The organism is Bacillus sp. A260 (assembly GCF_009861435.1).
GTDB classification, from domain to species: domain Bacteria; phylum Bacillota; class Bacilli; order Bacillales; family Bacillaceae_G; genus Bacillus_A; species Bacillus_A cereus.
The window spans coordinates 4,717,501-4,948,186 of record NZ_CP046398.1; the positions used below are offsets into that span (position 1 = coordinate 4,717,501).

The window sequence follows — 230,686 nt, forward strand, 5'->3', positions numbered from 1 at the left end:
TGTAGTCCTACAAAGTAAGGAGGAATAGGCAATTGAAATCCCGTCCGAATTTAGTAGATACATTTCGTGATTCCATTATTTTTCGTTTAATTTGTTTTATTATTGTACTGACTGCTTTTTCCGGTTTTCTTATACATAGATTAGAACCTTTTCATTTCACTACATGGTTTGACGGAATTTGGTGGTCAATCGTTACCATTTTTACAGTTGGATATGGCGACTTTGCTCCCCATACGACGATAGGAAAACTAATAGGTATAAGTATTATTTTATTAGGAACTGGCTTTTGTTCTTATTATATGGTGCTGTTTGCTACTGAAATGATTAATAAACAATATATGAAAATTAAAGGTGAAGAAGCCGCTACTTCTAACGGTCATATGATTATCGTTGGCTGGAATGAGCGCGCAAAACATGTCGTAAAGCAAATGCACGTATTACAACCAAACCTTGATATCGTTTTAATTGATGAAACACTTTCTTTACTCCCAAAACCATTTCATCATTTAGAATTTATAAAAGGTTGTCCGCATCACGATCAAACTTTATTAAAGGCCAATATTGCAACGGCACACACCATATTAATAACAGCTGATAAAGAAAAAAACGAAAGCTTAGCGGATACACAGTCCATTTTAAATATTTTAACTGCAAAAGGGCTCAACCCAAACATTCACTGCATCGCTGAACTTCTTACTTCTGAACAAATACAAAATGCAACGAGAGCTGGCGTGTCAGAAATTATAGAAGGAAATAAATTAACGAGCTATGTATTTACCGCTTCTCTTTTATTCCCTTCCATTTCAGGTGTACTATTTTCACTTTACGACGAAATCTCTGATAATAAATTACAACTGATGGAGCTTCCATCGTCCTGCACCGGACAAACTTTTGCCAATTGTAGCTATACTCTTTTAAAGCAAAACATTCTCTTACTAGGTATAAAGCGCGACGAACAATATATGATTAATCCAGTTCATTCCTTTGTTCTCATTGAAAGCGACATACTCATTGTTATTCACCATTAGTAAAATGACGCTCTAATTCTTGCATGAGCACTTTCCCAATATTGATATATTTTCTTTTCACATCTCCATCTGGATCTTTCGGCTCAGCAAATTGATCCATTCCACTCGTTCCAGCTGTTAAAGTATTCACATTATCATCTAGTTCGTCTTGATATACGTGCGAAAGAATATACGGCGTTCCAAGACGAACTATTACGCCTGGTACATCTAGTTCTCCATCAATGGCTGTAAATGGAACTCGTAAAAATTGATACCCATCTTCTTCATCAATTTTGTAATCGAAGCATCCTTTATCATAATCCCAATTACCACCGATGCTATATCCAAGTGGTTTCATAATCTCTTCTAACTTATATAACGCATATGTACGTCCTTCTAAATTTGATTGAATCGGAATCAAGCCCATCCCTCCTAGACTTTTCCTTTAGCATACCCACTTTAGTTTGAATATACTGATGGACTTTTCGATAAAATAATAAAAAGCGACCGGAATCCGGTCGCTTTTTATTATTTTAAACGCTCTTCTAATTCTGCTTTTAATTCTTCAAATCCTGGTTTACCAAGTAAAGCAAACATGTTTTTCTTGTATGCTTCTACTCCAGGTTGGTCAAATGGATTCACGCCTAATAAGTAGCCGCTCATCGCACATGCTTTTTCGAAGAAGTATACAAGGTAACCGAATGTGTACTCATTTAATTCAGGAATATTTACGATTAAGTTTGGTACTCCCCCGTCGCTATGTGCAAGTAATGTACCTTCGTATGCTTTTGTGTTTACGAAGTCTACAGTTTCACCAGCAAGGTAGTTTAATCCGTCTAAATCGTTTTCTTCTGATTCGATTGTTAGTTCATGTGTAGATTTACCTACTTTAAGAACTGTTTCAAATAAGTCACGACGCCCTTCTTGAACGTATTGACCTAATGAGTGTAAATCAGTTGAGAAGTTTGCTGAAGATGGGAAAATGCCTTTTTGATCTTTTCCTTCACTTTCACCAAATAACTGTTTCCACCACTCAGCGAAGTATTGAAGTGCTGGCTCATAGTTAACAAGCATTTCAATTATTTTTCCTTTATTGTATAAAGCGTTACGAACTACTGCGTATTGGTAAGCTGGATTTTCTTCTAGTTCTGATGTTCCGAAGTCATCATGACCAGCAGCTGCACCTTTCATCATCTCTTCAATATTTAAGCCACTTACTGCGATTGGTAATAAACCAACTGGCGTTAATACAGAGAAACGACCTCCAACATCATCTGGAATAACAAATGTTTCGTAACCTTCGTTATCAGCTAATGTTTTTAATGCACCACGCGCTTTATCTGTAGTTGCATAAATACGTTTGCGAGCTTCTTCTTTTCCATACTTTTCTTCTAATAACTTACGGAAGATACGGAATGCTAGTGCTGGCTCTGTTGTTGTACCTGATTTGGAAATAACGTTAATAGAGAAGTCTTTACCTTCTAATACGTCCATTAAATCTTTCATGTAAGTGGAGCTAATGTTTTGTCCAACAAATAGCACTTGTGGAGTTTTACGTTGTTCTTTAGAAAGCGTGTTGTAGAAAGAATGGTTTAACATTTCGATTGCTGCGCGTGCTCCTAGGTAAGAACCACCAATACCTACAACAAGTAAAATGTCAGAGTCATTTTTAATTTTTTCTGCGCATTTTTGAATGCGAGCGAATTCTTCTTTGTCATATTGAAGCGGAAGGTCTACCCACCCAAGGAAATCGTTCCCAGCTCCAGTTTTTTCGTGGATTGCGTGATGTGTTACTTTCACTGCATCACGTAAATAAGTGATTTCATGTTCACCGATGAAGGATAACGCTTTAGAATAGTCGAACGTTACATGTGTACTCATCTTTTTCCCTCCAATTATGGATATGTATTTCTGTATTCACTTTAGCGAAACTGAAGTTGTAAATCAAGCGATTAGGCAATTGTAAACGTAACCAATATATATTTTTTAGAAAAAGTTCATTTTTTGCATAAAAATTCGCATTTTTCGGTATAGATGTATATACATCCCTTTCCAAACATTTTTTATGTATAAAAACAACATAACTACCCCATTCTATAAAAGAGTTAATTAACTCATCGCTTGCTCATGCTTCACAATTAAGGGGGGCTTTTTCATGAGTACTTTGCAACGTATCGCATTAGTCTTTACTGTAATTGGCGCTGTGAACTGGGGATTAATCGGGTTTTTCCAGTTTGACTTAGTAGCAGCCATTTTCGGTGGACAAAATTCAGCTCTTGCACGTATTATTTACGGCATCGTTGGTATATCTGGGCTTATCAACCTTGGTTTACTGTTTAAACCATCTGAAAATCTTGGTACGCACCCAGAAACAAACGAAATTCGATAATCAGTATGTCCTTTCACCTCCGACATACGAATATGATTGCATGCAATCATATTTGCAAATATATATCATAAGATAAAGTAAAAGAGGAACGCTCATATGCGTTCCTCTTTTACTTTGTTAACTCGGACTCTTCAATCCATTCTGCCAACTTTTCTCGCAGCGTATTAAATCCGTTTTCAGATGGGTTCGGTATAAGAATCCTTCCTTGTTTTCTTTTCGCCGCTTTTAACGATAAACTCATTTTTCTGTGCTCTTCATCAATTGAAAGTACCTTTACTTCTACTGTATCGCCGACCTTTAAAAAGTCATGAATATCCTTTACATATCCATTTGTAATTTCAGATATATGCACAAGTCCTTGTGTTTCTGCATCTAACGCTACAAACGCACCGTAATCTTGAATTCCAGTCACTTTCCCTGTTACAACCACTCCTGTTGTATATTGTTCTGACATATGAAACACTCCCATACGTTTACCATTCTCTCTACAATTATAGAGAGCAAAGCAGATATATTTATTTTAAATATCCGATTGGTTAGTACGCATTCTAGATAACAATATCTAGAATGCGCATACCTTATATTAGTAAATTATACCACTATGACAGAACTCATTCAAAATTCATGAAAAATTTCCCTTAAAGAAGTATAATTCTCCAATATTGGGATAGACTACTAACACATGGCTTTCTAGTATTCCCCCCCTTTTATGGACAAAACGTATTACGTTTTGTCCTTTTTTTATTTTCAACAAACCGTTCCATTCTCTTCATTGCTTCCATAAGTTGTTCAAGCGACGTCGCATAAGAACAACGAATAAACCCTTCACCACTTTCGCCAAATACGCTACCAGGGACAACAGCTACTTTTTCTTCCAGCAATAACTGTTCTGCAAATTCCGCTGAAGATAATCCTGTTGAAGATATAGAAGGGAAAACATAAAATGCTCCGCCCGGCACATGACACGTTAAGCCCATTTCATTGAAAGATGTCGTCATAAAATTACGACGCTTCTTATAACTATCTCTCATCCGAATTACTTCATCATTCCCCGCACGTAACGCTTCAAGTGCTGCGAACTGAGACATCGTCGGTGCACACATCATGGAATATTGGTGAATTTTGAGCATCAATTCTGAAAACTGAACAGGAGCTGCAATCATACCGAGACGCCATCCTGTCATCGCAAATCCTTTTGAAAATCCTGAAATTAAAATCGTATGCTCGCGCATATTTTTAATACTCGCGAAACTTGTATATGCTTCGTCGTATACAAGCTCTGCATAAATTTCATCAGATAATACAATTAGATTGTACTTCTCAACAATCACTGCTATTTCTTCAAGCTCGAATTTATTTAGCATTGCACCTGTCGGGTTATTTGGTGAACAAAGTAAAATCGCCTTTGTTTTCGCTGTAATAGCTGCTTCAATTTGTTCTGGTTGTACTTTAAACTCGTTTTCTAGCTTAGTCTCCACAGGAACCGGAACTCCTCCAGCTAATGTCACAAGTGGTGCATAAGAAACGAAGCTTGGTTCAACAATGAGCACTTCATCATCAGGATTTATAATGGCACGCATCGCTACATCTAACGCCTGGCTCGCTCCAACTGTAACAATGATTTCATCACTTGGATCATAAGATACTGCAAATTGTTTTTTTAGATACTTTGCTATTTCTTGACGGAGCTCCAATAATCCTGCATTTGCTGTATATGACGTATACCCTTGTTCCAAAGAACGAATACATGCTTGCCTTACATTCCAAGGGGTAACAAAATCCGGCTCTCCTACCCCGAGGGAAATAACACCTTTCATATTTGCTGCTAAATCAAAAAATTTTCGAATACCAGATGGTTTTAAAGATTCTGCTGATCTAGATAGTTCAAATTGCTTCATGGTGTCACCACAATTCGCTTATCATCATCGTCTTTTTCATAAATAACGCCCTCATGTTTATACTTCTTCAAAATGAAATGAGTAGTTGTAGAAACGACAGATTCAATTGTTGCTAATTTCTCAGAAACAAACATCGCTACTTCCCCCATCGTTTTACCTTCTAATGTAATAGAAAGATCATATGTCCCTGACATTAAATAAACGGATTTCACTTCTGAATAACGATAAATTTGCTCAGCAACCGCATCAAACCCAACGCCGTGCTTTGGCGTAACTTTCACATCGATCATTGCCGTTAAACCTGTATGTTCTTTCACTTTCGTCCAATCGATATGTGTTACATAATCCACAATAATCTTTTCATTTTCTAATCTCGCAACCATCTTCTTTACTTCTTCTACTTCTATATTTAACAGCTTCGCTAATGTATCTACAGATAATCGACTACTCTTTTCAAGACAAGCTAATAATTCTAATTCTTTTTCTGTCACCATATAAATCATCCTTCCTTTTCGTTTGTGTCTAAATTATACAAATACCCTTTCCAGTTTGAAAAGAAGATTTTTCTATTGAATTATGTCAAAATAAAGTGAAACTTTAATCAGCGGAAAAATGCGTGATAAAGCGAAAGGGGATGGAACCGTGAAACCAAAAATTTATATTGCTGAACCAGTTCCGACATTTGTAGAAAACTATTTATCAGAACACTGTGATTATGAAAAATGGGATCAAAATGAGAAAGTACCTCGTGATGTTCTATTAGAGAAAATACAAGATAAAGATGGGTTATTAAATTTCGGATCTGCTATTAATGAAGAATTACTGACAGTGGCTCCTAACTTAAAAGTAGTGAGCAACATTTCTGTTGGTTACGATAATTTTGATTTACAAGCGATGAAAAATCGAAAGGTTATCGGAACAAATACACCATACGTATTAGATGATACAGTAGCTGATCTCGTTTTCGCCCTTATGCTATCAGCTGGGCGCCGCGTTTGCGAACTCGATTCTTACGTAAAAAATGGTGAATGGAACGCTGAAATCGGAAAAGAACACTTCGGACTAGATGTACACCATAGCACAATTGGTATTATCGGTATGGGCCGAATTGGAGAAGCCGTTGCAAAACGAGCAAAATTCGGATTTGATATGAATGTTCTTTATTATAACCGCCGTCGTAAAGAAGAAGCTGAACAAAAATTCGATGCTACATATTGTGATTTACAGACGCTACTGAAGCAGTCTGACTTTATTGTTCTTCTTACTCCATTAACAGATGAAACATATCACCTTATCGGAGAAAAGGAATTTTCATTAATGAAAGAAACAGCAATCTTCATTAATGCTTCTCGGGGGAAAACAGTAGATGAAGAAGCGTTAATCCATGCTTTAACAGAAAAGAAAATCTTTGCAGCAGGTATCGATACATTTACACAAGAGCCGATTCAAAAAGATAATCCACTCTTATCATTACAAAATGTTGTGACTTTACCACATATCGGATCTGCAACATTAAAAACTCGTCAGCAAATGGCCATGACCGCCGCTGAAAATTTAGTTGCAGGGTTACAAGGAAAAACACCGCCTAATATTGTTCGCGGGTAATACTGAATAAACGAAAGGCAAGATGACATCGTCATCTTGCCTTTTTTTGTTAACATATTTTCTTCTTCCTTGGAGATGATATGAACAAAAATCAATGGAGTGACAAAAAATGAATCATAAATATACTTGTCCTTATTTCACTTTTTCCACTCGCGGCACTACTGTTCATTACGAATTGTATGAACATGATAATAAAACAGAACGCCCTACTTTCGTACTCGTTCACGGCTTTTTATCTTCCTCATTCAGTTACCGCCGTCTCATTCCTTTACTAGCGAAGGAAGGAACAGTCATTGCTCTTGACTTACCACCGTTCGGAAAAAGTGATAAGTCTCATCTGTTTAAGTATTCTTATCACAATTTAGCAACGATTATTATTGATTTAATTGAACATTTATCTCTCTCAAACATTGTATTAGTTGGGCATTCTATGGGTGGGCAAATTTCTCTCTATGTAAACCGTATACGTCCTGAACTCATTTCAAAGACGATTTTACTATGTAGCTCGAGCTATTTAGCGCGCGCAACCTTACCTTTACTATACTCTTCTTATTTACCGTTCTTTCATTTATACGTAAAGAACTGGATTATACGGCGCGGCATTGTTCATAACTTAATGAATGTCGTTCATGATCACTCATTAATTGACGATGAAATGAAAAAAGGTTACTCCGCTCCTTTTTATGACAACCGTATATTTCCCGCTTTAACTCGCATGATACGAGACCGTGAAGGTGACTTATCTTCAACTGAATTACAAAAAATCGAAACACCTATCCTACTCATTTGGGGTGAAAAAGACCGCGTCGTCCCTGTACATGTAGGTCATCGTCTACACAAAGATTTACCGAATTCAAAATTTATTTCTTATGAAAATACAGGACATTTACTACCTGAAGAAAAGCCTGAACATGTTTATGAAGAAATTATCGCTTTTTCCGCGCAATAAAATGAAACTTTAATCAGTCCCCACCTAACTTCTTTGCTTCCGCTGAATTTTGAGGTCGGGGTCTTACTGCCCGGAAAATAGCGGGATAATATAAAAAAGGCTGTCGGAAATTCCGACAGCCTATAATGAACAGCTTCCACTTTCTTTTATTACAAGTAATTCCATAGCTAATTTCTCACATTTTTCAAGCGCAGGTACTTCCTCAAAAGACATAAAGTATATATGTTGAATCTTCTTTGCGATGTATTTTGGATCGTCAAACACACTTATGACGTTCACAACATCGCTCGCTTCTGTTTCATAAAACTCCGGTCCCATTTGAAACGGATCCCAATTCTTCACAACCTCTATCATCTTTTCATATGTACCCATTCGCTTCCCGCCTTTTCACTTTTTAATACTTTTCTTTATCCTATCACATCAGCTATTCTATAAGAAGAGAGAGAACTTTCATAACTTATTGGTTTTACAGAAGAAGGGAGCAAACTTATGCAACTATTTCATAAAGCAATCAATCGACGTGGAACGCATAGTATAAAATGGGATACATATAAAAACGAAGAACTTATCCATGCTTGGATTGCTGATATGGATTTTGAAGTACCAAAACCAATTCAAACTGCCTTAAAACAACGAATCGAACATCCGATTTTTGGCTATACACTTCCTCCCGAAAATATTGGGAATATTATTTGTAACTGGACAAAACAACAATACGACTGGGATATTCAAAAAGAATGGATTGTCTTTAGCGCCGGAATCGTTCCAGCTCTTAGTACGAGCATACAGGCTTTCACAAAAGAAAACGAATCCGTTCTCGTACAACCACCTATTTATCCTCCATTTTTCGAAATGGTCACAACAAACAACAGACAGTTATACGTGAGTCCATTACAGAAACAAAATGATACATATGCGATAGACTTCCAGAATTTAGAAAAGCAGTTTCAGCAAGGCATCAAACTCATGCTTCTTTGTAGCCCTCATAACCCAATCGGGCGCGTTTGGACGAAAGAGGAACTTGTGCAGCTCGGATCGTTATGTACTAAATATAACGTAATCGTTGTGGCGGATGAAATTCATTCCGATATTATTTATGCAGATCATACACATACACCGTTCGCTTCCTTATCTGAAGAATTAGCAGAGCGCACTATCACTTGTATGGCTCCAAGTAAAACATTTAATATCGCTGGATTACAAGCATCGATTATTATCATTCCAAATGAAAAACTCCGTCAAGCCTTTACATCTATCCAATATAGACAAGGCTTCCACGGATTAAATATCTTCGCTTATACAGCGATGCAAAGTGCCTATACAGAATGTAATGATTGGCTAAACGAAATTCGATTATATATAGAAGATAATGCTCAATTTGCTTGTGAATATATTAAAACTCACATACCTGCTCTTTCCGTAACGAAGCCAGAAGGTAGCTTTTTATTATGGATTGACTGTTCTCGTCTAAAGCTTTCTCAAAACGAGCGTACTGCATTACTTGAGGAAAAAGGAAAAATCATTGTTGAACCTGGTGAGAAATACGGGTTAGGTGGCGAAGAACATATTCGAATTAATATCGGCTGTCCACGATCTGTTTTAGAAGAAATTTTAAACAGACTGTGTCATACGTTTTCATAATAAGAAAGGAGTCTGTCCCCCTAATCATTCTTGGACAGACTCCTTTGTAATATTTTGTCGGTAAGTCGATATATTTCAAGTTACGGTCGATATATTTCAAGTTACGGTCGATATATTCCAATAATCGCCGATATAATTTGAGTTACAGTCGATATATTCCAATAATCGCTGATATATTTTCAATTACATTTCACAAAGAAAGCTACCATTCACGGTAGCTTTTACTTTTTCTTCATATCCGATGCTTTTTTTACAATTACGCCACAAGCAATTCGATCCCCTGATTTACCTGTCGGTTGAGTCATACCATCATCAGGGTTTTCTGTAATAATAATAGACGCTCCATCTTTTCTATGAATCGTCGTTTTTCCTTCTTCAAGTGTGATGTGAGGTGCATCGATTTCCGCTTTAATCTTTCCAGAACCATCTGCAACTACGTTCGGTAAATCACCGTTTTCTGCACCCTTCGGATTAAGAAGACCATGTTTTTTATCATCAGGATTAAAATGATTCCCGGATGATTCAAAACGAGGTGCCTTACACTCTCCAATTTCATGTACATGTAGTCCGTGTGGTCCTGGCGTGAAACCTTCTCCTTTAATCGTAATTTTCACGCCACTTGTTTGCTGCACTACTTTCGCAGTCCCTACTTCATCTCCTGAAGCATTATGTAATTTCACTTCAATTTCTTTCGGCTTTCCTTGGTCACAACCTGCCATCAGAAATAATAAACAACAACTGAAAAAAAGCCGTTTCTTCATTTTATTCCCTCCAAAATATATTCTGCCCTTAGATTGTCCGAGCATAGAGGGAAACATACAAAAATGCATTACTGTTTCTTTTCAGCTAATAGTTTTTCTTCAACTTTCTGCAATCGCTCTGCTTCTCTTTTTGATACACGAATAAACATACGCCACGTGGCAATAGCACCGATAATAAATAGAACGCAAACAATCCCTGGAATAATATATTCTGTTTTATCTTCCGGAAAATATAAAGGCATCATATAGAACACTCCTTATTATAGGATTTATAAAACATCAGAATTTTCTGTTATATCATTTTAAATTATAGTGGAACCTATCCATATTCTCAAGGGGCGTTCTGAAAGCAAATGATTTCTTTGACTCCTTCTCCTACTTTCCTTACTATAAACTTGAGGTGAAAAATATGAGAGAAACATTTGAAATTGGCGAAATCGTTACTGGTATTTATAAAACAGGAAAATACATCGGCGAAGTTACAAATAGCCGCCCTGGCAGTTACGTCGTAAAAGTATTAGCTGTTTTAAAACATCCGGTGCAAGGTGACTTACATAACGTAAAACAAGCTGACGTACCATTTTTCCATGAAAGACGCGCTTTAGCTTTCCGTGAACAGACGAACATTCCAGAGCAAATGGTGAAAAAATATGAAGGAGAAATTCCGGATTATACCGAGTCACTAAAATTAGCATTAGAAACTCAAATGAATTCATTTTCTGAAGATGATTCACCTTTTGCAGAGCGTAGTCTAGAAACATTACAACAGTTAAAGAAAGACTACAAACTCTAAAAAACAAAACGACCAAATTACATAATGTGCAATTTGGTCGTTACTGTGTGCTCACTTTCTTTAACACTTTTGAAAAATCAACAAGTTCTCCTAATGTTGGAGGTGCTGGCTTTACTAAATACTCTTTATCTTTTTCTACTAGTTTAAAAATATTGTACGTCGTCATCGCATCATCAAGCGCACAATGATGCTTCCCTGTCCCTACTTTTCCATACGCCTCAATTGCTTTCCATAATCCTGTTTGATTTCTTTCTCCAAAAAACTTCTTATACTCAAGCGATAAATCACGACACTGTCCGAAGAATGGAAAAGCTATCCCTGCCATTTCACAATTATGTTTCAGCACTTTCATATCCATATTTCCCCACGTTACAATTGTCGGTTTACATTTCGTTTCGTATTCTGCAAGCTTCTTAACGAGTTCAGGAAATGAAATCCCTTTATCCACGACTTCTTGTTTTATTCCTAAAAACTTCTTACATCGATCCGTTAAAGAAGGAAATGTTTTCGGCCTGACATGTGATGAATACGTATCTTCTACCTTACAGCCAGCAACTGAAACGAGTCCTACCTCAATAATCTCTGGAAAAAATCCTTTCGGTTTCTTTCTATGCTGGGGCATCGTAAACTCAAAGTCTAAAAATAAAAATCGTTGTTCATCCATACGATCCCTTCCTTATCATTTTTGTCATTCCTTTCTATTTGACACTCCTACACGAACAAGCTCGAATGCTAATTCCATTTTAAATATTCAGATTGGATGTATCTTATATATATGTCAAATGCCCACAAATATTTTAAAAAATAAGAAAAAATGACCTATGCAGAAAATATGACAAAATCTCTCCTTTCATTTACATCCGCAGTTTTTCTACTTTATAATGACGTTATGTGTGTTTCATCTAGTTAATATTTGACACACTAAGAAAAATGAATGAAAGGAGATGAGATTTTTGCACGAAACAACGCAAGAACTCGCTAACTGGCAGTATTATTTTGCTATCGCAGTCTTTTTAATTACATATGCCATTATTATTTCTGAAAAAATTAATCGCGCTGTCATCGCACTTCTCGGTGCAGCATTCATGGTAATTGTGGGGGTCGTCGATTTACATAACGCCTTTACGAAACATATTGAATGGGGAACGATTACGCTACTCATCGGTATGATGATTTTGGTGAACATTACGAGTAAATCAGGTGTTTTCCAATACGTTGCCATTAAAGCAGCAAAAGGGGCACAAGGAAATCCAATTAAAATTTTAATTTCCCTTTCCCTACTTACCGCGCTTGGCTCCGCATTTTTAGATAACGTTACAACTGTACTTCTTGTTGTTCCAGTTACTTTATCTATTACGCGCATACTGCAAGTAAATCCTGTTCCTTATTTACTTTCTGAAATTATTTTTTCAAATATTGGAGGAACAGCAACATTAATTGGTGATCCACCTAACATTATGATTGGTTCTGCAAATAAGCATTTAGACTTCAATGCTTTCCTATTGAATCTAGCACCAATCGTAATTATTATTATTGCAGTTACAGCAACAATACTTTACTTCATGTACCGTAAACAATTAATTGCCGATCCTGTACAAGTTAAAAAATTAATGAGCTTAGATGAAAAACAATACATTAAAGATCCAGTATTAATGAAAAAATCTTTAACGGTACTTGGACTTACAATTGTAGGTTTCATGACTCATTCTATTTTCCATATTGATGCCGCTATTATCGCCTTAACTGGTGCTACTGTACTTATGTTAATTGGTGTGAAAGAACATGAAATTGAAGAGGTATTCGCAAGTGTAGAATGGGTAACAATCTTCTTCTTCGCAGGGCTATTCGTACTTGTTGGAGGACTTATCGATATCGGTCTTATCAAAATGTTAGCTCAAAAAGTAATTGGTATAACAGGCGGAGATATTTCTTACGCATCCATCCTTATTTTATGGGTATCTGGTATCGCCTCTGCAACAATTGATAACATCCCATTCGTTGCAACAATGATTCCACTTATTAACGATATGGCAGTTGGGCTAGGCTTATCACCATCTGACGCACAAATCGATGTATTATGGTGGGCATTAGCACTAGGTGCTTGTCTGGGCGGAAACGGAACATTAATCGGAGCTTCTGCTAACGTAATCGTTGCAGGTATCGCGAGCCGCGAAGGACATAAATTTAGTTACATGGACTTCCTAAAAGTCGGTTTCCCAATTATGATCGTTTCATTAATCATTTCTCACATTTATATTTATTTACGCTACCTTATGTAGTAAAAAAAGCGCTCTGATAATCAGGGCGCTTTTTTACTTATATCTAAAATATATCGACTTATCAACAAAAAAGAAAAATCTACTCTTTATATCTCACCGGTTCATTTCGAATGATAAATAAATGAATCGGTAAGAACACTGAAAATGTGATTACATGAATAATCGTAAATAATATAGAGTTCGTTCCGTATCTGTCTAAAATAGCGTAGATAAGATAAATGGACAATACAATCGATACAGCTGTTGCTAGTAAACTTATAATTGGTACGAAATTAAAAATAAAACATGCAACGTATATACCGAATACTTTCCACCCTGCTTCTTCTTTCAAAAAATCTGGTAATTTATCTTTCGCTAAGTCACCCCATGTCTTACTATTCAAAAACGGAATAAACGCAAGCACCCCGTCCGTTGCACCATCATTTTTCGCCATCGAATAAAGTGCAAAAGCCGTTAACAAATATGAAATAATTGCCCAAATTAATATAACAAGAATAAACGCAAAACTAAGAGCAAAGAAACCTGCTAATACGCCTTGATCCTCCATCTTATCCTCTCCTCTCTACTTTCAACATATTTCATTACATTGCAAGTTATGTTTTAAAATTTATCCAAACTCTTTGTATAATAAGAGAAGAAAGAGAATAAGAGAGGAGCAACACTTATGCATCCATTTGTAAAAGCATTACAAGAGCATTTCACAGCTCATCAAAATCCTGAAAAAGCAGAACCTATGGCTCGTTATATGAAAAATCACTTCCCATTTCTAGGTATTCAAACACCGGAAAGACGCCAATTATTAAAAGACATCATTCAAATACATACTCTCCCAGATCAAAAAGACTTCCAAATTATCATACGTGAGCTTTGGGACTTACCAGAACGTGAATTCCAAGCGGCCGCACTTGATATTATGCAAAAATATAAAAAGCATATAAACGAAACTCATATCCCCTTCTTAGAAGAACTGATTGTCACAAAATCTTGGTGGGACTCTGTCGATAGCATCGTCCCTACATTTTTAGGCGATATCTTTTTAAAACATCCAGAATTAATTTCTGCCTATATTCCAAAATGGATTGCATCAGATAACATATGGTTACAACGTGCCGCTATTTTATTCCAACTAAAATATAAACAAAAGATGGATGAAGAACTTCTTTTCTGGATTATTGGACAACTACATTCTTCAAAAGAATTTTTCATTCAAAAAGCGATTGGCTGGGTCCTTCGTGAATATGCAAAAACAAATCCGGATGTAGTTTGGGAATACGTTCAAAACAATGAGCTCGCTCCATTAAGTAAGCGTGAAGCAATTAAGCATATTAAGCAAAATTACGGAATAAATAATGAAAAAATAGGCGAGACTCTATCATAGATAGACGCGTTCCTCTATTGAGATTTAAAAAAGAACGTGTTAGAATATGTTCATTATTATTAATATAAGTAGCGATGACGGACTTATAAGTACTTGCATAAAAAGCGATTCAGGGATAGTGAAAGCCTGAAGCCGCAAGGAAACGGCAGTCCCGAGCAATACATGATAAAGTGGATGCACCTTTTGTGTATCAACTAGGGTGGAACCGCGGGCAAACGCTCGTCCCTAGGCAAATAAGCCTTGGGATGAGCGTTTTTTTATGTTCTTTTTAGCATATACTGCTCGTTTCCAAAGTATCAGAGTATGTCATCGCCAATACGTTAACTTTCAAAAGGAGGATTTTCTTATGTATTCAATGGAACAAGTTGTAAACTTAGCGAAACATCGCGGTTTTGTTTTCCCTGGTTCTGAAATTTACGGTGGTCTTGCAAACACTTGGGATTACGGTCCACTTGGAATCGAATTAAAAAATAATGTTAAAAAAGCTTGGTGGAAAAAATTCATTCAAGAATCTCCATACAACGTTGGTTTAGACGCAGCTATTTTAATGAACCCTAAAACTTGGATCGCTTCTGGTCACGTTGGTAACTTCAACGATCCAATGATCGACTGTAAAAAATGTAAAGCTCGTCACCGTGCTGACAAATTAATTGAGGATGCTTTAGATGCAAAAGGCATCGAAATGGTTGTTGATGGTCTTACTTTCGACCAAATGGCTGACTTAATGAAAGAACATGAAGTAAAATGTCCTGATTGCGGTAGTGAAGAATTCACTGAAATCCGTCAGTTCAACTTAATGTTCAAAACATTCCAAGGTGTTACAGAGTCTAGCACAAACGAAATCTTCCTTCGTCCTGAAACAGCACAAGGTATTTTCGTAAACTTCAAAAACGTTCAACGCTCTATGCGTAAAAAGCTTCCATTTGGTATCGGCCAAATCGGTAAGAGTTTCCGTAACGAAATCACGCCTGGTAACTTCACATTCCGTACACGTGAATTCGAACAAATGGAACTTGAATTCTTCTGTAAGCCTGGTGAAGATTTAGAGTGGTTTGCATTCTGGCGTGAAACTTGTAAAAACTGGTTACTTTCACTTGGTATGTCTGAAGAGAGCATGCGTCTTCGTGACCACGGTGAAGAAGAGTTATCTCACTACAGTAATGCAACAACTGACATTGAATTCAAATTCCCATTCGGTTGGGGCGAACTTTGGGGCGTTGCATCTCGTACAGACTTCGACTTAAAACGTCACATGGAACATTCAAACGAAGACTTTAACTATATTGATCCACAAACGAATGAGCGTTACGTGCCATACTGCATCGAGCCATCTTTAGGCGCAGACCGCGTAACATTAGCATTCTTATGTGATGCATATGAAGAAGAGCAATTAGAAAACGATTCTCGTACAGTTCTTCGTTTCCACCCTGCTTTAGCACCATACAAAGCAGCTATCTTACCATTATCTAAGAAGCTATCTGAAGGTGCTACTGAAGTATTCGCAGAATTAGCTAAAGACTTCATGGTAGACTTTGATGAAACTGGTTCTATCGGTAAACGTTACCGTCGTCAAGACGAAATCGGTACACCATTCTGTATCACATACGACTTCGACTCAGTTGAAGACAAAGCTGTTACAGTACGTGACCGTGACACAATGGAACAAGTTCGTATGCCAATTAGCGAACTAAAAGGTTTCTTAGAGAAGAAAATCCAGTTCTAATTATAAGAAAAAGAGGCTGCTCATAAGAGCACCTCTTTTTTACTTTTCACGTTTTTCTTTAATTGCTACTGTACATCTTGATATACATAGTAAATCATCATTTTCATCAATAATACGAACATCCCAAACCATTGTCGATTGTCCTCTATGTATCGGTGTTCCGATCGCTGTTACAATTCCATCTTTCTTTGAGCGAATGTGGTTTGCATTAATTTCTAATCCGAAACAAACACATTTTTCTTGATCAATTAAATTATATGAACCAACACTTGCCACTGTTTCCGCTAATGCAACCGATGCACCTCCATGTAAAAATCCAAACGGTTGATGCGTACGCTCATCAACAGGCATCGTAGCAACTACCTTATCTTCTGTCATCTCTAACAACTCAATTCCAAGTGAATCCATTAAAGTTTTTGCCATATCGCTTCCCCCTTCTCTTACTTTAATTAAATGTATAATTTTACCTATTTATTTTCAAACTACTTATAACACTTATATAAGGAGGCTTCACCTAAATGAAACAGAAATTTTGTATATTACTGCTTATGTTCTCCTTGCTGACTATTGTACCAAATTGTGCAATAACAGCCAAAGCATCTAACCTGACAATCGATGTTAAGACTGTAACGCAAAAAGGTAAGAAACCTTATATAGAATATCAAATAAATAGGCCTTCTTTTCACAACTTTTCTGATTCTAAATTTCAAAATAAACTCAATTTATACTACAAAAAATCCACTGACAAATTTAAAAACAAATTAGAAAAAGAAGCAAAAAAATATTATAAAGAGACAGAAGGATCTAGTACACCCTTTCATCCGTACGTAGCAAATGTTGATTATAAAGTCTCTTTAAACAAACCACCTTTTCTTAGCCTATATGTGAATTACTATCAATATACTGGCGGAGCACACGGTCTTTATACGTGGAAGGCAAATACATTTGATTTAAACGAAAAAAAGGTGCTGCACTTAGACGATTTATTTCAACAAAAGGATAAATATAAAGATGTAATCCGTGCAGAGATTGTACGACAAATTAAACAAAATGAAAGCATTTATTTTCCTGATGCAACTGAAAAAGTAATGAGTATGAAAAAATTTCACTTCTTTTTAGAGCCAGACAATCTCGTCATTTATTTCCCTTTATATGAGATTGCTCCCTATTCAAGTGGAATTCCGCAATTTCGTATTCCATATACGTTGCTAAGAGACTATTTAAAGCCTTCTTATCAAAATATTTTGATTGACAACAAGTAAATATTTTCGCTACGATAATGTTAACCTAAAAACAACAGGAGGTTAACATTATGAGAAGATTTCATGTTTTAGATTTAGCATTAGCTGCCATGTTCGTTGCTCTTATGGCCATCGGTGCAAATATTGTATCTTGGGCACCTTTCTTACAAGTAGCAGGCATCCCATTATCTATGCAACCATTTTTCGCAATTTTAGCAGGTCTTCTTCTTGGAAGTAGACTTGGTGCCTTATCCATGACTGTATATATGCTCGTTGGCTTAGCCGGCGCACCAATCTTCGCTAACTTCAAAGCTGGATTTGGAGCACTTTTAGATCCTACTGGTGGTTTTATTATCGCCTTTATTATCGTTGCTTACGTATCAGGAAAACTAGTAGAACAAAAAGAAAGACCAACTTTCATTACATTTGCAATTGCCTCTTTCACTGGAATTATTTTAACTTATATAATCGGTACTACTTACATGTACGGAGCAGTCAATCTCTTTATGGGCGGTAATATGAGCTATAAAGCTGCTTGGATGGTTATGATGTGGTTTGCAGTAAAAGATATTGCATTTACAATTATCGGTGCTATTATCGCACCTCGCATATACTATGCTGTGCGTCGTTCTGCTTATCAGCATTCTCATTCGACGATTTCATAATAAAAAAGAGTTATTGCAGATTGCTGCAATAACTCTTTTTTTATATTAAGACTCTTGATTCGCTTGTTCTTCTAAAATTTTCTTCATCATTGCAACCATGTCATCACGCAATTCTGGGTGTTGCAGGGCCATTTCAATTGTCGTTTGAACGAATCCTAGCTTTTCACCTACGTCGTAGCGCTTTCCTTCGAAATCGTAAGCAAATACACGTTGGATTTCATTTAAGCTTTGGATTGCATCTGTTAATTGAATTTCACCACCAGCACCGACATGTTGCTGTTCTAAGAACATAAAGATTTCAGGCGTTAAAATGTAACGGCCCATAATTGCTAAGTTTGAAGGAGCTGTACCTTGTGCTGGTTTCTCAACGAAATTGCGAACTTGGTAACGACGACCTTCTTGTTCTAATGGATCGATAATTCCATAGCGATGTGTTTCCGACTCTGGAACAGTTTGTACACCAATAACAGAAGAAAGTGTTTTTTCATACTCATCCATTAATTGACGTAAACACGGTTTCTCAGCTTGGACAATATCATCACCTAGTAACACTGCAAACGGCTCATCACCAATGAATTTACGCGCACACCAAACAGCATGTCCTAGTCCCTTCGGCTCTTTTTGACGGATATAATGAATATCTACCATTTTTGAAGAAGCTTGTACTTTTTCAAGCAACTCATATTTTTTCTTCTCTAATAAGTTTTGTTCTAGTTCAAATGCATTATCAAAATGATCTTCAATAGAACGCTTTGTTTTACCAGTAACGATAATAATATCTTCGATACCCGATTTCACTGCTTCTTCCACAATGTATTGAATCGTTGGTTTATCTACTATCGGTAACATTTCTTTCGGCATTGCTTTCGTTGCTGGTAAAAAACGTGTTCCTAATCCAGCTGCTGGGATTATCGCTTTTCTTACTTTTTTCATCACAAAATACCCTCTCTCCTGTCGGAATCAATAGCAATCATTTCCTACATAAAACAAAAGGGAGATTTCGCTCCCTTTTGTTCCTTACTACTTAAAATTACTTTGTATTATAAACGATTCATAATGTCTTCTTTAATAGTAAGTAACTTTTGTTCACTATTTTGTAAAGAACTATCTTTTACACCAAAGTAAAACTTAATCTTCGGCTCAGTTCCAGATGGACGTAGGCAGAACCATGAACCATCCTCTAATTGATATTTTAACACATTTGATTTCGGTAAGTGAATCTCTTCTTTATGTCCATCTTGTAAAGATGTAACGATGCTTGCTTTATAGTCTTCCACTGCTACGACTGTTAAGCCTGCTACTTCTTTCGGCGGATTCTCACGGAACGTTGCCATCATCTCTTGGATTTTTTCAGCTCCATCTTTTCCTTTTAACGTTAACGATACAAGGTCTTCACGGAAGAAACCGTACTTCTCAAATACTTCTAATAGACCGTCATATAACGTTTTCCCTTGCGATTTGTAGTATGCAGCTACTTCACATGCAAATAGGACAGATTGTACTGCATCTTTATCACGGCAGAATGGGCGGATTAAATAACCATAGCTTTCCTCATAACCGAATTGGAATTCATATTGTCCGCTTTCTTCATACTGCCTAATTTTCTCACCTATAAATTTAAATCCCGTTAACGTATCAACTGTATCTAAACCGTATGCTTTCGCAATTGTACGGCCAATCTCAGACGTTACGATTGTTTTTAATACGACACCGTTCTCCGGAAGCGTTCCGTTTTCTTTCTTTTGAGATAGTAAGTAATCAAGCATTAATGCACCTGTTTGGTTTCCTGTTAATACCTGGAACTCACCATTATGATTACGCACTGCTACACCAAGGCGGTCTGCGTCAGGATCAGTTGCGATTAATACATCTGCACCTACCTTTTCACCGTCACGAATGGCATACTCAAACGCTGCGTGCTCTTCTGGGTTCGGTGATTTTACTGTAGAGAAGTTTGGATCTGGTAACTCTTGCTCTTTTACAACTGTCACATCTGTAAACCCAACTTCTTTTAAACCACGGCGTACAGAAATATTTGATGTTCCGTGTAATGGTGTAAAGACGATTTTTAAGTCTTTGCCGACCTTTTGCACCATTTCTTTATTAATGATGACATTGTTCAATTCTGCAGCATATGCATCATCTACTTCTTGTCCAATAATATGTAATAAACCGTCAGCTTTTAATTGCTCTACATCAGCGACTTCAACTGTTAATTCATCTTCTACTGCATTTACGTAGCTAATTAACTCATCTGCCTCTTTTGGAGGTAACTGTCCACCATCTTCACCGTATACTTTGTATCCGTTATATTCAGGCGGATTATGGCTTGCCGTAAGAACGATTCCACTTACTGTATGTAAATGACGAACTGCGAAAGAAAGTACTGGCGTTGGACGTAAGCTTTCAAACACATATGTTGTGATACCGCGTGCCCCAAGTGTAGCAGCAACTTCCATTGCAAACTCAGGTGATTTATGACGAGAATCATAGGCTACAACAACACCGCGTTTTTTCGCTTCCTCACCTAATTTTTCAATAAAGCTTGCTAATCCTTTTGTTGCTTTACGAACTGTATATACGTTTAAACGGTTCGTACCAGCACCAAGTTCACCACGCATACCACCTGTGCCAAACTCTAGATTTTTATAAAAGCTATCCTCGATTTTCTTCTCATCTTGCTTCATATTTTCTAGCTGTTCTTTTAATTCTGCATCTAATTGTGCGTAAGAAAGCCAGCGACTAAATTCTTGTTTCCAATTCATTCTTCTCTCTCCTCTCGCTCGTCATACCTTTATTATATGAAAAAAACATGCTGTATCTCAATATTTTATAAAATCTAGCAGGATTTTACTAGGAATATTTGTATACACTATTGTTAAATACTCCACTAAAGGGAATGAGGATTATGCACGAATGGGGCTTGTCAGAAGAGCTCAAAATACAAACAAAGCAAATGATTGAAATTGCTGAAAAAGAACTATCGATTATGAGGAACGCAATCGATAAAGAAGACGAATGTATTTTATGCAAAATGGAAGATATTCATCATATGTTAGCAAATGTACAAACATTGGCAGCTACATACTATATTCAGGCATATTTATCACCTTATACGGAAAGTTCATCTTTTATTACAACAGCTATCCAACATTTAAGCGCCAGAAAACATGGTGCTCTTATCGTTGTGGAAAGAAACGAGACGCTTGAAGCCCTCATTCAAACTGGAACGACATTAAACGCTCATTTAACTGCGCCATTACTCGAATCAATATTTTATCCAGGTAACCCTCTTCATGACGGTGCCGTTCTCGTAAAAAATAATCATATTGTCTCAGCTGCTAATATTCTTCCTTTAACGAAAAGTACAGAAGTTGATCCTGAGCTAGGAACACGTCACAGAGCTGCAATTGGCTTATCAGAAAAGAGTGATGCACTTATATTAGTTGTCTCTGAAGAAACGGGCCGTACTTCTTTTGCTTTAAACGGGATTTTGTATACGATTTCTTTATAAAGTGAAACTTTAATCAGCCCTCACCAATCGGGCTTTTACGACAACCCCACCTAACTGCTTTGCTTTCGCTGAATTTTTGGGTGCGAGTCTTACTACCCGGCAAATAGCGGGGTAAACAAACCTATAAAAAGAAGACTGTTCCAAAATATTGGAACAGTCTTCACTTATACTCTTATTCTTCTCCAAAACGCTCCACAAGTGTTGCAAGTGTACGTACCATTGCACCAGTTGCTCCAGCTGGACCTAAGTCGTGCGCGCCTTTTGTTTCTGATGTTCCAGCGATATCTAAGTGTACCCACGGTGTATCTTCAGCGAATTCGCCTAAGAATGTACCTGCCATAACCGCATGTCCTTCACGGCCTGGTGAGTTATTTAAATCAGCAAACTTACTGTTTCGAACGCGTTCTTTATCACGATCAAAAATCGGTAGTTGCCAAATTGGCTCATCTGTTTCCATAGAAGCCTCTAGCACTTGCTCAAATAACTCTTCATTATTTGTCATTGCGCCTGTCGTATAGTTTCCAAGTGCAACAATTACACCGCCTGTTAATGTTGCAACATCAACAAGGTAGTTTGCACCAAGTTTTTTCGCATACGTAATACCGTCAGCTAAAGCTAGACGACCTTCTGCATCCGTATTTAATACTTCAATTGTTTTTCCGCTCATAGATGTAATTACATCGTCTGGCTTAAATGCCGTACCACTTACAACGTTATCAGTTGAAGGAATAACAGCGATCACATTTTGTTCTGGGCGAAGTTCACCGATAATTTCCATCGCACCTAATACAGCAGCTGCACCACCCATATCACCTTTCATACCGACCATGCCTTCACGTGGTTTTAAAGAATAACCACCTGTATCGTATGTAATACCTTTTCCAACGAATCCAATGACATCTGTCCACTCTTCTTTTCCTTTATAAATAAGAGCAATCATTTTTGGTGGCTCTACACTACCTTGGTTTACTGCAAGTAACGCACCCATACCAAGATCTTCCATCTCTTCTTTCTCAAGAACTTTATAGTCCATATCATACTTCTCCGCTAATTCAACAGCATACTCAGCAAGCTTTGTCGCTGTTAATACGTTTGGCGGCATATTTACAAGTGTACGAGCTGAATTTGTTGCACGTCCATGTACGTAGCCAACTGTTAATGCGGCTTCAATTTCTTGTGCATCTTCCGCTGTAATAGCCGTGAACTTCTCTAACTCTACACGATCCTTTTTATCTGATTTATACGTTTGTAATTCATATGTACCAAGGCCTTGTACCTCTGCTGCAATATGAGCAACATCAATCGCGTCTAATTTCTCTGTTACGAAAGAATCAAGTAAGATTGCTGCATCTTGTACTTTTGCTGCTTGCAGTGTTTTAAATGCCTTACCAAGAGCCGCACGTAACGTTTCTGTCGTGTAAGACTCTTTCTTGCCTAAACCAACAAAGTAATAACGTTTCACATTTGTTTTTCCTAAGCTATGCACTTTCGAAATGGCCTTTTTCTTCGTAGATAATTCTTTCTCTTCTAGTAAAACTTGTAATTGTCCTTCAAACGCTTTGTCCAGTTCTTGTACAAAACTACTCATTTTCTCTTCTTCAAATAAAGCAACAATTACTGCTTCATGACCTGCTAATTCTTTTTGTACTTGAAACATGTTCAGACCCCCTAAATTTCTCTACCACCATTATAACTTTATTTTCGATAAAATGCGACAATTCTAACTACAGTTATATGACGTGTAAAATCCCCTCTATTATGAAATAAGCCAAGAAAAAAAGTCTAGCGTAATTACGACTAGACTATCTTTGTTTTAAATATTGACCACGAAACACTTGCATCGTTTCGTCTTGATTTAACATCGTTAATTCTTCTTCTGAAAACTTACCGTTTCCAACTTTCACTACATACACATTTACTTTTTTCTTACCCCATTGGCTATAAACATCTTTCACCGTATCATAATATAGATCAAGACGGTTTCCTTTTATTGCACCGCCCTTATCTGCTACTACACCATACCCATAACCTGGTACGAATAAAATTGTTCCAATTGGGAATACGCGTAAGTCTGCTGCGATTGTGGAATATAAATCCCTTTTCGCCTTAACACCTGAATATGTAATACCATACTCCGGATGTCCCGGCCTCTTACCAGTTGACTCAATTCCCGACGTATAACCTGTTGCAGTCATTTCAATTGAACGATATTTAGACCAGTCGTTTGCCTGCTCTAAAGCATTTATCACTTCTTTACTCGGAGCAACATTTCTCTTAACTTCTGCTGCATGTACTTCTTTTGCACTCGTTCCCTCATACTTCTTTACAATCTCTAATAAAGAAACTCCTGTGAAAGCATTCCATGTTACGCATAATGCAATTGCAAGTAAACAAGTCATCATAATGCGAATACAATATCGTTTTAACATTTTTATATTCCACACTCCTTCATCGTTAATCATTCCCTATACCATGAAGGAATATGCAAAAAAATAATCTCCAACTTAATTGGAGATTAAAACATTTGATATCCGCTTTTCCGAAGTTTCTTGATTACGACTCCTGCTAAAGCAGCCCCTACTAATCCAGTAGATAGAATAAATACGTCTGCTTGTCCTAAGTGCGATACACTTGTCCCAAATGAAGAAAATGTTTCTTTCGGTTTTGAAAAATAATCCCACATACTCGCTTTATTAATAATAAGCATACAAACAATCGGATACACAATAACCATTACCCAAGTAGCTCGCAAAATCATGTTGAGTAAAAATCCAATTCCAAAGAACAAAATAAAGAATAACATCATTGAAATAAGTAGTACCGGTATACTCACTCTTTTCCCCTCTCCTTCGCACGTGCCGTAAATACGTGATAAGCTGTATAACCAAATGGTTCGCCTGGATTTAATGTTTTGTCCACTTCAAGATGTAGTTCTGATCTTCCTTCTAACAAATATTTAATAAGCACAGACGTATTCGGATCGTCTACAATCTTATCCGGATGTAAGAACGCCACTTCAGACAATTCTTTCTCCTGTATAATAATATTTTCTCCTTCAGGCTCCAAAAGAAAAATAATCATATTATCACTAATCTCATTACGAATAACACCCGATCGAACACCAATGATCCCCTTCACATGAGCGACAATGCCTGTCTCTTCTAACACTTCGCGTTTCACAGCTTCATCAACCGTCTCACCTTCATTTACAAAACCAGCCGGTAAAGACCATTTCCCTTTTAATCCACTGTATTTCTTCTTAACAAATAGCCACCTACCATCTTTTGTAGCTACTAAACCACTAACAGCTAGCCATACCTTCCCTCGTTTCTCCACGATGTAATAACCTCCTCTTTCGGAACGGACAGAATATTCTTTCTTTTTATATTATACTATATTTTTAATATGAAAAAAGCAGAAACAGCTCTTAGCCGTTTCTGCTTTTTCTACTATATATTAAAAGAACTTTAATTTACCTTTTTTAAGAACTAATAAAGGTCCACCTAATAAGAATAGGTAACGGTTATCGATTACTTTCTTCATGAAGGAAGCTTTCCAACCTGTTAACTTTTTACCCATAACAACGCCCATTGCATCGTCATGACCTAAAGAACATACAGATCCTTTATTATCAAATGCGAATTTTTTCATTTCACCTTTACCACGAACTAATACAGTTAAGTTGTGTGCAATATTGTAACCTTGTTGAATTGCGATTTGTGCTGTTGGTGGGTATGGACGGTTAATTTCTTCATTAATGATTAACGCTGCGTCACCAACCATGAATACATCTTCGTATCCTGGAGCATGCATGTACTCATCAACTTTTACACGTCCGCGCATTGCTTCAAATCCAGACTCTTCCACAATACCGTTACCACGAACACCTGCAGCCCAAACTACTGTTTCAGACTTAATTAATTCAGTGTCATCGCCATTCGCAACGATAATACCTTCTTCAGTTGCTTCTTTAATTGCTGTACCGATGCGGAATTCTACACCTTTTTTCTCAAGTTGTTTTACAGCGTATTCTACTAACGCTGGATCGAAACCTGGAAGTGCTGTTGGAGCAGCTTCTACACAGATGATACGTGCTTTTTCACGTGGTACATTGTACTCTTTGCAAAGTTCAGGAACACGGTTTGCAAGCTCACCTACGTACTCGATACCAGTAAATCCAGCACCACCAACAACGATTGTTACTAACTCATCGCGTTGTTCAGTTGCATATTTAGAGAAACTAGCTTCCATATGCTCACGAATTTCACGAGTTGCATTAATGTTAGCGATTGAGAATGCATGCTCTTTTAATCCTGTAATTCCGAATGTTTCTGATTCGAAACCAAGACCAATTACTAAGTAGTCATACTCTAACTCGCCGTCTTTTAAGATAATACGTTTTTCAGCAGCTTTAATTTCTACTACTGTGTCTTGTACAAAGTTTACTTTATTTGTATCAATAACGTCTTGAATATCTAGACAGATTTTTTCATCTTGTAATGTACCAGCTGCGCTCTCGTGTAACCAAGTCGCTTGGTAGTGATAGCTGTTGTTGTTTACTAGCGTAATTTCAGCTTCATTTACAGATAATGCTTTTTGCAGACGAACAGTCGTAATCATCCCGCCATAACCTGCACCTAAAACTACGATTTTTGGAGTCTTCACCAAATCACAACCCTTTTCTTTATATAATAGTAATGAGAAATAATACCAAGTACTAAAAACTCTATTTGTCAAGAATGTGGAATTTATCACATTCTATATCATAACAAAACGCAGTCAAAAAATCGTACGAATTTTGTCATAGAAATTTAACATAATACTTCCCTATATTAGTCGGTTTTATTCCAGAATTCAAGCGTCTGGAGAATTATCAATATTTTAAAATAACATAGCGTTTTCAAGGGTTTTTTAGACTTTTTTTCATGTATTTTCCTTTCTGTATATTTTATACAATAAAAAAGAACCTATGCGAAAACTTACACACAATTCAGTCGTTTTCAGAAGTATTATGAACTCAAATATGCTATCATTTATTTGAAAGTGTCATCATTTGCAGGATTTTCGTGTACATATGAACAATATATGAAATCAATATCAAAATTCCATCTATAGGGGGAATGAAAGTGGCAGAAAATCAAAAAGTTTACGACATAACAATTATTGGTGGTGGTCCAACAGGGCTGTTCACAGCATTTTATGGCGGTATGAGACAAGCAAGTGTAAAAATCATTGAAAGCTTACCTCAACTTGGAGGACAATTATCCGCACTCTACCCTGAAAAATACATTTATGATGTAGCTGGATTCCCAAAAGTGCGCGCACAAGAATTAGTTGATAACTTAAAAGAGCAAATGAAGAAATTTGACCCAACCGTTTGTTTAGAAGAAGCTGTCGATACGCTTGAGAAACAAGCTGACGGTATATTTAAACTTGTTACGAATAAGCAAACTCACTATTCTAAATCAGTTATTATTACTGCTGGCAATGGTGCTTTCCAACCACGCCGCTTAGAATTAGAAGGTACAGCAAAGTATGAAAAGAAAAACTTACATTATTTCGTTGATGATATGAATAAATTTGCCGGTAAGCGCGTCGTAGTATTTGGCGGCGGCGATTCAGCTGTTGATTGGACAATGATGTTAGAACCGATCGCTGAAAAAGTTACAATCGTTCATCGCCGCGATAAATTCCGTGCGCATGAACATAGCGTCGAAAACTTAATGAATTCTCGTGCAGAAGTAAGTACACCGTATGTTCCAGTTGAACTCATTGGTGATGACAAAATTGAACAAGTCGTTCTTCAGCACGTAAAAACGGAAGAAAAAGTTATCATCGATGTTGATGACGTAATTGTAAACTATGGCTTCGTTTCTTCTCTTGGCCCAATTAAAAACTGGGGCTTAGATATACAAAAAAACAGCATCCTTGTAAATTCAAAAATGGAAACAAATATTCCTGGCATTTACGCTGCTGGTGACATTTGTACATATGAAGGAAAAGTAAAACTCATTGCTTGCGGCTTCGGTGAAGCACCAACAGCAGTAAACAATGCAAAAGCTTACTTCGATCCAAATGCAAAACTTCAACCAATGCATAGCTCAAGCATGTTTTAATATGTAGAAATAAAAGCTCCTTCCATACGTGGAAGGAGCTTTTATTTTATATACCACGAAAGCACACTGAATTCGATAAACTATCGAACTCAGTGTGCTTTTCGTCTAAAAAAATTATTGTTTTCTTCTTCTACCTAATACGAATAATACTCCGCCAACTAAGAATGAAATTCCAGCACCAACTGACATCATCCATGGAGACGCTGCCCCTGTTTTCGGTAATTCTCTTTCTGTTTTTACTTGCGGCTCTTTAATTAATTTTTCCAATCTTACTTCCGGTTTCACTTCTGGCTCCTTCGGTTCTTTCGGATCTTCCGGTTTCACTTCTGGCTCCTTCGGTTCTTTCGGATCTTCCGGTTTCACTTCTGGTTCCTTCGGTTCTTTCGGATCCTCCGGTTTCACTTCTGGCTCCTTCGGTTCTTTCGGATCTTCCGGTTTCACTTCTGGCTCCTTCGGTTCTTTCGGATCTTCTGGTTTCACTTCTGGCTCCTTCGGTTCTTTCGGATCTTCCGGTTTCACTTCTGGCTCCTTCGGCTCTTTCGGATCTTCTGGTATCTTAAAATCTTCTTTTGTTTTCGGTAAAATTGTAACTGTAGGCTCAAGTGGCGGATTTATTTTATCGTCCACTACTGCTTTATTTGTTATCCCTTTACTCGGCGCTTCTTTTACCTTCGCTTTAAAAATAATACTACGTTCTTTCGTATCTCTAATTTCTAGATACTTGGCGATTACTTTTCCAAACTCCATTTTTAACTCTATTGGATTTGGCTCAGCCCCTTCAAATCTAATACTACCTTGCACATATTCTAAACCGGCTGGAATTTCATCTTCTATTGTAACTACATCTAGTTTTCCGTTTTCCACCGTATTTTTGAAGCTAATTCGGTATTCTACTTCTTCTCCTAGCTTTGGCTCTTTATTACTTACTGTCTTCGCTGCTGTTAACTTACCATCTTTATATTCTGGCTTTATTTTCGCTGTCGGTTCTATAACTGGATGTTTCGGATCATCCACTTCAATAATCGCTTTATTTGTTATTTCTCCTCCAACTTTTGCTGTTTCTTTTACCTTTACTTTAAAGATGACACTTCTTTCTTTCGTATCCGTAATTTCTGGATACTTCACTGTTACTTTTCCATTCTCTACTTTAAGTTCTGTAGGCACAGGCTTATCACCTACGGCCTCCAGACTATCTTTCACATACTCTAAACCAGACGGAATTTCATCTTCAATCTTTACATCAACTAACTTCCCGCCATCTACTGTGCCGTTAAAAGTAATTCGATATTCAATTTCTTCCCCTAGCTTTGGTTCATGATTACTTACTTCTTTCCTTGCCTCTAGTTTCCCATCTTTATATTGCGGTGTGATTGGTATAAGTGACTCAACTGGCGGCGTCGTCGGATTATTATCATCAACAATCGCCTTGTTTACAATCTCTTTTCCTACTTGTACCGTCTCTTGTACTCTCACTTTAAAGATGATACTTCTTTTTTTCGTATCCGTAATTTCTGGATACTTTGCTGTTACTTTTCCATTCTCTACTTTCAGTTCCACCGGATGTGGTTCGGGCCCATCAGACTTTATACTATCTTGTACGTATTCTAAACCGGCTGGAATTTCATCTTCTACCTTTACCTCAGTTAGTTTTCCGTTCTCTACCGTATTTTCAAAGCTAATTCGATATTCTACTTCTTCTCCTAACTTTGGTTCATGATTACTTACTGTTTTTTCTGCTTGTAATGCACCATCTTTATATTGAGGCTGAATAGAGATATTCGGTTGCTCTGGTGGATTTATTGTATCTTCCACAATCGCCTTGTTCACAATCTCTTCGCCTACTTTAGCTTTTTCTTTCACTTTCACTTTAAAGACGATACTTCTTTCTTTCATATCCGTAATTTCTGGATATTCCGCAAGGACGATTCCGTTTTTCACTTTCACATACAACGGTTTCGGATTCTCTCCCTCGGCTCTTTCACTACCTTCTACAAACTCTAAGCCAGTTGGTAATTCATCCTTAATCTTCACCTTCGCTACTTTTCCATGCTCTACTACGTTACGGAAAGTAATTCGATACTCTACTTCTTCTCCTAATTTTGGAGCTGGATTATTTACTGTTTTCTCAGCTTTTAGTTTTCCGTCCTTATACTCCGGCGTAATAATTGCTTCTGGTTTTTGCGGCGGATTCTTCGGATTGTCATCATCCACAATTGCCGTATTCACGATTTTCTTACCGACTTTTGCTACTTCCGTTACTTTCACTTTAAAGATAATACTACGCTCAGCTGTATCAGTAATATTTTCATACTTCGCTGTAATTTTCCCAGCTTCTTCTTTTAACTCTACTGGCGCTGGCTCATTACCTTCTGATTTTAAACTATCCTTCACATACTCTAAACCAGTTGGTAATTGATCCTCAATTTTCACTTCTGCTAGTTTTCCGTTTTCTACCGTATTTTTAAAACTAATTCGGTACTCTACTTCTTCTCCTAGCTTTGGATCTTTTTTATTTACCTTTTTATCAGCTTTAACTTTACCGTCTTTATGCTGCGGGGTAATTTCTACTTCTGGTCGCTCTGGTGGATTTTTTGTATCATCAACAATTGCTTTATTTACAATTGCTTTGTCCACTTCAACAGAATCTTTCACCTTCACTTTAAAGATAATGCTTCTTTCTTTCATGTCAGTGATATTTTCATACTTCGCACTAACCTTACCAGCTTCTTCTTTCAACTCTACTGGTGCTGGCTTATCACCTTCTGCTTTTAGACTATCTTTCACATACTCTAAACCAGACGGAATTTCATCCTCAATTTTCACCTCTGCCAGTTTTCCATCTTTCACCGTATTATTAAATGAAATTCGGTATTCGATTTCTTCCCCTAGCTTCGGTTTATGATTATTCACCTTTTTATGAGTAGCAATTTTACCGTCTTTATATTGCGGTGTAATTTTTGCTGTCGGATCAATTACTGGATGGTTCGGATCATCAACATGGATAATCGCTTTATTTGTGATGTCTTTACCTATTGCAACTGAATCTTTCACCTTCACCTTAAAGACGATACTTCTTTCTTTCGTATCCATAATCTCTGAATACTTTGCCATTACCTTACCATTTTCTACTTTCAACTCCACTGGTTTTGGCTCTTCACCTTCAGCCTTTTCGCTTCCTTCTACAAACTCTAATCCAGCTGGAATTTCATCTTCTATTTTTACCTCTGCTAGTTTTCCATCTTTCACCGTATTATTAAAAATAATTCGATATTCGATTTCCTCACCTAACTTCGGTTCATGATTACTTACTTCTTTTCTTGCCTCAATTTTCCCATCTTTATATTGTGGTGTAATCGGTACATAAGGCTCTTCTGGCAGATTCTTTGTATCATCTATAATTGCCTCATTTACGATTTCTTCTCCCACTTTTACGCTTTCTTTTACCTTCGCTTTAAAGACAATACTTCTTTCCTCTGTATCTGTAATTTCTGGATACTTTGCCATTACCTTATTATTTTTCACCTGTAGCTCTACTGGTTTCGGTTTAGAACCTTCTGCTGTGATGCTGCCTTCTACATACTCTAAACCATTTGGTAATGTATCCTTTATATTTACCTCTACTAGTTTTCCGTTTTCTACCGTGTTTTTAAAACTAATTCGGTATTCCACTTCTTCTCCTAGTTTCGGTTTATGATTATTTGCTACTTTCTGCGCAGCAATTTTACCATCTTTATATTGCGGAGTAATTTCCACACGAGGCTCTTCTGGCTCATTTTTTGTATCTACTACGATTGCTTTATTAACAATCTCCTTGCCTATTTCTGCCTCTTCTTTTACTTTCACTTTAAAAATAATACTTCTTTCTTTTGTATCCGCAATTTCTAGATACTTTGCCATTACCTTGCCGTTTTCAAATTTCAATTCTACCGGACTTGGTTTAGAACCTTCTGCTTGTAAACTGTTCTCTACGTACTCTAATCCAGCTGGAATTTCATCTTCTACTGTAACCTCTACTAGTTTTCCGTTTTCTACCGTGTTTTTAAAACTAATTCGGTATTCTACTTCTTCTCCTAATTTCGGTTTTTTAGTGTTTACAAATTTCTCTGCTTTAAGCTTACCGTCTTTATATTCTGGCGTAATTGTTACTTCTGAAGTTGTTGGATCTTTTGTATCATCAACAACTACTTTATTGACAATGCCTTCACCAACCTTAAATTCTTCTTTTACTTTCGCTTTAAAGACGATACTTCTTTCTTCTGTATCCATAATTTCTGGATATTTTGCGATTACTTTTCCATCTTTCACTTTCAGTTCTACCGGATCTGGCTTAGAACCTTCTGCTCGTAAACTATCTTTCACATACTCTAATCCATTTGGTAAATCATCTTTTATTGTTACCTCTGCTAGCTTTCCGTTTTCTACCGTATTTTTAAAGCTAATTCGGTATTCCACTTCTTCTCCTAACTTCGGTGTTTCATTATTTACCGTTTTCTTCGCTTCCACTTTTCCGTCTTTATGCTGTGGAGTAATTTCTGCCGTCGGTGTTTCTGGCTCATTTTTCGTATCATCAATAATTGCTTTATTGACGATTTTTTTACCGACTTTCACTTCATCTTTTACTTTCACTTTAAAAGTGATACTTCTTTCTTCTGTATCCGTAATCTCTGGATACTTCGCCATTACCTTACCATTTTCAAATTTCAATTCTACTGGATCCGGCTTAGAACCTTCTGCTTTCACACTGTTTTCTACGTACTCTAAACCTTCTGGTAAAGTATCTTCTATTTTCACCTCTGCTAGTTTTCCGTCTTCTACCGTGTTTTTAAAACTAATTCGGTATTCTACTTCTTCTCCTAACTTCGGCGTTTCATTATTTACCGTCTTCTTCGCTTTCACTTTTCCGTCTTTATGTTGCGGAATAATTTCTGCTGTCGGTGTTTCTGGCGGATGTTTCGTATCGCTCACAATCGCTTCATTAACAATTGAATCGCTCACTTTACCTTTTACTTTCACTTTAAAGGTAATACTTCTCTCTTTTGTATCTGTAATCTCAGGATACTTTGCCATTACCTTACCGTTTTCAAATTTCAATTCCACTGGATCTGGCTTAGAACCTTCTGCTTTTACACTATCTTTCACATACTCTAATCCATTTGGTAAATCATCTTCTATTATTACCTCTGTTAGCTTTCCATGTTCTACCGTATTTTTAAAGCTGATTCGGTATTCCACTTCTTCTCCTAACTTCGGCGTTTCATTATTTACCATCTTTTTTGCTTCAAGTTTTCCATCTTTATACTGAGGAATAATTTCCGCAGTCGGATTAACTGGCTTATTTTGCGAATCATCAATAGTTGCTTTATTAATGATTTTTTTACCGACTGTTACTCCTTCTTTTACTTTCACTTTAAAAACGATACTTCTTTCTTCTGTATCCATAATTTCTGGATATTTTGCCATTACCTTACCGTTTTCAAATTTCAGCTCTACTGAATCTGTTCCGACACCTTCTGCTTTCAAACTATTTTCTACATACTCTAAACCTTCTGGTAAAGCATCCTCTATTATCACGTCTGTTAGCTTTCCGTACTTAACCGTGTTTTTCATACTAATTCGGTATTCTACTTCTTCTCCTAACTTCGGTGTTTCATTATTTACGCTTTTCTTCGCTTTAATTTTTCCATCTTTGTGTAATGGTGTGATTTTTGCTTCTGGTTCTTTCGGATGTTTCATATCATCCACAATTGCCTTATTGATGATTTCCTTACCTACTTCCGCTTCTTCCTTCACCTTTACCTTAAAGACAATACTTCTTTCTTTCATATCCGTAATATTTTCGTATTCAGCAATGACTTTTCCATCTTTCACACTTAACTTTAATGGAGCTGGTTTATCACCTTCAGCCTTTTCACTGCCTTTTACATACTCTAAACCGTTAGGAATTGTATCCTCTATTATTATCTTTTCTAGTTTTCCGTTTTCTACCGTGTTCTTAAAGCTAATTCGGTATTCTACTTCTTCTCCTAGTTTTGGTGATGGATTATCTACTGTCTTCTTCGAATCAATTATTCCATCCTTATGTTGCGGAGTAATTCTTTCCTCCGGCTCAATCGGTGGATTTTTCGTATCATCAACAATTGCTTTATTGACAATCTCTTTATCTACTTTTGCTTCTTCCTTCACCTTTACTTTAAAGACGATACTTCTTTCTTTCATATCCATAATATCGATATACTTAGCTTTGACTATCCCATTTTCAACAGCTAATTCTACTGGTCCAGGTGCTTCTCCTTCGGCCTTGATGCTATTTTCTACATATTCAAGACCTTTTGGAATTGTATCTTCCACTCGCACCTCTTCAAGTTTTCCGTTCTCAACCGTATTATGAAAACTAATGCGGTACTCGATTTCTTCGCCTAACTTTGGCTTCTTATTATTAACTACCTTTGTAGCAGCAATTTCACCTTTTTTACTTTGCGGTGTAATAACAACCTTTGATTCAACAGGCTCATTTTTCGGATCTTTTGCAATTGCTTTATTTACGATTGCCTCCCCTACTTTTGCCGAATCTTTTACTTTCACTTTAAAAACAATACTTCTTTTTTCTGTATCCGTAATTTCTGGATACTTTGCCATTACTTTGCCGTCTTCCACTTTTAGTTCTACTGGCTCTGGTTTTATACCTTCAGCTTTCAAACTATCTTTCACGTATTCAACACCTTTAGGTAGTGTATCTTCTACTAGCACCTTTTCTAGTTTTCCGTTTTCTACCGTGTTCTTAAAGCTAATTCGGTATTCTACTTCTTCTCCTAGTTTTGGTGTTTGATTCGTTACGCTTTTTTCAACATCCACTTTACCGTATTTATAATCCGGCGTAATCTTTTCTTCTGGATGCTCAGTTTGTCCATTCGGCTCACTCACAACCGCTTTATTAACAATCGTTTCTCCGGCTTTTGCCTCTTCTTTTACTTTCACTTTAAAGGCAATGCTTCGCTCTTTTGTATCCGTAATCTCTGGATATTTTGCGATTACCTTACCATTTTCTACTTTTAACTCTACTGGATTTGGTTCAGCACCTTCAGCTCTCTCACTGCCTTGAACAAATTCTAAGTTAGCTGGAATTTCATCTTCTATTGTAACTGCATCTAGTTTTCCGTTTTCCACCGTATTTTGGAAGCTAATTTGATATTCAAATTCTTCTCCTAGCTTTGGCTTCTTATTTGTTGCTTTTTTCTTTGCAGCAATTTTACCGGCCTTATGCTGTGGTGTAATCTTCTCTTCTAGATTCTTTGGTGGATTTGTTTTATCACTAACGGTTGCTTTATTAACAATTTCTTCACCAATTTTTGCAGTTTCTTTTACTTTTGTTTTAAAGACGATACTTCTTTCTTCCATATCCATAATTTCTGGATACTTTGCAATTACTTTTCCATTTTCAAACTTCAGCTCTACTGGCTCTGGTTTTGCACCTTCTGCTTTCAAACTATCTTTCACGTATTCAAGATTGCTTGGTAATTCATCTTCAATCGTCAATACATCTAGACGTCCATCTTTTGTCTTATTTTTAAATGTAATACGATACTCTACCTCATCACCTAACTTCGGTGTTTTATTAGAAGCTATTTTTCTCGCCTCTATTTCCCCTGGAACTTCTTTTGGGGTAGTAACCGTAACATTTGCATCGTCCTCAGTTTCATACTTTATCTCGGCACTATCTTGTCCCTTTACAACAACGACATTTTTTACTGTTGTATCTGATTGTACAGAATCTTTCACTTTTACTTTGAATGTAATAACGGTACTTTCACCCGGCTTTAAAACACCGCCGTCTTTAGCATTAGCACCTTCACCAACACGGAAATCAATTTGATTATTTACAAACTCCGCTTCATCATCGCTTGCATCATCTGTTTTATTTCCTTTATTACTTCCAGAAATATATTGTATAGATCCCGGAACATACTCTAAACGTTCATCTAATTTATCAAAACCTTTTACATTCGATACCGGTGCTTGGTTATTTTTCGTATCATTTTTCACTTCAATTTGATACGTAAACTCTTCACCAGCTTTAATTTCCTTAACTTCTTTACCGGTACTATCTAATGCCTTTTTATCAACTTGTAAGTTTGGAGCATTATGCTCTGTAACGAATGTGGCGTTATTTAATACGTAAATATCACCGCCACCACCATATGCTCTAAAACGCATTTTTGCTTCTTTTAAATCATTTTTCACTTGAGTAGGTCCTTCAAGGTGATACGTATGAATATCTGTACTGAAAGAATTTGTCCAATCTGGATTATATCCTGGGTATTTTTTCGTAACAAATTCGTTAGTGCCATCTACTTGTACTTCTGTCATAGATGAGTCATTAACATCATTATCTTTACCTTTAATATTTTTAAACTTTTGATACCCTAACCCAAAATCATACTCTCCATAATCATAGGCATATCCATCATTATCAGCTGGATCACCTTGCGATGAAAAATAACTAAATTTCGCCTTAAAAGCGCCTTCTTTTGGTGTGTTTATTTTATTAACACTAATATCTGTCCAGGCTGTACTTTTTTGAGAGACTAGCCCTTCCCAAATCTTCATGTCTTTTACTGTTTCTTTATAGTTTTCATAAACTAATATAAGATTCCAGTTGCCCCAGTAGTAGCCACTGCCTTTTTTAAATTTAATTTGTGGTACATTCGCAACTGTCACCGTTTGAGAAATACCTTGTTTTGCAATCACATTTGTTACGTCAGCATATGCAACATATCCTGCGCCACTGCTATAGTGATTTGCAATATACGGTAAATAATCCGCTTTTCGTATACTATCAGCACTTATTTCAGCATATTGCTTATTTCCCATCTTCATTTTAACGGGTTCTCTTACATCTTCATCGCTAACTCTATAATCTGTCCTTGCATCACTTGGAGTCCCCATAGCTGCTGTCCAAAATAAATATGCCTTTTTCACTTTACTTCCAGCAGGAATGTTAGGAAATGCACCTGTTGATGAATTAAATGTAGTATCATCATTATCAACATCTACAGCTTTTTTATTGGTTTTGCCACCAACACTTTGCCTAGTATAATGATTATCTGTCAAACCAAGCGTCACATTACCAGTCTGTACTAAATTACCAGGAGCAATTATAGAATACAACGGGTCTCCAAATCCTTGTTTATCTCCTGTTTGCATTTGAACCTTCGAAGCATTTTCTGACGCAGCTTGTACTTCTGCAACACTCTGCTTTACTGCCTCTTTTTCTGGCTGTTTCTCAGCTTCGGTTATTGGTTGTTCTGGTAGTTCTGTTTTTGATGTAGGGTTATTTTTATCTTCTACAGATACTTTTAGCTTTTCATCAACTTTTTTAATTGTATTATTAGCTGATGGGCCAACTTCTTTCTTACTACTGTCAGCCTCCTCATCGGCATTAGCTGCTACCTTTTCTTCAGAAGGGATTCCCTCAACATCTACAGACATGTTTCCTATTTGTACTTGATCTTTTTGCACACTAATCTTTTGTTTGTATTCTTTATTAAAATGCTGCGTGCGGCTAGCCTTTATTAGCACCGTCATTTTTTCGTGTGATTTTAAATCTCGAATTTTAAGATTAAAAGAAAGAAGTTTTCCTCCCTTATCTTTTTCTTCTACATAGAAATCCGCTACTTTATTTTCAGGTAACTTCTCTCCGTTTACTTTCACAGATTGCGAGAGGAACGTAATTTCATTTTCATTACTTTGTTTAAGCACCAATTCTTGAATTGGTGTAGCTCCCGTATTTTCAATCGTATATTGAAATACGTGCTCCCTCTTAGCTACTTCCCCCTTATATATTTCGGCATTTACTTGCTCTGCCTTAATTTTCACATCATTTCCTTGTAACTCATCCCAGCTTTTTTTATTTATCTCTGCAAAAGCACTGGGTGAAGGCAATATGATGGATAGGAGAAGTGTGATCATTGTTACGACATTAAAACACTTCAATACTTGTTTCATATTTTCTACCTTTCTCCTTTCTATATACTTGCTATCCGTCTACTTAATTTCGTAGCCGTATACATAGCAATATATATCCACTCGCAACAATCCGACCTACGAAAATGTATCGTTGAAATCCCAATGTCAACAATATAAATCTCATAGAATATTACTATTTTAATTTATCAAAAATAGCATATATATATCGGACACTTATACAAACCTTCACCATTTTTTAACATAGTAAAAAATGCCCTATTGTATAGGTTTATATAACAGTTTAAGGATACATAAAAAGCTTAACATATCTCTTAATCTATTCATACATACAATAGAAATTTTACCATTTTTAGTCATTTCAGTTTGTTATTTATGATTAAAATTTTCAAAAAACAATAACCGTTACATGTAAAAATATGTTATATTATCAAGGAACATATGTTCTTATTTTAAAGGAGGAATTTGTAATGATAAACGAACCCATTATCGTAAAAAAAGAAGCTTTCCAAGCAATCGGCGTTTCGATTACGACGACTAACGAAATAGAGACATCTACTGAAGGAAAAATTCCCGAGCTCTGGAACCGATACTTTCAAGAACAAATGATGCATCACATCCCAAATCAAAAAACGAAAGAAACATTCGCATTCTACTCCAACTATGAATCAGATGAAACTGGTACATATACATTTACAATCGGTACGACCGTTTCTTCATTAGAAGACGTTCCTGAAAATATGACAACTTTAACAATACCTGCTGCTACATATGCGGTATTTACAACGAGAAAGGGACCAGTTGCTGAAGTCGTTTGCGAAGCTTGGGAATATATTTGGCAATGGTCGAAAGAAAATAAACGTGCCTTCACAACAGACTTCGAGCTTTACGACGAAAGAGCATTAGACCCAAATCATGCACAATTGGATATTTATATTGCGTTAGCCTAAAAAAAGATGCCCATTCGGCATCTTTTTTTGTCGTTAAATAGCTACTGGGCAAATCCATTATTATTGTCTACAATGAGAAAGTGCAGTATAGAAATATTAGAAACTGTATAAAGTGAAACTATACTCAGCGGAGGGCATCTCCCATTGAGTATTAGCCCTCACCAATCGGGCGTTTACTGTTTTTTTAGTTTAAATTTGTCACATAGAAAGGAAGCAATATGGAGGAACTACAACAAAATAAAACTGCTTTAGAAGGAAGCGGAAAACCGTTATTAAAAAATACGAATTTCCTTTTTCTTTGGGCAGCTACTCTTTTTTCAAGCTTTGCTTTAGCCTTTTTTACTTTTTCACAAACGTGGTACATAGCAAAAACATTAAACCTTGAAGCTTCACTCGGTGTTGTTTTCGTAGCCCTTAGTGTTCCAAGGCTTATTTTTATGATTGTCGGCGGCGCTGTAGCTGATAAATTCCCGAAAAAAAATATTATGTTTTACTCCAATATCATTCGAGCGATTCTTGTCGCAACCATTCTCACATGGTTTATCGTTGGTGATGTAACGCTATATACATTTGCTTTATTCGCTTTATTCTTTGGACTTGCTGATGCTTTCTTCTGGTCAGCAGATGGATCTATCTTACCGGAATTGGTAGAAAAAAGCCGGTTAACACAAGCGAATTCACTTACACAAATGACGAACCAAGCATCGGTCATCTTAGGCCCTGTACTTGGCGGAATTCTCATTAAATTTACGAACTATGAGACAATCTTTTCCATTACGATTTTATTACTGATTGTCGCAGCCATACTCGTTCAAAAAATACAATTTACGATGCCAGAACTAAAAGATACAGATAAAGGTATGTTCACTTCCATTAAAGAAGGAATCTTATATGTAAAGGAATCGCCATTCCTTTCAACTTTCCTTATTTGTAGCGCTTTTTTAAACTTATTTTTAATCGGCCCGATGCAAGTTGGTTTCCCGCTTTTTGTTAAAAACGTGCTGCATGGTGATTCGCTCCAGTTTAGTTACTTAGAAGCGTCTGTCGGCGGCGGAATGGCAATCGGTGCGGTCATTGTCGGTTTAAAAAATATTAATCGTAGACGCGGTCTATTTTGCATTATCATGATGCTACTGTCTGGTGTATTCTTCTTATCCATCAACTTTAGCACCGTACTTTGGCAAGCATTATTAGCCGGCATGTTTTATGGTATTACAATCGCAATGGCTATCGTTCCGCTTATGGCGATGATTCAATCGACAGTAAAAGAGGAAATGATGGGACGCGTAATGAGCTTACTTATGCTATCATCAATGGGCTTTATCCCGCTCTCTTATGCATTCACATCCATTGCACTTGCAATAGGAATTCCAATCGTAACCGTTATGAAAAGTGGTGCAATCGCCGTTATTGTCTTCGTACTCTTTGTAGCGATTCGTGTTCCAGTTGTAAGAAAGTTTGATTAACTACTTGGAGTCATGCATTTACGCATGGCTCCTTTTTAAAAGGATCAAATAACGGTATCCCCTTACTTCTTCTCACAGCTGCTCCCCATTCTAATCCAATCTCTAAAAATAAATCCCGCACTGTACTATATAAAAGTGCCTTCACATTTTTACGGATTTCCCCGTATTTATACGCCCTCACAACACTTTTCACGCGCCAAATGAAATTCCCATACACTTCTTCATCAGCTAATATTTGCTCCAGTAAAACACCTTGCTCTAGTAATCCACTCTTTTTATATGCAAGTTCCACCTTACTCCAAAATATATTAATCTTCTTCGGATTACTCGTCATCGGCAGAAGTGCGTATATAAAAGGCTTCGGTATATCATGACGGCAATACGTCTCATCAAGCTCGTACGTTATTTTTCTTTTCTCTTTTATTTGTGGAATGTTTTTAGAAAGAATTGTTTCCCTTTCGCTTTTTTGCTCCTTTCCGCTACAGCCAGCTGTATAATCCTCACTTTCACATGCGGACATTTTCATACGGTCATCCATGCGGTCAATTGCAGATATAAGAAATACATATAAGTTCGCACTATATCCGCCGCGCCTATGTCTTTCTTTTGTCGCAACACGCTTTATAATTCCTAGTTCCTCTAACTTTGCAATAGAGCGGCGTACTGTACGAATACTCTTTCCAACATTTGTAGCAATCGTCTCCATTAATGGACAAGCAACCCCCACTGTCTTCTGTTTCTCATTCACTGCATACTTTCCTAAAAAATGAATAATGGTAGCATCCGTTTTATTTAATTGAAATCGATAATGTTTCAAAACTTGTTTTTGATATGTATTAAACTCTTCTTTACTTTGAAATTCACTATATGGTTTCATTAAATTATATAAGCTTCCCATTTTTATCACCTCACTTATAAATAAGAGGCAGGAAGAAAAATTGGCGTGATAGTTAATATTTTTTTATTGGAGATGAAAATATGATCGTAATTAGTGCTTGTTTAGGTGGTATCGCTTGTCGGTATGATGGAAATGACAATCTCGTTTCAAAAATAGAGGAGCTTTTGCAAAAAGAAGATACAGTCCTCATTTGTCCTGAAGTATTAGGGGGATTACCAACACCTCGCCCCTCAGCTGAAATTATTGGCGGGAATGGCGACGACGTTTTAGACGGAAAAGCGAAAGTGATGACGAAAGATGGTGAAGATGTTACAGAAGCTTTCGTAAATGGCGCTTATAAAGCATTAGAACAAATTAAAAATTTACACCCAGAATATATTATTTTAAAGGAACGCAGCCCATCTTGTGGTAGTTCTACGATTTACACTGGAGAATTTAACGGCAATAAGCAAACTGGTTTCGGAGTGACAACTGCTTTATTTAAAAGACACGGATTTAAAGTCATTTCAGAAGAAGAATTTGAAAGCAAAAAAAGGAATTGACCCTGTTCGTCAATTCCTTTTCTATCTGTCTTATTTCACGCCTAATTTTTCTTTCACTTTCGCTGGAAGCTCGTCTTTCTTTACTTCTTCCCAAGCTGATACACCTTTTTTATCTGAGTGATATACGCGTAGGAATGCTTCTTTACGAAGATTTTTTTGAGCTGTAAATTCTAATTCTTTCTCTTTACCGTCTTTATCAAAGCCAGTCAACTTATATTCATAATCTTTAAATTTTTGACCATTATCAGCTTTACTATGAACTTCTTTTCCATCTACTGTAATTTGAACGTAGTACTCATCTTTACCCATACGGTTTAAATCACAACCAACTAACAAGCTTGCGAATACAACTAAAATACTAAATAGTGCAATGTATCTTTTCATTTCCTTCACCTCATATGTTTTTTCTTATATTCTTATCTTAAAGCCCAGAGCTTAAAGAAGAAATTCAAAAACATGACATGAACATTACACTTTTGTAAGATAATAATTATTTCTTCACTTTAGAAATTGTCATTCCATCACCAATTGGAACGAGTACAGATTGTAAATGCGGGTCGATTTCTATCATTTCATTAAACTTCTGTATAATGTTTTTGTTTCGCACGCTTCTCAGCTACACTACCGCCAATAACGTCTTTCACGCCAATTTCGCCACTTATCACGTAATTTCCTTATACCGTTTATTACGCCTTCTATTATACCCTCAATTATAATCTCTATTACAAGGTATCTTATTAAACTAATAATAGGTTTAATTACGTATTTCCTTATGAATTCAAGAATATCCTCCATCATATTTCCCTCCTTTTTTCAAAAGGAAGCTGCTACTCCTCCGCGTCCTTTTACGTCCAATTACAATTGCTGCCCTACTGCGGCATATATCAACAAAACTAATACGTCAACAACATCCACAATAACGCTATTGAATTTGGAAGAAACTTCGGTAAATACTAATACTATAACATGGCTAAGAGAATTATTTTTTCATCTATATTTGGGGATGCTCCCAAAAACTTTATAAAATCAAAGACAACTTTACTACAACTCTTCCCGTAACTAATTTATTATCGTGGTAAACCGTCTTCCACTACATCCGTAACAGTTCCATTCGGTTCAAAGATTACACGTAATGATCCTTCTCCACCATAACCAGTATAGTCATATACTGAATAAGATTTATATTTCTCAATCACATGTGGCTGTCCAATTGCAGCTTTTACCTGATTCGCGGGCATACCTTTTTTGATTTTCAAATAGTGATTGTAACTTACTGCTGCCGAATTGTTATTTACATCTTTATACCACGGTACACGATCGTTTTTTTCTTCATATTCCTTTACAGGCTCTTCAATACGTTTCATAGATACCTCATTCTCTTTATCTGTACCCTTTATAGCAGTACGTTCAATATTCACAACGTAACCATATGTATTTAATTCAACCATAATTTCATATGTACCATCCGTATCTTTTTCAGTATAAAATACGCGTTTTTCATTATTATTATAATATTTTATATTCTCACCATCGTAGTCAATCGTATTAAGAATATCCGTATACGTCATACCTTCCTCAATCTTTTGAGATTCGTCATGAGAAATATAACGCTTCTTTGATGATGGAGCATCCTCATTTTTAATACTTTCACGTTTACTCGTGGTCATAGGTGTTTTCTTCTGATCTTTTAATACTTCTTCACCTTCGGCCTTCGCTGGTTGCTTTGCTCCTACTTTTGTTAATACGTCTGTATCACTAGAACAAGCTCCCAAAATCGATACGGTAGTCAACGCCACCCCTACTATAAGTACTTTCTTAAATAACTTCATTCTAATCCCCCCGGTGTTTTTTAATATCTAGTAATCAACGTATTTTAATGAATACGGAACTATTCAGTTCTATACAATTTGCTATAGCCTTCTCCCTCATACACCTTTTTTATATAAAGTGAAACTTTAATCAGCCCTCACCAATCGGGCTTTTATGGGATAAATCTACCTATTAGTAATAACCGGTGAAACTACAGCTAGTCCGAACACGATCGCCAATCATCTTCGTTACAAATATTAACATTAAATACAACTAATAAATAGTATATTTCTTCTATTTATTTACATTTCCGTTACGAAATCTTATCTTAAAACGAGCAATATGAAACTGGAATTCACAATATAAATCATATATACTATATATAATAACATTTAAATTAAATTCCAAAGTAACTTTACATGCATTTTCTGTTTTAACGCCAAAAGAAAAGACCTTTCTAACGATTTTATTCCATCGCTAAAAAGGCCTTTTCTATTTCGGCTAAAAACTTAGCACTCTTCTGGTTTACCAGCATTCGTCGCTGTACGGAAAGATGATCCACATCCGCATGATGCGATTGCGTTTGGATTGTCGATTGTGAATCCACCGCCAAGCATAGATTGTTTATAGTCAATTTTTACTCCTTTAACAATTGGAGCACTTTCTGTATCGATAACAAATTCAACACCGAAAAACTCAAGAACTGTGTCGTCTTCTTTTGGTTCTACTTCAAATCCTAAGCCGTAAGAAAGACCGCTACATCCGCCGCCGTGTACAGCAAGGCGCACATACTTCTCTCCATCTTCAGCATCTTTTAACATATCTTTAATTTGAAAAGCTGCTTGTTCTGTTACTTCAATCATGAAATACACCTTCCTTTCTGTTCTTAGTCCATTATACATCTTTACGCTTCTATCTTGTACTCATACACTCCGCGGCAAATTACTTCCGCAGGTCCTTTCATCAACACGTTTCCTTCTTCAGTCCACGCAATCATTAAATCGCCACCAGCTAAATGAACAGTAATTTCCTTACCGCGTTCCATCTTTCCATTTAAAATAGCAGCTACAACTGCAGCGCACGCTCCTGTTCCGCAAGCTTGCGTTACACCAGATCCACGTTCCCAAACGCGGAAGTTCATCTCGTCATCATTCAAAATTTCGATAAACTCAACATTTACTCGCTCTGGAAACATTTCATGTGTCTCGAGGACTGGTCCAAGTGTTGTAAGAGGTGCTCTTTCTACATCATCAACCAAAATAACCGCATGCGGATTTCCCATTGAAACAGCTGTAAATGCATAACGATGATTATTATATAAGAAGTTTTCACGAATAAATGGCGTTTCACCTTCACCAAGCATCGGTATTTCTGCACGTGTTAGACGCGGTGCCCCCATATCGATTTTCGCTAATGTCACGACACCATCTTCTACTGTTACTTCAGCCGTTACAATACCAGCTAACGTTTCAATTGTGAAAACTGTTTCTTCTACTAGTTTATGCTCATACGCATATTTCGCTACGCAGCGCAAACCATTACCACAGCTCTTTCCTTCAGAACCATCATTATTAAACATGCGCATTTTCACCGGAGCTACGTCTGAAGGGCAAATTAAAATCATCCCGTCTGCTCCAATACCAGTATTAATATTTGAAACCTTTTCGGCCACAAGGGCTAAATCTTCTTCAGGAATTTGCTCTTCAAACATATTTACATATATATAACTATTGCCAAGACCATGCATTTTTGTAAAAGAAAATTGGCTCATTTATATTCACTCCAAAAATAATTTGTTATGTTAAGTATAAAATGCATGCTTTTAGAACACAATATGAATGTCCCCCGTTTCTCATATTTGACAACGTTTGGCGATGAGCCACTCTTACACAATTTGTGTAAGAAAAAAGCCCTTCTAAAAAGGGCCTTTTTTTATTTATCCCACTATTTTCAATTGGGGAAGGCTAATAATCAGCATTAGCCTTCCCCACAAAATAAAGTTTTATCTAATGGAAAAGGTGCTGCTAATCCGCAACACCTTAAAACATTGGATTTTCATCCAAATACTCATATACATTATTAACAAGCTCTTCTACTGTTGCACCTTGTACAACTTCACCATTTACAAGTGCAAACGGTCCTTCAAAACAAATACCACAATACCCTAGACAACCGTACTCCATTACATCTAAATTCGGATCTTTTTCTAATTTTTCTAGAGCTGCTTGTGAACCACTTGCAAGGTTACCTACACAAAATTCAATTAATGGTTTAATCAAAATTCTCCCCCCTGTACTACAAAACAAATTACCTTTTCACTTTATCTATAAGAAGAAAACTAAGCTGTTTCTTGTTGTTTTCGTTACACAGTCTAAACTATTTAGTTACTTCATTACTTCACTTCAAAGTAGATGACTTCTTCTATATAACATGCTACTTCCAATGAAATAGTAACTACAAAGGAAAAACAGTTTATTTTACTTTTCTTCTTATTGTACAACAGAGTATTCATTCATGCATTGTTATTTGTTCACAAATTCGATATAATTTGATTGAGTAAAGTCAAAATATTTTATTAATATAAAATTTTATGATTAGGGGATATTTCAACAGAAAAGGGGTAATCCATCATGAAACACCTCGTAATACTAGGTGGCGGCTACGGTGGAATGAGAATTCTGCAAAGGCTACTTCCAAGCAACCAACTTCCAGATGATGTACAAGTGACATTAATCGACAAAGTACCATATCATTGCTTCAAAACTGAATATTATGCATTAGTTGCGGGTACTATTTCAGAAACGCATATTCGTATACCGTTTCCTGAACACCCACGCCTCAATATTCAATACGGCACAATAACAAATATTGACCTCGAAGAAAAAGCTGTTCATCTCGATGGCGGCGAAGCAATCCAATATGATGACTTAATTATCGGACTTGGCTGTGAAGATAAATATCATAACGTTCCTGGGGCTAGGGAATATACACATAGTCTACAATCAATTGAACAAACACGTAAAACATATGAACAATTAAATAGTCTAGAACCAAATGCAACAGTAGCTGTTGTTGGTGCTGGCTTAAGTGGCGTTGAAGTAGCAAGTGAACTTCGTGAAAGCCGTTCTGATTTAAAAATCTATTTATTTGATCGAAAAGATAGAATTTTATTCCCGTATCCAGAGAAATTAAGTAGATACGTAGAAGAATGGTTCGTAAAACATAAAGTTAATATTATAAGAAACTCTAACATTACAAAAGTGGAACCAAATATTGTGTATAATCACGATGAACCACTTGAATGTGATGCAATTGTCTGGACAGCTGGTATTCAAGCAAATGAAGTTGTTCGAAACCTTCCAGTTGAACAAGATGGTAGCGGACGGGTTGTCTTAACGAAATATCACAATATTCCAAACAACGAGCATGTTTACGTTGTAGGAGATTGCGCAGCACTTCCACATGCACCATCTGCCCAACTTGCTGAAGGTCAAGGAGAACAAATTGTCCAAATATTATTAAAACGTTGGAATAATGAACCACTCCCTGATGAACTACCTGTTATTAAATTAAAAGGTGTTCTAGGATCTCTTGGTAAAAAACACGGATTTGGTTTACTCGCAAACCAACCGTTAATGGGACGTGTACCGAGATTATTAAAATCTGGTCTTCTTTGGATGTACAAATATCATAAGGGTTAATACTTTACAGGCTGTCTACTATGTAGGCAGCCTCTTTGCATCAGTTTTTAAAAATTATCAGACACATCTTTCTCAATATTTATAATGATTTATTTTTCATTTTTATATTAAAAACTACGGATAAACAGTGTATGCTATTTGTAAGTTGTTTTATTATTTCCTTGAAGACCGAATTCATTCGGTCTTATTTTTTATGTGATAAATACTTTTGTAGGAGGCATTACATTCCACTTATGAACTTATCGAAACTAAACAATCGAATAGAAGCGAAAAAGAAAGAGTTAATCTATCTCGTTGAACGATACGGATTGACTCATGATAAAGTGATTTCTTTCAGCCAAGAATTAGATCGTTTACTTAACTTATTAATAAAACTCAAGACGAAGAAAAAACGTTGCTCTTTATAACCGTTATCTTCTCTTTTTTGATACGATATAACTAGAATCAGAAAGGAGCGATTTATGTTTATATTGAAAAACGTTATATATAAAGATATACTACACATTCCTTATTTACAGATTCAAAAAGAAAAGATTACTTGCATTATCGGTGAAAGCGGAAGCGGAAAAAGCACGTTGCTTCGCATGTTAAACGATTTACAATCTCCAACATCCGGCACAATTGAATATAACGGAAAATTAATTTCTGATTATCATCCTATTCAATTACGTCGTGACGTAGTTATGCTTGGGCAAACTCCACCTATTTTTGATGGAACCGTTAAAGACAACCTATTAATGGGACTTCGTCTTTCTGAAAAACCATTTCCAAATGATGATGCCCTGCGGAGTGCATTACAAACCGTTAGCTTAGACAAGCAATTAGAAGATAGCGCCTCCTCACTATCTGGCGGTGAAAAACAAAGACTTGCCTTTGCACGTATCGTACTTATGGATCCGCCTGTCTATTTATTAGATGAACCTACTTCAGCATTAGACAGTGATACAGAACGCCACGTTATGAAACAATTTACTGAACTAGCACGAAAAAAGAAAAAAACAATTATCTTCATCACACACTCACAACAACTTCCAAAAGAAGTTGCAGACGACATTATTGAGATTAGTAAAGCAAACGGTGCAACTAGAAAGGAAGTGCTCTCTGTTGAAGGGCGTTATTGAACTCCAAATTTGGCAACTTGCAGCTGCCTATATTTTCATTCTTATTTTAATTGGACTTGTAAAATTAAAAGGAATACCTCGCGAAAAACAAATCGCTCTCGCAACATTCCGTATGACGATTCAGCTCGTACTTGTTGCATATGTCCTTACATACGTATTTGAAAACAGTAATCCATTTTATACAATTGCTCTCATTACTTCTATTACTACCTTTGCAATTTTTAATATTTATAAACGAGTTAACATCCCAATGTCTAAAGAATTAAAACGAGTAGCCGCCCTTTCCATGGTCGCTGGATCAATTGGGCCACTTCTACTATTTATCTTTGTTATTATCGGACATGATCCGTGGTATGCTCCGCAATATATCGTCCCTATTACAGGAATGTTAGTTGGGAATGCCATGACTGGTGTTTCTCTCGGCGCAAATACGTTCTTAAACAATATGAAATCGCAAAGAGGTCAAATTGAAGGTGCACTTATGCTCGGCGCAACACCGAAAGAAGCAGCTGCTCCGCTCATTCGAGACGCTTTTGACTCTGCTATTTTACCAACAATTAATTCTATGGTCGGAATGGGAATTATAAGCTTACCAGGCATGATGACTGGTCAAATATTATCCGGTGTATCACCCTTCACAGCCATTCAATATCAAATCGCCATCATACTCGGTATTTCTGGAAGTACTGCCTTTGCTGTCATTATCTTTTTACAGCTTGGATATAAAACGTTCTTTAATAAGCGATGTCAATTGAAAGAAATTGACTATGGTGCACGGTGAATCGTGCGTAGTTCACGATGAATGAAATTATATTAACCATTTTTTCAATATATCTATCATAACTTGCAATATATCAACGATTTTTCAAATATATCTATCATAACTTGCAATATATCAACGATTTTTCAAATATATCTATCATAACTCAGAATATATCAACGATTTTGTACGAAATATCGATTTACCGACAAAAAGTGACATAATAAAAAGAGGAGGCTATTCGCCTCCTCTTCTATTTACTTACGCCTTCTTAACGAACTGTGATTTTAACTTCATAGCTCCGAAGCCGTCGATTTTGCAATCGATATCGTGATCGCCATCAACTAGACGGATACTCTTTACTTTCGTACCGATCTTCACAACTGAAGAAGTTCCTTTTACTTTTAAATCTTTAATAACAGTAACTGCATCGCCGTCTTGAAGAACGTTTCCGTTCGCATCTTTTACAACTTTCGCACCATCATTATTTTCAGCTTCTGCTTCTTGGCCCCACTCATGAGCACATTCTGGACATACGAAAAGAACGCCATCCTCATACGTATATTCTGAATTACATTTTGGACAATTTGGTAAAGTAGCCATAAATTCATTTCCTCCGTTCATTATTTATACGTAAAAATCAAAATTGATGTTTACATCTCGATAAATAAAATTTGTATAGCATTTCTTTATAGTGCCATAGTCTCACGTTATTGACAAGCCTACCTCAAATTCTCATTTTTTATTGTATTTTACAAAATTTCAATTTGTATGCCGTTTTTCTATTTGCTCTTCTACTAATTTTAAAAATCTTCGTTGTGCATTTTTATTTTTTACAAGCAATCGAACTCTTAGCTTACTTTGTAAATATGAGCGAACTTTGTAGTTCGTAATAAATAACTTTCGATACTTTTCGTCTTCATATATGATTCGAAACCATTCATACTGCTGCAAGTAAAGTATGTTAGCATCAATCTTTTTCGTGTGTAAACCCGTACTTAAACTAATCGATCCTATTAGAGCTTCTATTAATACTGAAATCATTTCTCTCCCCCTAATAAACAAAAGAAGAACCTTCACAAGATTCTTCTTTTCAAAATGAACGAGTTCCCTCTAGAAACCCCAATTATTTTCTTCAATGTAAATTTGATATTCTTCTACTTCTTCTTCACTTAACTTCTTATTATTTTCATATACCTCTTGCCACTCGAAATAATCTTCATCGAAATAAACAGCAAATTTAATTTTCACGTTTTTCTTCTCTGTATAATCATAACCAGTAAACTCTACTACGTCATAATCTTTTTCTTTCTTCACAAACTTCCAAGTTGGATTATCAGTCATAATCTCTAAAGTAACCCCTTCGCCACTTGAACGAATAACGTTTTTAATATTCGGCTCAGTTGGTAAAAAGGACAGCCCGAACGCAGCTAATCCATACACAATCCCGACTATAATCTGTAAACCAATCATACCAGCAATACTCACGCCACCCTTTGATTGTAAGAAATACGCCTTCTCATGATCAGACGCATCTTCTCCCTTACGAAAAACACGAACACCATGCTTATAATATAAACGGTTTCCTTGCCATCCAGTAAATATCATCATTCCTAATTGAAGAGCTAAACTAAATGTTACATAAATCCCCTCTGGAATATCTATAAAAGGGGTTATAACTATACTAGGTATAGCCAATAACGCAAATATAATAGATAACTTATACATTTTGCGATAAGCTAACCAAAAGGTTGGGAAGAAAAAGGCTACCCAATTCCATGTATTCCCTTGCGCAGGGTTTTCTACTTTACCCCACTTAAAATCATAATAAGCTGTATTCTTTTGAACAACTTTATGTAATTCTTGTGGAGAAATCGTTTCTTGTAAAACCGTGTCCTTCACGTACATCATCCTTTTCTTATTTCTATATACATTTATTGTATATGGACAAAATGAAGGAATCTAACAAAAAGTACACATATTTCATAAAAGTGAACGGAAATCGAATATATTCCGACAATTATCCGTTTCTTATTTCATTTTACTTTTAAATATATTAGAATACTTATGAATGATACGTTTAATACACTAAGTTAATCATTTTGTATATTTGATAATAAAAATGTTTCACATGAAACTATTTATATTTTGTATTACCTTGCCTCTACACAATGCGTATAAAGCCCTTTCTACTTACTACAAAATACGAAAGACGCCCTTTTCAAAAAGGCGCCTTTTTATGGTTGAAAATTCAATAATAAATAAAACGAATTATTTAATAAATGAATCCCAATTGGAGCGAGTAAATTCTTCGTTTTCTTATATGTGTATGCTAAACATATACCCATACCCAAAATATATAAAATACTACCTACTGTAAGGGGATGGCCAAAACTAAATATGAAAGCACTTATAACGGCACTAGTAAGTGTAGAGAAGCGCTGAGATAATTTCATAAAAAACATACCTCGAAATACAATTTCCTCCCAAATAGGCGCAAAAATTGTGAGCACAACTACGTATAAAATGATTTCACTTGTAGTAGGTTCTATTACTATATTAGATTCATCCACACCAAGCCCATGTGGTAAAACTAAATTTAATACCGCAAGATACATAAGCATTACAATCGTTGTCATTACTATCGTTACATAATGTTTAAAATTATTGAATTGTAATGATTTTATTAAATGTAAGCAGCAATTTCTTGCCGGTGCATACATTACGATAATCATACAAAACGTGAAAGATGGAATAAGATGATCTACATACCATGGGTATAAGGAAGAATCATATAAAAGGTTCAAAAAACCAATTTCATGCATGACCCCAAAAATAATTACTAGAATGCTAATTACTTGGCGCATACTCATTTGTTCATTCTTTTCTTCATATGTAACTAATTCTATATTCATCCTCTCTCCCCAGTATAATTAAACCTTTTTAACCATTATATACCAAATAAAATATAAAAAAGACAATACACCCCACTGTATTGTCCATTTTCTTCCCTACCATTTCTCTCTACACGTCTCAATTAAATGCAGTAAGTACCTCTTCGTCATATCTGCCCTTCTCCACCTTGAGAGCATTCTCTTTTCTTTTGGATTGTGCCGTATTCTCGCTACTTCTTTTAATAAAAGCTCCCATTCTTCCGCTGAACGTTCTGACAAGTATTGCAATCCTCTATCTTTTGAAACGATTGTTTTATGATCTAGTGTATATAAAATACGTCCCATCGTAACGACAGCTGATTCTACCCACTCTTCTATAAAAAATAAATATGGCTTCTTCGCCTTTTCACTCCAGTACTGTTCTACGTTGTATTTCATCGTATTTACTACATCATTCCATTGTATTTGCAGCGGAAGATCTTCTGCTTCTTTTCCTGTAACTGTAATGCCTTGATTTTTCAACGTCCACCATGTGACCGCATTAATGTCCCAATGACCAACATTAGCTTTACCATCTGCACAATACACGTACTCGTTCATTTCATCATTGTATTTCCCTAAGTCAGCAAGCGGAATATACATACCGTCCATTCTTTTACCTAGCGTATTGTCACTAAGTTTCTTATGTAGTTCCACAAGCTGCTGTTTTTCAGCTTCATTCACGGAATCATTTATCACTGTAACAAAATCAACATCGCTCGTTTCCTTATGAAATGCACCTAGTGCGATGGATCCGTAAATATATACCCCGACTATTTTTTCATCCAAAAAAATTTCTTTTAATTCTACTGTGTACCGCTCCATTAACTGTTGTACTTCCGTTGGTAACGCATGCTTCACTCCATTTTTCATATCTATCCCTCCAATAAAAAAGCCTTTGCAAATTCGCAAAGACTTCTTGTTTTATAAATATTTCTCGATTTCTTCATAAACATCCTTCAAACGAGGATTTCCTTCTCCAACAATTTCTCCATTTACAAGAACGACCGGATAAAATAAATCTTCTTCCACTACGCGCTCAGCGAATGCTTTTTTATCCGCATCTTCTTGTTCTTCTTGGAAATCAATATACTCGAAATTAAATTTATTTTCTTGTCCTTCATATTTACGACCAATTGCCGCTTGTAACCATTCAAACGTTTCTGTTGAAGATGGCATTCCGACGCAGCTCGCACAAATTACTTTCGTCCCATACACTTGCACATTAACCATTTCTTCTCCCCCACTTCTTGTCCCAACAGTATATTCAGATGTCTTATTACATAAGCACATCATTTTACAAACTTATTCCATACCCCTATACTGAAAAAACACGATACAATATTTCGACAATAAAACAAGAAGAGAAAAAATAGATTTTCCCCTCTATCTTGATTATAATAAAACTGATGAAAGGAGTCGATAAAAATGGAAAACCCACATATGCAAGAACAAGTATTAGAAGTATTAGATAAATTACGTCCATTCTTACTTCGCGATGGCGGAGACGTTGAATTAGTAGACATTGAAGAAGGTATCGTAAAACTACGCCTTATGGGTGCATGCGGAAGCTGCCCAAGTTCTACAATCACACTAAAAGCTGGTATCGAGCGCGCGTTACTTGAAGAAGTACCAGGCGTTATCGAAGTAGAACAAGTATTTTAATCTAAAAGCGGAAGCGGCTCGCTCAAAATGTGAGGGGGATGGAGCTTCTGACATAGAGGCGCTTTTTGCCTCGGCGGAAGAAGCGAAGCCACCGAACATTTTAGCCGCTGGAGCTGGATATTAATCTAAAAGCAGAAGCGGCTCGTTCAAAGTCACTTGCTAAAAGGAGACCAAATTTGGTCTCCTTTTTTTATTCAAATCACATTTATCCGTTAACATCATAAAACAAAATTGGAAATCCTTCTCAAAAAATGCGATAATTAATACTATATAGTGAATCGTTCACACATATACAGTAAAAAAACATAGGGGGACGACAGATGCCAAAAATGGGGAACACTTTTGTAACAATTCAAGAACTAGAAAAGAAAAAAGAGTATTTATTAGGCCTTTCATCCGTTATACCAACATGGAATACAAGCTATCAATTTTTATTTAAAGAAATCCAGCAAGAATTATTGGGTAAAGTAAATGAAAAGCTCGAAAGGCATCAATTCGTTTTAAATATATGTACAGATCAACAGGTAGGGGCATAATGTATTACATAAAATTGTGGTATATAAAAAAGAGACCTCACTCGGTCTCTTTTTTATATTTTCAAGATAACCAATCTAATTTTCTAATCCCAAGCTTATCTACTGGTAAACGAAGTGAGCCATAAAAGTGCTTCATAAATTGCTCTGAGCGGTTTACATCGTGTAAAATGGCTTCTAAGCGATCTCTATATATGCTTTTTTGTTCTTCGTTTCCAGTTTGATAATATCGTTCGACCGTTTCAAAATAGTGAAGCGGGAACAGGAGCCTTGCAAATAATAAACGCCAACCAAATGAGGACAGCGAGTAATTCCGTTCATAATCTGTAACAAATTGAACGATTGTTTGATCCCAGTCTTTCTTTTTTTCAATCATCATATAGCGAATCCATTCTGCTATATCTCGAGTTGGGTGATCATACACCCAATCAAAAGGGAGTTTGAGACGCTTCGTTTGATGCCATAATAAAGGTGTGAATCGTTCTTGGCAAATCGTCGCTGCATCAGTTAGTTGCGGCGTATCATCCATTTCTGTATCAACAACATATTGAATGGCATTTTCTGCAACTCCTAAGTAATACGGGAAGGATTCAATAAACAATTGATCGAATACGTCTGTAGGGTGGTTCATCACTTGTGATTGCCAAAACTTTTCTAACTGATCGAGTCTCTTTTCCCATAACGCTTTCCATTCACCAATGCGGCTTAATTGCTCGATTTCTTCTGGAAAGAATGCACCTCGTTTATGGAATATAGAAAGTTCACTTCCTAATGACGTAGCATGTCGTTCTAACGCTCGCATACCTTTTAATAAGCAGTAATTTTGTTCTTCTATCTCACTTACATAGTAGCCGTGTATAGTTGGAACGAAAGTCGCTACAGTTATATCCCCTTGCTGGTTCATATAGTCACTGAGCTTTTTCATCTCTACAAGTACTTCTTCCTCCATTTCTCCAATTGGAACAAGTACATAAATTTTGTTGCGAATCCAAAAGCTTTTATAGGGGCCAAGGGGGATTAATTCTTTAACATGCATGTGATAATGCTCATAAATATGCTGAATCATCGCAGTCGCCACCTATGGTTTTTCTTTATATATATGAGCTTGTGCTCGCCTTTCATTCCTATGCACAGGATAAAGCAACGAAACGTATACAAATACTAAAAAGAAAAAAAGGTGATAAACATGAAAGAATCAAATCAACTACAAGAAAGAGCATTACAACTATTACAAGAACGTGGTGTAACAATTGACGATATTGCTGAACTTGTTCATTTTCTTCAAAAAAAATATCATCCAAATTTAGAGATGTCAGAATGCCGTTACAATGTAGAACGTGTACTATCAAAACGTGAAGTACAAAACGCACTGATTACTGGTATCGAACTCGATGTCCTTGCTGAAAAGGGAATGCTAAGTGAACCGTTACAAGATATTGTAAAACGTGATGAAGGCTTATACGGAATTGATGAAGTTATCGCACTTTCTATCGTGAACGTGTACGGCTCTATCGGTTTCACGAACTTTGGATATATTGATAAATTAAAACCTGGTATTTTAGAATACTTAAATGATAAATCAACTGGAAAGGTGCACACGTTCCTTGATGATATCGTTGGCGGAATCGCTGCCGCTGCTTCAAGCCGTTTAGCGCACCGAGCTGAGCACTCAGAATAATAATGTTTTCTAGGCCGTCAGTTTCATGCTGACGGCCTTTCGTATTCCATAAGCATAAATTCTCTTCCGCGACTCAAAAAAATAGTCCCTTGTTTAAATCCGATATTTTTATATAACGTAATCGCTCTTGTATTAAATGTCGCTACGCTTAATCGAAACATTTTTGCATTAAACTCTTTCGTGGCAAACGCTATTCCAGCTTGGAAAAATTCTTTCCCCATTCCTTTCCCAGTTAACGCCGGTTTCATACCAAGTCCGATATCAATCAAATCTTCTCCATCATATAAATTAGCATCTCTTCCACCTGGTACTTGTGCATTTTCTCCAAAACAAAAATAGCCGATGAACTCTCCTTGATCGTCACAACAGCCATAATACGTTCCATATAATAGCTCTTCTATTACTTCTTTCTCGCCTGAAAAACTATATAAACTATAAGGTTCCTCGTACGTCCACGTATTTATCTTCTTTGCTTCTTCTATCGTTAACTTATGTATATCCACTTTCTCTTTCCCCCTATTATATTTCTATTAACAATATTCGATATTCATCTTATAATTCATCTTTCTCAATATATTTTTTAAATTTATCGCTTCATTTTTATGGAAGATTTTTCTTATTATGTTACGATTAAACAGAATCATTACAAATAAGGTGGTGACAATTTGAATTACTTTTCTTATCTCTCCTCGGAAGAACGGCAAAATTTTTTCCATAAAGAACCTCTTAGTTTTTCAAAAAATATAGGGAAAGAACAACTAGCTTACGCACTAGGCGCCACACTATATACTCCTGGCACGAAAGAAACAATTGCGGAAGATATAATTAGAAAGAAACATGTGGATGCTACCTCAATTATTCTTTGTCTAGAGGACGCTATCAGCGATGAGGAAGTAAAACTTGCAGAGCAAAACATCGTCGTTCAAATACAGCAAATCGCTAACTTAGTCAGTGCCAACATACTAAATCAAGCAGACATCCCGCTTCTTTTTATTAGAGTTCGACAGCCAAGTCAACTGAAGACAATTGTTACTGAATTAGGTAGTGCTGTTCATTGTTTATGTGGTTTTGTCTTTCCAAAATTCACACCGATTAACGGAAAGACTTATATCGATCAGCTTGCATATATAAACGAGTTATACTCATTATCGCTATATGGCATGCCGATTTTAGAATCCCCCGAAATTATGTATAAGGAAACACGGGCAGAATCATTATTACAAATAAAGGATTTACTAGATTCTTATCACGATTACATCTTAAATGTACGTATTGGTGCTACTGATTTTTCAAGTCTATTCAGTATTCGGCGCAATAAATACACACCTATCTATCATATTACCGTTGTCCGTGATTGTATTTCAGACATTATTAACGTTTTCTCAAGGGCAACAAATGAATATATTATTTCAGGATGTGTATGGGAATATTTTTCTAATGATCATGAAGAAGGGCTTATTCAAGAGGTATCACTTGACCATGCAAATGGCTTAATCGGAAAGACAGTTATTCATCCATCTCATATTAAAGTTGTACAGGCAATGCACATTGTCACAATGGAAGATTATTTAGATGCGAGATCAATTTTACAAAATGCAGATACGTATAATGGAGTGCTAAAAAGCAGTTTTTCTAACAAAATGAATGAAGTAAAACCTCATTATGGCTGGGCTCGCAAAACCATTTTAAAATCTAATATTTACGGGGTGCTACATGAAAACAAACAATTCACCGATCTCCTTATTACAAACGCAAAGCAACACGTATAACGTTTTAAATAATATACAAGTCCATGTAGAAGTACGTGATAATCCATATAATTTAGCGCTAGACAATCTTTTTCAAATGGCTGCGAGAATAAATAAGAAACGTAGTTTTTTATTTGTGAGTACAATCCTTGGAAAGCATCTTCCTATTAAACCTGCAGTCTCTCTATCAAGTGGAGTTGCTCTCGCTGCAAGATATTTGGAAATACTACATAATATTTCTCATCCATTTCAAAAAGAAATTTTAAATCTCATTTCATTAGAAATTGATGAAATCCCAGAGGAAGTATTTCGTTATCAATATCCTCTGCAAGAAGAAGTTGTGTTCATCGGATTCGCTGAAACAGCGACAGCACTTGGTCATTCTATGTTTCAATGCTTTCAAAATGCAAAGTATGTGCATACAACTAGGGAATCGATACCCCACCTAGAATCTGTCATTACATTTGAGGAAGAACATTCTCATGCAACATCGCACCGTTGTTATGTAGATGAAAGCTTTTTTCAAAACAACAACCCGATTGTTCTCGTAGATGATGAGATGACAACAGGAAAAACAGCATTAAATATTATTAGATCTATTCAAAATAAATTCCCACGAGAAGAATATATAATTGCTTCTTTATTAGACTGGCGTTCTCATACTAATAGAAAACAATTTAAACAATTAGAAGAAGAACTTCAAATTAAGATTCATGTTATTTCTTTATTAGAAGGCAGTATTCATACAACTGGTCAACCATTAAATATTGCAAAAACAGATATTCAAATTAAAGAAACAAAACCTGATTTCAAAAAGCATACCCTTACCTGTCCAAAATCACCCTATACATCAAATTATATAAAATATACTGGGCGATTTGGCATTTCAGCATATGAACAAAAGCACATTCATTCTTTCGCTCAAGAAGCAGGAAAAACTTTAAAAAGAGAAAGAATGGGAAAACGAACACTCTGTCTCGGAACGGGTGAATTTATGTATATCCCAATGAAAATTGCTGCTGAAATGGGTGAAAATATTTTATATCAATCTACAACAAGAAGCCCTATCCATCCTGTTTCAAATGATGTAAACTACGCCATTCATAATCATTTCTCATATCCAAGTCCTGAAAATTCTACTATTACAAATTACTTTTATAATATTTCACCTCATGATTACGATGAAGTATTTGTTTTTATTGAGCGTGATTTAGGAGAAGAAGCCCTGTTTCCTCTTCTACAGCAGTTACAAACAGTTATTCCTTTTATTCATATCGTCTCATTTTCAAATAGCATAGAAAAGGAAGGTTGATAATTATGGTAAAAGTAAATTCTCATATTAGTAGTTACAATCCAAATGATGCTATTTTTCTATTAAAAGATATTAGTGATTTAATGAAAGAAAGTTCCACGGAAACTAGAGAACAAGCAATTCAAGCTGGCACACATTATTCCGAAATGTTACCAATGGAATATAAACCATCTAAAGCGTATATGGATTTATTCTTTTCTTCCCTGCAACAATATAAACACAAACTAGCCATCGCTGTTGGAGTTGTCGCCGAACAGATTATACAAACTAAAGGAACTAACCTTGTCCTCGTTTCATTAGCTCGTGCTGGTACACCTATTGGCATTCTTATCAAACGCTACATACGCTATCAATACAACCTTGATGTACCTCACTATTGTATTTCTATTGTTCGCGGACGCGGTATTGATGAAAATGCACTCCATTATATTTTGGAACATCACCCTAAAGAAACAATTCAATTCATTGATGGGTGGACTGGAAAAGGTGCAATAAAAAAAGAATTAGAATATGCAGTACACACATTTAACGAACGAAATAATACACACATTTCTCATTGTATGGCTGTGCTTGCTGATCCCGGTTACTGTACTTCAATTTACGGTACACGTGAAGATTTTCTTATTCCTAGCGCTTGCTTAAATGCAACAGTCTCTGGACTAATTAGTCGCACTGTACTAAATGACACCTATATCGGTCCAAATGATTTTCATGGTGTTAAATATTATAAAGATCTAGAACAAGAAGACTTATCAAATTTCTTCGTTGATGAGGTAACAGAGTTATTCCCTTCTGTTCATTCTCATATAGATAATCAATTACGTTATATTACTTCAACTTACACTGATCCCTCTTGGCAAGGATTAAAAGATATACAGTCTATCCAAAATCACTTTGAAATTGACGATATTAACTTAATTAAACCAGGAGTCGGTGAAACAACTCGTGTATTACTCCGGAGAATACCGTGGAAAATTTTAATACGTAAGCAAAACAATCCCGATTTAAAGCATATTTTACTTCTCGCTAAAGAAAAGAATGTTCCAATTGAAATCTATGAGAATATGGCTTATTCATGTTGCGGGCTCATTAAGCCTCTTAGGAAGGAAACAAGATGATTTTCGCCAGTGATCTTGATCAGACGCTTATTTATTCCCGGAAATCGTTTCGTGACCCTATAGAAGATGAATCAATTCAACTCATTGAAACTATAGATGGGAAAGAAATTTCTTTCATATCACATAAAACCATTTCACTACTAAAAAAATTACAACTGCACTCACATTTCATCCCAGTTACAACAAGAACTATTAAGCAGTTTCAGCGTATTGCTTTATTCCAAAACGAAATCATTCCCGAATACGCCATTACAAGTAACGGCGGCAATATCCTTCATAACGGGAAACAAGATGGTACTTGGAACAGGAAAGTAAAAGAAAGACTATTGGTTGAATGTATAGAGAGAAACGACATACTAAAGGAATTTGGACAAATAGCTCATAAGGATTGGGTTATATCGCAAAAAACAGCTGATGATCTATTCCATTATTGCATTATTAAACGGGAGAACATTCCTTATGATGAATTATCATCCTTCACTTCCTGGTTAGACAAACAAGGCTGGAATCATTCACTTCAAGGTAGAAAGCTATACTTTGTACCAAAACCAATTAATAAATGGGACGCCGTGCAATATATAAAAGAAATTTTGCAAATAGATACGATTATTACAGCTGGGGATTCTTTACTTGATTTATGCATGCTTGAAAAGGCGAACCATGCCTTCGCACCACTTCATGGTGAGTTAGGGGCAATGCATGATAACTTACAACCCCATATTTTAAAAACAGACGCAATCGGCATATATGCCGCAGAAGAAATCGTAAATAAATCACTTCAAATTATTCACAGTTCATTACCTACCTCATGATCATCATATGCACAATTGCATACGCACCGCGGTTAAACAGATGGTACAATTTATTTGAATCGCTGTTGCTACACTTCTTGATTAGAGAAAAGGCGTTAAAACGGAAATTAGCGTCTTATCAACCTCAAGCAATTGGCACATTTTGTCATCTTAAAAGACACTCGAACGAGTGTCTTTTTTTCTATATCCAACAAGGACTTACTCATTTCAAAGTATAAATACATAAAATAATGTAAATCATGACACGCATGAATCACTTTCTAAAAGTTATAAAGTAGATTCAAAATAAAAAAGCACTCTTAACTAGAGTGCTTTTTACTTTCAAACAAGGAGGCTACATATATGGATAGTACTCTCGTATTTAACTTTGGCATTGGTATTGTTATCATTTTATTCGTCTTCTTTGTACTTTGTATGAGCGGGGTATAAAAAGGCGATTTTCGAGCGTCTTTTTATACATACATATGTATTACTTGACTTCTATAAAAGTAGTAACCATAATAGTTACAGAAATACAAATAGCTATTCACATATCCACAAATAGGAGGAAGAAAAATGAAACATGTAATCGTTTATGCACACCCGAATACAGAAAGCTTCAACCATGCGATTTTAGAAACGGTAAAAAGTGAATTAGAAGGAAAAGGTCACGAAGTACGCGTTCGCGATCTATACGAATTAAACTTTAATCCAGTATTAGGCGCTTCCGATTTCATCTCATTTTCTCAAGGAAATACACCAGAAGATATTAAAGAAGAACAAGAGCATATCTCTTGGGCTGATAGCATTACATTCATTTATCCAGTGTGGTGGGCGGGACTTCCTGCTATTTTAAAAGGATACGTTGACCGTGTATTTAGCCACGGATTCGCTTATGCTTACGGTGAAAACGGTATTGAAAAGTTATTAAGCGGTAAAAAAGGATTGTTATTATCTACAATGGGAAATACGAAAGAAGCATACACAGCAGGTGGCATGTTTGATGCAATGAAGAAAACAGCGGATGTTGGTATTTTTGAATTTACAGGCATTGAAACAATTGAGCATACATTCTATACAAGTGTTCCTTCTGTGGATGACAGTGTGCGTAAGCAATATCTTGAAGAAGTGAAAGACGTTGTGAATCGTGCATTCTAACAAAATTATATCGGCGATTTTTCAAATATATCGACTTACCGATAAAAATCAACACTAGTCACAACTGAATGTTAGCCCACACCAATCGGGCTGCCAGCAAATATCAGAAAAAAAGCTGTTCCAAAGTTTGGAACAGCTTTCTTCATTACATCTTCTCAATCCACTCCGTCAAGTTATGCACAACTTGCGTCGGTTGTACTTCGTATTCTGTTAACTTCTCCACAGTTGTGACTCCAGTGTGGACAAGAAGCGTATGCATACCAGCATTTATTCCTGCTAAAATGTCTGTATCGTAGTTATCCCCAACCATTAATGCTTCATTCTTTTCTATGCCAAGCACTTTCAAAGCTTGTTCCATAATGATTGATTCTGGTTTTCCGATAAAGATTGGATCCACACCTGTTGATACTGCTACAACTGATGTTAATGAACCATTACCTGGTAATAATCCTCGCTCAGTTGGGATGGCAATATCCCCATTTGTAGAAATAAACGTCGCGCCATTACGCACAGCAAGACACGCTTTTGCTAATTTTTCATATGTGATGTCACGATCTAAACCCACAACAACGAAATCAGGATTTTCATCCACAAGTTCAAATCCTTTTTCCACAAGTGCATCGTGTAAGCCTTCTTCACCAATCATATATACAGTTGCGTCTTGTTTACGTTCATAAATGAAGTTCGCAGTCGCCATACTCGTTGTGAATACTTGCTCTGCTTTCGCTGGAATATCGAAACGAACAAGCTTTTCTGCTACCTGTTCCGGTTTGCGAGTTGAGTTATTCGTAACGAATAAATATGGAATGCCGCGCTCTCCTAATGCTTTTACGAAGTCGCTTGCTTCTTCAATTTGTTCTTCTCCGCGATACATCGTACCGTCTAAGTCAATTAAGTAACCTTTATACATCGATTATGTCTCTCCTTCTATGCTAACGTTCTCACCTTATCATACCACTCTTATATTACCCGCTTTTCCAAAAGAAAAAAACGCTTTACCTTAAAGCGCCCCATAACGTTCATTTTTTCTCTTTTATTTGGTAAGAACAACTACAATCGCCCTCGCACATATTTGCTAGCGTTTTCACTTCTGCGTTCGTAAATAAACGCTTATACATTTCTTTTTCATCTTCACACACTTGCGGGAATCTCTCGGCAATTTCCTTTAACGGACAGTTTTGTTTTTCAATTACGAAAGATTTCTCTCCATCTCTCTTTATTTGAACCATATAACCATTTTTCTCTTGCATAGCTGCTATCTCTTGCACTTTATATGCTAAATTCTTTTGATTACTCACTCTCTTTTGTAACTGTTCTTCCATTCGCTTCGTTCTCTCTTTTAAAACGTAACGAAGTATTTTTTCATCGCCCATTCGAGCTAAATCTTCTAGCATATCAATCGCAAATTGCTTATACTCTTTCGGGAATGTATCTTCTCCCTTTTCGCTTAATCCATACAAATAAGTTGGTCTTCCGACATGTTGCCTTACCATCTTAGAATAAATGAGTCCGTCTTTCTCAAGATTACTTAAATGTCTTCGAATCGCCATTTCTGTAATCTCTAAAACGTCAGCTAGTTCCGCTACCGTGTGCTCTCCCTTTACTTTCAACAATTGTACAATCTCGTCTTTCGTAGTACGTGCTTCCCCCATACTTCACCCTTCTCCCTTTTCTTTCTCACATACAATATAAGATCCCCAAAAGGCATTCTCTGGGGATCTTATAAGCATAATTATTCTGGTACAAATGCAGATACAGGTCCTAATTCCTTTTCTAAATAACTGCGAATATTTGCTGGGTACCTTTCTACCACTGCAATATGTTTTTGAATCGTCTTATATAATTCATCATGATTCATTTGAATATAATCTTGCGTAAGCATTTTTCGAAGAAGGATAATTTCTTTCATCCCTTGTCCATCTTCTTCACTTATCACTCGCTCGTCCATTAAAATATCAATAATATCTTCATAGCTTCCTGGATCGCGCATAATAAATCCATCAATCATCGCATTTCCTACATCTAATACACAATCAATAATAAGATGGGCTATGCGCTCTAATGCGTAAAATTCAAACTCGGTTTCATATATCTTTTTCTCTTGAAATGTACTTGTTGCTCGTTCTAAACATACTAGCATTTGTTCTATTTTCTTTCTGTCTACAAAATACATGAATGTCACCTACCTGGAAATTAAAGCATTTACATTTTAATTGTAACGCTTTCTTCTGAAAAAATCGACAATTTTTCGAATTCACCTTTTCTCCGTTATTTGTTATAGTTATATTTGTATGATTTTTGAAATTGGAGGAATGGAATCTTGGAACGTGAACTCGCACTAGAAATTGTCCGTGTAACAGAAGCAGCTGCCTTAGCATCCGCACAGTGGATGGGCCGCGGAAAGAAAAATGAAGCAGATGATGCAGCAACTACAGCAATGCGTGATATGTTCGATTCAGTAAACATGGCAGGTACAGTTGTAATTGGTGAAGGAGAACTTGATGAAGCACCGATGTTGTATATTGGTGAAGAACTAGGAACAGGTAACGGTCCAGAAGTAGACATCGCCGTTGATCCATTAGAAGGTACAAACATCGTTGCAAAAGGTCTTGCAAATGCAATGGCAGTTATTGCAATCGCAGACAAAGGGAACCTTCTTCATGCTCCTGATATGTACATGGAAAAAATCGCGGTTGGTCCAAAAGCAGCTGGTAAAATTAGCTTAGATGATCCAATTGAAAAAACAATTGAAATTGTAGCAGAAGCTAACAATAAAAAGATTCGCGATCTAACAGTTATCGTTCAAGAACGTGAACGTCATCAAGATATTATTGACCGTGTTCGTGCAAAAGGTGCACGCGTAAAATTATTTGGTGACGGTGATGTTGGTGCGTCAATCGCAACAGCACTACCTGGAACGGGTATCGACTTATTCGTAGGTATTGGCGGAGCTCCAGAAGGTGTTATTTCTGCAGCAGCATTAAAGTGCCTTGAAGGTGAAATGCAAGCTCGCTTAGTTCCAATGAACGAAGAAGAAGAAGCTCGTTGTCGTGAAATGGGATTAGAAGATCCTCGTCAACTTCTTATGTTAGATGACTTAGTATCTGGGGATGATGCAATCTTCTCAGCAACTGGTGTATCTGCTGGTGAGTTATTAGACGGTGTTAAATTCCTTGGCGGAGATTTAGCTGAAACATACTCTATCGTAATGCGTTACAAAACAAGAACAGTACGATTCATTAAAACGCATCACCATTTAGATCATAAACCACACTTAAACTTAGATATTTAATAAAGGAGCCATGTGTATGGAAGAACGTTTCTTTCTGTACGACGATACTGTCGCTACAAAAACTCGTTTCGTTAGCTTTATGGGAGAAAATGAGCGTCACGATTTAGCGCTATTATACTCCGATCGTCATTACGGTAAAACAATTGTCCTTGATATGCAACGCAATAAATTTGCAATCATCGGTGCTGACGATTTAAACGAACCAGGCTACTTAGAGCATGCATTTTCTATGACTGAAGAAATTGCAGAAGAACTACGCTCATTTTTATTTGAACTTATATAATTTATCGTATGCACCAGCTATTTTAGCTGGTGTTTTTTCATCATTAGTATTTAGAATTTTCAATCTTTTGTGTTATAATTAAGAATAAATCTATTTGGATAGAAAGGACGTTATATACGTATGCCAACAACTACTTTGTAATGGACCAGCAATTGGATAGCATTACTCTCAAAAAAGCACCGTGCTTTTTCAAGGGAGTAGTCTGCCCATTCCCATTACAAAGGAGCGTATTACATCTGTAGTATGATGTTTACGGAGGTTCCTCTTTGGGGACCTCCTTTTATTCTTGTCTTTTTCTCATGCCTTCATACTACAAGACATCCAAATAGCTGTATTACGTTCCTTTACCACTACTATAAGAGGTGAAGGAAAATGCAGAAAGTACAACTTTCTTGGAGTTTATATGAAAACGAGCAAAACACAATCGAAAAATATTGTAAAAATTGCAGACGTACTACCCTATTTACCGACACAAATATTCGTAGGCATAACGCCAACGGAAAAAACATATACCGCTTTGCCATTTATAAATGTCCGAAAGACCATACGTGGAATCAAAAACTTCGTATTTATAAAGCATTTACTGATCACGTTGAAACAGTCGATATGACGCAGCAGGATCAGCCAGAAACAACTACTACCATTTCCATTACGCAACATCAAGAAAGCGGCATAACCGAAATCACGATCGTATTAGATATTGTTTTCGGTTCCCACCGCATCGATAAAGCCTTATCCACATATATTTCCGACTGGAGCCGTACACGCATTGTGGATAAAATTAAAAATGGGGATATTCAATTAAACGGACAACAAATGAAGCCAAATACAATACTTTCTGAAGGCGATCATATCTCGATTTGTTTGTAAGCAAAAATATGCAAAAAATCCTCTTACAATTGTAAGAGGATTTTTTTATTTCTTCACTTTTCGTAATACAAAATGTGCGCAACCGAAGTTACAGTACTCGTATAAATACTCCGTTAACGTACTAATTTTCGTATCATATGTCGCACGTTGGTTACTATCATCAAAGAATCCGCGCAATCTAAGTTGCTCATATCCCCAGTCCCCAACGATGTAATCATATTTATTTAAAATTTCTGCATAGCGCTCTTTAAATGCTTCTTCACTAAAACCGTCACGAAAGTTTTTAATTACTTCGTACTGAACATTATTAATGCTCACCGTAGCATGAATCTCTTGCTTTTGCTCCATCATTAACTTCCTCTCTAAGCATTCTTCTTTTTATCGTATCACAAAGCATAACAACCAACAATTTCAAATACAAAAAATTGCAAATTAGTACATGCTATGGAGAAGGAGGTGATACATCGTGAAAAAACAAATTTTACTTTCCCTTCTCACTCTTTCCTTATTTGCAGGCTGCCAATCAGCGAACAAAGCTGAAATGGAACGTGAAGAAGGAAGCCGTGTTCTTGTTTCCAATAAAAACGACATGTATCATACGGAAAATACAAATACAAGACTCACAAGAGTCGGTTATTCTTCTAAACAAAAGCATGAAGTATCTAACAAACAAGTAGGGGCCATTAATCGCGAGAAGGTCGCTGAAATGATTACAAGCATGACAGTCAAACTTCCTGACGTTACAAACGCTGCTACACTCGTTACTGATGATGAAGTGTTCGTTGTATACCGTGCAAACACAACGGATCCAAAACTCGTAGCGGATCAAGTATATAGAGCTGCTTTGTCCATCGTTCCTCGCTATTATAAAGCATATGTATCAACAGACCAAAAGTTGATTTCTCAAATTCAAGGGCTTCAATCTGGCGCATTAAATGATACAGAATATACACAAAGCCTCGATATGTTAAAACGAGAAATGAGTAAAAATCCTCATTTGAACAATACGGGAGATCAGACTTTGAATGATATGATTAAAAAGTAAAACAGGTGGAGAAAATCTCCACCTGTTTTACTTTTTATTTTTTATTACGATCCGCATAACCCTCCATCGCATCACACATAAACTGCGCTAATCCCTCACCAAACTTATCGATATTTTTCGTAAAGCGCTCATCAGCGACGTACATTTGACCGAGTCCTTTAAAAGCATCTAACGAATATTCACCGAAGTTTTGCAAGTAATCGTACCATACTTTAATAGCTGCCTGCGCCTCTTTAGAATCTGGTGCATCGTGTCTAAGCGTTGCTAAATTTCTATAAATAGCATTAAACTCCTCTTGGTTCTCTTTTGACATACCTTTTGCGTATTCGTTCGCTTTATCTACAGCTGCGTCTCCCCATTTTTCACGTGCTTCTTCTTCATATGGGTTATGGCTGAAATCGAATCCTTCAAATTTCTCTTTATTCGTCATTTCAATCTCTCCTTTTGTATGCTGAATTGTTTTATCAATCGTCGCAATCACCTTATCTAATCTGGCACGCTTTTCAAGAAGCATCTTCTTATGAAGCTGTAGTGCCTCTTCGCGATCAAATGATGGACTCATGATAATCTCTTTAATTTTCTTCAAAGGGAAGCCAAGCTCTTTAAAAAACAAAATTTGCTGCAATGTCTCTAAATTTTCATTGGAATACAGACGATATCCAGACTCTGTCGTCTCGTCTGGGGTTAACAACCCAATTTCATCGTAATGATGCAGTGTGCGCACACTAATTCCAACTAAATCAGCTACTTCTTTTACTCTCATTGTCATTTGTATCTCCCCCTTAGTACATACGATAAAGTATGACGCAACGTTAGAGTCAATAAGTAAATTCATTTTCTTTCTAAAAGTTTCATCTCTCCCCTATTTCATGCATAATAGATATGTACATATATTAGAAAGCGGTGAAAGTATGGTTTCAAATACTGTAATTGCCAGCATCATTTTTCAACTCATTGTCTCGATTCTGGTCCCAATTATCGTACTCGTTTATTTCCGTAAAAAATATAATATGAATTGGAAAGTGGTCGGCGTTGGTGTTCTTATCTTTATCGGATTCACCCAAATTCTTGAAACACCATTCCACCTATTTATGCGCGGTAATCCAACAATCGCTCCATTTTTAGAAAATCCGTTTGTCTTCGCAATTTATGGCGGATTGACTGCTGGTATTTTTGAAGAATTAGGACGCTTCGTTGCCTTCTTCTTCTTACTAAAAAAATATCTAGAATATAAAGATGGCTTCGCTTATGGAATTGGTCACGGCGGAATTGAATCTATTTTAATTGGCGGTTTTTCTGCATTACAAGCATTAATCTTTGCTAATTCTATTAACGATGGTAGCTTCGCTCGACTGATTGAACAAAAACCCGAGCTTAGCATTTTACAGGACATGTTAATTCAGCAACCTGCCTACTTATACTTCCTTGGTAGCTTAGAAAGAATTATGGCACTCGTGCTTCAAATCGCCTTTACAATGCTTGTTTTATACGCAGTCAAACAGAAGAAATATATCTTCCTAGTATACGCTATACTATTCCACGCATTTGTAGACTTTTTCGCGGCACTTTACCAAACAAAAACAATCAACATCTTCGTTGCCGAAGGAATTACACTTCTCTTCACAATTGGGGCTGTCGTTCTTATTCGCAAGATGAAAGCGAAATTAATGAGTGTGCCGGAGTAAAAAATAACCCACCGATTGGTGGGTTATTTTTTATGGATTGTCGCAATGGTGATAGCTTTTTCCTTCTTGCAGCTCCCTCTTTGTTTCTGCATCTATAACGATGTACTTATGAAACTCTTCTACTTCATTTTGAGAAAAGGAAGCGAAAAAATAAACTTGGCGATCAGGATGAACAAAAAAATCTTGAAGCATCACACTACTCCGACAACCCATGGTTGTTTTTCGTAGGAAAGAAAATTCCTCATCAGCCACTTCTTTAAATAAGATTTTTTTCCGAACACTATATGCTGCATTATTGTATTCTTTATAGATTTTCTTATCTAACTGTTTATAAAAAACATCCTCACTCACAAATGACTTATTTCGATTGCTTGGATAATTTAGTTTTTGATTCGACTCTGCATAAGTTGTGGACAAGTGTATAAAAAAACAAAGACTAAATACAATACATATCATTTTATTCATGATTGCACCTCAAATGTTCATTATCCACATTACTTTTCCACATATTTAAATCAATATGCTGTTTCCAATAAAAAGGAATTATTTCTACATTTGTCGAAGTATATAGCGTCAACTTGAAAGATGGGGATGAATTATGAAGAAAATTATTGTAATACGACATTGTTCAGCAATTGGGCAAAAACGTGATGATGAATTAACGACCGATGGAAAAGACCAAGCAAACACCCTTGCTACATTCCTCTTAGAAAATCATCTACAAATCGATCATATTATTTCAAGCCCATTTGTCCGAGCTATCGATTCCATTCGGCCCTATGCGCTCCAAGCTAACTTATCTATCCAAGAAGATGAACGATTAACTGAACGCATATTGAGCAACATTCCAATGGATGATTGGATGCAAAAACTAGAATCTACTTTTACAAATATAGATATTGCCTTTTCAAGCGGAGAGTCAACAAAACAAGCAACAGACCGGGCCCTATCGCTTATTCAAGACGTTTTACAATTAAACCATACGACAACACTACTTGTTACACATGGCAATTTACTTACGCTCATTTTAAAGCATTTTGATCATACGATTGGCTTTAATGAATGGAGAACTCTAACGAATCCTGATATTTACGAAATTACAATCGACGAACAATGTATCATAAAACGCTTATGGGAAGCATCGTCCAAGTAATATCCCTTTCCAAAACATTCAGTTGACGCCACGAGAAGAGACTGTTCTAACAATAGAAAGGGGTATCATTTCATATGTACGAAGACGTACTTGCTTTACTACATAAAACAAATGTTTCTTATGAAAAATTCGAACACGAACCAGTACTCGATTATGAGACCGATCGGATCGTACGCGAGAGACTTGGCTTACAAGGCACTCCAAGTAAAAGCTTATTTTTAAAATCAAAGTCTGGAGATTATTACGTATTTTTTACGTTAGAGGGCACAAGGCTCAACCGGGGAGAGATGAAAGAACTATCAGGAGAACGCTTATCTCTCTGTTCTCCTGATGAACTGCGAGACAAAACTGGTTGTACGCCGGGATGTGTGGCTCCTTTCGGATATTCACACGATGTAACAATTATTGTGGATAACGCTATTTATACGTACGATAAAATTTTAATTACACCTGGTGTTCCTGAATTTACAATTGAATTATCCACAGAAGAATTAAAAAAGATTTTATTAACATGTCCAAATACCGTTTTAGAGTACAAACAAAAAGAGAGCTAATCATTAGCTCTCTTTTTTTCATTATTTAGCTTCTGCTGTTTTTTCTTTTGCAGAACGTACTTGCTCGTCCGCATGGTAAGAAGAACGCACAAGTGGGCCAGCTTCACAGTGGCTAAATCCTTTGCTAAGTGCAATTTCTTTAAGCTCTGCAAATTCTGCTGGTGGGTAATATTTAAGAACTGGTAAATGCTTCTTAGATGGTTGTAGGTATTGCCCAAGAGTTAAAATATCCACATTGTTTGCACGTAAGTCATCCATTGCTTCAATTAAATCTTCTCTCGTTTCACCTAAGCCCACCATAATGCTCGATTTAGTTGGAATATCAGGCTGCATTTCTTTCGCTCGACGTAAAAACTCTAATGAACGTTCATATTTTGCTCTAGCGCGAACTCGGTCAGATAATCGACGTACTGTTTCAATGTTATGGTTTAAAATATCTGGTTTTGCATCCATTAACATTTTTAAGTTTTCTTCTACTCCACCCATATCAGATGGTAATACTTCGATAGACGTGAATGGGTTTTTACGACGTACTGCGCGTACTGTTTCAGCAAAAACAGCTGCTCCCCCGTCCTTTAAATCATCACGTGCAACCGCTGTTATAACAACGTGCTTTAAGCCCATTTGTACTACTGAATCTGCTACGCGTTCTGGTTCTTGTAAATCAAGCTCAGTTGGTAAGCCTGTTTTAACCGCACAAAAACGACAAGCACGTGTACAAACCGCACCTAAAATCATAAATGTTGCTGTTTTTCTTACAGCCCAGCATTCATGAATATTCGGACATTTTGCCTCTTCACAAACGGTATGAAGATTCTTAGAACGCATCATTTTCTTTAAGCCTGTATAGTTTTCATTCGTGTTTAACTTAATTTTCAACCATTCGGGCTTGCGCTTATATTCTGTTTGTTTTGTCATGGTTATCAACTCCGCACAATATGAAATAGTTTACCGTGTTCGCTTCTTTCAATGTAACATATCTATTCTAACGTATGAAAGCGATTTGCTCAAATGAAGATTCTAAGATTTTTTCCAATCGTTCCCTATAATGAAATACTCCGTATATCCCACACTAAAAAGAGTGATGTTGTGAAAGGAGTCTATTTCATGCTTCGAAAAATTTCTCTTTTGCTTTCTATTTGTTTTCTTCTCCACCAAAACATCGCTTACGGTGAAGATAATCAGCAAAGCATATACGAAAAGCGCATGGCACTATATAAAGAAACCGAGCAGTCTTCAGGCATTCCATGGTATTACTTAGCTGCAATGGATCAATATGAAAGAAATATACGGAGCGTAAGAAAAGATATTCCGAAAAAACCAGATGCCATCATTTCCCTTTATTTCAAACCAGAAATATGGGCTGGACCTATTAATAGTAACGATACTCTCCCCCATACAATTTCTCTATTTGGCGGAATAGGTTTAGATGGTGACAAAGATGGATTTGCAAATGCAAATAGCGACCGTGATCTTCTGCATACCGCAGCGACTATTTTAAGGAAACAAGGAACGTCAGAAGACCGTATTAAAATTATGCTCTGGGAATATTATAGACGTGCAAAAACAGTTGATTTAATTAGCGAATATGCCCAAATTTATAAACATTATGGCCGTATTAATTTAGAGGGAAATGCTTTTCCTCTTCCGATCCGTAGTGACCATAGCTACCGTAGTACTTTCGGCGCTGGAAGAAGTTTTGGCGGCAGAAGGATTCATGAAGGAACAGATATTTTCGCCGGATATGGCGTGCCAGTAAGATCGACTTGCTATGGCATTATTGAAACGAAAGGTTGGAACCGCCTTGGTGGATGGCGCATTGGTATTCGCGACCTTCATAACAATTACCATTATTACGCTCATTTAGGCGGGTTCTCAAAAGAAATACAGCTTGGACAAATTGTTGAGCCAGGGAAAGTAATCGGATTTGTTGGTAGCACTGGTTATGGACCTCCTGGTACAGCCGGAAAATTTCCGCCCCACTTACATTTTGGCATATATAAAGACAATGGCTATACAGAATGGGCCTTCGATCCATACATGCATTTAAGCCTTTGGGAACGCAAAGAACGAGCAAATACAAAACGATAACCGTAGCTGCATTGCTACGGTTATTTTTTATCCATTAAAAGCCTGGCTGATCCGGGTTTCACTTTATTTACAACTAACTATCTGTTTTCTTTTTATCAGGTACAGCAACACTTCCACTTCCATAATACGTAGGCACTTCCCCTTGAACGATACGCGTCGCAATCGGAACATTTTGTTTCACCGTTATCTCTTTCGTATGAAATGGAATAATTACTTGCAATGTTACTTCCATTTCCATAACAATTTGAATCGCTGTAGTATTAATCCCATGCGGCTCAATTTTTTGTTTAATATCTGTATTCACATGCCCAATTGGCGTGAAATGAATCGGAATATCTGGTCCTATATTACCAAGAAGCGCATTATCAGTTACACGCCCAAAAGGAACTGCCATAGTCGCCCCGTTTTTTTCAGAAATACCTAGCTCCTTCAACTTCCCTTGTTCTACTTGCTGCAAATATTTTTCTATGTACGTGGTCGTTGACGTTACGATTTCATTTACTTGCTTTGTATTTAAATTAATTGTAGATACTTTTCCGTTTTTATCATTCTGTACTTTCATTAATGAATCTACATCGAATCCTTCATTAATTCGATCCTTTACTGCCTTCGTCATAATTGCCGTCGCCATTTTATGCGTCTCTACTTCCCCATATTTAATTAAGGTCGGCTGAATATTATTATTCACAATCCACAACCCTTGCGTAAGTAATATAACAAAAAGAATAAACGACATAAGCAGTATATACCGAAAGGCAATAGGTCCCCTTCGAAACCGCGAGTTTTTCGAGCGAAATATACTCATAAAAAAAACCTCCTTCTTATATCATTTCTATGCAAGAAGGAGGGACGATATATGCTTATCTCATTTTTAATAATGCTTCTTTTCCAATCGTTCCTGCTGGAATGCCTAATGCTTCAGCTCCAGTCGTTACCGATTCTAGCGGCGCTTCAAGAAGTTGTTCAATCGTTCTTACACCAACCGCACGGCCAGCAATAATTCCTCGATCACCTAACTTCTCATTTAAAAGACCTACATCTAATGCACCACACATAATATATCCTTTATCGCTCATTACAGCTAGCAAATTTGTCTTTGGAAGTTTCACGCTAACCGCAATAAACGTATAATTATCAATTATAATTGGCTCCACATTAACCATAGTTCACACTCCTCTCTTTCTTATCTGTATGACAAGAGAAAAATGAGTGTTACAAGTTAACTAGCCTATAGTTTAACGGAAGATTTATAAGTTATTAACATATCTGTTAACACATCTCTAAGTAGTTCTGGCATATAATATTGTTTGTCAGAAAGTGTGGATAGCTCTGGGTATAAGTAGCCAAATGTAAACATATCAATCGTTCCTACTGTATATATACGATCTAATTCCAGCGATTCCCCGTTAATTAATACATCTTCGAGTAAAATTTTATTTCCAGGAATCGTATCTGGAATTACTTCTACACCCGCGTAAATCATTTTCCCCATCACTTTCCCACGAAATCCGAATCCTTTCACCTCAAGATTCTCCATATTCGGCTTACGTGCTTTCAAAATAACTTCTCTTAATATCTTTCCTGGAACTTTCAAAGCACACGGATTAATTGGATGTGGACAAATTCTGTGAATATCTCCGCGCGTTACGACACCCTCTTCTAACCCTTCAAGAAGTACACCAGCATTCACCATGCCAATTTCTGCACCGCACCATGTTTTCAGCGCACTTGCTAACATATGAGAAAACGGCGTCTCATGAAACCAATCAACCTGTAATGACTCTTTTAAATGAACGACAGGCTCTGCCATTATATGCTTACTTTCTTCCTGCAGTATTTCAATTGTGGATAACGGCTCGCTATAAGCACCTAACCGTTCCGTCTTAATCGCTCTACCGTCCTTTTTCAACAGCTTCTTCGTCTCTTTATCCACAGTAAGCTGCACGTGCCCAACGTAACGTCCCCACTTTTCACAGCAACAAAGTAAAGTATTATTCATTAGAACACCACGCTCAAATAAATGATGCGTATGTGCCCCTAAAATAACATCTATATCATAATGCTCTGCCATATACTCATCCATACTTTTTCCAAGGTGAGAAAGGACAACTGTAATATGTGCCTCATCTCTCACTTCTTCTAAAATAGACTCTAAATGGATAAGCGGATCTTCAATATGCCAATCGAGCATTTGATAAAACTCTGGATACGCAACAGTTAACCCGATAAAAGCAATCGTAATCCCATCTGTCGTTGTATGTAATTTATAAGGCTTTGCCCATGATGGACGTACACCTTCTTTTTCAAATAAATTTGCGACAAGTACTTCAAATCCAGCATCATCATAGAGCCGATTTAAATGCTCTTTCGCTAACGTAATGCCTTCATTATTTCCGATCGTCACATAATCATATAACGCCTCATTTAAAAGCTTCGTATTCCCAAGCCCATTTGTCGCTTCCGAAATACTATGAAAACGATCCACATGATCGCCGATATCAATCGTCAAAACAGTCTCTCCCGCTTCCTGTCTTCGCTTTTTCTCCCCTAGAACAAACCGAGAAATTTGCGGCCAATTTTCAAAATGACTATGTATATCGTTTGTATGATAAAGGTGGATGATTGTTTCTTTATTTGTATTCAGAGAAAAAACCTCCTCTCAGTTCCTTACTGCCATTTACGCTATGCGCACACAATAATCCTGTAAATACTTTTCGTCTTTTCTTGCTATTTTACATTGTACTCGCATTGTGAGAAAAAGCAAAAGATTGTCCTTTTTATATGAGAAACTTTTGCTAATGCAGGAAATAATTCCAGATAGTGGAGGGAGGGGTGGATTTGTCAAAAAGTTTAATAGAGAATTCAGTGGGTGGTTGTTCAAGTGGATTTGTCAGTATCTTTGTCTTAAACCTAGTCGTTCTCTGTTCTTATAAAATATTTGGGGTATGTGAGGATTTTCTTTTGTCTTATCTTGTCGACAAATCGATATTCCTTGTCGAAACGTTGATATATTGAAATAATCGTTGATATATTCCCGTTTATGATCGATATATTTGAAAAATCGTTGATATATTTAGCTGAACACCCACCCGGGTATCCTCTCCCAAGCCAAGACAAATCCGCAAAACAAAAAAGCGCCCTGCACAGCAGGACGCTTTCTTCATACATATATTATCCAGTTCCAGCGGCTAGAATGTTCGGTGGCTTCACTTCTTCCTATGAGGCAAAAAGCGCCTCTACGTCAGAAGCTCCATCCCCCTCACATTCTGAACGAGCCGCTTCCACTTTAAATATGTCCAGCTTCGCCTCCTAGACCCTCATGTCTAAGAACCTTCCGCACGAGAAGATAAAAAGCGTCTTCTGTGCGAAAGAACCTTAGCCAACGGGTCTGAACAGTCGGCTCCGCATTTCTATTTAACCGATAGAACCTTCCATCTCAAACTTGATTAGGCGGTTCATTTCAACTGCGTATTCCATTGGAAGTTCGCGAGTGAATGGCTCGATGAAGCCCATTACGATCATTTCTGTAGCTTCTTGCTCAGAAATACCGCGGCTCATTAGGTAGAATAATTGTTCTTCTGATACTTTCGATACTTTCGCTTCGTGCTCAAGTGAAACGTAATCGTTTTTGATTTCGTTATAAGGAATTGTATCAGATGTAGATTGGTTATCCATGATTAACGTGTCACACTCGATGTTAGAGCGAGAGTTTTTCGCTTTTGGTCCGAAGTGTACGATACCACGGTAAGTTACTTTACCACCATGCTTCGCAATCGATTTAGAAACGATTGTTGAAGACGTGTTTGGTGCTAAGTGAATCATTTTCGCACCAGCATCTTGGTGTTGGCCTTTACCAGCAATCGCGATAGATAATGTTAAACCACGAGCGCCTTCGCCTTTTAAGATAACTGCTGGGTATTTCATCGTTAATTTAGATCCGATGTTACCGTCAATCCATTCCATCGTTGCGTTTTCTTCACAAACCGCACGTTTTGTAACTAGGTTGTATACGTTGTTCGCCCAGTTTTGGATTGTTGTATAACGGCAATATGCATCTTTCTTAATGATGATTTCTACTACCGCACTGTGAAGTGAGTTAGTCGTGTAAACAGGTGCTGTACAACCTTCTACGTAGTGTACGTGTGCGCCTTCGTCTACGATGATAAGCGTACGCTCGAATTGTCCCATATTTTCAGAGTTAATACGGAAATACGCTTGAAGTGGTGTATCAACTTTAACACCTTTTGGAACGTAGATGAATGATCCACCAGACCAAACTGCAGAGTTTAATGCAGAGAATTTGTTGTCTGTTGGTGGGATTACTTTTCCGAAATGCTCACGGAAAATATCTTCGTTCTCTTTTAATGCGCTATCTGTATCTTTGAAGACGATTCCTAGAGCTTCTAGGTCTTCTTTCATGTTGTGGTATACAACTTCAGATTCGTACTGTGCAGATACACCAGCTAAATATTTTTGCTCAGCTTCTGGAATACCTAATTTATCAAATGTTGCTTTAATTTCATCAGGTACTTCATCCCAAGACTTCTCAGATTTCTCAGATGGTTTTACGTAGTACGTAATTTCATCGAAATCTAAGTCGTTTAAGTCGCCGCCCCATTGTGGCATTGGCATTTCGTAGAACTTATCCAGTGATTTTAAACGGAAGTCTAACATCCACTGTGGTTCTTCTTTCATACGTGAAATTTCTTCAACGATCTCTTTTGTTAAACCGCGTCCAGCACGGAAAATCGAAACGTCTTTGTCTTTGAAACCATATTTATAATCGCCGATATCTGGCAGTTGCTTCGCCATGTTGGTGTGTCCCTCCTTAGATAACCTCGTTTTTAGGAACCTTTAACATTACTTATCTTCGTTTAAGCCCTTTTCTAACGCTTTCCACGCTAATGTTGCACATTTAATACGTGCAGGGAACTTGCATACGCCTTGTAATGCTTCAATATCTCCTAAATCGATGCTGTCATCGTACTCTTTTCCTAGCATCATGTCAGAGAAAATTTTCGAAAGCTGAAGTGCTTCTTCAATTTTCTTACCTTTTACTGCTTGTGTCATCATTGAAGCTGAAGACATTGAGATTGAACATCCTTCACCTTCAAACTTCGCCTCTTGCACAATACCTTCTTCTACTTTCATCGTAAGTTGAATACGATCGCCGCAAGTTGGATTGTTCAAGTTAACGGTAACACTATCTTCTAACACGCCATGGTTACGAGGATTTTTGTAATGATCCATAATAACTTGACGATATAACGTATCTAAATTATTAAATGACATTTGTGAAATACTCCTTTGTCTTGATTAGCGATTCAACAAATGTATCAATTTCTTCTTTTGTATTATATAAATAGAAGCTCGCACGTGCTGTTGAAGAAGCTTTTAACCACTTCATAAGCGGTTGTGCACAGTGATGTCCTGCGCGAACTGCAATGCCTTCTACATCTAATACAGTCGCTACATCGTGAGGATGTACGTCTTCAATATTAAATGTAACAAGACCAGCGCGATGCTTTGGACCATAAATTGTAACGCCATCTACTTCTGATAGTCTTTCTAAAGCGTATTGCGCTAATTCATGCTCATGCTTTTCAATATTATCAAGACCGATTTCTTCTAGGAAATCAATTGCTGCACCAAGTCCGATTGCATTACCGATAATCGGTGTACCTGCTTCAAACTTCCACGGAAGCTCTTTCCACGTAGATTCTTGTAAATCTACGAAATCAATCATTTCACCGCCAAATTCAATTGGCTCCATATTGTTCAGCAATTCTTTTTTACCATATAATACGCCGATACCTGTAGGTCCGCACATCTTATGAGCAGATAATGCGTAGAAATCACAGTTTAAATCTTGTACATCCACTTTCATGTGAGGTGTACTTTGTGCACCATCAACGACCATAATTGCGCCATTTTCGTGTGCGATTGCTCCGATTTCTTTTACAGGGTTAATCGTTCCAAGTACGTTTGATACTTGCATAATAGAAACGATTTTTGTATTCGGTGTAACTGTTTGACGAACATCTTCTAAAGAAATTGTACCGTCTGGTTGAAGCGGAAGATATTTTAAAGTTGCACCAGTTTTCTTCGCAACTTGTTGCCACGGAATGATATTACTATGGTGCTCCATGTAAGAAATAACGATTTCATCGCCCTCTTTTACATTTTCAAGACCATAGCTAGCTGCTACTGTATTTAATGCAGTTGTCGTTCCGCGTGTGAAAATAATCTCTTCCATTGATTTCGCGTTAATAAACTTGCGAACTTTCTCACGTGCACCTTCATACGCGTCGGTAGCTTTCGTACCGAGCGTATGAACACCGCGATGCACGTTAGAATTATATTCTTTATAGTAACGTTCTAACGTTTCAATGACTTGAATTGGTTTTTGAGAAGTTGCTGCACTATCGAAATAAACAAGTTGTTTGCCGTTCACTTTTTGATCAAGAATTGGAAACTGTTTGCGTATTTCATGAATATTCATTAGCGAACTTTCCTTTCAATTACCTCAACAAGCTGTGCCTTTACTCCTTCAATTGGAAGCTCATTAACTACAGGTGCTAAGAATCCATGGATGACTAAACGTTCTGCTTCGCGTTTTGGAATACCACGGCTCATCAAGTAGTATAGTTGGACTGGATCTACGCGACCTACTGAAGCTGCGTGACCTGCCATTACATCATCTTCGTCGATTAAAAGAATTGGGTTTGCATCACCGCGTGCTTTTTCATCTAACATAAGAACGCGAGAAGATTGTTGTGCATTTGATTTAGATGCACCGTGTTCAATCTTACCAATTCCGTTAAAGATAGATGTTGCACTATCTTTTTGTACACCGTGTTTTAAAATCCAACCTTCAGAGTGTTTACCGAAGTGAACAACTTTAGTTGTAAAGTTTTGTGTTTGGTTACCACGGCCAATTGTTACTGTTTTCGTATCAGCATATGAACCGTCGCCCATTAAGTTGGTAACATTCTCTGAAATTGTGTTTCCGTCATTCATAAGGCCTAGAGCCCAATCAATACGGCCGTCGCGTCCTACAACGCCGCGGCGGTTAACGTAAGTTGTTACGTCTTTTGCTAATAGATCAACCGCACCGAATTTCACTTGTGCGCCTTGTTCCACGATTACTTCTGCCACGATATTTGCAATACCTTTAGCATTTTCATTTGCAACATAGTTTTCTACATAAGTTGCAGTACTGTTCGCATCAGCTACGAATAATACGTGGTTATATACGTTAGCTTCTTCGCCGTCTACTAAGAATACAGCTTGAAGTGGAGTTTCAAGAACAACGTTTTTCGGAACATATACGAATGCACCGCCGTTGATTAATGCAGCATGAAGTGCAGTTAGACGATGCTCGTCTACTTTCACGCCGTCTTTCATTAAGTACTTTTGTACTAGTTCAGCATGCTCAGTTGCAGCTGTTACGATGTCTGTGAAAATAACACCTTTTTCTTTTGCTTCGTCTGCTAAAGAAACGAACGCAGTTGTACCAGTGCGTTGTACTAATACGCTGTTATTTTCATCGATTAAGTTTTTCACTGCTTCTGGAAGTTCAGTTAAAGAACTTACAGGCTCTTGCTTAGCAGCGTCGCCTTTTCCGATAAAGTCCCATTTTTCAATTTTCGTTTTATCAGGCGTTGGCATTGGAAGTTCAGTTGCTTGTGCAAGAGCTTGTAAGCGGAACTCAGTCAACCAAGCTGCTTCGTTTACTTCGCTTGCGCGTTGACGGATTGTTTCTTGATCGAAAGGTAATGTACCGATTGTCATGTTTATGCTCCTCTCTTACGCTTCTTGCTCTGTTGTTTCGTCTTCAATACCTAATTCTTTTTTAATCCAGTCGTAACCTTCAGCTTCTAGACGTTGTGCAAGCTCAGGGCCACCAGATTTAACGATACGACCGTTCATCATAACGTGAACGAAGTCTGGAGTGATGTAGTTTAATAAACGTTGGTAATGCGTAATCATTAGGCAACCGAACTCTTCGCCGCGCATTTCGTTAATACCTTTAGATACAACTTTTAATGCATCGATATCAAGACCTGAGTCAATTTCATCTAAGATTGCGATTTTTGGCTCAATCATCATTAATTGAAGAATTTCGTTACGTTTTTTCTCTCCACCAGAGAAACCTTCGTTTAAGTAACGTTGTGCCATTTCTGGATCCATTTCTAGGAATTCCATGTTTTTATCTAATGTACGGATAAATTTCATAAGAGAAATTTCATCGCCTTCTTCACGACGTGCATTAATTGCAGAACGTAAGAAGTCAGCGTTTGTTACTCCGCTAATTTCACTTGGATATTGCATTGCTAGGAATAGACCCGCTTGTGCGCGCTCGTCTACTTCCATTTCTAATACATCTTCACCGTCGATGATGATGCTACCTTCTGTTACTTCATACTTTGGGTGACCCATAATTGCAGAAGATAAAGTTGATTTACCTGTTCCGTTAGGTCCCATAATTGCGTGGATTTCTCCACCTTTTACTTCAAGGTTTACACCCTTTAAAATTTCTTTGCCATCAATTGATACGTGTAAGTCTTTAACCGTTAATGTAGAACCAGCCATCTCAATACCTCCATTAATCCTATATATACATTTTAAAAATTCCTAAAACGTTCATATTCTCATTTTATTCTCATTCTAATTTTATATCAAATAAAATGATATCGCAAACGACGAAAAAAAGTAACCGTTTTTTCACAAATGTATATAAGTATTTCCTTCACATCTTTCTATGATACACCTTTCTTCTTATTTATATAAAGAAAAAAGGACTGGTAATTTTCCAGCCCTTTCCTTATATTTATTCACTTACCGGAAGTACAGCACCTTTATATTCTTTATTAATAAAATCTTGAATTTCTTTTGAATGTAGCACTTCTACTAGCTCTTTAATTTCTTTTTTCTTCTCATCACCTTTACGAACTGCAATGATGTTTGCATACGGAGAGTCTGATCCTTCAATCGCAATTGCATCCTTTGTTGGATTTAATTTTGCATCAATTGCATAGTTTGAATTAATAAATAAAGCATCTCCCTCATTATTTTCATACAATTTCGGTGAAAGTCCAGGTTCAACATCTGTTTTAAATTTTAAGTTTTTCGGGTTTTCTACAACATCTTTTACTGTTGCTTTAACAACATCTACTCCGTCTTTTAATTTAATAACGCCGCCTTTTTGTAACAGTGCTAGCATGCGGCCACGCTCCGCTACGTTATTACTCATAATCACTGTTCCACCATCTGGTAGGTCTTTTAAGCTTTTATATTTCTTAGAATAAATGCCCATAGGTTCTAAATGGATTTTTCCTGCGTTTACAATTTTATATCCCTTTTCTTGAATTTCTTTATCTAAGTAAGGAATGTGCTGGAAGTAGTTCGCATCAATTTCTTTATCCGCTAAAGCCTTATTCGGCAACACATAATCTTGGAATTTTTTAATTTCTAATTTAATACCCTTTTTCTCTAATATCGGCTGTGCCTTTTCTAAAATAACAGCGTGTGGCACGTTAGAAGCTCCCACAACAAGCTTATTCTCCTCTTTTCCTCCGCAAGCAGCTAATGTAAATACAGACAACGCTGTAACAACTGACAGTAGAACCTTTTTCATATGATTTCCCCTTCTCCCCAATGGTTATGTAGTTATAAAAAGAGCCGGCATACACCAGCCCTTTTCAGCAATTATTCTTTTACAGGAACAACTGCCCCTTTATATTCTTTATTAATGAAGTCTTCAATTTCTTTAGAATGCAATACTTCTACAAGAGCTTTAATCTCTTTCTTATCTTTATCGCCTTTACGAACAGCTACTATGTTTGCGTATGGTGAATCATTTCCTTCAATTGCAATTGCATCTTTTTCCGGATTTAACTTTGCATCAATTGCATAGTTAGAGTTAATTAAAACAGCGTCGCCTTCTTTATTGTTATACACTTGTGGCAATAAACCAGGCTCGATATCCGTTTTGAATTTTAGATTTTTCGGATTATCTGCAATATCTTTTGGAGTTGCTTTAACTGGATCTATTCCGTCTTTAATTTTTAAAATACCTTCTTTTTGTAAAATTGCTAAACCACGTCCATGGTCAGCAACTGAATTACTCATAATAATTGTCGCTCCGTCCGGAAGCTCTTTTAAGCTCTTATACTTTTGAGAGTACACACCAATTGGTTCTAAATGAATTTTTCCTGCTACTTCAAAGTCATATTTTTTATCTTTAATTTCTTTTTCTAAATACGGAATGTGCTGGAAGTAGTTTGCATCTAAATCCTTATCCGCTAACGATTTATTTGGTAATACGTAGTCTTGGAATTTTTTAATTTCTAACTCAATTCCTTTTTTCTCAAGTAACGGTTTTGCCTTTTCTAAAATAACAGCGTGCGGTACGTTAGAAGCACCCACAACAAGTTTCTTTTCATCTTTATCTTTCCCGCCACAAGCAGCTAATCCAAAAATTGAAGTTGAAATAAGTGCCGTAAGTAACAATTTTTTCATTTGAAACATCCTCCCGTTTTTCATTATCGTTTATCTATTCGAGTCGTTAAACTATCACCAATCCACTGAATTAAAAATACAACTAGTAATACACAAATTGTCGCAACGATTGTTACATCGTTATTCCCTCTTTGGAATCCTTCTAAGTAAGCAAGTGTTCCAAGGCCACCAGCACCAACAACTCCTGCCATTGCTGTATAGCCTACTAAAGCAATTGTCGTAACCGTAATACCAGATACTAATGCTGGTAACGATTCTGGAATTAACACTTTCAAAATAATTGTGCTTGTTTTTGCTCCCATTGCTTTTGAAGCTTCAATTACACCTTTATCAATTTCGCGAAGTGCGATTTCAACCATTCTCGCGTAGAATGGTGCTGCTCCAATAATTAAAGCCGGCAAAGCTGCACTTGCTCCAAGAATTGTTCCAAGAAGAATCTTTGTGAATGGGATTAATAAAATAATTAAAATGATGAATGGTATAGAACGGAATATATTTACGAATGCTCCAATCACCGTATTAATTGATTTGTTTTCCCATAAATTATCTTTTGCTGTCATGAAGAGTAACAATCCTAAAATGAGTCCTAAAACAAATGTCGCAAGAGCTGCGATTGCCGTCATATATAACGTTTCACCAGTTGCTTCTAACATTTGATTCCAATCAACATTTGCAAGTAACTTATCCATGTGCAATCACCTCCAGCTCTACTTGATCTTGATGAATTCCTTCTATTGCTTGCTGGATCGCTGTTTCCTCACCATTTAAATGAACGACTAAACTACCGTAAGAACCGTTATTCGTTTGTGCGATATTTCCTTGCAAAATGCTAACTTCTATGTCACTGCGTTGCATCAATCGTTGAAGCACTGGTCTTTCTACAGCCTCACCGATAAACTGCAAACGAATTACTTTTCCATCTGGATATTTTTCAATTAAACTTTCAATCGTTTCATTTGTATCTTCAGAATCCGTTAACTGCTTTACAAATCGTTTCGTAATATCTTGCTTCGGATTACGGAATACATCAAGTACTGGACCTGTTTCTACAATCTTTCCTTTCTCCATTACCGCAACACGATTACAAATCTTTCGAATTACGTGCATCTCATGTGTAATGAGTACAATTGTTAAACCAAGGCGCTTATTAATGTCTAATAGTAAATCCAAAATTTGATCTGTCGTTTCCGGATCAAGAGCTGACGTTGCTTCGTCACATAAAAGCACTTGTGGATTATTAGCTAATGCTCTTGCAATCCCGACGCGTTGCTTTTGTCCCCCGCTCAGCTGAGATGGGTACGCGTCTCCTCTTCCTTCTAATCCAACAAGATGAATTAATTCATCAACACGTTTTCTTCTCTTCGCTTTATCAACACCTGCAATTTCAAGTGGAAACTCTATATTTTCACGTACTGTTCGTGACCAAAGTAAGTTGAAGTGCTGAAAAATCATTCCAATTTCTTGCCTTGCCTTACGAAGTTCGCTTCCTGTAATTGCTGAAATGACACGATTTGCAATTGTAATTTGGCCAGAAGTTGGTTTCTCCAACTGATTGAACAATCTAATTAAAGAACTTTTTCCAGCGCCACTATATCCGATAACACCAAATATTTCACCTTTATCTATTTTTAAATTGGCATTATCTACAGCAGTGACATCACCGCTTTTTGCTTTATATATTTTCTTTACATTCTCTAATAGAATCATGGTGTATCACCCCTTTTTTAAATAAAAAGCGCAAGCGGCTCGTTTAGAACAAGAGGGCGTTTGAATCCCTGACGTAGAGGCGCTTTTTGCCTCATAGGAAGGGATGAAACGACCGACTGTTCTAGCCGCTGGAGCTAGATTTCATAAAGATTTTAGGTCGACTCCGCAATTTTTTATTTTTAATGCGTGTAGTCCACTGTTATCATTACTTTTATTATTTGAATGTCCTCCACATTCAAACAATAAAAAAACCTTTCTGCTTTAGAGAAGCAGAAAGGTTTTTATGCGTATATAACAACATTATCCCTCTCTCTCATCTCTCAAAGCATTTGCTTTGCAGGAATTGGCACCATTTCAACATAAGTTGACGGTTGCCGGGCTTCACAGGGCACAGTCCCTCCACCTCTCTTGATAAGAGAAATCAGATTCAATTTTCGTCTGATTTGAAATTTATGAAATTGTCTATATTTTATGACTTGAATTGTATCAATATACACTCACCATGTCAACAGAAATTTTCGCAAAAAATGAAACTTCAGAATTTTAAGCACCTACTGACATCGGTTTACATATATGAAACATCGATTCCACTAATAACATCGTTCGGTACGTTCCCGAATATTGTACACGTCCATCATTCATTAGCATTTGCAATCGTACATTTCCATTCACCAATTGTTCTATATCCTTTTCATCTAAGCAAATGATTTGTTCCGTTCCTCTTTCCTCATGTACCAACTCTATATAATCTCTTGAAATTTGTAACGAACAACTTTCATCTCCAAAGCGAAAATTAACAGTTTTTTCTTCTTGTCTTAAAAGCGGTTCTAAATGATATTGACCATTAGCGTAATTTACAAATGATTGAAGCAAAGAATATAATCTCACCCTAAATCACATCCTTCATATCACTTTCTATTACATACCATTCCCTCTAACTAAAGAGCAATCCTGTTATTTTCGCTCGACAAATACTGTATCCATCCTGCATCTCGACATATTTCCCAAGAAATATGTCGAGGCGGCAAAATTTTTGCCGCCTACTTTAATTCCGTATATAAATATTCAACCGAATGAAATGCGTATATCTTCTTCATCAGTGTCCCATTTTCAAAAACAAGTAAACAAGGTACACTTTCAATCCCATACTCTTTTGCTAAATGCGGAGCATAATTTAAATCTAACATCCCAATTTTCAAATCTTCAATTGTCATCTCAACCACTGTTAACATCTTTTTTGCTAATTGGCATGTTCCACACATTGGAGTATATACATATAATACTGTTTTTTCTTCGTTCTCTATTAGGGCTGTAGCTTCGGCTCCTGTCCAATCAATCACTTCTATCATTCCTTACCGTAAATATTCTGTATAAACGTCAATGTCGGCTCCCCATAATACATTTGCTAAGTGTGTAGATGGCGCAGTTGCCACTTCTCGGTACGAGCGATCAATATAGATATGCTCGGCTTGCGGGAATTCTTTTCGAAATTGTTTCCTTAACTTTTCTCCAGCATCATCAGCATCCACTAGCACATACACTTCCTTATCAAAAAACTGATCAACGAGCTCATCCATTTTCGACAAACCAATTGTACCATTTGTACAAACAATTTCCACCGGTTCACGAATAATAGATTCAATCTTTCTTCTATCTGATGTACCTTCTACAATAATGACTTTTTCTACATAAATCATATGTCATCACCCGATCACCATATACTATACAACCTTGAACTTAGTATATAGTATATTCGTTATTTTCATGTTGTTTCCTGTTTATTTTTGCAAAAGAAAAGCGCAAGCGGCTCGTTTAGATTGTGAGGGGGGATGGAGCTTCTGACGTAAAGGCGCTTTTGGCCTTGTAGGAAGAAGCGAAGCCACCGAACAATCTAGCCGCTCGAGCTGGATCATAAAGAAAAGCGGAACCGACTGTTTAGCCCTGTTGGCTAAGGTTCTTTCGCACAGAAGACGCTTTTTGTCTTCTCGTGCGGAAGGTTCTTAGACATGAAGGGCTAGGAGGTGGAGCTGGACAATGAAAAGCGCAAGCGGCTCGTTTAGATTGTGAAGACTTATGAAACCTTACCAAAAAACAGTTTTTCTCATAATAGCTTATTTATTTACATATAACTTGAATTTCATTATTTCACAAAAAATAAAAAAGGACAGCACAAAGGCTGTCCTTTAGTCGACTATAATTAGTCTTGGTTTGTCATTTCTGCATATTTTTCTGCAGTTAATAACTTCTCAACTTGGCTTGCATCAGAAAGTTCAACTTTAACCATCCATGCACCCTCGTATGGAGATTCGTTAACAAGTTCTGGTTGGTCACTTAATTCTTCGTTTACTGCTACAACTTTACCGCTTACAGGTGCGTATAACTCAGAAACTGTTTTAACAGATTCTACGCTTCCGAATGGCTCGTTAGCTTCGATTGTTGCACCTACTTCAGGAAGTTCAACGAATACGATATCGCCTAGCTCACCTTGTGCAAAGTGAGTGATACCGATAACAACTTCATTACCTTCAGTTTTTACCCATTCGTGTTCTTCAGAGTAACGTAAATTATTTGGAATGCTCATGACTGTACCTCCAGTGAATGTATTAATTATGTAAAAATACCTTATTGGTACTTTTTCCACACACTTTCAAACTGCTCTTCGTTAAAACCAAGTGTTACATTCGTTCCATCTGTTACAATTGGACGTTTAATCAACATGCCATCAGATGCTAAAAGCTCATACATTTCGTCTTCGCTTGCATCTTTCAACTTATCTTTTAGACCAAGTTCACGGTAACGCATTCCACTTGTATTAAAGAATTTTTTTAATGGTAATTCACTTTTTTCATGTAAATTACGTAAATCTTCTTTTGATGGTGGATTTTCAACAATATGAATCATCTCATATGCTACATCGTTTGCCTCAAACCATTTCTTTGCCTTTTGACATGTGCCACACTTTGGATATGAATAAAATGTTACTGTCATAAATTCACCTACTTTTTTACTAACCTTTACCTTTATCATATAGAAAACGTTTTATTATTTCAAACCATTATTCGCTAAACTTTTACTTATTTCGTGATAATTTTTAATAATCCTGCGAATTTTTCTTATTTTTCCGCCATTTGTTAAGAAAAAAATAAATATATAAATTTTTTAGATTCTGCACCAAACATATATCTTAAACAAGCGTTTGATTAATTCTCCATTTTCTTTCTTAACCTTTGAACTACAGGAGTTTCTTTCTACCGAACATACAGCTTAAACAAACGTTTGATGAATTCTCTATTTTTCTTTGTTAACCCTTGAGTTACATCGGTTTCTTCCTACCGAACATACAGCTTAAACAAACGTTTGATGAATTCTCTATTTTTCTTTGTTAACCCTTGAGTTACATCGGTTTCTTCCTACCGAACATACAGCTTAAACAAACGTTTGATTAAAAAAATAAGAAGCCTCTTTTGTAGGCTCCTTCATTATCTATTTAAATAATCTGCAATTGTTTGAAATACGACGATATACATATTATGAATACTTTCTTCTGTATTTCCACCATTCGATAAACCAATTGCCCATTGTTGTCCTTCACCACTTCCGATATTCGCAAACCCTTGCGTATACATAGCATTTACATCTTTTCGGGCACTGTTATACTCTATCCCTTTTGTAATAAAAATCGAATATGATTTATCTTGTAAACCGATAAAAAACACTGGTTTCTTTAGTGATGAAAATACATTTTTATATTGCTCTGTTGAGGCTTCTTGAAAGTGATCTTTCATTATTAGAAAACCATCTACTTCCTTGGATTTCTCTTCCAGTTCCTCTAACTTCATTTCCTCAAACTTTATATTCCTAAACGTATCTTTCGGTTTTTCTCCAACAACTCCAATTACGAGTGCTCTTCCGTTATATTCTAATTTCTCTCCTTCTTTATCCTTTGCACACCCAGCACCGACTAGGCATATCAATATAAAAAATAAGAAATACGATAAACGCTTCATTTAGCACCCTCCCCTTCTTTTTAGTCAAGTGACAAAAACGTAAGGTTAATTCAAGAAAATGTAAGTAAAATCGATAGCCCAATTCACGTTTCTATATTATAATCAATTGAATTTACTTACATTACTAAACATAGGAGATCAACATGAAGAAATTTAAACTTTCATCTTTTCTTCCGTTAAGTTATATACTTCTACTCGTGCTCGTAAGTCCCCTTTACGACGTATTAAATAAATCGACTGTTCACGCAGTAGACGTTACAACTGTAGTAGATGATTGGATTCCATTTGTAAAAGCATTTATTATTCCTTATTTACTTTGGTTTCCATACTTATACGGCGCACTTATTTATTACTGTTTTGCTGACCGAAAGCAATATTATGTTACTTTAAGTAGTGTTATTTTTGGAAAGCTTGCTTGTTTTTCTATTTATTATTTTTGGCAAACAACTGTACCACGTCCGACTGTCGTTGGAACAGATGTATTTTCTGAACTAGTTCGCTATATTTATAGTATCGACCAGCCAGTAAACTGTTTCCCTAGCATTCACGTTCTTACTACATTTGTAATTATGTTAGCTGCCTTTAAGCGTAGAGAACAACATGCTTTTGAATATTACATCCTTACTTTCTTCGGTACACTTATTATTTTATCAACGCTATTTACGAAGCAGCATGCCTTTTTAGATGCCGTTTCTGGAATGACACTTGCAAGCATACTATACTTCGGAGTTCAGCTCTTATTAGCAAAAGAACCAATAAAAGTTCCAGTAAAACAAAATCATAAAATGTAACATAAAAAAGCAGACTGTGGCTCAGTCTGCTTTTATCTATTATTAAGGAGATTTTCAATTTAAGATTGCGGTACAGTCATATCACCAGAATGAATACGACCTGCTTTTTTAAGAGCAATGTAAAGTATATAAGAAACAGCTACTGGAATGACGATATAAGTAATTACCATCGCCGGGAGAACTTCCCATCCTTGGCTGGAAATTAAATTAATTGGTGCGATAAGAGAACTTAATCCAAGACCTGCAATTTCCTTTCCTGCTTCCAGTTGGAAAATTAATGCTGATACTGGACCGACTATAGCACTGGCGACGACAGTTGGGACGAGAATCATTGGATTTTTAGTGATATTTGGTAACTGTACTTTCGGAGTACAAAGTGCTTGAGCTAATATGCCACCTAAATTGTTTTCTTTTGCTGAGATGACAGAGAATCCGATAAACTGAGCAACGCATCCAGCAAGAGCAGCACCACCTGCAACACCGTCTAAGCTAAGTGCAATTGCTAACGCAGCTGATGAAGCTGGAGAGATAAGTAATAGTCCCCAAACTACTGCAATAACGATAGAAGCGATGAATGGGCTACCAGCTGAGCTATCTTTAATAAACGCTCCAACTGCATTTAAAACAGGAGTAATATTATGAGATAACCAAATGCCTACTAAACCAGAACCTAATATGGCCGCAAATGGAACGAGCATCATATCTAACGCAGTTTTTCCACTTAAACGTTTACCAATATATACAGCTAAAGTTGCTGTTAATAATGCACCGATTGGCTCACCTGTTTTAATAATTAGACCAGCTTCAGTAATCGAAATGGATCCGGCACCAATCGCTCCGGCTACCATCGCCGAGAAGATTACAAGACCGTTTGCACCGAGCATAAAAGCAATTCCAGCACCAATTGCCGGTGCCATTAGTGATTTTGCAACAACTCCGATTGTAATAAGTAATGGTATATCAACAATTCTTCCTATATTTTCGATCAGTAAACCAATTCCGAGGGATACGAAAATACCTTGTGCGATTCCAGCAGATGCTTTAAATACACGAGACATTATATATTCCTTCATTTGTTTCACCTTCTCCTATAAGTTAGTAACCAATTGTTTTCATATAATCACGTAAAATATCGTTTGATTTTGCGAATCGAGATTCTTCATCCTCTGTTAAATTGAGTTCTACAACTTCTCTTATACCGTCTCTAGTAATAATAGCTGGTACTCCTGTACAAATATCATATTCACCGTACTCACCATCTAAAATGGCTGATACAGCAATGACACGGTGATCATCATTAAAGATTGAACTCGCAATATATGCTAGAGAATTTCCAATCCCGTAATAAGTAGTTCCTTTACGTTTATAAATTTCCCAGCCAGCTTTTGCAGTCTTCTCAACAATTTCATCTAAATCTATTTCACCAAATCGTTCTTTTTGTTCTTCTAAAATTTGCAGAATTGGCTTTCCACCAACAGTTACATGAGACCAAGCAACCATTTGAGAATCACCATGTTCTCCTAATGAATACCCATGAATACTACGAGGATCTACATGTAGCATTTCAGATAAAATTGTTCTTAAGCGAGAAGAATCTAGTGATGTACCAGTACCGATTACGCGATTTCTAGGTAATCCAGATAATTTCCACACTTCATATGTAATAATATCAACTGGGTTCGATGCAAGTAAGAAAATACCATCAAATCCACTTGCCATTACACCACCAACAACACTTTCCATAATCTTCGCACTCGCTCCTAAAGTATCTAAGCGACTTTGTCCAGGTTTTGGTGCTGGCCCTGCTGTAATAATGACAATGTCCATATCTTTGCAGTCTTCATAGCTTCCTGCATATACTTTTGTTCTTGTATTTGTAAAGTTAATGCAATGTGATAAATCCATTGCTTCCCCAACTGCACGTTCATGATTTATATCAATTAATAATAGTTCTTCGCAAATCCCTTGATTTACAATGGAATACGCACAACTGGATCCAACTAATCCAGTACCGATAATTGCAATTTTTCTTGTATGTCTTTTCATAGCAATCTCTCCTAATTGATCATATAATCTATTTCTTTTGTTCTTTACATTCTTAATTATAGAGGTTCCCACGATAGAAACCATGGATACTTTGTGAAATGTTGAACAAAGTTTTTGTCCTTTTTGTGAATTGTCATATTCCATTTTCGTCATATTTGTTACAACTGGAAAAATATTTATTATGTATTTATTGACATATACAAAAAGAAAACGAGCGAATAAATTCGCTCGTTTTCTTTTTCCTGTTATTCCGCACTTAATTGGCTTTTTAATTGCTGTACAATCATCGGATTAGCAGGTGCTGCCGGTTTGTAATAACTCTTTTGCTTTGCGTACTCATACATATTACGTTGGCGCGCCTCGTCTTGATTACGAATTTGAATTAACGTTTGATGTAACTGTTCATTATCAGACTGAGCAATATAATTTGCATAGCTTGTTAAACTTGCATTTAATCCTGCTAAATAATCATTTACCATATCTTTTTCATTCATTTTCCGCTTCCTCCTATCCTAGGAAAGTCATTAATTGCTGTTTCGTATTTCGTGCATCTTGCGCATCTTTTTGTAGCATTTGTTTCAGTTGTGGATCTGTACACGTCTGTGCATACTGCTCCAACTTGTTAATAATTGTTGCGTGTCCACCAATTAAATGACGTAAGTTTTCTACTTCAAGCTCTGTTAAGTTTTGCATATAACATACCCGCCTTTCTTTGTTCATTCATCATTAGTATTTGGTTCTTTTTGGATTGTATTCATCAACTTTTCCCACATATAAAAAAATAAAAGATGAATAGCTAAGCCATTCATCTTTTATACTGGTTATGTATTTATTTTTATAGAGATACAATCATACTTATACTCACAAGTAAGTTCCATATAATGTGTAAAATAATACTAGGTATAATAGATTGCGTCTTTTTGTATAACATAGCAAATACAATCCCCATAATCATTGCCGTAACCGGAAAACCACCATGAAGAATCCCAAAGATGAAGGAAGAAATAATGATACCAACTAGAAAACTATATTTCTTTTCAAAAAATCGATACAAAATACCTCTATATAAAATTTCTTCTTTAATTGGTGTAATTATAGCAACACTTAACACATATATAATACTTTGTAGACTATTTTGAAGTCCTAAGCTCCCTAATTGATCTCGCTGCTGCCCTGCACTTTCAAAGCTAAACAACTCTAACATTACATACTGAGTTAATGCAATGATGATAAAACCTATTAATAAATACAAGTAGGTTTTCCCATTTTTTAAAACAGATACATCCCATATGTTCTTAATAAAATGAAGCACTGGTTTATAAGCAAATAAAACAATAGTAACAACAGCTGCATCAAATAGAAGTAAATAATATCCCTCTAAATTAGCACGTAATACCTCTTCTCCAAAAATTCCGAGGGCTAAAGCAAGGAATAATCCCCCTAAGAGTGAGAACCCTAGAATGCTTGCAATCGTTACAACTAGATTTTTATATGTTATGTTATCTACTTCTCTTTCTGCATTATACGCGTCTAATACTGTTTTTCTCATACTATTCCTCCATTTGTTTTCATTACCTTAACAAAAATCCTTTAATACAAATATATAGATAATATAACAATTTTTTCAAAAAGAATAATATGCAATTTTACATATTATGAAAACTTTATATTTTATAGTTTTAGGAATAGAATTGCTATGCAATAATTATTATATGAAATTTTAAAAAATACTTCCTATCCACTATAACCCTCGCATCATATAAAACTTATTAGTTAAAGGAGCAATGAACATGAAAACACATGACTTCCTTACAGAAATCCAGAAGGGCTCTGAGCCTAGTCCATATCAAGATCCTATTGCTTTTATTTTCGTTTGCCTTTCCGTAGTCATATACACATTTTTCAAACCTGTAAAATAATATCATGTAATGAGAAAAAGCCTACCGCTCTTTTCGAATTATATGCACTAAAAAACCTTAGAATCACTTCTAAGGTTTTTGTTTGCCTCGCTTCTTATTCACGTAACCCTTTAATAAACGTTTCCAACAATACATGTAGACTTATATCTAAATCTAACGGCAAACCAAATCCGCCCTGTTGTTCAATCGAAGCAAATCCATGACAAATACTTCTGAATCCGCGTGTCGCATGAAGTGCATTCTCTCCTTCTAAGCCATACTGTTGTAAAACCTGAAGACAAAGCTTTACAATTCCGTCACCTGCTTTTCTTACTTCTTCATCTCGTAAAAAAGTTGCTTCATATAGTCCAGAATGTTTTCGGACAAATGCTACATACGCTTCTCCTAAAGCATGAATTGCTTCATCCATCCGTTTATCCTCGGCAGCTTCTTCCAGTCTGTTATGCAGCTTTTTGATTCCGTAAATGCCAAGATTTTTCCGTACATCTTGTAACCCTTTTACATGATTATATAGTGAGGGCGAACGTACCCCTAACGTTTGCGCTAATGAAGCTAACGTTACTTCTTGTACTCCATTTGCATCTGCAATTTCTGCTGCTGTTTCTACAATTTTTTGTAATGTAAGTCCGATTCTCGGTGACATCAATTAACCCTCTTTTCTACTTTCTATATTCCGCTTCGCTTCTTTAATAGCAAGCTCTATGAAAGCCACTGGATCGTTTATCATTTTTCCATGTCCTGCCGCAAGCAAGGAAGGCTCATATTCTCTTAACTTCTCTGCACTTTGTAATGATATTTCTTTGCTCCACGTTGCCATCGCCGGAAACGGAAACCAAAATTTCATTTGTCCTGAAACAGCCATACCTCCTCTTGTTTGGAATGCATCTCCGACAATCAGAGCTTTATTTCTTACATCAAGAAACGACATGGAGCCTGGCGTATGTCCCGGTGTCATAATCGCAAGAAGCGATCCAACTCGGTCGCCATCTTCTAATAAAATATCAGGTACCGTTTTTATCTTTTTAGGTACACCGCCTTTTATTGGCGTATTCGGTTCATCCTTTTGTAACGTCGTATCTCCTTCTAACAGCTTTCCGTCCCGCTTAGAAATATAGACTGGAACATGAGGAAGTACTTCTTTTAATGCGTCTAATGCACCGATGTGATCATCATGCGCATGTGTTAATACAATCTTAGTAATTGGTTTTCCTATTTTCTCAGCCGCCTGTAAAATACCTTTTGCGCTATATGGCAAAGCCGCATCAATTAAAGTTAAACCAGCTTCTTCCTCCACAAAGTAACAATTCACAGGAAACACTCTTGGCAAAAATGACAATTGATATACCGTTTTTTCATGTATCATCCTCATAGTCCCATCTCCCTTTTCACGAAAACTAATACCATTAGTTTTATTATACTAATGGTATTAGTTTTATGTCACTAAAAAATTTTTTTTCAAAAAAAGAACAGTAGCCGTATAAACGACTACTGTTCTTTAAAGATATTAAACTGTGTAACGCTCATCTTCTAAAATTTTCGCAGCGATTTCACGTTTCTTCGGAATTACGTTAAGTGGTGTGTGGCGAGTTAATTTACGTAATGATGATAACATCATGCGCAGCATGTCGCCGTTTTCAACTGCGATAAGTGTTTCTTTCGCATCTGCTTCGATTTCGTTAAATGCTTCTTGGCAGAATACTTCAGTGTATAACACTTTTTGTTTATTCTTTTCAAGACCAGTTGTTTTGATCGCTTTTTCTGTACGAAGAACAGCTGATTCCATTGCGTATAGATTGCTTACGATGTCAGCGATATTCACAAGAATTTCTTGCTCTTTATCTAATGCTTTACCGTATTTTTGAGCCGCTAATCCAGCTACCATTAAGCCGATTTTCTTCGCATTAGTTACTAAATACTTTTGAAGTGCTAATGGCTCATCGCCTACTTCTTCTGGCATCATCATCATTAACTCTTCTTGTAATTTTTGTGCTTTTTGAAGAAGTGGTAATTCACCTTTCATCGCTTTACGTAAGAACGTACCTGGTACGATTAGGCGGTTAATTTCGTTCGTTCCTTCGAAAATACGGTTAATACGAGAATCACGGTACATTCTTTCAATCTCGTACTCTGCCATAAATCCGTAACCACCGTGAATTTGAACACCTTCATCTACTGTATAGTCTAATACTTCAGAACCGAATACTTTGTTTAAAGAGCACTCGATTGCATATTCAGCGATAGAAGCTGCTACTGCTTTACCGTCTTTTACTTCTTCTTCAGATAATGTGCTCATGCGGCTTTCGAATAAACCTACTGTACGATATACAGAGCTTTCAGCTGCATATGTTTTTGCTGCCATATTCGCAAGTTTCTCTTGAATTAATGGGAAGCGAGCGATTGGTTGTTTGAACTGTTGACGTTGGTTTGCATATTGTGCTGAAATTTCTACTGCACGTTTCGCAGATCCAACTGTACCAACACCTAATTTATAACGACCGATATTTAAAATGTTGAATGCGATAATATGACCTTTACCGATTTCACCAAGTAAGTTTTCTTTCGGTACTAACGCATCTTCTAAAATTAACGTACGAGTTGAAGAACATTTAATACCCATTTTCTTTTCTTCTGGGCTTGTAGATACGCCAGCGTAGTCTTTCTCTACGATAAATGCTGAGAAGTGCTCTCCATCGATTTTTGCATATACAACGAATACGTCAGCGAATGCAGAATTTGTAATCCACTGTTTTTCACCATTTAATACGTAATGTGTACCTTCTGCATTTAAACGTGCAGTTGTTTTTGCACCTAATGCGTCAGATCCTGAACCTGGCTCTGTTAATGCGTATGCAGCTAATTTTTCACCAGTTGCAAGTAATGGTAAATACTTTTTCTTTTGCTCTTCGTTACCGAATAATACGATTGGTAAAGATCCGATACCTACGTGAGCACCGTGAGTAATTGCAAAGCCACCAGCGCGAGAGAATTTCTCTGCGATTAACGCTGAGCTTACTTTATCAAGACCAATTCCGCCGTACTCTTCTGGTACGTCAGCGCCTAATAAACCAAGTTCCCCAGCTTCTTTTAAAAGACGAACTGAACGATCAAATTCATGTTGCTCTAAATATTCAAGCTCTGGAAGAACTTCATTTACGATAAAGTCCTCTGTCGTTTTTGCAATCATTTTATGCTCAGATGAAAAATCTTCTGGCGTAAACACTTGATCAATCGTAATCTCATCAACTAAAAAGCTACCGCCTTTAACCGCATTTCCTACTGTTTTTTCCATGAAAATTTCCTCCTTCATATTTTCATGAGCCGCTTCTCTCTTTTTGAAAGAAGCTGGCTCTCCCTTTTTTTATAAACCTTTGTTGCTTCCATTCTTTGCTTTAGCGTCGTCTCGTTCTGAGCGAGCCGCTTCCACTTTTTATAGTAATTCAAATACTCCCGCTGCTCCCATTCCGCCGCCGATACACATTGTTACGATACCGAATTGTTCGTTGCGGCGTTTCATTTCGTGAATAAGAGATAGTGTTAGTTTTGCTCCTGTACAGCCAAGTGGATGTCCAAGTGCGATTGCACCACCGTTTACGTTTACTTTTTCTTCATCTAAACCAAGTTCACGAATAACTTGAATTGATTGAGAAGCGAATGCTTCATTTAGTTCAAATAAGCCAATATCAGATAGCTCTAAGCCAGCTAGTTTTAGCGCTTTTGGAATTGCAGCGATTGGGCCGATTCCCATTACTTCTGGTGGCACGCCAGCTACTGCAAATGAACGGAATTTCGCAAGTGGCTTCATGCCATCGCTCACTGCTTTTTCGCGATCCATTAATAGTACAGATGCTGCACCGTCACTCATTTGTGAAGAGTTACCAGCTGTTACAGAACCGCGAACGTTAAATGCTGGACGTAATTTCCCTAAAATGTCTAGCGTCGTCTCTGCTCTTACACCTTCGTCTTGTGCGAAAGTGATTGTTTCTTCTTGCAGTTTATTGTTTGATCCAACAGTACGTAACGTTACATCTACAGATACTGTTTCATCAGCAAAGTTTCCTGCAGCTAATGCTTTTGCAGCACGTTGATGACTTCTTACTGCAAATGCATCTTGCTCTTCACGAGAAATTCCATATTTCACAGCAACTTGCTCTGCTGTATGTCCCATACCCATATAATATTCTGGAGCCGCTTCTACAAGGCGACTATTCGGACGAACAACGTGTCCCATCATTGGAACTAAACTCATTGATTCTGCTCCGCCTGATAATACAGCTTCAGAGTGACCAAGCATAATACGCTCTGCTCCGTAAGCGATACTTTGTAAACCTGAAGAACAGTAACGGTTAATCGTAATAGCTGGAACATCGTAAGAAAGTCCTGCTAATCCGCCGATATTTCGAGCCATATTTAAACCTTGCTCTGCTTCTGGCATCGCACAACCGAAAATTAAATCATCGATTGGTCCTTCATAATTCGCACGCTTTAACGTTTCCTTTACTACTAACGCCCCTAGATCGTCAGGACGAACTGTTTTTAATGAACCCCTCTTTGCTTTTCCAATTGGTGTTCTTGCTCCCGCAACAATGACAGCTTCTCTCATGAACGATATCTCCCCTCGTTATTAGTTACGTAATGGCTTTCCTTTTACAAGCATGTGCTGCATTCTTGCTTGTGATTTCATCTCACTTACTAAGCTAATAAATGCTTCACGTTCTACATCTAATAAATATTGCTCATCAACTTCTGTTCCGTACGGTACTTTTCCGCCCGCAATGACATATGCAAGTTTCTTCGCAATGTGAAGGTCATACTCTGAAATGTAACCAGATAAATGCATTGCTTCTGCACCAAGTGCAAGAGTTGCATATCCTGTTTCCCCAACAACTGGTATCTTTTTGCGGATCGGCGCTTTATAACCAGCTTCATATAAAGCAAGTGCTTTCTGTTTCGCATCGTATAGTAAGTGATCACCATTCACACTAATACCATCTTTATCACCTAAGAAGTTATGAGAAACTGCTTCTTGTCCTGAAGTTGAAACTTTCGCCATTGCGACTGTTTCGAACACTTTATTTGCAACTTTTTGCAGATCAAACTCTACACCGTTTGCCATTTTGTTTAAGTGTTTAATGTATAGCTCTTTATTACCGCCTCCGCCAGGGATTAAGCCAACACCAACTTCTACTAAGCCCATATACGTTTCACTAGAAGCTTGAATGCTCGCTGCTGGTAAGCAAACTTCTGTACCTCCGCCAAGCGTCATACCATATGGTGCTGCTACAACTGGCTTAGAAGAGTACTTAATTTTCGTCATTGCATCTTGGAAGTTTTTCACAACTAACTCAATTTCAAAGTAGTTGTCGTCTTGTGCTTCCATTAAGATCATTGCTAGGTTCGCACCAACGCAGAAGTTCTTCGATTGGTTACCGATAACAAGACCTTTATAATTCTTTTCTACTTCATCAACAGCGTAGTTAATCATTTGCGTAATATCCATACCGATTGCATTGCTCTTCGAATGGAACTCTAAGCAAAGGATGCCGTCGCCTAAATCAATTAAGCTCGCTCCGCTATTTTTCTTTAATACACCATTTTTCGCTTTTAATTGCTTAAGAGAAATTGCTTTTTTATTACGCTCGATTAGCTTATATTCGCCATTATCGTAATAGTAGCTATCGCCGTTATCATGTTTATAGAAAGTAGTGAAACCTTTCTCTAACATTTCTTTCACCCAAGTAGGAACAACTACGCCGTTTTCTTCCATCTTTTGAACAGATTTTTCAACGCCGATTGCATCCCACACTTCAAATGGCCCTTGCTCCCATCCGAAGCCCCACTTCATCGCTTGATCAATTGCAACGATATCGTCAGCAATTTCTTTATGAAGTTTTGCAGAGTATAAAAGAGTTGGTGTAATGATGTTCCATAATAACTCTCCTGCACGGTCTTTTGCGTATACAAGCGCTTTCAATTTATTCGCTAATCCTTTTTCTTGTTTACTTAACTCTACGGATGCAGCTTTTAATTTTTTACGCGCTTCGTATTCCATCGTTTCAGGATTTAATTCTAAAATTTCTTTTCCTTGTTTTAAGAAGAAGCCTTGACCCGTTTTACTTCCAAGCCATTTTTTCTCCAGCATGTCATGCATGAAAGCTGGTACTTTAAATACATCACGCTCTTCTTCTTGCACATTTTCATATACGTTATTTGCAACGTGTACGAATGTATCTAAACCGACAACATCTAATGTGCGGAACGTTGCGCTCTTCGGACGACCAATAAGTGGGCCTGTTACAGAATCAACTTCCCCAATGCTATAGCCGCGTTTTACCATCTCTTGAAGAGTAACAAGTAAACCGTACGTACCGATGCGGTTTCCAATAAAGTTTGGTGTATCTTTTGCGATAACAACGCCTTTTCCAAGAACGTCTTCGCCAAATAGTTTCATGAAGCTTAATACTTGTGGATCTGTTTCTTTCGTCGGTATTACCTCTAGAAGTTTTAAATATCGTGGTGGGTTAAAAAAGTGTGTGCCTAAGAAGTGTTTCTGGAAGTCGTCTGAACGACCTTCTGCCATTTTTTCAACTGAAATACCTGACGTATTCGAGCTTACGATAGAACCCGGTTTACGAACCGCATCTACTTTTTCAAATAGTTTCTTTTTAATATCTAAGTTTTCAACTACTACTTCAATAATCCAATCTACATCAGCTAGACGCTCAAGGTCATCTTCTAAGTTACCTGCTTCAATCAGTGCTAAATTTCCTTTCACTGTCAGAGGAGCTGGTTTTTGCTTTAATAGTTTTTGCACAGCCGTATTACTAAAACGATTTCTCACACTTTTATGTTCTAATGTAAGTCCCTTCGCTTCTTCTTCTTTCGTAAGCGCAGGTGGTACAATATCAAGCAATAATGTCGGAATACCAATATTAGCTAAGTGTGCCGCAATTCCCGAACCCATTACGCCTGAACCTAGAACAGCAGCCTTTTTAATTTGGAACATCCAATTCTCCCCCTATTCTTGAATGAATGCTCATTCAATTTTTCGACATAAGTCGCAATCAATGAGTGAGCCTCTACTAATAAATATATGATACTGTTTAAATTTTCGCAATATATTTATTGATAAAATTTTCTGAAATAAATATTTTTCTTTTATTTGCCCATGCTATATATGTATTTTCTTCACTAAAATACACTTTCCCTTTTTATAATCTGACGAAACTGGAGGAATATATATGGCAAAACTTAAGAAGAACCCTTCAAAGGCTGGAATTAGTGCAGCTAGTGTAACTGGAAACGCAGGTCCGCATAACCACGGTGTTGAAAAAGGACGCCAAGGTAATAACCAACAATATAAAAAGCATAATATGGGCGAAAAATAACGCTATATTTTTGGGCAGAGAACGTGGCATAATGATTAATGGCTGCTTTTTCTGCCCAATTTATTTGTAACAAATGAGGGAATTATAATGAAACGAACAATAGTTATGATTGTAATGATTGCCACACTATTTACAGGGATGATTTTCTTCTCTTATGCACAAAGGCAACAAGCTGTAAGAGCTGATCAACCTAATATTACTGGGCAATATGGAGTTACAATCGATGCAGACACAGGTGAAGTTTTGTATGGAAAACGCGAAGACGAACGCTCTTATCCGGCTAGTATAGCCAAAATGATGACAACCCTTCTTTTACTAGAGAATGTAAAAGAGGATGAAGAAATTACAGTTACAGAAAACGCAATTAAAACAGAAAGTCAAAGTAAGAAAATTAAACTTCGTGCTGGGGAAAAGTTAAAACGTGATGAGGCATTAAAACTGATGCTTATCATTAGTGCAGATCCAATAGCTGAATCCATCGCAGAACATATTGCAGGATCAAAAAATGAATTTGTGAAAATGATGAATGCTAGAGCGAAGGAACTCGGTACAAAGCATGCGACTTTCAAGAACGCAAGTGGTGCTGATGCACTTGGAAATAAAGTATCGCCATATGACATTGCTATTATTACGAAAGAAGCATTAAAGTATCCAGTTGTTTTAGAATATATGAATTCAACACGTACAACTCTACATACTTCAGAACGCTCTCCAAACATCGCAAACTACGGACGAGAAGAACTATATGACGATCCATATGCGATTGGAAGTAAAAGCGGTCTATCAGCACTTGGCAAATATACAGTCGTAACAGTGGATGAAAAAGACGGTAAACGCGTCATTAACGTCGTATTATCTTCTACTCGCGCGCAACTATATCCTGATACGAAGAAAATGGCACATTATGCATTTCAGCAATTAAAATAACCAAGGAGTATTTTCTCCTTGGTTATTTTTTAACCATTCCTTTTAATACGAACGCAACGTTTGCTGGACGCTCTGCTAGACGGCGCATGAAATATCCATACCAATCGTTTCCATAAGGTACGTAAACACGCATTTTGTAACCTTCTTTTACTAGCTCAAGTTGACGCTCATTACGAATACCATATAACATTTGGAATTCAAATTGATCCCTTGGAATATTATGTTCTTCAGCAAGTTTTTTTGTATATTCAATAATTGCTTCGTCATGTGAAGCAATTGCAGTATAATTTCCATTTAATAAGTGCATTTTAATAATCTTTTTATAATTGTCATCTACATCTTTCTTGTCCGGGAACGCCACTTCTTCAGGTTCTTTATAAGCTCCTTTTACAAGACGTAAATTAGGTTTATAAGCATTTAAATCCTCAATATCTTTTTCTGTACGATATAGGTAAGCTTGAATAACAGTACCAATATTATCGTACTCAGATTTTAACTGTTTAAAGATATCAATTGTTTTACCACAGCGTGTATAGTCTTCCATATCAATTGTAACGAACACACCATTTTCTTTTGCAGCTTCTAAAATACGGCGCATATTGTTCATTACGATTTCATCAGAGATATCTAATCCCATAGAAGTCATCTTTAAAGAAAGCTGCGAATCAAGACCTTCTCTTCCAATTGCACGGATCGCTTCAATCGATTGGTTAGCCATTTCATTTGCTTCCGCTTCATTATCAACGAATTCACCTAAATAATCGATTGTTACACAAAGACCTTGCTTATTTAATTGTTGAATGGCAGCTGTCGCTAATTCAATCGTCTCCCCTGCGACGAAGCGACCTGCACCAAAGCGTAAACCGTACTTTTTAGCCAGTTTTGTTAGCGCTTTATTTTTAGATAAGAAAAGAAACGAATTTCGCATTAATTGTTCCATGTAATTCACCCCTATGACTGTAATTTATCTGTTTTTTACCCCTCTTCAAAATTATATCATTGTTTAAAATTATTGGATACAAATAATTATTTAGATAATTTATAAAATACTATAAAAACATTTAAAAACCTATATTTCTGCTTATAAATATACCCGAAATATTTTTCGACATTTAGAAAAATGGAGTTTAATAGGCATAAAATAGGCATGTCGAAAATATTCGACATGCCTATAAAATCCTTTATATTCCATGTAAATTATATAAGGATATTAATACAGAAAACTTGCGATTATATTTACCTCAAGTTTTTTTATTGCTCATTTCGCTTCTCTTCATTCAGCCTTTTAATATCTGTAATTAACTGTACCATCTCTTCTTTCGCATCTGGATAAGTTTCATTCCAATGCTTTACTAAAGCTGGCATCGTCTTAGCTATGTAAGAATACAGTGCCCACTTCTGTACCTGTTCTTTTCTCTCTTCATTGCTCTCTCCAAGTAACAGCTCAGTATATTTCTCCAGTAAACCATCAAACTGCTCGTTAAACTTTTCACTCATTTTATTTACCTCCTATATGAAAAAAGCAGCGAAGATCGCTGCTTTTTCTTATAATTTTGATCGAACAGAGTTTAATTTTTTCTCCATTGTGCTTACTTTATCACGACGATCATCAATACGAATAGTTGTTGCAACACGCTGTGCACCTTTCGTATATGGAACTTCATGCATTTGTTGTATTACTTCTAGAATGACAGGAAGATCTCCTTCAATAATTGTATTCATCGGTGTTAATTGATACTTCACGCGATCCGCATTTTTCTCTAGCACCTTTTGTACTTCTGCTACATATTCACTAACACTTGGATTCCCTGTTCCTACTGGAATAATCGATACATCAACAATTGCCATAGTAGTCTTCCTCCTATAATCGTTTCTTATATATCCATTGTCTATTTTACCGAAATCCTCATCATTTTACTAATATGTTACTCTTCCACTTTAAACTGCTCGACTAATCTTTCTAAATCTCTCATATGTTCTGTCAAACTTTCCATCGTGTGAGCTACCTTTTCTAAATGATTCACCTGTGATTCCGTTGCAGCATGTACCTCTTCAGAAACAGCTGCACTTTCTTGACTCGTACCAGCAATTGTGTGCATTACCGCTGTAATTTCTCCTTGCTCGTAACCTATGTTATGTACCTCTTCTACAATTTTTTCAACTGAAGTACTAATCGTATTTACAACTGACATAATTGTACGGAACTCCATTTCTGCCTCTGTCGTCACTTTATTTTGCACATCTGCAATGTCTTTCAATTTACTTACAACTTCTACAACTCTTTTTACTTCTACTTGCACATCACCAATCATCGTTGTGATTTCTCCGGTAGCCTCTTTTGATTGTTCCGCTAATTTCCGAACCTCTTCAGCAACAACCGCAAATCCCTTACCTTGCTCACCTGCACGGGCAGCTTCAATCGAAGCATTTAAAGCAAGTAAATTTGTTTGATCCGAAATGCCTTTTATAAGCTCAACAACATTTTGAATCGATCCAACCCTTTGTTCTAACTTATCCGATGCTTCTTCTGTATGAACAACAATCGAAGATGATTGTCCCCTCGTACGGATTAAATTCCTCATTGTATTTAATCCTTGCTTAGACGCCTCTTCCGCTTTGCCAGCCACTCCTTTTATTTCACCAACGGAGCTATTCATTTGTTCCACTGACTCCGCCATATTCTCGAGCTGAGCTGAAACTTCATCCACACTATTCGCAAGAGTAGAAGCTCCTCCGCTCACATCATCCATCGCTCCTGAAACTTCTCTACTAGCCGCTACTGTTTCGTTCGTTAAATAATGTAAACTATTCGTTGATTGTTGCACCGTTGATACGCTGTTTTTAATTTTACTTACCATTTCATTCATTTGTTCAACCATATCATTAAAGTGCTTCGTCAACTCTCCAACTTCATCTTTACTTGTCACTTTCATTCGCAGCGTTAAATCGCCTTCTGCTACTTTTTGAACGTGATTCTTTAATAGTTGCAGTGGTCTTGCTAATCTTCTTGAGAATAAGTAGGAAGCTACGATTCCAACTAATAAACTAATACATGCCATTATAATAACTGTATTTCTCGTACTATTTAATAGCCCATCGATCGTTTCTTTCGGATAAAAGATTCCTATTGTCCATTTCATCGTATCAAATGATTGACTATAAACAACTACATCTTCACCTTTTATTGTAGTGACCGCATATTTTGTTCCCTCTTTATTTAAGCTCTTTATAAGCGGCTCTTTAGAAACATCTTTCCCTATCTTTTCTGGATAAACAAGAGCCATATTTTTATCATTTATAATAAACATTTCTCCGTCATTATTGTATTGAATATTGTGAAGCAACTTCTGAATCGTCCCAAGCGATACATCCATCGCAACAACGCCTAATACAGACCCATCTTGAGCTGTAATTGCTTTAGAAACACCTACACTTAACTTGCCTGTTGCAATTTCATAAGAAGGTTGTCCCCAATGGACCTTTTTTACATCAGCCTCTGAATCTTTATACCATGGTCTTGTCGTTGGATCGTATCCTTCTGGCACTTGCCCACCTTCAGCAAGATTGGCACTTAATGTTTTTTTATCTTTCGTACCAATATATAAATCTAAAATACCAGGATGATTCTTTTTATACTCCGCAAACTCTTTCGTTAAAAACGCTTCCTCTTCCGGAGTAACCCCACCTTGAAGCATATTACGAATCATCTCACTGTTCGCGTAATACCCCATATCTTCATCCGTTCTTTGAACAAATGTCGTAAGTTGCTCTGTCACAAGATCCATCGCATTTTGAGAATACTCGTCTAAGGAGCGCACTTCCTTTTCTTTCTGTAATTGATACACAGCTGTACCCAATATTACGAACATCATAGAAATAAGAACTGAAAACACTACCGCAATTTTTAAACGTAAACTTCTTAACATCTTCCCCCCAGCATCCCGATACGATAAACTTAACTAAATCTATACAATTCAATCAAATTTACACGAGTTAGTGCTTCATCGTGTTCTCGCAACCCCGAAGGGACGAGGGGTATAACACTCCACACGAGGCAGTATCGTTACCTCCTATTATCAAGCATTTATTTTACCCACCTTGATAAATTTGTCGCAGCATTTACATCCCTATCGTGATAGCTATTGCATGAAACACAACACCACTCACGTATTTTTAAACTCCACTGTCCTTCTGGTTGAACTGAATGGTCGTATTTAACTCCGCAACATGAACAAATCTTGCTTGAAGCGAACCATTTATCAGCTTTTACATACGCAATGCCATGTTTCTCGCACTTGTATGATAAACATTGAAAGAAGAAGTTTAATTTTTGAAAGGAAAATGCTTTCGATAGTTTTTTGTTTTTTAACAGGTTTGAGATAGATAAGTCTTCCACAACAATCCTCATTGGTTTGGTTTTCACCAATTTAGCTGTTGCTTGATGGATATGGTTATTTCGAATATTCGTAATTTTCCTAGATAACCGCAGGTGCTCCGCTTTCGCTTTTTCATATCCGACAGATTGAATTTTTACACCTTTTTTAAATCTCCTAGACATATCTCTTTGTGCTGACCTTTTCCTTTTCAAAAGTTTTTTAACCTTAGCATCTTTGTTTATATTTCGTTCTTTCATACCATTAGAAGCTACAAAAAGCTCTTTTAATCCAACATCCACACCAATCGACTCGTTCGTTAGTTCTTGTAATTCAAAGTCTTCTTGGAATCCTACACTCATCCACCAGTGACGACCATCAAAGGTAACTCTTGGATTGGATGGTTTTTTGTTTCTTGGTAGTTGTTGGCTTGTTTTCACTTCTCCAATGGACTGAATATGAACCAATTTCTTTCCTATAACCAGTCTTTCATAATTGGCATAAAATCCTTGGATTAAATCTTTTTTGGATTTATAAGAAGTGTGAGAACCATTTTTGTACTTTTTGAACGAATTTTTTCTCGCCGTATCAAAATCTTTTGAAGCCTGTTTAGGAACTTGTGCATTAATGTCTTGTAACCACTCATATCTTTTTCGCTTCTTGATCTTTGTAAATCGTTTCTGTAAAGCTAACTGTGAAACAGATTTTCCAAATAGCTTATAATATCTATCACTCATTCTTTTACAATAGTTATAAGCGAATCTTGCAGCACCAACATGGTTTCTAAGCACTTTTTCTTGTTCAGGCGTTGGAATCAGTCTAACTTTCTTCGCCAATATCATCAGAATGTAACTCCTTTAATGAAAGTTTTGTTCTTCTGAATCGTAGCGTGTTCCACCAGTATTCTCGTAAGACTACTCGGATGCAAACCTGTTAATTCTGATACTTGACTAACTCGTGAAAATTTCATTATTATTCTCACCTCATTGAACCTAACATAGCACGTACGTTCGGAATTTTCAATAAAGTTTGATAGATTCAATTAAATGTATCTTGTTCAACTAAGGGCGCAATTCCTTAGCCAGTTCTCTTATGAACTTCTCATGTTTTCACATGAGCGCAGACTATATGTTTATCTACTTAAAGATAGAGGATTTTTCCACCACCATAGGCTTGTGATGTACTCTCGTCAGTTATACGAGATAGTCGTTGAACGTTCATCTTATCCATTTTGACTTAGATGATTCGAGGCGGAAGACCCATTGTTCTAGTGTTTAGGATTTAACCTTGCACCATCTGATTGATTTTTTCTGCTTTCGCAACATTCACGCTCACCATTTCTGGCCACGTTGTAGTTCAATCAGCTTTAGGGATTGCCCGCAGTTAACCCTCACTACTAGCCAATCACTTGACTAGCAGGGCTTACTGATATATTTAATTAACTTTGGTTATAATTGGTTAAATAAATCGTAACAGTTAATTACCCTTCTCGTTGTAATGTAATTATATTAATCACTATATTAAGTATAATAGATAAAATTAAAAAATTGAAATTAATTCTCACCTTAATACAATTAGAAAACGGACTACCACTTGTGCAAAAACAAATAGTTCATTATCCTTAAAATATAATCTCATTCGTTCGGAGGGAACTATGTTACAAAAATTCGGTTTCTCACAATATGAAAGCCAAGCTTATGAAGTTGTCGTATCAAGCAATGAACCATTAGATGCTACAACAATTGTGAAGCATTCAGGTGTTCCAAAAGCAAAAATATATGAAGTACTAGCACGCCTAATCGATAAAGGAATGGTAATGGATTCTGTTTCAGAAAAGAAAAAATTGTATACAGCATTACCACTAAAACTAGCAATTGAAAAATTAACGACAGAATTCCAATCAAATATTAAAGAACTAGAAACAAACATATCAAAAAAATCATTTACAGATGACCGTGTGTGGAGCTTAAAAATGCAATCTTCTATTCGAGTTCAAAGTAAAGAACTCATTGAAAGTGCACAAGAATCAATCCGTATTTCAGCTTGGAATGATACTCTTTTAGAATATCTCCCTTTACTAGAACAAAAAGCAAAACAAGGTGTTCAAATTGAATCTCTTATTGTTGGAGAAGTAGAAACAGACTTAGAAAACATGCATTTTCTAATCCCAGCTGAAGAACCTAATGCATTAGAGCGCTACTTGCTACTTATCGTTGACGATCGTGAAATTTTATTTGCTGGCGTAGAACAAGAGTCATGGCAAGCGATGAAAACAATGTCACAACCTTTCGTAAAGTTCTTTACAGAATTTTTCTATCACGACGTTGCACTTGCAAAGATCACCCAGAAGCACCACGATCTCTTTATGGAAGATGAGGAAATTAAGAGTTTGTTGATGAAATTGAGGTACTAATTAAATAATAAAAAGGAGTCTAATTTTTCACTTAGACTCCTTTTCGTTTTGTTCCTTTATCTCTATCAACAGCTCAATGATTTTTTCATTTTGCTCTACTTGCTTCTCTGAATTTTGATAGATGAAACGAACCCATCTAAGTGCAAGAATAATAAGAAACAACGGAAGCATTGAAATTAGAAGACCAATAATTGAAAAATTCGTATACATATACCTCACCTCGCTATATACCCTTTTCTCCATTTACCTACTAAAACCTGCAATTTTTTACAAATAAAAAAGAACCTATCAAACGATAGATTCTTCTTTCACGAACTGAGTAGAGCGTCCTCTCATAATCGAGAAAATCGCGCAAAGCAGTGCTAATATAATAAAGCCACCGCCTACCCAAGCATTATATATAACAGATGATTTTTCAATAACAACTCCGCCTACTGTTGAACCAAGTGCAATTCCTAAATGAAGCGCAGAGTTATTTAAACCTTGCTGAATACCAGCTGATTCCGGTGCAATTTCAATTAAATAATTTTGCTGTGCTGGTGAAATCGCCCAGCTCAGCATACTCCAAAGTCCCATCATAATGATGAAGAGCGGGAATGAGAATGTCATTAATGGCAGTATGAAGATTGCACACGCAAATACGATAATGATAGAAATAATACTTTTCTTCGATCCCCATTTATCAGCAAGCCAACCACCGAATCCGCCGCCGATTACTGCTGCGATTCCGAAAATAAAGTAAAACACACTAATCCAGTTTGCTTCAACATGCATGACATCTTTTAAAAACGGTGTTAAATATGCATACAATGTTAAATGCCCCGTTAAAAACAAAAATGATGTTAACTGTGCACTTACAATTTTTTTATCTTTTAAAGTAGCAAGTTGTTCTTTTATTGATAATACCGATGTCGGTGGTACTTTCGTTAAAAACAATGAAATACAAGCTATTGCCATAACTGTTAACACAGAAATTAATACAAATGGTGCACGCCATCCGTATGCATTTCCGAGTACAAGACCGAGCGGTACTCCAAGTACAAGTGATCCACTAATTCCCATAAAAATGATTCCAATTGCACGCGCACGAAAATGCGGTTCTACTACACTAGACGCAAGTGTTACAGATAGTGCAATAATTAATGAACCACTCGCCGCACAAATAACCCTTGAGAACATTAGCATTCCGTAATTCACACTAAACGCGGAAATAATATTTCCGATTAAGAAAATCGATAATGCTCCAACATACAATGTTTTTCTTTCAAACTTCCCTGTCACAGCTAATAAAACTGGACCTGACAAAGCAAATACTACCGAAAATATTGTTATAAGCTGACCAGCTGCGCTAATAGATACTCCTAAATCATTGGCAACTAAATCGAGCGTTCCTCCTATAATTAACTCAACCGTTCCGACTACGAAAGCCGCGATAGCTAAAATATAAACACGAAAATTCAAGTCTTTCCCCACGCTTTCTATTTTGGTTACTACGATTATAGTAACCAAAATAGAAAGTGGACGCAAGTATAATTTTTTTACAGTAAAAAAGGTAGGCGTATTATACGCCTACCCTTCCATCATTCTGTTTCTTTCTTCTTATTTAAATACCAATACACCGGCAGTCCAGTAAAGACAATTCCAATTGATAAGAAACAACTTACTGGATCGTTAATAATCGCACTACCGATTACAAAGAACGAACCTAAAATCGCTACGATTGGTACGATTGGGAATAACGGTACACTATATGCACGCTCTTTATTCTTATTACGTTTTCTTAAGATGAAGACACCAATAAACGTCATTACGTAGAAAATATAAATAATGAATACGGAAATCTCAGATAGCTTATTTGGATCACTAATAATCATTAAAATAATTCCTAAAATGATTTCAACAGTAATCGCATTTGCTGGTGTTTTAAATCTCGGACTTTCCTTTGCAATAAACTTAGAAAATGGAAGTTGTCCACGCTCTGCCATAGACATTGGAATACGTGGGAATGTTAAAATCTTTCCATTTAAACAACCGAAAATAGAAACGATAATACCGATACTAATAATTTTCCCACCATATTCTCCAAGTAACATGCCTGCAGCTGTCGCTGTTGCATTTTCTCCAAGGTCTACAATTTTCGCTGCTGGTAATACATTTAATAACGCCAAGTTAATTAATACGTAAGCAGCCGTTACGATTAAAATCCCTACTGTCATTGCTTTCGGTAATAACTTTGTTGGATTCTTCATTTCTCCACCAATCGAAGCAAGTAAAATCCAGCCGTCATAAGCAAATAACGTTGCTAAAATTGCCATACCGATACTTTGATTTTCCGATATCGGCACAACTACGTTAAAGATATCGCTATTCCCTTTCCAGAAACCTAGCACAACAATTAACACAATCGGAATCATCTTCCCAATTGTCGTGATTGTTTGAACGATACCTCCGTATTTTGTTCCCATACTATTTACAACGCCAAGGAACACAACCGTTCCAATTGCGATTGGTAAATTCCACACTTTATCTAAATAGAAAAAATTAATCATTAAAGAACTAAAGTATAAACCTAATGTTCCGATAATAGCAGGTCCATAAACAATTGTTTGCATCCAACCTGATAAATATCCCCAAAAACTTCCGTAAATCTCCTCTAAATACGTATACAACCCACCATTTTTCGGGATTTGCGCTCCAATTTCAGCTACTGTTAAACCACTTGCTAGCGTCAACAGACCACCAATTACCCAAGCAAGAATGGCCATATTAGAACTCCCCGAGTAATCTAATACGCTCCCTGGTTTCATAAACACACCAGATCCAATAATCGTTCCTACTACGATAGAAAGTGCTACTGTTAAACCAATTTTGTTCTTCTCATCATGATGCATGCTGCGTATCCTCCTTCCAATCCTAGTGTGATGCAAAAATGAAATAAAAAAACACTCCTCCCTAAAAAAGGGACGAGTGTTGTATTCGTGGTTCCACCCTTGTTTCAATTCGTAAAGTAACACACTTCACCAATTTCTCAAGTCTAAATAACGGTTTTTGCCGGCAAGCAATTACTAGATGCTCGTTCACTGCTGCAGTTCAGAGGTGGTAATCCATTTTTCCGTATTAGGAAGCTCACAGCCAAAGGCTTCCCTCTCTGAAAATCGTAAAAAATTGATCATGTCCTCATCATCACTTCTTAATGTCGAATTTTGTAGTTATTGTTCATTATATTGAATTGTTAGAAAAAATCAATATATTTTTTTATATAACATAGGAAATATTTCTCTTCTTATATTATAACAGAACATACAAAACTTCTCTAATTCCCTAAAAATGGTATAATCCATTTAGGAGGTGTACTAATAATGATTGCTGTCTTTTGTATCATTGCTACGTTTCTCTCTATTCTATTCGCTATCATGCATCGGCACAAGTATCCTGGTTATAGCATTTTAGCGGTAGCTATTATACCAGCTGTTTCCTTCTACGTATTGGGTAAATATCAATATACGGAAGTGTTTATCGGTTTTGCAATCTTCTACTGCATCTTCGGATACATACTAACAATGAAAAGAATTTTATTGAATCATTAAAAGGGACCGATTTCTGCTGACAGAAATCGGTCCTCGCACGTACCTTCCGGTTGCCCACACGAAAGATACATAAATCAATTATTTATCTTCTTTTTTCATAAAAAACTTATGGTGCGGTAAATCAACATTCAATGCCTCTAATTGTTTCTTTTCGTTGTCTAAAATCGCTTTTGCTTTTGTTTTTGTTGCTTCATCTAATCCAGCAAAGATGTCTTCATGCTTCTCTTTCTCTGGAAGTTTCACACCTAATTTTGTTAATTCTTCTTTTGCTTGCTCATGCGTTAATTTTCCGGATTTCTTTTGCTCTAAAATGGACTTCGCTTTCTCTTTTGTCTGTTCATCTAAGTTAGCAAACATGTCTCCATGTTTACCTTTCTCCGGCATTTTCACGCCTAGCTTTGTCAATTCCTCTTTTGCTTGCTCATGCGTTAATTTTCCAGATTTCTCTTGCTCTAAAATGGACTTCGCTTTTTCTTTCGCCTGTTCATCTAATCCCGCAAACATTTCTTTGTGCTTACCCTTTTCCGGGAACTTCACGCCTAATTTTGTTAATTCTTCTTTTGCCTGTTCTCGTGTTAATTTACCAGACTTCTCTTGCTCTAAAATGGACTTCGCTTTTTCTTTCGCCTGTTCATCTAATCCTGCAAACATGTCTTTACGCTTCTCTTTCTCTGGAAGCTTTACACCTAGTTCCTCTAACTGTTTCTTTGTATCGTCCATAATTGTTTTTACTTTTTGTTTTGTAGCGTCATCCAAATCCTTTTTCGCCGTTTTTGCAGGCTGATCCACTGCTGGAGTATTCGTTGCCGCGAATGCCGGAATGCCGACTCCTCCAATGATTCCGAATGATAAAGCACCTGCAATCGCTAAATAACCAACTGTTTTCTTCTTCATAGGAAATTTCCTCCTTCATATTTCTAATGCATGTACACTTTCGTATACAATGCCTATAGTAATGTCGGTTTCTTAACATTTCCTTAACGATTTAACAAAAAAACACCGCTCGTAATGAGCGGTGTTTCTCTATGCTTTTTGTAATTGTAACTCTTCACGTTCCATTATTTTTCTTAATACAATTGTTTGTGTCATTGTAAATAAGTTACCTGTTATCCAGTACAACACAAGTCCTGATGGCGCCGCAAACCCCATAAATAGAATCATTGCCGGCATCATAATTTGCTGCATCTTTAGCATCTGTACTTGTTCTCCAGGTGTAATATTCGATTGGAAAACTTTCATCTGAATAAATGTCGTTAACGCTGCAATAATCGGTAATATATGATATGGATCTGCATGTCCTAGGTTCACCCATAAAAACGAAGATGTGCGAATCTCTTCAGTTCTGCTAATCGCATAATACAAAGCAGAGAAAATCGGCATTTGTATAAAAATTGGCCAGCAACCAGCAAGTGGATTCCAACCGCCTGATTTCATTAGTTCTGACATTTCTTTTTGATACTGCTTTTGTTTTTCAAGGTCTTTGCTTACATCACCGTACTTTTTCTTTAGCTTCTGCAATTCAGGTTGCATTTTCTTCATTTTCGCTTGGCTGCGATATTGCGAAACAGCTAATGGAATCATTGCTGAACGAATAACGAGCGTCATAATAATGATAGCAATCCCAAAGCTAGCTCCAGGTATATGATGAGCAACAAATTGAATCATAAACGAGATTGGATATACAAAATAATGATCCCAAATTCCCGTACTATGTGCATCAATTGGGGCTGCATTACTGCAACCAGATAAAACAAAAACAAATAATAATGATAAACTAACGAGCACAGCTCGGTATGATTTTAACATGTTCATTCCTCCAATGTTTCGTAATTATTTAGCGAAACATTGGCGTATACGGACCGACCTCGTCATTCTCTTCACTTGATTCTTGTCTACGTACAGAACGAATCATTCCATATTTATAAAAAATAGAAAATAGCGGTACATTTCCCGCACTATCTTCACATGTATCAACTAACGCAAAAGCTCTTTGTCTACCGCTTGATGCTTGTTGACGCACAAAGCGAGAAACATTAGCAAGGAAGAAAACTTCTAATAAACAAAGTGCCGTCGTTACAAACGATATATATAGAATTGCATCCTGCAATAAAAATTCCATCGCTTCACATCCTTAATAAGGTCATTTTAGCACATCGGGCAAATATTCTCTATTTCCTTTTATTTTCAAAAAAAGTATTTTGCATATTTTCTCAAGAAAACAATAATTAAGAAACGTTGTATTCGCTTTCTTTAGCATATTCACACACATCAATGAATAGGCTTGATTTATTAGAAATTTATAAAATTTTTGCATTATAATAAAACTATTGCCAGTTTTTGAAAAAACCTTTATTCTCTTCTTGTAATCAAAAATGAATATGGAGATGAAACATACTATGGGTCAACTAGGAGACGCCGATTACGTTCCCGACACCGCCTTTTTATCCTTCCCAGCAGCTAAAACATTTCACTTAGAATTTATGATACAGTTGGTTGTTATTTTTATAGCTTCTATTTTGTATGCAATTTCTATGAATATGTTTTTTATCCCGCATAATATGATTAGCGGTGGATTCGCTGGTGTAGGGATGATTATCGGTTATTTAATGCACTACAATATCGGTGCACTTATCTTTTTACTAAACATTCCTCTTCTTATTTTAAGTCACTTTTACTTAGGCAAGAAGACAACCTTTTTAACAGCTTACTTTGTAGCTGTGTCATCGTTAGCGATGAACATTATCCCGGTACACCAAGTTTCAGACGATATTTTACTTTCTTCTGTATTCGGTGGTGTTATCTGCGGAGCAGCTTCAGGAATTATATTCCGATTTGCTTCTTCAACAGGTGGTTTTGATGTTGTTGGATTGATTGTAGCGAAATATCGAGATGTTTCAATTGGAGCAATCATATTTGTATTCAACTTAATCTTACTTGTAGCAGCAGGTTTTATTTTCGGATGGGATATTACACTTTATACGTTAATTAGTCGATTTGTAGTCAGCAAAGTTATCGACGCTGTGCATACGAAACATATTAAATTAACGATAATGACTATTACAGAAAAAGGCGAGGAAATAAAAAGCGCACTACTACATCACGGCATACGCGGGGTGACAATGGTAGACGCTGTCGGCGGCTATACAAACCATAAGAAAAAAATGATTTACACTGTCGTGACTCGCTATGAGTTAGGCGAAATGAAACGTATTATCCGTCAAGTGGATAACAAAGCATTTATGAACATTACTGAAACAGTTGAAATTGTCGGCCGTTTCAAACGCATATAAAAAGGTTAATAAATTAAAGGGCATAACATATTAGTCATATATAATATGTTATGCCCTTTGTTATTCAACTAACGTACCTTTTAGCATAATAAAATCACTAAGTTTATTACTACAAATCGGAGGATAGCATTCCATATACAATACTATCTGTCCATTCATCTTTATTCCAAAAATCTTGTATGAAATGGGCTTCCTTTCTCATACCTATTCGTTCACACAATTTTTGTGAAGCCGTATTACGTGCATCAAGATTAGCCTGTATACGATGTACATTACATTCATTAAATAATTTCAATACCAAACTACTTACTGCTTCTGTCGCCAAACCTCTCCCAGCTACTTCATTTGAAAAACTATAACCAATCTCAACAGTGTCTTTCATATTTGTGTACCATACGGATAAATCACCAACTACTTTAGTTTTGTATATAACTGCCAAACTTAATATTGTTTCTTTAGTAAGTACATGATTTGCTATCTTCTTATTAAATCTTTTCTGCATGTCTTCATGAGTCCACTTATTATGTAATAGGAACTTACATGTATCATCACTATTATAAATAGCAAATACATCCTGTAAATCAGTACTCTTAAAAGGTCTAATTATTAATCTTTCTGTTGTGAACTCCAAGTTAGCTCTCCTCCCTTACATTCATGCTATAAAACATTTTTTATAGTATTTAAGCCTCATTCTTAGATCTCACCTTGATTACATATTTCATCATAATAAATTAAAATCCTTCTTCCACTAAACTGCACCGTTAATGGTATTTCCTTGCGCTTTTTATTTTTTACACTTATTACAAAATCAGATAATTCTATTATTATGTCCCTAAATGTGTTATAATGAAAGCAGACTCACAAAAAAAGAGTATATAGACTTGGAAGTTTCTCTTATTTTACAAGCAAAAAGAAACGAGCAGTCGGGTATATTTCAGACACCATACACGTAACGGCTTAAACAACCGATCATCTTAGTTACTCTTCAATGATCTTTTTATAAAAAGATACGTACAATTAAAACTCACTTCAATATACTATACCTACCTTTTTGACTTCCAAATCATCTTATTACATAAGGAGATGAACATATGAATCAATATATACGATATACAATAGCTGTCCTGTTTGCTATTATCGGCGGAACAATCTGCTTCTGGACAAACACTCAGCTTGGAGAGAATATCATCTTTAATGGAATCGAAACACTTGTAAGCGCTTCAATTTTAGGCGGATACATTTACTTCCTCTTCAATCCAGAAGAAAACGCTCAAAAAACAATGTTATTAACAATGATCGGAATCGTTGGTGGATGTATTTCCTACTCAATGACAAACTATACATTACCACTTCAATTAAGCTCAGCTTTCTTCCACGGTCTATGGACTTGGTTCATTGCATTCTGCTTAGCAGACGTATTCAACCTATTACAAGACAATGAAGAAGATAGCGGTCGCCAAATTGAAAGTAACTCTTAAGCTGGAAGATACTCTTCCAGCTTTTTTATGTTGGTTTGCATACCCCGCATCACGATAAAAAGAAGTTGCCCTCACGGCAACTTCTTTTCCATATACCCCACTTCGTATTCACTAAAATATATCAACGATTTTTCAAATATATCGATCGTTTCTCCACTTATATCAACGATTTTTTCATTATATCGACGCTTCGACACAAGATATCGATTTACCGACAACCTTCGACACTCAAAACGCACAACATACCCTATCCACCAAGCAATTTACTGCCGAACTCTACGATTAAAAAGATAATTAATAAGATCGCGAGTATCTTTAATGCTACATATGCCACTTTAAAAACAGCATAAATGAGCAAGACGATTAAAATAATCGTTAAAATTTCCATCTAGAATTCCTCCAAGCTTTGCTCTTCTTATCTCATTTTACTCGTCCTAGGCTGTTTATGGAACGGCATAAGATGACATAGAAAAAAGAGGATACCTCACCCATCGTAAGATACCCTCTCTTTCAGCTGCTCAAACCATTCTCTTTCTACTTGTAAATATCCCATCTCACTCTTCTCGGCGCTCTTTAATTCTTGATCGGCTTTCTTCATATAAGTACGGGACGCTTCCATATTACCCTCTACATATCTAATAATTCCTTGTGTACGGTAATATCCACTTAGGTCCATTTTTGTAATAGCCTTTGCATGTTCCTTTGCTTCTTGCAAAGAAAGACTATCCATCTGATAAAGGGCTTTATATAAAAGGTACCAACTATGAAAACTACTAACGAAAAACTTATTTTCTTTCGTTACAGGTAGTTGAACAATTCGTTCTATATACGGTATCGCTCTTTCCATTCCCTCTTGATCTGCACGAGCAAAAAAGACGAGCATAAGTCTACTCATTATCTCTCTTATCCCTTTATTCTCTTTTATTTTCTCCTCACTCAATTCTACTAACCTTTCATCCCAATCTTTCGGTCTTTTATAACTAAATAACTCACTCGATATTTGAATCTCATATAAGTGATTTCTAGCTCTTTCATCATCTTTAATTAAAATAAGAAATTGCATCCCATCACTCATAAGCATCCCTTTTATCGGCACAATTGTAACCGCAAAGATTGCAAAATGGAAAAAGGAAAAATATAAAAGATATTGATAATAACTCACCATATATATGTAACCGGAAGTAATACCAAATAGTAAACTCGTAATCGGTCCACCTAAAGTGAGCCACGCCCACTTTTTCGAAAGATTCGGTGTCTCTATAGAAGGTGGTACTAGTGTTGCAACGCCTCCAAAGTAAGCCCACAATTTATTTTCTCGAATGCGTAATTTTCCCTTTTCTTTTTGAATAGTAATGGGTCCTACTGTCATAAATTTAAATGTCAAACCACCTATTACACCAAATACTACATGTCCTAGCTCATGAATGGCTAACACTAACAATGAAATTCCAACTATTGCCCATAAGTTCAAAATTACTTCTAATTTCCCAGTTCGGATTACTCCGTATAAAATGGACAGAATTAGCGCCACTGTCATTGAGCCAGCTGGCCTTCTTAAAATATCCACCTTTTTCTCCCCTTAATAAATCATTTTTCTTTGCATTTCGTACATGAACTTCCCGAGATGCAATATCCAAATAAATGAGATTAAGCCAATTAATACAAAATCGATATCACTAGCAGCTGTATATATAACGGCAGCCCACCATACATATGCCAATATTGTATTCGTAAATTCATACGCTTTATATCCAGCCTCATGCACAATGTGCTTTAATCCTTCATCTGCGTTTTTCGTCCACATTTTCATAGATTCCATATACGTTACACCTTGTTCAGGATATAGCTTATTATAACGATTTTTTGTTATAAGTCCGATAATTACTACAGTAGTTAAACAAACAATAGAAGCTACTAAATTCCACACCGCAAATGAAACATTTGTATCCTGCAACAGTGCACGTCTACATGTAATAACTGCATATACAAACCATGCCTGCGTAACTATATCGCCTACACGTAAATATATACTTATAATGCCTAATTTTCTGCCTTGTACGCTCTCTTCTTCATCGCGTGCCTCTGCTAACATACGTGTATTCTTCCAAGTATAGTACATCATTAAGATTCCAAAAATAGTACATATACCTATAAATGTATTGGATGATAATTTTCTCGGTTCATCCGAGAGTAAATTTAAAGCTATATAAGACGTTAAAAAGCCACCCATCATACTTAATGCTATTTTCCCCACAGAATCAAATTGTTTTTTTCGTTTACTCTTCATCGTCCTCTTCCCCCTCTACTAACGTAAATATTTCCTCCACCGGTACATTGAAAATTTGTGCGATTTTTAACGACAATACGATAGATGGTGCATAATCCCCGCGCTCAATTAAACTAATCGTTTGCCGTGATGATCCAATCGCTTTCCCTAAATCCCCTTGTGATAAACGATGCTTTGCTCGCAATTCCCTCACTCGATTTTGAAGCTTCATGTCTTCCCTCTTTTTCATTTATTTAATTAAAATTGTAAATAATATCCTTATCTTTGTCAATTATAATTGTCATTACGACTATAATAATTGACAAGATACTTATTTCTTATCCTGTATCAAATTCCTATAAAGAATGTAAAATGCGCATTAAACATAGTCTTGAAAATAAAAAAGTCAGTGCTTTTGCACTGACTTCCTAAATTCTGACATAGAATGGATTTCATATTAACTTGCGTTTTGTAGTAATACTCGTTTTAACTGCTTACGGAAACGAATACCTAACGTAACCGCTACAATCACAATAACTCCAAAAATGATTTTACCGATATGACCTTCTAGCACTCCAAAGATATCATGTAAGTTTCCACCTAACCAGTAACCACCGATTAAGAAGAATGATACCCAAAATAGAGCACCTGAATAAATTGTAATGGCAAAACGACGGAATGGTAAATTAATAATTCCTGCAAAGTATCCTGTGAAATGACGTACACCAGGAATAAAGAAACCAATAAAAATTAAGAAGTACCCATACTTATCAAACCACATTCTCGTTAAGTCAATTTTTCTTTGCGTTAAAAATACGTATTTCCCATACTTTTGAATGAAAGGCATACCTAATTTATTTCCTAAAAAGTATTGAATCGTCATTCCTACACTTGTCCCAATAAAGGATAGAATAATTAAAATCGGTAAACTTAAATCACCCTTATGTGCTAAAAATCCCGCATATGCTAACGTTGGCTCTCCCGGAAACGGAAGTGCAATATATTCTAACAGCAAGCCGACAAGTACAACATAGTACCCGTATTGCTGAAATAATTCATGAATCCATTCCATGTCATCTCTCCTTTCAATCACGTACAACTTCTTACTATTATTGTATAAAAAAATTGTCGAAATAACTATCACAATAGCTTACATTTTTATTACATTTTTGTAAGGGTCACACTAGTGATTTTCGTTCTTTATTAAATAGTAAAAATCATTTTTCAAGTCGAAATAGCGAAAAGGCGCATTAATAACATGCAGATTTTATCCATTTTTTAGCACTAAAAACCTCTCTTATTTTGTTCTCAATAAAAAACCATCACAAACTCATACTAACTTCATATTAGCTTCATATATGTATTGTAAGATTATATCGGAATTTGTTGAAAAATTTAACCAATATATGACTAAGCATTAATTTGAATAAATATAAGTCGTTTTTCGAAATTGAAAAAAGGGTGAATACGAAATGGAAGCATATAAAATGCACGATTTTATTAATACAAATGTTGAATCTCATCAAAATGAAACCGTTTTTAATTTACAAATATGTGAAACAAGTGAATTTGACGTAAGTTTAACAAAATCTACAACACTATCTTTTATCGTTTCAAAAAAGAATATTAAAATTGTCACGAAAAAATGGATTAATTCAAATCAAGAAAGCATGATTGGCAAAAGCTACATCATTCCAACAAAAGCTTTTCATTATTTCTTACCAATCATCTCTGAAAATGAAGATGAGCTAAATATTCAAGTTCAAAGTTTTGGACTACGTGGTGAGCTTTTATTAAATGAAAGATTACTTATTGATAACAACAACAAACACAACAGCAAAATCACTACATTCTTTGAAACATTAGATGAAAATGTAAATAAAGCATTACGAGGATTACAACTTCATTGTATGTAAGACTCTTACGATAGTAAAAGGAGAATAACAATGAAAAAATTATTATTAAGCGCACTATTATCATTAGGATTTTTAACTCTTCCATTCTCTAGCGCAGAGGCAGCTACAACGAAAGATCAATTAATCGTAGACACTCAGTTAAATAAAATGGATTATTATCAGGATGGAAAATTTATAAAAAGTTTTACTGTCGCTACTGGAAAAGCTGCAACACCTACACCTAAAGGCACTTTTCAAATCGTAAATAAAATTAAAAATCGCCCTTATTATACAGGCAAAATTAAAGGCGGCGATCCACGTAATCCACTTGGTGACCGTTGGCTCGGATTAAATATGGCAGGAACTTACGGAACAACTTATGCGATTCACGGAACTAACAATAATCAAGCAATCGGTAAATGGACAACACTTGGTTGTATTCGTATGTATAACAATGATATACACTGGTTATTTGAGCGCGTTCAGCAGCAAGCTACTGTCACTGTAAAATAGCCTAAAAACAAGATTTATGTGTAGCCAAGAATTTTATGTCTTGGCTTATTTTATTTATTCATTTACAGTAGCAAAACAACTGTATTTACATATATAATAGGAATAGATTTGATTAGCTAATATTTAAACATTGATAAACGTAGATATTAAAATTATACAGTTATAATGTTTTATAAATTTTATAATACATACTATAATAGAACTACTGTAATTCTGAACTATTCAGTAACACTAAACTATTCCCCTTGCTACCTTCATGATTATTTTATAGCGGGGGCTTATTATATGTATAAACAATCTGAGTCACTCGAAAAATGATGAATTCGAATATTGCAGTAAAAAGCGTTATTTAGGAGGTGTTACTATGACGCATATACTGGTGATTGAAGACAACCCAGATATACAAGAACTTATTCGTGAATTTCTAATGGCACAAAACTTTACAGTTGATGTAGTTGGTGCTGGAACAGAAGGTATTCTTCTTTTCCAAAAAAATTCATACGATCTTGTCCTCCTCGATGTAATGTTACCAGATATAGATGGCTATAGTATTTGTAAAATTATGCGAGGACAATCTGATGTACCAATCATTATGTTAACAGGCTTACATAATGAAGAAAGTGAAATTAAAGGATTTGAGTTAGGTATTGATGACTATATTACGAAACCGTTCCATTATACTGTATTTATTAAGCGTGTAGAGGCTGTATTAAGAAGGGCAGCAACGAAGGAAGCAGAAGCTGCAACTATACTACAATTCCATGAATTGATGTTAAACTCTACAGCATATGCAGCTTATGTTCATGGTAATCAAATTGAATTGACAACAAAAGAATTTGAAATTATTTATACTTTACTGCAAAATCGAGGAAAAGTATTATCAAGAAGTGATTTGTTGAATAAGGTATGGGGCTATGAACATTATGGTGATGTAAGAGTTATAGATACACATATTAAAAACTTAAGAAAAAAATTAGGAATTCCTTATATTAAAACGGTGAAAGGCATTGGCTACAAAATCGAATCGTAGCAAAGACAACATCACCAAAAATATTTTCATCAAAACCTTATTATTTTGTATTCTTTTATCACTTTGTCTTTATCAAATTATTTACTTTCTAGCTTCAAACTACGATAAAGAACGTTTTGCGAAAGAAAATGGAACGCCGACTACAGAACAGGCCGATTCAGATAAGCAAAACGACGGAAGTAAAACGAAGCAAAATAAAGCTGTGTCAGAGGGGAGCATTTCTAATTTCCAATCTTCTATTATAGATTATAAATCTCTTTCTACAGCTATCAATCACCTTTTGCAGCCTAGCCAAACTGTAAAGGCAAAAGAACATACACAAAATCTTTCGGGGAAAAATAGCACTTCTAATCCGCCTACAGAAGCAGAAAAGAAAGCCGCTAATAATGATGCCTTACATACACAAAATGCAGCAAGTAAAACAAATGATACAAATGATAATCCAAAGTTAGCAGATGCGTTGCAGCAATTAGCTCCACATATTGGCGCGACAATGCTTGCATTATCACTACTCGGATCTTTAATTTATACAAAACTAATTGCCAAACCTTTTCAATATATGAGCGATGCTTTAAAAGATATTATGAATCTTGATTTCTCAGATAAAAAGCTACTTAACAAAAATACAGATCAAACAGATTTTAATTTGCAAGTAGCTGCTTCACAAGTACCAAATATTGTAAAGAATTTACATGCAAGCAATCAAGATTTAAGAAACGAGCTCAAGAAGGAACAACAATTAGAACAATCTCGTAAAGAATTTATGTCTATGGTATCCCATGAATTAAAAACACCAATCGCAGCCGTTATGGGACAACTAGATGGCATGATTCACGGAATTGGAGCTTATAAAGATAGAGATAAGTATTTGAAACGTTCCTACGAGATGATGCAAGACATTAACATATTAACGGAAAAAATGTCGGAATTATCCAAAATACAAAACCCTCAATTTAAACCTAATTTAGAAGTCATTTCTTTATCTAATATTATTGAGGATGTTATGAAGAAAGTAGATTACTTTGTATCTGTAAAACAATTAAATGTACAATCTAATATTAAACACGACGTACAAATTTTAGCTGATCCTAAATTTATTCAAACTGCTATTTTTAACATTATTTCAAATGCAATTCATTATACAATTGACCATCAGCACGTATATATAAAGCTTTATGAAAAACCAAATGGTTACGCATTAGAAGTATTAAATACAGGTTCACAAATTGATGAAGATAAACTTGCTCATTTATTTGAGCCTTTCTATCGCGCAAACCCTGATAAACACGGTTTAGTACAAGGTAGTGGTCTTGGATTATATATCGTGAAACAAATATTAGATAAACATCAGTTTCCTTACGGGATACAAAACACGCCTCAAGGTGTAAAATGTTCTATTGTATTCCCAAAAGCAATGTAAAAACCTACTACAATTTCATACCCCAAATTCATACTTCGTATGAGTGGCGGAATTTTGTAGAGTATATGACTCTGTTTCGTTCGCCCGTTATCCTTATTTGGATAGCGGGCGTTTTTTATTATTTAAAAGGAGGATTTTTTATGGAAAAGTTTAAATATTCATTGCTCGTTTTATTCGGTGCTTGCAGCTATGGCATACTTTCAACTATTTTCAAACTCGGATTCATAAATGGATTTTCAGCACATCAACTATTAGGGGGACAATATGTCTTCGGATGGATTGGACTATTTCTACTCGTTCTTTTCTTTTCACGTCATAAAGTAACAAAAAAACAATTCTTTTCCTTACTAACCGTCGGAACAACAATGAGTATGACCGGGATTTTCTACGCTATTTCTGTAGAAGAACTACCCGCATCTATCGCTGTCGTCCTACTCTTTCAGTTCACTTGGATTGGTGTCATTATCGAAGCAATTGCAAATCGAACATTTCCAAGCCGCGATAAGATTATATCTATCCTTATTTTATTTGCTGGTACATTGTTTGCAGGTGGTGTATTTGAAGGCCTCGGACAAAGTTTTTCTACGAAAGGGATTATCTTTGGACTATTAGCTGCTGTCTCTTTTTCATTCTATGTTTTTGCAAGCGGGCGCGTCGCTACGGATGTTCCGCCTTATACGAAAAGCTTCCTTATGACAACAAGCGCTACTCTTATCGTATGCCTATTCTTTCCGCCAACCTTTTTAACAGACGGTGCTTTGCAAGCCGGTCTATGGAAATATGCTTTCTTCCTCGGATTATTCGGCGTTGTTGTACCTGTCATTTGTTTTTCAATCGGTGTACCAAAGGTTGGAACAGGGCTTGGTACAATATTAGGTGCAGCTGAATTACCAACTGCTATTATTGCTTCTATTACACTTGTACATGAAGTCGTAACGTTCATGCAGTGGATTGGAATTATTTTCATATTAGTTGGGATCTTCACTCCTCAGCTGCTTACGGCTAGGAAAAAAAGGAAACAAAATCGCGTGTATAGCGCTTGAAAAAATACAGAATTTATATAAAAGATATAACTGCAATTAAAATAAGTAAATTTATCTGGAGGTATAAATGACTATTTTAAGCATCGTATTTTTTGCTATTATGTGTATCTTCTTCCTAATAAGATATATGAAAGAAAAGAAATTTTACGATTTACTTCTCATTCCCGTTTGTATATATGCAGGAGCAGTGAAAACTCCTTTCGTAGAGTACTTAAACTTTAATACTACATTTAAAATAACGTATGATATTGCAGCTATTATTCTTGTAATCCTTGCTGTACTTTTCTTTTTGAAAGATAAGAAAGAGAATCATACTGCATAACAAAAGACCTTTCATTTACTTGAAAGGTCTTTTTCTCTATCTCATTTTACCGCTCCATACAGCTTCTCTATCTCATGCTCAATTTGTTTTACATCGATTCGCTCAAATAATGGCTGTACGCTATCAATTCTACTTGGCAACGTATTTTGCGGTTCCCAATTTCGTTTCACAATCGACAATGTGTTTCGAACTCTTTCACTTGAAAATGGTAAAAACGGTTCAAGGAGATTTGCAAAATTAGCGATAAGATACACACAGTTATAAATCGTTTCTTCACATGAAACTGGATCATCTTCTCTTTGTTTCCAAGGCTGCTTTTCATCAAAGTATTTATTTGCAAAACGTACTGCATCAAATATTGTTTCTAGCGCCACCTTAAATTTAGTTTGCTCAATCGCCTCTCCTACACGCTTATATAATCCTTCTACTTTATCTTTCAGCTCTACCTCAATGCTTCCCTTCGGCACGATACCACCATAATATTTTTCGATAAACTTTAATGTCCGGTTCACAAAGTTCCCGTATGCACCTAATAATTCACTATTATGACTGTAAATAAATTCCCGCCATGAAAAATCAGTATCGCGATTTTCTGGTGCGTTGACGGTTAAAAAGTAACGAATAGAATCTGGATCATAGCGTTCTAATATGTCAGGCACCCATACTGCCCAGTTTTTACTTGTAGATAATTTTCTTTTTTCAACTGTTAAATATTCATTCGAAACGATATGACGCGGGATTGCTTCCTCCCCTATTCCAAGTAATACCGCTGGCCAAATGACGGAATGAAACGGAATATTATCCTTTCCGTGCACATAATATGTTTTCGCTTCGCTATCCCAAAACTCTTGATCATCTTTCCCTGTTTCTTCAGCCCAATGTTTACTCGCTGAATAATAGCCTGTCACTGCTTCAATCCATACGTAAATTTTCTTATCTTCATACCCTTCTACTGGAATTGGTACTCCAATTGGTAAATCACGTGATACGGCCCTATCTAGTAATCCTTCCTTTACATATCTCTCTGTTAGTTGAATCGCATTGTCGCGCCATGTCCCTGTTTGCTTGGCAATTTCTACAGCCCTTTTAATTTGCTCCTGAAATGTATGCAATGCGAAATAGAAATGCTCTGTTTCCTGTACAGATGGTGTACTACCACATAACTTACATTTCTTTTCTAACAAATCGAGTGGATCTAAAATAGCAGAACACGCATCGCATTGATCTCCTCTTGCTGCTTCATGGCAATGTGGACATATTCCTTCTACATAACGATCCGGTAAAAACTGCGTACACGTTTCACAATACGCTTGTTCCACTATTTTTTTATAAATATGTCCTTCTTCTAATAAACGTAAAAAAACATTTTGAACCGTTTCATGATGGTGCTCACTATCTGTACGTGTATAGCAATCATAAGTAAAACCAAGGCTACGAAAACATCGCTGGAACTCTTCATGATACTGATCAGCAATTTCCTTCGCCGTCACACCTTCTTGTTTTGCCCTAATTGCAATCGGTGTTCCATTACAATCACTTCCTGAAACATACAGCACATTCTCACCTTTTGACCGGTAATAACGTGCTAAAATATCTCCAGGTAATAAACTCGCAATATGACCAAGATGTAATGAACCATTCGCATACGGCCAAGCGCCCCCAATAAAAATACTCATCTTACATTCCTCCTTTAAAATATAAAAAGCCCCACCCCTATCTTAAAAAAGATAAGGGCGGGGCTGTATAAACAGTCGCGGTACCACCTTATTTCGCCAATTACTCACATAATTAGCCTTAACAAGTACGGAGCTCTATGCTCTTATACTGTGGTTTTGATAACGAGTACCAACTCTCGTCGCCGCCTACTATTATCATTTGATAAGTTCAGGACGAAGCTCAAAGGCCATTGTTCAAATGAATATTCTTGCTTCTTCTCAGCTACCGAAGCTCTCTGGAAAGAATGTGTTCATCCTACTTTTCCTTTTCAACGCTTTTACGTATAACAAGTATTGTACGACTTAATCACAGAAAAATCAAACTTTTATCCAGAACGAAAAGGAAATCCCATCCTCCCGCCGAATACCTATACGTTCACAAAAGGAGTGATAACATTGAACCAAAAACAACTAAGCACTATAAATGAAAAAAGCTGGAATACAGCTGCTTATGAAGCTTGGACGAATCGCCATGGGGCGCCAGAGGATTATGCAAAAAAAATTATGGAAGATCCCACACGCGAAGTAGCACATTATTTACCTTACATACAATCTCCAAAAGGAAAACGTATTATTAACTTACTCGGCTCAAAAGGAAATAAAGCTGTCGCACTTGCCCTTTTAGGCTCTGACGTAACAGTTGTTGATATTTCAGCAAGTAATGCAAAATATGCAAATGAACTTGCGGACGCAGCAGGTGTCTCTATCCAGTATGTCGTTTCTGATGTATTAAATGTGCAGCTCTCCGAATCATTTGATATCGTATTGCTGGAACTTGGTGTACTCCATTACTTTCTAGATTTAAAACCACTCTTTCAAAAAATTGCTACTTTACTTAAGCGAGATGGAATGCTTATACTTCGTGACTATCATCCTGTTTACACAAAATTATTAGGAGTCGACCACCCATCATTTCAGGCCAATGGAAATTATTTCGATGAAGAATTAATTGAAGATGATGTTGCTTATAGCATCCTTCTTACAGAAGCACAGAAAGAATCGCTACCTAAAACAACCATCCGTCGCTGGACGCTAGGAGAAATCATTACAACACTTGCGGAAGAACGTTTTAAAATCGAAAAACTAGTTGAAGAACATGGATCTCATCAAAGATGGGTCTTTCCTTCTACTGCACCAGAAGGAATCGAAGAACGTATCCCTGGTCTATATACAATAATTGCGACAGCATGCAAAAAAGGATCCCTTCACGGATAGGATCCTTTTTGCATGCTCACGCATATAAGTTGAGGTTGGAGATTACCATAATTCTGTAGAATAGGACACAAGATATTTCAACATTTCGTCTCTGACTTACGTCGTCAAAAAGGGGTATGACCAACATAACGAAGAGTAATGTTTTTAGTTGATACTGATAATCGTTATCAACTAATTAGAAGTATACATGATGTCATTTCAAATTTCAATAGCATTTCTAATATTTATTTATGAATTTTATGATATGCAAATGTATACATTTTAAGAACTTTTTCTAATACTAATCTGACTCCTTCCATTATCTGCTATAATTTTCATTGAACAGATTAATAACTTCATAATAATGTTTTTATTAATTTTGTTTTAAATATCTATAAATCATAATAAACAGTTTAAATGAGGGTAGGGGTAACGATGAAATATGTTAGTATTCGAAAAAAACTACTGTTCACACTCTTAAGCATTTCTTCTTTATTTAGTATTGCTCTTATTGTTATTCTTTCATTCGCCATGAATCAAGCAAGTGAAATCGAAACGTTAAAAAATGATGTATCAAAAAGAGCGACGATTTTAAAAGAACGTGGCGATTGGTTCCAAGCACAAGTTGCTGGTTTACAAGAATATTTGCTATCACATGATCAAAAAGGATTAGATAAGTTCAATCGAGAAGGGAAAAAATTAGCTGATACTAGAGAGAAAGTAACAAGTGACAAGAAGCTCCCAGAAGGAATGAAAGAAGCTATTTTAATGGGTGGAAAATGGCGTAGCGTCATAGATAATGAGGTACTACCTCTTGCGCGTGAAGGAAAATGGGACGAAGCATCCAAAATTGCTTTATCACAAACAGATTATGTAAATGATCTTTTAGGTCGTTTTAATAAATATACAAATGAAGAGAATGAGAAACGTGACGCATTAATTGCTGATGTCGAGTCTTCTTCATCACTTATTCAATATATTATTTTCTTCTCACTTATTACATGTACATTAACGTCTATCTTATTAGCATGGTGGTTCTCTGGTAAACTCGTTAAACCAATTCGACAAATTGATGAGAAGTTAAAAGAATTAGCTTCTCAAGACGGAGATTTAACGGCTAGATTACACGTAACAAGTAAAGATGAAATTGGTGACATTGCAAATTCCTTTAATCAAATGCTCACTAACTTACAGCATATAATAAAACAAGTTCAACAAACATCAACAAGTGTAAAAGAAGCTTCCGAAAATGTATTTATCGAAACAACCGCTTCTATGGAAAATACCGCAAGAACCCAAGAAACTATGAATGCTCTTGAACACAATATTCGTTCACAAGTTTCTAGCATTGAAGAAAGTTCAACCGCAATGGATGACATGGCAACGAGTGTTCAGCGTATCGCTGAGTCCGCCTCTTCTGTTACTAGTTTAGCTGTCACAACTTCAGAAAAAGCAGATGATGGGAATAAAGTCATTGAGAAATCTATTACACAAATGCATACAATTAACGAAGCTGTTAACGCTACATCACAAGTAGTTGAGCGGCTCATTACACATACAAATCATATAGATACTGCACTTCAATCTATTTCAAATATCGCCGACCAAACAAATTTACTTGCTTTAAATGCTTCTATTGAAGCAGCTCGTGCTGGTGAACACGGCAAAGGATTCGCTGTTGTTGCCGATGAAGTTCGAAAACTTGCTGAACAATCTCAACTAGCCGCAACTGACATTAACCATTTACTTCATCAAATTCAATCTGATACAAAAATAGCAAATGATATGATGACACAAGGTCAAGCAGAAGCTTCTGAAGGAATTACGGTTATTCGTACCGCCGGATCTTCATTCTCAGAAATTGTTAACCACATTAACAAAGTCTCTACACAAATGCAAGAAATGTCTGCAACTGCTGAAGAGATGGCTGCAAGCTCTGAAGAAATGAACGCAGCTTTAAATAATATCGCTTCTATTTCAAACGAAGTTGCTGCAGAAACATCACAAACAGCGCATTCGGCTGGTGATCAAGTAAACAAAATGAGTATCGTGGCTAACAAATCATCTGAAATGAAAACAATCGTACAAGAACTTGAAGTTCTCGTCTCTCATTTCAAAACAAACGCTTAAAGTGAAAATGACACGAGCTCAAAGGTATAGGAATGAAAGTTTTACAGTCTCTCTTTTTTCACTTTAAAATATCTCTTTCTATCTCTCATTCCGTCTGCTATAATTCCTAAAGGAAATAAGAAAGCTTTATTCCAACTGGAGTAAAGCTTTCTTTCAATTTTTTACATTTATTAATTCTAATACTAAGATTTCACAAAGGAGGCTTTTAATTATATGAATTTTGTAAGTATCAGAAAAAAACTTATGTTCATGATGGGAACGATTTGCGCTTTATTTGGTGTCGCCTTAGCATTTATTTTATTTTTTGCTATCGACCAATCTCGTAAAGCTGAAACATTACAAAAAGAAATTTCTCCACTGGCAACAGAATTGAAAGAGCGTGGAGACGCTTATCAAGTACAGCTCTCTGCTTTAAGAGGTTATTTACTACAACATGATCAAGTCGAATTAGACAAGTTTAATGAGATGAGTAAACGTCTTGAGGATTCAAAAGATAAACTTCTTTCTAATCCAAATCTTTCTTCGTCCGTAAAAAGCACAATGGAATTAGGGTCTACTTGGAGAAAGTTCATTGAAGAAAAAGTATTCACTCTTGCAAAAGAACAAAAATGGGAAGAAGCTTTACAAGTAGCTTCTTCAGAAAACGGAACGGTCTATAAAGTAATTGGTGACTTCACAAATTACAGTAATGAACAAGCTAAATTACGTGAACAATCTATTGAAAAAATTGATCAATCTGCACTCTTAATCGAATATGTTATTTTCTTATCACTTGTTGTATGTATTATCGTTGCAATTATTCTTGCATGGTGGTTCTCTGGTAAACTGGTGAAACCAATTCAACAAATTGACACGAAACTAAAAGAATTGGCCTCTCAAGAAGGTGACTTAACGGCACGTCTACAAGTAAATAGCAACGATGAAATAGGTGCTATCGCAACATCATTTAATAAAATGTTAGAAAACCTACAACATATTATTAATCGTGTTCAAAAAACATCAGTGGAAGTACAAACCGCTTCTGAAAATATGCTAGAAAAAACGAATACATCACGTGAGGCGACATTAAGAGTCCAAAGCTCGATGTCCAACTTAAATGCAAGTATTCAATCACAAACTTCTAGTATGGAAGAAAGTTCAACTGCAATGGATGATATGGCAGTAAGTGTTCAGCGCATTGCTGAATCTGCTTCATCTGTAGCGGAACTTGCTGTTGCCACATCTGAACATGCTAGCGATGGCAGTACCGTTATCCAAAAATCTGTTTCACAAATGACAACAATACACGAAGCTGTAAATGCTACGTCAGAAGTGGTTGAACGTCTAATCACTCATACGAAATATATTGATACTGCTGTACAATCTATTTCTAATATTGCTGAGCAAACAAACTTACTTGCTTTAAATGCTTCTATTGAGGCAGCTCGTGCTGGTGAGCAAGGAAAAGGATTTGCTGTCGTAGCTGACGAAGTTCGAAAACTTGCTGAACAATCTAAAACAGCTGCAACAGACATTAATCAATTACTACATCAAATTCAAAATGATACAGAAACTGCTAGCTCTATGATGTCTCAAGGCCGTTCTGAAGCATTTGAAGGTATCAATGTTATTCGTGAAGCTGGTACTTCTTTCACAACAATTGTAGAACAAGTAAATAAAGTATCTACTCAAATGCAAGATATATCAGCAACTGCTGAAGAAATGGCTGCAAGTGCTGAAGAAATGAACGCTTCACTTAATAACATCGCTTCTATCTCTACTGAAGTATCGAGCGAAACTGCCGCAACGGCACAATCTGCTGAACAGAAAGTTATTGTTATGAATGAAATGGCAGTAACTGCTGGAAAAATGAAACAAACAGTTGAAGAGTTAGATCAACTCGTATCTCATTTTAAAACAGAATAGATGTTCAAAAAATATCCCTTCTTTGAAAGAGGGATATTTTTTTGAGCTCATTTCCTGCACATTATGCTCATTTCCGTTATAATGAGAATCGATATCATTAAAGTGTAGGAGGGGCTGCTTATGTCACAAGAAGCATTTGAAAATAAATTACTTGCCAATTTAGAGGCTGTTATTGACCCTGAACTAGGTGTTGATATCGTTAATCTTGGATTAGTTTATGATGTTACAGCAGATGAAAATAATAATGCTGTCATTACGATGACTATGACTTCTATCGGTTGTCCAATGGCTGGGCAAATCGTATCAGACGTTAAAAAAGTATTATCAACGAACGTACCTGAAGTTAATGAAATAGAAGTAAATGTCGTTTGGAATCCACCGTGGTCGAAAGAACGTATGTCACGTATGGCGAAAATCGCATTAGGCATTCGCGACTAAATAAAGTGGAAATTTCATCATTTGCGGATAGCGGGATAAAGAAAAGACCTGACTAGGATGTCAGGTCTTTTCTCTTATTATTTTACACCTACTGCATCATAAGCTTTCGTTACAGCTTGTACAGCTTTAGAGTTTTTACCATATAAATCTTCAGCTGACTGAAGAGCAGCTTGACGCATCATTTTGAAGTCAGAATTTGCAGTTAAATATTTCGTAAGAGCACGGTAGTAAATTTTTTCTGTCGCTTCACGGCCCACACCAGTTACTTTCACGCCGTAATGATCTCCGCCTTCAGATACTAAATATGCAGCTTTATTGTTAATACTGCTGTTAATATGAACACCGCCATTATCAGCTGTTCCAGTATAACGTTTACTATAGTGATCTGGGTAACCTTCACTTGGTTTTAATGGATTTGGAATAGACGCTGGGTCTTTAAGAGAGCGAAGTGCATCACCAGGTTTATCAGGTGTATAAATATCAGCACCTAAATCCCAGCTCTTCTTCTCAACCATAACACCCATAATATCAGATAACGATTCATTTAACGCCCCTGACTCATTTTTGTAAACAAGGTTTGCTGTATGTTCAGTTACAGCATGCGTTAATTCGTGACCGATAACATCAAGTCCAGCAGATAATGGAATGAACGTTTTTCCATCGCCATCACCATACATCATTTGCACACCATTCCAAGCTGCGTTATTCCAGCTCTCCCCTACGTGAACAGTTGAAATAAGTTTCGCACCTTTATCATCGAAAGAGTTACGATTAAATGTCTTTTTGTAGTAATCATATACTTTTCCTGCATTTACATGCGCATCAACTGCAGCTTTATCTTCGAAGAACTTAGATTTACTTTCAACTTCTTCTCCTGTATATCCAAGCCATTGTGAGAATAAATTAAACCAGTTCTCGTCCATATTTTCTGCATCAAATGTATGAACACCTTGTCCTCGTTTACCATCAAACAAGTTGAATTGTCCTGTTTTCGTATCTTGAGCAATTTCAAATGATTGTCTAGCACCTAATACTCCGTAACCAAATCCAGTAATGTTATCTACAGCGTTATATTTCTCAATAACATTTCCATTCGTTGCATCAACAAAATAATGCCAATACCCTGGAGCTGGTTTTGAAATCGATGCCTTAACTAAGTATGCAAGGTAGTAATTACCGTCTTTTTCATATACAAATAAATCTTTTTTCACACCATCATAACTCTTTACTTTACCAATTTCTTTCTCAATATCTGCCTTTGCAATTGTTTCTGCTTGTTCCGCAGTAATGCTTGCAGCTGCAGGAATATTTTTATCATCTAAATTCGGAATAACTTGTCCGAAGAATGCTTTTACATTATTCTCTTTATCAAGTGTAACAGTTTGATCAGAACCGTACACAGGAATGTTATTATGTTTCTCAACTAGCTTCACGTGTGTCGTATCAGATTCAGCGTCTTTTTCTTCCCCAACGATATTAAAATGCTTTTCAATATTTCCTGCTAATTTAAACATATCTTTCTTACTCTCTAAGTATTGAAAGACTGTCTCTTTTTTATCTAGTCCTTCCGGTGCTTTCCATTCTTCACCTATGTATGCAGGTGTTTTAAATTCTTGATGATATTGAATTTTTTGTTCTTCCGCTTTCGTTGTCGTTGCCCCAAACGCTCCAAATCCCCCGGCGATAACAGTTAACGCTAATGCTGATGAAATGACTTGCTTTTTCACTATAACATTCCCCATTCCCATAAAGATTTTTGACACTTTTATACAATTCTTATTTTCCCAGCCGATACCTCTACCAAAAATTTGAGAAACATTTTTCAGACAATTCCAATCAAAAAAAGAGGACATCTATCGGATGTCCTCTTTTCTATAAACCTTTTATTGTTTTTTCAATTCAATTGCTAAATAGTGTGATTGCTCTTTCGCTTGAATGTGAATATCTTCTTCTACAGATTCTGCTGCATCCCGCATAACAAACGTTTCACCATTTATTACACTGCTTCCTTCAATTTGTACAAGGTACAATTGACGGCCTTCTTTCACTGGAAAATGAATTTCTTTTCCAGCCTCTAATGATAAAGAATATAAATTCGCATCTTGGTGAATTTGAATTGGTGCATTTCCTTCTACTGAAGATACCATATGGAACCATTCATCTTCACGCTTGCTCCAATCAAATTTAAACTCACCATAGTTTGGTTTATGATCTGCGCGGTCTGGTAAAATCCAAATTTGTAATAAACGCAGCGTTTCATCGCCTAAATTATGCTCGCTATGAAATACACCCGTGCCAGCACTCATATATTGAACATGTCCACGCTCAATTGTTCCGCGATTTCCCATGCTGTCTTCATGTGTTAAAGCACCATCTACAACGTAAGAAATAATCTCCATATCACGGTGCGGATGCATATCAAAACCAGTTTGCGCCGCTACTAGATCATCATTAATAACACGTAACGCTCCGAAGTTCATGTTATTTGGATTGTAGTAATTGGCAAAAGAAAAATGAAAATGTGTATTTAACCAACCATGATTTGCTCTGCCCATATTTTTATGATCAACTTTTCTAAACATATCCTTCACCTCATACTATCTCGAATTCGAGATTTATTTTAAAATTTTTTCTTACTGTAACTTTTTTAATAGTGTTAATAACTGCTTTTGTTCCTCTATATTTAAATTATGAAACTTCTCTGCTTGGAACGTTTCTTGAGGTGGGACGATTTCCTCATATAAAGCTCTTCCCTTTTCTGTTAAAGAAATATATTTCGTAGTACCCTCTTGTTCACGCAAAATCCACTCAAGCTGCTCCATTTTATTTAAAAGCTGCGTTACATTTCCTTTCGTAACAAATAGCTTATTTCCAAGTTCTTGCTGCGTTAAACGATTATGTCCTCCAACTTGAGCTAACACATCAAACTGGGCGGCAGATATATTCCATTTTTTCAAATGCTGATTCGTCTCACGAATACTCTTATTATAAAAGCGTGACAAACGAAACCATAATAGTAGCCCTAGTCTATCTTCTGTTTTCATTTCATCACCTCGCTCGTTTCATATCATTAGTTTAGAACTAAACTTATTAAAAGTCAAATACTTATTTTTTATAAGCACAAAAAGCACAGCGCTATTTCTCCACTATGCTTTACATTAACTTTCTACTCTTATATTCATCCAATTTCCTCTCCGCGAACTTCCTCGCATCTTTTTCAATCCACCGCTCTTCGTACCGTTCACTTCCCACATACAATATATCTCTCTTATGCTGCATCGCATGGCGGAATTCATGCAGTAGCGTTTTGAGAACTTGATCATACTCTTCCCACATACAAACGAAAATTAATTGCTTTTCTTTATGATAAAAACCACCTACCGGGAATAGGAACTCTTCTTCCTCTTCCCCTAATGATAGAAGCACATCATTTGCATCACACGTATCACAAAAAATAACGGGCGTTTTACATACTCCAATAAGAGAAAACAAATCCTCTCTCAACTTTTTGACATCCCAAGGAAGCTCCGAATCCAACACATACCAATTCTCTACCTGTTGATATACATTTTGAAACTGGAGTTCCATTTCTCTTTATTCCCCTTTCCAAGCACCCTTTTTCTATATGTATGCCACAATATGGTAAATATTAAACGTATTCTTTCATCCTTGAAAAAATGCCAATAAAAAAGGAATCTACGTCGACATAGATTCCTTTTCTGTAATCACTTTTTTTTCATCATTTTTTTTAATACAAAATAACCAATTGCACAAACAATAGCAGCAAATGCAAAGTATTTCACATATGGCCCCGCAACTTTATTAATACTTTCCCACTCTGTTCCTAATTTAAAACCTAAATATACAAACACAATTGACCACGGAATAACAGCTAATGTAGTTAGCGTAATAAACTTAGCATGTGACATTTTCGCAATACCCGCTGGTATCGAAATAGCATGCCGCACAACCGGAATAAAACGTGCGGTAAAGATAACGCCAGTTCCATAACGATTAAACCAATCTTCAGCATAATCAATATGTTTCTTCTGAATTAAAATATATTTTCCATATCGCTCAAGAACAGGTCTTCCTCCATATCGACCAATCCAATAAATGAATAGTTGTGCAATTACACCACCAATTGTACCGAACGCGACAGCGCCCCAAAATGTAATGCTTCCTGTTGATACTAAATAACCTGCATAAGACAATACGATTTCACTTGGAATAACCTCTAGCATTAATCCAAGCATAATTCCCCAATAACCAAGTCCTTCTAAAAAAACTAAAACCGAATGGATCAACTCTCCTAACATCATGTACCTCTCTTTACTGTTTTCATTACAAAAATGAAAGTACAAGCAGGAAATATCTTGTACTTTTATTTTTTAAAATTTAGTTTAGTTAGTCTTCGTATCCCACTTAAAGATTTTATTTAAGAATTTATATACATTCTTCGACTCTTTTGTCAAAAGTGGGCCTAAAATGGATAGTATAAGCACGTATAGTGCTGAGAATGGTTTCAGTACTGACATTAAACCACCGGCGATACCGATATTAGCCATAATGATGGAGAACTCTCCTCTTGAAACGATTGTTAATCCGATATTTGTTGATGCTTTATGAGATAATCCAGCTTGTCTTCCTGCAATCATTCCTGCTACAAAGTTACCGATTATCGTAAGAAGGACAGCACCTAACGTTAACCATATCGCTCCGCCTAATGAGAACGGATCAATACTTAACCCGAAGCTGAAGAAGAAAATAGCTCCGAAAAAGTCTCTAAATGGAACAACAAGATGTTCAATTCGGTCACTATGCTCTGTCTCAGAGAAAACTAATCCTAGAAGAAGTGCTCCAATTGCTTCTGCAACGTGAATTGTTTCTGAAAAACCAGCAATGAAGAATAATGAAGCAAATACTACAATAATAAAGATTTCATCTGAGCTAATATTGAGCAATTTATTTAATAACGGCGTAGCCTTTCTAGCTACTATAAAGAATAGAAGCATATATCCTAAAGCAATTCCAATTGAAGTAAGGGCACCTAAGAAGGAAGCGTGATCCCCTAGTACTAAACCAGAAACAACTGATAGGTATACAGCAAGGAATATATCTTCAAACATAATAATTCCTAAAATTAATTCGGTTTCATTATTACCAGTTCTTCTTAAGTCCACTAACACTTTAGCAACGATAGCGCTAGAAGAAATCGTAATAATACCCGCAATAATTAAGATTTCTAGTAATGGGAATCCCATTATAAATCCGTATAACAAACCAAGTGAAAAGTTAATTAAAATATAAATCGTTCCGCCAATCGCAATAGAGCGTCCAGATTTAATTAGTTTTTTCATTGAAAATTCTAATCCTAGATAGAATAGAAGGAATAGAACCCCAATCCGTCCAAGGAAGGAAATTACACTTGCACTTTCAATAAATTTGAGATCGATAACACCTATTGTCGGTGCATGCGGTCCTACTAACATTCCAAGAACGATTAGAAAAGGAATTACTGAGAATTTAAATTTTCCAGCAATTACTGCTGCAATTGCCACTAAAACTAAAGCTGTACCAACTTCAAAAATTAACGTATCCATCTAATCAGTCCCCCCTATTTGAAAGTAATTCATTAATGATTTTTTTAATTTCTTCTCTCTCACCTGAAACTACAAGCATATCTCCTTCTTCAATTACTGTTTCTGGTCCTGGATTAAATAGCTTCTTCATGTTCTTCTTCATAACCGCGATTATTGTTACGCTATATGTTTTTCTTATTTCAAGATCGCCAATTGTTTTTCCGATTGCTGGAGCTGTATTCTCCACTTTGAACCACTCAATCGCTAAACCTTCAAAAACCATCTCAACATTTTCTAACGCCCTAGGCTTATATACCATTCCACCTAATATTGCAGCGATTTGTCTCGCCTCTGAGTCACGTAGTGAAATACTTGAGATGCTTTCTTCATGATCTGAATCAAAATGATACATTTCTCTACGACCATCATCATGAATGACAATTACCATCTTTTCGTTACCTTTCGTAACGATTTGAAACTTATAACCAATACCTGGAAGTTCACTTTCTCTAATATTCATTTTTAGCTCCTCCATAACTTGTTTATTTTAATTTTCTGTTTTTCTGTCTTTTATTCATCCAATCAACTTTAGAAATTCTAACCACTCAGGATATTTGTGATTTGGAAATCTTTTATTGTAATAATAAGTGGACCCTAAAAAGATACTTAAAGATGTAATGATAAAAAATATATTACTTCTCATTTTCAAACTCTCAAGACTTACTTTCCATAAAGAATCTTCTTTCAAATTATCCCCACCTTCTCGCTTTAAATTTAGTTTTTTAAAATGTAAATAATTCTAAAAATATTACGATGTAACATAATCATAACACAAAAATGATTTAAGTAACATAATTTTTTAGAAAAATTGATTCTCGTATATTTTTTGCATATAATTTTCTTATTACGAAAAAAAGGAAGTGTATTATATGGTTGATATCTTTAGCAGATTCCTTGAGGTAACGAATAATATTTTATGGTCATATATTCTTATTGCAATGCTAATCGGCTTCGGTCTTTACTTCTCTTTTAAATTAAAATTTGTCCAAATTACTCATTTCAGTGAGATGGTCAGCTTAATTAGTAAAGGGTTTAATCGAAAAGAAAAAAAGAAAGATAGCATCTCACCATTCCAAGCATTTTGCTTAAGTGCAGCAGCACGTATCGGTATCGGAAACTTAGCTGGTGTAGCATTAGCAATTTCAATGGGTGGACCTGGCGCAATATTTTGGATGTGGTTTATCGCAATTATCGGAGCAGCTACTAGTTTTGTAGAATGTACACTTGCGCAAATTTATAAAGTAAAAGATGGAAGTAGGTTCCGTGGTGGACCAGCATATTACATGGAAAAAGGGTTAAACAAACGCTGGATGGGCGTCTGGTTTTCACTTCTTATTACCGTTGCGTACGGATTAATTTTCAATTCAGTGCAAGCAAATACAGTAACAATAGCGTTTGAAAATGCTTTTGGACTAGAGCGAACAATCGTAGGAGCTCTATTAGCCTTATTAGTTGCAGTTATTATTTTTGGTGGCATTAAGAGCATTTCACGTATTACAGAAATGATTGTTCCGCCAATGGCAATCGTTTATATCGGCGTGGCTATTTTTGTCGTTATTAACAACTTCAGTATGTTACCAAGCATTTTCATGGAAATCTTTAACGGTGCATTCGGTTTAGACCAAGCCATCGCTGGTGGTATTGGAGCAGCAATCAAGTTCGGAATTCAGCGCGGTTTATTCGCTACGGAAGCAGGAATGGGTAGCTCTCCTAATGCAGCCGCAACATCTGATGTATCTCACCCTGTAAAACAAGGGCTTGTTCAAGCATTAGGCGTTTTCGTAGATACATTCTTAGTATGTACATCAACAGCATTTATCGTATTATGTTCTGGACTTTACAAAGGATCAAATTTAGAAGGTATCGAATTAACACAAAACGCATTAAGTTCACAAATTGGACCGTGGGCAAGCACTTTCTTAGCGATTATTATTTTCCTATTCGCTTTCAGTTCACTTCTAGGAAACTACTATTATGGTGAAACAAATATCGCATTCATTAAAGAAAGTAAAACATGGTTAATGATTTATCGTGTTGCAGTTGTCGGAATGGTATTCTTCGGATCAATCGCTGCTCTTAAAACAGTTTGGAGTTTAGCTGATTTATTCATGGGACTAATGGTATTCACAAACTTAATTGCCATCTCATTCCTTAGCAAATTTGCTTACGCTGCATTAGTAGACTATTTGAAGCAAAAGAAACAAGGAAAAGATCCTGTCTTCGTTGCAAACTCTATCCCTGGCTTAAAAAATACAGAGTGCTGGGATGGGCAGGATGTAGAAGAAAAACAAAAGGCCGTTTAACAAATAAAAGCGGAAGTGGCTCGTTCAGAACAGGAGGGTGTTGGAACTCCTGATTACGAGGCGCTTTTTGCCTCGAATGAAGGAGTGAAACAACCGACTGTTCTAGCCGCTGGAGCTGGATATCATTTAAAGCGGAAGTGGCTCATTCAGAACCGCAGGACACTTCAAGCTCTCGACCTTGAAGCGCTTTTTGCTTCGAGCGAGAGAGCGAAATGACCGGAGATTCTAGCCGCTGGAGCTGGATATTAATTAAAAGCGGAGGTGACTTGCTCAGAACAGGAGGGCATTGGAGCTCCTGACGAAGAGGCGTTCTTTGCCTCACAGGAAGGCGCGAAATGACTGACTGGTCTAGTCACCGGAGCTGGATATCACTAAAAGCACAAGCGGCTCGTTTAGAACAAGAGCCATATCTCAAACAAAGGCCCTATTACTTCACCGTAATAGGGCCTTTTATTTACAACAGTTCATAATTTGTTCAAATTAATTCCAGCAAAAGGGTTGATTTATAGAGATTACTAGATTATAATGATTATAAATTAGTAATTGATATCACATAACAACTCAAAAGGAGATTGATCATAATGAACAAACAAGTAATCGAAGTATTAAACAAACAAGTAGCAGACTGGAGCGTTTTATTCACAAAACTTCACAACTTCCATTGGTACGTAAAAGGACCTCAATTCTTCACATTACACGAGAAATTCGAAGAACTTTACACAGAATCAGCTACTCACATCGATGAAATTGCAGAACGTATTTTAGCAATTGGCGGCAAACCAGTAGCAACAATGAAAGAATACTTAGAACTATCTTCTATTCAAGAAGCAGCATACGGAGAAACTGCAGAAGGGATGGTCGAAGCAATCATGAAAGACTACGAAATGATGCTAGTCGAACTGAAAAAAGGCATGGAAATCGCTCAAGACTCTGACGATGAAATGACATCTGACCTACTACTAGGCATCTACACAGAACTAGAAAAACACGCTTGGATGCTACGTGCGTTCTTGAATCAATAATAATTAAAAGCGGAAGCGGCTCGCTCAGAATCGCAGGGCATTGGAGCTCTCGACCTTGAAGCGCTTTTTGCTTCGAGCGAGAGAGCGAAATGACCGGAGATTCTAGCCGCTGGAGCTGGATATTACTTTAAAGCGGAAGCGGCTCGTTCAGAACAGGAGGGTGTTGGAACTCCTGATTACGAGGCGCTTTTTGCCTCGAATGAAGGAGTGAAACAACCGACTGTTCTAGCCGCTGGAGCTGGATATCATTTAAAAGCGGAAGCGGCTCGTTTAGAGTCGCTTTTTTATGTAATGGTCGCACTTAACGGTACACGAAATTATATCAACGATTTTTCAAATATATCGATCATAACTCGCAATATATCAACGATTTTTTCATTATATCGATCATTACCCGCAATATATCAACGATTTGACAAAGTATATCAATTTGCCGACAAATCACGACAATATCAGCGCCCCTCTCCCCTACTTTTATCAATATATTACAATCTCATCTATGTTAAAATATAGAAAACACCCTTTAGCTTTTCCAAATTCATCATTTACTACTTAAATGACGGGAGTGGTTCAGTTGAAAGACTACTTAATTAGAGCATTTTTTGCGTTAATAACAGTTGGGATTCTCTTACTTATAGCTAATATTTTCAATATACGTGTCGAGGTTAAGGACTATGCTTTCCTCGTTGTCGTAGCAATTGGTGGCGGCTGGGGTGGCTGGTACCTGTATAAAAAACAAAGCAATCAAAATGATAAAGGCATTCCAAAGTAATATGGAATGCCTCTTTTATTGCCTTCTGTAATAAATAATGAAATTCAGACCACTAATACAACCAATCGCAATAAACATACAAAACGATTGTGGATCTCCACCTAGATTATACTCATCAACGATAAATCCGGACATAAACAACGTTATCGCTGAAACACCGATACACAATACCGAGATAAACCAAAGCGAAAATTCATTAATCAACTCTTTCTTCTGTCTCAAAACAATTAGCATAGCAAGAATAGACGCTGCTAAAATACTTTTAAAAACCGGACGTAAATATACGAACTCCTCCATCTATTTCTCCTTTCCCAAAACATTACATCTAAACATTAATATATTTAACTAAATTAAAAACACATGCCATCTTAAATTAAAACGACATGTGTTTCCGTGTTTCCGTATTTGCTATGATAGTTGCTTCCACTTCGTTCCCAAAACAGGACGCTCATAATTTTGGATTGCATGAATTAGTTTATCTGCTGTCTCAGCTGAAACGATCAATTCTTTATTTGATGAATTCATAAATCCTTCTTCTGCTGCACGTTCAACCATTTGCAAAATTGGTCCGTAAAAACCTTTTATGTTTAATAAACCAACCGGCTTATTATGTATACCAATTTGTGACCAACATACAACTTCAAATAGTTCTTCAAACGTTCCGTATCCGCCTGGAAGCGCAATAAAAGCATCTGCAAGCTCTGCCATTTTCGCTTTACGTTCATGCATCGTCTCTACTTCAATTAATTCTGTTAATCCTGTATGCACAATTTCTCCTCGGAATAGACCGCGCGGCATAACACCTGTTACACGTCCACCTAAACGAAGAACTTCGTTTGCTACTTCTCCCATTAATCCAACGCATGAACCACCGTATACAAGCTCATACTCGTTCTCAACAAACATTTTACCTAACTGAATTGCCTGCTCTTTGAATTCTGGTCTCTCCCCTAAATTAGAACCTGCAAACACACAAATCTTTCTCATTCCTACACCCCGAAACTATATATTGTTATGATACAATTGACATTGTACAACATATTGAGGAGATGAGGAAGAAATGGATATCGTTGCATTTCAAAGATGGGTTGAGGAATTTTACGAAAAACGAAGCTGGTCACAGTATAATGCCTTTATTCGCTTAAATTTCTTAACCGAGGAAGTTGGGGAAGTTTCACGAGTCGTTCGTGCTATTGAAATTGGCCGCGATCGCCCTGATGAAGATGCGAAAACAGAAGAAGAGCTAAAACAAGAACTAAAAGAAGAACTTGGCGATGTACTATCTAACCTTATTATTCTTTCGCAAAAATATGATTTAGACTTACAAGACATTATGGACGCACACGTCGCAAAGCTTTCAAAAAGGTTCGAAGTATCTAAATGAGAATATTATCAATTATGGTATAATATTCTTGTCACAATACTAAGGGGGATTTTATGTTATCAAAAAAATTGCACGACGCATTAAATGAACAAATGAACTTTGAATTTTACTCTGCCCATGCTTATATGGCAATGGCTGCTTACTGTACAGCTGAGAGCTATGATGGATTCGCTAACTTTTTCCTTGTACAAGCTGAAGAAGAACGTTTCCACGCAATGAAGCTTTACAACTATATTAATGACCGCGGAGAGCGCGCTATTATTACTGGATTTGATAATCCGAATAACGAATACGAATCTGTATTAAACGCTTTTGAAGTCGCACTTGAGCACGAGCGTGAAGTAACGAAACGTATTTACAACTTATCTGATATCGCTTGGGACGAGCGTGAACATGCAACAATTACATTCTTAAAATGGTTCGTTGACGAACAAGTTGAAGAAGAAGCTTCATTCGATAGCATCATTCAAAAATTAAAACGTATTACAAGCGATTCAAACGCACTGTTTATGCTAGATGCTGAATTAGAGAAACGTACATTTACGCCTCCAGCTGAGTAATATTTCAATCACCTTAATACATGTATTAAGGTGATTTTTTTGTTTGCTCTCTATCTTAAAATCTCCTTAAATTTCCTCATATTTGACATAGTGCCAGATATAAAATGGTATTATTTTCAATATAAAAACGAATATACGAGGAGAGGAAAAATGAATCAACGTGTAGAAGCTGTTGATGCAATTCGTGGTTTCGCTTTGTTTGGCATTTTACTAGTCAATATGACATTAATTCAATTTGGGTTCTTCACCAGTGAAAAACCAACTTATCTATTTGGCGATCTTGATAAAGGTGCTAATTGGTTTATTCAATTTTTCGGCACACATAACTTTATATCCCTATTTTCTTTTCTATTTGGGCTTAGCATTATTTTGTTACAAAAAAGTATTATCGCAAAAGGAAAAAAATTCTTCCCCACATACATAAGACGTATTATCATTCTTTTACTACTCGGCTACATTCACGGCACTTTTGTTTGGGAGGGAGATATTTTATTTGCATACGGAATAATCGGGATTTTTTTAATGATATTCATCAATCGAAAACCGAAAACTTTGCTTATTTGGGCGATTATTCTACTCACACTTATTACACTTATGTCTTATCAAACTGATCCATCTACAAATATAAATGATTTCGCACCTTATACTGAAAAAGAACATAAAGTCCATCAAACTGGAAGCTATATGGATCACGTCAACTTTAGATTGACTGAAAATCCTTTTGATTACATGGGAATTGACGGTGCATTCGGATTATTTTTCATATCAGTTTTCGCAATAATTTTTATGTCTCCACTGTTCCTACTCGGAATGTATGTAGGGAAAAAAGGCTGGCTATTTGAGGTCAGTAAACATATACCTGCTGTCAAAAAAATATGGTTTGCCACCGGTCTCTTCTCTTTTACAATTAAAATCTTAGCTATGTTCATAAAACACCCGGTTTTAATTATGTTACAAGATGGTCTTACACCAGTAACTATGACCTTCTTTTACGGAAGCACAATCATTTTATTATTCCATTACAAAAAAGCAACCCGTCTACTAACATACATGGCGAGCATGGGGAAAATGTCCGTTAGTAATTACTTAGCGCAATCTATTATCGCAACAACCATTTTTTACGCATATGGATTTGGCTTATACGGGAAAATCGGCTATTTCTTCGGTATTCTTTTAACCATCGGAATTTATACAATTCAATTATTCGTTAGCACCTATTGGCTCCAGAAATACCGAATGGGGCCAGTGGAATATGTGTGGAGACTGGGAACTTATTTAGAGAAACCACGTTTTAAAAGAGACTTGGATAAAGCAAGTTAAACAAAAAAAGCAATGAGCCTACGCTCATTGCTTTTCTTAATTTATTAAAGCATAACCCCAACGATAATCGCTGATAATATACTTACTAATGTTGCACCGTATACAAGTTTTAAACCGAATGATGATACAACGTTTGCTTGTTTGCCATCGATACTCTTCGTTGCACCTGCGATAATTCCGATAGATGAGAAGTTCGCAAATGATACAAGGAAGATAGATAAAATACCTACTGTACGAGCTGATAAATCACCAGCTACTTTACCAAGATCAAGCATTGCAACGAATTCATTCGTTACTAATTTTGTTGCCATAATTTGTCCTGCTTGTAACATCTCTGATGTTGGAATACCCATTACGAATGCTAATGGTGAGAAGATATATCCTAAAATGCTTTGGAATGTGATTCCGAAAATTGAATCGAATACACCATTAATTGCTGTAATTAATGCCACGAAACCGATTAACATCGCCGCTACTGTTACAGCGATTGAGAAACCAAGCATAATATATTCGCCTAACATTTCAAAGAATGTTTGTTTCTTGTCTTCTTGTAATTCTAAAATATCGTCTTCTTCTTTTACTTCATATGGATTAATGATATGAACGATAATGAATCCACTGAATAAGTTTAATACAAGTGCTGTTACTACATATTTTGGATCAATCATTTTCATATAAGAACCGACAATTGACATCGATACTGTAGACATTGAAGATGCACAAAGTGTGTATAAACGATTTTTCGGTAATTTGCTTAGTTGATCTTTTACTGTAATGAATACTTCCCCTTGACCAACGATTGCAGCTGCTACCGCATTATATGATTCTAGTTTTCCTAAACCGTTAACTTTACTTAATAGGAAACCGACTGCACGAATGATAATCGGTAAAACTTTAATATGTTGCAGAATCCCGATTAATACTGCTAAGAAAATAATCGGTAATAATACTGTTAAGAAGAATGGTGCTTGTCCATCGTTTGCTAGACCACCAAATACGAAATTAACCCCAGCTTCCGCAAATTTTAAAATAGCGCCAAATCCATCTGCGATCCCTTTTACTAATACAAATCCGACCTTTGTATTTAGTAAGAAATACGCAAGTACCAATTGAATGACAAGCATAAGTGCAATTGGTTTATATTTAATTTTCTTACGATCTGAACTAATAAGGAAACCTAGTACAAACACTACAAGTAAACCGACTAGAAACATTACGAACTTCATATGTGAATCCTCCACTTCTCCCACAAGTTATTGGTCGTATAACGTATAACGAATGACGTCTGACCATTGTTGTTAAAAAAATTTAAAACCCCTAAAACTATTCAACTGTCATCTAAAATCAGTAAGCGTTTACATAAATTGCAATTTATAAAAGGTAGCTTCTTCTCTCCTACCATACTTGAAAGTCTGAAATTGATACCACCTACAAATCAAATTGTAAGCGTTATCTAGACGAAATGCAATATAAATTTTAAAAGATTTTTATATGTTAATATATTCCTAATTAATTGGTTTTTTCATGTAAATTTACCATGAAAATAGCCCTAGCTATGAGCTAGAGCCATCCTTTTTTTATAACATAACACCAACGATAATCGCTGATAGAATACTTACTAATGTCGCACCGTACACAAGGCGTAGACCGAATGATGATACAACATTTGATTGATTTTCATCGATACCTTTTGTTGCACCTGCAATAATTCCGATAGATGAGAAGTTCGCAAATGATACAAGGAATACAGAAAGAATACCAACTGTACGAGCCGATAAATCACCAGCTACTTTTCCAAGATCAAGCATCGCAACAAACTCGTTTGATACTAATTTTGTTGCCATAATTTGTCCCGCTGTTACCATTTCTGCTTGCGGGATACCCATTACGAATGCTAATGGTGAGAAAATATATCCTAAAATAGCTTGGAATGTAATACCGAACATTGTATCAAACAAGCTATTGATTGCTGTAATTAATGCTACGAAACCGAGTAACATAGCTGCTACTGTAATCGCAATCGTGAAACCAAGCATAATGTACTCGCTCAGCATTTCAAAGAATGATTGTTTTTTCTTATTTTCTAATTTCAGTGTATCTTCTTCTTCTGTAATATCGTACGGGTTAATAATATGAATGATAATGAAACCACTAAATAAATTTAATACAAGTGCTGTTACTACATATTTCGGTTCGATCATTTTCATATAAGAACCAACGATTGACATCGACACTGTCGACATAGAAGATGCACATAATGTATATAAACGATGTTTTGGGATTTTACTTAATTGATCTTTTACTGTAATAAATACTTCTGCTTGTCCAACAATGGCAGCTGCTACTGCGTTATATGATTCTAGTTTTCCTAGACCATTTACTTTACTTAACAACGTACCAATAGCACGAATAAATATCGGTAAAATTTTAAAGTGTTGCAGAATTCCGATTAAAACCGCAAAGAATACGATTGGTAATAACGCTGTTAAGAAGAATGAAACCTCTCCTTTATTAACAAGACCACCAAATACGAAAACGATTCCAGCTTCCGCATATCCAAGAAGTGCGCCAAATCCATCTGAAATTCCTTTTACTAAAATATAACCAACTTGCGTATTTAATAAGAAATAAGATAATGCTAGCTGAATAATAAGCATAATTGCGATTGGTTTATACTTAATCTTCTTTCGATCGGCACTTATAAGAAAACCGAGTACAAATACAACGAGTAATCCTACAAGGAACATAACAAACTTCATTAATAAAATCCTCCATTTAACTCTTCATTAACGTTGAACGTCTGACCATTCAAAACAAGAAATAATCCGAACTTTCCATTTCTCCTCCAAAATCTTCAATCGGATAGGAAAGATCATAAAACCTCTTATTTCAAAGGCATTTTCCATTCTAACACAAATCACAAATCATATCCGCACTTTTCTTTAAAAAATTACATTTTATTATAAAACGTCTATGAATGTTCGTCTTTTACTATCTGCAAATAGTTGAATAAAACAAAAAAGAGCATCAAGTTTCACTTGATGCCCTTTTCATTATACCGCTTTTTCTTTATCAGCTACCGCTGACTCACCCCAACACTCTGTATTGTTCAAACCTGGAATAGACTCCGCATAAAAGACTGGATCTTTCCCTTGTTTCTTTTGCTTAATATAATCTGATAACGCTGCGAAAGCATACTTAGAAAGGAATACAATTGCTACTAAGTTAATAACAGCCATAATTCCCATAAATAAATCTGCTAAATCCCAAACGATTTGAATTGTCGCTACAGATCCTAGCATAACCATACCAAGTACAGCAATGCGGTATGCATTTAATAGCACTTTACTTCCATTTAAGAATTCAATATTTGTTTCACCATAGTAGTAGTTACCTACTAATGAACTGAACGCAAACAAGAAGATTGCCACTGCTACAAATATAGAAGCCCATGGACCGATATGTTGACTTAACGCCTGCTGCGTTAATTGAATTCCGTTTAAATCAGCTGCATTATGCACATCTGATAAAAGAATAATAAATGCTGTACAACTACAAATTAATAATGTATCAGTAAATACCCCTAAAGTTTGAATGAAACCTTGTTTAACTGGGTGCGTTACGTTTGCAGTCGCTGCTGCGTTCGGCGCACTACCCATACCTGCTTCATTTGAGAATAACCCACGTTTTACCCCTAATAAAATCGCAGCTCCTAATCCTCCGCCTACTACTTCTTTAATTCCGAAAGCATGTAAGAAAATTTCTTTAAATACATATGGAATTGCCGTAATGTTTGTTACAACAACGAATAATGCCACTGCTACATAAATAATTGCCATTACTGGAACAATCATTTCAACCGCGCGAGCAATTCGTTTTACTCCACCGAAAATAATAACTGCAAGTAAACCAGCCATAACAAGACCTACTAATCTACTATCTGTTTTGAACGCCCCATCAAAGGCAGCCGCTACAGTATTAGACTGTACAGCGTTAAAAATCAATCCGAAACTTACTGTTATTAGAACAGAGAACACAACACCTAACCAGCGTTTCTTTAAACCCTTTTCCATATAATACGCTGGGCCCCCACGGAATGCATTCCCATCTTTTACTTTATAAATTTGCGCTAATGTGCTCTCTACAAATGCAGAAGCACCCCCAATTACCGCGATTAACCACATCCAAAATACTGCTCCTGGACCACCTGCTGAGATCGCAATAGCTACACCAGCTAAGTTACCAGTACCTACACGAGAAGCTGTACTCATGCAAAACGCTTGGAATGATGATACGCCGCTCTTCTCTTTTTGCGCTTTCCTCGTTTTCGAGCTTGCCCCATCCCCAAGCAAACGAATCATTTCACCGAAGTAACGAACTTGGACAAATTTCACACGAAATGAAAAATAGAGCCCTAACCCAATTAACATCGCAATAATGATATATGACCAAAGGATATTATTTATATCCCCAATTACCTTAGCTAAAAAATCCATAATTGCATTGCCCCCTCTTCCTAACAATAAGAAAATTATATTCTAAAAACTTTTAGTAATCAAGAACTTTATGTTAGGCTTTATAACATGAGTACGTTAACTCTTTTAACATACGTGTTTTTTCACATGAAAATATAGCCATTACATGCATTTATCCAATACTTAATAACTTATCCTATTCGACCAACCATACTTTTAAAACAGTACGTTCCCCACAAATAACGAGAGAAACAAACAAAAAAGTTATATTAATAATTACCCCTCACCCTTTTCATCATTTACTACAACAAAAAAGGCGAGCATCGAATTTACCTCGATGCTCGCCTTTTCAATTACACTGCTTTTTCTTTATCTGTTACCACTGGCTTATCCCAGCACTCTGTATTCGTTAAACCAGGAATAGAATCTGCACTGAAGACTGGATCTTTCCCTTGTTTCTTTTGTCTTACATAGTCTGTTAATGCCGCGTACGCAAATCGGCCAAGAAGTGTAATCGCAATTAAGTTCGTGATTACCATTAGACCCATAAATAAGTCTGCCATATTCCATACAACTTGAAGCGTCGCAACAGAACCGAATAATACCATTCCAACTACCGCAATACGGTAAATTGTTAACCACGTTTTGCTTTGCTTAATAAATTCAATATTTGTTTCACCATAATAGTAGTTTCCTAAAAGAGAACTAAATGCAAATAAGAAAATAATAATCGCTAAGAAGCTACTTGCCCATGGGCCGATTTGTGAGCTTAATGCATTTTGCGTTAATTCAATACCTTCTAAATTTGTTGCTTTATATGCACCAGAACATAGTACGATAAATGCTGTTGATGTACATACTAAGAATGTATCTACTAAAACGCCGATCGTTTGAATAAAACCTTGTTTTGCTGGATGCGTTACATCAGCTGTTGCTGCCGCGTTCGGCGCACTACCCATACCTGCTTCGTTCGCAAATAATCCGCGCTGAATACCATATTTCATCGCAGCACCGATACCGCCACCTACAGCTGAATCTAAACCGAATGCACCTTTAAAGATTTCCGTAAACACATCTGGTATTAAATAGAAGTTTTTAATGACAACAAAAATAGCTACCGCAATATAAACAAGCGCCATTGGCGGAACAATCATTTCCGACATACGTGCAATACTTTTTACACCACCAAAAATAATAACCGCAACTAATGCAGCTAATACAATACCAACAATATAACGCTCTAAACCAAATGCATTTTCAAACGCTAATGTTACTGTATTCGCTTGTACTGAGTTAAAAATTAAACCGTAACTAACTGTAATAAGGATAGAAAACCAAATTCCCATCCAACGTTTATTTAAACCTTTTTCCATATAATAAGCAGGACCACCACGGAAGCCACTGCCATCTTTTACTTTATAAATTTGGGCAAGCGTACTTTCTACGAAACTTGAAGAAGCCCCGATAATCGCAATAACCCACATCCAAAATACAGCTCCAGGTCCTCCCATAGATATAGCTAATGCTACACCAGCTAAGTTACCGATACCAATACGAGCTGCTGAACTCATACAAAACGCTTGGAAAGAAGATACACTACCTTTTTTACGCGTCTTTCCAGTTAATCCATCACTCATTAGTCGAACCATTTCCCCTAAATGAGTAATTTGTACGAATTTCAATTTAATAGAAAAATAAAGACCTAAACCAATTAACATCGCAATAAGAATATATGACCAAAGAATTGTATTTGTTGATGAAATAAATTGCTCTAAAATATTCATACAATTAACCCCTCCTTTTCTCCATAAAACGAATTATATTTAAAAAACATTCAAAAATCAACATTTTTCGACAATTTGCAATTTCCAAATATTAGCCAGGTTCACAGTAACAATGTCCTTATGACTGACTACCCTCCCTCTAACTGTGCATACTAAAACAAAAAATAAATTCACAAACAACCCTATTGACAAAAATACCAACCTGTAACTATAATGATTACAACAGGTTGTAACAAACCTAATTACAACAAATTCATTTACTTTCAGATATACACTTTAACAAAACACTTTGGAGGGATTTATTATGAAAATCGGAATTATCGGAGCAACTGGTAAAGCAGGAAGTCGTATTTTAAAAGAAGCATTGGATCGCGGACATGAAGTAACTGCAATCGTAAGAAACGCTGCAAAAATTACAGAAGAAAACGTAAAAGTTTTAGAAAAAGACGTATTTTCTCTTACATCTAACGACTTGCAAGCATTCGATGTAGTTGTAAATGCATTCGGTGCTCCAACAGGACAAGAACACCTTCACGTAGATGCAGGAAACGTACTAATTGAAGCGATGAAAGGTGCACCTAACACAAAATTACTTGTAGTTGGTGGCGCTGGAAGCTTATTTGTAGACGAAGAGAAAACAACACGTGTATTTGAGACACCAGGTTTCCCAGGCGAATACCTTGCAACAGCTCAAAACCAAGGTAAAAACTTAGAAATCTTACAACAAACAAATGATATCACTTGGACATTCATCAGCCCTTCTGCACTATTCGCATTAGGAAAACGCACTGGTTCTTATACAGCTGGTAAAGACAACCTGCTTGTAAACTCAAAAGGTGATAGCTACGTAAGTTATGAAGACTTCGCAGTTGCAGCACTTGATGAAATTGAAAATCCAAAACACGTAAACGAACGCTTCACAGTAGTATCTGAAGCTGAATAATAAAAAAATCTCGTAAAACATTATGTTTTACGAGATTTTTTTATTGTTACACTTGTTCTAAACCATTTGGAGTAATCTTAAAGGAAATTTCTTGCCCCTTCATCGCATCCTCTTTTTTAACTAACTCATTCTTTTTGTACCAATTCAAACGACTCGGTTCCGCATGGTATACTTTCAGCACATCTCCATACTCAAATGCCGTTCCATTTACTTGCCCAGCAAAATTCTTTGAAGTCTCTTGTCCTTCTGCCGTTACATGCTTTTTCTTATTTCCATTTTGATCATAAATCGTAAGGCCTATATACTGCTCATTTACAAAACGATAATGAATCTCCTCATTTGTAAATGTTGCATGTAATTTCTTTTCAGCGTGGTTTAACGTAACAATTGAACGTGTAACATCGGACACACCTTGATAGACTAGACTATCCCCATATGTCACTTCTACAGGAACTTCCGTCACCTTCTTATTTCCAAATCGATCTTTCGTTTCTACTTTCACTTTTTGCTGACCAATTTTTGTCGTATCTATTTCCCCTACAAAACCTACTACTTCTCCACCCTGTACTTCAACAAAGTTCTTCGCGTCTAGCGTTTCGCTATTTGTTCCGATTACTACTTGCTGCGGATTTGCTTTTACTGTTTGCTCACCGTCTAATCTTTCAAATCCATTTTCAGTTATTTTGAAGACTAATTCCTTTATCTCTTTACTTTTTCCTTCGCCCACATATACATCTTTTTGATACCAATGTAAACGAGAAGATTCCGCATGATATACTTTCACTACATCTCCATACTCAAATGCAATTCCATTTACTTCCTTAGCAAATTCTTGCGTATTCTCTAAACCTTTTACTGCTATATTTTTCTTCACTCTTCCTTCTTTATCGTACAATGTGAATTCAAAATACTTTTCATCTTTAAAGTAATCATGAATTAGGTTCTTTGTATCTGTCGCACTCAGTTTTTTCGTATCATGATGCAAAGTTACAATTGATTTCAAGTCACCATCTCTATAGCTCAGCCCATATACAAGTAGGCTATCTCCATATGTTACTGTTAGAGGAACTTCTGTCACTTTCTTATTTCCAAATCGATCTTTCGTTTCTACTTTTACTTTTTGTTCACCGATTTTTGTTGTATTTGGTTTTTCTACAAATCCAACTACTTCTCCATCTTTTACTTCAACAAAGTTTTTTGCATTTATTTTCTCTACATCTGTTCCGATTACTACCTTCAGTGGTACTGCCTTTACCTCTTGTAAAGTTTCCATTCTTTCAAAGCCTTTTTCAGTTACCTTGAAGAATAATTCTTTTTCTACTTTCGCCTTACCTTGGCCAGCAAGGCTATTATTTTGATACCATTTCAAGCGGTCCGGTTCTGCATGGAATACTTTTACTACATCACCATATTCAAACTGCATTCCACTCACTTGCTCCGCAAATTTCTTTGAAGTTTCTTGTCCTTCCGCTGTTACACGCTTTTTTGTGTTCCCATTTTGATCATATAGCGTAATCCCCATATACTCTTCATTTACATAACGATAATGAACAGGATTACCTGTAAACGTTGCGTGCAGTTCCTTTTTATCATGTTGCAATGTTACAACCGAACGTATTGCATTATCATTAGCATGAAATACTAAACTATCTCCATAAATTACTTCAAGCGGCACTTCTGTTATCTTCTTATTTCCAAAAGCATCCTTCGTCTCTATTTTTACTTTTTGTTCTCCAATTTTTGATGTATTTGGTTTTTCTACAAAACCAACCACTTCTCCATCTTTTACTTGTACGAATTCTTTCGGATCTAGTTTGTCTACATCCATTCCGACTACTACTTTTTGCAGTTTCGCCGTCACTTCTTGTAAACTATCTTTTAATTCGAACCCTTGCTCAGTTATTTGGAATAATTTCTCTTTTTTATTTTTAACTTTTCCTTGATCTACAAGTTCGTTATTTTTAAACCACTTCAAACGGCTTGGTTCTGCGTGGAATACTTTTATTACATCACCATATTCAAAATCCAATTCATTTAGTTCCATCGCAAATCTTTTTCCCGTTTCTTGTCCTTCTGCTGATACACGTTTCTTTTCAATCCCATTTCGATCATATAGCGTTAAGCCCATATATTCTTCTTTTTCAAAACGGTAATGTATTTCATTATTAGTAAAGTTTACATTTAATTTCTTCTTATTGTGGTGAAGTGTCACTGTCGACATTACATCATCTGAAAGTCCTTGAAAAACTATACTGTCATCATAAAATCCGTTAACTTGGACAGGAATTGAATTTTTATTTCCTTTCTCATCCCCAATTTCTACTAACACTTCCTGTTTCCCATTCTCTAATTTAGGCCATACAATCTTTCCTGTTACTTTTACATTCTCACCTAAATTTCGAACAAGCTTACTTGCTTCATTCTCGTCAGAATCTGTACCAACTAAAAGATTTTGTACTTCATTAGCAGGTTCACCATACGGAACCTTATACAGTTCAACTTGCTTCTCACGAATATCATTACTATCTGTAGCTTTCCAGATTTCCTTTTCTAATTTAGGTAACTTTGATTTTTCTATTTTCTCTCTAATATCATCATTTGGTGTTAATCCCCACTCCTCAAAGAAAGGAATTAAATTTTGCCCTGCCACTTTTGATGTCATATAAATAAATAGCTGCTTTTTCTCTTCATCAGAATGAGGCATTTCACTCTGAGGTAACAAACGATAAGCTTGATGTAACCTAGGATAAAAATGTTCTCCATACACTACATTTAATTGCCAAAACATTGTAAGAGGATTAATGTCATCAATGAATCTTTCTGCTTTAGGCTTCTCTAAATACTCAAATGAGTTTTTATAGTGCTCATCCATTTCTAATTGATTCCCTAACGCCTTTTGAACAGCTAATGAGTAAATATTTACTGTTACTTCCCTTACTTTAGACCACTTCCACGGTTCTTGCTGATGTAAATGACCAACTTCATGCCACGGTCCCCATCCATCCTTCTCAAGTACCTCTATATCTAAAACTCTATTCATTGCAGTTGGAATATATCCTGTATGATAATGTTTCGCAAACATAAAGTCCCCTTTAGCAGGCTTCCGTTTTTCAACAAACTGAACATAATGAGTTGGAGATTTTGCAACCCCAACACTGTCCTCAGATAATCCTGCCACTGCGTTTTCTAAACGGATAATCTTATCATGCAATTTCATTAAATCTGTTGGATCCGTATTCTTCATATATTTCTGCACAGAATCGTAAGTAGTAGTAATTAAGCTTCTCTCACCTTTTAATTCAACTGCATAAGGATCCTTATATTTTTTTAACATTTCATCCCAATCTTTTTTCGTATGCTTACCTAAAATAAATAAAGGAAAGTGACTACCACCATTTGTAACGGAAGCTGTTACTTCTCCTTCGTTATTCATATTATAAAAATATAAAATACCGCCTCTTGAAGATGAAATAACATTTTTTCCTGGTTTTAAATCAAACTCCTCTGGGTCCTTTTCATCATAAGATCTCGTTCCAATAAAAGCTTGGATAGACCGCGTTCCTTTTATGTCAATTGTAATCTCTTCATTTGGCTCTGCATAAATTCCAGTCGGTTCATTAGCGGAAAGTTTCCAAGTAACTCTTAAACGATTATTTTCTTCTTCTACGCTACCTTTCCCCGGCAACTGGAATACTCTCTGCTCAAATTTATTCTCTTCCAACTGCCCGCCCTTATTCTCTTCCAAAGGCGCCGCATATCCTTTTGATGCTTCGAAAGCTACTGGTGATAATAATGTAGATATACATATACCTGCTACTAATACCCTACTCTTTTTCTTCTTTGACATAATCTGTGTCCCCTGTCCTTTTTTTTAGACAAACCATCCTATATATTCGTTTAATGAAAAATCCTATTATCTTTATAAAAACATTCAACGAATAGACTAACACCTCGCGCACCTGTATCTATTACTACCGCATTTCCCTCCATGTATTCGCTTTCTTACATTGTACAATTTTTATGTAATATCCCCTCCTCACTTCTCTCTATTTGTGATGAGTTCTCTTGCTACATAAAAAAGAGAATAGTAAAAGATATTTTTCAGTATTGTCATCTATACATCTAAAAATGTGAACAACAATATATTTTTACATTTTCTTCATATATGACCATCTATAGGTAGTTTTTCCAACTGAATTGTACACGCTTTACACTTTGTTTGATAGCCTCTCTAATTAGAATAATGTTACAATTTCGTGAATAAAATCCATTTATTGTAACGTTTAGATTTCTCCATATTTTATTATTTTTAAATACTTCTTCAAACGTTAAAATAGTGTTTCACTCGATTAATTATTATCTTGATATATCTTTAAAGGATTCATATGAAAAAGCATTGGCATATACCAATGCTTTTTCATTATCTCTTTTGATTCGGTTTATGCGGTTCATTTGGAGTATATGGCTTATTTGGTTTATTTGGAGCCTCAGCCTTTTTCCAACTTACCGCTAACTCTGGACTTGTTTTTTCTTCACTACGCTCAAGTAATACTACTGCATTTTGAATAGTCGGTGTACCTTTATGCGCAATCCCTTGTAATTTCGTTAAATTTCCTGATACTTTAAAGCTAAATCCACCAGCTGGTGTTTGTTTCGGAATTAAAATGCGGAACTTTTCTCCTACATTAAATTCTGTTTTTGTTTCGCCTTTTTCATTTGCAAATTTCACGCCCGCTGGTGCACCTGTTGCTTGCACTTTATACGTTCCGCTTTTTGCATTTGTTTCTACTGTATATAAGCCTGTTTCAAAGAAATCATTTTTTAAGACTGCTTCTTGTTCTTCTGTAGGAGTTACACTCATCGTAATTTCTTGTAGCTCTTCGCTAGCGTTTGCTTTTGCAACGATATCTTTTGTTACTTTCTCTACATTTTTATTTCGGAAATCTAAATCATTAACATCAATTTGTTTTAACGCATTCCATACTGCAAGCTGCGTTGCGTAATGCGCCTCTCTCCAATCAGATACTCCTAATTCTTGTGGGCTCTTTTGTGGATATCCATTCAACAGTACACGGTACACATTAATATCCACTTTACCCATTTCTGGTAAATCTTGACCACTCGGAGATTTTAAATCTACATTTAAGCAAAATGCAATTTTTCCATCTGCCGTTTTAATAAGTTCTGTTCGAATTGGTTTCTTCTTTGACTTACTATAACTCCAATTCATTTCATACTTTGTATGATCCATAACTTCTGCGAATGCTTTTTGAAGTGGGAATAATACAAATAAGACACTTAAAAACATAGCTAAAAGTTTGAACGATTGCTTTATATTCATGTTTACAGCCCCTTAATAACAAACTTAATACTAAGTAGTATTTATTTAGAAACTATTTTTATGCACAAAAAAAGAGTGCTTTTAAGCACTCTTTTTTCTTACCTTAATCTTAGAAATCGAAGTTATCAGGATCTGGACCAACGCGATGATTTTGATTTAACGCATCGATTTTTTCCATATCTTCTTTCGTTAATTCAAAGTTAAATACATCAGCGTTTGCAATAATACGGTGTTCTTTCGTTGATTTTGGAATTGTGATTACTCCATTTTGAAGATCCCAACGTAAAATAACTTGCGCTGTTGTTTTACCGTGTTTCTCAGCAATCTCTTGTAATGTTTCGTTATCTAATAATTGACCTTGCATTAGTGGTGACCATGCTTCCATTTGAATACCTTGTTCTTTACAGAAAGCTTGTAGTTCTTTTTGTGTTAAACGAGGGTGGTATTCTACTTGGTTAATCATTGGTTTAATTTCTGCATCTTTCATTACATCTTGTAAGTGATGGATTTGGAAGTTACTTACACCAATTGCACGTACGCGCTTTTCTTTATAAAGTGTTTCTAGCGCTCTCCATGTATCTTTATATTTTCCTTCTGAAGGCCAGTGAACAAGATATAAATCTAAATAATCTAGTCCTAATTTTTTTAGACTCTCTTCGTATGCAGCGATTGTTGTTTCATATCCTTGATCTGCGTTCCATACTTTTGAAGTAATAAATAATTCTTCTCTTGCAATACCAGTCGCTTCAATACCTGCACGAATTCCTTCACCTACAGCTTTTTCATTTCCGTAAATTGCAGCTGTATCGATGCTGCGGTATCCTGCTTTAATTGCTGATTTAATTGCTTCTACAAGTTCTGGTCCTTCTTCTACTTTAAATACACCTAAACCGAACCAAGGCATTTCTACACCGTTATTTAATACTGCTTTACTTTGTAAGTTTTTCATTTTATTTTCTCTCCTTTTATTTTACTTGATCTCTTTTTTCTAATGTCATGCTCCACGCTGTTAAAATAACAGCGGCTACTACCATAAGGCCACCTACCCAAGCAGTATGGATTAATCCTAATGAATTCGTTACAAGGCCACCTATATAAGAACCTAAAGCGATCCCTCCGTTAAATGCGGCAATATTAATTGCTGAAGCAACATCAACCGCACTCGGAACAAAGCGCTCTGCCAATATAACTACATATACTTGTAGCCCCGGAACATTCATAAATGCGAATAGTCCCATGAAAATAATTGTGATTAATCCAGCTACTTTAAATGGCGCTGTAAATGTTAAAACAAATAATATAATCGCTTGAATCAAGAACATGTAAAATAGCGCTCGAATCGGATTATGATTCGATAATTTTCCGCCGACCATATTCCCTATCGCAATTGCGATTCCATACACTAATAAAATGATAGTAACAGTACTTGCTTCAAATCCTGTTACTTCTTGTAATAACGGAGATAAATACGTAAATGTTACGAATGTACCGCCGTATCCAAGTGCAGTAATAATGAAAACAAGTAATAGTCTTCCATTTTTAATTAATTTAAATTGATCACGAAACGATACAGGTACACCATTTTTTAAATTAGATGGGACGAGTATACTGTTTGCGATGAAAGCAATAATTCCAATTACAACAATCGCCATAAATGACGCTCTCCAGCCAAATTGTTGACCGATAAATGTTCCAATTGGCACACCAGTAATAGTCGCAACTGTTAATCCAGTGAACATAATCGCAATTGCGCTAGCACGTTTATTCTCTGGTACGATTGCAGCTGCAATTGTAGATCCAATTGACATAAATACACCATGTGCAAACGCAGATACAATTCTTGCGATAATTAATACAGTGAAGCTTGTTGCTACCGCCGCAATGCCATTACCAATAATGAAAATAACCATAATCCACATTAATAATGTCTTTCGCGACATACTAGCCGTTAACGCTGTTAAAACAGGAGCTCCTACCGCTGCTCCTAACGCATATAAGGAAACCGTTAAACCGGCTGTTGTAACCGACACATGTAAATCTTTTGAAATAGATGGTAGTAAACCGACACTAATAAACTCGGTCGTACCAATCCCAAACGCACTAATTGCTAGCGCTAATAAAGCAAACATACTTCTTCGGCTCGTCTGAGCTTCCGAAGATGGTACTGTATATGAACTCAATTGAATTCCTCCTTATTACAAGAAATCCAATCATAATAGTATGATAAAAAGGCCCTTTTATCTTCTAAAAAATATATTTCATACTTACAAATGCTATTATGAATGGTTTCATTCCTTTTTTGAAGAACGCACTTTAAAGTACGATAGGCACTAAAAAGTAACATAGTCACTTTTTGGTACCGTACTACTCATTTGCCTCTTACATGTGCTATTATGAAACATATTTAACATAATAAAAAGTACGTACTTTAAAGTGCTATAGGTACTAAAAAGTAACATTTGTATGATTTAACTTATTTTACTCACAAAGGGAGGATTTCATATGAAGAAATACAATATTCCTGTAGAGGCGACTTTAGAAGTTATCGGCGGAAAATGGAAGGTTGTTATCCTTTGTCACTTAACGAAAGGTACAAAGAGAACGAGTGAACTAAAACGTTCCATGCCTGGTATTACACAAAAAATGTTAACACAGCAATTACGTGAATTAGAAGACGACGGCGTTATTCAAAGAAAAGTATACAATCAAGTCCCGCCAAAAGTAGAATATTCTCTTACCGATTACGGTTGGTCTTTAGAATCCATTCTTGATTCTCTTTGTTCTTGGGGCGAATGCCATCTTGAAAAAGAAGGTAACACATCGATGCTAATTGCGGAAGGTGAATAATAGGAAAAAGGAAAAAACGAACATGAATTTGTTCGTTTCTTCCTTTTTTTCTATATATATATGTACATTTCTAACTGGAACAAAATATTTTATACGCTTTCATACCTTGTCAGCACTACGTTATACACTCAATATCAAATAATTAGGAATCATTTTTATGTTAACATAGGTGTATATAGTATATAATATAGGATATATATTATATACACTTTCCGGTAACGGAGCTTTTCCATTATGCGGACAAGCCATGTATCGGACAGTTCATAAATAATAAGTAAGACGTTATGGTTTTAGATTTATGTCAGCTTACTTGCTGTCATAAATTTAAAGGCATTTTATTGTGTTTTGTGAAACTTTGTATAAAGTTTCGTAACCGTTTACTATCTTACTTATAAAAAATAAGAGTATTGCTATCGTAAAGGAGAATTGGAGATGCCAGAAACTATGACTCAAACAAAGCCAGAACAAGAAACTGTACAAATTTCTGCTAGCCAAGGACAACTTGATGTACTTGATCAGTTGTTAAAACCTGAGGTACAAGAATCATTAACAACACTAGTAGAACAGCTTCCAAAATTAACTGAGCTTGTTAACATTTTAACTAAGTCTTATGACTTCGCTCAAACTGTTGCTACTGATGAAGTATTAAAAAGCGACACTGTTGGTGCAATCACAGAGCTTGTAGAACCTGTAAAAGATACAGTGAAAAGCATGGCTGCTACTGCAATCGAAGCGAAAGATCGTGCTGACGAAAGCAACGAAGTTATCGGCCTGTTCGGTCTATTAAAATTATTAAAAGATCCACAAGCACAAAAAATGTTCCGCTTTGTGAACGCATATCTTCAAATTAGTGCAGAACGTAACAATAAATAAGTTAACTTATAACAACAATTAGTAAAGACGGGGGATATCATACTATGTCAAAACAAATTGTCATCTTAGGCGCTGGTTATGGCGGTCTTCTTGCCGCTTTAAACGTACGTAAATATTACAGTAAATCAGAAGCACAAGTTACAGTGATTAACCAATACCCAACGCACCAAATCATCACTGAACTACACCGCCTTGCAGCTGGTAACGTGTCTGAGCAAGCAGTTGCAATGCCACTTACAAAGCTTTTCAAAGGTAAAGATATCGATCTTAAAATCGCAACAGTTGAGTCATTCTCAGTTGATAGCAAAGAAATCAAATTAGCTGGCGGCACTACTTTATCTTACGATGCACTTGTAGTTGCTTTAGGAAGTAAAACTGCTTACTTCGGTATTCCAGGACTAGAAGAAAACAGCATGGTATTAAAATCTGCTGCTGATGCAAATAAAATCTACAAACACGTTGAAGACCGTATTCGTGAATACGCGAAAACGAAAAACGAAGCTGATGCTACAATCGTAATCGGTGGTGGCGGATTAACTGGCGTTGAGCTAGTTGGTGAGCTTGCTGACATTATGCCTAAACTTGCAAAAAGCCACGGCGTAAATCCAAAAGAAGTGAAACTTCTTCTTGTTGAAGCAGGTCCAAAAATCCTTCCAGTATTACCAGACCACTTAATCGAACGTGCAACTACTAGCCTAGAAGCGCGCGGCGTTACATTCTTAACTGGTCTTCCTGTAACAAACGTTGCTGGCAACGAAATCGACTTAAAAGACGGTCAAAAACTTGTTGCTAACACATTCGTTTGGACGGGCGGCGTACAAGGTAACCCATTAATCGGTGAATCAGGTCTTGAAGTTAACCGTGGACGTGCAACAGTTGATGCATACCTACAATCTACTTCTCACAAAGACGTATTCGTTGCTGGAGACAGCGCTGTTGTCTTCGCTCCAGACGGACGTCCATACCCACCAACTGCACAAATCGCTTGGCAAATGGGTGAGTTAATTGGATACAACTTATACGCAGCACTAGAAGGCAAAGCATTCGAAGAGTTCGCACCTGTAAACTCTGGAACACTTGCTAGTCTAGGACGTAAAGATGCGGTTGCTACAATTGGAGCAAGCAATACTCCACTTAAAGGCTTACCAGCATCATTAATGAAAGAAGCAAGTAACGTTCGTTACTTATCACACATTAAAGGTCTATTCAGCTTAGCTTACTAATCTGAATATAAGCCCGAATCATGCCCTGCATGGTTCGGGCTATTTTTATCCGTAATTTTCTCTAACTTATTTATTCGGCAGAAGAATCGTATAACCCTTTTAATTATCTAAATTTACTGATTATTTTATGTCCAAATTGTGTATACGAAAAGATGGAAGTATTCTTCCTACTCCCATCCTTTCACACAAACTATTCGCCTAACTTCACAAGGCTGTAATTCTTCTTCCCTTTACGGATAATAATAAATCGTCCATCAAATGAATTCTCTACCGTAACATCTGTACCCACATCTGTTACCTTCTCACCATTCATAGAAATCGCACCATTATTAATGTCTTCACGTGCTTGTCGTCTAGATGGCTCAATTCCTAAATCAACTAGCCATTCTACGATGTTTTTCGTCTCTTTTGAAGACTGGAATGTTGGCATTTCTTTAAAACCTTGTTCAATTTCATCAGCTGTTAACGATTTAATATCTCCGCTAAATAACGCTGCTGTAATTTTCACAGCTTGCAGGAATGCTTCTTCTCCATGAACAAATTTCGTCATTTCTTCCGCTAATACTTTTTGCGCTTCACGTTTATGAGGCTCTGTTTCTACCTTCACTGCCAATTCATCGATGCGCTCTTTCGTTAAGAATGTAAAGTATTTCAAGTATTTAACTACATCGCGGTCATCTGTATTTACCCAGAACTGGTAAAATTCAAACGGTGTCGTTTTTTCAGGATCAAGCCAAACCGCACCACCTGCTGATTTACCAAACTTCGTACCGTCCGATTTTAATAATAACGGAATCGTTAATCCGAATACTTTCGCCTCATGACCTTCTAACTTACGAATTAAATCTAAACCACTCGTAATATTTCCCCATTGGTCACTGCCACCAATTTGAAGTTGAACATCCTCTTTCGTGTATAAATGATGGAAGTCCATCGCTTGCAAAATTTGGTACGTGAATTCCGTGAAAGAAATACCTGTATCTAAACGGCTTGCTACAATATCCTTCGCTAACATGCTATTGATGCTAAAGTTTTTCCCGTAATCACGTAAAAACTCAATAATATTTATTTCATGTGTCCAATCATAGTTATTTACCATCTTCACTTCGCTATTTCCACCAAAATCAAATAGCTTTTTCATTTGTGCTGTTAACGCATCTACATTATGCTGAACCACTTCTAACGTTTGAAGTTGACGCTCTGATTGTCGTCCACTCGGATCACCAATTGTTCCTGTTGCCCCGCCAATTAAAATAACAGGATGATGACCAGCTAATTGGAATCTCTTCATCATCATAAACGGAATCAAATGTCCAATATGCATACTATCACCAGTCGGATCAACTCCGCAGTATAGCGAAATCTTTTTCTCTTCTACTAGCTTACGTAAACCTTCTTCGTCAGTCTGCTGATTAATGGCGCCGCGCCATTCTAATTCATCAATAATATTCATCTTTTGTCATCCCCTTTATTTTTTAAAAACAAAAAAGCCCCTATGTCTACGATAGACATAGGGACGATTATTCACCGTGTTACCACCCAGTTTGCATAAATAGCATAGCTACTCATACCACTCTTAGCAATAATATCGATTGCTAGTCCGCTTAGCATTACCTAAGATACTCCAGAGTGTAATTCGCAAGTTTGTTTGTGCTAGGTTCCAGCAACCCCTAGCTCTCTCGTTAACAGTGACAAACTGCTACTGGGCTCTTTCAACGTATGTTATTTGTTAAATTATTAGCCATTATATTGAATTGAAAACAAATTGTCAACAATACCCAAATATTATTTTAAAATAATTCATATCTTCATACGTATTTCTTTATTCCTTATCTTCTCCAATAATCCTTACTTCTCGCTCCAACTTCACGCCAAATTTCTCTTCAACTGTCTTTTGTACGAAGTGAATTAAATCGATGTAATCTTGTGCTGTTCCGTTATCAACATTCACCATAAACCCAGCGTGTTTTAAAGAAACTTCTACTCCACCAATTCGCTTACCTTGTAGTCCTGAGTCTTGAATTAACTTACCAGCAAAGTTATTTGGTGGGCGCTTAAATACGCTACCACATGAAGGATATTCTAGAGGCTGTTTTGACTCACGTTTAAACGTTAAATCATCCATTTTTGCTTTAATTTCTTCATGTACACCTTCTTCAAGTTCAAATCTCGCTTCAAGAATAATGTAATGGTTGTTCGCAAATACACTCTTACGATATCCAAATTCAAATGCTTCTTTCGTCAAAGTACGTAGCTCTCCATCACCTGTCATTACGACAGCTTCTGTTAATACAAACGAAATTTCACCGCCGTATGCACCAGCATTCATATATAATGCTCCGCCAACTGAACCTGGAATACCACAAGCAAACTCAAGACCCGTTAAGTTATGGTCTAAGGCAATACGTGATACGTCAATAATTGCTGCACCACACTGTGCTACAATCGTCGTTCCTGTTACAGTAACACCTGTAATATGAATTAAACTTACTGTAATCCCGCGAATTCCACCATCTTTAATAATGACATTCGATCCATTTCCTAAAAACGTAACTGGAATATTATATTCGTTCGCATATTTAATAACTTCTTGAATTTCATCATAATTTGTAGGCGCAACAAAAACATCTGCTTTTCCGCCAACTTTAATATGCGTATGATTCTTTAACATTTCATCTTGTTTAACATGTCCTTCAGGCAATACCGTACTTAAATATTTATAAACCTCTTGCATATTCATTTTACGATTCCTCTATTTCTATATTCATTTTATCCCGTTATACGGGCCCATAATATCCCCACGTACATGAAAGAACCTAAAGTGGTGGATACAGTGTACCCAAAATCAATTCGAGACACCTATAAACCTCTTAATTTATAAGAGGTGCCACTCATATTAAAATATATATTGCATAATAAAGCAACCCAAATGGACTACTAAACTTGACATGTCATCAGAAAGACAACAATTTGTAAAATATGTGACTTTTTCAAAACACTATCCCTCAGTATCTTACTATACCATACAAAAAGAAAGTGGTATTTTTTTGTACTTTTTACTTTATTTACATCAATAAAAAAGAGCACATCCGACAGAATGTGCTCTTTTTTATATTCTTTATATTACTTTTCGTTCTCTTCTTTTTCTTTATCAAACCATAACAGCTCATCGTTATCAACTTCACCATTATAATTGATTAAAATTTCTTCTCCTGCTTTTATATCCTTATAAGCATAGAAGTTAAACGTATGGTTCTCGAAGACAATATCATACGTTGCATTCGGTGTATATGAATGATTAAATAACATACCGTATCCTAAAAGGATTGCCGTATGATTGATTCCATACTCAAATGCGTAGTCAGCAAGTAATGTTTTCTCAATATGTTCATGCTGTTCATTCGGATAAGAGATAACTGGTGCTGCGTGTATCAACTCACCCTTTTTAATATCACGAGTTGCAAATACACCTCTATTAAATTCTCCATCACTAAGTTCAGAAGTCTTAACTTCGATCATATGCGTCACCTATTTAATTCTTTCTTTGAAGTATTTTAATTCCGCTATTAGCTGAATTTTATCTCCTTAAGCTTGGCAGAAAACGCGCAGAAAAGCAATTAAATTCCTATCAAGTATTCGTTTCAATGAAAAAAGAGCACATCATTCGTGCTCTTTCCAAGCAATATTACTTTTCTAAAATATCTTCTAACAACTTCACTTGCTCGCTAACAGTTTGTAACGTCTTCACTGACGTATCATTTCGATGTTTTTCTTCTTCCACACTCGCTAGCACTTCTTCTGTAGCTGTAGAAGTTTGCTGAATTACGTTAGAAACATGCGTAACATCCTTTACGATATTCGTCGTTTTAACTTGGAAACTTTCTTGATGAACAACAACCTCTCGCATTACTTCATTAATCGCATCAATAAACTTCCCTAAATCAGTTACATTTGTTAAAACGCTTGCTAACATCTCGTTACATTCTTCTTGTACTCTTTCTGACTTCTCTACTTGCGCTTCTACCTTACTTGCTTGATTACTAAACTCCTTCAAAATCCCTTGAATTCTTCCCGCAGAACGATTTGATTCTTCAGCAAGCTTTAACACTTCACTCGCTACAATAGCAAAACCTTTTCCATGCTCGCCTGCCCTCGCAGCTTCAATATTTGCATTTAAAGCTAGCAAACTCGTCTGACTTGAAATATTCGTTATTACATCTACAATTTCATTAATTTGTTTCGATTGCATCATTAAATCTCTAAATATAATTCCAGACTGTGAAACAACATCATTTAAACTTCTCATGTTAGTTTCAAAATTTCTTAGAGTATGTACACTACCTTTTGAAATTTCTAAGCTTTCATCCACACGAGTCGATGCAGTTCTTACTTGAGAGATGATTTGTTCAATATTTCCCTCCATATCATTCAATACTTCTACCGAACGATACATCATCTCTGATTGTGATTGCGTACCAACTGCCACCTCTTCAAAGGCAAAATTAATTTCACTCATCGATTCCATCGACGTGTTCATATTTTGTCTTAAATGATTGAAATTACTATCTAGTTTCACAACTGTTTCTTCAATAAGTCTTTGCGTCTCTTCTAACTCCTGAGCTTTTCTCATTACTTCTTGCTTCTCATCACTTAAACGAAGGAGCAGATTAGAACCGATTTTCGTGACGCCCCACATAGCAATTGTTACAATCGCTAACAAACTTGCGAAATTAGCAGCTTCAGACGAGGCTGTATAAGCAAAAAATTGCTCCGGCCAATAGCTACAAAGGATAAATGTGATCACAACAGCTACCCCGCCAAGAATTAAAATGAGGCGCTCACTTAAGTAAATAAGTGAAACAGCTAATGTAAAATAGACCATTTGAAATACAGCCGGGCTTTCATTAAAGGCTTGTACCATAATGTAAGACATTGTAAGCAACATAAATGTCATGATATATTTATACGCTGATTCCATACTTTTTATAAAAGTAAAAAGCGTTCCAAATGCAACGACAGAAATACCACAAATCCAAAACGCTATTGCTCTCTCTGTAAAAATATATCCATAATACCCAATTGCGATTATCCCAAGAAAGAAACTACAAATCGTTATAAACAGTAATAAATGATTTTTCTGTGATTCTTTCTCAAGGTTAGAAAAACAAGTCCTCTTTAACCACTCCATATGAAGCCCCACCTTCTACTTATACATATCAATTACTTCAGTTTAAATACCGCACTTACTGGGTTATGATCGCTATTTTCAAACTTTAAATCTTTCCCTTGTACATTTACAATCTCTACATTCGGTGAAACGATAAAGCCATCAATAATAGTGACGAAATTTTCACCTTCTACATATTTCTTTACATCATCTCTCACAGTCATAACAGACGGATCTACAGCCCACTTAAAGCCACCGTCTGTAAAGTCCTTCGGTAACTCTACTAACCACTCAGGGCGCTCTTTCACGAACTTCGGATCACTTAATTGAGCGTTTGAAACTAATTGATTCCAATCTCCGCCCATTATTACGTAATCACCATTTTCATAATGCTTGTTCATATATTCTTTTAAGTACTCTACTTGCTGTTTTCTAATTTTCCCGCCTTCATCATAAGCAGACAAATGTAAATTTACGAGTCTAACATGTTTCCCATTATTAACAGGAATTTTATATTCCACAATTGCTCGATCTAAATCAAACAAACGCTTTGGCCAAGGCTCCATTCCAGGAAGCTGGAACCTCTTCGCTTCTTGAACAGTGTATTTAGAAAACGTACTTAATCCAGCCTCCGCATATCCCATTGGATTTATTATTGGCACTGGAACCCATTTCGTATCGTAGTTCTTGCCAAATGACGAAACATAATCAGGTAATCCTTTTTTCAAAAATTCATGTTCATTTACATCAAATGAACGAAGTGACTTTATATCAACTTCTTGTAATAGTGCAAAATCACTATTCTCATTTTGTAAAAACGAAAGCATATTCTTTAAATTAGTTTCCGTTTGCTCTTTACTACTTGAACCAGATCCCTTTCCACCATCCATAAAGAAATCTTGATCCTTATCTAACCCAGCATATCCAATATTAAATGTTGTAACTTTAAACTCATTTCCAGTCGCTAATACGCGCTCCTTATTATTCTCCACCTTCAAGCTTATAACATCAGCAGGCTGTTCTTTAGTAAGTGTCATATACGCTAGAAATCCTCCTACAATGCCCGCTACTACTAAAACACATGTAAATACGATTTTTAAAAATTTCTTCAAATAAATGACTCCTTTTCACGCGAATTTATTTTTCTTTATTTTCAGTCAAATAAAACAAAACGACACACATAAGAAACATTTTATCATAATTAAAACCTTATATCACTATATTTAGTTGATAAGTAATCGATCCCATTTTAATTACTTGAAAAACCTTCAGACATCAAAAAAAGAAACGTTACACCCACCTCCTCACTGGAATTTAAACGGTATATTTAGTACACTATATGTAATAATCCTAGGCGATGGAGTTCGCCATAAACGCTGCTTAGCTAATGACTCCTACCAGTATACATACTGGTAGGAGTCTATTTTTTTGAGCAAGCTATTTAAAGAGGTGAGAAAATTGATTTATATTATCGTCGGCATTGCCGGTATATTAGGAGCTCTTTCTCGTTATTATTTAGGTCTTAATATCACCACATTTTGGCATCATTCATTTCCATTAGCAACATTACTCATTAACTTAATCGGTTGCTTCTTCTTAGCGTGGCTAACTACTTATATCACCCGGCTAAACATCTTACCTTCAGAGGTTATCACAGGCATCGGAACTGGATTCATCGGTTCCTTTACGACTTTTTCAACATTTAGTGTAGAAACTGTGCAATTGATCAATCATTCTGAGTGGAGCATAGCCTTCTTATATGTATCATGTAGCATACTTGGTGGCCTCATTATGTCTGGCCTTGGCTATATACTTGGGGATTTCTTAATTAAGAAATCTCTTACGGAAGGTGATTACTCATGATAGAAGCCTTATTAGTCGCAACAGGAGGATTTTTCGGTGCGATTACACGATTTGCAATTAGCAATTGGTTTAAGAAAAGAAATAAAACACAATTTCCACTTGCTACATTCCTTATTAATATAACAGGGGCGTTTTTACTTGGATATATAATCGGCAACGGAGTTACTACAGGCTGGCAACTATTATTAGGTACTGGATTTATGGGCGCATTCACTACATTTTCTACGTTTAAATTAGAAGCCGTTCAACTTCTCAATCGAAAAAATATTAGCACTTTCCTTTTATACTTAAGCGCTACGTACATAATTGGTATCCTCTTCGCATTCCTTGGAATGAAGCTAGGCGGAATATGAAAAAAAGCGACTCTATTGAGTCGCTTTCTTTCATAAGAAATATGTCCCGCCATATGGAATAGAAAATAAACCAGCTGGATGTACATCGTAATGTACAATTTGCATCGGAAGCTGTGAATACGGCATATACTGACTTTGCATCATTTGTGCAAAATATGCTTGTTGTTGCATTTGAATAGCTTGATTCATAGCATGAATTGTTCCCTGTGCCCCAGCCAGCGTAATAGCTGCTCCTACTTGTCTTCCATTATAAAAATGATGGTTCATCATGATTCATCTCACTTATTCTTTTTCTTCCATATGGTATGTTTCTATTTCATAGTGAGTATTTTGTCCCTATTGGTAACCCCTATTTATTGCCCTTTTTCAGCTTTGAAGTAATAAATCCAAATAATAATACGCCAATACCACTAAGGAACAATACATAACTTATCGGTACTAGGACAAAGAAAGGTTCTTCAAGGAATCCATCCGCTCCTACTTTACTGTTTGAAGCATGTATAGTTAAAGAAATAATCGCTAAAATCATGAAAGAAATAGCTACTACGTATTTATTTTTCATTTCACATTCTCCTCTACTCATGTAATTCTCCTTAGATTCTTAACATCATATTATCCAAAAAACCATTAACAGTCAATAATTATTTATCGTTTAACAATAAATAATTATTGACTAGAATAATAACAAAAAGGTTTACGAAGCATATTAAATCACTTCGCAAACCCTCTGTATTATAAATATTTACACTTCAAACCTCTTGCTTAATACAATATACATTGCGCAAAATAGCACGAATATCCCAGCATAAATTAACAAAATCTCTACACTAAACATATCCGACAATGGCCCAAATATTATCATTCCTAGAGGAAGCGCGCATGAATTCGCAATTTGTACAAGACTGAACATCCGTCCGTGCATTGATGGTTCTACTTTTTCCTGCAATAACACAGTAACTGGTGTATTGAAGCACGGCATCGTTATACCAATTAAAAAATTAAATACTAAATACATAATAAATATCGGTGCTATTCCGAGTCCAATCATAAGCAGTCCATATAATGCACAAGCTAGCGCTGTTGTATACATACGATTACGAAAACCACCCCACGCCGCAATTAATACGCCACCAGCTGCCGCACCCGCACTAAAGGTCATCTCACTAGCAGTAAGTCTCCACATTTCGGCCCCGAAAGAACGAGTTACCATTAAAGGTGTTAAAAAAGCAGCTGGACTTATTAAAATCATGATGATAATTAATAAAACGATTAGCCTTTTAATAAATACATTTTCTTTTAAATAAGAGAATCCTTCTTTAATTCCTTGTAGATTAGATTTTTGCTTACTCTCTACATTCACATGTCCTTCCACCTGAATGATAAACATAATACTAATTCCAATCATAGCCGTAATAACATCAATAAAAAATGTTGTTTCAATGCTGGCAATAGAAAGAATCATCGCACTTGCTGCTGGAGAAAGAAACATAATTAAAGATGTAATACTGCTATTTATTCCATTTACTTTCATAAGATACTCTTTCGGAACGATTTGCGGAATTAATGCATTCACAGCTGGCGTTTGTACTCCTGTTCCAGCTGAACGAATGAGTAACACAATAAAAAGTAACCAAATACTTTTATATCCTGTTAAAAATAAAATTGCTAAAACTAACGTCGCAATCGCTATAATTCCATCCGATAACATAATCATCTTTTTACGGTCATAACGATCAATCCAAACACCTGCAAACAAAGATATCGCAATTTGTGGTAGAAAACCGCAAACAGTTGAAATAGTCAACATCACTCCTGATGATGTTGTAAGGGTGATATACCATATAATCGCGTATTGCACGAGAGAGGAACCGAACAACGAAATAGTTTGAGCGGTCAAAAATAATATAATTTTCGTTTTCCAATTGTTTTCACTCATATGTTTCACACCCCCTTAACTAATCCCGTCTCTATATGAAAGATACTATCTGCCCAATCAAGATAAAAACTCGCTTCGTGAGATACGAGTATAATGCTGCCCTTAAACTTAATTAACGCCTTTTGCAAAGCTTCCTTCGCTTCTGCATCTAAATGATTTGTCGGCTCATCTAAAATTAATAAGTTACAAGGTGATAATAATAATCCGCACAGTTTCACCTTCGATTGTTCACCACCACTTAACGTACGAATTTCTTGCGAAACGTGCGTATCCTTCACTCCACACGCAGCTAAATGATGGCGTATTTCCTTCATATTCAGTTTAGGAAACTGTTCTGAAATAATTTGAAGCGGCGTTAAAGAATCATTGCTCCAATTTAAATCTTGCTCATAATATCCAATCTTTATTTGCTCTGAAAAGTGAAACTCTCCAGAAATACTATCAATATTTCCAACGATTGTTTTTAATAAAGTAGATTTTCCTACTCCATTGAAACCTGTAATAACAAGTTTTTGCCTACCCATTACTGAAAAATTCAACTTTGGTAAGAGAGCGAAGTCGTAACCAACTTCAAGGTTATTTACTTCAAGAACTGTCTGAACTGAAATGGGAAGTTCCTGAAAATGAATAGACGGTTTATGAGTAAAACTTGGTGGCGCAATTCTTTCCATACGCTGTAATTGTTTTCGACGACCTTGCGCTATTTTTGAATTCACCCCAGCAATATTTCTACGAATATACTCTTCCGTTTTTTCAATTTTCTTTTGCTGTGCATAATATTGGCGAATATAATCTTTTCGCAAATGCTCCTTCTGCCTTACAAAATCTGAGTATTTTCCGTAATACTTCTTAACTGTCCCGAACTCTACATCACATATGCAAGAAGTTACCTTTTCCAGAAAATCAAAATCATGTGATATGACAATAAACGCTCCTTCAAAATTCATTAAATAATTAGCAAGCCACTCCACATGCTCCTTATCAAGAAAATTCGTCGGTTCATCTAGTAATAAAATATTAGGCTCTTCTAATAAGAGCTTCGCTAAAATTACCTTTGCACGCTGCCCTCCGCTTAATTCACCAATAACACGATCCATCCCAATCACATCAATACCTAAGCCGGATGCCACCTTATTCGTAATACTATCTACTGAATAAAAATCATGAGCCTCGAGCAGTCCTTGAATTTCTGCCGCTTTCAATAGTTGATTTTCATCTCCAGTCATCGCACTTTCTTCATATAACTTGTTCATTCTCTTTTCCATTTCATACAAATCATAAAAGGCTCTCTTTAAATATTGAGAAATGGTATAACCCTCATCAATTTCTGCGTATTGATCAAGATGTCCAATTTGAATATTTGGTTGCCACTTTATGTCTCCCTTATCAGAAATAATTTCCCCCACCAATATTTTCATTAATGTGCTTTTTCCTGCACCATTCTGCCCAACAATTCCCATATGCTCCCCTTTATGCAAATCAAAAGAAGCATTTTCGTATAATACTTTATCTATAAAACTATGTGATAAACTTTCAACTTTAAGTAAACTCATTTTTATTCCTCTTTTCCTGAAATTAAAAAAAGCAGAGAGATAGCGTCATTCGACACTAGCCCTCTGCTTCATGGTTTTTCCTATACTACTCCAATTTATAGTAAAGACTCATCGGAATAATATACACAAAGGGCCATAGACAAAGCATTGTCTATGGCCCCTTAATCTATTTTATACACCAGCTGAAAAACCATAACGAAATAAGCATAGATAAACTATACTTTTTTAGAAAAGTTATTCAGCCGATGAATATAGGGGATTTATACCCCTTGATTAAGCTCCGTACAACGCTTCACCGTATACATTTGTGCGGAGCAAAGTTTTCTAATGAGTTTTACAAATTTTATATAAAGCATATTCTGCACCTTCCTTAATACTTAAAAGGGATTTTAGCATACGTTTTTACGAAGCGTCAACATTACTTCCGAATCTTTCAACTACTTGTTTTCAAAATATTGCTTCTGAAACATACACATTCTTATCGCATTATGATAGTTACCATCAACGAAAAACTCATCGATAAGCTCACCTTCTACCATAAACCCAACTTTTTTATAAACATGTACTGCTTTTTCATTTTCCTTATCCACAACTAAATATATCTTATGCATATTTAATACAGCGAAAGCATAATCCATTGCTAAACGCGTCGCCTCTACTGCATAACCATATCCTTGATAATTCGGATCAATAATAATTTGGAATTCTGTTCTACGATGAATATAATCGATTTCTACTAACTCAACTAATCCAACCATTTCATTGTCTTTCTCAACGATAAATCGGCGTTCGCTTTGATCATGTATATGTTTATCGTATAAGTCTTGCAGCTCCACAAATGCCTCATACGGCTCTTCAAACCAATACGACATAATATGCGCATTATTATTCAGTTCGTGTACAAACTTTAAATCTTCTCGTTCTAATGGACGTAACTTCAATTCCTGATTCATTTCTATAACCTCCAAGTAAAAGAAACCTCTTCACTTAATTTCTCAATTTTTTTCGATTTCAAACGCCCTAATTTCATTGTAAACTTTCAAGCAACTTGAAGGTCAAGATGTAAAAAAGTAGTGCAAACTTATGTCTGCACTACTACTCTTTTCTCAAATCTCTCATATTCGATATGTATAAAGCAATAACTAAAACAAGAATTGCTCCTGCGTATAATAACGTCTCCATCGGTTCCTCATGAGACACAATAATCAATCGAATTAAGGCCGTAATTCCGATATAAATAAAATAACGTAACGGGAAATGATAGTTCGATTTAAAATACTTAATAATTAATGCAATGAACTCGAAGTATAAGAAATAGACGATGATACTTTCAACCAATTTATAAGACGTATACTCTTTTGCCGAAAAAATATACTGCACAAACGTAATTGTCTCATTCACTAAGAAAATCGATAACACAATGGATAATATAATTAAAGCTATATTTAATATCCATTGCAAAACACTAGCTATAACATGATCGATATTAAATGACTTCATTTTCTCTTTAGACTCCCCTTCGTATAAGTACTTATTTATTATAGCAAAATTACGATTGGAAAGAAGTTAAATCATATATTCGTCCTTTGTTGTTGCCAGTGTAGGGGAGATTTAGTGTGTGGAGAATTCTGTTTACAACCATACCCGACGAAACATGGAGAAACTCTTTCAAATTACCGTTCGTACATGTCGTACTAATGAGCAATGCATAATCTCGTATAGCATCCTCATGTGCCACTTTTGAAAAATCTTTACAACTTGTACAACGCCAGCCCTTCTTCACTTTAACCATTGGAATAACTAAGCATTTCTCACATTGTACTCCATTTAACAACTCCTCTTTTTCTATTTTATATTGCTCAAGTATATTTTGTTGAAGTGGAGAATGCTCCATTATTATTTGATGAATGAGCCTATCTACATTATCTATAACTTTTCTCTTATATTTACTTTCAAACCACTTTATTTTATGAGGTAAATTTGCACTATGAATAATTGTATGAAGAAGATTGTCATCTGAAGATTTTATAATGGTACGAGGCGAGCTAATAACAACGAGGGACTCGATTGGAAGACTAGAGGAAAATCCATGTAAGCTTAACCATTTCTTTAATTGTATTTCTTGCCTTTTTATTTGTAAAACCGGATCTGGAAATCCCTCTGAATTTCCTTCTGTTATTCGGATAAGTTGATTAAACTTTGCATCAAACATTAATGTACCTGCTATATTTTTTATCTCAAGAAAAAGAAGAAACTTTGTGGAAATGATAATAGTATCAATTTGAAAGTATTGATCATGATTAGATAAGCGAACATCATGTAAAACACTATACTCTTTCTCAGAAATAAAACTAAGTGGATAATCAATTGCTTGCTCCCCTTTATACCCCGCCATGTGTTTTGCCAAGTTTTCTCCAATTAAATTTCGTTTTGGATGATGTACAGGTAACCTTCTAAGCAGTGCTTCTAACTGTCTTATATAAATCGGCATTTTTCTTTCTTTCACAATCACCTCAAACACCCCTTTACAAATATATCAACGATTTTTTCAATATATCTATCATAACTCACAATATATCAACGATTTTTCCAATATATCTATCACAACTCACAATATATCAACGATTTTTCCAATATATCGATTGGTCGACAATATCTGACACTACCTCACTCCAATCACTCACAGCATATCCTAGAAAAACACCTTCAGCAAAAACTTAAAATCGTATTTTCTCATAAAAAAACCATAACCCGCTCCTCCAGCAAAGTTATGGTTTTTAACCCTGCAATGCCACTCTATCTATAACTTTGCCGTGAAGTCCACAAAATCCATTTGTACTTATAGCAACTTTCACTTTTTTCACACTGAAACTATATACCCCCAAATCGTTTCACAACGTTATTACTTCCGCATAGCTACAATTTATATAATAACGGTACAGTACAAATAACGTGCTGAATCACTAAGTATGGGGGCATAACGATGAACGAAGCGTTGCTATTAGTAGACATACAAAATGATTACTTTGAAGGTGGCAATATGGAATTACATCAACCTGAAAAAGCCGCACAAAAAGCGAAAGAAGTTTTGAAAGCATTTCGTGAAAAACATAAAACAGTTATTCATGTACAACATATTGCGAACAATGAAGGGGCTACTTTCTTCTTACCTGATACATTAGGTGTTCAAATTTATGATGATGTACAACCGATTGCTAACGAAAGAGTCTTACAAAAACACCACCCCTACAGTTTTTCTCAAAAGTTTTGCACTACAATCGATTAGCTCTATTAGCAATTACATTATTATTAGCGGCTTTCCTTCTTCTTTACAATGTATTTTTTGGATTACTCGTAGGCACTACAGCAAGCTAGCGACTTTTTATAAATATGAACATTTTTTAGGAATTAGTTTATCTTTTTTTAATGTTTTATTTAGAGGCAGTTTATAGTCGGGGATTAACATAAGAAACGTAGCAACTAAGTTCATATATGACGCACTGCTACTATAATCGCTAACCGTACTACTTGAAATCATAAAATAAGGAGACGATAAAACATGAACAAAAAAGCAAAAGCACTATCATCCGTACTGCTCGGATTCACATTAGCATTAACAGGGTGTGCTGGTACTAAAGCTGAAGAAAATCATGGGAAACAAAAACAAGAACAAGTTGCTAAAGAAACAAAAAAGGAAAATAAATTAACTAAAGGGCAAAAAATGGCTAATATTCTTAGCGAGACAAATTGGCAAGGTACACGAGTGTATGACAAAGATAAGAATGACTTAACAAAAGAGAATGCAAACTTCATTGGTCTTGCAAAATATGATGCGAAGTCAGGCAGATATGAATTTTTTGATGCTAAAACAGGTGCAAGTCGTGGCGATAAAGGCACTTTCTTTGTCACAAATGATGGGAAGAAGAGAATATTGATTTCAGAATCAATGAAGTATCAAGCTGTCGTTGACATGACAAAACTAAATAAAAATGTATTTACTTATAAACGAATGGGGAAAGACGCTAACGGTAAAGATGTAGAAGTTTTCGTTGAACATGTCCCATATAAAGAAAAAGAACTTTCTTTCACTGATCCGGACAAGCAGCTGAACACGACTACAGGAGATATTGTTAAAAACGTTGATGGAGATAAAATTTTAGGCAGTACCCTTTGGCATGGAACAAAGGTATTAGATGAAGCTGGTAACGATGTAACACAGTTTAATTCGAATTTTATAAGTTTAGCAAAATTTGATGACAAATCTAATAAATATGAGTTTTTCAATAGCGAAACAGGTCAAAGCCGCGGTGATTATGGCTACTTCGATGTTGTACACGAAAATAAAATAAGAGCCCATGTTTCAATTGGAAATAACAAATACGGTGCTGCTCTTGAACTTACTGAACTAAATAAGAATAAATTTACGTATAAAAGAACTGGTAAAGACCAAGCGGGTAAGGATATAACTATATTCGTTGAACATGAACCTTATAAAGGTGATATGAAGCCACAATTTAGTTTTTAAATACGTTTGATTAAAGATCCTGTACTGAGTTGCAGGATCTTTCTTATTAAGCAAGAGAACGAAAAGACGAAAAACATGTAGCTTTTCGTCTTCACAATATTTCCACCTTATAGTTGATGATTTACAAAACCTAAAAACATACCGATACAAAATAAAATAAATCCAATTAGAATTAAGGGAAGAGTGAAGCCACCCCAAGCTGGTTTATTAGCAAACGCCCTTATTTTAAAATTAATCCTCGCTAAAGACATGATAACGATACCCGCTATTGATAAAATTGTAGTTACATAAGTCATCTAGAATAATACTCCTCTTCTATATTGATTTTATATCTCTGCAAACCATCTACATAAGTGTTACAGTCCACTATTCATACATGTCATCCCAATTGTAGCAATCCAGCTTTGTGCACATCATTTGTAAAATTCATTCTTCATTCCTAAAAAAAGACAGAACCAGACGGTTCGGTCTTTTTTGTTTTATAATAATCTCTTTTATTTTTGCTACAATACCTTTTTCTTATAAATCTTACGCCAACACAGCTTTTGATTAACTTATCCTGAAATATTATGAATTTGCGTTCAACTTATCTAAAATACCTTTATCTATTTTTGCTTGATTCACTTTAGCTATTTTAGAAACAATCCCACGGCGATCTTCCCAATCAATCAAATAATATTGATTTTTTTCCAATTCATTTTGCAAGGAAATTTTCAGTTCTCTTTCTTCCCCTTTTTTATCGTACACCTTCTCATCGTAAACATGATACGTAAGAACTTCTCCATTACTCAATTTTTCGTTTTCTACTTTAGAATCAGTCGTTACTTTTACATAATATTGTTTAGTCAAATAGTATCCATTCCCTGACTTCATATAGTAGAAAGCACCTCCTACTATAGCTAATAACACAAAAATTCTCATGATCCATTTCATATGATAATACCTAACCTTTCTATTCTACTTGTAAGATTTATACCCGTTAAAATATAAATCTTCCTTACCTTAAGTATGCTTTAACCATACAGATGGTACAATCCAGTTTCCTTACACCCACATTACATTTTTGTAATCCTATCATTTTACAAAAGTTTCTTAAGTTGGCCCAAAACAAAGGAACATAAAGTTTTATTCCTCCAATTGCCACACTTTTAGCAACACTTGTCCAAGTAATAGGAATTTCATTTCAATCCATTTTACGTGAAGAAGTAAATCAACGCCGATTAACTATATTAGGAATTACATTATTAATCAGCCCTCATCAATCGGGCTGCCCGGCAAATAGAGGAATAAAATTTGTGACTAAGTAAAAAAGCGCCCTACTTATAGGGCGCTTTTTTTATACTTAATGACTAATACTAGCTGTTGGATATAATGTTGTTCCTCCAATTGAAACTTTTATTTCATTTGTTAATGGAACGTTTTGTTCATTAATAATTGTTCTCCACCATTCCCATGCAAGACCTGTACATTCTCTTGCTACAATTTTTATATTTTTTGAGTTCGGTGGAAGAGGGATAACTGTAGAGTAATGAGCCGTTTTGTCTTTTCCACTACCATCCCATGTTTTATGTGTTAGTACTTCGTTACCCTTTTGATCAAATGTGAATTCATCCCAAGATACATCAAATTGAGCAACGTAAGCACCGTAATGATCAAGTGTCATTTTAGCACTTGAATATTCTGTAGTTGTCGTCTCAATATAATCTGTATTGTTATGAACAGCAGCAGTTGCATTATCTTTTAAGAAAGTACTTGTATATGAAATTGGGTATGCTGGATTTTTAAGACTTAATTCAGCATTATCTTTAATAATATTTCGGATTTCATTGAAATCTTTAGTAACAACCTTGTTATGCTCTTTCGCATCTCCGCCTAATACTACAGCAGTAAAGGTACTTTCTTCAAAAATATCTTTATACTGTCCACTTGTTTCAACACTGTTATCCTTAAGTAAAGCTTTAAAAGCAGCTTGTACATCTTTGCTCTTAGATGTTGTTTCTAATTTTACATAAATCGTTCTACCATAAGCTACATTTGAAACCATAACAGGTGGAGCCGAATTACTTACGCCTTTTCGAGTTAACTCATCAAAAGTAACGCTATTATCAAAAAGGTCGGATGGATTGTTAGGTAGTTCAGCACTTACCGTATAAAATATTTGCTTATACGCCGCTACCATCACTTTTTTCTCTCCATTTGCAACCGCATTAAAATCAATGTTTAGACTGTTATCAAGATATTTAGCGTTAACATTAAGAGCGCTTGCGATTTGCGATTTACTATAAACCATGGATTCCGTATACTGCATTCTTGCAGGCAACGTATGTGTTGTAGAATACTTTTCATTCCAAGTAGATACTAAATCGTCTACTGCTCCAGCTACATTACCATATGTCGGATTTTGGACAGTGATTGTATTTTCTTTTCTCATGCCCGGTAAGTCTATACTAATATTCAAAGGCTTTCTCTTAGCCACTAATAAACTCGGTTGATTGTCTGCAAAAGCTTTATTTGCAAGTTGTACAGCTCCTGGATACGTGCGATTCACTACAGAATCAATAATTGAAATATCGACTGGTGACGTTGTAAGTGATTTTTTTTCGCGTTCTACTACTACAAATTTACCATTTGAATTGATACTTTCTTTCGGAACAAAACTCTCTACTTTATCACCATTTACAGCTAAAACCTCTTGATTATTATATTTAAGATTTGCTATACCAGTATCAATGCCACTAGCATTTTTGGTTACATCAGTTGCATTACTTGCTTGTGTTTCTGCGAAGGAAATAGATGAATAATTAATAGTGCATAGACTAACTAATAAACATGCAAGGAACTTTCTTCTTTTAGTGTTTTTCTTAATATTCAGAAAAATCACCCCGTTCTTTTTTTAGTAAAATATGATAATGATTGATAAATGATTGCTAACTAATAAATTTACATAAATGCTTTTAAAAGTTCTTGAATTAACGGGATTACGCCACCTACAAATTTTAAAACTGCCATTGCGATTTCCATATTATTTCCTCCTTTTTATTGCTACGAAAATATGATTTATCTTTATGCCCTCATTATAGTGACCCCTTACACTTTTATCAATACACTCTGATATGCAATATTACATATAAAAAAACAAGCTGAATTCTTTTAAAAAATTATACAGAGATATTTTTTCCACTTGGTACATACTTGAAAAGGTGAAGCATTCTTTTGCATTTTATGAGTAATCACATAAAAAAGCTGCTGCCTATAAAATACAGACAGCAACTTCAACTAGAGTGTCTTGCATAATCTACGCAAGACATTTTATAACTAATAAACTGCTATTGGCCCATAAGGACCATTAATAATTTCTATTTTTGTTTCAAAAATATCTGTCAAAAGTGTTGAGTCCATAACCTCTTCTACTGTTCCAAAAGCAGCAATTTGTCCATCTTTCATAGCACAAATTTTATCCGAGTATTTAGCTGCAAAATTTATGTCATGCATAACCGTCAAAATTGTTCTTCCAAATTCATTAGCTGCACGTCTTAAATGCTCCATCATTTGAACAGAACGAGCAACATCAAGGTTGTTCAAAGGTTCGTCCAAAAGTACATATTCCGTCTCTTGGCACAGTACCATCGCTACATATGCCCTTTGTCTTTGACCACCAGAAAGCTCATCTAAATATCTATTCTCTAAACTAGTTAAATCTAAGAAATCGATATATTTAGAAATGATAACCTCATCTTCTTTAGTCAACCTTCCCTTTGAATAAGGAAAGCGCCCAAATCCAACTAATTGTCTAACTGTAAGCCTAGTTACAAAATGATTTTCTTGTCGCAATATAGTCAAAACTTTTGCTAAGTCTTTTGATTTGGATTCAGAAACATCCATATTTGCTACCTGAATTTGGCCTTCATCCATATCTAAAAGTCTGCCAATCATCAAAAGTGTCGTTGACTTTCCAGCACCATTTGGTCCAATTAAAGAAGTAAAGCCTGCTTTTGGTATTTCAATATCCAAAGGTCCTATTTTTACCTTATCAGTATAGAACTTTTTAACATTATCAATTTTTATCATAAAGCCCTCTTCCTTAAAACTATAGTTAAGAATATGATTCCACCAAATAATTCAATAATAACTGAAACTACACCTTGAGCATGGAATACATGATACATTAAAAAGTATGCGCTCGTCATTATTAAAAATCCTATAGCAAAAGCCATCGGAAAAATATATCTATGATCATAAGTTGACGCTGCCTGATAACTCAAAGTTGCCACTAAAAAGCCGTAGAAAGTAAGTGGCCCAATTAGAGCTGTTGAAATGGACATTAAAATAGCTACTAATACAAGCGTATAAATTACACTAGGTTGGTATTTAACTCCAAAAGAAGTAGCAACATCTTTTCCTAGTGATAAAACATTCAAATTCTTAGAATGAGCAAAAATTAATACCGCTACAATTATGATCATAGGAATTACAATAGGAAAATATGCAGGATCTGCATGATTAACAGAACCAAATAATCTTGCTTGTAAAATATCAAATTCTGAAGGCGCAAGTAGTTTTCTCATGAAAGTTGACACTGAATTTAGCCCGGTACCAATAATAATTCCAACTAAAAGCATAAGTTGTAAATTCCCGTATTTACCGGAAAGTAACCATCCATAAAGTATCAAACTCATGAAGACCATAACAACAACTTGGAATAAAAATGATCCAATTCCATTAAAATTTATTAACGCACTAGCACCAAAGAAGAATACTGTACTCGTTTGAATTGCTGAATAAAGTGATTCGAAACCTAAAAGCGATGGAGTAATAATTTTATTATTCGTAATAGATTGGAAAGCAACTGTCGACAAGCTATGGCAAACCGCAGCAATAATCATTGCAACAATAGCTACTATCCTTCTCTTAACGACTGGGATAAAAGAAGGTGAATCTATCGGAACTGGATTGTTATAAACTAAAAGTCCATATGAAGAAAGAAGACCTAAAGCAATCAATGTTATCAGTAAAATCCAATAACGTCTTGCTTCCTTCTTAGACCGAAAAGCGCTAGCTGATCTACTTTCATTATGAAGGCTAGAATCGATTTCGACATTTTCTTTTTTTCTATATTCTAATGTGATCATCGTAGCCTCCTTGGTTTTCTTTGTCTCAATAAAATAGTAATAAACACGACTGCTCCCACTGTTGCAAGTATTAAAGAAACAGGTAATTCAAAAGGCTGTATAATTGTTCGAGAAATGATGTCACAGGCAGTTATTGATCCCATTCCGATCACACAAACCCAAGGTAAATTACTCCTAAGATCATCACCTCTAAACATTGAAACGATATTTGGCACAATTAATCCTAAGAAAGGTAAGTGTCCGATAACAGCTGCAACAATTCCAACTGCAACAGAGATAAGAGCAGTCCCAAAAAGAACAATTCTATTGTAATTAACTCCAAGACTTGTTGCGACATCTTCTCCTAGTCCAGCTAAAGTCAATCTATTAGCATACATAAAAATAAGAAAAGTAATGATAACAATCAGCCATAAATATTCATATCTTCCCACCTGAATGTTAGCAAATGAACCTACAAACCAAGTTTCAATACTTTGCGTCTTTTGAAAAAGGAGTCCTAAAAAAGTAGACACTGCAGAAATTACTGCTCCAAGCATCAATCCAATAATCGGAACAATTAAAGACGAACGAAGCTTAACTCTTCTTAAAAATAGAAAGAAAATCATAGTTCCTATAAAAGAAAAAATGATTGCACCAGTCATTCTTTGAACTAAAGTCGGGGCAGGAAATAATAAATACACAAAAAGCAGGCCTAAGCCTGACCATTCAATAGTCCCCGTTGTAGTAGGTTCAACAAAGCGATTCTGTGTAATGAGTTGCATTACGAGCCCTGCCATCGCCATCGCAGCTCCAGTAAGCATTAATGCAGCTGTTCTCGGAACACGAGTTATGAAAAACATCTCTGTCCCGTCCTCTTGTCCACGTATATCATAAACTCCAGTAAACAGTGATATAATCCCTAAAATTATAACAACTATAACTGCTATTATAAAAGGTTTTGTCCATATTTTATTTTGATTATAAAACTGGGGTTGAGAAATATTCTCAACCCTAGAAATCATATTTTTTGACACTGTTTCGTACCCCTTTACACTACTTAGCTAAAGTTTTTGCCATATTTCCAAATAACTCTATATAAGTTTGAATTGATTCATTTGTGTAAGTATCTTCTGGTGCATAAATAACTTGTTTTTTAGAAACAGCAGTTGTGTTTTGAAGAGCAGGTGATTTAGAAATAACATCCTTAGCAGGTGTTGACTTAGCTGCATCAGATGTTGCAGCATCACGATCTAATACGAAAATCCAATCAGGATTTGTTTGTGCAATAGCTTCAACAGAAACGTCATCACCTTTATGACCTGCAGTAGAATTTGAAACTTCTAACGCTGGAGTCCAACCGAAAATTTCATACATTGGTCCCCAAACACGACCAGAATGTGGAGCAGCAAAACCAATATTACCACCAGTAACGATAACACTCATAACTTTATCTTTTCCGTTATAAGCAGATTTTGCTTTTTCAATAGATTTATCAAAATCAGCTACTAATTGTTTAGCTTCTTTATCTTTATTAAAGATTTTTCCTAAAGTAATTGTAGAATCTTTAAGTCCTTTTACTAAGTTTTCGCCAGGCTTAGTAGCTTTCTCAGAAACATCAAAATTAAGATCAATAACTGCTGCATTTGGTACTAATTTTTTGATTTCTTCGTAATGGTCAGCAAATCTTTGACCAACGATTACAAGGTCAGGGTATGCCGCTGCAATAATTTCAAGATTTGGTTCACGGTGATTCCCAATATTTTGAACTTTTTCATCCTTTTTATATGCTGAATCAGCAGGCATGATATCCTTTGGAGCAGCCGCTAATTTAATTCCCCAATCAGATAAAGTTTCAAACGTTCTGTTATCCAAAGCAACTACATTCTTTGGGTTTACAGGGACTTTAACAGTTCCATGAGCATCAGTGATTTCAACCGTTTTTGACTTATCACTACCATTATCTTTATTATTAGCCTTCGAAGTTTCTTTACTTGAATCTGAGCAAGCCACTAACATTAAAGTAAAAATTGCTAGAATACTCACTAATTTTAAAAGCATAGATTTTTTCATATGTATACTCCTTATAGTGTAATTTATTTCGAAAATGATGACATCCATAGATTGAATTAGAAGGTAACTTTTATTCAATTGAATCGCTATTGATAATCATTTTCATTTGAACATCCTGTTAATTAGTATAGTCATTAATCCTGTGAAAATCTTGTGAATGGTGCGAATTCATAAAATCAGGCATAGAAAGTAATATGTGCAGTCGGGCGTATTGATTAGCCATAATTTCCTCTACAAAACACGCCCATTAATAGCTAATATTTTTATAATCCATTTTTTTACGTCTTTTAATACTTCTAAGAAACTATTTGATTATTAGGTTTAATAGAAAAAAGAGTAAAACTGAATGAAACAGTTTTACTCTTTTTTCTATTACCTTATTTTATCATTCAATCATTGAATAGCCTCTACCATGTATCGTTTGAATATATCTGTCTTTCTTCTCGCACTTTAACTTTTTTCTTACATACCCAATATATAAGTCTACTACATTTGGATTTACTACTACATTATATCCCCATACTTGATTCAAAAGCATTTCACGGCTCAATATTGTGTTTTTATTCTTGATTAAAAATACAAGTAAATCGTACTCCCGCTTAGTAAGCGAGAGGTTTTCGCCACCTTTTTTCACAATATTGCTAGATGCATCAACAAAGAGATCTTTAAACTGAAAAAAGTTTATCTCCTTTTGCTGGTTACAATCACTTCTCCTTAAAATCGCTTGAACCCTTGCTACTAATTCTTCTTTCGCAAATGGTTTTCTTATATAATCATCTGCTCCTGCTTGTAACCCTGCTACGCAATCCTTACTAGAAATATTGTCGGTCACAATAATAATCGGTGTCGTTTTAACAAGTCGTATTTGTCTACAAATTTCTGGTCCCGGTATACTTAATGAATCCCAATCCAATATGATAATATCCCAATCTTGTTCATATATTATATTTAAACCTTCGTTTTCATTGTGAAGTTTTAAAATGAAATAGCCTTCTTGCGTTAGACCGCTTACGATTTTCTTTGCTGAAGACCGTTCATTTTTAATCACCAACACCTGCTTCACCGATGGTTCACCTCTACTTCAATATAACTTATTTAGATAAAAAATTATCCCGAAAAAAACAATTTAAGATTTATAAATTTAAAACCCCTAAATAATCCATTAAAACAGCTTATTAGGAGAACTCTATATAATCTTACAATAGGTATGGATAAAAAGACAAAATATATAAACATTTGAATAAAGTGTAATAAAAATAAATAATCACCAATCGCTCGTTTACGAGTATCTATAGTATCTACTTGCTTATCATCAATACCCATTTCTTCATTTTCTATTTCAGGGGTAACGCTCCATCAACTTAAACATTTTATAAAATTACAAAACAAAAAGAACCATAACCTCACCAAACCGGAAAATTATGTTTCATATCATACAATGTCACTTTACCTATAAGTTGGCCAGAAAACACTTATTTTTGTAGATGGTTATCTAATTATTCAACAGAATTGGAAGCATAAATTGGCCGTAAATTAATTATTAACCCATAAGCTGACAGCAAAATTCACAAAACAGCAAATTAAAGTTTCAGCTTGATGGGCATGGAAGGACAACAAATCAAGCTTTAAAAATAAGTTTATAATACTAAAGCTGCTTTATGAAATTAAGCTCATACAAACTTATATTGATGGCTAGGTGTTATTGCCCCATATCTAATAAGTTGATAACTTCTGTGACGATATACGACCATTCTTCCACATTGGGATCGATCACTTTAGAGTGCTCTGCGGATGGTATTTCCACCATTTTCACTTGATCCCCAGAAGCATCTGCTACACGCTTGTAGTTATAACTAATTCCGATTGGCACATTAATATCGAGTGATCCGTGAATAAGAACTTGTGGAACCTGAAGGGGCAATAATTGAATTGGAGAAGCCTCCTCATAACGCTCTGGAACCTCTTTCGGTGTCCCGCCTAACAAATCAGTTACAGGATGGTTATTTTCTTTACCGAATTCTGATAGACGTAAATGATGGACATCATCCATTAGTGCAAGATCGTTAACTCCTGCTAAGCTTATTGCTCCCTTAAGAGAAAGCGGTTGATCAGTAATTCTGAAAACACTATTTTCCGGTAGTTTCTTACGACCCGCTAACCATAAAGCCAAATGACCTCCTGCAGAATGCCCAATAGCAATAACCCGGCCTAAATCAAGATGATTTTCTTCCGCTATTTGTTGTAAATAGTCGGTCGCATTTGCAGCATCAATTAAAGTGCCTGGCCATCCTCCGCCTTCATCGCCAACACGACGAAATTCAATGTTCCAAGTCGCTATACCCCTTGACGCCAAATCTTTTGCTACAGGTTCCATCATATCTAAGCCCCAAATATTTTTCCAAAATCCACCGTGCAGAACAATTGCAACTGGATAAGGCCCCTTTCCTTCTGGGAGACGCAGATCCCCAAACTGCAACTGATTTTTTCCATAAGCGAATCGTTTATTTCGTATACTCATAAGAGCACCTCCGTGTTTTTCTTTATAATTTTTCATCTAGAACCTAAACGTAGTTAGGTTATTCTACAAAGTTAGCTTAATTTTCTGCTTCAACTTGTCTACTGTGCAAAAAAATGTTTTTCTTTTTTACCAGATAACATTCCTGTTGCAATGAGTAATGCAATAATAACAGGTTTTTTCTTTGTTTCATGATTTATTTTCATTCGCTCCAAAGTTATACAAATTAATAAACAGTAAAAGCCCAATTCAAACAGTGATGTTCAAATTGAGCTTTTTAAAATGCCTGCGACATTCGTCGGGGTGTCCATTCATTATGACTAGCGTTTATTTTTATCTGTACCTTTTGTCTTTATTTAAACCCGTATTTAAACCATTATTTAAAGCGTGGGAAGAGTTTAAGAGCATTATTTCTTGAAATGTCTTCGATAGTTTTATCATCGAAGTTTGGATAATTAGAAATTCTTTCAATCATTTCTTTTGTCCAGTCTTCAGGAGCATAGTGTGCATCACTACCAAATAAAATGTGTGATGAATCAGTTGTATCTTTTAAAGCTTCAAAAGTTGCTGGTTGAGTAGAAATTGCTGTTTCAAAATAGAAATTGCTGATATATTCTTCAGGGTCTTTTGTTAGTGTTGTCCATCTTTCAGATACTAATGGATCATTCATCCAAACTTTAGCTGAACGGTAAGATTGTCCGATTCTCCATTTTAAATATGGAAGTGTACCACCTGCATGAGCAAGGATAAATTTAATATTTGGACAACGTTCGATTGTACCACTTAACACAAGGTTAGCAGCCGCACGAGTTGTATTGAATGTAAACTCTGCCATGAAGTCCGCTGTTAAGAATCTTGCGCGTGGGCTTGCTTCAACTGGTGCACTAGGGTGAATAAATACTACTGCATTACGTTTGTTTAATTCATCCATTAATTCGTCAAAGATTGGGTCACCTAGAAAATGACCATTATAGTTAGATAATAAACCAACGCCGTCTAGTTTAAGTTCATCTAAGGCATATTTTAACTCTTCAATTGATTCTTCAACGTGTGGAAGTGGTAAAAATGCGAAGCCTCCAAAACGTTTTGGATATTTAGCAATCATTTCTGCTTGGAATTCATTAATACTGCGAGCAAGTTTTTTTGCTAAATCAGGATTTGCAACAGGAATTAGACCAGGTTCGGAAATAGAACCGATACCAACTTCAATTCCTAAACGGTCCATCATTGCAATGCTATCTTCAGGAGTCCATTTTTTGATAGGCATGCCTCCTGATTTTGCAACTCCAAAATATTCAAGAGTTGAACTGTATTCCTCTGGAATAATGTGATGGTGAACATCAATAAGACGTGATGCTTTCATAATAAATCGTTCCCTTCATGTTGTATTTTATACAATATGTTCATTAGTTTACTCATTGTCAATTAATGAACGCTTTGTATATAATAATTTTATCAAGTTATGGATTTTGGTCAATGTGCAAAAAACTCTATAATGTCTTATAAAAGACAATTCGATACATATCGTCCAAAAGATTTGAAATTATAGACAAGGAGAAGGAACTATGTCTAAAAATAAAAAAATTGATCCTCGTGTAAAGAGAACTACTAGGTATTTAAGGGATGCTCTTATTGAGCTTCTGGAAGAAAGAGATTTGAATACGATTTCTGTTCAAAATATTACAGATAAAGCGGAGCTTACTCGTGGCACGTTTTATTTACATTACCAAGATAAGCAGGATTTTCTTTTGAAAAGTATGGATGAGACGTTAGAAGAATTAATAGAACGAGTAAAACCTAAAGAAATAAATGGAACAATCCAAGAAGTTAATGAACATAATCCACCACTTTCTTTTTTAAGGCTTTTTGAATATATAGCCGAAAATCATGATTTTTTTAAAGTGATGTTAGGGGATAGAGGGTTACCAGAATTCCGACGTCGTATGTTACAAATTGTTCAAGAAAAAGTATATGGTGATTTATTATCTTCTATTGTAGAATCTGATGAAGAATTAGGTATTCCAAAGGAGATTTTTACTAGCTATATTACTTCAGCACATATAGGTGTCATTAGTACTTGGCTAGAAAATGGTATGAAATATAGTCCTGCTTTTATGGCCGCTTTGTTAACTAAACTAACCTTACAAGGACCAATGCGGGTTATAGGATTAGAGAATAAAATCAGGCTTCCAAAATAAATTTTTCATACTTAGGGGTAGCACCACATCGCTATCAAGTTAACAAAATAAAATACCCCAAAAAATGAAAAAATACGCTATTCTTTCTGTAGAATCACAGGAAAGGATGGCGTTTTTTGTATGTCATTTGGTTGGCGGGACCCTTATATGAACTAAAGAGCTGACTTATTAACCCATTTTTTTATATTGGAAGCATAAGTTGGCCGTAAACTAAAAGAAGCATAAGTTGGCCAAAACGGCCGCCTTATGCTTCTTGTTATATATAAAATAAAAAAACCACCAAATATGTATTGGTGGAGACGGTGGGAGTCGAACCCACGTCCAAAAATATCGGCACTTAAGCTTCTACGAGTGTAGTCGATATATTAGCATTTCGCGAACTCTTCGGCCTATCGACAGGCTTCCAAGTTGCTAGTCTGGTTGTTCTCTTCCTTTGTCCTCAGACGGCGAACTCCGGCGTAGTCCACTTAGTTTGAGTCCCTTACCCTACCACATGGACGATGGAGGGAGGAACCTTTAGTGCAATTAAGCAGCTAAAGAAAGATTGTTTTGTTTGCCAATTATAGGCTTTGACGTTTTAACGAGGCCGATCCCCTCGACTCGCAACCTAAGCTCGAACTATCCCTGTCGAATCCGTAACGTCCCCATGATAAAAATGGAGCATACGAAGAAAATATCGTGATAGCTACTAAGAGCTGTTTTTCAATGTGCAACAACCTTACATAAATTATTATAACATACGCGCTCCATTTTACAAATGTAAATATCTGTATTACATCTTTTGGCGATCACGGAACGCGCGTGCAATTTCACGTTTAGCTTCTTTCTCTTTTAAATCGTGACGTTTATCGTATTGCTTCTTACCTTTTGCTAAACCAAGTGCCATCTTTGCAAATCCATTTTTCAAATAAATTCTAAGTGGAACTAATGCGTAACCTGTTTCTTTCGCAGCGCCCGCTAGTTTATCAATTTCTTTTTTATGCAGAAGTAATTTTCTCGTACGAAGTGGATCATGGTTGAAACGATTCCCTTGTTCGTACGTATTAATGTGCATATTATGAACCCATACTTCACCATTATGTACACGTGCAAACGCATCTTTCAAGTTTACGCGTCCAGCGCGAATCGACTTAATTTCCGTTCCTTGAAGGACAAGCCCTGCTTCGTATGTTTCTTCGATGAAATAATCATGAAATGCTTTTTTGTTCTGTGCAATAACCTTACCTGTACCCTTTGGCATATAACGTCCCTCCTCTATTTTTACTATTGTAACAAATGTTAATAAAAAGCGAAAGTGGCTCGCTCTCAAGCCACGAAGAAAAAAGAAAACGGCCCCGCTTTTCATCAAAGCGAAGCCACTCTTTTCTTACTTACGCTTTTTCTTTTTCTTCTTGAATCCTGGTACGTTTTCGAAGAATGCTTTTTTCTTCTTACCGTTACCATCTTTTTTTCCCGGCTGGCTAGCAGAAGCGGATGCAGATGCAGATCCTCTTCCTTTTCCTTTACCACCACGGTCAAATTTTCTACCTGTGCCACGTTCACCGCCGCGCTCATTACTGCGCTCGCTACGTCCACCGCGTTTCTTTCTGCCTGTTCTTGGCTGCTCGATAACGACTGGACGATCTTTGAACTTACGGCGAGGTGTGCCTTTCATGCCAACGATTTCAAAGTCGATTGCACGCTCGTCTTTGTTTACGTTAATAACGCGAATTGTAATTTCGTCACCGATGCGGAATACGTTTCCTGTACGTTCTCCGATCATAGCGAAATGTTGCTCGTCATAACGGTAGTAATCATCCGTTAAATAACTAACGTGTACAAGACCTTCAATTGTATTTGGAAGCTCTACGAATAAACCGAAGTTTGTTACAGAGCTAATCATACCGTCATACTCTTCACCGATCTTATCAACCATATACTCTGCTTTTTTCATCTCATCTGTTTCACGCTCTGCTTCAACAGCACGACGTTCCATATTAGAAGAATGCTCTGCAATCTCAGGTAATTTTTCACGCCATTTTGCTTGCGTTTCGTTGTCGACTTTACCGTTAATAATGTATTCACGAATTAATCTATGAACGATTGTATCTGGGTAACGACGAATTGGTGATGTGAAGTGTGTGTAGAACTCAGTTGATAAACCGAAATGTCCTAAACTATCCGCATCGTAACGAGCTTGCTTCATAGAACGAAGCATAACTGTTGAAATAACTACTTCTTCTGGCTGTCCTTGAACCATTTCAAGAATTTGTTGTAGCGCGCGAGGATGCACTTCATTCGCACGTCCTTTTACTGCATATCCGAAGTTCGTTACAAACTCGAAGAAACGCTCAAGCTTATCTTCTTTCGGATCTTCATGGACACGGTACATGAATGGTACGTTCATCCAGTGGAAGTGCTCTGCTACTGTTTCATTCGCAACAAGCATAAATTCTTCAATTAACTTCTCTGATACAGAACGATCGCGCATGACAACGTCTGTCGGTTTTCCTTCTTCATCCACTAATACTTTCGCCTCTTTAAAGTCAAAGTCAATTGCACCACGGCGCATACGTTTTTCACGTAAAATTTGTGCCAATTGGCCCATCTCTTTAAACATCGGTACTAATGGCTCATAACGCTTAATTAACTCTTCGTCCTCATCTTCTAAAATGCTTCTTACGTCAGCATACGTCATACGCTCTGTCGTTTTAATTACACTTTGGAAAATCTCGTGTTTAACAACATCACCTAAGTTGTTGATTTCCATTTCACAAGATAATGTCAGACGGTCTACTTTCGGATTTAATGAACAAATACCGTTAGATAGACGATGTGGAATCATCGGAATTACACGGTCAACAAGATACACACTCGTCGCTCTTTCCGCTGCTTCAACATCAATTGGAGAACCTTCTTGAACGTAATGACTTACGTCCGCAATGTGAACGCCAAGCTTGTAGTTACCATTTTCAAGCTTCGTTACTGTAACAGCATCATCTAAGTCTTTCGCATCTGCACCATCAATCGTTACGATCATTTGATCACGCAGGTCGCGGCGATCTTTTAAATCTTCTTCTGAAATCGTTTCTGGTACACTGTTTGCATGCTCCATCACTTCCTCAGGGAACGCTAAAGGTAAATGATGTTTATGAATGACAGATAAAATATCTACTCCTGGATCATTTTTATGACCTAGAATTTGAATAACTTCACCTTCTGCGCTTAAACGATTCTCTGGATAGCTCGTAATTTTCACAACTACTTTATGACCTTCTACAGCACCCATTGATGCGCTTTTCAAGATAAAGATATCACTCGTCCAGCGCTTATTATCAGGTATAACAAATCCAAAGTTTTTCGATTCTGTATATGTACCAACTAACTCTTTCGTTCCGCGTTCTAAAATGCGTACAATTGAACCTTCTTGACGCGAACCACTCGATTGGGAACTAAGGCGTGCTAATACTGTATCGCCATGAAGCGCACCGTTTAATTCTGTAGGCGGTATGAAAAGGTCATCGTCTCCCGTTTTCTTCTCATCTGGTACAACGAATGCAAAACCACGTGCATGTCCAATTAACTTACCGCGTATTAAATTCATCTTTTCAGGAAGACCGTAACGGTTGCTACGAGTACGAATAACAAGTCCCTTTTCTTCCATCGTTACAAGTGCCTTTACGAAATCTTTAAAGCCCTCAGAACCTTCAATCCCAAATGCCTCTTCTAACTCTTGTATCGTTAGCGGTTTATACGCTTCTTCTCTCATAAATAATAACAACTTATCAATATGTTCTTGTATGATTTCTTCCAAGCAAAAATACCTCCTTTAAAACCTTATATTATTTAGTGTATCCGAAAGATAGGGGATGTATAAAGTGAAACTTCAATACTCCCCTTATGATTTTTACAGTTTTCACAAAAAATTCCTTATGAAAAAAAGAGGCAACTAGATCTTACCAATCTAGTTGCTCCAAGAAGTTATATACATCCTCATGTAGCTCGTCACGTTGTTTATCAAGTGTAATGACATGCGTAGAGTCTTCGTACCATTTAATGTCTTTTAACGTAGATTCTACACCGTTATAAATAATGTTAGCACTATCTGTATTAATCATTTCGTCATGACGTGCTTGTACAACAAATGTTGGCGCATAAATCATATCCACATTGTTACGTACGTCAGCAATTAATTGTTGTAATGCTTTTAATGTATTCATCGGTGTCTTTTGGAATTCCAACATTTCTTCTTCAATTTGTTCTGGTGATTTTTGCTCACGTTTTTTATATTCGCGGGCATATGCCAATATACCTTGGTACATCGTTTCTTCGCTCTTAATATACATAGGTGCACACATTGGTACTACACCTAAAACCGGTACTGTATAACCCAATTTTAAAGAAAATACGCCGCCAAGTGACAATCCAACAACAGCAATTTTCTCAAAACCTTTATCTTTTAAAAGCTGATATGCCTCCGTTACATCTTGCCACCAATCTGTAGGCCCTGTATGAACAAGCTCTTCTGGTGGTACACCGTGCCCTTTATAAATTGGCGCATGACAAGTATAGCCCTTCTTTTCTAAGAAACGCCCTAACATACGTACATCAGCTGAGTTCCCTGTGAATCCATGTAGTAATAAAACAGCGCGGTCTCCACCCTCAAATGTAAATGGTTTCGGAGATGCTAATTTCATCATGTATTTCTCCTCTTTCTCTTCTGTAATCTAGTCGTATTCTTTCTATATCTAGTGTACCATATTTGTATTTCTATAATCTAATTAGAAACATCTTTCAAATAGCAAAACAAAAAAAGAAGAACCATTAGTACCATTCACTAACGCTTCTTCTTTCAATTCTATAAATTGAAGTACGTAACACCAATTGTTAATACAAAGAACAATACAGCTAAAACAATTGTAATACGGTTTAATACCGCTTCAATTCCACGTGCCTTTTGCTTACCAAATAATTGCTCCGCACCGCCTGAAATTGCACCTGAAAGGCCTGAGCTATTACTAGATTGCATAAGTACCATAACAATCATTAAAATCGATACAATAATAAGTAAAACTGATAATAACGTATGCACTTGGCGTACCTCCTACAAAGATTCAGTTATTGTAACTGTAGCATAAATTCTATAGAAAAGCGAGAGCTATAGAGGCGCTCTCGCTTTTCTTCTATTACATAAACATCATCGCAAATAACGGTCCAAGTAAACATGTCAAAATTGCTGTTAATGTCATTGTTACCGATCCAATAACACCTTCATGTTCGTTATTTTTCATCGCTCTCATCACGCCCATAATATGAGAAGCACATCCAAATCCGATACCTTTACCAACTGAGTTTGTAACACGGCTCCATTTTAATAAAAGGGGTCCTGTAATCGTTCCAGTAATACCTGCGATAACAACGAAAGCTGCTGTTAAGGAAGGTACACCACCGACTTGCTCTGAAACACTCATCGCAACTGGCATTGTCACCGATTTTGGTAAAGACGATAAGATTAAGCTTTTATCCGTTCCCATAAGTGAAGCAATCGCAAAATCACTAGCGATTGCAACTGTTGTACCTACTAATACGCCACCAGCAATCGGTACAACATATTTTTGCAGAACATGGCGTTGTTTATAAAGAGGAATTGCAAATGCTACAACACCGGGTCCAAGTAGCTTTGCAATCCAGCCACCACCACTTTCCATATAATGTTGATACGGTATATCAAGCACGATAAATAGGAAAGCCATTAATCCAGTTGCTACAAGCATTGGAATGGTGAATGGTGTTGGAAATAATTTGTAGATTTTTTTAGATAATTGATATAATAGCACCGTAAAAAGAACCCAACCGATTCCGATTAATATTTGGCTCATCGCGACTCTCTTTCCTTCCTATTCGCAAGATATTGTCCTGTATGACCTGCGACAATAATAATTAAAAATGTACTCGCTACAACTGTAATGAAAAGAGAAATTCCTTTACTCATAAAAAAAGCACCGTAATTCATTAGGCCAAGCGTTGGCGGAATTAATAAAAACGGCATAATAGCAACGAGTGTTTCTGCTCCTAAATCGAACCATTTCACTGGAAGAACTTTTAGGCTAAGTAAAACAAGTAAGAGGAACATCCCAATCAAACTTCCTGGAATTGGAATATTTAACATTTCTTGCACCCAAGTTCCAACCATATAAAACACGTAAAGAGCAGCAATTTGGACAAGAATCTTTGTAAATTTCATGTTCATCATCCCTCATGTTTATACGATCTTCTGTTAATATCTTTATCATAGTATAAATTGTAAAAAGCTGCAATTTATCAACTTGACAGCAAAAACAGCCTATGTTATACGCTTACAACCTTGATATGACTGCATTTCTAAACGAAAATTACGTCAAAAACCTTGACCTAATATAAAAAGTTTTTATTTTCTGAATTTAAAAGACTATTATTTCAATAAAATAATCTTTTTATTCTTAAACTTACATATATATAAAGTGAAACTTTAATCAATGAGATTCCCCTCATCCTTATTGATTATTAGCCCTCACCAAGCTGGTTTGTACGGGATAAACAAGATAGGTGGTGAACATATGCCCAAAAAAGTTCTCATTTTTTGTGATCCTGGGATTGATGATACGATGGCTCTCCTCTTAGCATTCTTTATCGATGAAATAGAAATTGTCGGTATCGTTGCTGATTACGGCAATGTTCCAAAAAAAATGGCCGTAGAAAATGCTCATTTTTTTAATAACGAAACAAAGAATAGAAATATCAAGATATTCGGTGGTTCAGAACGTCCCCTTACTGGTGCCCCACCTGTGTTTTTTACGGATGTACATGGGAAACAGGGGCTCGGTCCAATTATTCCAAAGGTGAATGTGACTAACGGAGAAATGGAGAATTTTTTTGAAGTCATTCCTCTTATTGAACAGTATAAAGATGAATTAATCATTGTAAGTTTAGGAAGACTTACCTCCCTAGCAATTTTATTCATCGTATGTAAACAGTTAATGAAGCAAGTTAAATCTTACTACGTAATGGGCGGTGCCTTTTTACATCCTGGTAATGTTACCCCTATTTCCGAAGCAAACTTTTATGGCGATCCTACTGCCGCTAATATAGTCCTTCAATCCACAGCTAGCATGTACATATACCCATTAAACGTCACTCAATACTCCATCATTACACCAGAAATGGCAGAATACATTGAGGCAAAAGGAAAAGCTCCACTTGTCAAACCGTTATTTGATCATTATTACTACGGATATTATAAAGACGCCCTACCACATTTAAAGGGGAGCCCCTTCCATGACACAATACCAATACTCGCTTTACTTGATAACTCTATGTTTACCTATCACAAATCACCTATCGTTGTCATGACAGAATCTTATGCACAGGGGGCAAGCATTGGAGAATTTCGCTCTTTAGGAGAATCTAAACCATTTATTGATTGGCCGAGTCATCAAATAGCAATTGATTTTGATTATAACCGCTTCTTCAAACATTTCATGTCACTTATGACGGGTGAACAATTTTAGCATAAAAAAACAGACCGTGATTTCTCACGGTCTGTCGTTTATTTTCTACAATTATCGTTTGATGTTATAGAAAGATTTTACACCATCGTAAACAGCTACTTCGCCTAGCTCGTCTTCGATACGTAATAATTGGTTGTACTTAGCAATACGGTCAGTACGGCTCATAGAACCAGTTTTGATTTGGCCAGCGTTAGTTGCAACTGCGATGTCAGCGATTGTAGCATCTTCAGTTTCACCAGAACGGTGAGATACAACTGCTGTGTAACCAGCACGTTTAGCCATTTCGATAGCTTCGAAAGTCTCAGTTAAAGTACCGATTTGGTTAACTTTAATTAAGATTGAGTTAGAGATACCTTTTTCGATACCTTCAGCAAGTTTTTGAGTGTTAGTTACGAATAAATCGTCACCAACTAATTGTACTTTATCACCGATACGCTCAGTTAATAATTTGTGACCATCCCAGTCGTTTTCGTCTAAACCATCTTCGATAGAGATGATTGGGAAGTCTTTGCAAAGCTCTTCATAGAAATCAACCATTTCTGCAGAAGTTAAGCCAGTACGGCCTTCGCCTGCAAGGTCATATTTACCAGTTTCTTTGTTGTAGAACTCAGAAGAAGCAACGTCCATTCCTAAGAATACATTCTCGCCAGCTTTGTAACCAGCTTTTTCGATAGCTTCGATGATTACTTCTAGAGCTTCACGGTTAGAACCAAGGTTTGGAGCGAATCCACCTTCGTCACCTACTGCAGTGTTAAGACCTTTGTCATGTAATACAGCTTTAAGTGCATGGAATACTTCAGCACCCATACGGATTGATTCTTTGAATGTTGGAGCACCAACTGGTAAGATCATGAACTCTTGGAAGTCAACGTTGTTATCAGCGTGAGAACCACCGTTGATGATGTTCATCATTGGAGTTGGTAATTGTTTTGCATTGAATCCACCAAGGTAACGGTATAATGGAAGACCTACGAAGTCAGCTGCTGCGTGAGCTACTGCCATAGATACACCAAGGATAGCGTTAGCGCCTAGTTTACCTTTGTTTGGAGTGCCATCTAATTCGATCATAGCACGGTCAATACCAGCTTGGTCAGTTACATCGAAACCAGCGATTTCTGGAGCGATAATTTCGTTAACGTTGTTTACTGCGTTAACAACACCTTTACCAAGGTAACGAGATTTGTCACCGTCACGTAATTCTACTGCTTCGTGCTCACCAGTAGATGCACCACTTGGTACGATAGCGCGTCCGAAAGCGCCGCTTTCTGTGTAAACTTCTACTTCTACAGTTGGGTTACCACGAGAGTCAAGGACTTCGCGAGCATAAACATCAATAATTGTTGACATAATAAATTCTCTCCTTTTTATATAAGCAAATTATTTAATAATTGTTTTACCTGTCATTTCTTTCGGTTGCTCAACACCAAGAAGTGTAAGCATTGTTGGAGCGATATCACCTAAGATACCATCTTCACGTAATTCTACGTCGTTCTTAGTAACGATGAAAGGAACCGGGTTAGTTGTATGAGCTGTCATTGGCTCTCCTTCAGAAGTTAATTCTTCATCCGCATTACCATGGTCAGCAGTAATAAGTGCTACACCATCTTTTGCAAGAATCGCTTCTACAACTTTTCCTAAACATTCGTCAGTTGCTTCTACTGCTTTAATTGTTGGTTCCATCATCCCAGAATGGCCAACCATATCACAGTTCGCAAAGTTAAGAATGATAACATCATGTTTATCATTTTCGATTTCATTTACTAAAGCGTCCGTTACTTCGTAAATGCTCATTTCAGGTTTCAAGTCATACGTTGCAACCTTTGGTGAGTTAATTAAGATACGCTCTTCTCCTGGGAATTCAGCCTCACGACCACCGCTAAAGAAGAATGTAACGTGCGGATACTTTTCAGTTTCCGCGATGCGAAGTTGCTTTAATCCCGCTTGCGCAACAACTTCACCTAAAGTGTTATCAAGGTTCATTGGCTTGAATGCCACGTAACCATCTACAGTTTCACTGAAGTGTGTCATACATACGAATTCTGGAATGTGAGGTACTTTTTCACCACGATCGAACTCACGGAAGTCTTCGTTTGTAAATACACGAGCAATTTGAATTGCACGGTCTGGACGGAAGTTATAGAAGATAACTGCATCATCATCATTGATTGTTGCAACTGGCGTGTTATCTTCGTTAACAATTACAGACGGCAATACGAATTCATCATAGATACCGTTCGCATAAGAGTCTTCTACACACTCTTCTGCTGATTTATAAGTAGGGCCTTCACCATTCACCATAGCACGGTAACATTTTTCTACGCGATCCCAACGCTTGTCACGGTCCATGGAGTAATAACGACCAGAGATAGTCGCGAATTGTCCTACTCCTGTTTCTTTAATTACTTCATTTGTTGCATCGATATAGCTTTGTGCTGTTTTTGGTCCAACATCGCGGCCATCTAAGAATGCATGAATGTATACTTTCTCAACGCCTTCTTTAGCTGCTAAGCGAAGAAGAGCAAACATATGGTTCATGTGACTGTGCACACCACCGTCAGAAAGTAAACCGAATAAATGAAGTGCAGTACCTTTTTCTTTTACGCTTTTAATTGCACTTTGGAACGTTTCGTTCTTATCGAACTCACCTTCACGAATTGCAACGTTAACGCGTGTTAAGCTTTGATATACAATGCGGCCAGCACCGATATTTAAGTGACCAACCTCAGAGTTACCCATTTGACCTTCTGGAAGACCTACTGCCTCGCCACAAGCTGTAAGCGTTGTGTGAGGGAATTTGTTCCAGTAACCATCAAAATTAGGTTTCTTAGCTTGTGCTACAGCATTCCCGTAAGTTTCTTCACGAAGTCCGAAACCGTCAAGAATGATTAAAGCTGTTGGCTTTCTCATTTTACCGCCCCCAGAAGACCTAAGAACGAAGCAGGCTCTAAGCTAGCACCGCCAACTAAAGCGCCGTCGATGTCAGATTGTGCCATATACTCTTTAATGTTTTCTGGTTTTACGCTACCGCCGTATTGGATACGAACAGCTTCTGCAGCTTCTGGAGAAACAGCTTCTGCAACAACTTTACGGATGTGCGCACATACTTCGTTTGCATCTGCAGAAGAAGAAGATTTACCTGTACCGATAGCCCAGATTGGCTCATAAGCGATAACAGTTGCTTTAACTTGCTCTTCTGTTAAACCTGCAAGTGCTTTTGTCACTTGACCTGCTACTAGGTCAAATGTTTTTCCGCTTTCGCGCTCTTCTAAAGTCTCACCACAACATACGATTGGTGTTAAACCATGTTCAAATGCTGCGATAGTCTTTTTGTTTACTGACTCATCTGTTTCAGCAAACATTTCACGACGCTCAGAGTGGCCAAGTACTACATAGCCAACTTTTAAGTCGCTAAGTGCTACCGGGCTAATTTCGCCAGTGAATGCACCATTTTTTTCGAAGTGCATGTTTTGTGCACCTACTTGTAAGTCAGTTCCTTCAGTTGCTGCTACAAGGCGCTCTAAGAATAGAGCTGGAGAGCAAACTACTGCATCAACAGCTGAAGCTGCTGGGATTTGACCTTTAACTTCCTCTACGAAGCTAACTGCTTCAGATAGAGTTTTATTCATTTTCCAGTTACCTGCGATAATTGGTTTACGCATGCTTTGCACCGTCCTTTTTCTTTGGCTGCTACTTATTTGTCGTTAAGACAAACTACACCTGGAAGCTCTTTACCTTCCATGAATTCTAATGACGCACCGCCGCCAGTAGAAATGTGGCTCATTTTATCAGCCATACCGAATTTTTCAACAGCTGCTGCAGAGTCACCACCGCCGATAACAGAGTATGTATCTTCTGCATCTGCTAATGCTTGTCCTACTGCTTTTGTACCTTCTGCGAATGGAGTCATTTCGAATACACCCATTGGTCCATTCCATACAACAAGCTTAGAATTTTTAATTACATCTGCATAAATTTCACGTGTTTTAGGACCGATGTCCACGCCTTCCCAGTTAGAAGGGATAGAGTCGATACCAACGATTTTAGTTGTTGCAGTTTCAGAGAATTCCTCAGTGATTACAACATCAACTGGCATGTAGAAGTTTACGCCTTTTTCTTTTGCAAGTTGCATAAATTCTTTAGCTAGTTCGATCTTGTCGTCTTCACATAGAGATAGACCAATTTCATGACCTAAAGCTTTAACGAATGTGTAAGCAAGTCCACCACCGATGATTAAGTTATCTACTTTGTCTAATAGATGACGAATTACACCGATTTTATCTTTTACTTTCGCACCACCGATAATAGCTGTAAATGGACGTTCTGGGTTAGAAAGTGCTTTACCAAGTACATCTAACTCTTTTTCCATTAATAGACCAGATACTGCTGGTAGGTAGTCTGCGATACCTGCTGTAGAAGCGTGAGCACGGTGAGCTGCACCGAATGCATCGTTTACGAAGATGTCAGCAAGTGCTGCAAATTCTTTCGCAAGTTCTGCATCGTTCTTTTCTTCGCCCGCATAGAAACGTACGTTTTCAAGAACTAATACGTCGCCTTCGTTCATTGCTGCAACCATTTCTTGTGCAACTGGTCCGAATGCTTCGTCCGCTTTTTTAACGTCTTTACCAAGAAGCTCACCTAAACGTGCTGCTACTGGAGTTAAACGCATTTCTTCTACTACTTGACCTTTTGGACGGCCTAAGTGACTTGCTAAAATAACTTTCGCACCTTGCTCTACTAAATATTGAATTGTAGGAAGAGCTGCACGGATACGAGTTTCATCTGTAATTTTGCCTTCTTTCATAGGTACGTTGAAATCAACGCGGCAAAATACACGCTTACCTTTTAAATCTACGTCACGAATTGATTTTTTGTTCATTGGATTTCCCTCCGACTACTAGTTAGGATTGACAAAACCCACTCAAAAGCTTAACACATTTGCTTTTAAAACGAAAGAAGAGAGAGAGGGAACAAACCCTCTCCCTCGTTTTGTCATTGATAACTTATATAATTAAGAATTAAAGACCTTTTGAAGTCATGTAAGCTGCTAGGTCTACTACGCGGTTAGAGTAACCAGTTTCGTTATCGTACCAAGAAAGTACTTTAACCATGTTACCTTCCATTACCATTGTAGATAATGCATCGATTGTAGAAGAAGCTGTACATCCGTTATAGTCGATAGATACTAATGGCTCTTCGCTGTATCCAAGGATACCTTTTAATTCGCCTTCAGCTGCTGCTTTGAATGCTGCATTTACTTCTTCAACTGTTACTTCTTTGTCAAGTTCAACAACTAGGTCAACTAGAGAAACGTTAGCAGTTGGAACACGTACAGCGCCACCGTTTAATTTACCTTTAAGTTCTGGTAATACTAATGCTACAGCTTTAGCTGCACCAGTAGATGTTGGGATCATGTTTTCAGCTGCTGCACGAGCACGGCGTAAATCTTTGTGTGGTAAGTCTAAGATTTGTTGGTCGTTAGTGTAAGAGTGAATTGTTGTCATCATTCCGCGTTTTACGCCGAATTTTTCGTTTAATACTTTAGCGAATGGAGCTAGACAGTTTGTAGTACAAGAAGCGTTAGATACTACGTTGTGGTTAGCTGCATCGTATTGTTCGTGGTTAACACCCATAACTACAGTGATATCTTCGTCAGAAGCTGGAGCTGAGATGATAACTTTCTTAACTGATCCACCTAAGTGTTTCTCAGCATCTGATTTTTTAGTGAAACGGCCAGTAGATTCTACTACTACTTCTACTCCGTAGTCGCTCCATGGTAATTGAGCTGGGTCACGCTCAGCGATAACTTTAATTTCTTTACCGTTAACAACGATGCTGTTTTCGTTAGCAGATACTTCTGCATTTAAAGTTCCGTGAACTGTGTCATATTTTAAAAGGTGAGCTAATGTTTTAGCATCTGTTAAGTCGTTGATTGCTACTACTTCTACCTCAGAGTTGTTAAGAGCTGCGCGGAATACGTTACGTCCGATACGTCCAAATCCATTAATACCAATTTTAGTCATTTGAATTTCCTCCTTGGGGGATTATATTAAAGGGTAAAACCCTTTGTTAACTGTTTTGCTGCACCTTCATCTGTAATTAGAATTGAAGTGTGCCCTTGTTTAATTACAGCCTGTATTGCTTTTGCCTTTGAAGAACCTCCAGCGACTGCAACAACGTGAGATACATTTTGTAAATCCTCTAGTTGCATACCAACTGTTCTTACTTTATGAACAACATTTCCTTCTTCATTAAAGTAGTAACCGAAAGCTTCGCCAACTGCTTCGCTTGCCTGAATCTTTAACCAATCTGCTTCTGAAGTACTTCTGCGACGTGCCATTGTTAACGCATCACCTATTCCATGAATGACGATATTGGAAGATCGAATCAACTCAAGAACTTCTTTCACGGAAGGCTCTGTCACAATAGACGCATATGCTTCGCTACTAACATGGTCTGGAACATACAATAAGCGATAATTACTCATCGTATTTTGCGCCATCTTGGCACAAATGGTATTGGCTTCTAATTCGACGCCTTCTCCAATTCCACCACGTGCTGGGACAAATAGCATATGTAAATCTTTGCAATCAAGTTGCATCATGTCCGCAGCAGCAGCTAGCGTAGTTCCTCCAGCCACAGCAACGATATTATTCGCTGTCAGACGGTCTTTTATACAAGTCACACAAGCACGGCCCATCTCCAGTTTGACCCAAGGTGATTCATCACTATCACCAGGGACAACGAAAACTTCATCCAAGTCTAATGTTTCCTTAAGTTGCTTTTCTAAAACCTTTAACCCGGAAATTTCTTTCATAAAGTCTTCCAAAGCAAGAACTAAAGCTGTTCCTTCTTCTGTCAAAGTCATTCCAGAAGAAGCGACGTGAACTAAGTTTTGTTCTTTCAAAACTTGAACTTCACTTCGCAATACTCGTTCTGTCATACCGAGACTTGCTGATAAGTTTCTTCTTCCAATCGGCTGCATGAGCCTAATGTATTGAAGAATTTGCATTCTCGTTTGCATAACAGGTAGCAGATCAGGTAATAATTTTTTTGTGTTCTGAATCCATGAGCGCATATCTTTTCTCCTCACTACATCGGTTCATTTTTCCTTCGTGGTCACTTTACGTCCCGTAGTGACATTTTGTGTCCCACATAGGTTAAAAAAATAATCCCTGCTACGTGTATTATTGTAACAGGAGATAGAAACTTATTCAACTCTTAACTGCATTCTTTATATAGTTTATTATGACACCTTTGTGAATGTTACCATATTCTACTTGTTTTCCGTCCATTTCTACAACCGGAATCATTAAGTGATATTTTTCTAAAAGGTCATTATCTTCATATATATCTATTTCCTCGATTTGAAAAGAATATTCACATTGTACTTCCTGTAAAACTTGTTTCGCCTTCACGCAAAGGCCACAATCTTTTTTAGTATACAGTACAACTTTCATCTTCTTCACCTATCCGATCGTTTTTCGTAATGACGAAGCTGGGATATGCATTTGTTCTCTATACTTCGCCACTGTTCTTCGAGAAATAACAATTTCATGCTCTTCTTCTAATAATTTTGAAATCTTTTGATCCGAAAGTGGCTTTTTCTTATCCTCTGCCCCAATTAGCGTTTGAATAAATTGTTTTACACGTTTTGTAGAAACTGCTTCATCTTCAGTCGTCGAAACGGCATTGCTAAAGAACGATTTCATCTCAAATAAACCGTGGGGTGTTTGCACATATTTATTTCGCGTCGCACGACTAATTGTCGATTCATGCACACTTAACTCTTCCGCTACCTCTTTTAAAGCGAGAGGTCTTAAATACTCTGGACCTTTCCAGAAGAAATCACGTTGTTTTTCCATAATAATAGTCATTACTTGCAGCAATGTCTGTTTTCTCTGCTTCAAACTACGCATAATCCACTGCACATGCTGATACTTTTCTGATACGTAAGACGCTACTTCACTTTCACTATTATTAAGAAGCGCACTATATTCAGAGTGAATTTCAATTCTCGGCATATTTCTCTCATTCATTTGTAAAACGAGGCGATCGCCATCTTTTTTCACCGCCATATCAGGTACAATGTAAAGTGGTTTATCTGAAGAAAACGCAAGACCAGGTTTTGGTTGTAATGACGTTATACAATTTACCGCACTCTGCAATTCCTCATTACTACACTTCAACACTTGAACGAGCTTTCGCCAATCTTTCTTCACGAAATAAGCGAAATGATCTTCTACAACCTCTTCTGCTAATCCATTACGTCTTTGTAAGCGCTTCAATTGCAAAGTTAAACATTCCTGAATATTACGCGCCCCTACCCCTGCTGGTTCCAGTGATTGGACAAGCTCTACAGAGCGGTCGACTACATGAATGGGCGCAGAAAGGAGCTCTGCTAACTCTTCATTCGTTTCTTGTAAATATCCATTTCCATCCATGTTCATAATAATGAAAGAAGCTACTTTTCGCTGTTCTTCATCTATTTTATAATACTGTATTTGATTTAATAAATGTTGCTGAATCGTTGTAGAATCCACACTGTAGATCTCCATCTGATTCTCGACTTGTTTGCTGGTACTTTTACTGTTGTTAGAGCTCTTTTTCTTCTCCCTCTCAAAACCACCTAACTCAATAAGGGGATTCTCTAACGATTGCTCATACAAAAACTCCGATAATTCTTGCACATTATACTGGAGCATTGTAATCGCTTGCCTTAACTCTTGTGTCATTGCCAAACGTAAGCTTTGTTCTTGTAAAAGACTTGCCTTCAAACTAATCTCCCCCTTGTTTCTATTGTACAATAAGTTTGGTAAAAGGAGAATGCTATCACAGACACCCATTCCAAAATATTATTAATTTATATGTATTAATGAGATTTACAACTTACAACCGAAATTTGAATAATATTGAAAGAAAATAATAAGTTTAAAAATTATAATCAAGTACTAATAGTAAATCTTATCACCAGATATAACAAGAGGAAAATAAAAAAAGTCCTAACCTACAAAACGTAAGTTAGGACTTTTTGACGCGCCCAGAGGGATTCGAACCCCCGGCAGACGTGGTACCGGAAACCACCGCTCTATCCGACTGAGCTATGGGCGCATGATTATAGAAAACACTTCATTTTCTTCTCATAATAATAGCAATAAAATCCATCTAAATCAATAAAAATATCCCCGTAATACCTTATGCATCTTAGCTAAAGGCATATAAAATCTATTTCACCCCTAAATTTTCCAATCATAAATTCACCCCAACTCACAAATTATAATCTTTGAATTGATATTCCAAAGGGGGCTTCATTCAATGACTGTAATTACGAAACTAAAGCAAACTGTTTCTGGATTAAAAAGTGCACAAGCTAGCTTAGAGGGATTCGCTCTTGATACGGATAACCAACAAGCGAAGCAACTTTTCCAAACAGCTGCGCAGCAAACACAAACGATTATCGATTCTTTAAACCCACGCGTTGAAGAAGTCCAACAAGAAGAACCACAATACTCACAGCAATAACGAATCAGTCTTGCTGTGAAATAGAAAAAGGATGATATGCAGTCATCCTTTTTCTATCACATTACATATTGCAATAGAAATGGAATGATAATTATGCGAAAACTCGGCCTCATAACCGCATTATTTGCACTTCTATTTAGCTCTTTTACCGGATGTGATAATAGTCCTTTAGATAAAAAAGTGAAAGAAGAAGCAAAACGAACGGAGAAAGAAAAAGGTCCAAAGTTAACAAAGACGAGTACGGAATCCTTTAATCAATCTATATCACAAGGAGCGAAAAAAACAGCTCTCGCTATGGATGAAATTATAAAAAGCACAGCAGTGAATTCAAATTTAGATCTCTACATAGCAGTTACACCTGAGCATCACGAAAGGTTTGGATTAAAACCTCTTCGTAAAAAGCTTCAAAAGCAGCTAAGTGATGAGCATCCTACTTTCGATGTTCGTGTCAGTACAGATAAAAAAATCTTTATGTTACTCGAAAAACTCGAAAGAAAAATTAAGGAAAAAGAAGTATCTAAAGATGAAATTAATAAACAATTAAAATTCATTGGTAAAAAAATGGAGTCTAACACTTAACGCTTTTTAAAAGAAAAGGAAGGATTGCAATGGCTAGTAAAGATAAAAACTTAACCCCTGTACAACAGGAGTATAAAAAATTCGAACAAGAACGCGAACCGAAACGACCTGTCTTAAAAAATTGTATAAAAGCCTTTTTCGTCGGTGGTTTTATTTGCTTCATCGGTCAACTTATTTCTACTTTTTACATCACATATTTTGATTTCACTGAACGCTCAGCAGGCAATCCAACAGTCGCAACTCTCATTTTCATCTCCATGTTACTAACTGGATTTGGTATATACGATCGTTTTGGACAGTTTGCCGGAGCAGGTACAGCTGTACCTGTTACTGGATTTGGTAACTCTGTTATTGCCGCATGTATTGAGCATCGAACGGAAGGATTTGTCCTTGGCGTTGGCGGCAATATGTTTAAACTAGCTGGTTCTGTAATTTTATTTGGTGTATTTTCCGCTTTCGTCATCGCACTTATTAAAACGATTCTCGTTCAATGGGGAGGGCTATAAATGTTACAAGGACACCGAACGTGGGTATTTGAAAACAAACCAGTCATTATCTCAACAGGGGTTGTCGGTGGACCATTTGAAGCAAAGGGGAACATTCCAGAAGACTTCGATATCCTTCATGAAGATTTATGGCTCGGACAAGATTCCTATGAAAAAGCACATAAAATTTTATTCGAAGAAGCTTGTAGTCGCGCTACTGAAAAAGCAGAGCTTCGTAAAGATGATATTCAATTCGTACTCGCAGGAGATTTAATTAATCAAATTACTCCAACAAGCTTTGCTTGCCGCACACTCGGCACTCCTTATCTCGGATTATTCGGGGCTTGCTCTACTTCTATGGAAGGTTTAGCACTTGGGGCAAGTATCGTAAATGCAAAAGGTGCAAAATATTTATTAACTGGAGCTTCAAGCCATAATACTGCTGTAGAAAAACAATTCCGCTACCCTACCGAATACGGTGGACAAAAGCCGCCTACTGCACAGTGGACAGTAACCGGAGCAGGAGCCGCTATTTTAAGCGATACTGGCCATGGTCCAAGAGTAACATCTGCAACGATTGGGCGAGTTGTTGATATGGGATTAACGGATCCGTTTAATATGGGAGGCGCAATGGCTCCAGCTGCAGTTGATACAATTGAAGCCCATTTACGTGAACGCCAAATTGATGCCTCTTACTACGATTTAATCGTAACAGGCGATCTCGGACATGTAGGACGCGAAATTGCTTATGACTTACTACATAAACACGGAACGAAAGTAACGAGCGAACAATTTCAAGATTGCGGAATTATTATTTATAGAGAAGGACAACCTGTCATAGCTGGTGCTAGTGGGCCTGGATGTTCCGCAACAGTCGTGTACGGTCATTTATTAAACCGAATGAAAAGAGGAGAGTTCCAAAAAATACTTGTCGTTGCGACAGGCGCTTTACTATCTCCACTTACATTCCAACAAGAAGAAACGATTCCGTGTATCGCTCATGCCGTTTCGATTGAATTTGGAGGTGCAACGCAATGATTTTTTTCTGGGCTTTCGTCATTGGCGGACTCATATGTGTAATCGGCCAACTTATGTTTGATGTCGGCAAACTAACCCCCGCTCATACAATGGCAACACTCGTTGTTGCTGGAGCTATATTAGATGGATTTAATTTGTATGAGCCATTAATTGATTTCGCTGGAGCCGGGGCAACTGTACCTATTACAAGCTTTGGTAATGCCCTCGTTCATGGCGCAATGGAAGAAGCTGCAAAACATGGCATCGTTGGCGTTATTACCGGCATGTTTAAAGTAACGAGCGCCGGTGTATCAGCAGCTATTATTTTCGGCTTCATTGGAGCGTTGTTATTCAAACCAAAAGGATAAGAGGTGTTTATATGACTGTTATCGCTAGCGTAAAAACTTGCCTTGCTAGTGTAAGGGGAGCTCAAGCAAGCTTAAGCTCTCTTTCATTAAATTCACAAGACGAAGAATCAAAACGCGTATTTCATGAATGTATGTTAGAAATGGACAGCGTCATCGCTGATTTAAAGGATAGAATTTCAGTATTAGAACGTGAAGAACCTCAATATAAAGGGTTTTAAGTAGACTGGAGGAAACGACTATGTCTCACCTGCCGGAATGGACACTTGTCATTCTTCGCTCTGTATTCATATTAATTATTTTATTCGCTATTACGAAATGGTTAGGGAAAAGACAAATCTCTCAGCTTTCCTTTTTTGAATACATAGCCGGAATGACGATTGGTGACATCGCTGCCCAAGTATCTACAGGGCTCGATTCAAAATTTTTTCACGGCGTCTTTGCGATACTCATTTTCGCTGTGGTACCTTTTTTAACAGGAATCCTCTCTTTAAAGAACAAAACAGCTCGGGACTTCTTTGAAGGAAAATCTACCGTATTAATAAAAGACGGAAAGATACTCGAAGATAATTTAAAGAAAGAAAAATATACGAGTGACGAATTACTGGAACTTCTCCGTGGAAAAAGTGCGTTCAGCGTAGCTGAAGTCGAATTTGCTGTCTTAGAACCGAGCGGAGAATTAAATGTATTATTAAAGAAAGATTCTCAGCCACTTACAGCAAAAGACATCGGTTTAAAAGTACCAAACGAGAAAGAACCACAAACTGTTATTATGGATGGAAATGTACTAGATGAACCTCTTTCAGCAAGCGGACATAACCGCGCTTGGCTACATTCAGAATTAGAAAAACTCGGTGTTGTTATTGAAAATGTCTTCCTCGGTCAAGTGGATTCATACGGACAACTTACTATCGACATTTACAATGACAAACTCCAAATGCCTTCTCCTCAAAATAAACCTTTATTATTAGCATCTTTAAAAAAATGTCATGCTGATCTTGAACTATTTTCCCTAGAAACAAAGTCGAAATCAGCAAGCGAAATGTATAGTAAAAACGCCAAACAAATCGAAAAAATTTTAAATAAAGTAACCTATCTTTTAAAAGACTAATTATCGAAAGAACGCTTCAGTTAAAAGGCGTTCTTTTCTTTTTTCTCCAGTTTTCATAACGTTTAAATTTATGTAATTCGGTTATGATGTTGAAGATACATAAGCAGGGAATTTCGAAAACATAGCGAATATTTCATGGTACAACTACATATTTTTTTGATTTAAAGTGGTTTCGTTTGACCTTTATTGACCATAATTGTATTATAAGACTAAGAAAGCTTTATAAGGAGGAAATAACAGATGAATTTAATTCCTACAGTAATTGAACAAACAAATCGTGGAGAACGCGCTTACGATATTTACTCTCGACTATTAAAAGACCGCATCATTATGCTTGGTAGTGCAATTGATGACAACGTAGCTAACTCAATCGTTTCCCAGCTTTTATTCTTGGAATCTCAAGATCCAGAAAAAGATATTCACATCTACATCAACAGCCCTGGTGGTTCTATCACAGCGGGTATGGCAATCTATGATACAATGCAGTTTATTAAACCACAAGTATCAACAATCTGTATCGGTATGGCTGCATCTATGGGTGCATTCTTACTTGCAGCAGGTGAAAAAGGAAAACGTTATGCACTTCCAAACAGTGAAGTAATGATTCACCAACCACTTGGTGGAGCACAAGGTCAAGCGACTGAAATCGAAATCGCTGCAAAACGTATCCTATTCTTACGTGAAAAACTAAACCAAATTCTTGCTGACCGCACTGGTCAACCACTTGAAGTACTACAACGCGACACAGACCGCGACAACTTCATGACAGCAGAAAAAGCTTTAGAATACGGTTTAATCGATAAGATCTTTACAAATCGTTAATACTTAAAAGCGAAAGCGGCTCGTTCAGAATCGCAGGGCGATGGAGCCCTGATTCCGAGGCGCTTTTTGCCTCGAATGAAGGGGCGAAACAACCGGAGATTCTAGCCGCTGGAGCTGGATATAACTAAAAGCGGAAGCGCCCTATAATTGGGCGCTTCTTTTATATATTGTTCCCCGCTCACATACCCCATCCAGTATCCCTCTAAATATATCAACGATTTTTCAATTATATCGAACAAAACTTAAATTATATCAACGATTTTTTTAATATATCAACGGTTCGACACAACATATCGATTTACCGACAATCTCCGACAAGGACAAACCAGCTAAATACCCCTCCCCGCTAATCCGCACAAACAACAAAACAAAAAGCTATCGCATATACGCGATAGCTTTTTATTGTACATATGCAGCTAATGCTTCTAAAGCCTCTTCTGCATCTGAACCTTCTGTTGTAATTGTTATCATGCTTCCAGTTCCAATTGCTAAGCTCATAATCCCCATTATGCTCTTTGCATTTACTGTCTTTCCATCTTTCTCGATGAAGATATCTGCATGAAAGCGATTTGCCTCTTGTACAAACAACGCAGCCGGACGTGCTTGTAAACCGTTTTTTAATGAAACCTGAACTCGTTTTTGAACCACAGCTCCATTTCCCCTTTAACCTCTTATTTTTTTACTAACGTTTCCCCCGCGCGTAATTTCTCTGCGATTTCATCGATTTTACGCAAACGATGATTAATACCCGACTTACTAATCTTCCCCCCGGATACCATCTCACCTAACTCTTTCAATGTTACATCTTGATAATCTCTTCGTAATTGTGCAATCTCTTGTAATTTATCCGGCAAAATATCAAGACCAACTGTCTCATCAATATAACGAATATTTTCAATCTGTCTTAGTGCTGCACCAATTGTTTTATTTAAATTAGCTGTTTCGCAGTTCACTAAACGATTTACAGAATTACGCATATCACGTACGATTCGAATATCTTCAAATCTTAAAAGTGCATTATGAGCACCTATAATATTTAAAAACTCTGTAATTTTTTCTGCTTCTTTCAAATACGTAATGTACCCTTTTCTTCTTTCCAACGTCTTACTATTTAAATCAAATCCGTTCATCAGTTCACATATAGCATCATTATGTTCCTTATATAACGAAAAGATTTCTAAATGATAAGATGATGTTTCTGGGTTATTTACTGAACCACCTGCTAAAAATGCGCCACGTAAGTACGATCGTTTACAACATTTCTTCTCAATCAATTCTTGTGATATATTTCGAATAAATGAAAAGTCATCTCGAACGATATGAAGATCAGCTAATATTTCGCGAGACTTCTCAACAAGCCGCACAATATATACATTATTTTTCTTCAAGCGCATTTTTTTACGGACAAGCAATTCTACCGTCACGTCATATCCTTTTTTCAAAAGCGTATAAATCCTTCTTGCAATTGCCGCATTTTCCGTTTGAATATCGATAGATAGACGACGGTTTGAAAAAGAAAGCGACCCGTTCATTCGAAGTAACGCTGATAATTCTGCTTTCTCACAGCATTCCTTCATCTCAAGATTCGTCAACTCTTTCTTTGTTTCTGATGCAAATGACACAGTCAACACCTCCTTATACGATTATTATGGAACAAAATTCTTGTCCTATATGAATGAGGAGCGCTACCTCAAACGAGGCAACGCATATTTATAACAATGAATATAAAATGGACGCTAACTTTAACGTATCATGCCTTACAACATGATCATCATACTTCGCTAATCCCTCTTGAATAACATCAATATTATTTTCAACAAAACGTTCTTCATCCACTACAACTGGTGTAGACATTTCTTCCTCATATGACTTGCGTAATTCACAAGGAATCTCACGGTTATTTACAATTGCAGTATTGATAAATGGTTGCCCTAAATGATCGTGTAACGCCTGCACATGATCAAAAGCAGTATATCCCATCGTTTCACCCGCTTGTGTCATAACGTTACATACATATACCTTCTTCGCCTTTGCAGCAAGAACAGCGTCTCCAATTTTGTTAACAACTAAATTGGGCAATATACTCGTATACAAACTTCCAGGACCGAAAACAAGTAAATCAGCTCGTTTAATCTCAGCCAACGTTTCATGCAATGGCTCTACATCTTCTGGAGTTAAAAAGACACGATTAATCTTCTTTCCGTAATAAGGAATCTTTGATTCACCTGTTACAATTTCCCCATCTTCAAGTTCCGCATGAAGTACCGCACTTTGATTCGCTGCTGGTAATACACGTCCTCTGACATTTAATACTTTACTTGTTTCTGTAATTGCATGGAAAAAGTCTCCTGTAATCGAGGTCATACCTGCCAACAATAGATTTCCTAACGCATGACCTTTCAGTCCGTCTCCTGTTGTGAAACGGTGCTGAAATAAAGCTTCCACCAGTGGCTCTACATCCGATAACGCAACAAGTACGTTACGGATGTCACCTGGAGGTGGAATTTCTAGCTCATCACGTAATCTACCCGAACTGCCACCATCATCAGCAATTGTAACAACTGCTGTAATATCAACAGGATATTGCTTTAATCCCCTTAATAAAACAGAGAGTCCAGTTCCGCCTCCCATGATGACAATTTTAGGCTTTCTCTCTTTTTTCATCCCTTAATGGCCCTTTCTCTTCTCCACATCACGATGAGATACATGAACACTATACTCTGGTTTCAAATGTTTCCCAAGGTATTCTGTAAGCGTAACAGAACGATGCTGTCCACCTGTACATCCAATTGCAATTACAAGTTGACTTTTGCCTTCTCTTTTATAATGAGGCAGCATGAAAGTAATCAGATCCGTCAACTTCTCTAAAAACTTATGTGTCTCATTAAATTTCAGTACATACGAAGAAACTTCTTCATCTAGTCCTGTTAATGGCTTCATGTGTGGAATGTAATATGGATTTGGTAAAAAACGAACATCAAATACTAAATCTGCATCAATTGGAATACCGTACTTAAATCCAAATGACATAACATTTACACGAAATGCTTGCTCAGTTTCTGTTGAGAACAAGTGAACAATTTTTTCACGTAATTCTTTCGGTTTTAAATCCGATGTATCAAGCACAATATTCGCTCGTGCCTTCATATCTGTTAATAAATTACGCTCTGCTTCGATTCCCTTTAACGGCAAACCAGTTGGGGCAAGTGGATGCGAACGTCTCGTTTCTTTATAACGAGTTACAAGCGTACTATCTTTCGCATCTAAAAATAAAATATGAGGAATAATCCATGTACGTTCTGATAAATCATCAAGTGCTCCCCATAAATGTTCGAAAAACTCGCGGCCACGTAAATCAATACCAAGTGCCACTTTATTCATTTTCCCTTTTGAATCCGCCATAAGCTCAATAAACTTTGGCAATAACATCGGTGGTAAATTATCCACACAAAAATATCCTAAATCTTCAAAACTTTGTAAAGCTACTGTTTTTCCAGCTCCAGACATCCCTGTAATAATTACCATTTTTATATCATTATTCTCTGTCATTGTATCCTCTCCTTGACGGTTTAACTCGGATCTAATCGATATGAAAGCAACTCAAAATCTGGGGTATATACAAATGTACCGTAGATTATGCCATTTCCTTTAATTAAATAATCAATAATGTGATAATCTCCTGGCGCCATTGCTAAATCATCAATTTTATCAAATGTATGCCAACCAATGATGCCTTCTTCGCTCTCTAGTTTGTTTTCTCCTGCAAAATCTGTCGCTAAAAAGGAGAACATCATCCATTCAGAAACAACTTTATCACCTTCTTGGATGACAAAGGTGAAGACCCCCTTTAACGCTGGGTTTTTCAAATAAATACCTGTTTCTTCACGATACTCGCGAACAACGGAATCTCTTACAGTCTCACCACGCTCCATTTTCCCGCCTGGTGCAACCCACCAATTTCGGCGAGGTTTTTGGAGTAAGAGTACTTCATTATCTCTAATTAACACACAGTTTGTCACTCTTTGCATGTTTCTTCACCTCAGCTACTTGCAGTAAAATTTCTCACTGCATACTTCTTTCATTATACTATCAAAAACAGTTTGCTACAACGAAGGAGCCAGTCCTCTTTCGCTAAGCATATGCTACTCAGCAATTTTAAAAAAGCTTTCTATAACAAGCAATGTAAATGCTTATACTTTGAATGAATAGCATGAAAAATCCCCTTAACGCTTTTTATCGCCAAGGGGATTAAAGTACTTATTTCTTACCGAAATAAGTAACAATCGCAAATCCTAAAACAAAGGTAATAATTGAACTTATAATTGAAAATCCGCCAGTCGGAATCCCAGGGAATACAATTACAATCGAACCGATTACAAGTCCAATAATTGCCGCAAATGTCATACTTTTATAACGATCTAATAAAAAACTAATGCCTTTACTACTTACAACAAATCCAACCATAACACCAGCACCGATAACCACGATTAAAGGTAAGTTAAGTGTAGTTAAAGCGTTAATTGCTGTTGGATACACACCAATAATTAATAAAATAAACGATCCACTAATTCCAGGAAGCAGCATGGCCATACTAGCCATCCATCCTGCGAAAAATAAACCAATTGCATTTAAAATTGTTAACGTCGTAATTGGATCTGCTGCCTTATCTGGTTTAAAGAAAGCTGTAATCGCAACAAGAATTGCTGCAACTATTAATAAAACGATGTGCTTACCTTTAAACGACGACTTTGCATCAGCTTCCCTCATTAACATCGGTAATATACTAATAATTAAACCGAGGAAGAAAAATTGAGTCGGTTCATAATGATTTGCAAGTAAATATTTAATAACGTGACTTAACGTTAAAAATGCCGCTGCCACACCAGCTGCAAGTGGAATTAAAAATCCTAAATGTTTTTTCCATTCACGACTAAAGAATCCACTAATTGCCGCAAGCAATTGTTCATAAATCCCTAACACAACAGCGATTGTACCGCCGCTCACACCAGGAATTAAATCACTAACGCCCATACAAAATCCACGATATATATTACGCCATTCCATACTGAATAAATTCCTCATTTCTTATAGTGATTTTTTCCGTAAAGTCCAGTATATCAATAAGAAAGCTTATAATCCTTATATTTTTTGACAAAACTTTGACATTTTCACACAAAAAAAGAAGAAAGCTCCTGTCGGTAGCTTTCTTCTCACAAGGTATATTATCCCTTATTTTTCTGATACAGTTTTTAATTCCTCTAATAATTCTTCTACGTAATGTTGTGCACTTTGCGCTGCAATACTACCGTCACCTGTTGCAGTTACAATTTGACGAAGCATTTTTTCACGAACATCACCAGCTGCGAAAATACCAGGAATTTTCGTTTCCATACGCTCGTTCGTTTCAAGGTAACCATTTTCATTTGTAATACCTAGTTCAACAAATGGTTTTGATAAAGGTAACATACCGATGTATACGAATACGCCGTCAGTTTTGACTTCTTTCTCTTCTCCACTATTTACGTCCACAAGTGTTACACTTCCTACTTTACCACTTGCTTCGTTGATTTCTTTTATCGTGTGGTTCCAAATGAAATCTACTTTTTCGTTTTGGAAAGCACGGTCTTGTAAAATTTTCTGTGCACGAAGCGTGTCACGACGGTGAACGATCGTTACTTTTGATGCGAAGCGCGTTAAGAACACACCCTCTTCAACAGCAGAATCTCCGCCGCCAATTACGATAAGTTCTTTTCCTTTAAAGAATGCTCCGTCACATACTGCACAATATGATACACCGCGGCCGCCAAGTTCTGTTTCACCCGGTACACCAATTTTTTTATACTCTGCACCGCTTGCAACGATAATTGCACGTGCTTTATATTCTTTTTTACCAGCAATAATTGTTTTGTATTCCTTACCATCGATGACTTCTTTCACATCACCGTATGCATATTCAGCACCAAATTTCTTCGCATGCTCGAACATTTTATTTGATAAATCTGGTCCTAAAATAGACTCATAACCTGGGTAGTTTTCTACATCTTCCGTGTTTGCCATTTGGCCACCTGGAATACCACGCTCAAGCATTAATGTGCTTAAATTTGCACGAGATGTATATACTGCAGCTGTCATACCAGCTGGTCCTGCACCAATAATAACGACATCATAAATTTTTTCTTCTGACACACTATTCACTCCTATCCATTCCTACACAATTAAGTTACCCTCATTATACTGTTAGCATCATTTTTTTCCCAATGATTTGCTTATCTTATGTGTGCGTACGCTTAACAGCTTGCACATACTTTCGGACAGTCGCTACAGATACATTATATACATCTCCAAGCTCCGACTGTGTCATTTTATTTCCTTGTTCGCCGCGTACAATGTATTCAATCGCAGCTGACCAGCCGTACACATTTGTAAATATGTCTCCAGATGTATATAAACGTATGAACGTACAAAACCAAAAGTGTAAACACTCTTCAATTAATTCATCATCTTTTTTCGTATAATTGTATAATGCATCCGCGATTCTCGCGCACTGCTCAAATTGCTGTAAATCAGCTGGAATACTCTTATGACTATTAAGTAAAAAGAAGTACTTTGCAAGTTGTGATACGATGGGAACACCGTTCTTCGCTTGCGTTATATCAAAGAAGAATCCCACCTTCTCCGGCGTTGACAATTCATTCATTAAATATAAAGCTAGCATTTGTTCTTCTAGCGTCGCACTTTGCTGAAATGATTTTCGTAATTCTTCAAATAACATGTTTTGTCCTTCATCTGCTAAATTCAGCGCATTCCACGGTTCTTTTCCCTTTTTATCAGGATGCAATTCCACGACATATTGCCACATTTTTTCAGCTAGTTGCTGATCTTTCACCATATAAGCAGAATATGCAAACCAATAATAAAAACTAACGTCTCCCTCATATCCTTGACGCTTTAATAGTTTGAACCATTTATATGCATGCTCGAAATAACCAATTGTTGCAAGTGTAGTTCCCAGTTTCAAACGATGTTCAAATGAAATTGGATATACTGAAACTAGCTGTCCCGCTAATGCTTCTACTTGTTTATGCTCTCCAATTGAATATAGAAAAATAAGTGTATTACAAAGCGCATGTATATTACCAGGATTTTTCTCTAAAATCATTTCTGTTAACTTCAGCGCTTTGTCTACATTACCCGATTGAAAATGTGCAATGGCTAAATTATTATGACCTGACCAAAATTCCGGATAATCTTTCGTAACAATTTCTAATGTAGCAATTGCTTCTTCTAATTGTCCATTACGAATATAACGATTCGCTTCTTCCTGCATAACAATTAAATCATCTTCATCTTCAATCTCTTCCGCACCCATTGCTTCTTCTTCCATAATCTCTAGAAGTTCTAATGTATCTTCTACGAATTCCTTCTCTTTTGCAACTTCTAAATAGCGATCCGCATATTTCTTCGCCTGTTGAAATAACCCCATATATGCATAATTATTTGCAATAAAATAATAGCACTGTTCAAGTTCAGGATTAGATCTAACTAACTTTAAGAAGGTTTGATTCGACTCTTGATATTCACCAGCCTCAGATAATACTGTTGCTAATTGACATAAAATAAACGGCTCCTTCTCACTTTGTGCCGCTCTTCGAAAATATTTAATTGCATCTTGCAATTTTTGTCCTTTGTAAGCTCTCATCCCTTTTTTATAAAAGAAGTCCGCTAATTGATTAAAAGAGATAACTTGTCCGTTCTCCTTATATATCCTTTGATTTTTCCCCATATATCCTCCAGTTTTTTGTTTTCTTCGTTCACACATTCTTCTATCTATAAGTATAAACGATTCCGTAAAAAACAAAACAGTATATTATACTCAATTATTTCCTTTTTATTCATAAAAAAAGAGGAGAAATGTTACATTTTCACCATGAACCTTCTCTGGCGGTCATTTGCTCTTTCGTATAAATAATACGCATTGGATTTCCACCTACGAAAGCACCGCTCGGTACATCTCTATGAACAAGTGTGCCAGCTGAGACAGTCGCACCGTCTCCAATTTTCACACCTGGTAATATTGTTACATTCGCTCCAATCATCACTTCATTTCCAATGACGATTTCCCCAAGTCGATATTCACGAATTAAATATTCATGTGCTAAAAGCGTTGTGTTATAGCCAATAATCGAATTCTCTCCCACAGTTATCTTTTCTGGGAACATAATATCCGGCATTACCATAAGCGCAAATGATGTTTTCTTTCCTACTTTCATCCGTAAAAAAGTGCGGTACAACCAATTCTTCACAGATAAAAATGGCGTGTAACGTGCAATTTGGATAATAATAAAGTTTTTCATTACCTTCCAAAAAGACACTGTTTTATACACATTCCATAATGAATTTTCTCCTGAAACAGGATAGCGCGTTGTCCGTCGCACTTAGCTCGCTCCTCTACTAACTTACTTGGACCTTTATGAACGGTTCATATTAGACAAAATCGGTAGCAAATCACTCATTTTATCTAGCATAAAGTCCGGCTTGTAAGCCTCTAAATACGCTCTACCTTTCAACGTCCATGAAACCGCAGCTGTTTTCGTCCCCGCATTTTGACCACCGACAATATCATGATGATTATCCCCAACCATCAATGCTTCTTCTGGTTTTGCATCTAATAATTCAAGCGCTTTTTGAAGTGGCTCTGGATGTGGTTTCACATGCTCTACATCATCAATTGTCACGACAACATCAAAAAATTCATCAAGCTTTGACAACTGTAATCCCATCTCAACGGTTTGTCTCGCTTTCGTTGTAACAATACCAACTTTATAACCTTGCTTCTTCAACTCTCGAACTGTTTCATATACAGTTTCATATTCTTCTACTAATTCATCATGATGATCATGGTTAAATTCGCGATAACTTGTAATCATCTCTTCAACCTTACTTTCATCAATCTTACTGAAAGTATCATGCAAAGATGGACCGATAAATGGCAATACATCTTCACGCTTATATTGATTTGGATAATATGTATTTAAAGTATGTAAAAAAGAAGAAATAATAAGTTCGTTTGTATTAATTAAAGTTCCATCTAAATCAAATAAAACTGTATTTATTCTCATCGCCTTAGTCCTTTCGCCTTCCTGAATATGAAAGAAGCAGCATCTTATAATAAGATGCTACTTGTCTCTAATTTTCTAAATATCTTTTATCAGCTTGCCCCATTTTTCGTCTCACAATAATGAAAATAATAGAAATAACAACAAGTCCAATTGACATTACTTGTGCAATACGAAGTGGTCCTAGCATTAAACTATCTGTACGTAAGCCTTCTACGAAGAAGCGTCCTACTGAATACCAAATTAAATATGTGAAGAATAATTCCCCGCGACGTAAATTCACTTTTCTTAATGCAAGTAGTAAAATTACGCCTGCAAAATTCCATAATGATTCATATAAAAACGTCGGATGATAGTACACACCCTCAATATACATTTGATTAATAATAAAATCCGGTAAATGAAGACCTTCTAAAAACTGTCTCGTTACTTCATCACCATGCGCCTCTTGGTTCATAAAGTTTCCCCATCGGCCAATTGCTTGTCCTAGTAAAATACTTGGTGCAGCAATATCAGCCAACTTCCAGAAAGAAAGTCCGCGTCGTTTCGCAAAAAGAACACCTGTAATAACAGCCCCGATTAAACCACCATGAATCGCCAAACCACCTTGACGAATATTAATAATTTGACTCGGATTTTGTGCGTAATATTCCCATTCAAAAATAACATAGTACATTCTCGCAAAAAGAATAGCGATCGGTACTGCAATTAATACAAGGTCAACAAATGTATCTTTTGGAATACCTAGCCTTTCTCCCTCGCGAGTTGCCAGCCAAAGACCTAATAGCACACCTGTACCGATAATAATCCCGTACCAATACACAGGAAATGGCCCAAGTTGGATAGCTACACGGTCAAGCTGTGGTACAGAAGCTAACAGCATATGTATATGACCTCCCTCTCCAAAGTTTACTCCTGATTTCCTAACTCAATTGCACTCATTAATCGTTCAGAGAACTGCTGTGCTGCATTGACTCCCATACGTTTTAAACGGAAGTTCATCGCTGCTACTTCAATAATAACAGCCAAGTTTCGACCAGGACGAACTGGAAGTGTAATCTTCGTAAGCTCTGTATCAATAATTTTCATTTTCTCTTCATCAAGACCTAAGCGATCGTAATTTTTCTTTTGATCCCAAATTTCAAGATTAATAACAAGTGTAATACGCTTGTAATTTCGTACTGCCCCTGCACCGAATAACGTCATAACGTTAATAATACCTAGACCACGAATTTCTAATAAATGCTCGATTAAATCTGGTGAGCTTCCGACTAACATGTCTTCATCTTCTTGACGAATTTCTACACTATCATCCGCAACAAGACGGTGACCACGCTTTACAAGCTCAAGAGCTGTCTCACTTTTACCAACACCACTTTGACCTGTAATTAAAACACCAACACCGTAAATATCTACTAACACACCATGAACAGCAGTTGTTGGTGCTAACTTACCTTCTAAATAGTTTGTTAAACGACTTGATAATCTAGTTGTCGTTTGAGAAGAACGTAATAAAGGCATACCTGATTCACGTGATGCTTGTAATAACTCATCTGGTACATCTTGATTACGAGTTACAATAATACATGGCGTCTCCTCAGTACAAAGCGCTTTCATTCTCTCTTGTTTTTGCTCTGACGTTAACGTGTCAAAGAACGTAAGCTCCGTCTTTCCAAGAAGCTGCACACGATCTGCTGGATAATATGTAAAAAATCCTGCCATTTCAATTCCAGGTCGTGATAAATCACTTGTATCAATCGGACGATGAATGCCTTCTTCACCACTGATTAACTCCAATTGAAATTGTTCAATTAAATCTTTTGTCCTTACTTTCGGCATATGTATAAACCTCCACTCCGCTGCGGGTTCAGTCTCGTTTGATGTAAAATTCCATTCTATCGGATATTGTACCATTTTTTTCTGGAAACAAGAAATACGGTTTCTAATAAATAGAAAAAAACATTTCATACGAATAATGAAATGTTTTTCTTTTTGTCACTTTCTCTTTTTTTCATATAGAGGTTCAACAATTGCCTTTTCAATTATCATATTAAAAATTGAAATACAAAATGCCGCAACAATCGCTACACCAAATCCTGATATATTAAAAGCATCTCCTAATAATGAATCTGCTATTTTTAACGTAATCGCATTAATAACAATTAAGAAGAAGCCGAAAGTTACAACAGTAATTGGTAGCGTAATTAAAATTAAAAACGGCTTTACGAACACATTTAAAACCGCCAATATAATACTAGCAATAATTGCAGTTTGTATATTTGCTACGTAAAATGCATCTGGTGCAATCCCTTTTAAAAGTCCCGATACAGCGATTAACACAACGCTATTTACAAGAAGTGATACAATCCATCTCATTTCGTCACACATCCTTTTAAACATATATATTTCATCATACGCTAATAGATAATAAACGCAAGTATGATACAAACACTTATATCAACTTATTCTATCTTTCATGCTTGTATACCTACTAACATGCTTACCAGTTTTTCCTCGTAAAATAAAAACCGAGCGTCATTTCCACTCGGTTTTCATCAATAAACTTATTGCGATAACTCTACTTCTTTTATTTTCTCTTTCATTCTTGCTTTATCACGATTTAAAATCTCTTTTAAATACTTACCTGTGTATGAGCGTTCTTCTTTCACTACTTGCTCTGGCGTTCCTGAAGCAACGATTTGTCCACCTTTATCTCCGCCCTCTGGTCCAAGGTCAACGATATAATCAGCTGTTTTAATTACATCTAAATTATGTTCAATTACAAGTACCGTCTCACCGCTCTCAACAAGACGTTGCAGCACTTCTAGAAGACGTGCAATATCATGCGCATGCAAACCAGTCGTTGGCTCATCTAAAATGTATAACGTACGACCTGTAGAACGACGGTGTAATTCAGAAGCTAATTTCACACGCTGTGCTTCCCCACCAGATAACGTTGTTGCTGGTTGACCTAATTTCATATAACCAAGCCCAACATCTACAAGCGTTTGAAGTTTACGCTTAATTTTAGGAATATTGGCGAAGAATTCTACTCCATCTTCAATTGTCATCCCTAACACTTCAGAAATATTCTTATCTTTATATTTCACTTCTAACGTTTCACGATTATATCGTTTACCGTGACAAACTTCACACGGAACATACACATCTGGTAGGAAATGCATTTCAATTTTAATAATTCCATCACCACGGCACGCTTCACAACGGCCACCTTTTACGTTAAAGCTGAAACGTCCTTTTTGATATCCGCGCACTTTCGCTTCATTCGTTTGGGCAAACACATCACGAATATCATCGAATACACCTGTATACGTCGCTGGATTAGAACGTGGTGTACGACCAATTGGTGATTGATCAATATCAATTACCTTATCTAAATGCTCAAGACCTTTAATCTCTTTATGAGTACCTGGCTTTGCTTTCGCTTTATATAACTTTTGTGCTAACGATTTATATAATACTTCATTAATCATCGTACTTTTACCAGAACCAGATACACCCGTTACCGCTACAAACGTACCAAGCGGGAATGACATTTTCGCGTTCTTTAAATTATTCTCTTTTGCGCCGACAATCTCTACTTTACGTCCATCACCTTTACGTCTTTCAAGTGGAACTGGAATAAACTCTTTACCACTTAAATACTTCCCTGTTAATGAATTCTCATCTTGCATAACTTCAGCCGGTGTCCCCGCTGAAACGACCTGTCCACCGTGAATACCTGCACCAGGCCCTATATCAAGTAAATAGTCAGCAGCCATCATCGTATCTTCATCATGTTCAACAACGATTAACGTATTGCCTAAATCGCGCATTTCTTGCAATGTACGAATAAGACGATCGTTATCACGCTGGTGTAAACCAATTGAAGGCTCATCAAGAATATAAAGTACGCCAGTTAGACGAGAACCAATTTGCGTCGCTAAACGAATACGCTGCGCCTCACCACCTGATAAAGTTCCTGCGGCACGACTTAACGTTAAATAATCTAAACCAACGTTCACTAAGAACCCAACGCGCTCCTGAATTTCTCTTAAAATTAAATGAGCTATTTTTTGTTGCTTCTCCGTTAGCTCTACATTTGAGAAGAATTCTTGTACTTCTTGAACTGAATACTTCGTTACGTCAGCAATCGTTTTATTGCCAACAAATACAGCTAAACTCTCAGGCTTTAAGCGTCCACCTTTACACTTTGGACAAGCTTGTTCTGCCATATACTTTTCCATTTGCTCACGAATGTAATCGGAACTCGTTTCGCGATAACGACGTTCAATGTTTGGAATAACACCTTCAAATAAAATCTCATTTTCCTTTACTTGACCAAATTCATTTACATAGCGGAAATAAACTTTCTCTTCCCCGCTTCCGTACAACACTTTATCAAATAAATCTTTCGGTATATCTTTCACAGGCATATCCATATCAACGCCGTAGTGATTACATACAGATTGTAAAAGTTGTGGATAGTATTGTGAACTTGTCGGTTCCCAAGGTGCAATCGCATGTTCATTTAATGATAAATCCCAGTTCGGGATAACAAGCTCTAAATCTACCTCTAACTTTGAACCAAGTCCATCACAAGAAGGACATGCTCCGAACGGACTGTTGAATGAGAACATACGCGGCTCTAATTCTCCGATTGAAAAACCACAATGCGGACAAGCATGATGTTCACTAAACAGAAGTTCCTCTTCTCCCATTACATCAATTAACACTCGGCCTCCGCCAAGCTTTAATGCACTTTCAAGTGAATCAGCAAGGCGGCTTGCGATTCCTTCTTTTACAACAATACGGTCAATTACAACTTCAATGGAATGCTTCTTATTTTTATCTAACGTAATATCTTCAGATACATCAAGCATTTCACCATCAACACGTACACGAACATATCCTTGCTTCTTAATATCTTCAAGTACTTTCACATGCGCACCTTTACGCCCAGAAACGATAGGCGCTAACACTTGTAATTTCGTACGTTCAGGATATTCAAGAACACGGTCTACCATCTGCTCTACTGTTTGTGACGTAATTTCAATGCCATGATTCGGACAAATTGGCGTACCAATTCGTGCAAATAATAAACGTAAGTAATCATAAATCTCCGTTACCGTTCCGACAGTTGAACGTGGGTTACGACTCGTCGTTTTTTGATCGATTGAAATTGCTGGTGACAATCCTTCAATCGTGTCCACATCCGGCTTATCCATTTGTCCTAAAAACTGGCGCGCATACGCAGATAACGATTCTACGTATCTGCGCTGCCCTTCTGCATAAATCGTATCAAATGCTAATGATGATTTCCCCGAACCAGACAATCCCGTTACAACGACAAGCTGATTTCTCGGAATGGTTACATCAATATTTTTTAAGTTATGTGCTCTAGCACCTTTTACAACGATAAAATCCTTGCTCTTACTCACTTTTTTCACCCTTCCGCTTTTAATTCTAATAGTAAATCTCTTAGTTCAGCTGCACGCTCGAAGTCTAACGCTTTTGCTGCTTCTTTCATCTCTGCTTCCATCTTCGCAATTGTCTTTTCGCGCTCTTTTTTCGTCATTTTCTTAGCAGGAGTTGCTTCGTATGTTTCTGTCTCTTCAGCAGCTGTCGTTGCACGGATAACATCACGAACGCCTTTTTGAATCGTTTTCGGCGTAATACCATGCTCTTCATTGTAAGCTTCTTGTATACTACGACGACGCTTCGTTTCTTCAATCGCAATTCCCATAGATTTCGTTATACGATCTGCATACATAATAACGCGGCCGTTTTCATTACGCGCGGCACGACCGATTGTTTGAATTAATGAACGTTCTGAACGCAAGAACCCTTCCTTATCAGCATCTAAAATAGCTACAAGTGATACTTCCGGAATATCTAATCCTTCTCGCAATAAGTTAATGCCGACAAGTACATCAAATTTACCGAGGCGAAGATCGCGGATAATTTCAATACGTTCTAACGTTTTAATTTCAGAGTGAAGATAGTTAACTTTAATTCCTACATCTTTTAAGTAATCCGTTAAATCCTCTGACATTTTCTTCGTTAAAGTCGTAATTAATACACGTTCATTTTTTGCAATACGATCTTGAATCTCTCCTAATAAATCGTCAATTTGCCCTTCAATTGGTCGTATATCAATTGGTGGATCTAAAAGCCCTGTTGGACGAATAATTTGTTCTATTACTTCTGGCGACTGCTCTAACTCATACGGTCCTGGCGTTGCTGAAACATAAATAACTTGATTCGTTTTCTCTTCAAACTCATCGAATGTGAGCGGTCTATTATCTAAAGCTGACGGCAGACGGAATCCATGATCCACAAGCACTTGCTTACGCGCTTGGTCCCCGTTATACATCGCTCTTACTTGTGGTACTGATACGTGCGATTCATCCATAACGATTAAGAAATCTTTCGGGAAATAGTCTAATAGCGTATACGGCGTTGCCCCCGCTGGACGAAGTGTTAAATGACGGGAGTAGTTTTCAATACCTGAACAAAATCCCATCTCGCGCATCATTTCTAAATCATAACGTGTACGCTGTTCTATACGCTGCGCTTCTAACAACTTGCCGTTATCATTTAATTCCTTTAAACGCTCTTCTAATTCTTTTTCGATATTTTCAATAGCGACCTTCATCTTTTCTTCACGTGTAACGAAGTGAGATGCTGGGAAGATTGCTACATGATCACGTTCTGCTAATACTTCACCTGTTAACGCATTTACTTCACGAATACGATCGATTTCATCACCGAAAAATTCGATTCGAATACAATGCTCATCAAGTGATGCCGGGAAGATTTCAACTACATCTCCTCGCACACGGAATGTACCACGCTTGAAATCAATATCATTACGTCCATACTGTACATCAACAAGTTCACGAAGCAATTGATTACGGTCTTTTTCCATACCAACTCGAAGCGAAACAACTAGCTCGCGGTATTCTTCTGGAGAACCTAAGCCATATATACAAGAAACACTCGCAACAATAATTACATCGTCCCGTTCAAATAATGCAGACGTTGCCGAGTGACGCAATTTATCAATTTCATCATTAATCTGCGCATCTTTTTCAATAAACGTATCTGTTTGTGGTACATACGCTTCTGGCTGATAATAATCGTAGTAACTAACAAAATATTCAACTGCATTATTCGGGAAAAAGTCTTTCAACTCACTATATAACTGCCCTGCTAACGTTTTATTATGAGCCATAACAAGTGTTGGCTTTTGCACTTCTTTAATGACATTTGAAATCGTAAATGTCTTACCCGTTCCTGTTGCTCCAAGCAACACTTGCTTTTTCTTTCCACTATTAATTCCCTCTACAAGCTTCTCTATAGCTACCGGCTGATCACCTTGCGGGGAATACGCTGAGACAATTTCAAATTGACGTTCCAAGAAAATCCGACCTCCTCATAAAAATCTGTATTATTATTTTACCACGAATACCTATAAAAAACCTAAAAAAACGAACAGATATTCGGTAAAGTTTTCGACAATATACACATAGAAAAAGGAAGGAGTAAATACTTCCTTCCTCTACTAACTCTATTTTTTTGATACATATAATAAGTCATATCCATTGCGTCCATCTTCATTCGTACAATCTGTTAACCGATAAGTACTTTCTGATTCGCGCTGCTCTTTAACAATACTTTTACAACTATCTTTATGTAATCCTTTATGGTCACCAGCAAACTTGTCTTGTCTACTATCTAACACATAAAGGATATCTTTCCCACTATGCTCTAACGTTTGAAAAACCGGGTCACCTTCATCGGTATACTGTACAATTCTTATTTTATCAACTTCCCCTTGATCAACGTTCATAACGAACTGTTCGAATTTATCTAGATTGGAAGTTCCTACTCCCTTTACAATGACATCATTCTTCTTATCAATTGTAGTGCTAGATGGTGAACATGCTACTAAACTAAAGAGAAATAGACATATACAGCTGATTCTTTTTTCTATTGTCATCCTCTCCTATAAAAATTATTTGTATACCAGAAAAGCTACTTTCAACTATGAAAGTAGCTTTTCTTTTCCTTTCTCCTTCTTCGGAAAAATCACATATGAAAATGAAATTGCTGTATCAACTAAAAATACAATCGCCCACACTTGGCTCACGCGACTTGCAGCTTTATTTAAAACGATTCCCGATTCTAACCAATTACCCCATTGTTCAAATGGAATAAATCCATACGCGAAGAAAAAGAATATGTGCACACCAACGAATAAAACAAGATGTAATACCCAATTTTTTATTTCCTGCTTTGCATAGGCCATGCCTGTTAATTCTACCTGTTCTTCAATAATAGGCGCCGGTTCATTACGCCATTTCGCAACTGATTTTTGTGCAAATATATCAAGCTTCTTCAAATCCTTTTTCCCGTAGAAAACTGCATACAATAAAATAATTACAGTAATAATTTGAAAGTTAGAGAACTTTCCTGTTTGATAATAGTCCACTACTCCTAAAGTTAAAATAAACACTTCATTTACGAGGAGTACAATTCCCATAATAAAACTCGCCTTTTTCAAACGGAATCCGTAGCGAAGTAAAAAGAAACCGATAGCTGATAACCAAAATACAATTTCTGCCCCAATTAAAAAATACCAACGATATTCTGCGAGTATGCTCATTTATCCTTCTCCCTTTCATCATAAATACGAAAAGCCTCATCCATATACACTAAAAGTTCTTCTTCAATTGGATACATGCTCATTTTCTGTGAATCTTCCTTCGATTTTCTAACTTCCCATAACTTATCTAAAAACGCTTCATCACCATTGGCCATTTCTAAACACTTCTGCATTAATCTCTTCATTGCCCCTTGTACCTCATCACTAGCAGCTTCTTTACCGTCTTTCATAAAAGTGCGTAATTGCTTTAATAAATCTACCCATTCTAAAACATTCGGATCTTC

The 230,686-nt window shown here is 36.4% G+C and carries 234 protein-coding genes, 1 tRNA gene, 1 other RNA gene, 2 pseudogenes, 2 riboswitches and 3 other annotated features (1 of these 243 cut by a window edge); of the genes and pseudogenes, 77 read left to right on the forward strand and 161 right to left on the reverse strand.

Annotated features, from left to right (window positions below):
* Positions 1–32: 32 nt before the first annotated feature.
* Positions 33–1,028 (forward strand): potassium channel family protein, encoded by a 996-nt coding sequence (locus GD442_RS24050; RefSeq protein WP_000842320.1) that lies wholly within the window; start codon positions 33–35, stop codon positions 1,026–1,028.
* Here the strand turns inward: GD442_RS24050 and GD442_RS24055 are convergent.
* Positions 1,015–1,428 carry a YugN-like family protein gene (locus GD442_RS24055; protein WP_000612334.1) on the reverse strand — a complete coding sequence of 138 codons (414 nt, stop codon included), beginning with the start codon at positions 1,426–1,428 and terminating at the stop codon, positions 1,015–1,017. The genes GD442_RS24050 and GD442_RS24055 overlap by 14 nt on opposite strands.
* A gap of 107 nt (positions 1,429–1,535) precedes the next feature.
* Positions 1,536–2,888: a glucose-6-phosphate isomerase gene (locus GD442_RS24060; RefSeq protein WP_086407893.1), complete on the reverse strand. Its 1,353-nt coding sequence runs from the start codon at positions 2,886–2,888 to the stop codon at positions 1,536–1,538.
* Between the two features lie 274 nt (positions 2,889–3,162).
* On the opposite strand from GD442_RS24060, the gene GD442_RS24065 reads away from it, so the two are divergent.
* Positions 3,163–3,396 (forward strand): DUF378 domain-containing protein, encoded by a 234-nt coding sequence (locus GD442_RS24065; protein ID WP_000105788.1) that lies wholly within the window; start codon positions 3,163–3,165, stop codon positions 3,394–3,396.
* 109 nt (positions 3,397–3,505) lie between these two features.
* Here GD442_RS24065 and yugI read toward each other — a convergent pair whose 3' ends face one another.
* The 3 genes from yugI to GD442_RS24080 all read right to left on the reverse strand — a co-directional run bounded on the left by yugI (position 3,506) and on the right by GD442_RS24080 (position 5,788).
* Positions 3,506–3,850, reverse strand: a complete 345-nt coding sequence (gene yugI, locus GD442_RS24070) for a S1 domain-containing post-transcriptional regulator GSP13 (protein ID WP_000003764.1) — start codon at positions 3,848–3,850, stop codon at positions 3,506–3,508.
* Positions 3,851–4,103: 253 nt separating this feature from the next.
* Entirely contained in the window at positions 4,104–5,294 is a 1,191-nt protein-coding gene (locus tag GD442_RS24075) for an aminotransferase (RefSeq protein WP_000808536.1), read from the reverse strand.
* On the reverse strand, positions 5,291–5,788 hold the full coding sequence (locus tag GD442_RS24080) for an Lrp/AsnC family transcriptional regulator (RefSeq protein WP_000255696.1): 498 nt from the start codon (positions 5,786–5,788) through the stop codon (positions 5,291–5,293). The genes GD442_RS24075 and GD442_RS24080 overlap by 4 nt, the downstream gene beginning before the upstream one ends.
* A 118-nt stretch (positions 5,789–5,906) precedes the next feature.
* Here GD442_RS24080 and GD442_RS24085 point away from each other — a divergent pair, with 118 nt between their 5' ends.
* Positions 5,907–6,899 (forward strand): 2-hydroxyacid dehydrogenase, encoded by a 993-nt coding sequence (locus GD442_RS24085; RefSeq protein WP_002041993.1) that lies wholly within the window; start codon positions 5,907–5,909, stop codon positions 6,897–6,899.
* A gap of 109 nt (positions 6,900–7,008) precedes the next feature.
* Positions 7,009–7,848 carry an alpha/beta fold hydrolase gene (locus GD442_RS24090; RefSeq protein ID WP_001015860.1) on the forward strand — a complete coding sequence of 280 codons (840 nt, stop codon included), beginning with the start codon at positions 7,009–7,011 and terminating at the stop codon, positions 7,846–7,848.
* Positions 7,849–7,968: 120 nt separating this feature from the next.
* Here the strand turns inward: GD442_RS24090 and GD442_RS24095 are convergent, their stop codons facing one another.
* Positions 7,969–8,220, reverse strand: a complete 252-nt coding sequence (locus GD442_RS24095) for a YugE family protein (protein ID WP_000537639.1) — start codon at positions 8,218–8,220, stop codon at positions 7,969–7,971.
* A gap of 117 nt (positions 8,221–8,337) precedes the next feature.
* Here GD442_RS24095 and GD442_RS24100 point away from each other — a divergent pair, with 117 nt between their 5' ends.
* Complete coding sequence (locus tag GD442_RS24100; protein ID WP_001175820.1) at positions 8,338–9,489, forward strand: MalY/PatB family protein; 1,152 nt, start codon at positions 8,338–8,340, stop codon at positions 9,487–9,489.
* Between the two features lie 221 nt (positions 9,490–9,710).
* Here the strand turns inward: GD442_RS24100 and sodC are convergent, their stop codons facing one another.
* Positions 9,711–10,250, reverse strand: a complete 540-nt coding sequence (gene sodC / locus GD442_RS24105) for a superoxide dismutase [Cu-Zn] (RefSeq protein WP_000746520.1) — start codon at positions 10,248–10,250, stop codon at positions 9,711–9,713.
* 68 nt (positions 10,251–10,318) lie between these two features.
* Positions 10,319–10,495 (reverse strand): hypothetical protein, encoded by a 177-nt coding sequence (locus tag GD442_RS27905; RefSeq protein WP_000982757.1) that lies wholly within the window; start codon positions 10,493–10,495, stop codon positions 10,319–10,321.
* Between the two features lie 164 nt (positions 10,496–10,659).
* Between GD442_RS27905 and kapB the strand changes: the two genes are divergently transcribed.
* Positions 10,660–11,043, forward strand: a complete 384-nt coding sequence (gene kapB, locus GD442_RS24110) for a kinase-associated lipoprotein KapB (RefSeq protein WP_001209344.1) — start codon at positions 10,660–10,662, stop codon at positions 11,041–11,043.
* 40 nt (positions 11,044–11,083) lie between these two features.
* Here kapB and kapD read toward each other — a convergent pair whose 3' ends face one another.
* Entirely contained in the window at positions 11,084–11,707 is a 624-nt protein-coding gene (gene kapD, locus GD442_RS24115) for a 3'-5' exonuclease KapD (protein WP_000344356.1), read from the reverse strand.
* 289 nt (positions 11,708–11,996) lie between these two features.
* On the opposite strand from kapD, the gene GD442_RS24120 reads away from it, so the two are divergent.
* A complete protein-coding gene (locus tag GD442_RS24120) occupies positions 11,997–13,322 on the forward strand; it encodes an ArsB/NhaD family transporter (RefSeq protein WP_000545209.1) in 1,326 nt (441 codons plus the stop codon).
* 79 nt (positions 13,323–13,401) lie between these two features.
* On the opposite strand, the gene GD442_RS24125 is transcribed toward GD442_RS24120, so the two are convergent.
* Positions 13,402–13,869: a hypothetical protein gene (locus GD442_RS24125; RefSeq protein ID WP_000390061.1), complete on the reverse strand. Its 468-nt coding sequence runs from the start codon at positions 13,867–13,869 to the stop codon at positions 13,402–13,404.
* 117 nt (positions 13,870–13,986) lie between these two features.
* On the opposite strand from GD442_RS24125, the gene GD442_RS24130 reads away from it, so the two are divergent.
* The gene (locus GD442_RS24130) at positions 13,987–14,700 is read left to right on the forward strand and encodes a DNA alkylation repair protein (protein ID WP_000553309.1); all 714 of its coding nucleotides are present in this window, start codon (positions 13,987–13,989) and stop codon (positions 14,698–14,700) included.
* 346 nt (positions 14,701–15,046) lie between these two features.
* The gene (locus tag GD442_RS24135; RefSeq protein WP_000287151.1) at positions 15,047–16,423 is read left to right on the forward strand and encodes a glycine--tRNA ligase; all 1,377 of its coding nucleotides are present in this window, start codon (positions 15,047–15,049) and stop codon (positions 16,421–16,423) included.
* A gap of 39 nt (positions 16,424–16,462) precedes the next feature.
* Here GD442_RS24135 and GD442_RS24140 read toward each other — a convergent pair whose 3' ends face one another.
* Positions 16,463–16,846 carry a hotdog fold thioesterase gene (locus tag GD442_RS24140; protein ID WP_086407892.1) on the reverse strand — a complete coding sequence of 128 codons (384 nt, stop codon included), beginning with the start codon at positions 16,844–16,846 and terminating at the stop codon, positions 16,463–16,465.
* A 95-nt stretch (positions 16,847–16,941) separates the two neighbouring features.
* On the opposite strand from GD442_RS24140, the gene GD442_RS24145 reads away from it, so the two are divergent.
* Complete coding sequence (locus GD442_RS24145) at positions 16,942–17,685, forward strand: DUF3298 and DUF4163 domain-containing protein (RefSeq protein ID WP_000810329.1); 744 nt, start codon at positions 16,942–16,944, stop codon at positions 17,683–17,685.
* Between the two features lie 50 nt (positions 17,686–17,735).
* Positions 17,736–18,329, forward strand: a complete 594-nt coding sequence (locus tag GD442_RS24150) for a biotin transporter BioY (protein WP_086407891.1) — start codon at positions 17,736–17,738, stop codon at positions 18,327–18,329.
* A 45-nt stretch (positions 18,330–18,374) separates the two neighbouring features.
* Here GD442_RS24150 and galU read toward each other — a convergent pair whose 3' ends face one another.
* Positions 18,375–19,262, reverse strand: coding sequence for a UTP--glucose-1-phosphate uridylyltransferase GalU (gene galU / locus GD442_RS24155; protein WP_002097988.1), 888 nt, complete (start codon positions 19,260–19,262; stop codon positions 18,375–18,377).
* A gap of 107 nt (positions 19,263–19,369) precedes the next feature.
* Positions 19,370–21,094, reverse strand: coding sequence for a phospho-sugar mutase (locus tag GD442_RS24160; protein WP_001104221.1), 1,725 nt, complete (start codon positions 21,092–21,094; stop codon positions 19,370–19,372).
* A gap of 143 nt (positions 21,095–21,237) precedes the next feature.
* On the opposite strand from GD442_RS24160, the gene cdaS reads away from it, so the two are divergent.
* Positions 21,238–21,843 (forward strand): sporulation-specific diadenylate cyclase CdaS, encoded by a 606-nt coding sequence (cdaS, locus tag GD442_RS24165; RefSeq protein WP_000545252.1) that lies wholly within the window; start codon positions 21,238–21,240, stop codon positions 21,841–21,843.
* A gap of 172 nt (positions 21,844–22,015) precedes the next feature.
* Here the strand turns inward: cdaS and pepA are convergent, their stop codons facing one another.
* The 5 genes from pepA to GD442_RS24190 form a co-directional block, all read right to left on the reverse strand.
* Entirely contained in the window at positions 22,016–23,500 is a 1,485-nt protein-coding gene (pepA, locus tag GD442_RS24170; RefSeq protein ID WP_000487944.1) for a cytosol aminopeptidase, read from the reverse strand.
* Positions 23,501–23,645: 145 nt separating this feature from the next.
* A complete protein-coding gene (locus GD442_RS24175) occupies positions 23,646–24,272 on the reverse strand; it encodes a 3D domain-containing protein (protein WP_033687547.1) in 627 nt (208 codons plus the stop codon).
* Positions 24,273–24,358: 86 nt separating this feature from the next.
* A complete protein-coding gene (locus GD442_RS24180; protein WP_000027016.1) occupies positions 24,359–24,676 on the reverse strand; it encodes a YuiB family protein in 318 nt (105 codons plus the stop codon).
* Positions 24,673–25,179 (reverse strand): NUDIX hydrolase, encoded by a 507-nt coding sequence (locus GD442_RS24185; RefSeq protein ID WP_000415315.1) that lies wholly within the window; start codon positions 25,177–25,179, stop codon positions 24,673–24,675. The genes GD442_RS24180 and GD442_RS24185 overlap by 4 nt, the downstream gene beginning before the upstream one ends.
* Before the next feature lie 120 nt (positions 25,180–25,299).
* On the reverse strand, positions 25,300–26,508 hold the full coding sequence (locus tag GD442_RS24190; RefSeq protein ID WP_000856612.1) for an NAD(P)/FAD-dependent oxidoreductase: 1,209 nt from the start codon (positions 26,506–26,508) through the stop codon (positions 25,300–25,302).
* Positions 26,509–26,969: 461 nt separating this feature from the next.
* On the opposite strand from GD442_RS24190, the gene GD442_RS24195 reads away from it, so the two are divergent.
* On the forward strand, positions 26,970–27,959 hold the full coding sequence (locus tag GD442_RS24195; protein WP_000829785.1) for an NAD(P)/FAD-dependent oxidoreductase: 990 nt from the start codon (positions 26,970–26,972) through the stop codon (positions 27,957–27,959).
* 114 nt (positions 27,960–28,073) lie between these two features.
* On the opposite strand, the gene GD442_RS24200 is transcribed toward GD442_RS24195, so the two are convergent.
* Positions 28,074–37,961 carry an isopeptide-forming domain-containing fimbrial protein gene (locus GD442_RS24200; RefSeq protein WP_159365217.1) on the reverse strand — a complete coding sequence of 3,296 codons (9,888 nt, stop codon included), beginning with the start codon at positions 37,959–37,961 and terminating at the stop codon, positions 28,074–28,076.
* A gap of 449 nt (positions 37,962–38,410) precedes the next feature.
* Between GD442_RS24200 and GD442_RS24205 the strand changes: the two genes are divergently transcribed.
* Positions 38,411–38,890 (forward strand): GyrI-like domain-containing protein, encoded by a 480-nt coding sequence (locus GD442_RS24205; RefSeq protein ID WP_088053806.1) that lies wholly within the window; start codon positions 38,411–38,413, stop codon positions 38,888–38,890.
* Between the two features lie 218 nt (positions 38,891–39,108).
* Positions 39,109–40,356, forward strand: a complete 1,248-nt coding sequence (locus GD442_RS24210) for an MFS transporter (protein ID WP_159365218.1) — start codon at positions 39,109–39,111, stop codon at positions 40,354–40,356.
* A gap of 10 nt (positions 40,357–40,366) precedes the next feature.
* On the opposite strand, the gene GD442_RS24215 is transcribed toward GD442_RS24210, so the two are convergent.
* A complete protein-coding gene (locus GD442_RS24215; RefSeq protein ID WP_159365219.1) occupies positions 40,367–41,254 on the reverse strand; it encodes a helix-turn-helix domain-containing protein in 888 nt (295 codons plus the stop codon).
* Positions 41,255–41,334: 80 nt separating this feature from the next.
* Between GD442_RS24215 and GD442_RS24220 the strand changes: the two genes are divergently transcribed.
* Positions 41,335–41,796: a 2-thiouracil desulfurase family protein gene (locus tag GD442_RS24220; RefSeq protein WP_031312816.1), complete on the forward strand. Its 462-nt coding sequence runs from the start codon at positions 41,335–41,337 to the stop codon at positions 41,794–41,796.
* A 30-nt stretch (positions 41,797–41,826) separates the two neighbouring features.
* Here GD442_RS24220 and GD442_RS24225 read toward each other — a convergent pair whose 3' ends face one another.
* The 6 genes and pseudogenes from GD442_RS24225 to GD442_RS24250 form a co-directional block, all read right to left on the reverse strand.
* On the reverse strand, positions 41,827–42,180 hold the full coding sequence (locus tag GD442_RS24225) for a YxeA family protein (protein ID WP_000833148.1): 354 nt from the start codon (positions 42,178–42,180) through the stop codon (positions 41,827–41,829).
* Between the two features lie 106 nt (positions 42,181–42,286).
* A pseudogene (locus tag GD442_RS24230) lies at positions 42,287–42,461 on the reverse strand (methyltransferase).
* A gap of 402 nt (positions 42,462–42,863) precedes the next feature.
* Positions 42,864–43,625, reverse strand: coding sequence for a hypothetical protein (locus GD442_RS24235; protein WP_033696606.1), 762 nt, complete (start codon positions 43,623–43,625; stop codon positions 42,864–42,866).
* Between the two features lie 489 nt (positions 43,626–44,114).
* Positions 44,115–44,468 (reverse strand): HesB/IscA family protein, encoded by a 354-nt coding sequence (locus GD442_RS24240; protein WP_000573826.1) that lies wholly within the window; start codon positions 44,466–44,468, stop codon positions 44,115–44,117.
* A gap of 41 nt (positions 44,469–44,509) precedes the next feature.
* Positions 44,510–45,376: a diaminopimelate epimerase gene (gene dapF, locus GD442_RS24245; RefSeq protein WP_159365220.1), complete on the reverse strand. Its 867-nt coding sequence runs from the start codon at positions 45,374–45,376 to the stop codon at positions 44,510–44,512.
* 268 nt (positions 45,377–45,644) lie between these two features.
* Positions 45,645–45,884 (reverse strand): YuzB family protein, encoded by a 240-nt coding sequence (locus GD442_RS24250; protein ID WP_000595026.1) that lies wholly within the window; start codon positions 45,882–45,884, stop codon positions 45,645–45,647.
* 351 nt (positions 45,885–46,235) lie between these two features.
* On the opposite strand from GD442_RS24250, the gene GD442_RS24255 reads away from it, so the two are divergent.
* The 4 genes from GD442_RS24255 to GD442_RS24270 all read left to right on the forward strand — a co-directional run bounded on the left by GD442_RS24255 (position 46,236) and on the right by GD442_RS24270 (position 49,208).
* On the forward strand, positions 46,236–47,306 hold the full coding sequence (locus GD442_RS24255) for an NAD(P)/FAD-dependent oxidoreductase (RefSeq protein ID WP_000682068.1): 1,071 nt from the start codon (positions 46,236–46,238) through the stop codon (positions 47,304–47,306).
* A gap of 233 nt (positions 47,307–47,539) precedes the next feature.
* Positions 47,540–47,713, forward strand: a complete 174-nt coding sequence (locus GD442_RS24260; RefSeq protein ID WP_001054091.1) for an aspartyl-phosphate phosphatase Spo0E family protein — start codon at positions 47,540–47,542, stop codon at positions 47,711–47,713.
* Positions 47,714–47,767: 54 nt separating this feature from the next.
* Complete coding sequence (locus GD442_RS24265) at positions 47,768–48,427, forward strand: ABC transporter ATP-binding protein (protein WP_000470311.1); 660 nt, start codon at positions 47,768–47,770, stop codon at positions 48,425–48,427.
* Positions 48,411–49,208, forward strand: coding sequence for an ABC transporter permease (locus GD442_RS24270; RefSeq protein ID WP_000679254.1), 798 nt, complete (start codon positions 48,411–48,413; stop codon positions 49,206–49,208). Before GD442_RS24265 ends, GD442_RS24270 begins: the two co-directional genes overlap by 17 nt.
* A 240-nt stretch (positions 49,209–49,448) precedes the next feature.
* On the opposite strand, the gene phnA is transcribed toward GD442_RS24270, so the two are convergent.
* The 6 genes from phnA to GD442_RS24300 form a co-directional block, all read right to left on the reverse strand.
* Positions 49,449–49,790, reverse strand: a complete 342-nt coding sequence (phnA, locus tag GD442_RS24275; RefSeq protein ID WP_000212737.1) for an alkylphosphonate utilization operon protein PhnA — start codon at positions 49,788–49,790, stop codon at positions 49,449–49,451.
* 159 nt (positions 49,791–49,949) lie between these two features.
* Complete coding sequence (locus GD442_RS24280; RefSeq protein WP_000626487.1) at positions 49,950–50,231, reverse strand: hypothetical protein; 282 nt, start codon at positions 50,229–50,231, stop codon at positions 49,950–49,952.
* Between the two features lie 69 nt (positions 50,232–50,300).
* Entirely contained in the window at positions 50,301–51,098 is a 798-nt protein-coding gene (locus GD442_RS24285) for a DUF2628 domain-containing protein (protein ID WP_002041980.1), read from the reverse strand.
* Positions 51,099–51,424: 326 nt separating this feature from the next.
* The gene (locus GD442_RS24290) at positions 51,425–52,102 is read right to left on the reverse strand and encodes a CPBP family intramembrane glutamic endopeptidase (protein ID WP_001019583.1); all 678 of its coding nucleotides are present in this window, start codon (positions 52,100–52,102) and stop codon (positions 51,425–51,427) included.
* A 96-nt stretch (positions 52,103–52,198) separates the two neighbouring features.
* Positions 52,199–52,993, reverse strand: a complete 795-nt coding sequence (locus GD442_RS24295; protein ID WP_000788485.1) for a nucleotidyltransferase domain-containing protein — start codon at positions 52,991–52,993, stop codon at positions 52,199–52,201.
* A gap of 51 nt (positions 52,994–53,044) precedes the next feature.
* Positions 53,045–53,353 (reverse strand): YuzD family protein, encoded by a 309-nt coding sequence (locus tag GD442_RS24300; protein WP_000248588.1) that lies wholly within the window; start codon positions 53,351–53,353, stop codon positions 53,045–53,047.
* A gap of 195 nt (positions 53,354–53,548) precedes the next feature.
* Here GD442_RS24300 and GD442_RS24305 point away from each other — a divergent pair, with 195 nt between their 5' ends.
* Both GD442_RS24305 and GD442_RS24310 read left to right on the forward strand, forming a co-directional pair.
* Positions 53,549–53,785, forward strand: a complete 237-nt coding sequence (locus GD442_RS24305; protein WP_000431159.1) for a NifU family protein — start codon at positions 53,549–53,551, stop codon at positions 53,783–53,785.
* Between the two features lie 320 nt (positions 53,786–54,105).
* Positions 54,106–54,321: a hypothetical protein gene (locus GD442_RS24310; protein WP_001125507.1), complete on the forward strand. Its 216-nt coding sequence runs from the start codon at positions 54,106–54,108 to the stop codon at positions 54,319–54,321.
* A gap of 61 nt (positions 54,322–54,382) precedes the next feature.
* Here the strand turns inward: GD442_RS24310 and yutH are convergent, their stop codons facing one another.
* Entirely contained in the window at positions 54,383–55,384 is a 1,002-nt protein-coding gene (yutH, locus tag GD442_RS24315; RefSeq protein WP_000614215.1) for a spore coat putative kinase YutH, read from the reverse strand.
* Between the two features lie 120 nt (positions 55,385–55,504).
* On the opposite strand from yutH, the gene GD442_RS24320 reads away from it, so the two are divergent.
* Entirely contained in the window at positions 55,505–55,996 is a 492-nt protein-coding gene (locus GD442_RS24320; protein ID WP_000665103.1) for a phosphatidylglycerophosphatase A family protein, read from the forward strand.
* A gap of 23 nt (positions 55,997–56,019) precedes the next feature.
* Here the strand turns inward: GD442_RS24320 and GD442_RS24325 are convergent, their stop codons facing one another.
* Entirely contained in the window at positions 56,020–56,499 is a 480-nt protein-coding gene (locus GD442_RS24325) for a GNAT family N-acetyltransferase (RefSeq protein WP_102956708.1), read from the reverse strand.
* 162 nt (positions 56,500–56,661) lie between these two features.
* Between GD442_RS24325 and GD442_RS24330 the strand changes: the two genes are divergently transcribed.
* The 5 genes from GD442_RS24330 (at position 56,662) to GD442_RS24350 (ending at position 62,123) form a co-directional block, all read left to right on the forward strand.
* Complete coding sequence (locus GD442_RS24330) at positions 56,662–57,765, forward strand: HpcH/HpaI aldolase/citrate lyase family protein (protein WP_102956707.1); 1,104 nt, start codon at positions 56,662–56,664, stop codon at positions 57,763–57,765.
* Positions 57,710–59,056 carry a phosphoribosyltransferase family protein gene (locus GD442_RS24335; protein WP_000856298.1) on the forward strand — a complete coding sequence of 449 codons (1,347 nt, stop codon included), beginning with the start codon at positions 57,710–57,712 and terminating at the stop codon, positions 59,054–59,056. Before GD442_RS24330 ends, GD442_RS24335 begins: the two co-directional genes overlap by 56 nt.
* Positions 59,057–59,061: 5 nt before the next feature.
* The gene (locus GD442_RS24340; RefSeq protein WP_033696598.1) at positions 59,062–60,174 is read left to right on the forward strand and encodes a cysteine protease StiP family protein; all 1,113 of its coding nucleotides are present in this window, start codon (positions 59,062–59,064) and stop codon (positions 60,172–60,174) included.
* Entirely contained in the window at positions 60,171–60,986 is an 816-nt protein-coding gene (locus GD442_RS24345) for an HAD family hydrolase (RefSeq protein WP_159365221.1), read from the forward strand. Before GD442_RS24340 ends, GD442_RS24345 begins: the two co-directional genes overlap by 4 nt.
* Before the next feature lie 555 nt (positions 60,987–61,541).
* Positions 61,542–62,123, forward strand: a complete 582-nt coding sequence (locus GD442_RS24350) for an NAD(P)H-dependent oxidoreductase (protein ID WP_000683439.1) — start codon at positions 61,542–61,544, stop codon at positions 62,121–62,123.
* A 145-nt stretch (positions 62,124–62,268) separates the two neighbouring features.
* On the opposite strand, the gene GD442_RS24355 is transcribed toward GD442_RS24350, so the two are convergent.
* From GD442_RS24355 to GD442_RS24365, 3 genes are all read right to left on the reverse strand, one after another.
* Positions 62,269–63,033 (reverse strand): TIGR01457 family HAD-type hydrolase, encoded by a 765-nt coding sequence (locus tag GD442_RS24355; RefSeq protein ID WP_000276467.1) that lies wholly within the window; start codon positions 63,031–63,033, stop codon positions 62,269–62,271.
* Between the two features lie 109 nt (positions 63,034–63,142).
* Positions 63,143–63,775 (reverse strand): helix-turn-helix transcriptional regulator, encoded by a 633-nt coding sequence (locus GD442_RS24360; RefSeq protein WP_000503345.1) that lies wholly within the window; start codon positions 63,773–63,775, stop codon positions 63,143–63,145.
* Between the two features lie 80 nt (positions 63,776–63,855).
* Positions 63,856–64,296, reverse strand: a complete 441-nt coding sequence (locus GD442_RS24365) for a DUF86 domain-containing protein (RefSeq protein ID WP_025686790.1) — start codon at positions 64,294–64,296, stop codon at positions 63,856–63,858.
* Positions 64,297–64,443: 147 nt separating this feature from the next.
* Here GD442_RS24365 and glpX point away from each other — a divergent pair, with 147 nt between their 5' ends.
* The 3 genes from glpX to GD442_RS24380 all read left to right on the forward strand — a co-directional run bounded on the left by glpX (position 64,444) and on the right by GD442_RS24380 (position 66,568).
* Positions 64,444–65,415, forward strand: coding sequence for a class II fructose-bisphosphatase (gene glpX / locus GD442_RS24370; RefSeq protein ID WP_000439090.1), 972 nt, complete (start codon positions 64,444–64,446; stop codon positions 65,413–65,415).
* A gap of 16 nt (positions 65,416–65,431) precedes the next feature.
* A complete protein-coding gene (locus tag GD442_RS24375; protein ID WP_000392606.1) occupies positions 65,432–65,698 on the forward strand; it encodes a DUF3055 domain-containing protein in 267 nt (88 codons plus the stop codon).
* 372 nt (positions 65,699–66,070) lie between these two features.
* On the forward strand, positions 66,071–66,568 hold the full coding sequence (locus tag GD442_RS24380) for a hypothetical protein (RefSeq protein WP_001174567.1): 498 nt from the start codon (positions 66,071–66,073) through the stop codon (positions 66,566–66,568).
* A 45-nt stretch (positions 66,569–66,613) separates the two neighbouring features.
* Here GD442_RS24380 and GD442_RS24385 read toward each other — a convergent pair whose 3' ends face one another.
* On the reverse strand, positions 66,614–66,916 hold the full coding sequence (locus GD442_RS24385; protein ID WP_000435943.1) for a YutD family protein: 303 nt from the start codon (positions 66,914–66,916) through the stop codon (positions 66,614–66,616).
* 118 nt (positions 66,917–67,034) lie between these two features.
* On the opposite strand from GD442_RS24385, the gene GD442_RS24390 reads away from it, so the two are divergent.
* Positions 67,035–67,613 carry a YhcN/YlaJ family sporulation lipoprotein gene (locus GD442_RS24390; protein WP_000744132.1) on the forward strand — a complete coding sequence of 193 codons (579 nt, stop codon included), beginning with the start codon at positions 67,035–67,037 and terminating at the stop codon, positions 67,611–67,613.
* A gap of 34 nt (positions 67,614–67,647) precedes the next feature.
* On the opposite strand, the gene GD442_RS24395 is transcribed toward GD442_RS24390, so the two are convergent.
* Positions 67,648–68,382, reverse strand: a complete 735-nt coding sequence (locus GD442_RS24395; protein ID WP_102956705.1) for a MerR family transcriptional regulator — start codon at positions 68,380–68,382, stop codon at positions 67,648–67,650.
* 100 nt (positions 68,383–68,482) lie between these two features.
* Here GD442_RS24395 and GD442_RS24400 point away from each other — a divergent pair, with 100 nt between their 5' ends.
* Positions 68,483–69,298, forward strand: coding sequence for a YhfC family intramembrane metalloprotease (locus GD442_RS24400; protein WP_002164635.1), 816 nt, complete (start codon positions 68,483–68,485; stop codon positions 69,296–69,298).
* A 30-nt stretch (positions 69,299–69,328) separates the two neighbouring features.
* Here the strand turns inward: GD442_RS24400 and GD442_RS24405 are convergent, their stop codons facing one another.
* Entirely contained in the window at positions 69,329–69,763 is a 435-nt protein-coding gene (locus GD442_RS24405) for a hypothetical protein (RefSeq protein ID WP_001038435.1), read from the reverse strand.
* A gap of 133 nt (positions 69,764–69,896) precedes the next feature.
* On the opposite strand from GD442_RS24405, the gene GD442_RS24410 reads away from it, so the two are divergent.
* The gene (locus GD442_RS24410) at positions 69,897–70,451 is read left to right on the forward strand and encodes a histidine phosphatase family protein (RefSeq protein ID WP_159365222.1); all 555 of its coding nucleotides are present in this window, start codon (positions 69,897–69,899) and stop codon (positions 70,449–70,451) included.
* A 74-nt stretch (positions 70,452–70,525) separates the two neighbouring features.
* Positions 70,526–71,005: a YbaK/EbsC family protein gene (locus GD442_RS24415; RefSeq protein WP_000272746.1), complete on the forward strand. Its 480-nt coding sequence runs from the start codon at positions 70,526–70,528 to the stop codon at positions 71,003–71,005.
* A 21-nt stretch (positions 71,006–71,026) separates the two neighbouring features.
* On the opposite strand, the gene lipA is transcribed toward GD442_RS24415, so the two are convergent.
* Positions 71,027–71,923: a lipoyl synthase gene (gene lipA / locus GD442_RS24420; RefSeq protein ID WP_000166372.1), complete on the reverse strand. Its 897-nt coding sequence runs from the start codon at positions 71,921–71,923 to the stop codon at positions 71,027–71,029.
* 189 nt (positions 71,924–72,112) lie between these two features.
* On the opposite strand from lipA, the gene GD442_RS24425 reads away from it, so the two are divergent.
* Positions 72,113–73,096, forward strand: coding sequence for a M23 family metallopeptidase (locus GD442_RS24425; protein ID WP_000944663.1), 984 nt, complete (start codon positions 72,113–72,115; stop codon positions 73,094–73,096).
* 73 nt (positions 73,097–73,169) lie between these two features.
* On the opposite strand, the gene yunB is transcribed toward GD442_RS24425, so the two are convergent.
* From yunB to GD442_RS24515, 18 genes are all read right to left on the reverse strand, one after another.
* On the reverse strand, positions 73,170–73,901 hold the full coding sequence (gene yunB, locus GD442_RS24430; protein WP_000021803.1) for a sporulation protein YunB: 732 nt from the start codon (positions 73,899–73,901) through the stop codon (positions 73,170–73,172).
* Between the two features lie 55 nt (positions 73,902–73,956).
* Positions 73,957–74,259 carry a YunC family protein gene (locus GD442_RS24435; RefSeq protein ID WP_000248466.1) on the reverse strand — a complete coding sequence of 101 codons (303 nt, stop codon included), beginning with the start codon at positions 74,257–74,259 and terminating at the stop codon, positions 73,957–73,959.
* 65 nt (positions 74,260–74,324) lie between these two features.
* On the reverse strand, positions 74,325–75,740 hold the full coding sequence (locus tag GD442_RS24440) for a bifunctional metallophosphatase/5'-nucleotidase (protein ID WP_217364359.1): 1,416 nt from the start codon (positions 75,738–75,740) through the stop codon (positions 74,325–74,327).
* A 770-nt stretch (positions 75,741–76,510) separates the two neighbouring features.
* Positions 76,511–77,908 carry a Fe-S cluster assembly protein SufB gene (sufB, locus tag GD442_RS24445; protein ID WP_001118827.1) on the reverse strand — a complete coding sequence of 466 codons (1,398 nt, stop codon included), beginning with the start codon at positions 77,906–77,908 and terminating at the stop codon, positions 76,511–76,513.
* 48 nt (positions 77,909–77,956) lie between these two features.
* On the reverse strand, positions 77,957–78,388 hold the full coding sequence (gene sufU, locus GD442_RS24450) for a Fe-S cluster assembly sulfur transfer protein SufU (protein WP_000009523.1): 432 nt from the start codon (positions 78,386–78,388) through the stop codon (positions 77,957–77,959).
* Positions 78,378–79,598, reverse strand: a complete 1,221-nt coding sequence (sufS, locus tag GD442_RS24455; protein WP_001020767.1) for a cysteine desulfurase SufS — start codon at positions 79,596–79,598, stop codon at positions 78,378–78,380. Before sufS ends, sufU begins: the two co-directional genes overlap by 11 nt.
* Positions 79,598–80,890 carry a Fe-S cluster assembly protein SufD gene (sufD, locus tag GD442_RS24460; protein ID WP_000152184.1) on the reverse strand — a complete coding sequence of 431 codons (1,293 nt, stop codon included), beginning with the start codon at positions 80,888–80,890 and terminating at the stop codon, positions 79,598–79,600. The genes sufS and sufD overlap by 1 nt, the downstream gene beginning before the upstream one ends.
* Positions 80,891–80,905: 15 nt before the next feature.
* A complete protein-coding gene (gene sufC / locus GD442_RS24465) occupies positions 80,906–81,691 on the reverse strand; it encodes a Fe-S cluster assembly ATPase SufC (RefSeq protein WP_000929160.1) in 786 nt (261 codons plus the stop codon).
* Positions 81,692–81,929: 238 nt separating this feature from the next.
* Positions 81,930–82,736 carry a methionine ABC transporter substrate-binding lipoprotein MetQ gene (metQ, locus tag GD442_RS24470; protein ID WP_000757013.1) on the reverse strand — a complete coding sequence of 269 codons (807 nt, stop codon included), beginning with the start codon at positions 82,734–82,736 and terminating at the stop codon, positions 81,930–81,932.
* Positions 82,737–82,807: 71 nt separating this feature from the next.
* Complete coding sequence (metQ, locus tag GD442_RS24475; RefSeq protein WP_000735099.1) at positions 82,808–83,620, reverse strand: methionine ABC transporter substrate-binding lipoprotein MetQ; 813 nt, start codon at positions 83,618–83,620, stop codon at positions 82,808–82,810.
* 23 nt (positions 83,621–83,643) lie between these two features.
* A complete protein-coding gene (locus GD442_RS24480) occupies positions 83,644–84,309 on the reverse strand; it encodes a methionine ABC transporter permease (protein WP_000359401.1) in 666 nt (221 codons plus the stop codon).
* Positions 84,302–85,327 carry a methionine ABC transporter ATP-binding protein gene (locus tag GD442_RS24485; protein ID WP_000601753.1) on the reverse strand — a complete coding sequence of 342 codons (1,026 nt, stop codon included), beginning with the start codon at positions 85,325–85,327 and terminating at the stop codon, positions 84,302–84,304. Before GD442_RS24485 ends, GD442_RS24480 begins: the two co-directional genes overlap by 8 nt.
* Before the next feature lie 310 nt (positions 85,328–85,637).
* Positions 85,638–85,745, reverse strand: a riboswitch (SAM riboswitch).
* A 125-nt stretch (positions 85,746–85,870) separates the two neighbouring features.
* Positions 85,871–86,215 carry a hypothetical protein gene (locus tag GD442_RS24490; RefSeq protein WP_001242139.1) on the reverse strand — a complete coding sequence of 115 codons (345 nt, stop codon included), beginning with the start codon at positions 86,213–86,215 and terminating at the stop codon, positions 85,871–85,873.
* 152 nt (positions 86,216–86,367) lie between these two features.
* Complete coding sequence (locus GD442_RS24495; RefSeq protein ID WP_002008881.1) at positions 86,368–86,676, reverse strand: thioredoxin family protein; 309 nt, start codon at positions 86,674–86,676, stop codon at positions 86,368–86,370.
* 3 nt (positions 86,677–86,679) lie between these two features.
* The gene (locus tag GD442_RS24500) at positions 86,680–87,024 is read right to left on the reverse strand and encodes a toprim domain-containing protein (protein WP_000640870.1); all 345 of its coding nucleotides are present in this window, start codon (positions 87,022–87,024) and stop codon (positions 86,680–86,682) included.
* Between the two features lie 500 nt (positions 87,025–87,524).
* Positions 87,525–87,908 carry a glycine cleavage system protein GcvH gene (gene gcvH / locus GD442_RS24505; protein WP_000026897.1) on the reverse strand — a complete coding sequence of 128 codons (384 nt, stop codon included), beginning with the start codon at positions 87,906–87,908 and terminating at the stop codon, positions 87,525–87,527.
* A 41-nt stretch (positions 87,909–87,949) separates the two neighbouring features.
* Positions 87,950–88,315 carry an arsenate reductase family protein gene (locus tag GD442_RS24510; RefSeq protein WP_000218968.1) on the reverse strand — a complete coding sequence of 122 codons (366 nt, stop codon included), beginning with the start codon at positions 88,313–88,315 and terminating at the stop codon, positions 87,950–87,952.
* A 491-nt stretch (positions 88,316–88,806) separates the two neighbouring features.
* The gene (locus GD442_RS24515; RefSeq protein ID WP_000826871.1) at positions 88,807–89,334 is read right to left on the reverse strand and encodes a hypothetical protein; all 528 of its coding nucleotides are present in this window, start codon (positions 89,332–89,334) and stop codon (positions 88,807–88,809) included.
* Between the two features lie 143 nt (positions 89,335–89,477).
* Between GD442_RS24515 and GD442_RS24520 the strand changes: the two genes are divergently transcribed.
* Positions 89,478–90,125 carry a phosphatase PAP2 family protein gene (locus GD442_RS24520; protein WP_000713769.1) on the forward strand — a complete coding sequence of 216 codons (648 nt, stop codon included), beginning with the start codon at positions 89,478–89,480 and terminating at the stop codon, positions 90,123–90,125.
* Positions 90,126–90,184: 59 nt separating this feature from the next.
* Here GD442_RS24520 and GD442_RS24525 read toward each other — a convergent pair whose 3' ends face one another.
* From GD442_RS24525 to GD442_RS24570, 10 genes are all read right to left on the reverse strand, one after another.
* Positions 90,185–91,198, reverse strand: a complete 1,014-nt coding sequence (locus tag GD442_RS24525) for a PTS sugar transporter subunit IIC (protein ID WP_000666172.1) — start codon at positions 91,196–91,198, stop codon at positions 90,185–90,187.
* 22 nt (positions 91,199–91,220) lie between these two features.
* Positions 91,221–92,171 (reverse strand): L-lactate dehydrogenase, encoded by a 951-nt coding sequence (locus GD442_RS24530; protein ID WP_000820648.1) that lies wholly within the window; start codon positions 92,169–92,171, stop codon positions 91,221–91,223.
* A gap of 245 nt (positions 92,172–92,416) precedes the next feature.
* Positions 92,417–92,665: a spore coat protein gene (locus tag GD442_RS24535; protein WP_001002981.1), complete on the reverse strand. Its 249-nt coding sequence runs from the start codon at positions 92,663–92,665 to the stop codon at positions 92,417–92,419.
* 13 nt (positions 92,666–92,678) lie between these two features.
* Complete coding sequence (locus GD442_RS24540) at positions 92,679–92,864, reverse strand: hypothetical protein (protein WP_001180555.1); 186 nt, start codon at positions 92,862–92,864, stop codon at positions 92,679–92,681.
* 142 nt (positions 92,865–93,006) lie between these two features.
* On the reverse strand, positions 93,007–93,720 hold the full coding sequence (locus tag GD442_RS24545) for a CPBP family intramembrane glutamic endopeptidase (RefSeq protein WP_001232992.1): 714 nt from the start codon (positions 93,718–93,720) through the stop codon (positions 93,007–93,009).
* A 464-nt stretch (positions 93,721–94,184) separates the two neighbouring features.
* A complete protein-coding gene (locus tag GD442_RS24550; RefSeq protein WP_000074927.1) occupies positions 94,185–94,733 on the reverse strand; it encodes a TetR/AcrR family transcriptional regulator in 549 nt (182 codons plus the stop codon).
* Between the two features lie 3 nt (positions 94,734–94,736).
* Positions 94,737–95,459, reverse strand: a complete 723-nt coding sequence (locus GD442_RS24555) for an MBL fold metallo-hydrolase (protein WP_001242337.1) — start codon at positions 95,457–95,459, stop codon at positions 94,737–94,739.
* Positions 95,460–95,594: 135 nt separating this feature from the next.
* A complete protein-coding gene (locus GD442_RS24560; protein WP_000416291.1) occupies positions 95,595–97,379 on the reverse strand; it encodes an acyl-CoA dehydrogenase family protein in 1,785 nt (594 codons plus the stop codon).
* A gap of 138 nt (positions 97,380–97,517) precedes the next feature.
* Positions 97,518–98,690, reverse strand: coding sequence for an acetyl-CoA C-acetyltransferase (locus tag GD442_RS24565; protein WP_001206345.1), 1,173 nt, complete (start codon positions 98,688–98,690; stop codon positions 97,518–97,520).
* Positions 98,691–98,711: 21 nt separating this feature from the next.
* On the reverse strand, positions 98,712–101,093 hold the full coding sequence (locus GD442_RS24570; protein WP_000486377.1) for a 3-hydroxyacyl-CoA dehydrogenase/enoyl-CoA hydratase family protein: 2,382 nt from the start codon (positions 101,091–101,093) through the stop codon (positions 98,712–98,714).
* 235 nt (positions 101,094–101,328) lie between these two features.
* On the opposite strand from GD442_RS24570, the gene GD442_RS24575 reads away from it, so the two are divergent.
* On the forward strand, positions 101,329–101,475 hold the full coding sequence (locus GD442_RS24575) for a YuzL family protein (RefSeq protein WP_001096344.1): 147 nt from the start codon (positions 101,329–101,331) through the stop codon (positions 101,473–101,475).
* An 87-nt stretch (positions 101,476–101,562) separates the two neighbouring features.
* Entirely contained in the window at positions 101,563–102,402 is an 840-nt protein-coding gene (locus tag GD442_RS24580) for a D-alanyl-D-alanine carboxypeptidase family protein (RefSeq protein WP_000831462.1), read from the forward strand.
* A gap of 22 nt (positions 102,403–102,424) precedes the next feature.
* On the opposite strand, the gene GD442_RS24585 is transcribed toward GD442_RS24580, so the two are convergent.
* The 6 genes from GD442_RS24585 to GD442_RS28310 form a co-directional block, all read right to left on the reverse strand.
* On the reverse strand, positions 102,425–103,342 hold the full coding sequence (locus GD442_RS24585; protein WP_000436783.1) for a proline dehydrogenase family protein: 918 nt from the start codon (positions 103,340–103,342) through the stop codon (positions 102,425–102,427).
* 311 nt (positions 103,343–103,653) lie between these two features.
* A complete protein-coding gene (locus GD442_RS24590; protein WP_001290594.1) occupies positions 103,654–103,899 on the reverse strand; it encodes a YusU family protein in 246 nt (81 codons plus the stop codon).
* 48 nt (positions 103,900–103,947) lie between these two features.
* A complete protein-coding gene (locus GD442_RS24595; RefSeq protein ID WP_001018860.1) occupies positions 103,948–104,250 on the reverse strand; it encodes an MTH1187 family thiamine-binding protein in 303 nt (100 codons plus the stop codon).
* A 77-nt stretch (positions 104,251–104,327) separates the two neighbouring features.
* The gene (locus GD442_RS24600) at positions 104,328–106,328 is read right to left on the reverse strand and encodes a methyl-accepting chemotaxis protein (RefSeq protein WP_048538392.1); all 2,001 of its coding nucleotides are present in this window, start codon (positions 106,326–106,328) and stop codon (positions 104,328–104,330) included.
* A gap of 158 nt (positions 106,329–106,486) precedes the next feature.
* The gene (locus tag GD442_RS24605) at positions 106,487–107,617 is read right to left on the reverse strand and encodes an RNA-guided endonuclease InsQ/TnpB family protein (protein WP_086407884.1); all 1,131 of its coding nucleotides are present in this window, start codon (positions 107,615–107,617) and stop codon (positions 106,487–106,489) included.
* Positions 107,617–107,745 carry a hypothetical protein gene (locus tag GD442_RS28310; RefSeq protein ID WP_254909516.1) on the reverse strand — a complete coding sequence of 43 codons (129 nt, stop codon included), beginning with the start codon at positions 107,743–107,745 and terminating at the stop codon, positions 107,617–107,619. Before GD442_RS28310 ends, GD442_RS24605 begins: the two co-directional genes overlap by 1 nt.
* 684 nt (positions 107,746–108,429) lie before the next feature.
* Between GD442_RS28310 and GD442_RS24610 the strand changes: the two genes are divergently transcribed.
* Positions 108,430–109,188 carry a TrmB family transcriptional regulator gene (locus GD442_RS24610; protein WP_000939481.1) on the forward strand — a complete coding sequence of 253 codons (759 nt, stop codon included), beginning with the start codon at positions 108,430–108,432 and terminating at the stop codon, positions 109,186–109,188.
* A gap of 27 nt (positions 109,189–109,215) precedes the next feature.
* On the opposite strand, the gene GD442_RS24615 is transcribed toward GD442_RS24610, so the two are convergent.
* From GD442_RS24615 to GD442_RS24625, 3 genes are all read right to left on the reverse strand, one after another.
* Entirely contained in the window at positions 109,216–109,398 is a 183-nt protein-coding gene (locus GD442_RS24615; RefSeq protein WP_006918814.1) for a hypothetical protein, read from the reverse strand.
* Positions 109,399–109,476: 78 nt separating this feature from the next.
* On the reverse strand, positions 109,477–110,661 hold the full coding sequence (locus GD442_RS24620; protein ID WP_139310339.1) for an MFS transporter: 1,185 nt from the start codon (positions 110,659–110,661) through the stop codon (positions 109,477–109,479).
* Positions 110,662–110,768: 107 nt separating this feature from the next.
* Positions 110,769–112,079: an APC family permease gene (locus GD442_RS24625; RefSeq protein WP_000546311.1), complete on the reverse strand. Its 1,311-nt coding sequence runs from the start codon at positions 112,077–112,079 to the stop codon at positions 110,769–110,771.
* Between the two features lie 65 nt (positions 112,080–112,144).
* Positions 112,145–112,381: a binding site (T-box leader), on the reverse strand.
* A gap of 166 nt (positions 112,382–112,547) precedes the next feature.
* Here GD442_RS24625 and GD442_RS24630 point away from each other — a divergent pair.
* The gene (locus GD442_RS24630; RefSeq protein ID WP_000562231.1) at positions 112,548–112,775 is read left to right on the forward strand and encodes a hypothetical protein; all 228 of its coding nucleotides are present in this window, start codon (positions 112,548–112,550) and stop codon (positions 112,773–112,775) included.
* 78 nt (positions 112,776–112,853) lie between these two features.
* Here the strand turns inward: GD442_RS24630 and GD442_RS24635 are convergent, their stop codons facing one another.
* The 3 genes from GD442_RS24635 to GD442_RS24645 form a co-directional block, all read right to left on the reverse strand.
* Positions 112,854–113,669, reverse strand: coding sequence for a hypothetical protein (locus tag GD442_RS24635; RefSeq protein WP_000730850.1), 816 nt, complete (start codon positions 113,667–113,669; stop codon positions 112,854–112,856).
* Between the two features lie 129 nt (positions 113,670–113,798).
* Complete coding sequence (gene yidC / locus GD442_RS24640) at positions 113,799–114,581, reverse strand: membrane protein insertase YidC (RefSeq protein ID WP_000920522.1); 783 nt, start codon at positions 114,579–114,581, stop codon at positions 113,799–113,801.
* 28 nt (positions 114,582–114,609) lie between these two features.
* On the reverse strand, positions 114,610–114,894 hold the full coding sequence (locus GD442_RS24645) for a hypothetical protein (protein ID WP_000394930.1): 285 nt from the start codon (positions 114,892–114,894) through the stop codon (positions 114,610–114,612).
* A 277-nt stretch (positions 114,895–115,171) separates the two neighbouring features.
* Here GD442_RS24645 and GD442_RS24650 point away from each other — a divergent pair, with 277 nt between their 5' ends.
* Positions 115,172–116,065 (forward strand): YitT family protein, encoded by an 894-nt coding sequence (locus GD442_RS24650; protein WP_000530044.1) that lies wholly within the window; start codon positions 115,172–115,174, stop codon positions 116,063–116,065.
* A gap of 109 nt (positions 116,066–116,174) precedes the next feature.
* On the opposite strand, the gene GD442_RS24655 is transcribed toward GD442_RS24650, so the two are convergent.
* Complete coding sequence (locus tag GD442_RS24655; protein WP_000397298.1) at positions 116,175–116,696, reverse strand: GNAT family N-acetyltransferase; 522 nt, start codon at positions 116,694–116,696, stop codon at positions 116,175–116,177.
* 460 nt (positions 116,697–117,156) lie between these two features.
* Between GD442_RS24655 and GD442_RS24660 the strand changes: the two genes are divergently transcribed.
* Positions 117,157–117,543: a DUF3938 domain-containing protein gene (locus GD442_RS24660; protein WP_001077773.1), complete on the forward strand. Its 387-nt coding sequence runs from the start codon at positions 117,157–117,159 to the stop codon at positions 117,541–117,543.
* Between the two features lie 247 nt (positions 117,544–117,790).
* Here GD442_RS24660 and GD442_RS24665 read toward each other — a convergent pair whose 3' ends face one another.
* From GD442_RS24665 to GD442_RS24685, 5 genes are all read right to left on the reverse strand, one after another.
* A complete protein-coding gene (locus tag GD442_RS24665; RefSeq protein WP_000404782.1) occupies positions 117,791–117,931 on the reverse strand; it encodes a DUF3985 family protein in 141 nt (46 codons plus the stop codon).
* Positions 117,932–118,027: 96 nt separating this feature from the next.
* Positions 118,028–119,080 (reverse strand): zinc metalloprotease, encoded by a 1,053-nt coding sequence (locus GD442_RS24670; protein ID WP_002182986.1) that lies wholly within the window; start codon positions 119,078–119,080, stop codon positions 118,028–118,030.
* Between the two features lie 42 nt (positions 119,081–119,122).
* Positions 119,123–119,830 (reverse strand): DUF3169 family protein, encoded by a 708-nt coding sequence (locus tag GD442_RS24675; protein WP_000837717.1) that lies wholly within the window; start codon positions 119,828–119,830, stop codon positions 119,123–119,125.
* Positions 119,820–120,041, reverse strand: a complete 222-nt coding sequence (locus GD442_RS24680; RefSeq protein ID WP_000776168.1) for a helix-turn-helix transcriptional regulator — start codon at positions 120,039–120,041, stop codon at positions 119,820–119,822. Before GD442_RS24680 ends, GD442_RS24675 begins: the two co-directional genes overlap by 11 nt.
* A 225-nt stretch (positions 120,042–120,266) precedes the next feature.
* The gene (locus tag GD442_RS24685) at positions 120,267–120,881 is read right to left on the reverse strand and encodes a DedA family protein (RefSeq protein ID WP_000454754.1); all 615 of its coding nucleotides are present in this window, start codon (positions 120,879–120,881) and stop codon (positions 120,267–120,269) included.
* A 400-nt stretch (positions 120,882–121,281) separates the two neighbouring features.
* Here GD442_RS24685 and GD442_RS24690 point away from each other — a divergent pair, with 400 nt between their 5' ends.
* The 6 genes from GD442_RS24690 (at position 121,282) to GD442_RS24715 (ending at position 126,032) form a co-directional block, all read left to right on the forward strand.
* Positions 121,282–121,725 (forward strand): DUF3978 family protein, encoded by a 444-nt coding sequence (locus tag GD442_RS24690; protein WP_000388769.1) that lies wholly within the window; start codon positions 121,282–121,284, stop codon positions 121,723–121,725.
* A 30-nt stretch (positions 121,726–121,755) separates the two neighbouring features.
* Positions 121,756–122,217 (forward strand): L,D-transpeptidase, encoded by a 462-nt coding sequence (locus tag GD442_RS24695; RefSeq protein WP_000735063.1) that lies wholly within the window; start codon positions 121,756–121,758, stop codon positions 122,215–122,217.
* Between the two features lie 364 nt (positions 122,218–122,581).
* Positions 122,582–123,247, forward strand: coding sequence for a response regulator transcription factor (locus GD442_RS24700; protein WP_000148833.1), 666 nt, complete (start codon positions 122,582–122,584; stop codon positions 123,245–123,247).
* A complete protein-coding gene (locus tag GD442_RS24705; protein ID WP_000201958.1) occupies positions 123,225–124,667 on the forward strand; it encodes a sensor histidine kinase in 1,443 nt (480 codons plus the stop codon). The genes GD442_RS24700 and GD442_RS24705 overlap by 23 nt, the downstream gene beginning before the upstream one ends.
* A gap of 140 nt (positions 124,668–124,807) precedes the next feature.
* Positions 124,808–125,710, forward strand: coding sequence for an EamA family transporter (locus GD442_RS24710; RefSeq protein WP_000410485.1), 903 nt, complete (start codon positions 124,808–124,810; stop codon positions 125,708–125,710).
* Positions 125,711–125,777: 67 nt separating this feature from the next.
* A complete protein-coding gene (locus GD442_RS24715) occupies positions 125,778–126,032 on the forward strand; it encodes a hypothetical protein (RefSeq protein WP_000154129.1) in 255 nt (84 codons plus the stop codon).
* Between the two features lie 41 nt (positions 126,033–126,073).
* On the opposite strand, the gene metG is transcribed toward GD442_RS24715, so the two are convergent.
* On the reverse strand, positions 126,074–127,708 hold the full coding sequence (gene metG, locus GD442_RS24720; RefSeq protein WP_000021599.1) for a methionine--tRNA ligase: 1,635 nt from the start codon (positions 127,706–127,708) through the stop codon (positions 126,074–126,076).
* Positions 127,709–127,758: 50 nt separating this feature from the next.
* Positions 127,759–128,029: a binding site (T-box leader), on the reverse strand.
* A gap of 114 nt (positions 128,030–128,143) precedes the next feature.
* Between metG and GD442_RS24725 the strand changes: the two genes are divergently transcribed.
* The 4 genes from GD442_RS24725 to GD442_RS24740 all read left to right on the forward strand — a co-directional run bounded on the left by GD442_RS24725 (position 128,144) and on the right by GD442_RS24740 (position 133,414).
* Entirely contained in the window at positions 128,144–128,962 is an 819-nt protein-coding gene (locus GD442_RS24725; RefSeq protein WP_001072260.1) for a class I SAM-dependent methyltransferase, read from the forward strand.
* 414 nt (positions 128,963–129,376) lie between these two features.
* Positions 129,377–131,071, forward strand: a complete 1,695-nt coding sequence (locus tag GD442_RS24730) for a methyl-accepting chemotaxis protein (RefSeq protein ID WP_086407882.1) — start codon at positions 129,377–129,379, stop codon at positions 131,069–131,071.
* 213 nt (positions 131,072–131,284) lie between these two features.
* The gene (locus tag GD442_RS24735) at positions 131,285–132,976 is read left to right on the forward strand and encodes a methyl-accepting chemotaxis protein (RefSeq protein ID WP_001012211.1); all 1,692 of its coding nucleotides are present in this window, start codon (positions 131,285–131,287) and stop codon (positions 132,974–132,976) included.
* A gap of 120 nt (positions 132,977–133,096) precedes the next feature.
* On the forward strand, positions 133,097–133,414 hold the full coding sequence (locus tag GD442_RS24740) for a metal-sulfur cluster assembly factor (RefSeq protein ID WP_000076422.1): 318 nt from the start codon (positions 133,097–133,099) through the stop codon (positions 133,412–133,414).
* A 77-nt stretch (positions 133,415–133,491) separates the two neighbouring features.
* On the opposite strand, the gene nprB is transcribed toward GD442_RS24740, so the two are convergent.
* The 7 genes from nprB to GD442_RS24775 form a co-directional block, all read right to left on the reverse strand.
* Entirely contained in the window at positions 133,492–135,141 is a 1,650-nt protein-coding gene (nprB, locus tag GD442_RS24745) for a neutral protease NprB (protein WP_000745123.1), read from the reverse strand.
* A gap of 156 nt (positions 135,142–135,297) precedes the next feature.
* Positions 135,298–135,996 (reverse strand): pirin family protein, encoded by a 699-nt coding sequence (locus GD442_RS24750; protein WP_000488927.1) that lies wholly within the window; start codon positions 135,994–135,996, stop codon positions 135,298–135,300.
* Between the two features lie 51 nt (positions 135,997–136,047).
* Positions 136,048–136,458 carry a MarR family winged helix-turn-helix transcriptional regulator gene (locus GD442_RS24755; RefSeq protein WP_000845467.1) on the reverse strand — a complete coding sequence of 137 codons (411 nt, stop codon included), beginning with the start codon at positions 136,456–136,458 and terminating at the stop codon, positions 136,048–136,050.
* Positions 136,459–136,567: 109 nt separating this feature from the next.
* The gene (locus tag GD442_RS24760) at positions 136,568–137,002 is read right to left on the reverse strand and encodes a DUF3920 family protein (RefSeq protein ID WP_000422806.1); all 435 of its coding nucleotides are present in this window, start codon (positions 137,000–137,002) and stop codon (positions 136,568–136,570) included.
* Positions 137,003–137,139: 137 nt separating this feature from the next.
* Positions 137,140–137,733, reverse strand: a complete 594-nt coding sequence (gene uptA, locus GD442_RS24765) for an undecaprenyl phosphate transporter UptA (protein WP_140348585.1) — start codon at positions 137,731–137,733, stop codon at positions 137,140–137,142.
* An 84-nt stretch (positions 137,734–137,817) separates the two neighbouring features.
* Complete coding sequence (locus tag GD442_RS24770; RefSeq protein WP_000380223.1) at positions 137,818–139,017, reverse strand: cation:proton antiporter; 1,200 nt, start codon at positions 139,015–139,017, stop codon at positions 137,818–137,820.
* Between the two features lie 4 nt (positions 139,018–139,021).
* Complete coding sequence (locus GD442_RS24775; RefSeq protein WP_001026075.1) at positions 139,022–139,516, reverse strand: cation:proton antiporter regulatory subunit; 495 nt, start codon at positions 139,514–139,516, stop codon at positions 139,022–139,024.
* A 409-nt stretch (positions 139,517–139,925) separates the two neighbouring features.
* Here GD442_RS24775 and GD442_RS24780 point away from each other — a divergent pair, with 409 nt between their 5' ends.
* From GD442_RS24780 to GD442_RS24790, 3 genes are all read left to right on the forward strand, one after another.
* Entirely contained in the window at positions 139,926–141,359 is a 1,434-nt protein-coding gene (locus tag GD442_RS24780) for an alanine/glycine:cation symporter family protein (RefSeq protein ID WP_000227591.1), read from the forward strand.
* Between the two features lie 581 nt (positions 141,360–141,940).
* The gene (locus GD442_RS24785) at positions 141,941–142,381 is read left to right on the forward strand and encodes a Dps family protein (RefSeq protein ID WP_001041895.1); all 441 of its coding nucleotides are present in this window, start codon (positions 141,941–141,943) and stop codon (positions 142,379–142,381) included.
* 574 nt (positions 142,382–142,955) lie between these two features.
* Positions 142,956–143,153, forward strand: a complete 198-nt coding sequence (locus tag GD442_RS24790; RefSeq protein WP_000656312.1) for a hypothetical protein — start codon at positions 142,956–142,958, stop codon at positions 143,151–143,153.
* Positions 143,154–143,168: 15 nt separating this feature from the next.
* On the opposite strand, the gene GD442_RS24795 is transcribed toward GD442_RS24790, so the two are convergent.
* Both GD442_RS24795 and GD442_RS24800 read right to left on the reverse strand, forming a co-directional pair.
* Positions 143,169–143,450, reverse strand: coding sequence for a hypothetical protein (locus GD442_RS24795; RefSeq protein ID WP_000390902.1), 282 nt, complete (start codon positions 143,448–143,450; stop codon positions 143,169–143,171).
* A 111-nt stretch (positions 143,451–143,561) separates the two neighbouring features.
* Entirely contained in the window at positions 143,562–144,140 is a 579-nt protein-coding gene (locus tag GD442_RS24800) for an LOG family protein (RefSeq protein WP_001225758.1), read from the reverse strand.
* Between the two features lie 73 nt (positions 144,141–144,213).
* Here GD442_RS24800 and GD442_RS24805 point away from each other — a divergent pair, with 73 nt between their 5' ends.
* The 3 genes from GD442_RS24805 (at position 144,214) to GD442_RS24815 (ending at position 146,417) form a co-directional block, all read left to right on the forward strand.
* Positions 144,214–144,537, forward strand: coding sequence for a MazG nucleotide pyrophosphohydrolase domain-containing protein (locus GD442_RS24805; protein ID WP_000355744.1), 324 nt, complete (start codon positions 144,214–144,216; stop codon positions 144,535–144,537).
* Positions 144,538–144,590: 53 nt separating this feature from the next.
* Positions 144,591–145,097: a ferritin gene (locus GD442_RS24810; protein ID WP_000949403.1), complete on the forward strand. Its 507-nt coding sequence runs from the start codon at positions 144,591–144,593 to the stop codon at positions 145,095–145,097.
* A 150-nt stretch (positions 145,098–145,247) separates the two neighbouring features.
* Positions 145,248–146,417 carry a DUF418 domain-containing protein gene (locus GD442_RS24815; protein ID WP_086407879.1) on the forward strand — a complete coding sequence of 390 codons (1,170 nt, stop codon included), beginning with the start codon at positions 145,248–145,250 and terminating at the stop codon, positions 146,415–146,417.
* A gap of 44 nt (positions 146,418–146,461) precedes the next feature.
* Here GD442_RS24815 and GD442_RS24820 read toward each other — a convergent pair whose 3' ends face one another.
* From GD442_RS24820 to GD442_RS24835, 4 genes are all read right to left on the reverse strand, one after another.
* A complete protein-coding gene (locus GD442_RS24820; protein WP_000673874.1) occupies positions 146,462–147,643 on the reverse strand; it encodes a NupC/NupG family nucleoside CNT transporter in 1,182 nt (393 codons plus the stop codon).
* A gap of 351 nt (positions 147,644–147,994) precedes the next feature.
* Positions 147,995–149,176: a NupC/NupG family nucleoside CNT transporter gene (locus GD442_RS24825; protein ID WP_000673841.1), complete on the reverse strand. Its 1,182-nt coding sequence runs from the start codon at positions 149,174–149,176 to the stop codon at positions 147,995–147,997.
* Positions 149,177–149,470: 294 nt separating this feature from the next.
* Complete coding sequence (locus GD442_RS24830; RefSeq protein WP_000346373.1) at positions 149,471–150,913, reverse strand: alanine/glycine:cation symporter family protein; 1,443 nt, start codon at positions 150,911–150,913, stop codon at positions 149,471–149,473.
* 332 nt (positions 150,914–151,245) lie between these two features.
* Positions 151,246–152,676 carry an alanine/glycine:cation symporter family protein gene (locus GD442_RS24835; protein WP_001022930.1) on the reverse strand — a complete coding sequence of 477 codons (1,431 nt, stop codon included), beginning with the start codon at positions 152,674–152,676 and terminating at the stop codon, positions 151,246–151,248.
* Between the two features lie 304 nt (positions 152,677–152,980).
* Between GD442_RS24835 and GD442_RS24840 the strand changes: the two genes are divergently transcribed.
* Positions 152,981–153,619 carry an NAD(P)-dependent oxidoreductase gene (locus tag GD442_RS24840; RefSeq protein ID WP_033696583.1) on the forward strand — a complete coding sequence of 213 codons (639 nt, stop codon included), beginning with the start codon at positions 152,981–152,983 and terminating at the stop codon, positions 153,617–153,619.
* Positions 153,620–153,665: 46 nt separating this feature from the next.
* Here GD442_RS24840 and GD442_RS24845 read toward each other — a convergent pair whose 3' ends face one another.
* The 4 genes from GD442_RS24845 to GD442_RS24860 all read right to left on the reverse strand — a co-directional run bounded on the left by GD442_RS24845 (position 153,666) and on the right by GD442_RS24860 (position 161,089).
* Entirely contained in the window at positions 153,666–157,466 is a 3,801-nt protein-coding gene (locus tag GD442_RS24845) for a putative mucin/carbohydrate-binding domain-containing protein (RefSeq protein WP_159365223.1), read from the reverse strand.
* 573 nt (positions 157,467–158,039) lie between these two features.
* The gene (locus GD442_RS24850) at positions 158,040–158,960 is read right to left on the reverse strand and encodes a thioester domain-containing protein (RefSeq protein ID WP_001022532.1); all 921 of its coding nucleotides are present in this window, start codon (positions 158,958–158,960) and stop codon (positions 158,040–158,042) included.
* Positions 158,961–159,069: 109 nt separating this feature from the next.
* Complete coding sequence (locus GD442_RS24855) at positions 159,070–159,909, reverse strand: aldo/keto reductase (RefSeq protein WP_000793526.1); 840 nt, start codon at positions 159,907–159,909, stop codon at positions 159,070–159,072.
* A gap of 16 nt (positions 159,910–159,925) precedes the next feature.
* Entirely contained in the window at positions 159,926–161,089 is a 1,164-nt protein-coding gene (locus GD442_RS24860; protein ID WP_165362283.1) for an MFS transporter, read from the reverse strand.
* 373 nt (positions 161,090–161,462) lie between these two features.
* Between GD442_RS24860 and GD442_RS24865 the strand changes: the two genes are divergently transcribed.
* The 3 genes from GD442_RS24865 to GD442_RS24875 all read left to right on the forward strand — a co-directional run bounded on the left by GD442_RS24865 (position 161,463) and on the right by GD442_RS24875 (position 163,903).
* Complete coding sequence (locus tag GD442_RS24865; RefSeq protein ID WP_000760481.1) at positions 161,463–161,807, forward strand: winged helix-turn-helix transcriptional regulator; 345 nt, start codon at positions 161,463–161,465, stop codon at positions 161,805–161,807.
* A gap of 432 nt (positions 161,808–162,239) precedes the next feature.
* A complete protein-coding gene (locus GD442_RS24870; protein ID WP_001115309.1) occupies positions 162,240–162,680 on the forward strand; it encodes a DUF1641 domain-containing protein in 441 nt (146 codons plus the stop codon).
* Positions 162,681–162,724: 44 nt separating this feature from the next.
* Complete coding sequence (locus tag GD442_RS24875) at positions 162,725–163,903, forward strand: NAD(P)/FAD-dependent oxidoreductase (RefSeq protein WP_000043202.1); 1,179 nt, start codon at positions 162,725–162,727, stop codon at positions 163,901–163,903.
* A 190-nt stretch (positions 163,904–164,093) separates the two neighbouring features.
* Here the strand turns inward: GD442_RS24875 and tyrS are convergent, their stop codons facing one another.
* The 5 genes from tyrS to GD442_RS24900 form a co-directional block, all read right to left on the reverse strand.
* On the reverse strand, positions 164,094–165,356 hold the full coding sequence (gene tyrS, locus GD442_RS24880; protein ID WP_061536034.1) for a tyrosine--tRNA ligase: 1,263 nt from the start codon (positions 165,354–165,356) through the stop codon (positions 164,094–164,096).
* 56 nt (positions 165,357–165,412) lie between these two features.
* Positions 165,413–165,628: a binding site (T-box leader), on the reverse strand.
* A 97-nt stretch (positions 165,629–165,725) separates the two neighbouring features.
* On the reverse strand, positions 165,726–166,643 hold the full coding sequence (gene murB / locus GD442_RS24885) for a UDP-N-acetylmuramate dehydrogenase (protein ID WP_001057102.1): 918 nt from the start codon (positions 166,641–166,643) through the stop codon (positions 165,726–165,728).
* Between the two features lie 383 nt (positions 166,644–167,026).
* On the reverse strand, positions 167,027–167,422 hold the full coding sequence (locus GD442_RS24890) for an SET domain-containing protein (RefSeq protein WP_000573649.1): 396 nt from the start codon (positions 167,420–167,422) through the stop codon (positions 167,027–167,029).
* A 166-nt stretch (positions 167,423–167,588) separates the two neighbouring features.
* Positions 167,589–169,091, reverse strand: a complete 1,503-nt coding sequence (locus tag GD442_RS24895) for a DUF4077 domain-containing protein (RefSeq protein WP_086407878.1) — start codon at positions 169,089–169,091, stop codon at positions 167,589–167,591.
* A gap of 32 nt (positions 169,092–169,123) precedes the next feature.
* Positions 169,124–170,182 carry an endonuclease/exonuclease/phosphatase family protein gene (locus GD442_RS24900; RefSeq protein ID WP_000714050.1) on the reverse strand — a complete coding sequence of 353 codons (1,059 nt, stop codon included), beginning with the start codon at positions 170,180–170,182 and terminating at the stop codon, positions 169,124–169,126.
* 232 nt (positions 170,183–170,414) lie between these two features.
* Positions 170,415–170,474, forward strand: a riboswitch (Fluoride riboswitch).
* Between the two features lie 54 nt (positions 170,475–170,528).
* Between GD442_RS24900 and crcB (GD442_RS24905) the strand changes: the two genes are divergently transcribed.
* Complete coding sequence (gene crcB, locus GD442_RS24905; RefSeq protein ID WP_063225491.1) at positions 170,529–170,933, forward strand: fluoride efflux transporter CrcB; 405 nt, start codon at positions 170,529–170,531, stop codon at positions 170,931–170,933.
* The gene (crcB, locus tag GD442_RS24910; protein WP_000568587.1) at positions 170,930–171,286 is read left to right on the forward strand and encodes a fluoride efflux transporter CrcB; all 357 of its coding nucleotides are present in this window, start codon (positions 170,930–170,932) and stop codon (positions 171,284–171,286) included. The genes crcB (GD442_RS24905) and crcB (GD442_RS24910) overlap by 4 nt, the downstream gene beginning before the upstream one ends.
* Positions 171,287–171,316: 30 nt before the next feature.
* Here crcB (GD442_RS24910) and GD442_RS24915 read toward each other — a convergent pair whose 3' ends face one another.
* The 7 genes from GD442_RS24915 to GD442_RS24945 form a co-directional block, all read right to left on the reverse strand.
* Positions 171,317–171,556, reverse strand: a complete 240-nt coding sequence (locus tag GD442_RS24915; RefSeq protein ID WP_000980930.1) for a DUF3947 family protein — start codon at positions 171,554–171,556, stop codon at positions 171,317–171,319.
* A 79-nt stretch (positions 171,557–171,635) separates the two neighbouring features.
* Positions 171,636–171,848, reverse strand: a complete 213-nt coding sequence (locus tag GD442_RS24920) for a DUF3955 domain-containing protein (RefSeq protein WP_031312823.1) — start codon at positions 171,846–171,848, stop codon at positions 171,636–171,638.
* A 180-nt stretch (positions 171,849–172,028) separates the two neighbouring features.
* The gene (locus tag GD442_RS24925) at positions 172,029–173,222 is read right to left on the reverse strand and encodes an MFS transporter (RefSeq protein ID WP_048538385.1); all 1,194 of its coding nucleotides are present in this window, start codon (positions 173,220–173,222) and stop codon (positions 172,029–172,031) included.
* A gap of 5 nt (positions 173,223–173,227) precedes the next feature.
* The gene (locus tag GD442_RS24930; RefSeq protein ID WP_017657025.1) at positions 173,228–174,775 is read right to left on the reverse strand and encodes an ABC-F family ATP-binding cassette domain-containing protein; all 1,548 of its coding nucleotides are present in this window, start codon (positions 174,773–174,775) and stop codon (positions 173,228–173,230) included.
* Between the two features lie 437 nt (positions 174,776–175,212).
* Positions 175,213–175,728, reverse strand: a complete 516-nt coding sequence (gene speG, locus GD442_RS24935) for a spermidine N1-acetyltransferase (protein ID WP_001071095.1) — start codon at positions 175,726–175,728, stop codon at positions 175,213–175,215.
* A gap of 142 nt (positions 175,729–175,870) precedes the next feature.
* On the reverse strand, positions 175,871–176,275 hold the full coding sequence (gene psiE, locus GD442_RS24940; protein WP_000834708.1) for a phosphate-starvation-inducible protein PsiE: 405 nt from the start codon (positions 176,273–176,275) through the stop codon (positions 175,871–175,873).
* A gap of 49 nt (positions 176,276–176,324) precedes the next feature.
* Positions 176,325–177,281, reverse strand: coding sequence for a nuclease-related domain-containing protein (locus tag GD442_RS24945; RefSeq protein WP_078386336.1), 957 nt, complete (start codon positions 177,279–177,281; stop codon positions 176,325–176,327).
* Between the two features lie 477 nt (positions 177,282–177,758).
* Between GD442_RS24945 and GD442_RS24950 the strand changes: the two are divergent.
* Positions 177,759–178,031: pseudogene (locus GD442_RS24950) on the forward strand (isochorismatase family protein); the annotation flags it as partial.
* Positions 178,032–178,334: 303 nt separating this feature from the next.
* On the forward strand, positions 178,335–179,300 hold the full coding sequence (locus tag GD442_RS24955; protein ID WP_001034145.1) for a DUF4822 domain-containing protein: 966 nt from the start codon (positions 178,335–178,337) through the stop codon (positions 179,298–179,300).
* A gap of 107 nt (positions 179,301–179,407) precedes the next feature.
* Here GD442_RS24955 and GD442_RS24960 read toward each other — a convergent pair whose 3' ends face one another.
* From GD442_RS24960 to GD442_RS25005, 10 genes are all read right to left on the reverse strand, one after another.
* Entirely contained in the window at positions 179,408–179,596 is a 189-nt protein-coding gene (locus GD442_RS24960) for a hypothetical protein (RefSeq protein ID WP_000222858.1), read from the reverse strand.
* A gap of 271 nt (positions 179,597–179,867) precedes the next feature.
* On the reverse strand, positions 179,868–180,233 hold the full coding sequence (locus GD442_RS24965; protein WP_002164645.1) for a YxeA family protein: 366 nt from the start codon (positions 180,231–180,233) through the stop codon (positions 179,868–179,870).
* A gap of 409 nt (positions 180,234–180,642) precedes the next feature.
* Positions 180,643–182,181 (reverse strand): anthrolysin O/cereolysin O family cholesterol-dependent cytolysin Alo, encoded by a 1,539-nt coding sequence (gene alo, locus GD442_RS24970; RefSeq protein WP_000576727.1) that lies wholly within the window; start codon positions 182,179–182,181, stop codon positions 180,643–180,645.
* A gap of 434 nt (positions 182,182–182,615) precedes the next feature.
* Positions 182,616–183,368 (reverse strand): iron ABC transporter ATP-binding protein, encoded by a 753-nt coding sequence (locus GD442_RS24975; RefSeq protein ID WP_000590071.1) that lies wholly within the window; start codon positions 183,366–183,368, stop codon positions 182,616–182,618.
* Positions 183,365–184,429, reverse strand: a complete 1,065-nt coding sequence (locus tag GD442_RS24980; RefSeq protein WP_000631245.1) for an iron chelate uptake ABC transporter family permease subunit — start codon at positions 184,427–184,429, stop codon at positions 183,365–183,367. Before GD442_RS24980 ends, GD442_RS24975 begins: the two co-directional genes overlap by 4 nt.
* Complete coding sequence (locus GD442_RS24985) at positions 184,426–185,442, reverse strand: ABC transporter permease (RefSeq protein ID WP_000042077.1); 1,017 nt, start codon at positions 185,440–185,442, stop codon at positions 184,426–184,428. Before GD442_RS24985 ends, GD442_RS24980 begins: the two co-directional genes overlap by 4 nt.
* Before the next feature lie 19 nt (positions 185,443–185,461).
* Positions 185,462–186,478 (reverse strand): siderophore ABC transporter substrate-binding protein, encoded by a 1,017-nt coding sequence (locus GD442_RS24990; RefSeq protein ID WP_159365224.1) that lies wholly within the window; start codon positions 186,476–186,478, stop codon positions 185,462–185,464.
* Between the two features lie 385 nt (positions 186,479–186,863).
* The gene (locus GD442_RS24995) at positions 186,864–187,541 is read right to left on the reverse strand and encodes a response regulator transcription factor (protein ID WP_074553716.1); all 678 of its coding nucleotides are present in this window, start codon (positions 187,539–187,541) and stop codon (positions 186,864–186,866) included.
* A 636-nt stretch (positions 187,542–188,177) separates the two neighbouring features.
* Positions 188,178–188,996 carry an alpha/beta hydrolase family protein gene (locus GD442_RS25000; protein WP_159365225.1) on the reverse strand — a complete coding sequence of 273 codons (819 nt, stop codon included), beginning with the start codon at positions 188,994–188,996 and terminating at the stop codon, positions 188,178–188,180.
* 373 nt (positions 188,997–189,369) lie between these two features.
* Positions 189,370–190,359, reverse strand: coding sequence for an amidohydrolase family protein (locus tag GD442_RS25005; protein WP_033689835.1), 990 nt, complete (start codon positions 190,357–190,359; stop codon positions 189,370–189,372).
* A 199-nt stretch (positions 190,360–190,558) separates the two neighbouring features.
* Here GD442_RS25005 and GD442_RS25010 point away from each other — a divergent pair, with 199 nt between their 5' ends.
* Complete coding sequence (locus GD442_RS25010) at positions 190,559–191,191, forward strand: TetR/AcrR family transcriptional regulator (protein WP_000041936.1); 633 nt, start codon at positions 190,559–190,561, stop codon at positions 191,189–191,191.
* Positions 191,192–191,482: 291 nt separating this feature from the next.
* Here GD442_RS25010 and ssrA read toward each other — a convergent pair.
* The 7 genes from ssrA to GD442_RS25045 form a co-directional block, all read right to left on the reverse strand.
* Positions 191,483–191,837: a transfer-messenger RNA gene (gene ssrA / locus GD442_RS25015) on the reverse strand.
* A 126-nt stretch (positions 191,838–191,963) separates the two neighbouring features.
* On the reverse strand, positions 191,964–192,431 hold the full coding sequence (gene smpB / locus GD442_RS25020; protein ID WP_001123919.1) for an SsrA-binding protein: 468 nt from the start codon (positions 192,429–192,431) through the stop codon (positions 191,964–191,966).
* A gap of 126 nt (positions 192,432–192,557) precedes the next feature.
* Positions 192,558–194,984, reverse strand: coding sequence for a ribonuclease R (gene rnr, locus GD442_RS25025; protein WP_000391077.1), 2,427 nt, complete (start codon positions 194,982–194,984; stop codon positions 192,558–192,560).
* A 142-nt stretch (positions 194,985–195,126) separates the two neighbouring features.
* Positions 195,127–195,867 (reverse strand): carboxylesterase, encoded by a 741-nt coding sequence (gene estA, locus GD442_RS25030; RefSeq protein ID WP_000761985.1) that lies wholly within the window; start codon positions 195,865–195,867, stop codon positions 195,127–195,129.
* A gap of 161 nt (positions 195,868–196,028) precedes the next feature.
* Positions 196,029–196,262, reverse strand: a complete 234-nt coding sequence (gene secG, locus GD442_RS25035) for a preprotein translocase subunit SecG (RefSeq protein ID WP_000557264.1) — start codon at positions 196,260–196,262, stop codon at positions 196,029–196,031.
* A gap of 94 nt (positions 196,263–196,356) precedes the next feature.
* On the reverse strand, positions 196,357–197,049 hold the full coding sequence (locus GD442_RS25040) for an LrgB family protein (protein WP_000078304.1): 693 nt from the start codon (positions 197,047–197,049) through the stop codon (positions 196,357–196,359).
* On the reverse strand, positions 197,046–197,414 hold the full coding sequence (locus tag GD442_RS25045; RefSeq protein ID WP_000673222.1) for a CidA/LrgA family holin-like protein: 369 nt from the start codon (positions 197,412–197,414) through the stop codon (positions 197,046–197,048). Before GD442_RS25045 ends, GD442_RS25040 begins: the two co-directional genes overlap by 4 nt.
* 352 nt (positions 197,415–197,766) lie before the next feature.
* On the opposite strand from GD442_RS25045, the gene GD442_RS25050 reads away from it, so the two are divergent.
* Entirely contained in the window at positions 197,767–198,717 is a 951-nt protein-coding gene (locus GD442_RS25050; RefSeq protein WP_001125058.1) for a nucleoside hydrolase, read from the forward strand.
* A gap of 51 nt (positions 198,718–198,768) precedes the next feature.
* Here the strand turns inward: GD442_RS25050 and eno are convergent, their stop codons facing one another.
* From eno to GD442_RS25095, 9 genes are all read right to left on the reverse strand, one after another.
* Positions 198,769–200,064 (reverse strand): phosphopyruvate hydratase, encoded by a 1,296-nt coding sequence (gene eno / locus GD442_RS25055; protein WP_000103955.1) that lies wholly within the window; start codon positions 200,062–200,064, stop codon positions 198,769–198,771.
* 30 nt (positions 200,065–200,094) lie between these two features.
* Positions 200,095–201,624, reverse strand: a complete 1,530-nt coding sequence (gpmI, locus tag GD442_RS25060) for a 2,3-bisphosphoglycerate-independent phosphoglycerate mutase (protein ID WP_001231152.1) — start codon at positions 201,622–201,624, stop codon at positions 200,095–200,097.
* A complete protein-coding gene (tpiA, locus tag GD442_RS25065; protein ID WP_001231038.1) occupies positions 201,621–202,376 on the reverse strand; it encodes a triose-phosphate isomerase in 756 nt (251 codons plus the stop codon). Before tpiA ends, gpmI begins: the two co-directional genes overlap by 4 nt.
* Before the next feature lie 32 nt (positions 202,377–202,408).
* On the reverse strand, positions 202,409–203,593 hold the full coding sequence (locus tag GD442_RS25070) for a phosphoglycerate kinase (protein ID WP_001036350.1): 1,185 nt from the start codon (positions 203,591–203,593) through the stop codon (positions 202,409–202,411).
* A 139-nt stretch (positions 203,594–203,732) separates the two neighbouring features.
* Positions 203,733–204,737, reverse strand: a complete 1,005-nt coding sequence (gene gap, locus GD442_RS25075; protein ID WP_000161236.1) for a type I glyceraldehyde-3-phosphate dehydrogenase — start codon at positions 204,735–204,737, stop codon at positions 203,733–203,735.
* A gap of 26 nt (positions 204,738–204,763) precedes the next feature.
* Entirely contained in the window at positions 204,764–205,792 is a 1,029-nt protein-coding gene (cggR, locus tag GD442_RS25080) for a gapA transcriptional regulator CggR (protein ID WP_001258185.1), read from the reverse strand.
* 136 nt (positions 205,793–205,928) lie between these two features.
* A complete protein-coding gene (locus tag GD442_RS25085) occupies positions 205,929–206,174 on the reverse strand; it encodes a glutaredoxin family protein (RefSeq protein ID WP_000869730.1) in 246 nt (81 codons plus the stop codon).
* A 9-nt stretch (positions 206,175–206,183) separates the two neighbouring features.
* Positions 206,184–207,491, reverse strand: coding sequence for an RNA polymerase factor sigma-54 (gene rpoN / locus GD442_RS25090; protein ID WP_000647961.1), 1,308 nt, complete (start codon positions 207,489–207,491; stop codon positions 206,184–206,186).
* Positions 207,492–207,749: 258 nt separating this feature from the next.
* Positions 207,750–207,825, reverse strand: a tRNA-Arg gene (locus tag GD442_RS25095).
* 204 nt (positions 207,826–208,029) lie between these two features.
* On the opposite strand from GD442_RS25095, the gene GD442_RS25100 reads away from it, so the two are divergent.
* From GD442_RS25100 to clpP, 8 genes are all read left to right on the forward strand, one after another.
* Positions 208,030–208,236, forward strand: a complete 207-nt coding sequence (locus tag GD442_RS25100; protein ID WP_000216166.1) for a DUF1657 domain-containing protein — start codon at positions 208,030–208,032, stop codon at positions 208,234–208,236.
* Positions 208,237–208,329: 93 nt separating this feature from the next.
* Entirely contained in the window at positions 208,330–208,815 is a 486-nt protein-coding gene (locus tag GD442_RS25105) for a YhcN/YlaJ family sporulation lipoprotein (protein ID WP_001228549.1), read from the forward strand.
* A 29-nt stretch (positions 208,816–208,844) separates the two neighbouring features.
* Positions 208,845–209,321 (forward strand): stage V sporulation protein AC, encoded by a 477-nt coding sequence (spoVAC, locus tag GD442_RS25110; RefSeq protein WP_000146953.1) that lies wholly within the window; start codon positions 208,845–208,847, stop codon positions 209,319–209,321.
* Positions 209,322–210,338 carry a stage V sporulation protein AD gene (spoVAD, locus tag GD442_RS25115; RefSeq protein ID WP_000938973.1) on the forward strand — a complete coding sequence of 339 codons (1,017 nt, stop codon included), beginning with the start codon at positions 209,322–209,324 and terminating at the stop codon, positions 210,336–210,338.
* Entirely contained in the window at positions 210,335–210,685 is a 351-nt protein-coding gene (gene spoVAE / locus GD442_RS25120) for a stage V sporulation protein AE (RefSeq protein ID WP_000575919.1), read from the forward strand. The genes spoVAD and spoVAE overlap by 4 nt, the downstream gene beginning before the upstream one ends.
* 11 nt (positions 210,686–210,696) lie before the next feature.
* The gene (locus GD442_RS25125; RefSeq protein ID WP_000215909.1) at positions 210,697–210,903 is read left to right on the forward strand and encodes a DUF1657 domain-containing protein; all 207 of its coding nucleotides are present in this window, start codon (positions 210,697–210,699) and stop codon (positions 210,901–210,903) included.
* Between the two features lie 20 nt (positions 210,904–210,923).
* Positions 210,924–211,793, forward strand: coding sequence for a DUF421 domain-containing protein (locus tag GD442_RS25130; protein WP_000018924.1), 870 nt, complete (start codon positions 210,924–210,926; stop codon positions 211,791–211,793).
* A gap of 240 nt (positions 211,794–212,033) precedes the next feature.
* On the forward strand, positions 212,034–212,615 hold the full coding sequence (clpP, locus tag GD442_RS25135) for an ATP-dependent Clp endopeptidase proteolytic subunit ClpP (protein ID WP_001049162.1): 582 nt from the start codon (positions 212,034–212,036) through the stop codon (positions 212,613–212,615).
* Positions 212,616–213,014: 399 nt separating this feature from the next.
* On the opposite strand, the gene GD442_RS25140 is transcribed toward clpP, so the two are convergent.
* The 18 genes from GD442_RS25140 to GD442_RS25225 form a co-directional block, all read right to left on the reverse strand.
* On the reverse strand, positions 213,015–213,263 hold the full coding sequence (locus tag GD442_RS25140) for an HPr family phosphocarrier protein (protein ID WP_000250307.1): 249 nt from the start codon (positions 213,261–213,263) through the stop codon (positions 213,015–213,017).
* Positions 213,264–213,286: 23 nt separating this feature from the next.
* On the reverse strand, positions 213,287–214,237 hold the full coding sequence (gene whiA / locus GD442_RS25145; RefSeq protein WP_000006558.1) for a DNA-binding protein WhiA: 951 nt from the start codon (positions 214,235–214,237) through the stop codon (positions 213,287–213,289).
* 88 nt (positions 214,238–214,325) lie between these two features.
* Positions 214,326–215,279: a gluconeogenesis factor YvcK family protein gene (locus GD442_RS25150; RefSeq protein WP_000712188.1), complete on the reverse strand. Its 954-nt coding sequence runs from the start codon at positions 215,277–215,279 to the stop codon at positions 214,326–214,328.
* Between the two features lie 3 nt (positions 215,280–215,282).
* Positions 215,283–216,164 carry an RNase adapter RapZ gene (gene rapZ, locus GD442_RS25155; protein ID WP_000138459.1) on the reverse strand — a complete coding sequence of 294 codons (882 nt, stop codon included), beginning with the start codon at positions 216,162–216,164 and terminating at the stop codon, positions 215,283–215,285.
* A gap of 20 nt (positions 216,165–216,184) precedes the next feature.
* Positions 216,185–216,643 carry an NUDIX hydrolase gene (locus tag GD442_RS25160; RefSeq protein WP_001190080.1) on the reverse strand — a complete coding sequence of 153 codons (459 nt, stop codon included), beginning with the start codon at positions 216,641–216,643 and terminating at the stop codon, positions 216,185–216,187.
* Between the two features lie 229 nt (positions 216,644–216,872).
* Entirely contained in the window at positions 216,873–217,679 is an 807-nt protein-coding gene (locus tag GD442_RS25165; RefSeq protein WP_000455197.1) for a DUF368 domain-containing protein, read from the reverse strand.
* A gap of 165 nt (positions 217,680–217,844) precedes the next feature.
* Entirely contained in the window at positions 217,845–218,801 is a 957-nt protein-coding gene (gene trxB, locus GD442_RS25170) for a thioredoxin-disulfide reductase (protein WP_001288078.1), read from the reverse strand.
* 85 nt (positions 218,802–218,886) lie between these two features.
* Complete coding sequence (locus GD442_RS25175) at positions 218,887–220,398, reverse strand: tetratricopeptide repeat protein (protein WP_000517739.1); 1,512 nt, start codon at positions 220,396–220,398, stop codon at positions 218,887–218,889.
* Positions 220,399–220,537: 139 nt separating this feature from the next.
* Positions 220,538–221,050 (reverse strand): acyltransferase, encoded by a 513-nt coding sequence (locus GD442_RS25180; protein ID WP_001255070.1) that lies wholly within the window; start codon positions 221,048–221,050, stop codon positions 220,538–220,540.
* Positions 221,051–221,083: 33 nt separating this feature from the next.
* Complete coding sequence (ppaX, locus tag GD442_RS25185) at positions 221,084–221,734, reverse strand: pyrophosphatase PpaX (protein WP_001222403.1); 651 nt, start codon at positions 221,732–221,734, stop codon at positions 221,084–221,086.
* A gap of 67 nt (positions 221,735–221,801) precedes the next feature.
* Entirely contained in the window at positions 221,802–222,614 is an 813-nt protein-coding gene (lgt, locus tag GD442_RS25190; protein WP_000922849.1) for a prolipoprotein diacylglyceryl transferase, read from the reverse strand.
* Between the two features lie 26 nt (positions 222,615–222,640).
* Positions 222,641–223,570, reverse strand: a complete 930-nt coding sequence (gene hprK, locus GD442_RS25195; RefSeq protein ID WP_001127250.1) for an HPr(Ser) kinase/phosphatase — start codon at positions 223,568–223,570, stop codon at positions 222,641–222,643.
* Positions 223,571–223,726: 156 nt separating this feature from the next.
* Positions 223,727–224,107, reverse strand: coding sequence for a phage holin family protein (locus GD442_RS25200; RefSeq protein WP_159365226.1), 381 nt, complete (start codon positions 224,105–224,107; stop codon positions 223,727–223,729).
* Positions 224,108–224,295: 188 nt separating this feature from the next.
* The gene (gene uvrA, locus GD442_RS25205) at positions 224,296–227,172 is read right to left on the reverse strand and encodes an excinuclease ABC subunit UvrA (protein ID WP_119684125.1); all 2,877 of its coding nucleotides are present in this window, start codon (positions 227,170–227,172) and stop codon (positions 224,296–224,298) included.
* 5 nt (positions 227,173–227,177) lie between these two features.
* Complete coding sequence (gene uvrB / locus GD442_RS25210) at positions 227,178–229,154, reverse strand: excinuclease ABC subunit B (RefSeq protein WP_000441059.1); 1,977 nt, start codon at positions 229,152–229,154, stop codon at positions 227,178–227,180.
* 150 nt (positions 229,155–229,304) lie between these two features.
* Positions 229,305–229,736, reverse strand: coding sequence for a DUF4362 domain-containing protein (locus tag GD442_RS25215; RefSeq protein WP_000151273.1), 432 nt, complete (start codon positions 229,734–229,736; stop codon positions 229,305–229,307).
* A gap of 45 nt (positions 229,737–229,781) precedes the next feature.
* Positions 229,782–230,402, reverse strand: a complete 621-nt coding sequence (locus GD442_RS25220) for a hypothetical protein (RefSeq protein WP_000025211.1) — start codon at positions 230,400–230,402, stop codon at positions 229,782–229,784.
* Positions 230,399–230,686, reverse strand: the final stretch of a protein-coding gene (locus GD442_RS25225; protein ID WP_031312723.1) for a MerR family transcriptional regulator. Its footprint extends 474 nt past the window's final position; 288 of the gene's 762 nt are visible here — the last part of the coding sequence; its start codon lies off the right edge, out of view; the stop codon is at positions 230,399–230,401. The genes GD442_RS25220 and GD442_RS25225 overlap by 4 nt, the downstream gene beginning before the upstream one ends.

Excerpts from the sequence above, each read along its gene's own strand:
- GD442_RS24085 (WP_002041993.1), top strand. The coding sequence starts at position 5,907 with ATGCGTGATAAAGCGAAAGGGGATGGAACCGTGAAACCAAAAATTTAT.
- GD442_RS25085 (WP_000869730.1), bottom strand. The coding sequence starts at position 206,174 with ATGAAAGTTGTACTGTATACTAAAAAAGATTGTGGCCTTTGCGTGAAG.
- GD442_RS24295 (WP_000788485.1), bottom strand. The coding sequence starts at position 52,993 with ATGAAAAATGGAGTGAAGCATGCGTTACCAACGGAAGTACAACAGTTA.
- GD442_RS24695 (WP_000735063.1), top strand. The coding sequence starts at position 121,756 with ATGAAAAAATTATTATTAAGCGCACTATTATCATTAGGATTTTTAACT.
- GD442_RS24895 (WP_086407878.1), bottom strand. The coding sequence starts at position 169,091 with ATGGAGTGGTTAAAGAGGACTTGTTTTTCTAACCTTGAGAAAGAATCA.
- lipA (WP_000166372.1), bottom strand. The coding sequence starts at position 71,923 with ATGACAAAACAAACAGAATATAAGCGCAAGCCCGAATGGTTGAAAATT.
- lgt (WP_000922849.1), bottom strand. The coding sequence starts at position 222,614 with ATGCTGTTAGCTTCTGTACCACAGCTTGACCGTGTAGCTATCCAACTT.
- GD442_RS24750 (WP_000488927.1), bottom strand. The coding sequence starts at position 135,996 with ATGTTTAGAAAAGTTGATCATAAAAATATGGGCAGAGCAAATCATGGT.
- GD442_RS24775 (WP_001026075.1), bottom strand. The coding sequence starts at position 139,516 with ATGAATATTAGAGAAAGTGAACTTCCAGGTATTGGTTATAAGTTTCAA.
- GD442_RS24615 (WP_006918814.1), bottom strand. The coding sequence starts at position 109,398 with ATGTATACGAATTTTTCAATTATTGGTCTTCTAATTTCAATGCTTCCG.
- GD442_RS24930 (WP_017657025.1), bottom strand. The coding sequence starts at position 174,775 with ATGAGTTTACTTAAAGTTGAAAGTTTATCACATAGTTTTATAGATAAA.
- GD442_RS24580 (WP_000831462.1), top strand. The coding sequence starts at position 101,563 with ATGAAACGAACAATAGTTATGATTGTAATGATTGCCACACTATTTACA.
- GD442_RS24175 (WP_033687547.1), bottom strand. The coding sequence starts at position 24,272 with ATGTTAAAACGATATTGTATTCGCATTATGATGACTTGTTTACTTGCA.
- GD442_RS24530 (WP_000820648.1), bottom strand. The coding sequence starts at position 92,171 with ATGAAAAGACATACAAGAAAAATTGCAATTATCGGTACTGGATTAGTT.
- GD442_RS25215 (WP_000151273.1), bottom strand. The coding sequence starts at position 229,736 with ATGACAATAGAAAAAAGAATCAGCTGTATATGTCTATTTCTCTTTAGT.
- GD442_RS24825 (WP_000673841.1), bottom strand. The coding sequence starts at position 149,176 with ATGAAGTTTGTTATGTTCCTTGTAGGATTACTCGTTGTATTTGTACTC.
- galU (WP_002097988.1), bottom strand. The coding sequence starts at position 19,262 with ATGAAAAAAGTAAGAAAAGCGATAATCCCAGCAGCTGGATTAGGAACA.
- GD442_RS24355 (WP_000276467.1), bottom strand. The coding sequence starts at position 63,033 with ATGTATAAAGGTTACTTAATTGACTTAGACGGTACGATGTATCGCGGA.
- tpiA (WP_001231038.1), bottom strand. The coding sequence starts at position 202,376 with ATGCGTAAACCAATTATCGCAGGTAACTGGAAAATGAATAAAACTCTA.
- GD442_RS24650 (WP_000530044.1), top strand. The coding sequence starts at position 115,172 with ATGGGTCAACTAGGAGACGCCGATTACGTTCCCGACACCGCCTTTTTA.
- GD442_RS24140 (WP_086407892.1), bottom strand. The coding sequence starts at position 16,846 with ATGGCAAAAACTTTAATGGATTCACTTGGAATTGAGTTGTTAGAGATG.
- GD442_RS24200 (WP_159365217.1), bottom strand. The coding sequence starts at position 37,961 with ATGAAACAAGTATTGAAGTGTTTTAATGTCGTAACAATGATCACACTT.
- spoVAC (WP_000146953.1), top strand. The coding sequence starts at position 208,845 with ATGGCTAGTAAAGATAAAAACTTAACCCCTGTACAACAGGAGTATAAA.
- GD442_RS24875 (WP_000043202.1), top strand. The coding sequence starts at position 162,725 with ATGTCAAAACAAATTGTCATCTTAGGCGCTGGTTATGGCGGTCTTCTT.
- spoVAE (WP_000575919.1), top strand. The coding sequence starts at position 210,335 with ATGATTTTTTTCTGGGCTTTCGTCATTGGCGGACTCATATGTGTAATC.
- GD442_RS24575 (WP_001096344.1), top strand. The coding sequence starts at position 101,329 with ATGGCAAAACTTAAGAAGAACCCTTCAAAGGCTGGAATTAGTGCAGCT.
- GD442_RS24865 (WP_000760481.1), top strand. The coding sequence starts at position 161,463 with ATGAAGAAATACAATATTCCTGTAGAGGCGACTTTAGAAGTTATCGGC.
- GD442_RS24690 (WP_000388769.1), top strand. The coding sequence starts at position 121,282 with ATGGAAGCATATAAAATGCACGATTTTATTAATACAAATGTTGAATCT.
- GD442_RS24205 (WP_088053806.1), top strand. The coding sequence starts at position 38,411 with ATGATAAACGAACCCATTATCGTAAAAAAAGAAGCTTTCCAAGCAATC.
- GD442_RS24525 (WP_000666172.1), bottom strand. The coding sequence starts at position 91,198 with ATGAAGGAATATATAATGTCTCGTGTATTTAAAGCATCTGCTGGAATC.
- GD442_RS24235 (WP_033696606.1), bottom strand. The coding sequence starts at position 43,625 with ATGAAGTTATTTAAGAAAGTACTTATAGTAGGGGTGGCGTTGACTACC.
- speG (WP_001071095.1), bottom strand. The coding sequence starts at position 175,728 with ATGAATCAGGAATTGAAGTTACGTCCATTAGAACGAGAAGATTTAAAG.
- GD442_RS24600 (WP_048538392.1), bottom strand. The coding sequence starts at position 106,328 with ATGTTAAGAAGTTTACGTTTAAAAATTGCGGTAGTGTTTTCAGTTCTT.
- GD442_RS24485 (WP_000601753.1), bottom strand. The coding sequence starts at position 85,327 with ATGATTCTATTAGAGAATGTAAAGAAAATATATAAAGCAAAAAGCGGT.
- gpmI (WP_001231152.1), bottom strand. The coding sequence starts at position 201,624 with ATGAGAAAGCCAACAGCTTTAATCATTCTTGACGGTTTCGGACTTCGT.
- GD442_RS24345 (WP_159365221.1), top strand. The coding sequence starts at position 60,171 with ATGATTTTCGCCAGTGATCTTGATCAGACGCTTATTTATTCCCGGAAA.
- GD442_RS24375 (WP_000392606.1), top strand. The coding sequence starts at position 65,432 with ATGGAAGAACGTTTCTTTCTGTACGACGATACTGTCGCTACAAAAACT.
- GD442_RS24360 (WP_000503345.1), bottom strand. The coding sequence starts at position 63,775 with ATGGGGGAAGCACGTACTACGAAAGACGAGATTGTACAATTGTTGAAA.
- GD442_RS24625 (WP_000546311.1), bottom strand. The coding sequence starts at position 112,079 with ATGCATCATGATGAGAAGAACAAAATTGGTTTAACAGTAGCACTTTCT.
- GD442_RS24240 (WP_000573826.1), bottom strand. The coding sequence starts at position 44,468 with ATGATTGAAGTAACAGAACAAGCAGCTTTTCAAATTAAAGATATGTTA.
- GD442_RS25045 (WP_000673222.1), bottom strand. The coding sequence starts at position 197,414 with ATGAAATTTACAAAGATTCTTGTCCAAATTGCTGCTCTTTACGTGTTT.
- GD442_RS24510 (WP_000218968.1), bottom strand. The coding sequence starts at position 88,315 with ATGACAGTAACATTTTATTCATATCCAAAGTGTGGCACATGTCAAAAG.
- GD442_RS25175 (WP_000517739.1), bottom strand. The coding sequence starts at position 220,398 with ATGGGGAAAAATCAAAGGATATATAAGGAGAACGGACAAGTTATCTCT.
- gap (WP_000161236.1), bottom strand. The coding sequence starts at position 204,737 with ATGACTAAAATTGGTATTAATGGATTTGGACGTATCGGACGTAACGTA.
- GD442_RS24630 (WP_000562231.1), top strand. The coding sequence starts at position 112,548 with ATGATTGCTGTCTTTTGTATCATTGCTACGTTTCTCTCTATTCTATTC.
- GD442_RS24920 (WP_031312823.1), bottom strand. The coding sequence starts at position 171,848 with ATGAAAAATAAATACGTAGTAGCTATTTCTTTCATGATTTTAGCGATT.
- GD442_RS24800 (WP_001225758.1), bottom strand. The coding sequence starts at position 144,140 with ATGAGAAAGATTTGTGTGTTTGCAGGTTCTAATTTAGGGGAGAGACCA.
- GD442_RS24740 (WP_000076422.1), top strand. The coding sequence starts at position 133,097 with ATGTCACAAGAAGCATTTGAAAATAAATTACTTGCCAATTTAGAGGCT.
- GD442_RS24890 (WP_000573649.1), bottom strand. The coding sequence starts at position 167,422 with ATGATCGAAGTTAAGACTTCTGAACTTAGTGATGGAGAATTTAATAGA.
- GD442_RS24520 (WP_000713769.1), top strand. The coding sequence starts at position 89,478 with ATGAAGAAATTTAAACTTTCATCTTTTCTTCCGTTAAGTTATATACTT.
- GD442_RS24060 (WP_086407893.1), bottom strand. The coding sequence starts at position 2,888 with ATGAGTACACATGTAACGTTCGACTATTCTAAAGCGTTATCCTTCATC.
- GD442_RS24795 (WP_000390902.1), bottom strand. The coding sequence starts at position 143,450 with ATGGAGGAGTTCGTATATTTACGTCCGGTTTTTAAAAGTATTTTAGCA.
- GD442_RS24425 (WP_000944663.1), top strand. The coding sequence starts at position 72,113 with ATGCTTCGAAAAATTTCTCTTTTGCTTTCTATTTGTTTTCTTCTCCAC.
- sufS (WP_001020767.1), bottom strand. The coding sequence starts at position 79,598 with ATGAATATTCATGAAATACGCAAACAGTTTCCAATTCTTGATCAAAAA.
- GD442_RS25165 (WP_000455197.1), bottom strand. The coding sequence starts at position 217,679 with ATGGAATGGCGTAATATATATCGTGGATTTTGTATGGGCGTTAGTGAT.
- GD442_RS24980 (WP_000631245.1), bottom strand. The coding sequence starts at position 184,429 with ATGATCACATTAGAATATAGAAAAAAAGAAAATGTCGAAATCGATTCT.
- GD442_RS25070 (WP_001036350.1), bottom strand. The coding sequence starts at position 203,593 with ATGAACAAAAAATCAATTCGTGACGTAGATTTAAAAGGTAAGCGTGTA.
- pepA (WP_000487944.1), bottom strand. The coding sequence starts at position 23,500 with ATGTTTCAAGTACAAAAAGAATTAGCAGGTCATGAAGCAGTAATTGTT.
- GD442_RS24845 (WP_159365223.1), bottom strand. The coding sequence starts at position 157,466 with ATGTCAAAGAAGAAAAAGAGTAGGGTATTAGTAGCAGGTATATGTATA.
- GD442_RS24570 (WP_000486377.1), bottom strand. The coding sequence starts at position 101,093 with ATGTTCCAAATTAAAAAGGCTGCTGTTCTAGGTTCAGGCGTAATGGGT.
- sufB (WP_001118827.1), bottom strand. The coding sequence starts at position 77,908 with ATGGCGAAGCAACTGCCAGATATCGGCGATTATAAATATGGTTTCAAA.
- GD442_RS24990 (WP_159365224.1), bottom strand. The coding sequence starts at position 186,478 with ATGAAAAAATCTATGCTTTTAAAATTAGTGAGTATTCTAGCAATTTTT.
- smpB (WP_001123919.1), bottom strand. The coding sequence starts at position 192,431 with ATGCCAAAGGGTACAGGTAAGGTTATTGCACAGAACAAAAAAGCATTT.
- GD442_RS24545 (WP_001232992.1), bottom strand. The coding sequence starts at position 93,720 with ATGAGAAAAACAGTATTAGACGCGTATAATGCAGAAAGAGAAGTAGAT.
- GD442_RS24840 (WP_033696583.1), top strand. The coding sequence starts at position 152,981 with ATGAAAATCGGAATTATCGGAGCAACTGGTAAAGCAGGAAGTCGTATT.
- GD442_RS24635 (WP_000730850.1), bottom strand. The coding sequence starts at position 113,669 with ATGAAGAAGAAAACAGTTGGTTATTTAGCGATTGCAGGTGCTTTATCA.
- GD442_RS24215 (WP_159365219.1), bottom strand. The coding sequence starts at position 41,254 with ATGGGAAGCTTATATAATTTAATGAAACCATATAGTGAATTTCAAAGT.
- GD442_RS24400 (WP_002164635.1), top strand. The coding sequence starts at position 68,483 with ATGCATAATAGATATGTACATATATTAGAAAGCGGTGAAAGTATGGTT.
- metQ (WP_000735099.1), bottom strand. The coding sequence starts at position 83,620 with ATGAAAAAATTGTTACTTACGGCACTTATTTCAACTTCAATTTTTGGA.
- GD442_RS24555 (WP_001242337.1), bottom strand. The coding sequence starts at position 95,459 with ATGAGGATGATACATGAAAAAACGGTATATCAATTGTCATTTTTGCCA.
- GD442_RS24365 (WP_025686790.1), bottom strand. The coding sequence starts at position 64,296 with ATGTATTTTGTAGACAGAAAGAAAATAGAACAAATGCTAGTATGTTTA.
- GD442_RS24805 (WP_000355744.1), top strand. The coding sequence starts at position 144,214 with ATGGATATCGTTGCATTTCAAAGATGGGTTGAGGAATTTTACGAAAAA.
- GD442_RS24075 (WP_000808536.1), bottom strand. The coding sequence starts at position 5,294 with ATGAAGCAATTTGAACTATCTAGATCAGCAGAATCTTTAAAACCATCT.
- GD442_RS24755 (WP_000845467.1), bottom strand. The coding sequence starts at position 136,458 with ATGAAAACAGAAGATAGACTAGGGCTACTATTATGGTTTCGTTTGTCA.
- GD442_RS24285 (WP_002041980.1), bottom strand. The coding sequence starts at position 51,098 with ATGATGTACGTGAAGGACACGGTTTTACAAGAAACGATTTCTCCACAA.
- GD442_RS24095 (WP_000537639.1), bottom strand. The coding sequence starts at position 8,220 with ATGGGTACATATGAAAAGATGATAGAGGTTGTGAAGAATTGGGATCCG.
- estA (WP_000761985.1), bottom strand. The coding sequence starts at position 195,867 with ATGAAATTAGCATCTCCGAAACCATTTACATTTGAGGGTGGAGACCGC.
- yutH (WP_000614215.1), bottom strand. The coding sequence starts at position 55,384 with ATGATTCAGCATATTTATGAGCATTATCACATGCATGTTAAAGAATTA.
- GD442_RS24220 (WP_031312816.1), top strand. The coding sequence starts at position 41,335 with ATGATCGTAATTAGTGCTTGTTTAGGTGGTATCGCTTGTCGGTATGAT.
- metG (WP_000021599.1), bottom strand. The coding sequence starts at position 127,708 with ATGAGTATTTTTATTGGGGGCGCTTGGCCGTATGCGAATGGTTCATTA.
- GD442_RS24265 (WP_000470311.1), top strand. The coding sequence starts at position 47,768 with ATGTTTATATTGAAAAACGTTATATATAAAGATATACTACACATTCCT.
- yidC (WP_000920522.1), bottom strand. The coding sequence starts at position 114,581 with ATGTTAAAATCATACCGAGCTGTGCTCGTTAGTTTATCATTATTATTT.
- GD442_RS24710 (WP_000410485.1), top strand. The coding sequence starts at position 124,808 with ATGGAAAAGTTTAAATATTCATTGCTCGTTTTATTCGGTGCTTGCAGC.
- GD442_RS24715 (WP_000154129.1), top strand. The coding sequence starts at position 125,778 with ATGACTATTTTAAGCATCGTATTTTTTGCTATTATGTGTATCTTCTTC.
- GD442_RS24700 (WP_000148833.1), top strand. The coding sequence starts at position 122,582 with ATGACGCATATACTGGTGATTGAAGACAACCCAGATATACAAGAACTT.
- sodC (WP_000746520.1), bottom strand. The coding sequence starts at position 10,250 with ATGAAGAAACGGCTTTTTTTCAGTTGTTGTTTATTATTTCTGATGGCA.
- GD442_RS24260 (WP_001054091.1), top strand. The coding sequence starts at position 47,540 with ATGAACTTATCGAAACTAAACAATCGAATAGAAGCGAAAAAGAAAGAG.
- GD442_RS24595 (WP_001018860.1), bottom strand. The coding sequence starts at position 104,250 with ATGGCAATTGTTGATGTATCGATTATTCCAGTAGGAACAGGGAATCCA.
- GD442_RS24560 (WP_000416291.1), bottom strand. The coding sequence starts at position 97,379 with ATGGAAAAAACAGTAGGAAATGCGGTTAAAGGCGGTAGCTTTTTAGTT.
- GD442_RS24340 (WP_033696598.1), top strand. The coding sequence starts at position 59,062 with ATGGTAAAAGTAAATTCTCATATTAGTAGTTACAATCCAAATGATGCT.
- GD442_RS24080 (WP_000255696.1), bottom strand. The coding sequence starts at position 5,788 with ATGGTGACAGAAAAAGAATTAGAATTATTAGCTTGTCTTGAAAAGAGT.
- GD442_RS24675 (WP_000837717.1), bottom strand. The coding sequence starts at position 119,830 with ATGAAGAGTAAACGAAAAAAACAATTTGATTCTGTGGGGAAAATAGCA.
- GD442_RS24590 (WP_001290594.1), bottom strand. The coding sequence starts at position 103,899 with ATGAGTGAAAAGTTTAACGAGCAGTTTGATGGTTTACTGGAGAAATAT.
- GD442_RS24660 (WP_001077773.1), top strand. The coding sequence starts at position 117,157 with ATGAATCAATATATACGATATACAATAGCTGTCCTGTTTGCTATTATC.
- GD442_RS24065 (WP_000105788.1), top strand. The coding sequence starts at position 3,163 with ATGAGTACTTTGCAACGTATCGCATTAGTCTTTACTGTAATTGGCGCT.
- GD442_RS24405 (WP_001038435.1), bottom strand. The coding sequence starts at position 69,763 with ATGAATAAAATGATATGTATTGTATTTAGTCTTTGTTTTTTTATACAC.
- GD442_RS24210 (WP_159365218.1), top strand. The coding sequence starts at position 39,109 with ATGGAGGAACTACAACAAAATAAAACTGCTTTAGAAGGAAGCGGAAAA.
- GD442_RS24480 (WP_000359401.1), bottom strand. The coding sequence starts at position 84,309 with ATGGATAAGTTACTTGCAAATGTTGATTGGAATCAAATGTTAGAAGCA.
- murB (WP_001057102.1), bottom strand. The coding sequence starts at position 166,643 with ATGAATATGCAAGAGGTTTATAAATATTTAAGTACGGTATTGCCTGAA.
- GD442_RS24385 (WP_000435943.1), bottom strand. The coding sequence starts at position 66,916 with ATGGAGCAAAAGCAAGAGATTCATGCTACGGTGAGCATTAATAATGTT.
- GD442_RS24410 (WP_159365222.1), top strand. The coding sequence starts at position 69,897 with ATGAAGAAAATTATTGTAATACGACATTGTTCAGCAATTGGGCAAAAA.
- GD442_RS25160 (WP_001190080.1), bottom strand. The coding sequence starts at position 216,643 with ATGCAAAGAGTGACAAACTGTGTGTTAATTAGAGATAATGAAGTACTC.
- GD442_RS24535 (WP_001002981.1), bottom strand. The coding sequence starts at position 92,665 with ATGAATGAAAAAGATATGGTAAATGATTATTTAGCAGGATTAAATGCA.
- GD442_RS24435 (WP_000248466.1), bottom strand. The coding sequence starts at position 74,259 with ATGGTTAATGTGGAGCCAATTATAATTGATAATTATACGTTTATTGCG.
- GD442_RS24670 (WP_002182986.1), bottom strand. The coding sequence starts at position 119,080 with ATGACAGTGGCGCTAATTCTGTCCATTTTATACGGAGTAATCCGAACT.
- GD442_RS25125 (WP_000215909.1), top strand. The coding sequence starts at position 210,697 with ATGACTGTTATCGCTAGCGTAAAAACTTGCCTTGCTAGTGTAAGGGGA.
- sufC (WP_000929160.1), bottom strand. The coding sequence starts at position 81,691 with ATGGCTGGTTCTACATTAACGGTTAAAGACTTACACGTATCAATTGAT.
- GD442_RS24680 (WP_000776168.1), bottom strand. The coding sequence starts at position 120,041 with ATGAAGCTTCAAAATCGAGTGAGGGAATTGCGAGCAAAGCATCGTTTA.
- GD442_RS25040 (WP_000078304.1), bottom strand. The coding sequence starts at position 197,049 with ATGAGCCAAATATTAATCGGAATCGGTTGGGTTCTTTTTACGGTGCTA.
- GD442_RS24100 (WP_001175820.1), top strand. The coding sequence starts at position 8,338 with ATGCAACTATTTCATAAAGCAATCAATCGACGTGGAACGCATAGTATA.
- GD442_RS24145 (WP_000810329.1), top strand. The coding sequence starts at position 16,942 with ATGAAACAGAAATTTTGTATATTACTGCTTATGTTCTCCTTGCTGACT.
- GD442_RS24495 (WP_002008881.1), bottom strand. The coding sequence starts at position 86,676 with ATGATAGAAGTGATTGATTGGACAGGAGCCGAAGCTACAGCCCTAATA.
- GD442_RS24135 (WP_000287151.1), top strand. The coding sequence starts at position 15,047 with ATGTATTCAATGGAACAAGTTGTAAACTTAGCGAAACATCGCGGTTTT.
- GD442_RS27905 (WP_000982757.1), bottom strand. The coding sequence starts at position 10,495 with ATGATGCCTTTATATTTTCCGGAAGATAAAACAGAATATATTATTCCA.
- GD442_RS24500 (WP_000640870.1), bottom strand. The coding sequence starts at position 87,024 with ATGATTTATGTAGAAAAAGTCATTATTGTAGAAGGTACATCAGATAGA.
- GD442_RS25000 (WP_159365225.1), bottom strand. The coding sequence starts at position 188,996 with ATGAGTATACGAAATAAACGATTCGCTTATGGAAAAAATCAGTTGCAG.
- spoVAD (WP_000938973.1), top strand. The coding sequence starts at position 209,322 with ATGTTACAAGGACACCGAACGTGGGTATTTGAAAACAAACCAGTCATT.
- GD442_RS24540 (WP_001180555.1), bottom strand. The coding sequence starts at position 92,864 with ATGCAAAACTTAACAGAGCTTGAAGTAGAAAACTTACGTCATTTAATT.
- GD442_RS24125 (WP_000390061.1), bottom strand. The coding sequence starts at position 13,869 with ATGGAGGATCAAGGCGTATTAGCAGGTTTCTTTGCTCTTAGTTTTGCG.
- GD442_RS24305 (WP_000431159.1), top strand. The coding sequence starts at position 53,549 with ATGGAAAACCCACATATGCAAGAACAAGTATTAGAAGTATTAGATAAA.
- GD442_RS24685 (WP_000454754.1), bottom strand. The coding sequence starts at position 120,881 with ATGGAATGGATTCATGAATTATTTCAGCAATACGGGTACTATGTTGTA.
- GD442_RS24515 (WP_000826871.1), bottom strand. The coding sequence starts at position 89,334 with ATGAAGCGTTTATCGTATTTCTTATTTTTTATATTGATATGCCTAGTC.
- GD442_RS24130 (WP_000553309.1), top strand. The coding sequence starts at position 13,987 with ATGCATCCATTTGTAAAAGCATTACAAGAGCATTTCACAGCTCATCAA.
- rapZ (WP_000138459.1), bottom strand. The coding sequence starts at position 216,164 with ATGACAGAGAATAATGATATAAAAATGGTAATTATTACAGGGATGTCT.
- GD442_RS24850 (WP_001022532.1), bottom strand. The coding sequence starts at position 158,960 with ATGAATATAAAGCAATCGTTCAAACTTTTAGCTATGTTTTTAAGTGTC.
- tyrS (WP_061536034.1), bottom strand. The coding sequence starts at position 165,356 with ATGAATATTATTGATGAATTAGAATGGCGCGGCGCCATTAATCAGCAG.
- GD442_RS25100 (WP_000216166.1), top strand. The coding sequence starts at position 208,030 with ATGACTGTAATTACGAAACTAAAGCAAACTGTTTCTGGATTAAAAAGT.
- GD442_RS24770 (WP_000380223.1), bottom strand. The coding sequence starts at position 139,017 with ATGGATACGTTAATTTTTGAAGTTGGTACAGCTTTAGTTTTAGTGGCA.
- kapD (WP_000344356.1), bottom strand. The coding sequence starts at position 11,707 with ATGGATGAACAACGATTTTTATTTTTAGACTTTGAGTTTACGATGCCC.
- GD442_RS24760 (WP_000422806.1), bottom strand. The coding sequence starts at position 137,002 with ATGGAACTCCAGTTTCAAAATGTATATCAACAGGTAGAGAATTGGTAT.
- GD442_RS24665 (WP_000404782.1), bottom strand. The coding sequence starts at position 117,931 with ATGGAAATTTTAACGATTATTTTAATCGTCTTGCTCATTTATGCTGTT.
- cdaS (WP_000545252.1), top strand. The coding sequence starts at position 21,238 with ATGCACGAATGGGGCTTGTCAGAAGAGCTCAAAATACAAACAAAGCAA.
- GD442_RS24645 (WP_000394930.1), bottom strand. The coding sequence starts at position 114,894 with ATGGAATTTTTATTGCAGGATGCAATTCTATATATATCGTTTGTAACG.
- GD442_RS24830 (WP_000346373.1), bottom strand. The coding sequence starts at position 150,913 with ATGGATTTTTTAGCTAAGGTAATTGGGGATATAAATAATATCCTTTGG.
- psiE (WP_000834708.1), bottom strand. The coding sequence starts at position 176,275 with ATGAAGTCATTTAATATCGATCATGTTATAGCTAGTGTTTTGCAATGG.
- GD442_RS24225 (WP_000833148.1), bottom strand. The coding sequence starts at position 42,180 with ATGAAAAGATACATTGCACTATTTAGTATTTTAGTTGTATTCGCAAGC.
- dapF (WP_159365220.1), bottom strand. The coding sequence starts at position 45,376 with ATGAGCCAATTTTCTTTTACAAAAATGCATGGTCTTGGCAATAGTTAT.
- GD442_RS24310 (WP_001125507.1), top strand. The coding sequence starts at position 54,106 with ATGCCAAAAATGGGGAACACTTTTGTAACAATTCAAGAACTAGAAAAG.
- GD442_RS25105 (WP_001228549.1), top strand. The coding sequence starts at position 208,330 with ATGCGAAAACTCGGCCTCATAACCGCATTATTTGCACTTCTATTTAGC.
- GD442_RS24280 (WP_000626487.1), bottom strand. The coding sequence starts at position 50,231 with ATGATTTCAGTATTAATAGAAGCTCTAATAGGATCGATTAGTTTAAGT.
- GD442_RS24965 (WP_002164645.1), bottom strand. The coding sequence starts at position 180,233 with ATGAAATGGATCATGAGAATTTTTGTGTTATTAGCTATAGTAGGAGGT.
- uptA (WP_140348585.1), bottom strand. The coding sequence starts at position 137,733 with ATGTTAGGAGAGTTGATCCATTCGGTTTTAGTTTTTTTAGAAGGACTT.
- metQ (WP_000757013.1), bottom strand. The coding sequence starts at position 82,736 with ATGAAAAAGGTTCTACTGTCAGTTGTTACAGCGTTGTCTGTATTTACA.
- GD442_RS24565 (WP_001206345.1), bottom strand. The coding sequence starts at position 98,690 with ATGAGAGAAGCTGTCATTGTTGCGGGAGCAAGAACACCAATTGGAAAA.
- GD442_RS24820 (WP_000673874.1), bottom strand. The coding sequence starts at position 147,643 with ATGAAGTTCGTAATGTTTCTAGTCGGTTTACTTGTAGTGTTTGTACTA.
- yugI (WP_000003764.1), bottom strand. The coding sequence starts at position 3,850 with ATGTCAGAACAATATACAACAGGAGTGGTTGTAACAGGGAAAGTGACT.
- GD442_RS24160 (WP_001104221.1), bottom strand. The coding sequence starts at position 21,094 with ATGAATTGGAAACAAGAATTTAGTCGCTGGCTTTCTTACGCACAATTA.
- GD442_RS24290 (WP_001019583.1), bottom strand. The coding sequence starts at position 52,102 with ATGAATATAGAATTAGTTACATATGAAGAAAAGAATGAACAAATGAGT.
- yunB (WP_000021803.1), bottom strand. The coding sequence starts at position 73,901 with ATGAGTATATTTCGCTCGAAAAACTCGCGGTTTCGAAGGGGACCTATT.
- cggR (WP_001258185.1), bottom strand. The coding sequence starts at position 205,792 with ATGCGCTCATGGATTCAGAACACAAAAAAATTATTACCTGATCTGCTA.
- GD442_RS24350 (WP_000683439.1), top strand. The coding sequence starts at position 61,542 with ATGAAACATGTAATCGTTTATGCACACCCGAATACAGAAAGCTTCAAC.
- GD442_RS25130 (WP_000018924.1), top strand. The coding sequence starts at position 210,924 with ATGTCTCACCTGCCGGAATGGACACTTGTCATTCTTCGCTCTGTATTC.
- sufD (WP_000152184.1), bottom strand. The coding sequence starts at position 80,890 with ATGACAATCGGTACATTACCTTTCGATCAAGAAACAATCCGTCAACGC.
- eno (WP_000103955.1), bottom strand. The coding sequence starts at position 200,064 with ATGTCAACAATTATTGATGTTTATGCTCGCGAAGTCCTTGACTCTCGT.
- gcvH (WP_000026897.1), bottom strand. The coding sequence starts at position 87,908 with ATGAGCATTCCAAATAATTTACGTTACTCTGAAGAACACGAATGGGTA.
- phnA (WP_000212737.1), bottom strand. The coding sequence starts at position 49,790 with ATGGCTACTTTACCAAATTGTCCAAAATGTAATTCAGAATATACGTAT.
- GD442_RS24335 (WP_000856298.1), top strand. The coding sequence starts at position 57,710 with ATGAAAACAAACAATTCACCGATCTCCTTATTACAAACGCAAAGCAAC.
- GD442_RS24785 (WP_001041895.1), top strand. The coding sequence starts at position 141,941 with ATGAACAAACAAGTAATCGAAGTATTAAACAAACAAGTAGCAGACTGG.
- GD442_RS24395 (WP_102956705.1), bottom strand. The coding sequence starts at position 68,382 with ATGACAATGAGAGTAAAAGAAGTAGCTGATTTAGTTGGAATTAGTGTG.
- GD442_RS24150 (WP_086407891.1), top strand. The coding sequence starts at position 17,736 with ATGAGAAGATTTCATGTTTTAGATTTAGCATTAGCTGCCATGTTCGTT.
- GD442_RS24975 (WP_000590071.1), bottom strand. The coding sequence starts at position 183,368 with ATGATAAAAATTGATAATGTTAAAAAGTTCTATACTGATAAGGTAAAA.
- sufU (WP_000009523.1), bottom strand. The coding sequence starts at position 78,388 with ATGTCATTTAATAATTTAGATACGTTATATCGTCAAGTTATTATGGAT.
- GD442_RS24780 (WP_000227591.1), top strand. The coding sequence starts at position 139,926 with ATGGTTGATATCTTTAGCAGATTCCTTGAGGTAACGAATAATATTTTA.
- GD442_RS25200 (WP_159365226.1), bottom strand. The coding sequence starts at position 224,107 with ATGAGATGGATTGTATCACTTCTTGTAAATAGCGTTGTGTTAATCGCT.
- kapB (WP_001209344.1), top strand. The coding sequence starts at position 10,660 with ATGAGAGAAACATTTGAAATTGGCGAAATCGTTACTGGTATTTATAAA.
- GD442_RS24585 (WP_000436783.1), bottom strand. The coding sequence starts at position 103,342 with ATGGAACAATTAATGCGAAATTCGTTTCTTTTCTTATCTAAAAATAAA.
- GD442_RS24605 (WP_086407884.1), bottom strand. The coding sequence starts at position 107,617 with ATGATATTGGCGAAGAAAGTTAGACTGATTCCAACGCCTGAACAAGAA.
- GD442_RS24835 (WP_001022930.1), bottom strand. The coding sequence starts at position 152,676 with ATGAATATTTTAGAGCAATTTATTTCATCAACAAATACAATTCTTTGG.
- GD442_RS24730 (WP_086407882.1), top strand. The coding sequence starts at position 129,377 with ATGAAATATGTTAGTATTCGAAAAAAACTACTGTTCACACTCTTAAGC.
- GD442_RS24855 (WP_000793526.1), bottom strand. The coding sequence starts at position 159,909 with ATGAAAAACTTACAAAGTAAAGCAGTATTAAATAACGGTGTAGAAATG.
- GD442_RS24735 (WP_001012211.1), top strand. The coding sequence starts at position 131,285 with ATGAATTTTGTAAGTATCAGAAAAAAACTTATGTTCATGATGGGAACG.
- GD442_RS24915 (WP_000980930.1), bottom strand. The coding sequence starts at position 171,556 with ATGATGAACCATCATTTTTATAATGGAAGACAAGTAGGAGCAGCTATT.
- GD442_RS24860 (WP_165362283.1), bottom strand. The coding sequence starts at position 161,089 with ATGTTTGCTTTATTAGCGCTAGCAATTAGTGCGTTTGGGATTGGTACG.
- GD442_RS24870 (WP_001115309.1), top strand. The coding sequence starts at position 162,240 with ATGCCAGAAACTATGACTCAAACAAAGCCAGAACAAGAAACTGTACAA.
- GD442_RS25150 (WP_000712188.1), bottom strand. The coding sequence starts at position 215,279 with ATGAAAAAAGAGAGAAAGCCTAAAATTGTCATCATGGGAGGCGGAACT.
- GD442_RS24415 (WP_000272746.1), top strand. The coding sequence starts at position 70,526 with ATGTACGAAGACGTACTTGCTTTACTACATAAAACAAATGTTTCTTAT.
- GD442_RS24955 (WP_001034145.1), top strand. The coding sequence starts at position 178,335 with ATGAACAAAAAAGCAAAAGCACTATCATCCGTACTGCTCGGATTCACA.
- GD442_RS28310 (WP_254909516.1), bottom strand. The coding sequence starts at position 107,745 with ATGAAATTTTCACGAGTTAGTCAAGTATCAGAATTAACAGGTTTGCAT.
- GD442_RS24550 (WP_000074927.1), bottom strand. The coding sequence starts at position 94,733 with ATGTCACCGAGAATCGGACTTACATTACAAAAAATTGTAGAAACAGCA.
- GD442_RS25010 (WP_000041936.1), top strand. The coding sequence starts at position 190,559 with ATGTCTAAAAATAAAAAAATTGATCCTCGTGTAAAGAGAACTACTAGG.
- GD442_RS24090 (WP_001015860.1), top strand. The coding sequence starts at position 7,009 with ATGAATCATAAATATACTTGTCCTTATTTCACTTTTTCCACTCGCGGC.
- crcB (WP_000568587.1), top strand. The coding sequence starts at position 170,930 with ATGATAGAAGCCTTATTAGTCGCAACAGGAGGATTTTTCGGTGCGATT.
- clpP (WP_001049162.1), top strand. The coding sequence starts at position 212,034 with ATGAATTTAATTCCTACAGTAATTGAACAAACAAATCGTGGAGAACGC.
- GD442_RS24255 (WP_000682068.1), top strand. The coding sequence starts at position 46,236 with ATGAAACACCTCGTAATACTAGGTGGCGGCTACGGTGGAATGAGAATT.
- GD442_RS24925 (WP_048538385.1), bottom strand. The coding sequence starts at position 173,222 with ATGAGTGAAAACAATTGGAAAACGAAAATTATATTATTTTTGACCGCT.
- GD442_RS24815 (WP_086407879.1), top strand. The coding sequence starts at position 145,248 with ATGAATCAACGTGTAGAAGCTGTTGATGCAATTCGTGGTTTCGCTTTG.
- GD442_RS24810 (WP_000949403.1), top strand. The coding sequence starts at position 144,591 with ATGTTATCAAAAAAATTGCACGACGCATTAAATGAACAAATGAACTTT.
- ppaX (WP_001222403.1), bottom strand. The coding sequence starts at position 221,734 with ATGAGAATAAATACAGTTTTATTTGATTTAGATGGAACTTTAATTAAT.
- hprK (WP_001127250.1), bottom strand. The coding sequence starts at position 223,570 with ATGCCGAAAGTAAGGACAAAAGATTTAATTGAACAATTTCAATTGGAG.
- GD442_RS24610 (WP_000939481.1), top strand. The coding sequence starts at position 108,430 with ATGTTACAAAAATTCGGTTTCTCACAATATGAAAGCCAAGCTTATGAA.
- GD442_RS24320 (WP_000665103.1), top strand. The coding sequence starts at position 55,505 with ATGAAAGAATCAAATCAACTACAAGAAAGAGCATTACAACTATTACAA.
- GD442_RS24380 (WP_001174567.1), top strand. The coding sequence starts at position 66,071 with ATGCAGAAAGTACAACTTTCTTGGAGTTTATATGAAAACGAGCAAAAC.
- GD442_RS24300 (WP_000248588.1), bottom strand. The coding sequence starts at position 53,353 with ATGGTTAATGTGCAAGTGTATGGGACGAAAGTAATTTGTGCGAGCTGC.
- GD442_RS25050 (WP_001125058.1), top strand. The coding sequence starts at position 197,767 with ATGCCCAAAAAAGTTCTCATTTTTTGTGATCCTGGGATTGATGATACG.
- GD442_RS24960 (WP_000222858.1), bottom strand. The coding sequence starts at position 179,596 with ATGACTTATGTAACTACAATTTTATCAATAGCGGGTATCGTTATCATG.
- GD442_RS25220 (WP_000025211.1), bottom strand. The coding sequence starts at position 230,402 with ATGAGCATACTCGCAGAATATCGTTGGTATTTTTTAATTGGGGCAGAA.